This is a genomic window from Burkholderia sp. BCC1998 (genome assembly GCF_905339875.1).
In the GTDB taxonomy this organism is placed as follows: domain Bacteria; phylum Pseudomonadota; class Gammaproteobacteria; order Burkholderiales; family Burkholderiaceae; genus Burkholderia.
The window spans coordinates 57,672-283,456 of sequence record NZ_CAJPHE010000007.1; the positions used below are offsets into that span (position 1 = coordinate 57,672).

Here is a 225,785-nt window from a genome sequence, read left to right on the forward strand (position 1 = left end):
ACGGGGTGATCGACCTGACGGTGAACCGGCCGGCGACCGGCGAGTTTCTGGCGTGCCTCGCGCAGACGTTCGGCACGCTGCCGGCCGATCCGCGGTTCGCCTCGTTGCAGGAATACCAGCCGCCGCAGGGCCCCGACTGGGCGCGCGCCGCGGGCGCGCAGTGGCTGGCCGCGCCGGGCTTCACGCCGTCGCGCGACCAGGTGGTCGTCACGAGCGGCGCGCAGCACGGGCTTTATGCGGTGCTGAACAGCCTGATCGGCACCGACGGCGTGATCGTCGCCGACCGGCTCACGTATTACGGCCTGAAGGCGCTCGCGCCGGTGTTCCAGTTCGAGATCGTCAGCGCGCCGGCCGACGACGACGGCCTGCTGCCCGACGAGATCGAGCGGATCTGCCAGCGCATGCCGGTCAAGGCGATCTTTGTCGTGCCGAACCTGCAGAACCCGACCGTGACGACGATGAGCCTCGCGCGCCGCATGGCGCTCGTCGACGTCGCGCGTCGCCATCACGTGACGATCATCGAGGACGACGTGTACGGGCCGCTCGTGCGCGACCGGCTGCCGGCGATCGCGGGCTTGTGTCCCGAGCTCACGTTCCATATCGGCGCGACGTCGAAGATCCTCGCGCCCGGGCTGCGCCTCGGCTACCTGAGCTGCCCGCGCGACAGCGTGGCGCTGTGCGCGGAAGCGGTGCGCACCACCGCGTGGATGCCCGCGCCGACGTCGATGCTGATCGCGACGGTGTGGATCGAGAACGGCACCGCCGAGCGGATCATGAGCGCGCAGCTGGCGGAGATCCGTGCGCGCGTCGATCTGGCGCGGGAACTGCTGCCGGCCGGGCACCTGAAGTCGGATCCCGCATGCATGTTCGTGTGGCTGCGGCTGCCGCCGCCGTGGCGGGCCGACGACTTCGCCGCGAACGCGAAGGCCCGCGGCGTGATCGTGATGCCGTCGTCGACGTTCGCGGTCGATCGCGCGGAAATCGAGCACGGCGTGCGCATCAATCTCGCGTGTCCGGCGACCCGCGACGAGCTCGTGAACGGGCTGCGGATTCTGGCCGGCACGCTGAAGGACCGGCCGCGCGCGCTGTTCGGGTCGATCTGACGCGCGCCGTTCGCGTCGAGCGAACCCGCAACGACTTCGACGATCCGCCGCGGCAGCGGCGCTGTGCCGTCACGCAGGCGTGACATCGCGTGCAGCGGTGGCGGCTGGCGGTTCGCCGCCTGTATCGGGCCGGCCGATGGTGATCCTCACGCCGGGCGTCGGCGAACGGCCCGCATGCCTTGTTTTCACCGGAGCGCGGCCGCATCTCGTCCGGGCCCGATTCCCCGACCATCGAGACACGTGCTGACGCGCGTGCCAATCGCCGCGGCGTTCTGGCGTGATTTTCACGGCGGGACGATCGCGGGTCGGCGCAATCCATCGTTCCCGAGCCCGTACTGCATTGCCGGATCATGCCGCAGACGCAACCGCGAACTGCGCGATCACACGGTACCGCCCTCGAATCCCCCGCCACCGCATCAATTTCCCGGCCTCTGCGCCAATTCATAAGACGTACAGTTCGCCCGAAATCGCAAATTCGCGCCGAACTGTACTCTTGTGTGCGTATCCGATGTGTGTACTCCGCGCCAACTGTTCTGCTTTTAAGATCCGATCATCAAGTGCACAGTGCCGCAAGCCCAGACGTTACGGGCCGCCCGGCGCATCTTCAAAAGCGAGCCACGGCGATGGAAAAGGCAAAACCGGAGGGAGCAGTCAGGCATCACGACAGCCCGGTCGGCGGGCAGAACACGCGCGCATCGGACGCGCACGGAGGGGCGGCGCGCATGCGCGCGCCGGCGGGGAGCATGCGATGAAGCTCTACGAAAAGCTCGCGGACGACATCGAACGCCTGATCCGCCAGGGCGTGTACCGGCATGGCGACCGGATTCCGTCGGTGCGGCAGGCAAGCCAGCAGCACCGGATCAGCATCACGACCGTGCTGCACGCGTACCTGCTGCTCGAAAGCCGCGGGCTGCTGGAAAGCCGTCCGCAGTCGGGGTACTTCGTGAACCTGCGGCGCGACGACAACCATGCGCCGGTGCGCGAACTGCGCCCGTCGAAGCCGATCGCGATCTCGTCGTCGGTAGACATGAGCCGGCTCGTGCTGTCGACGCTGCGCTCGATCGGCACCGACGACGCGGTGCCGCTCGGCTCGCCGTATCCCGACCCGAGCCTGTTCCCGTTCGAGAAGCTGAACCGCTACGCGTATGCGGCCGGCCGCGACAAGTCGCTGTGGGGCGTGACCGACGGGCTGCCGCCCGGCCATCCGCGCCTGATCCGGCAGATCGCACGGCGCTACCTGGAAAACGGGATGTCGGTCGACCCGAACGAGATCATCGTGACGGTCGGCGCGACGGAGGCGATCAACCTGTGTCTGCAGGCAGTCGCGAAACAGGGCGACACGATCGCGGTGGAGTCGCCGACGTTCTACGCGATGCTGCACGCGATCGAACGGATGGGGATGAAGGCGATCGAAGTCGCTACGCATCCGGAATACGGAATCGACATCGCGGCGCTGGCGGCGATCGCGAAGTCTCAGCCGATCGCCGCGTGCATGGTGATGCCGAACTTCCAGAATCCGCTCGGTTTCCAGATGCCCGACGAGCGCAAGCGCGAACTGGTTGAGTTCGCAACTAAAATCGACATGCCGATCATCGAGAACGGTGTGTATAACGAACTGTATTTCGGCGAGTCGCATCCGAGCACGCTGAAGTCCTACGACCGCAGCGGGATCGTGCTGCACTGCGCGTCGTTCTCGAAGAGCCTGACGGCCGCCTACCGGATCGGCTGGGCGTTGCCGGGCCGGTATCGCGATCAGGTCGAGAAGCTGAAGTTCCTGAACACGCTGGCGACACCGTCGCTGCCGCAGCTGGCGATCGCCGAGTTCCTCGAGCGCGACGGCTATGAGCATCACCTGCGGCGCTTGCGCAAGGCGTATGCGCAGCAGGCGAACCTGATGCGCGCGATGGTGTCGCGGTTCTTCCCGGAAGGCACGCGCATCTCGAGCCCGGCGGGCGGCTACGTGCTGTGGGTCGAGTTGCCGGCGCAGGTCGATGCGATGCGCCTGTACCAGCTCGCGTTGGAGCAGGGGATCACGATCGGGCCCGGCTACATGTTCTCGATCACGGACAACTACCGCAATTTCATCCGGCTGAACTACAGCAGCCCATGGTCGCCGGAGATCGAGCAGGCGGTGATCGCGGTCGGAAAGCTCGCGGCCTCGTGCATGCGGTGAAGCGAAGGCCGGTGCGCGTCGCATGCGCCGGCCTGCTCGATGCCGATATGCGGGCTGAACTGCGCGCCCGGGTGTCGGCTCGCGGCTCAGCGACTGCCGCGCGCGATGGCCAGCATGACGCCGAAGCCGACGAGCAACACGCCAAACGTGCGATCGATCCAGTGACGCAAGGACAGCAGGCGATCGCGGACGGCATCGGCGGAGAAACAGAGCGCCACGAGACTGAACCAGCCCGCGTGCGCCAGCGCGATGAACAGGCCGTAGCCGATCTGCACCGGTAATGGCGTGTCGGGGCGGACCGCCTGCATGAACAGGCTGACGATGAACACGGTGGTTTTCGGATTCAGCGCGTTCGTCAGAAAGCCGGTGCGCAGCGCCGCCAGATCCGACAGGGGCGCGGCCTGCGTCGCGGGGCGGCCGTCCACGGGTTTGGCCGCGAGCATCTTCGCGCCGAGGTAGATCAGGTAGAGCGCGCCGACGAGCTTCACGGCATTGAAGAGCCACAGCGACTGGCGGATCAAGAGGCCGACGCCCAGCAGCGTGTAGCTCACGTGAACCGTCACGCCCAGCCCGATTCCCCACGCGGTGAGCAGGCCCGAGCGGCGCGACAGCATCAGGCTGTTGCGCGTGACCATCGCGAAATCCGGCCCGGGGCTGACGACGGCCAGCAGTGTGATGGTGACTACGACTATCCATTCCGTCATTGCTTCCGTCCTTTTGAAATTCATCGTGATGAGCGAATATTAGGGATCACGATTCGCGAGGAAAAGCGATGTTTTCTGACCAGGATGGTGAGCCTGACTCACATGAAATTAGAGCCAATCTGCCGTCGTTGATGGCCCTGCGCTGCTTCGAGGCGGCGGCGCGCCATGAGCATTTCAGCCGCGCCGCCGATGAACTGCATCTGACGCACGGCGCCATCAGTCGCGCGGTGCGTCTGCTCGAAGACGATCTCGGTGTGGCGTTGTTCGAGCGGCGCAGTCGTCGGGTCTTCCTGACCGACGCGGGCCGCAAGCTGGCGCAGGCCGTCCATGACGGCCTGCATCTGATGAAACAGGCCGCGCATGAATTGCGGACCGAGGCGGCCCGCGCGCAGCGTTTGGTGCTGTCGTGCGAACCGACGCTGCTGATGCGCTGGCTGATTCCGCGCTGGCCGGATTTCCAGGCGGCTTACGCGGGCGTCGATATCCATCTCGCCGCGGCGGGCGGCGCGTTCTCGTTCGACAACGGCATCGACATGGCGATCCGCCGCAATGACTTTGCGTGGCCCGCCGGCTATCACGCGGAGCGACTGTTCGCGGAGAAGGTCGGTCCGGTGTGCCGGCCCGACAAGGTCGATGCGTGGTTTTCTGGCAGTCGGCATGACCGCGCGTTGAAGCGGGGCGCGCCGCGACTGCATACCCGGACGCGGCCGGACGCATGGAAGGAATGGGCGGCGGCCGCGCATCAGGCTGCGGGAAGCGGACGCGGGCAGGCGTTCGACCATTTCTATTTCAGCCTTCAGGCGGCCGTCGCGGGGCTGGGTGTCGCGATCGGGCCGTGGCATCTCGTTCGCGACGACCTCGAAAGCGGCGTGCTGGTCGCGCCGATGGGTTTCGTCGAAGACGGCTCGCACTATTGCCTGCTGACGCCGGAGCCCGTGAAGGACGGAAGCGCACAAGCGGATCTGCTCGGCTGGCTGAAGGCGATGGCCTGACGTGTGAGCCGGACCGTCTTATAGCGCCGGCGACATCCAAAAATCCAAAAAAATGGCGCCGCGGCCATTCAGCCCGCGGCGCCATTGCGTATCGCCACGACGGGCATCACCCGCCGTAGCGCGACAGCATGCTTAGATCTGCACGGTGTCGGCGACTTCCTTGAAGTCTTCGATCTGGTCGAAGTTCATGTACTGGTAGATCTTGTCGCCGTTTGCCGTGAGCACGCCCATGTCGGCCATGTACTCTTCCTTGGTCGGGATCTTGCCCAGACGCGAGCAGATTGCCGCCAGTTCCGCCGAGCCGAGATACACGTTCGTGTTCTTGCCGAGACGGTTCGGGAAGTTGCGGGTCGACGTCGACATCACCGTCGCGCCTTCGCGCACCTGCGCCTGGTTGCCCATGCACAGCGAGCAGCCCGGCATTTCGGTGCGAGCGCCGGCCGTGCCGAACACGCCGTAGTGACCTTCTTCCGTCAGCTGCTTCTGATCCATCTTGGTCGGCGGCGCGACCCACAGCTTGACCGGAATGTCGCGCTTGCCTTCCAGCAGCTTCGACGCGGCACGGAAGTGACCGATGTTGGTCATGCACGAGCCGATGAACACTTCGTCGATCTTGGCGCCGGCCACGTCGGACAGCGTCTTCACGTCGTCCGGGTCGTTCGGGCAGGCGACGATCGGCTCGTGGATGTCGGCGAGGTCGATCTCGATGACGGCCGCGTATTCGGCGTCGGCATCCGGCGCGAGCAGTTGCGGGTCGGCCAGCCACTGCTCCATCGCCGCGATACGGCGCTGCAGGCTGCGCGGATCCTGGTAGCCCTGCGCAATCATCCACTTGAGCAGCGTGATGTTGCTGTTCAGGTATTCGATGATCGGTTCCTTGTTCAGGTGCACCGTGCAACCGGCGGCCGAACGCTCTGCCGACGCATCCGACAGCTCGAACGCTTGCTCGACCTTCAGATCGGGCAGGCCTTCGATTTCGAGGATGCGGCCCGAGAAGATGTTCTTCTTGCCTTGCTTCGCGACCGTCAGCATGCCTTGCTTGATCGCGTACAGCGGAATTGCGTTGACGAGGTCACGCAGCGTGACGCCCGGCTGCATCTTGCCCTTGAAGCGGACCAGCACCGATTCCGGCATGTCGAGCGGCATCGTGCCGGTGGCGGCCGCGAACGCGACCAGGCCCGAGCCTGCCGGGAAGCTGATGCCGATCGGGAAGCGCGTGTGCGAGTCGCCGCCGGTGCCGACGGTGTCGGGCAGCAGCATGCGGTTCAGCCACGAGTGGATCACGCCGTCGCCCGGACGCAGCGCGATGCCGCCACGCGTGCTGATGAAGTTCGGCAGCGTCTGGTGCGTCTTCACGTCGACCGGCTTCGGATAAGCGGCGGTGTGGCAGAACGACTGCATCACGAGGTCGGCCGAGAAGCCGAGGCACGCCAGATCCTTCAGTTCGTCGCGGGTCATCGGGCCCGTGGTGTCCTGCGAGCCGACCGAGGTCATCTTCGGTTCGCAGTACGTGCCCGGGCGCACGCCCTGGCCTTCCGGCAAACCGCATGCGCGGCCGACCATCTTCTGCGCGAGCGAGAAGCCCTTGCCACTGTCGGCCGGCTGGTGCGGCAGGCGGAACAGCGTCGACGGTGCGAGGCCCAGCGCTTCACGCGCCTTCGCGGTCAGGCCGCGGCCGATGATCAGCGGAATGCGGCCGCCGGCGCGCACTTCGTCGAACAGCACGTCGGACTTGACCTGGAATTCGGCGATCACGTTGCCGTCCTTCAGCGCCTTGCCTTCGTACGGGCGCAGTTCGACCACGTCGCCCATGTTCATCTGCGACACGTCGAGTTCGATCGGCAGCGCGCCGGCGTCTTCCATCGTGTTGTAGAAGATCGGGGCGATCTTGCCGCCGAGGCACACGCCGCCGAAGCGCTTGTTCGGCACGAACGGGATGTCTTCGCCGGTGAACCACAGCACCGAGTTGGTGGCCGACTTGCGCGAGGAGCCGGTGCCGACCACGTCGCCGACGTAGGCGACCAGGTGACCCTTTTCCTTCAGCGATTCGATGAACTTGACCGGGCCGCGCTTGCCGTCTTCTTCCGGCGTGATGCCCGGGCGCGCGTTCTTCAGCATCGCCAGCGCGTGCATCGGGATGTCCGGGCGGGTGGTGGCGTCCGGGGCCGGCGACAGGTCGTCGGTGTTGGTTTCGCCCGTGACCTTGAACACCGTGATGGTCAGGCTTTCCGGCACTTCCGGACGGCTCGTGAACCATTCGGCGTCGGCCCAGCTCTGCAGCACGGCCTTCGCGTGCGCGTTGCCCTGGTCGGCGAGTTCCTTCACGTCATGGAACTGGTCGAACATCAGCAGGGTTTTCTTCAGCGCGTCGGCAGCGACGGCCGCGACCGCTTCGTCGGACAGCAGCTCGATCAGCGGCTGGATGTTGTAGCCGCCGAGCATCGTGCCGAGCAGCTCGGTCGCGCGCTCGCGCGAGATCAGCGGGCAGGCCGTCTCGCCCTTCGCGACGGCGGCCAGGAAGCCGGCCTTCACGCGCGCGGCTTCGTCGACGCCGGCGGGCACGCGGTGGGTGATCAGGTCGAGCAGCGTCTGCTCTTCGCCTGCGGGCGGGTGCGCCAGCAGTTCCACCAGTTCGGCGGTTTGCTGGGCCGTCAGCGGCAGGGGGGGAATACCGAGCGCGGCGCGGGCGGCCACGTGAGCACGAAAGTTTTCAAGCATGGGGGGACCTGCTGAGATTGCGTTTCAGGGGAAGGGCTTTCCAGGCACGCCGAGGCTGCTGTTCCGGACACTGCTTCACTGCTTGGACGGGATTCTAGTCGCAATATGGTCAGGCGTCAAATGTCTTATGTCTTATATAAGAGTTGGGGCGCGTGGCGGCTGAGCCGTCTTGCCGGGTATCCGGCGGGGGGCGCATCGAAGCTGGATGCGAAGCGGGCGGAAAATCGCGAACTGCGTGGGCCGGAGCGGGACGGTTCGACGCAGGGGCGTGATCGTGAATTTGGGCCGTCGCTACGATGCCCTGATGGGCGGGACGGCATTTCGCTTGCCCTTGGGGCGACGCTTGCCGGGGCAGCTTCCAGCTCCTATATCATTCGGGTCTGTCCGTGCGGGGGCGCTGTACTTGCAGGCCGAAGGGCGGATTTCTCATGCCCGCATGCCGTCGAAGGCATCGATAGATTTTGGATATGCACCAGGAGTCGCTACGTGGAAAAGTCTGAGTTGCGGAATGATCTAGTGGAGTTGCGCGAACTCGTCCGCCAGTTTGTCGACGAGCGCGACTGGGACAAATTCCACACGCCGAAGAACCTGGCGACAGCGCTCAGCATCGAAGCGAGTGAATTGCTGGAGCCGTTTCAATGGCTCGTTTCGGGCGACAAGAGCGAACTTGGCGAAGCCAACCTGACGGCCGTTCGTCACGAGATGGCCGACGTATTGGTGTATCTGGTTCGCCTCGCGGACAAGATGGATGTCGATCTTTTTCAGGCGGTGCTTGAGAAGATGGAGCTCAACCGGGCAAAGTATCCGGCTGACAGAGTGAGGGGCGACTCGCGAAAATACTCTGAATATAAAAATCAGGAGAAATGAGGCTGGATGCAGGTCACGGCAAGTCGCGTGGCTTGATGATCCATTTGCCTGTTTCGTGGGCGGGGTTCATGACAACCTCGTTACGACCGGAGATGTAGTCGCCCCCGATTTGGGGTCCGGATGCGGCCTTTTCGTACGCGCACATCGCGTTCTCCGTGACGCAGTGGTTCGGCACGCGCAAAGGCGCGCCGACGACGGCCGAAACCCCGAACCTGCTCGCCTCGCGCGAACGGATGCCCGCGCGTCCGGCCGTGAGGAAAGTGGCCGGCGCGCCGGCCGGCTACCCGGCGTCGATCGACCGCCCGGTCCCGGATTTTCTTCGCGAGTTCGTCTAGCCGCCAGTCAGGCATCGGGCCGCCTAAGCCCGCCGGTCGCCGCCCGATGCGAACGGATCACCCGCCCGTCACCGGCGGGAAAAACGCCACCTCGCTATCCTCCCGCACGACGAATCCCCCGGTCACCATCTCGAGATTCACGGCCGCCCGCACGGGCCGGTCCATCCGCAACGCTTCGCCGCTGCGCGCGTCGCGTGCGGCGAGCGTGCCGCGCAGCGCGTCGACGGTGACCTCGTGCGCATCGATCTCGACGACTTCCTGATCGATATGCAGCTGTTCGCGAATGCTCGCAAAGTATTTGATCGTCAGTTTCATTGAAATGTCCTGGGCGAAATGGGCGGAATCGGCAACGCATCGACCGGCACGCTCAACCCCATCGCCGCATCGCCTGATCGTCGTGCGCCTTCGGCTCGACCCAGCCGGCCACGCCGTCGTGCCGGATTTCCTTCTTCCAGAACGGCGCATGCGTCTTCAGGAAGTCCATGATGAATTCACACGCATCGAATGCCGACGCACGATGCGCGGTGGCCACCACGACGATCACGACCGGCTGGCCGAGCGGAATGCGCCCGACGCGATGCACGATCCTGACCGCTTCGAGCCGCCAGCGCGCGCTGGCTTCCTCGACGATGCTCCAGAGCGCCTGCTCGGTCATCGTCGGATAGTGCTCGACTTCGAGCGCGATCACGTCGTCGACGTCGCCTTCGTTGCGCACGACACCGATGAAATTCACGACCGCGCCGACATTCGGATTCCGAACGATCGGTGCGATCTCGGTTCCAGCGTCGATCGCCGCGTACTGCACACGCACCTCGAAGCCGGCGGCAATCGCCGGCGGCGGCTCGGCGTGCGGCTCGGCGGGTTCGGCATGGGTGGCGTCACGCGACGGATCGTCGGGTGACGCGGCACGGGATTCGGTGAAACTCGTCATGACGGTTCTCCAGTAAGCGGTGCGCGCCGCCGAGCGCGGCAGCCGTCAGCCGCCGACGAGCGACATGCGCACGGTCGGATAGGTCTTGCCCGACGGCCGGGCCGCACGCGTGGCGCGCCGCTCGGAATAGCGATCGTCGCGCCGCGTCCAGCGCGCGCGCACGGCGTCGGCGAGGTGGTCGACCGATGCGCCGTCGTCGAGCCACGGCCGCAGGTCGGTGCCCTGCGTCGCGAACAGGCACGTATAGAGCTGGCCGTCGGCCGACACGCGGGCGCGCGAGCACGTGCCGCAGAACGGATGCGACACGCTCGCGATGAAGCCGACCTCGCCCGCGCCGTCGATGTGCCGGCAGCGGATGGCGGTGGCGTCGTGGCCCGGTTCGCCGACGAGCACGAGCGGATAGCTCGCGTCGATGCGTTCGCGCATCCGCGCGGCCGGCACGACCTTGTCGCCGGACCACGCGCTCGCGCCGCCGACGTCCATGTATTCGATGAAGCGCACGGCCACGCCGCTATGACGGAAGTGGCGCACGAGCGGCAGGATCTGGTCGTCGTTGGCGCCGCGCTCGATCACGGCGTTGACCTTCACGGGCGCGAGCCCGGCCGCCTGCGCAGCCTCGATGCCGGCCAGCACGCGCGCGACCGGCACGTCGGTGTCGGTCATCCGGCGGAACACGGCATCGTCGATCGCGTCGAGGCTCACGGTCACGCGCGACAGGCCCGCATCGCGCAGCGTGCGTGCCTTCGCGGCGAGCAGCGAACCGTTGGTCGTCAGCGCGATTTCGACGGGCTTGCCGTCGACGGTCGTCAGCGTCGCGAGCCGCTCGATCAGCGCTTCGAGATTGCGGCGCAGCAGCGGCTCGCCGCCGGTGAGGCGGATCTTCTCGACGCCGAGCGAGACGAACGCGCGCGCGATCTTCTCCAGTTGCGCGAACGACAGCCGCTCGGACGACGGCATGAACGCATAGTCGGGCCCGAAGCTGTCGCGCGGCATGCAATAGCCGCAGCGGAAGTTGCACTGGTCGATGACGGACAGCCGCAGATCGCGCAGCGGCCGCGCGAGCGTGTCGAGCGGGCGGGAGAAGGCGCCGGGCGATGCACCGCCGGATGCAGTGGCGGCCGGTGCGGGAGCGATGGCATTCACGATCGGTTTTTCGACCTGCATGAAGTGAGCGGAGCGGCGTCGCCGGTCGGCCGCCTGTGTGCCGACGTGTCGGCGCACGGGTCGTGACGAGCCTCTTCGTGAGGATAGTCCGCCGGATTTTCCCGACAGGGACACAATCCCGCCCGAAATGCAGGAATACAGTTCGTGATCCTGCCTGCACGCAAGGCGGACATGACGCGCATCGGCATGCTCACGCGAGCCAGTGCGCGAAATCGTAATACGGCACCGCGTCGCCGCGCGCGATGCGTCGGCCGGCCGGCAGCCGCGCGAGCCCGTTCGCCTGAACGAGCGATTGCAGCGTGCCGGCGCCTTGTTGCCGCAGCGTATCGAGGACGGGCGCGCCATTGGCGTCGAGGGTGCGGCGCACGCGGACGAAGCGCTCGCGCTGCGCATCGGGCTCGACGTCGATGTCGATCGGCAGCGACGGCACGGCCGGCAGGCAGTCGTCGCGCCCCTGCAGGCAGCGGATCAGCGGCGCGACGAACAGCGCGAACGCGGTCATCGCCGCGCCCGGATTGCCGGGCAGCAGCACCACGGGCCGTTCGTCGAGCCGCGCGAGCGCGACCGGCTTGCCGGGTTTCATCCGCACGCCCGACACCACGAACGCGGCGCCGAGCGCGTTCAGCGCGGGACGCAGCAGGTCCTTGTCGCCGACCGATGCACCGCCGACGCAGACGACCAGGTCGCAGCGCGCGGCCATGCCGCGCAGCGCCTGATCGACGGCGGCCGGCGTGTCGGCGGCGTGCTCGCTCGCCGCGACGCCGGCACCGGTTCCCGACACCAGCGCGGCGAGCATCGGCGCGTTGCTGTTGTAGATCTGCTGCGGCGCGCGCGGCTGGCCGCACGGGACGAGCTCGTCGCCGGTCGTCAGGATGCCGACCCGCAGTGGCGGGCGCACGTCGATGCGCGTGCAACCCTGCGCGGCGGCGGCGCCGACGTGCATCGCGCCGAGCCGCACGCCGGCCGGCATCAGCAGGGTGCCCGCGCGCACTTCCTCGCCGCGGCGGCGGATATGCGATCCGCTGCGCTGCGGTGTGTCGAACGCAACCCAGCCATCCTGTTCGTGCGCGTGCTCCTGCATCACGACGGTGTCGGCGCCCGGCGGAATCAGGCTGCCGGTAAAGATGCGCGCGGCGGTGCGCGGCGCGAGCGGCGCCGGCGCGTCGCCCGCATAGCAGCGCTGCGCGACGCGCAGCGGCTCGCCGTATTCGAGGTCCGAGTGACGGACCGCGTAGCCGTCCATCGCGCTCTGGTCGGCGGGCGGCTGGTCGAGCACGGCGGTGAGCGGCGTGGCGAGCACGTGGCCGGCCGCCTGCGCGACCGGGATGGAGACGGCCGCATGCGGCGGCGCAAATACGCCGGCGAACTGCCGTTGGGCGGTGTCGAAATCGGTCAGGGGTTTCATCAAGCGGTGAGCGCCTGCGGTTGCGCAGGCGTCGGTTCGGGTAACGGGAGCGGGTCGGGCGACACGTATTCGACGAAGCCGTCGTTGCGGCAGAAGCCGAGCAGCCGCACGCCGGCTTCGCGGGCGACGTCGATCGCGAGCGAGGTCGGCGCAGAAATCGTCGCGATCATCGGGATGCCGACGCGTGCGGCCTTGCGCACGAGCTCGTAGCTCGCGCGGCTGGACAGGAACACGAAGCCCGCGCCCAGGTCGGCGCGGCGCCGCGCGAGCCGGCCGATCAGCTTGTCGAGCGCGTTGTGGCGGCCGACGTCCTCGACGACTTCCAGCACCGTGCCGTCGCGCTCGCACCACGCGGCCGCGTGGATGCCGCCGGTCGCGTGCATCAGCGGCTGCCGCTGCGGCAGCGCGCGGGCGGCGCGCGCGACGGCGTCGGCGCCGATGCCGGCCGCCGCGCCCGCGGCCGCGATGCGCGGCGGATGCAGGTCGAGCTGCGCGATGCTCTCGATCCCGCAGACGCCGCAGCCGGTGCGGCCGGCCAGCGCGCGCCGGTGCGCCTTCAGCGCCATGAACGCCTGCTGCGCCACGGTGAGCCGCACTTCGGCGCTGCCGGGCCGGCATTCGCTTTCGATATCGAAGACGTCCGACGCGCGCTCGACGATCCCTTCGCTCAGCGCGAAGCCGAGGCCGAACGCGTCGAGGTCGATCGGCGTCGCCATCATCACCGTGTGCGCGATGCCGTTGAATACGAGTGCAACCGGCGTTTCGTCGACGACGCGATCGACGGTGTCCCGCGCGTCGCCGGCACGGTGACGCGTCACATGACACGCGCGGGTGCCGGCCGGATCGTCGGGGCGGTCGCTGGGCTCCATGCGGGTTTCTCCAGGGGGATCGGCCGGCGCGGGCGCCGGGCGATCGAAACGGATTCTGCGGGGGCGGTGCGCGGGGTCGCGCTCGCTCGCCACGGGCAGGCCAGGAGCCGATGGTACGGGCGTTCGGCGGTGCCGCGGATGCACAGCGTTGCAGAGCGGAAAGCAGTACAGCTGAGGGCCTCGCGGTGCCGAAACGGGTTTTCCGTACACACATCTTCGGCCCCGGGGAAAGCACAGTTTCAGCGCACGTCCGCGCGATTGCGAGTATCGTCTGAAACGCGATATCGTCATTCACGCTTCGTTGCCGTGCACTGCGATCCGTCGTTGTGTGCACGTGCCGTCGCGAAGCCGTCGCGCGATTTCCTGCTTCGAGCTGACGTCCTCACAACCACGAGCAAATTACGGTCATGGAAATCTTCGATGCGTTCCATCTCGCCCGATTGCAATTCGCGTTCACGGTGTCGTTCCACATCGTGTTTCCGGCGATCAGCATCGGCATGGCGAGCTTCCTGGCGGTGCTGGAATGGCGCTATCTCGTCACCGGCGACGCCGCCTACAAATCCATGTTCCAGTTCTGGTCGAAGATCTTCGCGATCGGCTTCGGGATGGGCGTCGTCTCCGGCGTCGTGATGGCCTACGAGTTCGGCACGAACTGGGCGGGCTTCTCGCGCGTCGCGGGCAACATCACCGGCCCGCTGCTCACGTACGAAGTCCTGACGGCCTTCTTCCTCGAAGCCGGCTTCCTCGGCGTGATGCTGTTCGGCTGGCAGCGCGTCAGCCCGCGTGCGCACTTCTTCGCGACGCTGATGGTCGCGGTCGGCACGCTGATCTCGACGTTCTGGATCCTCGCGTCGAACAGCTTCATGCAGACGCCGCAGGGCTACAAGATCGAGAACGGGCTCGTCGTGCCGGTCGACTGGTTCAAGATCATCTTCAACCCGTCGTTCCCGTATCGCCTCGTGCACATGACGATCGCCGCGTTCATCGTCGCGGGCTTCATCGTCGCCGCGTGCGGCGCGTGGCACCTGCTGAAGGGGCGTCGCGACGAGCCGGTGAAGCGCAGCTTCTCGATGGCGCTGTGGATGCTGCTGCTGCTCGCGCCGATCCAGATCGTCGTCGGCGATGCGCACGGGCTGAACACGCGCGAATACCAGCCGGCGAAGATCGCGGCGATCGAGGGGCTGTGGGAAACCGAGAAGGGCGGCACCGCGCTGAACCTCGTCGGCCTGCCCGACATGCAGGCCGAGACGACGCGCTATGCGATCCAGGTGCCGCACCTCGGCAGCCTGATCCTCACGCACAGCTGGAGCGGCGAGATTCGCGGGCTGAAGGAATTCCCGGCGCAGGACCGTCCGTATTCGCCGATCGTGTTCTGGACCTTCCGGATCATGGCCGGCCTCGGGATGCTGATGCTGCTCACCGCGCTGCTCGGCCTGCTGCTGAGAAAGGGCGGACGCCTGTATGAAACGCGCTGGTTCCAGTGGTTCGTCGTGTGCATGGGGCCGTCGGGCATCGTCGCGCTGCTGGCCGGCTGGATCACGACCGAGGTCGGGCGGCAGCCGTGGACCGTATACGGCGTGCTGCGCACCGTCGATTCGGTCGCGCCGCTCAGCGCGCAGCAGGTCGGCGTGTCGCTGCTGATCTTCGTGGTCGTGTATTTCCTGGTGTTCGGAACGGGTATCTACTACATGCTGAACCTGATGAAGCGCGGACCGGCTGCCCACGCCGGATACATCGAGCTGCACCGGCATCCGGGGCTGCGCAAGAGCGCGCTGTCCACGCCGCTGAACGTCACCGAAGCGGAGTAAGCCATGCAGATCGATCTTCCTGTCGTGTGGGCCGCGATCATCGGCCTCGGCGTGTTCCTCTACGTGATGCTGGACGGCTTCGACCTCGGCATCGGCCTGCTGTTTCCGTTCTTCGACGCCAAGGTCGAACGCGAAGTCATGCTGAATACCGTCGCGCCGGTGTGGGACGGCAACGAGACCTTTCTGGTGCTCGGCGGCGCGGGCCTGTACGGCGCATTCCCGGTCGTCTACTCGACGCTGTTGCCGGCGAACTACCTGCCGCTGATCCTGATGGTGGTCGGGCTGATCTTCCGCGGCGCGGCGTTCGAGTTGCGCGCGAAGGCGAACCGCACGCAACACCTGTGGGATCTCGCGTTCATCGGCGGCTCCGCGCTGGCCGCGTTCTGCCAGGGCGTCACGCTGGGTTCGCTGTTGCAGGGCATCCGGATCGTGAACAACCAGTTCGCGGGCGGGCCGTTCGACTGGCTGTCGCCGTTCAGCCTCTTCTGCGGGATCGGCGTGCTCGTCACCTATGCGACGCTCGGCTGCGGCTGGCTGATCCTGAAGGTCGACGGCGAACTGCAGCGCAAGATGCGCGTGCTGATGAAGCCGCTCGCGGGCGTGCTGCTCGCCGTGATGGGCGTGGTCAGCCTGTGGACCGTGATCGGGCTGCCGGCCGTCGCGCACCGCTGGTTCGGCAGCGGCAACCTCGGCTGGTTCCTGCCGGTGCCGGTCCTCGTCGTCGCATGCGTGTGGGGCATCTTCCATACGCTGAAGCGCCGGCACGAGGCAACGCCGTTCCTGCTGACGCTCGCGCTCGTGTTCCTCGGCTATACCGGCCTCGTGATCAGCATCTGGCCGAACATCGTGCCGCCGTCGCTGACGATCTGGGATGCGTCGTCGAGCCATTCGAGCCAGCTGTTCGCACTCGTCGGCACCGTGATCGTGCTGCCGATCATCCTCGTGTACAACGCGATGCAGTACCGCGTGTTCCGCGGCAAGGTGCGCGAGGGCGACGCCGGCTATCACTGACCGGCGCGGCCGGTGACGGCGCGCGGCGTGCGCGGGCGTATCATCTCGCGCAGCCGCCGTGCGGCTCGTCACCCGGCCCGGTAGCGATCGGACAGCGGCCCGCCACGCGCGGGCCGTCGCACATCGGGCGGCGGCGCTCCGCATTGCGTATTTCCTTGGCAGTCGAGACAACACCATGATCGTCAGACCACGACAAAACTGGCTCAGGATGCTGTTCGTATGGAACGGCTCCGTGCTGCAGTCGATCATTCCGCAACTCGGGTTCATGGCGGTCGTCAGCACGCTGGCGGTCTTCACGAACGGGCGCATCTTCGGCGAGAAGATTCCGCTGAACACCGCGCCGTTCACGCTGTTCGGGCTCGCGCTCGCGATCTTTCTCGCGTTTCGCAACAACGCGAGCTTCGAGCGCTTCAAGGAGGCGCGGCTTCTGTGGGGCAACCTGCTGATCGCCGCGCGCACCGTCACGTCGCAACTGCGGCGCTACCTGCCCGACAGCGTCGGCGACGCGGAGTGCAACCGGCTCGCCGATCTGCTGATCGCGTTCACGTATGCGCTGAAGCATCAGCTGCGTCATACCGATCCGGCGCAAGACCTGCAGCGCATCCTCGGCGCCGAGCGCGCCGCCGCGTTCGCGCACAAGTGCTACCAGCCCGTCGCGATTCTCGACGAACTGCGCGGCGGGATCGTCCGCGCGCTGGGCCGCGCGCCGGGCAGCGACGCGACGTGCTGGATGTTCGATGCGCAGTTGGTCGAGCTGGGCAAGGCGGTGGGCGGCTGCGAGCGGATCCTGACGACGCCGATTCCGTTCTCGTACAGCGTGCTGCTGCATCGCACCGTCTATGCTTATTGCGTGCTGCTGCCGTTCGGCCTCGTCGATTCGACGGAGTTTTTCACGCCGCTGATTTGCGTGTTCATTTCGTACACGCTGATCGCGCTCGAAGCGATCGCGAACGAGGTCGCGGAGCCGTTCGGCCTCGCGCCGAACGCGCTCGCGCTCGATGCGATGGCGCGCACGATCGAACGGTCGGTGCTCGAGCTGGGCGATCGCGCGATGCCGGAGGAATTCGTGCCGGCATCGACGTATCAGATCACGTGAGCGGCACGGCGACGACGCGCGCGGCGGCACGCGTGATTCGGAGAACATCACATGCGCATCTACGTGACGAGCATCTTTGTCGACGATCAGGACAAGGCACTCGCGTTCTATACCGACACCCTCGGCTTCCGGTTGAAGAACAACGTGCCGGTGGGCGAGTACCGCTGGCTGACGGTCGTGTCGAAGGACCAGCCTGACGGCACCGAGCTGATGCTCGAGCCGAGCCATCATCGTGCGGTCGGGCCTTATCGTCAGGCGCTCTACGAGGACGGCATTCCGGCGGCGTCGTTCCAGGTCGACGATCTCGACGCGGAGTTCGCGCGGCTCGACGCGCTCGGCGTGCGCTTCACGCTGGCGCCGATGGACGCGGGGCCCGTGCGGGTCGCGGTGCTCGACGATACGTGCGGCAACCTCGTGCAGCTGATGCAGATGAAGTGACGCGTGGCGGGCGCCGTGTTCGACGCGCCGATCAAAGCGTCGGTGACGCTGCGTGAGGATCAGTTCCTGATCGCATCCGCGTCCCACGCACCCAGCGCGATGGCTTTGCCCAGCATGCCGACGGTCAACGCGTCTCGATCGAACGTATGGGGCTTCCTGAGAATGAACTTGCGAACCAGGTGATACAGGAGCCCTTCACCCTCCATCAGGAAGTAACGCCCGAAATCGTAGTCGCCGCGATCCACACCGAATCGGGCGAAGAAGCGCTCCATGAAGATGTCCGCGTCGTCTCCGGTTTGTCCGAGATCGTCGGCGATCGAGGTCTCCGCGGTAATCCGCTGTTTGCTCGATATTGCCGCCTCCTCGCGAACGAGCTTCCAGTGCTTCCCAAATGTGGCGGTCGTCCGTCATGGAATCCTGTCCTCCGGTTTTGCGATCTGGTTGTACCGCTAGCCGGTTCGAAGTGACATGTTTGTGTAGACTCGTGCTCGTTCAACGGAGCCAATCCCATGCAACTTCTCGATCACGTGTCCATCGGCGTTCCTGATATCGACCAGGCACGCCCGTTCTATGACGGCATCATGTCCGCACTTGGCGCGGCCAAGGTCTACGACCGGCCCGCCGCACTCGGTTACGGCGAACGCTGCAATGCAAACGACACCACCTCGACTTTCCTGGCCGTGTATCTCGATCCCGCCGAAGTCGGAACGAGCAAGCGGCACTGGTGCTTCAAGGCCGCTTCTCGCGAGCAGGTACATGCATTTTTCGAGGCAGGGCGCTCCGCGGGCGGGCAGTCCGACGGCGATCCCGGATTGAGGCCGCATTATCACGCCGACTACTACGCGGCGTTTCTCGTCGACCCTGCCGGCAACCGGATCGAGGCCGTGTGCCACGCAGCGCCGTCGGCGCACGAGCGGTCGTGACGGTGCTTGCGGACGACTGACCGCGGCTTCGCGGTGTGCCGGTGGACATCGGGGTAAGCGCGGCGCCGGCATTGCGCCACGCCACGCCACGTCGCTCGGCCGCGTTTGCCGCGCACGGCTCAATCGAAATACGTGAGCCCCATCGCGCCTTTCACCTCGGCCAGCGTCGCGCCGGCCACCTCGCGCGCATGCATCGTGCCGCGCTTCAGGATCGCCATCACCTCCGCCTTGTCCGCCTCGAATTCGCGGCGGCGCGCACGGATCGGCTCGATCAGCGCCTGCAGCCGCTCGTTCAGCACGCGCTTGACGACGCTGTCGCCGAGGCCGCCGCGGCGATAGTGCGCCTTCAGTTCGTCGACCTTCTGCACGTCAGGCTCGAACGCGTCGAGGAACGTGAACACGACGTTGCCTTCGACCTGGCCGGGATCGCTGACGCGCAGGTGGTTCGGGTCCGTGTACATGTCCTTCACGGCCTGCGTGATCTCGTCCGGCGTCGAGCCGAGCGTGATCGCGTTGCCGAGCGACTTGCTCATCTTCGCCTTGCCGTCGATGCCCGGCAGCCGCGTGACCGCCGACAGCACGGCCTCGCATTCCACCAGCACCGGCTTGTCGACCGTCGCGTTGAAGCGGCGCACGAGTTCGTTGGTCTGTTCGATCATCGGCAGCTGGTCGTCGCCGACCGGCACGTGCGTCGCCTTGAACGCGGTGATGTCGGCGGCCTGGCTGACGGGATAGGTCAGGAAGCCGGCCGGGATGTCGCGCTCGAAGCCGCGCAGGCGGATCTCTTCCTTGATGGTCGGATTGCGCTCGAGGCGCGCGACCGTGACGAGGTTGAGCAGGTATTGCGACAGTTCGGCGAGCTCGGGCACCTGCGACTGGACGACGATCGTCGAGATCGCCGGGTCGATGCCGACGGCCAGGTAGTCGAGCGCGACCTCGATCACATTTTCGGTGACGCGCTGGCGACGGCCCATGTTGTCGGTCAGCGCCTGCGTGTCGGCGAGCAGCAGGAACTGCGTCGCGTCGTGCTGCATCTGCACGCGCGCGCGCAGCGAGCCGATGTAGTGGCCGAGATGCAGCGGGCCGGTCGTGCGGTCGCCGGTGAGGATGGTCGGTCGGGTCGGGTGCGTCATGGTGTGGATTGGCTCCGGGTTATCGAAGCCACCAGCCATGATTCGGGCGCAGAAACGACAATGCCGCCATGGCTGGCGGCATCACGTTCGGGACATGCAAAAGGAAACGGGCCGCCTGGGTCAGGCGCGCCACCAGCGATGCACGTTCGGCGAGGCAGGTTTGGTTTCCATTGCGCGAGTATAGCGTAGTGTGGGGATGGGCGTGCTGCGTCAGCGTATGACCGACTCCATCGCGAGGTAGGCGGTTTCGGCCGACGGCCACAGCAGGTACAGCAAGCCGGCCATCAACAGCAGCGCGCCGGCGCGTACCAGCGGCGTGCGGTCGATCTCGCCCAGGATGCGGATGTGCTGCTTCAGTTTCTTCATGCTTGCAGGCGCAACGTGCGCTACTCCAACGGTTGCTGCAACGGGTCGGGTGGGGCCGACGCCGGGGTGTTGCGGGGTTCGACGGGGGGCTGAGCCGTGGCTCGGCGCGGCAAGGGGATCGCGTGCGGGAGATCGAAAAGGGGAACGATCAGGTGCGCCGGATGCGTCTCGCCTAGTGATGCGCATCCTACCAGTTCGACGGCGTGCGCATAGTCAAGAATTGTGGGGTGGGGACAGGTTAAAGGGACGCAACGTAAAATCAGCGGCATATGAACGGAGATGCTGTCCCGACTGCGGGCCATTGCCGACGGCCCATGAAATTGCCGGATGAGGGCCTTGTCAGCAGGCCGTTTGTGCCGTTCCATACTGCGCACGTGACCGTGCATTCATTTCTTGTCGTGCAAGGTATTCGATATCGTGCGAATTCGATTGCGTCTGATTACCGCGGACCGTGGCCGGCAGATCCGATTGGCTTCCGTTCTTCTGATCGTTGGATGTGCCGCCTGTTCAAGGAACGATTCGCTTCCTCGCAACATGTCGCTGACTGCGTTCAATCCGCACCGCGAAGCGTTCGAATGCAAACATGAAGCCGACGTTGTTCCTCGGATCGATCCAGAGGCAGATCGTTGGAATACGCGAGCGATCGCGCTCACCAGTTCGTTGCTGTGGCCGGATCAGCGCGACTATAGGGGGGCCGTCGAGTTATGGGCGAAGGCCGCCGAGCGCAAACACTGGAAGGCGATGTTGAATCTGGCGAATGCGTATGCTCGCGGCGAAGGCGTGGATGGTGATTCCGAACATGCCGTTCAGATCACTGAACAGGCGATGAAACTCGGCATTCCGGCGGCCTACGATTTGATGGGCACGTATTACATGGACGGGATGGGGGTGAAGCAGGATGCGAGCAGAGCCTATGCATTCTGGCAACTGGCTGCGGATATGGGGAGTCCGAATGCGATGGCATATCTTGGGGGCAAGATGGACGCGATTTATGACGATCCCAAAGCAGGCTTTTGGGGTAATCGCAAGATTGCGCTTCAAATGCTGGAATGCGGTGTCGCGCAGGGTAACGGGCGTGCAGCATATGAACTGGGGACGACGATCATCGGTGATCGCCCAGAATTGGGCGAGAACAACCAACGTGCACTCAAAACCTTGCATGCGGGTGTGAAATTTGGGAGCGCCGAAAGTGCCGGATGGTTGAGCGCTTCATTTGGCAAGGGTGATCCGTTGGTCGGCCATGTCAAGGACGAGGCACGCGCCGATCGCTACGGAATTCTCGCCGACCGCCTCGAGCGCGATCCGGACCTTCGCCTGCCGAACCTTGACAAGGTCGTGCCGCTGCCGCCGGCCAAACTGCCCAAGTGGGACGGCAACAAAGCGACATTGATCGATGCGGCGAAACCGGCGCTGCCGGTTTCGGACACGCTTCCCGTTTCCGCCGGGCATCGCATCGACCGTGCACATACGCAGGAATAGCGTTGGGCAGTCTGGGCCGAACGCGGTGCTGTATGCCCGTTCCGCCAGCCATGCTCGATCGCCCCAGCTTTTTTCTCGTCAACAACCACAAAAATGATCGTTTCGCCCTAGCCGGGCTGTCAGCAGAATGTCTCCATTCCCCCTCGCGCGACGACACGAGCATCGCCGCGAGCCGCACTTCAAGGAGACAGCCGTGGCAGTGGAAACAACCTCAATCGATACGCTGGTCGTCGGGGCCGGCCAGGCCGGCGTGGCCATGAGCGAGCACCTGGGCAAGCTCGGCGTGCCGCATCTCGTGCTGGAGCGCGACCGCATCGCCGAGCGCTGGCGCACCGGGCGTTGGGATTCGCTGGTCGCGAACGGCCCCGCGTGGCACGACCGCTTTCCGGGCCTCGAATTCGACGGCCTCGATCCCGATGCGTTCGCGTCGAAGGACCAGGTCGCCGACTACTTCGAAGCCTATGCGCGCAAGTTCGACGCGCCGATCCGCACCGGCGTCGAAGTGAAGAACGTCGTGCGCAACACGGGCAAGCCGGGGTTCATCGTCGAAACCTCGGAGGGCACGATCGAGGCGACCCGCGTGGTCGTCGCGACGGGCCCGTTCCAGCGTCCGGTCATCCCGCCGATCGCGCCGGACGATGCAAGCCTCGTGCAGATCCACTCCGCCGACTATCGCAACCCGGCGCAATTGCCGGACGGTGCGGTGCTGGTGGTCGGCGCGGGTTCGTCGGGCGTGCAGATCGCCGACGAGCTGCAGCGCGCGGGACGGCAGGTCTATCTGTCGGTCGGCCCGCATGACCGCCCGCCGCGCGCGTATCGCGGCCGCGATTTCTGCTGGTGGCTCGGCGTGCTCGGCGAATGGGACAAGGAAGTCGCGACGCCCGGACGCGAACACGTGACGATCGCGGTGAGCGGTGCGCGCGGCGGCCACACGGTCGATTTCCGCGCACTCGCGCACCAGGGCGTGACGCTCGTGGGGCTGACGAAATCGTTCGACGGCGGCGTCGCGGTGTTCGAACGCGATCTCGCGGTCAATCTCGCCCGCGGCGACGAGAACTACCTGTCGCTGCTCGACGCGGCCGACGCATACGCGGCACGCAACGGCCTCGACCTGCCCGAGGAACCGGAAGCGCGCCGCATCCTGCCGGATCCGGATTGCGTCGCGCAGCCGATCCTCGCGCTCGACCTGGCCGGCGCCGGCGTCACGTCGATCGTCTGGGCGACGGGCTACGCGGTCGACTACGGCTGGCTGAACGTCGACGCGTTCGCCGCGAACGGCAAGCCGCAGCATCAGCGCGGCGTGTCGAAAGAGCCGGGCATCTATTTCCTCGGACTGCCGTGGCTGTCGCGACGCGGCTCCAGCTTCATCTGGGGCGTGTGGCACGACGCGAAACACATCGCCGACCACATCGTCACGCAGCGCAAGTACCTCGACTATCACGACGCATCGCGACGCCGCGCCGAGACGCGCATCGCGCACGACGACACGGCGCACACGGCGCGGGTCGATGCCTGCCCGCTCGTCGACACGATCGACTGATACGCGCTCACGCCACGGCCCGCGCGCGGCAAGCAGCCCGGACGCGGCGCCCTCGCTACAACCCGAACCCGCCGCGACCGCTTCCGCTGCGGCGGGCGCACCCACCGTCAATCGAAGGACCTCGATGAGCCAGCCTACCCACACCCGTATCCGCATGTTCAACACGAAGGACACCTACCCGAACCAGACGCTCGACAACGACCTGTGCCAGGCCGTGCGCGCCGGCAATACCGTGTACGTGCGCGGCCAGGTCGGCACCGATTTCGACGGCAACCTGATCGGCCTCGGCGATCCGCGCGCGCAGGCCGCGCAGGCGATGAAGAACGTGAAGCAGCTGCTGGAGGAAGCCGGCAGCGACATCACGCACATCGTGAAGACGACGACCTACCTGATCGACCCGCGCTATCGCGAGCCGGTGTACCAGGAAGTCGGCAAGTGGCTGAAGGGCGTCTATCCGATCTCGACGGGGCTCGTCGTGTCGGCGCTCGGCCAGCCGCAGTGGCTGATGGAGATCGACGTGATCGCCGTGATCCCGGACAACTGGCAGCCGAACCGCGCATAGGAGCCGACATGACTTTCTCCATCGTCGGGCGCTGCCCGGAAACGGGCCAGCTCGGGATCGCGATCAGCTCGTCGAGCATCGCGGTGGGCGCACGCTGCCCTTGGGTGCGCGCGGGCGTCGGCGCGGTCGCGACGCAGAACATCACGCTGCCGGCGCTGGGCCCGCAGATCCTCGATCTGATCGAGCATCGGCAACTCGCGCCGGCCGCCGCGCTCGACCACGCGCTCAGCGCGAACGGCTGGAGCCAGTACCGGCAGGTCACGGTGATCGACGGGCAGGGGCAGACCGCGTGCTTCACCGGCAAGGAAGCGCTCGGCACGCACCATGCGGTGCAGGGCGAGCAATGCGTGGCGGCCGGCAACCTGCTGGCCGCGCCGGCCGTGATCGATGCGATGGCGCGCGCGTTCGAGCAGGCGCCCGGGCTGCTGCCCGATCGCCTGCTGGCCGCAATGCACGCGGCGATCGCGGCGGGCGGCGAGGCCGGGCCCGTGCATTCGGCCGCGCTGAAGGTGGCCGGCGACGTGACCTGGCCGATCGTCGACCTGCGCGTCGACTGGGCCGATGCCGATCCGATCGGGCAGCTCGATGCGCTGTGGCACGCGTATCGCCCGCAGATGCAGGATTACCAGACGCGCGCGCTGAACCCGACCGCCGCGCCGAGCTACGGAGTGCCGGGCGATGAGTGACACATCGAGCCGCGCACTGCTCGAGTGGCTGATCGGCTTCGCGACGGTCAGCCGCGATTCGAACCTCACGATGATCGAATTCATCCGCGATTATCTCGGCGGCTTCGGCGTCGAGAGCGAGCTGTTCTACAACGCGGAACGCACGAAGGCGAGTCTGTACGCGACGATCGGGCCGCGCGATCGCGGCGGCATCGCGCTGTCGGGCCATACCGACGTGGTGCCGGTCGACGGGCAGGCGTGGACGGTCGAGCCGTTCCGGCTGACCGAACGCGACGGCCGGCTGTACGGGCGCGGCACGGCCGACATGAAGGGCTTCATCGCGTCGGTGCTCGCGGCGGTGCCGGCGTTCGTCGCGCGGGCATCGAGCCTGCCGGTGCATCTCGCGTTTTCCTACGACGAGGAAGTCGGCTGTCTCGGCGTGCGGCCGATGCTCGACGCGCTGGCCGCGCGCGCGCACCGGCCGCGCCTGTGCCTGATCGGCGAGCCGACCGAACTGAAGCCGGTGCTCGGTCACAAGGGCAAGCTCGCAATGCGTTGCCACGTGAAGGGCGCGGCGTGCCACTCGGCGTACGCGCCGCTCGGCGTCAACGCGATCGACTACGCGGCGAAGCTGATCGGTCGGCTCGGCGAGATCGGCGCGGCGCTCGCGCGGCCCGAGCATCGCGACAACCGCTTCGATCCGCCGTTCTCGACCGTGCAGGCGGGACTGATCAAGGGCGGCCGCGCGCTGAACATCGTGCCGGCCGAATGCGAGTTCGACTTCGAGGTGCGGGCGCTGCCGGCGTTCGATGCGCACGACGTGCCAAGGAAGCTGCAGGATTATGCGGAATCCGAACTGTTGCCGAAGATGCGCGCGGTGCAGCCCGATACCGACATTCGCCTGGAGCCGCTCGGCGCGTATCCGGGACTCGCGACGTCGCCGGACAGCGAAGCCGCGCGACTGCTCGCGATGCTGAGCGGCTCCGTCGCGTTCGGCACGGTCGCGTTCGGCACCGAGGGCGGACTGTTCGGGCAGGCCGGCATTCCGACCGTCGTGTGCGGGCCGGGCAGCATGGACCAGGGGCACAAGCCCGACGAGTTCGTCACGGTCGAGCAGCTGCACGGATGCGACGCGATGCTCGCCCGGCTTGCGGCGTATCTCGCTGAAGCGGGTTGATTCGATCGATCCGCACGACTCAGCCGACTCAGCGGATTCAGTCGACTGAGTCGGTCGGGTAGTCGGGCCGCACACCGCACACCGCACGCTGCGCGCCCCCCCGCGCGTGCGTCTTTCCCCGTCGTTCTACCGCACCGATTCCGCGACGATCTGCGCAAGCCGCTCGCGGCAGAACTCGACGAACGACTGCGCCTGCTTCGTCAGCTGCCCGCGCTTGAGCCGTGCGCTCACGAGCCCCGACGGGCTGACCGTTTCGCTGAGGGCGATCGTCACGACGCGCCGGCCGTCGTACGTGTATTCGGAATGCGGCCGCGTGACGAGCAGCGAGAAGCCGAACCCCTGGCCGACCATCCCGCGCACCATCTCGATCGACGGCGAAGCGAACACGATGTTCGGCGTGAGCCCGAGTTCGTGAAACAGGCTGACGAAGTATGTTCGGCTCGGCAGCACGTCGAGCAGGATCATCGGCTCGACGCAGAGGTCGCGCAGCGAGACGTGCGGCTGGCCCGCGAACCGGTGGTTCTCCGGCAGCAGCACGTACGGCTGCTGCGCCGGCATCAGCGGCTCGGTTTCGATCGTGCCGTCGAGATCGTGATCGTAGAGGAACGCGAGATCGAAGGTGCCGGCCGTGAGGCCCTGCACGAGCTCCTGCTGGTCGCCGTCGCGCAGCCGGATGTTGACGCCGGGGTAGCGCTCGCGAAAGCCCGCGATCAGTTGCGGCAGGTAGAGCGGGGCGACGGTCTCGAAGCAGCCGATGTCGATCTGGCCGGTGACCACGTCGTTGTCGGCGAGCGCATTCTGTTCGAATTCGTGCGCGATGCGCAGCAGTTCCTGCGCCTTCCGGTAGAAACGCGTGCCGCTCGGCGTCAGCGACACGCCTTGCGCGTGATGGCGGATGAACGGCTTCACGCCGAAACTCTCCTCGAGCCCCTTGATCGCGCTGGAGATCGACGGCTGCGCGATGAAGAGCTGGCGCGACGCCTCGGCGACGCTGCCGGATTCCACCGTCGTCACGAAATATTTCAGTTGCCGCAAAGTGTAGTGAGCCACGAGCACCTCTGTTACCGCTGTTACCCCTGATACCCCTGTTACTCGGCTCCGGCGCGCACGCGTCGCCGGCGCGCGCAACCGGTCCATCGTTTCGGGTAGCACCTTAACCGAAGAAAATCGGCGCCGCCGTTTCCGCTGCAGAGCTTTTTCGTATGTCCCGGAAATATTTTTAGTATTTTCCGGTCGCCGCATGCGTGGCGCACCATCGTCTCCAATCCGGATCGCGACAAAAGCGCGCACGCACCGGCGGGGCATGTCATCCGTCCCCGCGCGTAGTGGGTGCCGGCGCGCCGATCGGCGTCGCCCGCGTGTCCGGACCCGATTGCAGGCGCGCGCACGGTCGCGCGCCGGCTGAAACGGCACGCGCGCATCGCCGCGCAGCACAGGAGACTTCGCCATGACGACCGCGGACCGCAACGCGTCCCCCATGATAGAGAAACACACGATCGGCTACGTGCCGCCCGCAGAACGCCACGGCAAGGTGCGCGACCTGTTCACGCTCTGGTTCGGCGGCAACATCGCGCCGCTGCCGATCGTGACCGGCGCGCTCGGCGTGCAGCTCTTTCACCTGAACCTGATGTGGGCGATCGTCGCGATCGTCGTCGGCCAGGCGGTCGGCGGCGTGCTGATGGCGCTGCATTCGGCGCAGGGGCCGCAGATGGGCATCCCGCAGATGATCCAGAGCCGCGCGCAGTTCGGTTCGTGGGGCGCGCTGCTCGTCACGGTGATCGCGGCGGTGATGTACGTCGGCTTCTTCGCGTCGAACATCGTGCTGGCCGGCAAGTCGGTGCACGGCATCGCGTCGTCGGTGCCGGTGCCCGTCGGCATCGTGATCGGCGCGGTGGGGTCCGGGCTGATCGGGATCGTCGGCTACCGGTTCATCCACATCCTGAACCGGATCGGCACATGGGTGCTGGGCATCGGCATCGTGGTCGGCTTCTGGATGATCCTGTCGCACGTGAGCACCGCCGATTTCCTCACGCGCGGCGGCTTCGATTTCGCCGGGTGGCTGGCAACGGTGTCGCTGTCCGCGCTGTGGCAGATCGCGTTCGCACCGTACGTGTCGGACTATTCGCGCTACCTGCCGGAAGACGCCGGCGTCGCGTCGACGTTCTGGGCGACCTATCTTGGCTGCACGATCGGCTCGACGCTCGCATTCATCTTCGGCGCGGTCGCGGTGCTCGCGGTGCCGGCCGGCGCGGACACGATGGACGCGGTCAAGCAGGCGACTGGCCCGCTCGGCCCGCTGATGCTGGTGCTGTTCCTGCTGAGCGTGATCAGCCACAACGCGCTGAACCTGTACGGCGCGGTGCTCGCCGTCATCACGTCGGTGCAGACCTTCGCATACAAGTGGATTCCGACCGCGAAGACGCGCGCGGTGGTGTCGGTGGTGATCTTCATCGCATGCTGCTACGCGGCGATCGGCGCGTCGACCAACTTCGTCGGCAATCTCGTCGATCTCGTGCTCGCGCTGCTCGTCGTGCTGGTGCCGTGGACGGCGATCAACCTGATCGACTTCTACGTGATCCACAAGGGCAAGTACGACATCCAGTCGATCTTCATGGCGGACGGCGGCGTATATGGCCGCTTCAATCCGCAGGCGCTGCTCGCGTATGCGATCGGGATCGTCGTGCAGATCCCGTTCATGAACACGCCGATGTATGCGGGCCCGATTCCCGCGCATCTCGGCGGCGCCGACCTGTCCTGGCTCGTCGGGCTCGCGCTGACGTCGCCGCTGTACTACTGGCTCGCGACGCGCGACAGCGCGTACCGTCGCCGGCAGACGGGCGCGGCTTTGCCGCCGTCGGCGGCGCGGTAAGCGGATCGTCGTTCGCCGCGATTGAATGAAGCGGCGGCCGCATCGGTTGCGATGCGGCCGCCAGGAGATGAGAAAGGAGAGGGAGGGCAGGTTCGGATTCGCGGCATGTCCTAGCGTGCCGTACGTCGCGAACCCGCCCGCGGATCACACGACCGCGGAACGCGCGACCCGCACCGGCACCGACTTGTACGACGGCGTGCCGCTTTCCTTGTCGATGTAGTCGAGCGGCACGAGCACGTTCGCTTCCGGGTAATACGCGCCGACCGACCCCGGCGCGATGTCGTACTCGATCGCAGTGATCTTCTCGAGGCGCAGCGTGCGGCCCGAGGCGGTGATCGTCTCGATGTCGACGAGGTCGCCGTGTTCGAGCCCGTACTTCGCGAGATCGGCCGCGTTCATGAACAGCACGTCGCGCCGCCCGAACACGCCGCGATAGCGGTCGTCGAGCCCGTAGATCGTCGTGTTGTACTGGTCGTGGCTGCGCAGCGTGATCAGCCGCAGCACCTGCTCGGCGCCGAGCACGCCCGCGTCTTCCTTCACGCCCGTGTAGACCGAGAACATCGCCTTGCCGGTCGGCGTGGGCCACACGCGCTCGGTGGGCGGCAGCGGCAGGCGGAAGCCGCCCGGCGTGCGGATCCGTTCGTTGAACGCCTCGAAGCCGGGGACCGTCTTGTCGATCAGGTCGCGGATGCGGTCGTAGTCGGCGATCAGGTCGAGCCACGCGACCTTGCTGTTCGGCAGCGTCGCATGCGCGATCCCCGCGACGATCGCGGGCTCCGAGCGCAACGCGTCGGACGCCGGCTTGAGCTTGCCGGCCGACGCGTGGACCATCGACATCGAATCCTCGACGGTGATCGATTGCCGGCCGCTCGCCTGCATGTCGAGCTCGGTGCGGCCGAGCACGGGCAGGATGTAGGTTTCCTTCGCAACCAGCAGATGCGAGCGGTTCAGCTTCGTGCCGAGATGCACGCTGAGATCGAGCTTCGCCATCGCGGGAAACGACAGCTCGGGATCGGGCAGCGCGACCGCGAAGTTGCCGCCGAGGCACAGCAGCGCCTTGGCCTGGCCGTCGACCATCGCCTGCATGGCCTGCACGGCGTCGTGCCCGTGATGCGCGGGCGGCTTGAAGCCGCACACGTCCTCGATCTTCTGCAGGAACTCGGCCGACGGCTTCTCGGTGATGCCGACCGTGCGGTTGCCCTGCACGTTCGAGTGGCCGCGCAGCGGGCATACGCCCGCGCCGGGCTTGCCGAAGTTGCCGCGCATCAGCAACAGGTCGGCGATCAGCCGCACGGTCGCGGTGCCCTTGTTGTGCTGCGTGACGCCCATCCCGTACGTGACGATCGTCGCGTTCGATTTCGCATAGGCGAGCGCGACCTGCTCGAGCTGCGCCTGGCTCAGGCCGCTCGCGCGCTCGATGTCGTCCCACGACGTGGCCTGCAGGTCGGTGGAGAACGCGTCGAAGCCGCTGGTGTGCTGCGCGATGAAGTCGCGGTCGAGCACGTCGCCGCGCTCGGCCTCGAGCTGCAGCAGCGCCTTCATGATGCCCTTCAGCGCGGCCGCGTCGCCGCCCGCGTCGACCTGGTAGTACGTCGACGCGATGCGCGTCGAACCGAACGACGCCATCTCGATCATGTCCTGCGGATCGGCGAAGCGTTCGAGCGCGCGCTCGCGCAACGGGTTGAACACGATGATCGGCACGTTGCGGCGCGAGCACTCGTGCAGCGTGCCCATCATCCGCGGGTGGTTCGTGCCGGGGTTGTGGCCGATCGAGATGATCAGCTCGCAGTGGTCGAAATCCTCCAGCGACACCGTGCCCTTGCCGATCCCGATCGACTGCGGCAGGCCGACGCTGGTCGGCTCGTGGCACATGTTCGAGCAGTCGGGGAAGTTGTTGGTGCCGAGCTCGCGCGCGAACAGCTGATACAGGTACGCGGCTTCGTTCGACGCGCGCCCCGACGTATAGAACTCGACCTGCTCGGGCGGCAGCGCGCGCAGCACCTCGCCGATGCGCGCGAACGCGTCGTCCCATTCGACCGCGCGGAACGTGTCGGTCGCGCGATCGTAGACGAGCGGATGCGTGAGCCGGCCCATGTTCTCCAGCTCGTAGTCGGACATCCGCAGCAGCGACGACACGGTGTTCGCCGCGAAGAACTCGGGCGTCACGCGCTTGGTCGTGGCCTCCCACGTGACGGCCTTCGCGCCGTTCTCGCAGAACTGGAACGTCGACTTGTGTTCCTTGTCGGGCCACGCGCAGCCGGGACAGTCGAAACCGTCGGGCTGGTTGGTCCGCATCAGCACGATCGGCGCCTCGATGGTTTCCATCTGCGTGCGCACGGCCTCGGCTGTCGCGCGAAGCGCGCCCCAACCGCCGGCGGGCCCATCGTACTTCCTGATGCCTGGCACTTCGCGTCGATTTGTCATGTGAATCTCCATGAGCCGGGCCCGCTGCGGGGTGGCTCGGGTTGCGCCGCGTCGCGGCGTTGGGGCGGCGCCGTCCGGCGGACGGCGCCGGTCATGCGGGCCCGGACAAGCGGGCCCGCGTGGTATCAGTGCGCGTCCTTCTTCGCACCGGACGACTTCTTGCCGGATGTCTTCGCGACGGGCGGCGGCGTATCGGCCTTTGCTTCGTCATCCTTTTCATCGGCCGATGCCTTCGCGGCCTTGCCGTTCGGCCTGGCCTTGCCGGCGGCGTCCTGCTTCGCGTCCTTCGCATCAGGCGGCGCGAGCTTGTTGAACGTCACCGTGTCGCCGGCCGTGTCGTAGTCGACTTCGACGCGGTCGCCCGACTGAAGCTTGTCCGCGAGGATCTCCTTCGCGAGCTTCGTTTCGATGATCTGCCGAACTTGCCGCTTCAGCTCGCGCGCGCCGAACTCCGGCTGGTAGCCGGCTTCGGTCAGGTGTTCGACGAGCGAGTCGCCCATCACGAGCGTGATGTCCTGCGCGGCGGCGGTGCGCACCACGCGGTCGAGCTGGATCTGCACGATCGAGCGGATGTTCTCCTTCGACAGCGCATGGAACACGATCACCTCGTCGATCCGGTTCAGGAACTCGGGGCGGAAATGGCCCCTCAGCACCTGCATCAGCTGCTCGCGGATCGCCTTGTCGGTCTTGCGCGCGGCTTCCGGCTGCGTGAGGTTGTCCATGATGATCGCGGCGCCGAGGTTGCTCGTCGCGATGATGATCGTGTTGCTGAAGTCGACCACGCGGCCCTTGCCGTCGGTCAGCCGGCCGTCGTCGAACACCTGCAGCAGCACGTTGTAGACGTCCGGATGGGCCTTCTCGATCTCGTCGAGCAGGATCACGCTGTACGGGCGGCGCCGCACGCGCTCGGTGAGCTGGCCGCCTTCGTCGTAGCCGACGTAGCCGGGCGGCGCGCCGATCAGCCGCGCGACCGCGTGCCGCTCCATGTACTCGGACATGTCGATGCGGATGATCGCCTGCTCGTCGCCGAACACGGTCTCGGCCAGCGCCTTCGCGAGCTCGGTCTTGCCGACGCCGGTCGGCCCGAGGAACAGGAACGTCGCGATCGGCCGGTGCGTCTGGCCGAGCCCGGCACGCGACAGCCGCACCGCGTCGCTGACGGCGACCACCGCGTCGTTCTGGCCGACCACGCGCTCGCGCAGCTGCTCCTCCATCTTCAGCAGTTTCTGGCGCTCTTCCTGCGTGAGCTCGGACACCGGGATGCCGGTCAGCCGCGACACGACTTCGGCGACCGATTCGACGGTCACCTCGAGCGTCTCGGAACCGGTCTTGCGCTGCCACGCTTCCATCTTTTCGTCGAGCGACTTCTGCTTCTCGTTGATCTGTTCTTCGAACTGCTTCGCTTCATCGAAGCGCTTGCGCGACGTCGCGTAGTCCTGCTCGCGCTTCAACTGCGCGATCTGCGCTTCGCCTTCCTGGATGTCGACGGGGCGCGACGTCGCGCCGATCCGCACGCGCGCGGCGGCCTGGTCGATCAGGTCGATCGCCTTGTCGGGCAGGAAGCGCGCGGTGATGTAGCGGTCGGCGAACTCGGCGGCCGCGACGAACGCGTCGTCGGCGAACGTCACCTGATGGTGTGCCTCGAGGCTGTCGCGCAGCCCGCGCAGGATCACGATCGTCTGCTCGACGCTCGGCTCCGGCACGAACACCGGCTGGAAGCGCCGCTCCAGCGCCGCGTCCTTCTCGATGTGCTTCCGGTATTCGTTCAGCGTGGTCGCGCCGATCAGGCTCAGCTCGCCGCGCGCGAGCGCCGGCTTCAGCACGTTCGCGATGTCGAGCCCGCCTTCGCCGCCGCCCTGGCCGGCGCCGACGATCGTATGCAGTTCGTCGATGAACAAAATCAGTTCGTCATGCTTCGCAGTGACTTCGTCGATCAGCTGCTTCGCGCGTTCCTCGAACTCGCCGCGATACTTCGCGCCGGCGACCATCGAGTTGATGTTGACTTCGACGAGCCGCTTGCCGCGCAGCACTTCGGGCACGTCGCCGTTCACGATCCGCTGCGCGAGCCCTTCGACGATCGCGGTCTTGCCGACACCCGGCTCGCCGATCAGCACCGGGTTGTTCTTCTTGCGGCGCGCGAGCACCTCGATCGTGCTTTCGATTTCCTGCGCGCGGCCGAGCACCGGGTCGAGCTTGCCCTGGCGCGCGATCGCGGTGAGGTCGCGGCCGAACTTGTCGAGATTCGGCGTGCCGGTCGGCGCATCGACGCGGCCGTCTTCCGCGCCCTTGCCGACGACCTTCACGACCTTCTGGCGCAGCGCCTCGGGCGTCACGCCGTATTTCTTCAGCAGCGTGCCGGCGATGCTGTCCGGCACCGACGCGAGACCGATCAGCAGGTGCTCGGGGCCGATGTACGAGTGACCGAGGTCGCGCGACGCCTGGAACGCGTACTGCACGGCCTTCTTCACGCGCGGCGAGATCGACAGCTTGTCGAGCGAGGCATCGGGGGAGGCCGTGCCGGTGTGCGCGTGCTCGTCGATGTACGACTTGATGTCCTGCGGCGACAGCTTCAGTTCCTTCAGCAGCACGGCGCACACGTCGGTGTCCGCGAGCGCGTACAGCAGGTGTTCGGTGTCGAGTTCGCTGCGGCGCAGCTCGTGCGCCTTCTCGGCCGCGCGCTGCAGCAGTTCGAGCGTCTGCTCGCTGAACGCGTCGGTCGGGTCGACCGACTCGCGCGGAATCTCCGCGGCGAGCGGCGACGTGTCGCCGGACTCGCCGAACAGCGACGACGCGCCGCCGCCCAGCAGCGAGTCGAACGGGTTCAGCATGCTCTGATGCCGCATCAGCTGACGGAAGTGGTAGTCGCAGATCGAGATCGTCTTGCGCTCGCCGTCCTGCATCACGGTGGCGCGCGCGACGGCCGGCCGGGCGTGACAGATGTCGCAAAGTGCGGGCATGGTGGTCTGGCTCCTGTCAATGAACGTGAATCGAAACGGAAGTCCCGATGCGCGAAGGCGCCGGGGCGTGCCTGCCGCACGACGCGACCGGCGGCGCGCGCGCCAGGCCGGCGCCGTCGCGCCGCGCGCGCCGGCATGGCGACCGGCCGTGCTCGACGCCGGCAATACCGCTGCTTCGCGGCGCCTGCGCCATCACTTCGACTGCGTTCAAAATAGCGAATCGGCCCAGGGCCTCCAAGACACAGTTCCGCATCGGCCCGGCCGGGAATTGCACCCTCACAAGCGTGCGAGCGTGAGACGCAAGGAGTACAGACGAGCGCGCATGCGGGTGCGGCGTGCGGGCTGCGCAAACGTGGCGGCGTGCGACGCGCGCGAAGCGCGGTGCGACATCGGCGCGCAGGGCGCCGGCAGGGAGCAAACGGGAAGGGATGCGCGCGACGCAGTACGGCGCGCGCGCATCGGCGCGAGCGCGCAGCGCGGCAGCGTGCGCGCACGGGTCAGGCCGGGCCGCGCGCGCACCGCAAGCGGTGCGTGGCGCGTGGCCCCTGGGGAAGCGGGCGGGTTGCACGGTGCGGGCCGGACATGGCCCAACCGTGACGAGGCGGCGTCAGTCGGAGAGCGTCATCGCAAGTTTCTGCCGTGCGATCTGCTTCACGTCGGTTGACAGTGCCGCATTCTGCGGACCATTGGCCCAGACGGAGAACGAATCCTCGATCAGGTTGCGGGTGTCGGGCGGCAGTTCGGCCAGCATCAGCGCCACCACGGTGAACAATACGGCGGTGTCGCCGGCCTGGCGGCTCGCGTTCGCGTCGACGGCCTGCTTCAGGCTGTCGATCGACGCTTGCAGTGCCTGTAGTGCTTCATTCGATTCGCTCATTTCTCGCTCCATGCAGGATGGTTCGATCGGCGACGAACGTGCGGCCGGCCATGCGGCCGGTGGGCGCGATGCCGGTCGGGCATCGCGCGGGCGGAACGTCAGGTCGCCGGGTTGCCCTGCGGCGCCACGGCCACCGATGCCTCGCTCGTCAGCATCAGGAACGTGAACGTTTCGCGCAGGTAAAGGCGAACGACCTTGTCGGTATGGCCCGTGTAGCCGATCGACACGTCTTCGCCGAGGTGCAGTTCATAGTCGCCGCCGCGGGTGGACAGCACGCAGCCGCCGCTGATCGCCGGCGCCCAGATGATCTCGCCGCTGACGATGCGCTTGATGTGGCCGAGGACCGGATAGCCCTGGTCGCGCGCCTCGCTGAGCGCCGTGTAGGCGTCCGAGCCGAGCACGACCGAGTACGGGCCGTCGACGCCGGCGAGCCGCAGCGCTTCCAGCGCGTCGCTGATCGCGTCCGGATACGCGCTGACGTCGGCCGGCAGCGTGAGCTTGCGGTTCGACGTGCCTTCGCGGATGCCGACGATGTCCGCGGCCAGATAGCCGTCGAAGATCGCGCCGTCTTCCGCGAACGCGAGGCGTTGCGCGGCGTCCTTCGCCGGCTGCCAGTCGGCATCGCGCGCGCCGCGCTCGACGCTGTCGATCGCGTCGCGGCTCAGCTCGAACGGCACCGTCAGCTCGACGATCGTGCGGACTTCGCGCAGCCGTGCGCCGACCAGCTCGCGCGGCGCGGCGACCTCGCGCAGATGCCCGGTGCCGACGGCCGACAGCTCGGGGCCGGCCGGGCCCTCGACGTCGACCACGCGGCGCCCGGCCACCGAGCGCTTGAAGGTGCGTGCGACTTCTTCCTCGATCTGCTCCCAGGCGGACGAGGAAATCGGCGCGAGTTCGCGGTGCAGGTTATTCATAGGCTTTGGCTCCTTTCAGCGATCCGATGTTCAGCGAGCCGTCACGACGCGACTCGGGCGATGCGGGGGCCGGCTGCGCGGCGGTGGCGGTGGCTTCGGCGCCCGGTGCGGGGCGATCGGCGAGCGCCTCGAGCAGGTCGGCCGACGGCACGAAGAACAGCGAGCCGGTGACCGCGCGGCTGTAGTCGAGCAGCCGGTCGTAGTTGCCGGGCGGGCGGCCGACGAACATGTTCTCGAGCATCTGCTCGATCGGCGCCGGCGAGCGCGCGTAGCCGATGAAGTAGGTGCCGAATTCGCCGGAGCCGGGGCGCCCGAACGGCATGTTGTCGCGCAGGATCTTCACTTCCTGGCCGTTCTCGTCGAGCGTGGTCAGCGAGCTGTGCGAGCACGACGGCTTCACGTCCGGCGCGAGCTCGATGTCGGACAGCTTGGTGCGCCCGATGATGCGCTCCTGCGTCTCGACCGCGAGCGCATTCCAGCCGGCCATGTCGTGCAGGTACTTCTGCACGATCACGTAGCTGCCGCCCGCGAATTCGGCGTCTTCGTCGCCGATCACCGTGAAGTCGACCGCGTCGCGGCCTTCCGGGTTCTCGGTGCCGTCGACGAAGCCGATCATCGCGCGCTGGTCGAAGTTGCGGAAGCCGTGCACCTCGTCGACGACCGTGACCGCGTCGCCGAGCGCGCCGAGCAATTGGGTCGCGAGTTCGAAGCACAGGTCCATCGCGTCGGCGCGGATGTGCAGCAGGATGTCGCCGGGCGTCGCGATCGCGACGCGCTGGCCGGCGCCGAATTCGCGGAACGGATGCAGCGACGCGGGGCGCGGGTCGCCGAACAGCGCATCCCAGGCGTCGGCGCCGAAGCCGCATACGCACGACAGGTTGCCGTCCGGCACGCGCTTGCCGACCGAGCGCACGAGCGCGGCGATGTCGCCGCACCACGCGCGGATCGTGTCGGCGCGCTCGGCGCGGGGGTTGACGGTGGCAACGAGGAAGATCGCGCTGCGCGTGATCGGGCTGTGAACGGCCTGGGAAAGCGGGGGACGGGTTTGCATCGCGGCCTGCCGGTCAGTCATGTCGGGACGGACGGGCCGCGGATGCCGCGGCGCGCGAAGACGAACGGTTGGACTGTGTCATGCGACTGTTCTCTTTGTGACATGCGGATGAAGGACGTTGCGCGGGCATCGCGCAACGGGCCGCAGCGGCGGCGGCCTGCCGCCCGGGCGCGCAAGGGGGAGGCAGGCTCGGTGGCCGCGCGTTCGCCCGGCGCGCGACCTCGCCGCACCGCGTAACGTCGTCGAGCATGCAATCTAGCAGCTTCGGCGGGTCTTTGGAACACGTATCGCCAATCTGTCATTCGAATGGGTTGATCGGGGTCCGATTTCGCGTCGCGGGCGTGCAGCTGTACTCCTGAAACCCGCGGCGCTGTGCTCTTGAGCGGGCGTGGCGCGTGCAGTAGATTAGGTTCGCTCCGCCCGCCGACGAGGACCATCATGATGAACCTGCTGGAAGCGATGCGTATTTATGTCGCGGTGGTCGAGCATGGCGGGGTGTCCGCCGCGGCGTCCGAACTGAAGCTCGGCCGCGCGCAAGTCGGCGAGCGGCTAGACCGCCTCGAACGGTATCTCGGCTGCCGGCTGTTGCTGGCGCGTGCGGGCGGCGACGTGGCGTGTACCGATGCGGGCGTCGCGTTCCACCAGTGCTGCCGGCGCACGCTGTCCGCGGTCGCGCAGGCCACCACCGCGGCCGGTGCGTGCGCAACCTTTCCCGATGCGCGCGTCACGGGCTTTCCGCCGCCCGAAACCATCCGCCGTGTCGACCCAGCGTCGATCGCGGCACAACCCTCATTGCACCGGTCATCGCCTTGAATACGTCCACTGTTTCCGCCGATACGGCCGCCGAGCGCATCCGCCGCCGCTTCGGACACTTCCTCCACGCGGCCGAGCTGGCCGGGCTGATCGTGATCGGTCTCGCGACCGCGTTCGCGATGACGCAGGAGGCGTGGAAGGTCGTGCTCGCGGGCGAGGTGTCGCTGACCGACCTGCTGCTGATGTTCCTCTATCTCGAAGTGCTCGCGATGAACGTGCGTTACCTGCGGCTCGGCCGGCTGCCGGTGCGCTTTCCGCTGTTCATTGCGATGACGTCGCTCGCGCGCGACCTGATCCTGCGCGGCGCCACCGACAGCCCCGAGCGGATGCTGATGACCACGTTCGGAATCGTGCTGCTCGCGGTAGGCGTGCTGATCCTCAGCTTCGGCCAGCATCGCTTTCCAGCGGAGGTCGACGACGTCGAGGACGATGTGCATGCGCGTCGGTGATGCGTGTGTTTGCAGGGCCGATCGATGGGGGTGTCGGTTCGGCAGTTCATTTCGTTATACCGAGATTGATTCGGTGCGGCGCCGACTCGCGGCTGCCGCGTTTCCATCTGTTCACCACACGTGTGCGATTTGAGGTTTGATCGCCAAACTGTCACTTACATTCGCCGAAATGACGCAGTAGGATGCCGATCCTTCTCATGATGGATTTCGCATTGCTATCCGCCTTCAATTTCGGTAATGGACGTGGCTCGCACCGGAACGCCCGCGGCCGGACACGGCTATCCGGCTTCGTGCAGCGGCACGGCACGCGCACCTGTGCGTCGCAGGCTGGTTCACCGCTGGCGGGGCGAGGCGGATGAAGCTCTACGAGAAATTCGCGAACGACATAGAGAGACTCATCCGGCAACGCGTGTATCGACATGGCGATCGTGTGCCGTCGGTGCGGCAGGCGAGCCAGCAGCACCGGATCAGCATCACGACCGTGCTGCACGCATACTTGCTGCTCGAAAGCCGCGGGCTGCTGGAGAGCCGCCCGCAGTCGGGTTACTTCGTGAACCTGCGCAACGACGACGGGCACGCGCCGGTGCGCGAATTGCGGCCGTCGAAGCCGATCGCGATCTCGTCGTCGGTCGACGTGAGCCGGCTCGTGCTGTCGACGCTGCGCGCGATCGGCACCGACGACGCGGTGCCGCTCGGCTCGCCGTACCCGGACCCGAGCCTGTTTCCGTTCGAGAAGCTGAACCGCTACGCGTACGCGGCCGGCCGCGACAAGTCGCTGTGGGGCGTGACCGACGGGCTGCCGCCGGGCCATCCGCGCCTGATCCGGCAGATCGCACGGCGCTACCTGGAAAACGGGATGTCGGTCGACCCGAACGAGATCATCGTGACGGTCGGCGCGACGGAGGCGATCAACCTGTGTCTGCAGGCAGTCGCGAAACCGGGCGACACGATCGCGGTGGAGTCGCCGACGTTCTACGCGATGCTGCACGCGATCGAACGGATGGGGATGAAGGCGATCGAGGTCGCTACACACCCGGAATACGGAATCGACATCGCGGCGCTGGCGGCGATCGCGAAGTCTCAGCCGATCGCCGCGTGCATGGTGATGCCGAACTTCCAGAATCCGCTCGGCTTCCAGATGCCCGACGAGCGCAAGCGCGAACTGGTTGAGTTCGCAACTAAAATCGACATGCCGATCATCGAGAACGGCGTGTACAACGAACTGTATTTCGGCAATGCGCACCCGAGTGCGCTGAAGGCGTTCGACCGCAACGGGATCGTGCTGCACTGCGCGTCGTTCTCGAAAAGCCTGACGGCCGCGTACCGGATCGGCTGGGCGTTGCCGGGCCGCTATCGCGAACAGGTCGAGAAGCTGAAGTTCCTGAACACGCTGGCGACGCCGTCGCTGCCGCAGCTGGCGATCGCCGAGTTCCTCGAACGCGACGGTTACGAGCATCACCTGCGGCGGATTCGCAAGGCGTATGCGCAGCAGGCGAACCTGATGCGCGCGATGGTGTCGCGGTTCTTTCCGGAAGGCACGCGCATCTCGAGCCCGGCGGGCGGCTACGTGCTGTGGGTCGAGTTGCCGGCGCAGGTCGATGCGATGCGCCTGTACCAGCTCGCGCTGGAGCAGGGGATCACGATCGGGCCCGGCTACATGTTCTCGATCGCGGACACCTACCGCAATTTCATTCGGCTGAACTACAGCAGCCCGTGGTCGCCGGAGATCGAACGCGCGATCGTCACGGTCGGCAAGCTCGCGTTATGACCTGAATCGCGTCGCGCACGTGATGCGGCGGATAGCCGTCGACCGGGTCGGGATAGAGCACGCATAGAACGGGTCGCCATCGGGTCGCTCCTCGTGACGGGATGAAGGCGGGGCGGTACGCGGATTGCTCGGCTCGCCGGCCCCCCGCTCACGCGCATCCGGCGTGTTGCGCCGCAACGTCGATGACGTTCCATGCCGGTCGCGGATCGCGTACAAGCCACAGTCCGTGTTTGCGTGCGCTGCGGGGTCGTCTGTACCTGTTCTTTTCGGGAAGGACGCCGATAATGGGATCGTTACCCCACACTCCGGGAGCCACGCCATGTCCGGAAGCGACGCCTCGTCTTCACGTCCCGATCTCGCGCAGGGGATCGCGCTCGACGACCTCGCCGACGGCGCGATGATCGAGGGCCAGGTCGGCGACGCCACGGTGCTGCTGGTGCGCCGCGCCGACGAACTGTTTGCCGTGGGCGCGCAATGCCCGCACTACGGCGCGCCGCTCGCCGACGGGCTGCTGGTCGGCGATACGATCCGCTGTCCGTGGCATCACGCGGCGTTCTGCCTGCGCACCGGCGCACTGCTACGCGCGCCGGCGCTCGACGGCCTGACGTGCTGGCGCGTCGAGCGGCGCGACGGCCGCGCGGTCGTGCTCGATGCGCGGCCAGCCGCATCGCCGCCCGCGCTGAACGCGGCGGGGCTGCCCGCATCGGTGGTGATCGTCGGCGGCGGTGCGGCCGCGATCGCGGCGGCCGTGACGCTGCGCCAGGAAGGCTATCCGCATGCGATCACGCTGCTGAGCGCGGACAGCGAGCCGCCGTACGACCGGCCGAACCTGTCGAAGGACTATCTGGCCGGCACGGCCGAAGCCGACTGGCTGCCGCTGCGCGGCGCGTCGTTCTATACCGAGCAGCGCATCGACGTGCGCTGCGGCACGCGCGTCACGCGGATCGATCCCGCGCAGCACGCGGTCGAGCTCGCGGACGGTAGCCGCGTCGGCTACGGCGCGCTGCTGCTGGCCACCGGCGCCGAGCCGAACCGGCTGACCGTGCCGGGTGCGGATCTGCCGCACGTGTACGTGCTGCGTTCGCGCGCCGATTGCGATGCGCTGATCGGCAAGTTGAAGACGGCGCGGCGCTGCGTCGTGATCGGCGCGAGCTTCATCGGCCTCGAAGCGGCCGCCGCGCTGCGCACGCGCGGGCTCGACGTGCAGGTGGTCGCGCCCGACGCGCATCCGATGGCGCGCGTCCTCGGCGAAGCGCTCGGCGACACGATCCGCGCGCTGCACGAAGCGCACGGCGTGGTGTTCCATCTCGGCGCGACGCCCACGCAGATCGCGCCGGAGCGCGTGACGCTGTCGAACGGCGACGCGCTGCCGGCCGATGTGGTGGTGGTCGGCATCGGCGTGCATCCGGACCTCGCGCTCGCGCAGGATGCGGGGCTCGCCGTCGATCGCGGCGTGACGGTCGACCGTTTCCTGCGGACGAGCGCACCGGACATCTACGCGGCCGGCGACATCGCGCGCTGGCCCGATCCGTTGACGGGCGAACGCATACGCGTCGAGCACTGGGTCGTCGCGGAGCGGCAGGGCATCGCCGCGGCGCGCAACATGCTCGGCCAGCAGCGGCCGTTCGACGCGGTGCCGTTCTTCTGGAGCCAGCACTACGACCTGACGGTCCGTTATGTCGGACATGCGGAGCAATGGGACCGCGTCGAGATCGACGGCGACCTGCGCGCGCATGACGCGTCGGTCGCGTTCTGGCGCGGCAACGCACGGCTCGCGGTCGCGACGATCGGCCGCGATCTCGACTGCCTGCGCGCGGAAGCGGCGCTCGAGCAGCAGGGGACGACGCGCGCGTGAACGGGCTGCCGACTGTGCGCTGACCGGTACGCGCTCTGGAAAAATAGTTGCGCACACAACTGTAATCGCATCGTCGCGACATGCGCAGAGACCGCCGAGCCGGACAGACGCCCGTGACTCTCGACGGCGGTTTCTCGACCGAGGTGATCGCGGCGCCGTTCGCGATCATGAACCCGAGCGCGAACAATCCGGCATTTCCGGTGCCGACATGGAGGTGCGGTCGACACGATGTGCCGCACGGCCGCGCTGCCGGCCGCGATCGGCATGTCGATCGACGACGACGCACCGGCCGGCTGACCACGCACCGCACCGACCCCCTGCGCGCACGGGCGCGCGCCTTGCTCGAACAGCGTGACGGTACTTGCACCGTTACCGCTTTCGACAAGGAGGGCCTGACATGAAAGCAGTCGTATTTCACGGCATCGGCGACATTCGCATCGATACGGTACCCGACCCGCAAGTCGTCGACGTGACCGATGCGGTCGTGCGCCTGACGGCCAGCGCGATCTGCGGCACCGACCTGCACATGGTGCGCGGCACGCTCGGCGGGATGAAGCCGGGCACGATCCTCGGCCATGAGGGTGTCGGCATCGTCGAGACGGTCGGGCGCGACGTGCGCAACCTGAAGCGCGGCGATCGCGTGCTGATTCCGTCGACGATCGCGTGCGGCAGCTGCGTGTACTGTCGCGCGGGCTACACCGCGCAATGCGACGTCGCGAACCCGGGCGGGCCGCGCGCGGGCACCGCGTTCTACGGCGGCCCGGCCGACACGGGGCCGTTCGACGGGCTGCAGGCCGAGTACGCGCGCACGCCGCTCGCGAACGCGAGCCTGATCCGGTTGGAGGACGCGATCGACGACGACCGGGCGATCCTGATGTCCGACATTTTTCCGACCGGCTACTTCGGCGCGCAGCTCGCGGAAGTGAAGCCGGGCGACACGGTGGCCGTGTTCGGCGCCGGGCCGGTCGGCCAGTTCGCGATCGCGAGCGCGAAGCTGATGGGCGCCGGGCGCGTGATCGCGATCGACCGCATCGCGTCGCGGCTCGAGATGGCCTGCGCGCAAGGCGCCGAGACCATCGACTTCTCCGAGGAAGACCCCGTCGACACGGTGCTGCGGCTCACCGGCGGGATCGGGGTCGATCGTGCGATCGATGCGGTGGGCGTCGACGCGATGCGCGCGACGCATGGGCCGGCCGCCGCCGACCACGACGCGGCGCGTGCGTTCGATGCGGAAGTCGACGCCGTCGCGCCGCGCCGCAAGCCCGACGGCCGCTACTGGACGCCCGGCGACGGGCCCTCGCAGGTACTGCAATGGGCGGTGCGCGCGGTCGCGAAGGCGGGCACGGTCGCGGTGATCGGCGTGTATCCGCCGCAGGCGCGCGTGTTTCCGGTCGGCGAGGCGATGAACCGGAACCTCACGATCAAGATGGGCAACTGCAATCACCGGACCGTCACGCCGCACCTGATCGAGCTCGTGCGCAGCGGTGCGTTCGACCCGGCGTCCGTGCTGACGCGCTGCGAGCCGCTGACGAACGCGATCGACGCGTATCGCGCGTTCGACGTGCGCGAGCCGGGCTGGCTGAAAGTGAAGCTGACGCCATGACGCTGCGAACCGCAACGAGGAGTGCTGCCATGAACGAATTACATGATCTCTACGACAACTGCATGGCCGCGTGCGATGCGTGCGCGCATGCATGCGACGCGTGTACGGCGGGGTGCCTGGCGGACCCCGACACGCACGCGCTGGCCGCTTGCATCGCGCTCGACATCGAGTGCGCGCAGCTGTGCCGCCTTGCCTCGGCCGCGATGGCGCGCGACAGCGTGCTCGCGCCACAGGTGTGCGCCCTGTGCGCGCGTGCGTGCGAGGTGTGCGCGGCCGAATGCCTGCTGCATGCGCACGACCATTGCCGGCGCTGCGCGCTGGCATGCGATGCGTGCGCGGCGATGTGCCGCGCGATGGCATGAGCGGCTACGGCGCGCCGTGAACCTTGCGCGCGACGCGCTCCAGCAGCGCGTCGAGCACCGCCATCTCGACGGGCTTCACGAGGTGATCGTCGAAGCCCTCGCTCGCGGTGCGTGCGAAGTCGGCCGGGCTCGCATGGCCGGACAACGCGACGCAGGTCGTGCCGGCCAGCGCATCGATCGCGCGCAGTTCGCGCAGCAGCGTGAAGCCGTCGACGTCGGGCATCGACAGGTCGACGAGCATCAGGTGCGGAACGATGTCGCGCGCGAGCGCCAGCGCGTCGTCCGCGTGGTACGCGACGCGCGGCGCGTGGCCCTTGATCCGCAGCAGCACGGCGAGCGTGTCGGCGGAGTCGCGGTTGTCGTCGACGATGACGATGCGCAGCGGCGCGCCGGCCGGCGGCTCGGTCGTGCGCGGCGCCGGCGCCGGCGCGTCGTCGCCGGGCGTCGGGCGCATCGCGCGCTCGAGCGGCAGCCGTACCGTGAACGTCGCGCCATGGCCGGGGCCGGCGCTTTCCGCGGCGATCCTCCCGCCATGCAGCTCGACGAACGACCGGCAGATCGCGAGGCCGAGCCCGAAGCCGTCCGACGCGCGCCGGCCCGGCACGCTTTCCTGTTCGAACAGGTCGAAGATCGATTCGAGCGAGCCCGGCGCGATGCCGACGCCGTGATCGGTGATGCGAATCGCGACGACCGACCCTTCGGCGCTCGCGCTGACGTCGATGCGCCCGCCCTGCGGCGAGAATTTCGACGCGTTGTCGAGCAGGTTGTGCAGCACCTGCACGAGCCGCGCGGCGTCGCCGCGCACCACCAGCGGATCGGCCGGCAGGTCGACGCGAATGTTCTGCTCGCGTGCGGCCAGCTTCGGCTGGACGCTTTCCACGCCGCGGCAGACCACGTCGCGCACGGTCACCGGCGCGTGGTCGAGTTGGACCTTGCCGGCGGTGATGCGCCCGACGTCGAGCAGGTCGTCGACCAGCCGCGTCAGCTGTCCGACCTGGCGATGCACGGCGTCGCGGCATTGCGCGAGCGCGGGCGCCGGATCGGGCAGGCTCTGCAGCACGCCGACCGAATTGCGCAGCGGCGCGAGATGGTTGCGCAGCTCGTGCGCGAGCATCGCGATGAACACGCTGAGCCGGTGCGTCGACACCTCGAGTTCGGCGAGCCGCTTGCGCTCGGTCATGTCGCGCGTGATCTTGATGAAGCCGGCCAGCTGGCCCGCATGGTCGTGCACGGCCGTGATCGTCACGCTGGCCCAGAACAGCGAACCGTCCTTGCGCACGCGCCAGCCTTCGTCCTCGAAGCGGCCGTGCGCGACGGCTTCGCGGAGCCCGAATGCGGGCCGCCCGGCGGCGATCGCATCGGGCGGATAGAAACGCGAGAAATGGTGGCCGACGATGTCGGCCGTGCGATAGCCCTTGATGCGCTCCGCGCCCGCGTTCCACGTCGCGACGTTACCGTGCGCGTCGAGCATGAACACCGCATAGTCGGTGATCGCCCCGACGACGGTCTCGAAACGGAACTCGGCGAAGCGGTGCAGCAGGTCGCGTGCATCGGCGGGCCCGAGCGGCGGGTGGAGATCGGAAATGGCGTCGTCTTTCTTCATCGGAACGGCAAGTCGGATGCGGGCGGAGGAACGCCGCGCCGCCGCGGCCGGACGAGCCGGCTGCGGCCATTCAAATCGGATTGACACCCCGAAAGCATAAGGGAGGTCGAATCGCCTGATCAATGGGGGCGCATGGCCTGTGCCGCGTCGCGCCCGCAGTGCGAAATCCTGCCGGTGGCGGCCCGGCGACGGCGGCGCGGCATGCCGATTGCGTCGCCCTCCGGTCCGCACGCCGCGGCCGGCCCGGCGCGAAAGCCGGCCTCCGGCGGCGGCGCGCCGCTTCACGGCTACCCGAGGGCATCGACATGAACAGCACCCTGAACCCCGACAACGAACCGGCCGGCCCGGACGACGACAACGTACGGCGCGGCCGCGACGGCCGCGCGCTGGGTCCGAGCGATTCGTCCGACAGCGGCAGCGACACGGCCGGCGCGCGGCGCCATCCGTTCGACGTCGATTCGCCGCTCGACGAGCACGCGCTGGAGCGCGGCGACGCGGCCCTCGACAGCGATACGGACCGCGCGGGCACCGGCGAGCGCGCGTCGGCAGATGGCGACGCGGGGCTCGAGGAAGGCGCCGATATCGAGCCGGATCGCACGGAACGGCTGAGCGAGCCCGGCGGCGCCGAGGATCCGGATGCGCCGGACGAACCGGGTGCGGGCGGCGCATAGGGTCGCCGCACGGCGACCATTCGCGCAAAAACTGCAATTGCGTTGCAGATAGGGGCGTCCGGCCAGGGGCACCGCGCAAAGGGTGCCCGGCCAAGTGCGCCTGGCCAGGGACACCCGCCGAAGCGCGACGATCCGCATTGCCCCCGTCAGCGCGCTGCGCAGCGATCGCGACGTGGACCGCGATCGTCGGCGCGGGCGTGCCGCCCTGGGCTTCGCCGCGCCCCCGCGGTGTGCTGGTCAACGGGCGGCACGCGACTTGCATCAACCTGACCGACGTGCGCCGCGACGCGACATGGGTCCCGGTCCGCACGCGGCACAGGCGCGATCAGCACAGGCGCGATCAAGGAGGGACACGATGCAACGACGATCTCCCGGACGGCAAGCCGAACGGAGCGGCCCGCCCGACTGGCAGGAGCGCGGCGAACGCGCGTACCGGGACACCGGCGAGCGCGATTTTCGCGGGGACGAATCCCGGCGCCACGATGCCGACTACGAATCCGCGTACCGGCGCTTCGCGAGCGAGGACGTCGGCCCGGAAGACTGGGGCAGCGAATGGAGCGAGCGCTCGGCCCGCTCGTCGGCCGAACAGCGCGGCGCAGACGCCGGCGCGGACTGGCGTGGTGCGCCGGGCGGGCCGGGCGGCCCCGGCGGTTCGCGCGATCCGGCGTGGGAGTCCGGGCGCGGCGACGGCAACCGCGGCCGCACAGCGGAAGGCGGCCAGGGACGTGAAGGCGCCCATGCCGACCAGCCGCGGTTCCGCGGCCAGCACCGGACGGGCTGGCATGGCGGCGAGGGCGACTACGACGCCTACAACGGGCGCGACCAGCGCCGTGCCGATGCGTCCGGCCTGTCGCGCTTCGGCGACGCCGCGCAACGCGAGGCCATGCGGCATCGGCGCGGCCCGAAAGGCTATACGCGTTCGGACGAGCGGATTCGCGAGGACGTCTGCGAGCGGCTCGCGCATGCGCTCGACATCGACGTGAGCGATGTCTCCGTGCAGGTGCGCGACGGCCGCGTCGAACTCGACGGTACCGTGCCGCAGCGCTGGATGAAGCACGACATCGAGGACATCGCCGACGGCTGCATGGGCGTGCGCGACGTCGAGAACCGCGTGCGCGTGCGCCGCGACGGCGAACAACCCGATACGGGCATGGTGCTGCATCCGTCCCAACGCACGGTTACGCCGACGCAGCCTGCGGCGCGCGATCCCGAACCGGGTAGCGGCGCCGGCCGCGAGCGCGATCCGCGCCGTTGACGGCCGATGCGCGGGACGACCCGGCCAAGGCCACGGACACAGCCAATGCGCGCATGACGACCGGCTCTGACGACGGACCGCGTGACGACGGCGACATTCGCGACGATCGCGACTCGAGCGCCAGCGCGCCGCGCGACGGTCGTGGCCGCGACGCACGTGGCCTGCGCGCGCGCATCGCGGTCGAGCTGTGGCGCGCGATCCGGCATTACCGCGCGCGCGTGCTGGCCGCGCTGGCGCTGCTGCTGCTCGCGAAGGCGGCGGCCGTTTCGGTGCCGCTGCTGCTGAAGGACATCGTCGACGGGCTGGGCCGCGCGGCCGGCCAGCCGATCGCGCTGCCGGTTCTGCTGCTGTTCGCGTATGCGGTCGTGCGCTTCGCGGCGAACGCGCTGAACGAAGTGCGCGACATGACGTTCGTGCAGGTCACGCAGCACGCGGTCGCGTCGTTTACGGTCCGCACGTTCGGTCATCTGCACCGGCTCGGCGCGCGCTTTCATTCGCAGCGCGAGACCGGCGCGGTCGTGCGCGACCTCGAGAAAGGCACGGCCGGGATCGGCTACCTGCTCGGCGTCGCGGTGTTTACCGTCGTGCCGACCGCGATCGAGATCGGCTCGGTGCTGGTGATCGTGATCGGCAAGTACGGCGGCGGCTTCACCGCGATCATCCTCGTCACGTTCGCCGTCTATGCGGGCTACACGACCGTCTTCACGCGCCGGCGGATGCGCTACCAGCGTCGCGTGAACGTGCTCGAGGCCGAATCGAACGCGCGCGTGGTCGACAGCCTGCTCAACGTCGATACCGTCAAGTACTTCGCGCGCGAGGACGTCGAGCGCAGCCGGCTCGAACGCGTGCTCGACGCATGGCGCGAGGCCGGCGTCGACAACCAGTACGCGCTGTCGACGCTGCATATCGGGCAGAGCGCATGCATCGGCGCGGGCATCGCGGCGGTGATGCTGCTCGCCGGCCAGCATGTCGCGCGCGGCACGATGACGGTCGGCGACCTGGTGCTGATCAACGCGTACATCATCCAGATCAGCCTGCCGCTGAATGCGCTCGGCTTCGTGTTCCGCGAGGCGCACGACGCGATGACGAACATCGAACGATTGTTCGGCCTGCTCGACGCACGCGGCAAGCCCGGCGAGGAGGGCGACGCGCCCGGCGCGCAGCCGCTCGCGGTGCGCGGCGGCGCGATCGAGTTCGAGCACGTCGACTTCGGCTACGAGCCGAGCCGGCAGATTCTGTGGGACGTGTCGTTTCGCGTCGAGCCGGGACAGTCGGTCGCGGTGGTCGGCGGGAGCGGCTCGGGGAAGTCGACGCTCGCGCGGCTGCTGTTCCGGCTGTACCAGCCCGATGCGGGGACGATCCGGATCGACGGCCAGGACCTGCGCCTCGTGACCGAGCGCAGCCTGCGCGATGCGCTCGGCATCGTGCCGCAGGACACGATCCTGTTCAACGACACGCTGGCCTACAACATCGCGTACGGCAAGCGCGACGCGACGCGCGGCGAAGTGATCGCGGCCGCGCGCGGCGCGCAACTCGACGCGTTCATCGAGCGGCTGCCCGATGCGTACGACACGCGTGTCGGCGAGCGCGGCGTGCGGCTGTCCGGCGGCGAGCGGCAGCGTGTCGCGATCGCGCGCGCGCTGCTGAAGGCGCCGCCGATCGTCGTGTTCGACGAGGCGACGTCGGCGCTCGACACGCGCTCGGAGCGCGCGATCCAGCAGGAACTGATGCGCGTCGCGCGGCACCGCACGAGTCTCGTCATCGCGCACCGGCTGTCGACGATCGTCGATGCGGACCGGATCCTCGTGATGGAGCATGGCCGGCTCGTCGAGCAGGGCACCCACGACGAACTGCTGGCGAGCGACGGCGTGTATGCGCAGATGTGGTCGCTGCAGGCGAAGCAGCGCGAACTGGAGCGCACCGAGGCGAAGTTCGCGCTGCAGCCGGTGCGGATCAACCCGCTGGTGGCGCAGGTGCTCGATGCGCTGGCGGAAGCCGCCGCGCGCCGCGGCGTGCCGGTGTTCCGCGAGCTGTCGAGCGAGGATCTGGTCGTCAAGGCCGATCCGGCCGCACTGCGGCGCTTCGTGTGGGAGCTGTGCCGCGGCGGGATCGATACGAGCGGCGGCGGGCGGGTCGAGGTGCGGACCGCACGGCACGACCCCGACGCGCGGATCACGATCACGTGCACCGGCGTCGACGCGCCGGAGCTGTCGCTGGCCGATCTCGAACGGCTGCAGGGCGCGATCGAGGACGCGGGCGGCTACGTCGTTCGCGAGCGCGACGACGTCGGCGTGACGTTGCACCTGTCGCTACCGCTGTGCGCGGTCGCGCCGGCGTCGCTGCAACCGGCCGACGCGGCCGCACCGAATTCCGGGCCGGGCGCCGTTGCGGCCGCGGACGCGAAACCGCTCGACGGCGTGCGCATCGCGTGCGTCGACGATCACGACGAGGCGCGCGAAGCGCTTGCCGCGCTGCTGCAGGTCGCCGGTGCGGAGGTGCGCGTGTTCGCGTCCGGCCACGCGCTGCTCGACGAGATGCGGAACATGCGCCGCGCGGACTGGCCGGCGCTCCTGGTATGCGACATCGACCTCGGCGCCGACGAGGAAGACGGCTACACGGTGATGCGCCGCGTGCGCCAGCTCGACGCCGAGCGTGCGCGCGACGGCCGGGCGCCGCTCGAAGCGCTCGCGTTGTCGGGCCATGCCCGCGAGCGCGACCGCACACGCGCGGTCGAAGCGGGTTTCCACGCCTATCTGACCAAGCCCGCGGCAGCGGCCGACCTGATCGCGACGCTGCGGGCGCTCGCGCTTTCCTCCGGAGATATCCATGCCGAACCTTTCGAATCCAACGCCCCCCGAAGTCCTGACCGAGCGCCGCGCCGGTAGCGCGTTTGCCGACCGCCAGGCCGCGGTCGCCGCCGTCGAGCTGCTGTTGCCGACGTTGTCGGCCGCGTTGCAGAGCGACTTCGTCGGCGACAGCGGCTGCCTGCACGTCGTGATCATGGACCCGGCGCTCGGGCCGCGCGACGCGGCGTTCGAGGATGCGATCCTGTACGAGTTCTCGCTGCCCGATCCGAAGGACTGGGATGCCGATTATCGTGCGTACGCACGCGCGAAGGCGCGGCTGTCGTGGGAAACCGGCTGCGACGGCCACGTCGTGCAGGCGCTCGAGCCGTACCGGCTGCGCGCGGGCGACACGAACCTGTGGGGCGGCGTCGCGCAGCACGGCATCGTGGTCGGCGTGTCGGGCGCGCAGCCCTGGTTCGACGAGGCGTTCGCGGGCTGCATCGCGCACTGCCTGCGTGCGCTCGCGAAGCACCGCGCGCAGGCGACGCCGGACGCGCTCGCGATCTGAGCGCAGGCGAGCGGGCCCGTTTTTACAGCCGGTTATAAAAAAGCCAGCGCGCGCGCGGGGCAGCGCGATGTCGCGCGGGCGTCCGCGCAATGGCACGGTTTTCGCTGTACCTCTGGTACGACGTTTGTCACGACAAATGTCATCGCCGCGATCTTTCGGACGCTTGCAGGAGGTGCATGTTGAACCCGACTCACGATCCAGCCCGACCGTTGCTGGCCGGCCGCACCGCGCTCGTGACGGGCGGCGGTCGCGGTCTGGGCGAGGCCATCTGCGAGGAACTGGCGCAACACGGCGCACACGTGATCGTTGCCGATCTCGACGGCGATCGCGCGGCGGCCGTCGCGCAGCGCCTCGAGCGGCATGGCGGCCGCGCGGTCGGACGGCCGCTCGACGTGCGCGACGAGGCGTCGGTGCTGCAGGTCATGCACGACGCGCGCGAGGCGCTCGGCGACGTCGACGTGATCGTCAACAACGCGGCGATCGACGTGACCGCGCCGATCGACGACGTCAGCGTCGCCGCCTGGCAGCAGGTGATGATGACCAACCTGTTCGGCCCGTACCTGATGTGCCACGCGGCCGTGCCGATGATGAAGGCCCGCGGCAGCGGCCATATCGTCAACATCGCGTCGACCGCATCGAAGCGCGCATGGCCGAATGCGTCCGCGTATCACGCGACGAAGTGGGGGCTGCTCGGGTTGTCGCATGCGCTGCATGCGGAGCTTCGGCCGGCCGGCGTGAGCGTGTCGGCGATCGTCGCGGGCGGGATGCGCACGCCGTTCCTGCTCGATCGCTTCCCCGACATCGACGTGGACACGCTGCAGCCGCCGGAACACGTCGCGGCGGCCGTGCGTTTCGTGCTGACGCAGCCGCCGGGCACCGTCGTGCCGGAACTGATGGTGCTGCCGATGAAGGAGACGTCATGGCCGTGAGTCGCGCGCGACGGCTGCCCGGCGCGGTGCTGCTCGACAAGGACGGCACGCTGCTGGAGGACCTGCCGTACAACGTCGACCCCGCGCGGATGCAGCTTGCGCCGGGCGCCGCGCGCGCATTGCGCACGCTCGGCGCGACGGGCATGCCGATCGCGGTCGTGTCGAACCAGCCGGGCGTCGCGCTCGGCTACTTTGCCGAATCGAAGCTTGGCGCGGTCCGTCAGCGTCTCGCCGAATTGTTCGAAGCGAACGGCGCGGTGCTGGCGGACTTTTTTTATTGCCCGCATCACCCGGCGGGCAGCGTGCCGCGCTACACCTGCGACTGCATCTGCCGCAAGCCGCGCCCGGGGATGGTGCGCCGCGCGATCGCCACGCTCGGCGCGGTCGCCGAGTGGAGCTGGATGATCGGCGACATTCTCGACGACGTCGAGGCCGGCCGCGCCGCGCGCTGCGGCACGATACTCGTCGACCGCGGCAACGAGACGCAATGGCGGCTCGATGCCGCGCGCACGCCGCACCATGTGGTCGACCGGCTCGACCTCGCCGCCGACCTCGTCGCGCGCGAGGCCGTGCGCCGCCACGGCTCGTGGGTGCGGCGATGAGCGCCGCCTGGGATCGCGCGCGACGCATTCTGTGCGTGCGCCTCGACAGCCTCGGCGACGTGCTGATGACGACGCCCGCGCTGCGCGCGCTGAAGGAGAGCGGGCGCGGCCGCCGGCTCACGCTGCTGACGTCGCGCACCGGCGCCGCGCTGGCGAAACACCTGCCGATGGTCGACGACGTGTGGACGTATGACGCGCCGTGGGTCAAGCATCCGGACGTGCGCGGCGATCCGGTCGTCGATCTCGACATGATCGACCGGCTGCTGGCCGGCCGCTTCGACGCGGCCGTGATCTTCACCGTATACAGCCAGAGTCCGTTGCCGGCCGCGATGATGTGCTGGCTCGCGGGCATCCCGCTGCGGCTCGCGCATTGCCGCGAGAACCCCTACGAACTGCTGACCGACCGCGTGCCCGAGACCGAGCCGGATTCGCGCGTGCGCCACGAAGTCGCGCGCCAGCTTGCGCTGGTCCGCGCGATCGGCGCGAAGACGTGCGACTGGCGCATGGCGTTCGAGCCGGGCGATGCGGCGCGACGCGCGCTGCACTCGCGCTTGCGCGCGGCGCTGCTGCGCATCGGCGGCCCGCGCCGGCCGGCGCCGGCGCACACGCGCTGGCTGGTCGTGCATCCGGGCGCGAGCGCGGCGTCGCGGCGCTGGCCGGCCGAGCGCTTCGGCGACGTGGCCGCGCGGCTCGCGCCGCTGTTCGACGGCATCGCGGTGACGGGCGGCGCCGACGAGCGCGCGCTCGTCGATGCCGTGTGCGAACGCGCGGGGCCGCGCGCCGTGCCGCTCGCCGGCGTGCTGCCGCTCGGCGAGCTCGGCGCGCTGATCGAGACGGCCGACCTGCTGCTGACGAACAACAGCGGCCCCGTGCATCTCGCGGCCGCGCTCGGCACGCCGGTCGTCGATCTGTACGCGCTGACCAATCCGCAGCACACGCCATGGCGTGTGCCGCATCGCGCATTGAACGTCGACGTGCCGTGCCGCAACTGCTACCGCAGCGTCTGCAACCAGCCCGGCCATCCGTGCCTGCTCGGCGTGAGCGTCGACGATGTCGTCGAGGCGACGCACGGCTTGTTGCGCCGTAGCGCGCGCCATGCGCAACACGCGGCCGCGCGCGCCACCTTGCACGCTGCCGAGCCGGTCGCGGCGAACGCGTCGAGCGTGTCGAACGTGATTCCGTTCGCGCAAGTCATCACGAGGACCTGACGCATGCCTGCTCCGACCTATACGCTCGGCATCAATGCCGCCTTTCACGACAGCGCCGCATGCCTCGTGCGCGACGGCGCGGTGATCGCGGCGGCCGAGGACGAACGCTTCACGCACGTGAAGCACGCGAAGCGGCCGGTGCCGTTCTCGACTTGGGAGCTGCCGTTTCACGCGATCGACTATTGTCTGGCGGAAGCGGGCATCGCGCTCGCGGACGTCGACCATGTCGCGTATTCGTACGATCCGTGGCTCGAACTGGACCGTCACGGCGACGCGCCCGAGCTGACGCTGCCGCTCGCACCGTCCGCGCATGCGCGGCGTGCCGACGGCGCATCGCCGTGGCATCCGTTGTTCCTGTCGTCGATCGTGAACGCGCCGCGCCAGCTCGCGGGCGGCGCGCCGCACCACCTGCAGCGGCGCTTTCGCGGCGTCGCGCACGACGGGCCGTTTCGCTGGCATTTCATCGAGCACCATCTCGCGCACGAGGCGAGCGCGTTTCTCGCGGCGCCGTACGAGCACTGCGCGGTGATGACGATGGACGGGCGCGGCGAACGCGCGACGACGAGCTACGGCGTGTTCGACGGCCAGTCGTACCGGCGGCTCGGCCAGGTCAACCTGCCGCATTCGCTCGGCCTGCTGTACGAGCGCGTGACGCGCTACCTCGGCTTCCTGCATTCGTCGGACGAGTACAAGGTGATGGCGCTCGCGTCGTACGGCAAGCCGGTGTTCGCGGACGCGATGCGCAAGCTGGTGAGCTACAACGGCGACGGGCGCTACGAGGTTGCCGACGGCGATCTCGTCGCGCTGTTCGGCGCGCCACGCGAGCGCGGCGGACCGATCGAGCCGCATCACTGCGACATCGCGCATGCGCTGCAGCTGGTGCTCGAGGAAACGACGCTGCAGGCGGTCGACTGGCTCGCGGCGGAGAGCGGCGAGCAGCAGCTCGCGATGGCGGGCGGCGTCGCGCTGAACTGCGTGATGAACGCGAAGATCCGCGATCGCGGCCCGTTCGACGACGTGTGGGTGCAACCGGCGGCAGGCGACGCGGGCACCGCGCTCGGCGCCGCGCTGTGGACCGATTTCCGGATGCGCGGGATGCGCGGCGACTGGCGGATGGATCACGCGTATCTCGGGCCGTCGTACGGCGACGATGCGATCGAGGCGTTCCTGAAGGAAGCGCGGCTGCCGTACCGGCGGCTCGCGGACGTCGCCAGCCAGACGGCCGCGCTGCTCGCGGCAAACCGCGTGATCGGCTGGTTCCAGGGCCGCATGGAGTTCGGGCCGCGCGCGCTCGGTGCCCGCTCGATCCTCGCATCGCCGATCGATCCGGACATGCAGCGCAAGCTGAACCGGATCAAGGATCGCGAGGACTTCCGGCCGGTTGCGCCGGTCGTGCTCGAAAGCCACGCACACCACTGGTTCAACGGCGGGCGGCGCACGCCGCTGCGCGCGCCGTTCATGCTGTTCGTGTACGACATCGCGCCCGGCGCCGAGGCGACGATTCCGGCGGTGCGCCACATCGACGGCACCGCGCGCGTGCAGACCGTCGACGCACACCAGCATCCGCTGCTGCATGCGCTGCTGTCCGAGTTCGACGCGCTGACCGGCGTGCCGGTGCTCGTCAACACGTCGTTCAACACGCGCGGCGAACCGATCGTCTGCACGCCGCGCGACGCGCTCGAGTGCTTCTGGACTTCGCCGCTCGACGCGCTCGTGATCGGTTCGTTCCTGCTGGAGAAGCCGAGATGAACATGCGCGACACGCAACTGCCGCCGGTCGTGTCGGTCGTCGTGCCGACGTACCGGCGGCCCCGCCTGCTCGAACGCTGCCTCGACGCGCTGTGCGCGCAGGTGTTCGATCCGACCACCTACGAGATCGTCGTCGTCGACGACGACCCGGCCGGCAGCGCATGGGAAACCGTCGACGCGTGTCGTGCGCGCATGACCGACGTGCCGGTGATCCGCTACATGACCGCGCCCGATACGCAGGGGCCGGCGGGCGCGCGCAACATCGGCTGGCGCAGCGCGCGCGGCGCGCTGATCGCGTTCACCGACGACGACACGATTCCCGATCCGACCTGGCTGCGCCACGGCGCGGCCGCGCTGCTGGCCGAACCGTCGGCGGCGGCCGCGGCCGGGCGCATCGACGTGCCGCTGCGAGCGCGCCCGACCGACCACGAGCGCGACGCGGCCGGCCTCGCGCATGCGGAATTCGCGACCGCGAACTGCTTCGTGCGGCGCGCGGCGCTGGAGCGCGTCGGCGGATTCGACGAGCGCTTCACGCGCGCATGGCGCGAGGACGCCGACCTGATGTTCGCGCTGCGCGAGCACGCGGGGCCGATCGTCGGCGTCGATGCCGCGCGGATCGTGCATCCGGTGCGTCCCGCGCGCTGGGGCGCGAGCATCGGCCAGCAGTCGAAGGTGTATTTCGACGCGCTGCTGTACAAGAAGCATCGCGCGACCTACCGGCGTCATATCCGCGCGATGCCGCCGTGGAATTACTACGCGGCCGTGTTGTTCGCGCTCGGCGCGCTCGGCTGTTTCGCGGCCGGATGGCGCGTGCCGGGCATCGCGTGCGCGACGGCCTGGGCCGTGATCACGGCCGCATTCTGCGCGAAGCGGCTGCGCGGCACGCGGCTCACGCCGTCGCATGTCGCCGAGATGATCGTCACGTCGATCGCGATCCCGCCCGTGTCGCTGTACTGGCGCGTGCGCGGTGCGCTCCACTTCCGGGTGTTCTTCCTATGATGCTCGAATCCGTTTCGTCGTCCGGTCCGATGCGCATCGCGGTGTTCCGCGCGCTGCAGCTCGGCGACATGCTGTGCGCGGTGCCGGCGCTGCGCGCGCTGCGGCGCGGCGAGCCGGATGCGCGCATCACGCTGATCGGCTTGCCGTGGGCGCGCGAGTTCGCATCGCGCTTCTCGGACTACATCGACAATTTCATCGCGTTTCCCGGCGCGCCGGGCCTCGGCGAGCAGCCGGACGCCGAGCCGGCCGCGCGCGAGGCGTTCGTCGCGGAATGCCGCGCGCGCGACTTCGATCTCGCGATCCAGCTGCACGGCAGCGGCGTGCAGACCAACGCGATCGTCGCGTCGCTCGGTGCGACGCGCACCGCCGGTTTCGTGCCGCCCGACGGCGGCAAGACCGCGCTCGACTGTGCGCTCGTGTGGCGCGACGGCGAGCCCGAGGTCACGCGCTACCTGGCGCTGACCCGCAAGCTCGGCTATCCGGACTGGGGCGACTACCTGGAATTTCCGCTGGGCGGCCTCGACTATGCGCTGTGGCACGTGCTGTGCGACGAGCATGCGCTCGATCCGGGCCGCTACGTGATCGTTCATCCGGGCGCGCGGATGGCGTCGCGGCGCTGGCCGGTCGAGCGTTTCGCGAGCGCGGCACGGCAGCTCGCGGACGACGGCTGGCAGATCGTATTGACCGGCACGCGCGCGGAACTCGCGCTGGCCGGCGCGTTCGTCGAACATCTCGCGCGGCCGTGCGTGAACCTGTGCGGGCGCACGCCGCTCGGCGCGCTGGCCGCGCTGATCGGCCGCGCGCGGCTCGTGCTGTGCAACGACACGGGCGTGTCGCATGTCGCGGCGGCGTTCGGCACGCCGAGCATCGTCGTCGCATGCGGCAGCGACACGGCCCGCTGGGCGCCGCTCGACGCCGAACGCCATCGCGTGCTCGCGCACTATCCGGCCTGCCGGCCGTGCGCGTTCGACACCTGTCCGTACGGGCACGAGTGCGCGACGGCGATCGGCGTCGACGACGTGATGGAGCGGGCGGGCAAGCTGCTCGCGGAGGAGAGACGTCATGTCACGTAAGCGCTTGCGCGTGCTCACCTGGCACGTGCATGGCAACTATCTGTATTACCTGTCGCAGGCGCCGCACGATTTCTACATCGTGACGAAGCCGCAGCATCCGCCCGGTTACGCGGGTCGGGTCGGGCACCTGCCGTGGGGCGACAACGTGTACGAGGTGCCCGTCGAGTGCGTGCGCGACACCGAGTTCGACTGCGTGCTGTACCAGCATCACAATCACTACGCGCACGACCGGTTGCGGCTCCTGAGCGACGCGCAGCGCGCGCTGCCGGCGCTGTTCGTCGAACACGATCCGCCGCGCGAGCACCCGACCGACACGCTGCACCCTGTGCAGGACCCGAACGTGTTGCTGGTGCACGTGACGCCGTTCAACGCGCTGATGTGGGACAGCGGCGTCACGCCGACGCGCGTGATCGAGCACGGCGTGCTGCTGCCCGACGGTGTCGAGTATCGCGGCACGCTGCCCAAGGGCGTGACGGTCGTGAACCACCTCGCGCGACGCGGGCGGCGTCTCGGCGCCGACCTGTTCGAGACCGTGCGTCACAGCGTGCCGCTCGATCTGGTCGGGATGGGCTCGGCCGAACTCGGCGGCATCGGCGAGGTGCCGAATCCGGCGCTGCCGCAGTTCCTGTCGCACTACCGCTTCTTCTTCAATCCGATCCGCTACACGAGCCTCGGGCTCGCGGTGATCGAGGCGATGATGATCGGGCTGCCGATCGTTGCGCTCGCAACGACGGAGATGGCGCAGCTCGTGAGGAGCGGCTGCAACGGGGTCGCCGATACGCGGCCTGCCGTGTTGATCGACGCGATGCGCATGCTGCTCCGCGATCCGGATCTCGCGCGCGAGTGGGGCGCGGCGGCGAAGCGCGACGCGTGCGAGCGGTTCGGGATCGAGCGGTTCGTGCGCGAGTGGGACAGCGCGTTGTGCGACGTCGCGGCGTAGACCGGGCGGCCGCCGTCGCGGCCCGGTTACGGGTTCGTTGCGCCCGGCGGCATGCCGGCGCTCGGGCTGCCGGCCGCACCGTCGGCACCGGCGGTGCCGCTTGCGCCGCTTGCGCTGCCCGCGGCGGGCGTCGGCGCAGCCGCGCCGCTCGCCGCGTTGCGCTCGTGTTCGGGCAACAGCGCGAGCCGGTTGTACAGCGTCTTCAGGCTGATGCCGAGCGCCTTCGCGGTGCGCGGCTTGTCGCCGTTGAAATGGCGCAGCGACGCGACGATGAAGCGCTGCTGCGTATGCGCGAGCGTCGTGCCGATATGGAGCGTCATCGCGTTGTGACGTACCTCCTCGCGCGGCGGCTGGCGGCGCGGCAGCTGCAGTTCGATCTGCTCGTCGGCGAGAATGAACGCGCGCTCCAGCGCGTTGCGCAGCTCGCGCACGTTGCCGGGCCACGTATAGGCGCGCAGCGCCTTCATCGCCTGCAGCGACAGACGCTTGCGCGTGCGATGCCGCGCATTCAGCCGCTCGACGATCTGCAGCGCGATGTCGCCGACGTCGTCCTCGCGCTGCCGCAGCGCGGGCACGTGCAGCGCGATCGTCGCGATCCGGTAGAACAGATCCTCGCGCAGCCGGCCGCTGCGCACGGCCTCGACCGGATCGTGATGGGTGGCCGCGACGATCCGCACGTCGAGCGGAATCGCTTCGTGACCGCCGACGCGCACGATCGTGTTCGTCTCCAGCGTGCGCAGCAGTTTCACCTGCAATTCCGCCGGCATTTCCGCGATTTCGTCGAGAAACAGCGTGCCGCCGCGCGCGGCTTCGAACATGCCCACATGTTGCGCGATCGCGCCGGTGAAGCTGCCTTTTTCATGTCCGAACAAATGGGATTCCGCGATGTCCTTCGGAATCGCCCCGCAGTTGACGGGCACGAACGGCCCGCGCCGGCGCGGGCTCATGTCGTGGATGAGCCGCGCGACGATGTCCTTGCCGGCGCCGCTCTCGCCGACCACCAGGACGCTGACGCGCGTCGCGGCGACACGCGCTACCTTCAGCAGCAGGTCCTGAATCGTTGGCGAGCGGCCGAACAGCCGCGCGCCGTCATCGTCGGATTTCGACATGAGTGTATCGAGTTGGAAGTATTGACCGAAATCGTCGAGGAGCAGGCGAAAAAATGACCGCCACGCATCATTTTTTCATGTGGAAAGCATACCTTTTATGCCCGTTTCGCCGGATTGAATCTGGCAATGCGGTGGTCGACGACAGATAGATTTATTCGATGATCGGCGAAGGCACGACACACTTCTTCTATACTTCTAGGCACGCGTTTGTCACTGCAGGACAGCTAATTTGCTCATTCGTGTGCGGTGCGGATGTGCCGCCGGGTTCCGGCGTCGTACCCCGCATCGCACGCCCGCCGCGGTTTCGGCCGACGCCTTGCGCCCGGGCCGCACCCACCAGGAGCTTCGATGCCTTATGTCCTGATCGTCGAAGACGACGCCGATACGCGAACGATGCTCGCGACCCTCGCGCAAGCGCAGCAGCTTGCATGCGACACGGCCGCGACGCTCGAAGAAGCGCGCACGCTCGTCTCGACGCACACTCCCGATCTCGTGTTGTGCGATCTCGTGCTGCCGGACGGCAACGGCATGGATCTGTTCGACGCGTTGCCGAAGCGCGCGCATTGCGAAATGGTGCTGACCACCGGTCACGCGAGCCTCGAAACCGCGATCGACGCATTGCGGCGCGGCGCGACCGACTATCTGGTGAAGCCGATCAACATGCAGCGGCTGAACAGCATCTTCGCGCGCGTGCCGCGCACCACCGCACTGCATGAGGAAATCGCCGAACTGCGCTCCGAACTGAAGCGTCTCGGCCGCTTCGGCCGGATGCTCGGCAGCTCGCCCGCGATGCAGGCCGTCTACGATGCGATCGGCCGCGTCGCGCGCACCGAGGCGTCGGTGCTGCTCACCGGCGAGTCGGGCACCGGCAAGGAACTCGCCGCGCAGACGGTGCACGACCTGAGCCTGCGCCGCCGCGGCCCGTTCCTCGCGGTGAACTGCGGCGCGATCGCCGCGAATCTCGTCGAGAGCGAGATGTTCGGCCACGACCGCGGCAGCTTCACCGGCGCCGAGCGGCAGCACAAGGGCTTCTTCGAACGCGCGGACGGCGGCACGCTGTTCCTCGACGAAATCACCGAGATGCCGGTCGAATCGCAGGTCAAGCTGCTGCGCGTGTTGGAAACCGGGCGGCTCACGCGGCTCGGCTCGACGCGCGAGATCGACGTCGACGTGCGCATCGTCGCGGCGACCAACCGCGATCCGGAAGCCGCGATGGCCGACGGCAAGCTGCGGCCCGACCTCTATCACCGGATCAACGTGTTCCCGATTCCGCTGCCGTCGCTGAGCGAGCGCGGCGACGACATCCCGATGCTCGCCGACGCGTTCCTGCAGCACTACAACGAGGAAAGCGGCCGCAATCTGCGCTTTGCGCCCGCCGCGCGCGAAGCGCTGAAGTCCTACGCATGGCCCGGCAACGTGCGCGAGCTGCGCAACTTCGTGCAGCGCGCGAGCATCTTCGCCGACGCGGACGTGATCGACACGCTGCCGCCGCCGATCATGGACGAACTGTCGAACATGGTCGACGCGCACGAGGATCGCGTGACGGTGCCGTTCGGCACGCCGCTCGAGGAAGTCGACCGCAAGCTGATTCTCGGCACGATCGCGAAATGCGGCGGCGTGAAGGCACAGGCGGCCGAAGTGCTGGACGTGAGCCTGAAGACGATCTACAACCGGCTCGCGCAACTGGAAGACGAAGCGGAAAAACCGGACTCCTGATGTCGTGCCGGGCGCGCTCATGCGCGCCCGCCCGCGCGGCGACGCGCGTCGTCGTCGAGCCGGCGGCGCATGCGTTCGACGTGCGGCGGCAGCGCGCACCGTTCGCGCAGGATCCACGGCAGGCCCGCGAAGGCGGGCACGATGCCGCGTTCGCGCCACAGGCGCGGCAGCATGCGGACGGTATGCGCGAGCGCGGCGCGGGCCGGCCATCTGAGCCACGCGGTCCACACCGCGTTGCGGGCGGACACGCTCGCGCGCGTCTGCACGTCGCGTTGCTTCGAAGGGTAATGATGAACCGTCAGACGCGGTGCATAGACGAGCCACGCGCCCGCGCGATACAGGTCGAGCGCGAGCAGCGCTTCCTCGCCGCCGAGGAAGTAGCGCGGATGATAGCCGCCCGCGGCCACGAACGCGTCGCGCCGGAATGCGCTCGCGCCGGCCAAGAGCCCGAGGATCGGGCGGCCCGGCAGCGCGACGGGCGCATCGAGCGGGCTGTCGGCCATCAGCCGGCAGGTCGGGTCTTCGCGCCGGTCGGGGCCGACCAGCACGCGCGCGGTGACGGCCGCGACATGCGGGTACGCATCGAGCAGGTTCGCGGCTTCGGCGAGCGAGCCGGGCGCCCACCACGTGTCGTCGTCGCAGAACGCGACGTGGCGCGTGCGGGCGACGGCCGCGCCGAGATTGCGGCCGGCGGCCCCGAGATTGGCCGGCGCATGCACCAGCGTCGCATGAGGAAAGCGGCTGTGCATGAGCGCCGCGGTCGCGTCGTCCGAGCCGTTGTCGACGACGACGATCGCCGGCCGGTCGGGCAGCGCGGAGAGCCGCGCCAGCGTGCGCGCGAGCTCCATCGAGCGCCGGCAGGTCAGCACCACCGCGGTCACGCGTGGTTCGCGCGGCGGCAGCACGACACGCGCGGGCGTCACGCGGACGTGCCGTCGCATTCGAGCCGCCAGTATGTTTCGGGTTCACGGAGATCGGCACGCATATGAGGCTCCAACAGCGCAATCTGGCTCGCATACGCGTCGACGGCGGCGGCCTTCGCAGCCGCCGTGTCCATGCCGTTGCCGGCCGGCGCGCCGACCGGGTGGCCGATCCAGCCGTGCTCGCGCCAGCCGGTCACGCGCCGGGCCATCAACCCGTCGATCCGCCGGTACGGCACATCCTCGTAGAAGCGCCACACGCGCGCTGCGCCGCCGGCCCGGTCGTGATCGCGCAGCAGCGCCAGCACGGCCTGCTGAACCTGCAAGTGATCGCGATGGAACAGGCCGGCCGGCGCCAGCACGCCGAAGCCCGGATGCGCGTCGATCACGTCGGCCACGCGCGCGGCGATTGCCGCCGACGCGGCCGGCGTGCCGTACTGGTCGTCGAGGAAGTCGAGCCAGACGGGCCGCGCATCGAGCAGCGCGAGCGCATGACGGTCCTCGTCGCGGCGCGTGCGCATCGCGTCGTCGGCCGTGCGGAATCCCGCGCGACGGTCCCACGGCGGCGCGGCCGTACCGTGTTCGGGAATGCCCGCGAACACCGTGACGACGACCGAGCCCGGTGCCTGCGCGAGCAGCTGCCCGCAACTGAATACGGCGTCGTCGAGGTGCGGCGAGATGACGAGCCAGCGTGTCGGAGCGGTCATGGTGTGAAGGTCTCCCAGGTCAGCACAGGCGGCCGAGCAGGTGACGTGCCCGTCCGGCTGCGCGTGGCCGGCTGCCGCCGGTGGGTCGGCAGGAGCGTGTCCGATGTTTGAATTTGCACGGCCGCAGGTCGGAAATTACGCAACCGCCGTGATGTTCGTCGCGATCGCCACCGTGCTGCAGGCGCTGGCGATCCGCTTCGGCGGCGTGAACCTGTCGCTGATCCTGTACTACCCGATGCTGGCCGGCGCGGCCTGGGTGACGTCGTTCCTGTTCGGGATCGTGTCGACCGTGGTCAGCGGGCTGCTGATCTGGACGCTGTTCCTGTCCGATCCGGCCGCGTACACCGGGCCGCTGTCGGCCCGGCTCGTGCAGCTCTTCGTCTTCCTGCTGGTCGGCATGCTGGTCTGCGCGGGCGCAGCGATGCTGCACCACGCGCGGCTCACGAACGACGTCGCGCGCCGGCGTGACGCGGCCGCGCGGCGGCAGCTCGAAGCCGTGCTGCAGTCGCTGCCGCACGGTGTGATCGCGACCGACGGGAAAGGCCGGGTGACTTACCTGAATGCGGTGGCGGCCGAGCTGGCAGGCTGCGGCGTGGACGAGGCGACGGGCCGGCCCGTGCGCGACGTGCTGCGCCTGTTCGATCACGACGGCCGGCGCGTGCAGGCGACGCCGCTCGAGCGGGCGCTCGGCGGCGCGCATGCGTTGTCCGACCGGCACTGGCTGCACGGCGCCGCCGGCAGCACGCCGGTGCCGATCGCCGAGGCGGCGGCGCCGATCGCCGATGCGGACGGCAACATCGACGGCGCGGTGCTGCTGTTCTGCGATGCCGGCGTGGCGCGCGCGCGCGCCGACAAGTCGCGGCTGCAGCTCGCGGTCGTCGAGGCATCGCCGGACGCGATCGTCGGCGTCGACGGCGAGGGCCGCATCGTCAGCTGGAACCCGGCCGCGCAGCGGATCTTCGGGTACGACGAGTCCGAGGCCTACGGGCGCCCGTTCGAATCGCTCGTCGCGATGCGCTGGCTGCAGCGCAATCCGTTGGCCGAAACGTTCGACGCGATGCGCGAACCGGTCGGCCCGCTCGAACTGCTGTGCGTGCGCCGCGACGGCCGGCGCTTTCGCGCAACGGTGTCCGCATGCCCGGTGCGCGGCGACCTGCGCGCCAGCGTCGCGCTGTCGCTGCGCGAGACCGGCGCGCAGCGCCGCCGCGACCTGCGCGCGCACCGCTCGCTGCAGGGCGCGCGCGACGCGCGCGACCAGGCCGATACGTCGAACCGCCTGAAGGACGAATTGCTCGCGACCGTGTCGCACGAACTGCGCACGCCGCTGAATGTGATCTACGGCTGGGTCGAGGTGCTGCGCAATTCGCGCGAAGACGGATTGCAGCAGCAGGCGATCGACGCGATCGATCGCAGCGCGCGTTCGCTCACGCGCATGGTCGGCGACATCCTCGACGCATCGTCGCTCGCGACCGGCAAGCTGCGGATCGATTCGATGCCGGTGGACGTGGTGCGGCTGTTCGCCGATGCGACGGGGACGTTCCAGACGGCCGCGTCGTCGGCCGGCATCGCGCTCGAATTCGACTGCGCCACGTCCGCATGCGTGGTGTCGGGCGACGCGGAGCGCTTGCGGCAGATGCTGTCGAACCTCGTGTCGAACGCGCTGAAATTCACGCCGGCCGGCGGCGCGGTGACGGTCACGCTGTCGCGCGACGCCGGGCACGCGATGCTGACCGTCGCCGATACCGGGCAAGGCATCGCGCCGGATTTCATCCCGTACGTGTTCGACATGTTCCGCCGCGCGGAAGAGTCGCCTGCCTCGTCGCGGCGCGGGCTCGGGCTCGGCCTGTCGATCGTGCGGCATATCGCCGAGCTGCACGGCGGCACGGTCAGCGTCGCAAGCCCGGGCCGCAATCGCGGCGCCACGTTCACCGTGACGTTGCCGGCCGGCTGGCAGCCGGCGGGGGCGATGGCGTGGAGCGTCACGCCGGACGACGTCGCGCGCGGTACGCCGATGCTCGAGTCGCAGCGCATCCTGATCGTCGACGACGACCCGACCACGCGTGCGAGCCTGACCGCCGCGCTGGCAACGCTCGGTGCGGTCGTCGCGGTCGCGTCGTCGGGCCGTGACGCGCTCGCCATCGTCGCGGAGGTGAAGCCGACCGTCGTGCTGTCCGATCTGGCGATGTCCGACGGCGACGGCTTCTGGCTGCTCGATGCATTGCGCCGCGGCGGCGCGAACGGCGGCAGCCCGCCCAACCTGCGCGTGCTCGCGGTCACCGCGCACGCGGGCCTCGGCGACGAACGCCGCGCGCTCGAAGCGGGCTTCGACGGTTATCTGTGCAAGCCGGTCGACGTGCGCGAGCTGGCCCGCCGCATCGCGCGCGTGACGACGCGCGACGGCTGATGCGCGTCGGCCGATGCGCGGCGCCCGTCGCCCCGGGCGCGCGACGACGCAGCGTCGTGTCACGTCGTGCCGTTCACGTCGCCGCCCCCGGCCGGTTCCGTGTGCTGATCTGCGCGAGCATGTGCGACGCGATCCGCGTGCTGCGCACGAGATCGCCCGGCGTGTGATTCGCGACCTGCCGATGGATGAAATACCGCGCGGTATGCGCGAGCCCGCTCGCGAGCGGCGTCGTCGCGCGCCAGCCGAGGCGCCGGTGCGCGGCGTCGAGATCGGGCCGGCGCTGACGCGGATCGTCGGACGGCAACGGACGGAACTCGATCGCGACCGTCGCGCCGACGATCCTCACGACCTCGCGCGCCACGTCGATCATCGCGATCTCGTCGTCGCTGCCGAGGTTCACCGGCTCGCAGGCGTCGCCGGGTTCGTCCATCAGCCGGAGCAGCGCATCGACCATGTCGTCGACATAGCAGAACGAGCGCGTCTGCCTGCCGTCGCCGTAGACGGTCAACGCTTCGCCGGCCAGCGCCTGCGTGATGAAGTTCGACACGACGCGCCCGTCGGCCGGATGCATGCGCGGCCCGTACGTGTTGAAGATCCGCGCGATCCGCACGTCGACGCCGTACTGGCGGTGATAGTCCATGAACAGCGTTTCCGCGCAGCGCTTGCCTTCGTCGTAGCACGCGCGGATGCCGATCGGGTTCACGCGGCCGCAGTAGCGCTCGTCCTGCGGATGCACGTCGGGGTCGCCGTACACTTCGCTCGTCGATGCCTGCAGGATGCGCGCCTTCACGCGCTTCGCGAGGCCGAGCAGGTTGATCGCGCCGTGCACGCTGGTCTTGGTCGTCTGCACCGGGTCGCGCTGATAGTGCACGGGGGACGCCGGGCATGCGAGGTTGTAGATTTCATCGACCTCGACGTACAGCGGAAACGTCACGTCGTGCCGCATCAGCTCGAAGTTCGGCGCATCGCGCAGGTGCGCGATGTTGTCCTTCGCGCCCGTGTAGAAATTGTCGACGCACAGCACGTCGTGCCCGGCCGTCACGAGGCGTTCGCACAGATGCGAACCGAGAAACCCGGCGCCGCCGGTGACGAGTACCCGTTTGCGATCGTAGCCCTTCATCATGCATTCTCCTTGCGGTGGGCGAGTACGCCCGGCGTGGTCGCGACGGGCGTGCGGCGGCTGCCGGCCGCCGTGCCGGCACGTTGCGGATGCGCGACGTCGCGGTAGATGTCGACGAGGCGGTCGGTCACGCCGCGCCATGTGTAGAAGCGGTGGGCGCGCAGATAACCGGCCCGACCGAGTGCATCGCACAGCGCCGGTTGCGCGCGCAGCTGAACGAGCCGCCCGGCGAGCGCGGCCGGATCGCGCGGCGGCACCAGGTAGCCGGTGACGCCGTCGTCGACCGTCGTGCGGATGCCGCCGACGTCGCTGCCGATCACCGGCGCGGCACATGCCATCGCCTCGACCGGCGTGATGCCGAACGGCTCGTACCACGGCGTCGTCACGAAGACGTCCGCCGCGCTGTAGTACAGGTGCAGCGCGTCGCGCTCGCGCCGGCCCACGAACGTCACGCGTTCCGCGATGCCGGCGTCGTGCGCGAGCGCGGCGAGGCGTGCGAGTTCCGGATCGCGCGCCGGGTCGGGCGTCGCATGGCTGCCGCCGACGATGTAGAGCCGCGTCGGCCGGTTCGGGTCGCGTGGCATCCGCGCGAGCGCGTCGATCACGGTGTCGATGCCCTTGCGCGGCACGAGCCGCCCGAGCTGCAGCACGACGAATGCATCGTGGGGCCAGCCGAGCCGCGCACGCGCATCGACGCGCGGCACCGGCCGGAATTCACCCGCATCGAACCCGCAGGGCACGATCTCGATGCGCGCGGCATCGGCGCGATAGTGCGTGGTCAGGTCGAGCGCATCCTGCGGGCACTCGGCGATCAGCCGGTCCGAGCGGCGCGCGAGCGTGTCCTCGATCGCGAAGCGTTCGTCGGGGAAGCCGTCGGCCGCGCCCTGATGCAGCCGGCGCACGCGGCCGAGCGCATGGAACGTCATGACGAGCGGGATCCCGAGACGCTGCTTCACGCGCAGCGCGGCCTCGCCCGACATGAAGAAGTTCGCGTGCATCACGTCGACCGGGTCGGGCTCGCGCCGCATGCGCGCGGTCATGTAGTCCGCGAACGCACCCATGTACGGCAGCAGCCGTTCCTTCGGCACGGCGGCGGGCGGCCCGGCCGGTACGTGGATCACGCGCATGCGCGGGCCGATCTGCACGACTTCCGGCAGGTGCGGATCGTCGCAGCGGGTGTAGACGTCGACGTCGAGGTCGCGCTCGGCCAGCTGCTTCGCGACGTTCGCGACGTAGATGTTCTGGCCGCCCGCGTCCACGCCGCCGATCACCCCCAGCGGTGACGCATGTTCACTGATCAACGCGATTCTTTGCATGGTATTGCTCCCGAGGTCGGGGCCGCGCCGGCGAGCCCCGTTGCGTCCCTCTGCGGCAATCGCCATGCCCGTCACTTTGCGGGCGGCACGCCCGGCCCAGGTGCCGAAAAAATTACAACGGGTTGGATGAAAGGGCGTCCGATCGGCGGGCCGCGCGGGGATGCGGCCGGTTGCGCGCGGCACGCGATTTGCGACACCCGGACGTCCGCCGGCCACGCCGGCCTCACGATAGGAGGTCACGATGAAGGTATTCCCGCTGCAAGCCCGCGCACCGCGATTCCGCCGTCATCCCGCCAGCCGTCTCGGCATGGCGGTCGCGATCGCCGCGGCCACCGCCTGTATCGCCGTCGCGCCGAACGTGTTCGCCGCCGGAGACGACGGCTCGGCATCGTCATCCATGTCGTCGTCGTCATCGTCGTCGATGACGCATTCGAGCACCGGCACGAAAATCCGCGACGCGACCATCACGACCAAGGCGAAGGCCGAGCTGGTCGGCACGAGCGGCCTGTCGGCCGGCGACATTCACGTGAAGACGCGTCACGGCGTCGTGATGCTGACCGGCAGCGTGCCGGACGAGCAGCAGCGCACGCAGGCCGTCGGCGTGGTCAGGCAGATCGACGGCGTGCAGGACGTGCGCGACCAGCTGACCATCCGCCCGAAATAACCGGCCCCGCAGAAGGAGTCCAGTGATGAACTGCATGCTCAAACCGGTCGGCGAGCAGACGATCGTGATCACGGGCGCCACCAGCGGCATCGGCCTCGTCACCGCGCGCAAGGCGGCACGGCGCGGGGCGAAGCTGGTGCTGTTCGCGCGCAACGCGGACGCGCTGAACACGCTGTGCGACGAAATCCGCCAGCACGGCGGCCTCGCGGTGCCGGTCGCCGGCGACGTCGGCATTCTCGAGGACCTGCAGCGCGCGGCCGCGACGGCGGCCGATACCTATGGCGGCTTCGACACCTGGGTCAACAACGCGGGCGTGTCGATCTTCGGCACGGCGGCGGCGGTGCCGCTCGAGGATCAGCGCCGGCTGTTCGACACCAACTACTGGGGTGTCGTGCACGGCTCGCTCGTCGCGTCGGATCATTTCCGGCGCAAGAGCGATTTCCACGGCGGCGCGATCATCAACATGGGCAGCGAGGCGTCCGACGCGCCGGTGCCGCTGCAGAGCGCGTATGCGGCATCGAAGCACGCGGTGAAGGGTTTCACCGATTCGCTGCGCCTCGAGCTCGAGTCCGATCGCCTGCCGGTGTCCGTCACGCTGATCAAGCCGGCCGCGATCGACACGATGTTCGTGATGCACGCGAAGAACTACATGAACGTCGAGGCGCGGCTGCCGCCGCCGATCTACGACCCGGAGCTCGTCGCCGACGCGATCCTGTTCGCGGCGGCGCACCCGCGCCGCGCGCTGTTCGTCGGCGGTGCCGCGAAGCTCACGTCGGCCGGCGCGTATCACGCGCCGCGCCTGTTCGATCGCATCGCGGCCACGCTGTTCTCGCGCGGCCAGCGCACGGTGCGCCCCGCGCGACCGCGCGACGACAACGCGCTGTACGAGTCCCGCCATGCGCTGCACGAGCGCGAAGGGATGGACGGGCCCGTGCTGCGCGCTTGCGCATACAACGCGGTGGTGCAGCGGCCGAAGGTCGCGGGCGCGGTCGCGCTGGGCGCGGCGGCGCTGATGGTTGCCGCGTTCGCGCGGTCGCGGCGCAGCCCGACGTAATGGCGTGCCTTTCCGTTTTTCAATCGAAGGAGGTTTCCATGTCATCCCGACAACATACGGGCCACGAATACAGCCACGCGCGCGCGCATGAAGGCGAGCGCGAGCAGCAGGATCACGACAAGGGCGGCCACCAGAGCGGGCACGGCAAGGCGCCGAGCCCGGTCGACGTGCAGAAGGCGCTGAAGGGGATGGACTATCCGGCGAGCAAGGCGGAGGTGGTCGAGTGCGCGGAGCGCTCGCACGCCGACCCGCGCGTACTCGACATGCTCAGGCAGATCCCCGACCGGGAATACGGCACGCCGGCATCGGTATCGAAGGAACTCGGGCGGCTGATGTGAGCGCCCCCGCGTCGCGTCGCGCCCGCGCTCGCGTGTGCGGCACCCTACGGCCACGAGGAGCACGACCATGGCGATGATCGTCGCAGGCCGCTTCACGACGTTCGATGAAGCGGAAGGTGGGGCGCGCCACCTTTACGAGCGCGCGTTCGGCCCGGACGACGTGTCGATCTTCTTCCTGAACCCGGGCGGCCAGCACGCGCGCTTTCCGATCGGCGGCGACGTGTATGCCGATACGGCCGCGAAGCCCGGCGGGCGCGGCGCGCTGGTCGGCGCGCTGCGCGGGCTGCTGATCGGCGCGATCGTCGGGCTGATCGTCTATGCGTTCGGCGTGCGCTACTGGTTCGTGCCGGCCGCCGGTGCGCTCGCCGGTGCCTATCTCGGTGCGTTCGGCGGCGCGCTCGGCCGGATGCGCGGCGAGCAGGCCGAAGGCAAGGGCGCGCTCGCGAAGACCGAAACCGGCGTGATCCTGGCCGCGCGCGTGACGTCGACGACCGCGGCTACCGCGGAAGACGTGCTGCGTGCGACCGGTGCGCAAGCGATCGAACGTGTCGAAGGCGACTGGCAGGACGGCGAATGGCGCGACTTCGATCCGGTGCGCCGGCCGGACGGCACGACGCAGGGCACGCCGCGCTGAGCATGCCGTTTCTGCACGCGCTTGCAACGCGGCGTGCGGCGCGCGGGCATCGCGCGTGCACCGGGCCGGGCCGCCGCGCGGCATGCCGCTTGCGACGTCTCGCCGACACCCGTTCAAGGAGGAACCCATGACGACGGCAAAGACCCTGCCACCCCAGGAACAGGCCCGGCAGCCGGGCACCGAGCGGGACATGCATCCGAAGCCGCGCGACGAGGCGGCCGACTACGTCGGCAGCGGCAGGCTCGCCGGCAAGGTCGCGCTCGTGACGGGCGGCGACAGCGGGATCGGCCGCGCGGTCGCGATCGGTTTCGCGAAGGAGGGCGCGGACGTCGCGATCGTCTACCTGAACGAGTCGGACGATGCCGCGCACACGAAGCGCCTGATCGAGCAGGCGGGCCGGCGCTGCGAGGCCATCGCTTGCGACGTCGGCGACCGCCGGCAGGCGCGCGACGCCGTCGCGCGCACGGTCGAGCGGCTGGGGCGCCTCGACGTGCTGGTCAACAACGCGGGCGAACAGCATCCGCAGCCGGGCATCGAGGACGTGACCGAGGAACAGCTCGAGCGCACGTTCCGCACGAACGTGTACGGCATGTTCTTCTGCACGCAGGCCGCGCTGCCGCACATGAAAGCGGGCGGGCGCATCGTCAACACCGCGTCGGTGACCGCGTATCACGGCAGCCCGAAGCTGCCCGACTACTCGGCGACCAAGGGCGCGATCGTCGCGTTCACGCGTTCGCTGTCGATCGAGCTGGCCGAGCGCGACATTCGCGTGAACGCCGTCGCGCCGGGGCCGATCTGGACGCCGCTGATCCCGTCGACCTTCACCGCCGAACAGGTCGCGACGTTCGGCTCGAACGTGCCGCTCAAGCGGCCGGGGCAGCCGGACGAGCTGATCGGCTGCTATGTGCTGCTCGCGTCGGACGGCGCGAGCTACATGACGGGACAGACCTTGCATCCGAACGGCGGCTCGATCGTCGGCGGGTGACGATGCCCGCCACACCAGGAGAAAGCGCATGAAACAACCCAACTGGACGATCGCGGCGCTCGCCGCGGGCGTACTCGCCATGGCGGGGCTCGCGCAGGCACAGGCGCCGAGCGAGCCGCCCGCGTCGAATTCGCATGTGCCGGGCGGCGTGATCAACCCGTCGTCGGGCGCCGCCGGCGCGGGCGATCCGGGCATCGCGAAGGCGCCGCAGCGCGGCGATGCGGAATTCGTCGACAAGGCCGCGCTGGCCGGCAAGGCCGAAGTGCAGGCGAGCCAGCTCGCGTTGAAGCAGGCGCAGTCGCCGGACGTGCGCGCGTTCGCGCAACGCATGGTGGCCGACCACGGCAAGGCGAACGCGAAGCTCGACGAGGTCGCCGCGCGCGCGGGCATGAAGCCGCAGGTCGAGCAGATCCACGACCCGGACGTCGAAGCGCTGCGCGGCAAGAGCGGACACGACTTCGACACGGCGTATGTGGCCGCGGCCGGCCCGGACGCGCACAAGAAGGCGGTCGCGCTGTTCGAAGACGAGGCGCGCGGCGGCCAGGACGCGCAGCTGCGGGCGTTCGCGACCGCGGCGCTGCCGACGCTCAGGCATCACCTGAGCATGGCGGAAGCACTCCAGCGCAAGGTGGGCGCGCAGTAACGCGTGCCCGGTTCAACCCCAGGGCCGCGCGGGCGGCCCGTTTTTTCGGAGAAGCAGTCATGGGCCAACGGCAATCGAAGCACGAAGGCATCCTGGCGTTGCTGTGCCAGGCATACGAAACCGAGCTCGGCGGCGCGAAGATCTACGAGGCCGCGCTCAAGTGTGCGACCGACGAGGACCTGCACAAGGAATGGGAGAAGTACCACCGCGAAACGATGCATCACCAGGAAGTGCTGCGCAAGGTATTCGACACGCTCGGCCTCGATCCGGATACGCAGTCGCCGGGGCGCGCCGCCGTGGCGGCGACCGGCAAGTCGCTCGTCCAGGTGATCGAGCAGGCGAAGAAGCAGGCCGACCCGGCGGTCGCGCAGATCGTCGCGGCCGAGTGCGTGGTGCTCGCCGAGACGAAGGACCACCTGAACTGGGAGCTGATCGGCTATGCGGCCGACCAGCTGCGCGATCGCGACGCGGCGAAGGCGCTGAAGGCCGCGCACGACGAGGTGGAGGCGGACGAGGACCATCACCTGTATCACACCCGCGGCTGGGCGCGCGAGATGTGGATCGACTCGATGGGCTTCAAGGCGGTGCTGCCGCCGCCGGAGGAAGTGAAGAAGGTCGAGTCGGCGGCCGATGCGGCGCGGGCCGAAAAGTCGCGCGGCAAGATGATGTGACGCTGCCGGTCGGGCAACCGGGCGACGCCGCTCGCGCGGCGTGCCCGGTTGTCACCCGACCCTCAGGGTCGTTCGCTTTCCGCGCCGTCCGTCACGCGTGAACGGTTGCAAGCGCAACCATGCCGTCCAGATCAGTTCAGCATGTCCGCGGCCATCACGACCACCGATGCCGCCATCAGCGCGACCGCCAGCCACCCGAACACCTTCGACGCGATGCCGCTGCCCGGCTGGCCGGCCGCATCGCGCCGCTGCGACAGCAGCATCACGAGCACCAGCATCGGCACCGCCGCGACGCCGTTGAGCACCGCGCTCCAGTACAACGCCTTGATCGGATCGACCGGGCTGAAGCAGATTGCGATGCCGACGATCACGCAGCCGGCCAGTACCGCATAGAACGCGGGTGCGCGCCGCACCGGCTCGTTCAGCCCTTCGCGGAACCGCCACGCCTCCGCGCAACCGTATGCGGCGCTGCCCGCGAACGCGGGGATCGCGAGCAGCCCGCAGCCGACGATGCCGAACGCGAACACGACGAATGCCGCCTCGCCGGCGATCGGGCGCAGCGCCTCGGCAGCCTGCGCGGTGGAGCCGATGTCGTGCTTGCCGTGCGAGAAGAACACCGCCGCGCCGATCACCATGATGCAGAACGACACCGCGTTGGTGACGATCATCCCGGTCCAGGTGTCGAACGTGATGCGCCGCCCGGTTTCACGGCGCGCGCGGGGCGTGCACGCGGTGTCGCCGTTGCGGCGCTCGGCCTGGGTTTCCTCGACTTCGAGCGCGGCCTGCCATACGAACAGGTACGGGCTCAGTGTCGTGCCGAGCACCGCGACCGCCGTGGTCGCATAGTCGTGCCTGAACGCGATGTGCGGCAGGACGATCGCGTGCAGCAGGCCGCGCCAGTCGATGTGCACGAAGCCGAGTTCGAGCACGTAGGCGAGCAGGCCGAACGTCATCCATTTGAGCCAGCGCGCGTAGCGTTCGTAGGACAGCAGCACCTGCAGCGCGAGCGACGCGATGCCGTAGACGGGCGCATACCAGTAGCTGCGGCCGCCGGCGACGAGCGCGGTCGCATCACCCATCGCGGCGAGGTCGGCGCCGACGTTCACGACATTGACGATCACCACCATGACGATCAGGGCCTTGGCGAGGCGGCTGGAGAACTGCTCGCGGATGCCGGCCACGAGGCCTTCGCGGTTGGCGCGCCCGATGAATGCCGCCGCGAGCTGCACGGCCACCATCATCGGCAGCGTGATCACGATCATCCACAGCATGTGGAAGCCGAACTGGCTGCCGGCCTGCGCATAGACGGCGACGTTGCTCGGATCGGCGTCGGACGCGCCCGCGAGCAGGCCGGGGCCGAGCCGACGGTACCAGGGCTTCGCGGCGGTGGTGGCGGCCGGGTCGGTTGTGGCGGCCGGGGTGTCGCGCGACGCGCCGCCGCGCAGGTTGCTCATTCGGCGTCTCCGGATGCCTCGTGCGCGCCGCCGTTGCCGCGCGCGAGGCGCGACGCGGTGCGCAGCGCGTCGACGAGCGTCCGGTACGCATGCTCGCGCGAATCGGCGCCGCGCGTGCGCAGCACGTAGGACGGGTGATAGGTCGCGACGACGAGACAGCCGTCCGGCGAGCGCACCGGCTTGCGCATGCGCTCCACCGTCGCGTCGTTGTCCTGCAGCACCGCGCGCAGCGCCGTCGCGCCGAGCGCGACGATCACGCGCGGGCTCACCGCGTCGAGCTCGCGTTCGAGCCAGTAGCGGCAGGCGGCGACCTCGCGCTGCGCGGGCGTCTTGTGCAGCCGCCGCTTGCCGCGCGGTTCCCATTTGAAGTGCTTGACCGCGTTGGTCAGGTAGACGCTCGTGCGTGCAATGCCGGCCTCGTCGAGCGCGCGATCGAGCATGCGGCCCGCCGCGCCGACGAACGGGATGCCCGCGCGGTCCTCCTGGTCGCCCGGCTGTTCGCCGACCAGCATGATGCGCGCGTCGACGGGCCCGGCGCCGGGCACCGGCTGCGTCGCATGTTCCCACAATGCGCAGCGGCGGCAGGCGTCGAGCGTGGCCGGTGTGTCGGCGGCGGCCGGGACCGACGCCGGTTTCGTGCTCGCGTCGCGCTTCATGCCAGTCCTCCGGTGCAGGCCGACGCCGCGCGCGCGAAGCGGCATGCTCGGGCGCGCGCGACAGGCCGATCGAAGGCGTTGCCGGGGCGGAACATCGGCAGTGTGTGCATCGGCGGCTCCCGTATCGACGATATCGACGAGATGCAGCAACCGGCATGCCGCGTGCGGTCGCGATGGACGCGTCGTGGGTCGGGGCCGCATACGGTGATGGCGGGGGACAGGGGATCCAAGCGGCCCCCGGCGATGCTCCAGCCGCCTTGCACTGTACGACTTGCAAAACGGCATCGAGCGGCATCGAGCGCCGTCGTGCGGTGCTCAGCCGCCTGCCGTGCGCGCCGCGGCGGCGCGTCCCGCCGCGAACGCCGCCACGCCGGCGCAAACGAGCAGCGCCGCACTCATCGCGAAGGTCGCGCGATAGCCGTGCAAGTCGTACAGCAGGCCGCCTGTCGTCGCGCCGAGTGCGATCGCGAGCTGCACGACCGCGACCATCAGGCCGCCGCCGGCTTCCGCGTCATGCGGCAGCGTGCGCGCGAGCCACGTCCACCAGCCGACGGGCGCGGCCGTGCCGGTCAGTCCCCACAGGGCAAGCAGGCCCGCGGTGGCGGCGGTCGACGCGCCGCACCACACGAGCGCGACGGCGATCGCGGCCATCAGCAGCGGGGTGACGCCGAGCGTGCGGTACAGCCCGTTCTTCAGGCACGCACCGATCAGGATCGTCCCCGCGACCCCGGCCACGCCGATCGCGAGCAGCATCAGCGACAGCGTGGCATTGCCGACGTGCGTCACCGTTTCGAGGAACGGCCGCAGGTACGTGAACAGCGCGAACTGTCCCATGAACAGCAGGCTGACGGCCGCCATGCCGAGCGCGACCGGCACGCGGCCGAGCAGCGCGAGCGCATTGGCTGGCGCCGCGTGCGATGCGGCCTTCATCGGCGGCAGGCTGACGAGTTTCCAGCCGAACGCGAGCGCCGCGACCGGCACGACGCAGAAGAATGCCCAGCGCCAGCCGACGATGCCGCCGAGAAAGCTGCCGAGCGGCGCCGCGACGACGGTCGCGAGCGCGTTGCCGCCGTTCACGATCGCCAGCGCGCGCGGCACCTCGCCATCGGGCACCAGCCGCATCGCGGTCGCGGCCGACATCGACCAGAACCCGCCGATCGCAACACCGATCAGTGCGCGCCCCGCGATGAAGGCAACGTAATTCGGTGCGAACGCAACGATCGTGCCGGAGACGATCGTCAGCAGCGTCAGCACGAGCAGCAGCCGCTTGCGATCGCGCCGTCCGGCCAGCGACGAGATGAACAGGCTCGTCACGAGCGCGAAGGCGCCGGACACGGAAATGGCCTGGCCCGCCTGGCCTTCGCTGACGTGCAGGTCGGTGGCGATCGGCGTCAGCAGGCTGACCGGCATGAATTCGGACGCGACGAGCGCGAACGCGCCGAGCGCCATCGCGAGGACGGCGCCCCATGCGGCGGTTTGAACGGGCGCGGGGCGCCGCTCGGAAGTGGCAACGGCTTGCATCGTTGAAGCGGTGCGGATCGTGGGGGAAGGGGCGGCGTCGATCAGTCGCAGCGCGCGGCGGCCGCGCCGCGATCGGCCAGATGCGTGCGGGCGCCAGCATCGTGCGCGGCCATGACGCGTACGGACGCGGCCTGGGCATCGTCCACCCACGTGCGCGGATTCGCGCGTGCCGGATTGAAGCCGGCGGCTTCGTAGCGAATCATGTCCTCGCGCACCTGCTCGCGCGTCAAGCCTTGCGCATGGGCGAACAACGGGCCGGACACGGCGAGTGCGGCGACGAGGAGGCGAAGAGCGGATTTCACGAGACGGACTCCGGAAAGGAATGCAGGGGAGATCCCCAAAGTCGGCTATGGCCGCAGGGGGACCCGAAGGCTTCGCAGTCTATCGACCCACGATCAATCGATTAAGTAGCGCGCTGCGCTTGGACTTATAAGTCAGTCTAATGAATCGACAGAGGCCGTACCGGGTGGCGCGCGGCGGCGTCGGTGCTAGGATGGGCGTCCGTTTCGACAGGAGCCGCCCGACATGCCGCGCGAAAACCTCAACGATCTGCTGGCGTTTCTCGCGGTGGCGCGCGACCGGAGCTTCACGCGCGCGGCGGCGCGCCTCGGTGTGTCGCAATCGGCGCTGAGCCAGACGGTGCGCGATTTCGAAGCGCGGCTCGGCGTGCGGCTGCTGACGCGCACGACGCGCAGCGTGGCGACGACCGAAGCGGGCGAGGAACTGTTCCGCACCGTCGCGCCGCGCATCGACGAGATCGAAACGAAGCTCGCCGCCGTGGCCGATTTCCGCGACAAGCCGGCCGGCGTCGTGCGGATCACGGCCACCGAGCATCCGATCGACACGATCATCTGGCCGAAGCTCAGGAAGGTGCTGCCCGACTACCCCGACATCCGCGTCGAGTTCTCGGTCGACTACGGGCTGTCGAACATCGTCGAGGAGCGCTACGACATCGGCGTGCGCTACGGCAACCAGGTCGCGAAGGACATGATCGCGGTGCGCATCAGCCCGGACATCAGGATGGCGATGGTTGCGTCGCCGGCCTATCTCGACGGCCGCAAGCCGCCGAAGACGCCGCAGGACCTGCTCGATCACGATTGCGTGACGCTGCGGCTCGCGACCGCGAAGGGCATCTATGCATGGGAGCTGAAGAAGGGCAGGAACGAGATCCAGGCGCGCGTGAACGGGCGGATCACCAGCAACACGCAGCCGCAGATGCTGCAGGCGGCGCTCGACGGATTCGGCATCGCGTTCGTCACCGAGGACATCGTGCTCGACCACGTGCACGCCGGCAGGCTGCGCATCGTGATGCCGGACTGGTGCCCGGTCTTTCCCGGCTATCACGCGTACTACCCGAGCCGCCGCCAGGCGTCGCGCGCGTTTTCGATCGTGATCGATGCGTTGCGGCATCGCGCGTAGCGGGCGTCGGAGCCGGGCATCTCCGGGCTGGGTGTGGCTGCCCGAATCATGCAAAATACCGGGCATTCGAGATGCGGAGACACGGCCCGTGGGAATCAACTTCGATTTGACCGATTTGCAGGCGTTTCGCGCGGTGGTGGAGCTGGGCAGCTTCCGGAAGGCCGCCGAGGCGATCAGCATTTCGCAGCCCGCGTTGAGCCGCCGGATCGACAAACTGGAGGAAGCGCTCGGCGTGCGTCTGTTCGAGCGCACCACGCGCAGCGTCTCGCTGACTACCGTCGGCCGCGTGTTCGCGCCGAGCGCCGAGCAGTTGCTGGACGATCTCGACGTCGCGCTGCTCGGCATCCGCGACGTTTCGTCGAGCCGGCTCGGTCACGTGACGATCGCGTGCGTGCCGTCGGTCGCCTACTACTTTCTGCCGAACGTGATCGCGAGCTATCACCGCCGCTTTCCGCGCATCCGGGTCAAGCTGCTGGACGCGAGCGCGAACGAGGTGCTGAGCGCCGTCATCAGCGGCGAGGCCGATTTCGGCGTGAGCTTCATGGGCAGCCAGGAGCCCGAGGTCGAATTCAAGCTGCTGCTGCAGGAGCGGTTCGTCGCCGCGTGCCGGCGCGACCATCCGCTCGCGCGCAAGAAGCGCGTGACCTGGAACGAGCTTTACGAGTACGAGTATGTGTCGGTGGACAAGACGTCCGGCAACCGCCTGTTGCTCGACCAGGCGCTGACGAGCGTCGCGCCGCGGGCGCCGAGCGTGTGCGAGACGCGCCACGTGACGACCATGCTCGGGCTGGTCGAGGCAGGGCTCGGCGTCGCCGCGGTACCGTCGATGGCGATGCCCGGGCACGACCATCCGCTGCTCACGAGCGTGCCGCTCGTCGAGCCGGCGGTCAAGCGCCGCGTGGGCATCGTGAAACGGCGCGGACGCCCGCTGACACCGGCCGCGGAAGCGTTCCACCAGGCCGTCGTCGATGCGAAGCGCGGCGACGGATCGAAACAGGTGGCGCATGCGGCGAATACGGCCGGAACATCGGGCAAGACCGCATCGTGACGCTGGCAAGACCGCTTCGTTCGCTCTACGTGCAGGTTCTGCTGGCGATGGTGCTCGGCGTGAGCGTCGGCCATTTCTGGCCGTCGGCGGGCGCGATGCTCAAGCCGCTCGGCGATGCCTTCGTCGGCCTCGTGCGGATGATGATCGCGCCGGTCGTGTTCTGCACGATCGTGTCGGGCATCACGTCGCTGGCGAACGGGACCGCCATCGGTCGCACGATCGTCCGCGCGCTGGTGCTGTTCTATCTGCTGACCGCCGCCGCGCTCGCCTTCGGGCTCGTCGCCGCGTTCGTGCTGCAGCCGGGCGCCGGCATGCACGTGGACGTGCGCCGTCTCGACGCGAGCGTCCTTGCGCCCTATACGCGGCATGCGCCGCCGCGCGGGTTGGTCGAGTTCGCGTTGAGCGTGATCCCGGACACGATGCTCGGCGCGTTCCAGCAGGGCGAGGTGCTGCCGGTGCTGCTGCTGGCGCTGCTGTTCGGTTTTTCGCTCAATGCGGCTCCGCAGGCCGGCCGGCCCGTGCTGGCGCTGATCGACGGCGTCGCGCAGATCGTGTTTCGCGTGCTCGCGATGATCATGCGGCTCGCCCCGCTCGGCGCATTCGGCGCGATGGCCTTCACGGTGGGCCGCTTCGGCATCGGCTCGGTCGGCTCGCTCGCGCGGCTGATGTTGTCGTTCTACGTGGCCTGCGGGCTGTTCGTCGCGCTGGTGCTCGCACCGCTCGCGCGGTTGCACGGATTCGCGTTGTGGCGGCTGCTGCGCTACCTGCGCGAGGAGCTGCTGATCGTCCTCGCGACCTCGTCCACGGAGCCCGTGTTGCCGCGGCTGATCGTCAAGCTGGAGTCGCTCGGTTGCGACAAGGGCGTGGTGGGGCTCGTGTTGCCGGCCGGCTACTCGTTCAACCTGGACGGCACCGCGATCTATCTGACGCTCGCGGCATTGTTCATTGCGCAGGCGTGCGACGTGCCGCTGTCCGCGCCGCAGATCGCGGCGATGCTGGCCGTCATGCTGCTGACGTCGAAGGGCGCGGCCGGCGTGTCCGGCAGCGGGCTCGTCGCGCTCGTCGCGACGCTTGCCGTGATGCCCGACCTGCCCGTTGCCGGGGTCGCGCTGCTGGTCGGCATCGATCGCTTCATGTCCGAGGCGCGTGCGCTGACGAGCGTGATCAGCAATGCGTGCGCGGTGATCTTCGTATCGTCGTGGGAAGGGGCGTGCGATCGTGCACGTCTCGTGCGGGTGCTGAACGCGGCCGGGCCGGAAGGCCCGAATGGCGCCGACGATGCCGGGGCCGGCGCCGGGCGCGACGGGAAGGCGGTCTGACGCGCGCCTTCCCGGGTTGCGGGCTCAATGCGCGGAGACGGAATCCAGCCCGGTCGATTTCACTTCCGCCTGCACGTCGGGCGACGCGAGATAGTCGAGGAGCGCCTTCGCTTCCTCCGGATGCTGCGCGCCGACCGGGATGCCGGCCGCGAAGCGTGTGACGGACTGCAGCGCTTCGGGAATCTTGCCGACGAAGGTCGCGCCCTTCACGGGCAGCAGTTCGCTCACCTGCTGAAAGCCGATTTCGTAGTCGCCGTTCGCGACCACGGAGGCGACCGGGATCCGCGGGATCATCTTCGCTTTCGATTTCACCTGGTCTTCGATGCCGAGCTTCTTGAACAATTCCCGCTCGATGTAGACGCCGCTCGCGCTGTCCGAGTACGCGATCGACTTCGCATGCAGCAGCGCTTCCCTGAGGCCGTCGGCCGAGCTGATGTCGGGTTTCGCCGCGCCGTCGCGCACGACCATGCCGATCCGCGAATCGGCCAGCTCGACGCGCGATCCGGGGATCACCTTGCCTTGCTTGATCAGGTCGTCGAGCGCGTAGCCGACCATGATCACCGCGTCGGCCGGCTCGCCGCGCGCCAGCCGGTTCGGAATCGCTTCGGGCGACTTGCCCATCGACGGGCCGAGCGCGGTGTCGAGCGTGTTGCCCGTGCGGGCCGCGAACTGCGGGCCGAGCCGCTTGTAGGCGGCGGTGAAGCCGCCCGAGCTCATCACGTGCAGCTCGGCGGCCTGCACGTTCGCGGCGATTGCGGAGGTGGCGACGAGTGCGGTCGCGCACAGTTTCAGGAGCAGGTTCTTCATGGTCGTGGTCGTGGCCTGGGTCGTGCGAAGTCGGGGCAGGGGGTTCGGCATCAAGCGTCAGTGCGCCGGTGTCAGCGTCGCCGGATGGCGGCGATAGAGTACGAACGTCGCGAGCAGCGCGCACACCGCGGCGAGGCTCATCCAGTAACCGGGTGCCGCTTTGTCGCCGGTCATGTGAATCAGCGCCGTGGAGATGGCGGGCGTGAAGCCGCCGAACACGGCCGTCGCGAGGCTGTAGGCGAGCGAGAAGCCTGCCACGCGCACCTCGACGGGCATCACTTCCGTCAGCGCGACGACCATCGCGCCGTTGTAGATCCCGTACATGAACGACAGCCACAGCAGCACGAGCAGCATGTTGATGAACGACGGCGCATGCGCGAGCAGCGACAGCGCGGGGTACGCGGTGGCGATCGCGAGCACCGTCATGCCGACCAGCAGCGGCCGGCGGCCGATGCGATCGGACAGCGCGCCGCCGATCGGCAGCCACACGAAGTTCGACACGCCGACGCACAGCGTGACGAGCAGGCTGTCGGCGGTGCTCAGGTGCAGGACCGTCTTGCCGAACGTCGGCGCGTAGACGGTGATCAGGTAGAAGCTCGTGGTCGTCATCGCGACCAGCATCATGCCGGCGACCACGACCCCCCAGTTGTGCGCCAGCGTGCCGAACACTTCCTTCATGCTCGGGCGGTGCCGGCGCGCCTTGAACTCCTGCGTTTCCTCGAGCTTGCGGCGCAGCATGAAGATGAACGGCACGATCATGCAGCCGACGAAGAACGGCACGCGCCATCCCCAAGCGGCGATCGCCGATGCGCTCAGCCATTGATTGAGCGCGAAGCCGAGGCCGGCTGCGACGACGATCGCGACCTGCTGGCTGGCCGACTGCCAGCTCGTGAAGAAGCCCTTGCGGCCGGGCGTGGCCATTTCGGCGAGGTAGACCGACACGCCGCCCAGTTCCGCGCCTGCCGAAAAGCCCTGCAGCAGTCGCCCGATCAGCACGAGCGCGGGCGCGAGCAGGCCGATCGTCGCATAACCGGGGACGAACGCGATCAGGATGGTGCCGCTCGCCATGATCGCGAGCGTGACGATCAGGCCCTTGCGGCGGCCGACGTCGTCGATGTACGCGCCCAGCACGATCGCGCCCAGCGGCCGCATCAGGAAGCCGGCGCCGAAGACCGCGAAGGTCATCATCAGCGAGGCGAACTCGTTCGCGGTGGGAAAGAACACGGCGGCGATCTGCGTCGCGTAGAAGCCGAACAGGAAGAAGTCGAACTGCTCGAGGAAGTTGCCGGCCGTCACGCGGAATACCGCGGCGGCCTTCGAACGTCCGGTCGAAAGGCTGGGCGAGGGGTGCATCAGGGTGTCTCCAGAGAATGCGGGAATGGCGCGGGGCGCGACCGATTGTCGTTTTGGCAATGTTCGCCCGGAGACGGGGAAACGTTAAGTGCGAATTTTGGAAGGATTGATGTTGTCTGGTTATCAATCGGGCGGCGCGCGCCACGACTGTCGCGCGCCCGGCAGGTGGCCGCGACGCCGGCTTCACAGCACCGGGCCGGCCCGGCGATCCGTCACGAAGAAAGCCCAAAAAAAGCCCCGCTTTCGCGGGGCATGTCGGCTAATACACCGGCAAATCGAGAGCGATCAATGCTGGTCGCGCGCGCGCGGATCGTTCAGGTCCTCGGTCGGATCGGTCAGCCCGAGCTCGTCGCCCGCGCTCCAGTACGGCGTGCTGCCGTAGTACTCGTGCAGCGGCTCGGCCCATTGCGGGTCGGCCATCGCCGGCCAGTGATCCTTGTCGAAGCCCGGCGCGTTGCGGATTCGCTCGGATGAGACCGACAGCAGGAAACACTTGCGCTCGGTATCGAGCGTGAGCGCGCTCCACGGAATCGCAAGCAGCTTGTCGCCGATGCCGAGCAGGCCGCCGCTCGACAGCACGGCGTACGCGACGCGGCCCGAGCGCACATCGAGCATGATGTCCTTGATCTTGCCGACGTCGTCGCCATCGGTCGTGTAGACCTTGTCGCCTTCCAGCGTGTCGGCTGCCATCACGTCCGGGCCGGGCCCGGCCGCGGTTGCGGCCCCCTTGCCGACGATGCGGGTCTGTCCTTGAGTCTGCATGGTTGTCCTCCTGGCTGCGTGGAGCGCGACCGTGCCCGGGATGGGCCCTGCGGGTCGCGCGGGTAGTCGGGGCGGGGCGCGAATGGCCCCGTCACGTCTGCTTCGGTTGCGACACGCCTTCGAGCGTGTTCGCGACGTCGTCGCGTGCGGGGCCGGCCGTGCGCGTCGCGATGTCCGCGAGCGACAGCATGCCGACGAGCCGCTTGTCGTGATCGACGACGGGCAGGCGGCGCAGTTGCGCGTCGGCCATGTAGTGCTGGATCTCTTCCAGCGAATCGTCCTCGAAACACCATTCGATCGGACCCGACGCGACTTCGTGGATCCGCGTTTCCGGCGGCTTGCCGGCCGAGATCGCGCGCACCGCGAGATCGCGGTCCGTGACCATGCCGATCAGCCGGTTGTTGTCACATACGGGCAGCGCGCCGATGTCATAGCGCTCCATCAATTGCGCCGCATGACGGATCGAGTCGGTCGGCGCGATGCGCACGACGTCCTGCGACATGATTTCGTTGACGCGTTGCATGAAGTCCTCCTTGCGGGTTGAATCCGGGCCGTGTGAGCAGGCGAGTCCGGGCCGTGCGGGGCAACAAGCGGGGCAGCAAGCGGCGTGCCGTTCGGCAGCGGTGTCCGTCGAGTGCCGGCCGTCATTCGTCGCGGCGTCGGGCGGGGTCCTGCCACGGGCCGTCGTCGTGCGTGCCCGGCGGCGTGTCGGGCTCGATGCGCGTGACGCCGCCGGTCGCGGGCGGATCGCTCGCGGGGAACGTGTCCTCGAGTTGCTTGTCGATATGGCGCTCCGAGTGGCGCGTCTTCGTTTGATCCTGGTTCTTCAACGGCGGCGACGGATCGCGCTGGGGTTGGTGCGGCGCGTCGCGGCCGGTTCGGGTCGATTCCTTCATGGCGGGGCTCCGAGGCGGTGACGATGACGCGGTGATCGCGCAACGGCCGTGCCTGTCGCGACCGCGCGGCACGGGACTTGCCGCTTCTTCGATGGATGACCACGCAGGACGACGACGCAGGATGCCGGCCACAACGCGCGGTGCAATGCTCCGCACACACACACACGCAAATCAAGCGGGAGGCACGATGACGATTCCCAAACGGCGGCCAGGGGTGCGCTATGAGATCAACGTATGCGGCGGCGGGTTCGAGTCGGTGAAGAGCCATTTCAGCGCGTGGAAACAGGAGCCGCTGATCTACCGGCCCGATCGCCGGATGTTCGAAGGCAAGGCCGACGTGCGGCCGCTCGGCGACGAGACATTCGGCTCGACCGAGCCGGCGCGGTTCGCGCTGCAGCGCGCGTGCGAGCCGGCCGATCCGTATGCGCTCGCCGCGCGGGTGCGCGACGACGACCACGAGCTGTGGCTCGTGATGGCCGCGTACGACGCGTAGCGCGCTGCCCTTGAAAGAATTGCAGCGCGCGGTGTAGCGAAGGCACGGCGTACGGCGGGGTGGCGCGCGCGACCGCGCGCCGGCGCGCGGGAAGGCGGCGTGCGAGGCGGCGTGCACGCCGGCACGCAGAGACGGCACGCAGACGGCACGCAGCTTGCGGCCCTGCCTTTCGTGGACGATCGGGCGGCGCACGCCGCGCCGACCGATCAGGCCCCGCGAGGACGACGCAACGATCGAATGCCCCCCGATGAACCGAGACCCCGCCCAGTCGCTGCACCGGCCCGAACCGCCGATACCCGACGTCGAACCGGACCCCGAGCCGCCCGCGCCGGATGACTTGCCGCCCGGCACGCCGGAGCCTTATCAGGATCCGGAAGGCGACCCGCCCGGGCATCCGCCGCCGGAGCGCGAGCCGCCGACGCGGGCGCCGCCAATTCACGCGCGGTCGAACCACGGGCTGCCAATTCATGTGCGGCCGATTCCTGCGCCGCCGATTCCTGTGCGACCGATTCACGCGCTGCCGATCCATGTGCGGCCCATTCACGCGCCGCCGACCAGCGTGTCGCCGACCAGCGCGCCGTCGACCGGCGTGCCGCCGATTGCGTCCATCCCACCCACGGAGAGCCCACGATGAGCATCAGCGTGAAACCCGGCATGCTGCGCGACGTGGCCGAGACGCCCGGCCGTCATTTCGAGGCGCGCGCGATGCCGTTCCATGCCGAGGAGCAGCCGGCCGGCGCGCTGCATTTCGGCTTTCGCGTCGACGGTCATCCGGCGTCGCTGACCGTGACCTTCGACGCCGACGCGTTCGCGGCGCTCGAGCAGGCCGGTATCGAGCGGCAACGCGGCGCACTGATGCGCGTCGCGGCCGAATTCGACACGATGATGGCCCGTCGCGCACCGAACGCGTATGCGGGCGATTTCCATTTCAACCGGCTCTGAGCCGCGCCGTCACGGCCGGCCCGGTGCCGCGCACCGCACTTCACGGAGGAGGTTCCGATGAAACCGATCCAGACGATACGCGTGTGCGCCTGTGCGTTCGCCGCTGCGTGCGCGCTGGGCGCATGCACGCAACCGCAGGGCCCCTACGGCACGCGTGGCGCACCGCCGGCGCCGCCGGACGGCCACGGCGCGTCGCCGACCACGACGATGCCGGACGCGAATACGCGTTACGACACGCGCCCGTCGCCGTACAACACGCTGCCGCCGGGCGCGACCGGCGGCGAGCCGGTCGACGTGCCGCCGCCGGGGCCGAACGGCGTGCAGGGCGGTCAAACGCTGCCGGGCACGCCGCCGCCGATGCAGTACTGACCGCGGCACCCTGCACGGATGCCGCGCAACGATACTGCCTGCGAAGGCATATTCGCGCGACGGCGACGGCGTATCCGCGCGGAGCGAATGCCGTGCCCCCTAACTTGCTGGCGCTTGTAAAAAAGGGGGCGCCCGGGGCCGCGGCCGACGGGGTACGAACCCGCGAGAGCCCCGCCGGACGGCGCTTCGCCTTCCTGGCACGGTAGCTGCATGGATTCGCATAAACGCATTCCGCACACCGTCAGGAGGGCATCGATGTCCGTCACGCTTGCGCTCCAGATGCGACAGCATCTGGCACTCACGCCGAGGCTTCAGCAGTCGCTTCGCCTGCTGCAGTTGTCTTCGCTCGAATTCCAGCAGGAATTGCGACAGGCGCTCGACTCGAATCCGTTTCTCGAAGACGGGCAGGGCGACGAAGAAGTCGCCGACGCGCCCGAACCCGAGGCCGAAGCCGCACCGCCCGAGCCGCCACCCGAGCACGAGGAAGTGCGCCCGCAGGACGGCGACGTGTCGTACACGGCCGCGCCGACGACGCGCGGCACCGGGCGACAGGCCGACGACGCGGGCGACCAGTCGCCCGGCGAGTGGATGGCCGCCGAGCCGTCGCTGCACCAGCAGCTGCACGACGCGTTGCGGCTCTATCCGCTGAACCGGCGCGACCGCGAGGCGGCGCGCATCGTGATCGACGCGCTCGACGAAGACGGCTACCTGCGTCAGGAGCTGGGCGAGCTGCTGGTCGCGGCCGATCCGGCGCGGCTGCTGTCGGAACAGGATCTCACGGTCGCGCTACGGCTCGTGCAGATGCTGGACCGGCCGGGCATCGCCGCGCGCTCGCTGTCCGAGTGCCTGCTGCTGCAGCTCAACGCGATTCCGGCCGGCACGCCGGCGCTCGCGGAAGCGAAGGCCATCGCGCGCGACCATCTCGAACGGCTCGCGCGCCGCGAGACGGCGGAGATCCAGCGGCGCCTCGGCTGCAACCAGGCGACGATGCAGGCCGCCTGCGCGCTGGTGCGCGCGCTCGATCCGCGCCCCGGCAACCACTACGGCAGCACACGCGGCGACTACGTGATACCCGACGTGATCGTGCGCCAGGTGCGCGACGAATGGATCGTGACGATCAACCCGGCCGTGCTGCCGCGCGCGCGGCTGCACGAGCGCTACGCGACGCTGTTCGCGCAGTCGAGCGGCGAGCGCGATTCGCCGCTGGGCCAGCAGCTGCAGGAAGCGCGCTGGCTGATCCGCAACGTGCAGAAGCGCTTCGACACGATCCAGCGGGTCGGCGAATGCATCGTCGCCCGGCAGCGCGACTTCTTCCGCTACGGCGAGATCGCGATGAAGCCGCTCGTGCTGCGCGACATCGCCGAGGAGCTCGACCTGCACGAATCGACGGTCTCGCGCGCGACGGGCAACAAGTACATGGCCACGCCGCACGGCACGTTCGAGTTCAAGCATTTCTTCCCGCGCAAGCTTGAGGCGGCCGGCAAGGGCGTGTGCTCGGCATCGGCCGCGAAGGTGCTGATTCGCGACATGATCGCCGCCGAGCGCCATAACGATCCGCTGTCCGACGTCGCGCTCGCGCAGAACCTCGCGGGCCGCGGCATCCTTCTTGCGCGTCGTACCGTCACGAAGTATCGCCAGGCGATGAAGATTCCGCCGGCCGACCTGCGCCGGCGCGACGCCGCATGACGATACCGTCCGAGCCGCGCGCGGCCCGCCCGTGAGCCACACGGACGTCGCGCGCCACCGAGAGGAGGAAAGCCATGCCAGCCAAGTCCCAGGCACAGCAACGCGCCGCAGGAGCCGCCCTGTCGGCCAAGCGCGGCGACACGAAAATGAAGGACCTGAAGCCGCCTGCGAAGTCGATGGCCAAGTCGATGAGCGAAAAGGAACTCGAAAAAATGGCTTCGACGCCGGTCCACGGCAAACCCAGGCACAAGCACGATTCGTGATCGACGGCGACACGCATCGGCGATCACCGTTCTTCAGGACTCCAGGAGGCATTCATGCTTCGTTACGCCATCATCTTCCTCATCATCGCGCTCGTCGCCGCCTTGTTCGGCTTCGGCGGCATCGCGGCCGGCGCGGCCGAGATCGCGAAGATCCTGTTCTACATCTTCGTCGTGATCTTCCTGGTCACGCTGCTGCTGGGGGTTGTCAGGCGATGACGACCGCCCCCGACCGTTCGCAGCGCATCGCGGAAATCGAGCATGCGCTCGCGAACGGCTTTCCGTCGCAGTCGACCGTCGTCGTGCATGCGGACGACGCGTCCGGGCGGCTGACGATCCAGGTGTCGTGGGTCCGTGTGCCGTCCGATGAGGACGCGCGTCAATGGCGCTGCGCGGTCGACCTGCGTTTCGATCCCGACGTGCTCACGCGCTATGCGTCGCTCGGCGCGGCCGATCGCCTGCGCGTGCGCACGCAGCTGTGCGACCTCGCGCGGCGCGCGGTCGACGAGCACAAGCCGCGCGTCGAGGACGCCGAGATCGAATGCAGCGTCGCGCTCGACGTGACGCGCGCCGAACTCGACCGCGCGTTGCGCGCGCCCTGACCGACGCAACCCGCATCGACGCTTTGGCCGCCGTCGCGACACGCGCCGTGCGGCGCGTCCATGCCCGTGACGGCTTCTGGTGTGTGCCGCCACGCGCTCGCGCACCCGGCAAAGGAGAACACGCATGGCATCGCGGATGATCTGGAAAGGCGCGATCAGCTTCGGGCTCGTTCACGTGCCCGTGCAGCTGTTTCCCGCGACGCGCACCGTGAAGCCGTCGTTCCGGCTGCTCGACAAGCGCTCGATGGACCCGGTCGGCTATCGGCAGATCAACAAGCGCACCGGCAAGGAGGTCGCGCGCGAGGACATTGTGCGCGGCTACGAGTACGAGAAGGAACGCTACGTCGTGCTGACCGACGAGGAGATTCGCGCGGCCAATCCGGAATCGACGCAAACCGTCGACATCCTGACGTTCGTCGACGCGGACGCGGTATCGTTCCTGTATCTCGACACGCCGTACTACCTCGTGCCGGACCGCAAGGGCGAGAAGGTCTATGCGCTGCTGCGCGACGCGCTGAAGGACAGCGGCAAGATCGGCATCGCGCTCGTGGTGATGCGCGACCGCCAGCATCTCGGCGCGCTGATTCCGGTCGGGCCGCTGCTCGCGCTCGACACGCTGCGCTGGCAGGAAGAACTGCGGCCGCTCGACGAACTGACGGTGCCGGCCGACGACGCGAAACACGCGGGCGTGACCGCGCGCGAGCTCGGGATGGCGAAGAAGCTGATCGACGAGATGGCGGGCAAGTGGACGCCGGACGAGTATCACGACACGTTTCGCGACGACATTCTCGAGCTGGTCGAGCGCAAGGTGCGCGCGGGCAAGATCGAGGAGATCGAGGAGCGGCCTGCGCAGACGGGCCGCGCGGCGACCAACGTGGTCGACCTGACCGAGCTGCTGAAACGCAGCCTGAAGGGCGGCGGCGGCGGCGCGCGCGCGGCGGGCCCGCGCAATGCGGGCGACGACGAGGGCGCGGAGGCGGAAGCGTCGTCTTCCTCCGCGTCGTCTTCTTCTGCGTCGTCGCGCGGTGGCGCGCGCCGCAAGCCGGCTTCGAAGGCCGCGCCGAAGGGCTCCGCCGAGAAGACGCCGGCGGCGAAGCGGCCGGCCGCGAAACGTGCCGCGACCGGCGAGCATGCGGCGAAGAAAACCGCCGCGCGCCGCAAGCACGCCGCATGATGCGCGGCGACGCGAGGTGACACGATGGCCGGCAAGCTCGATCCCTATCGCCGCAAACGCCGCTTCGACGCGACGCCGGAACCCGAAGGCGCGCACGGGCGGCGGCGCGCGAAGGCGAACGCGACACCTTCCGGGCGGGCGACCCGGCGTGCCGGCCACCCGCTGCGCTTCGTGATCCAGGAGCACCACGCGCGGCGCCTGCATTACGACTTCCGGCTCGAACTCGACGGCACGCTGAAGTCGTGGGCCGTGCCGAAGGGGCCGAGCGTCGATCCGTCGGTGAAGCGCCTCGCCGTGCAGGTCGAGGATCATCCGCTCGAATACGCGTCGTTCGAAGGCGAGATTCCGGCCGGGCATTACGGCGCGGGGGCGGTCATCGTATGGGACGAAGGCACGTGGACGCCCGACGGCGGCGTCGCCCAGGCACGCGACGGCTATCGCGCGGGCAAGCTGACGTTCCGGCTCGACGGCGAAAAGCTGCACGGCGGCTGGGCGCTCGTGCGCAGCGGACGGCAGGAGGGGCGGCAGGTGCAGTGGCTGCTGATCAAGGAGCGCGACGACGACGCGCGCAGCGAGGCCGAATTCGACGTCGTCGGCGAGCTGCCGGGGAGTGTGCATGACGGGGTGGCGTCGGCCGAGCGTGCGGATGCCGCGGGCCGCTCGACGCGCGCGCGTGGAGCGCAACGCGGCCGGCGCGACTCGACCGACATGCGTGCCGCAGCGCATGACGATCATGGCCGAGACAGCCGAGACAGCCGAGACAGCCGAGAAAGCCGAGAAAGCCGAGAAAGCCGAGAAAGCCGAGAAAGCCGAGAAAGCAGAGAAAGCAGAGAAAGCAGAGAAAGCAGAGAAAGCAGAGAAAGCAGAGGAAGCCGCGCCCGCCGGCCCGCCGATCCGTCCGAGATCGACGGTGCGGTACGCGCGCCGCTGCCCGAGCGCGTCGCGCCGCAACTCGCGACGCTGGTCGACGGCCCGCCGACGCAGGGCGACTGGCGCTACGAACTGAAATTCGACGGCTACCGGATCCTCGCGCGCATTGCGGGCAAGGGCGCCCGCCGGCATGTGAAGCTGATGACGCGCGAAGGCCGCGACTGGACCGCGAAGCTGCGCGCGCAGCGCGACGCGCTCGCGGCGCTCGACGTCGACGACGCCTGGCTCGACGGCGAGGCCGTCGTGCTCGGCAGGAACGGTCTCCCCGACTTCCAGGCGCTGCAGAACGCGATCGGCGCCGGACATTCGGATGCGATCACGCTGTTCATGTTCGACCTGCCTTGTCTCGACGGTTACGACTTGCGCGACGCACCGCTCACCGCGCGCCGCGGCCTGCTCGAAGCGCTGCTCGCCGACAGCGACCCCGCGCGGCTGCGCTTTTCGCCGGATCTCGGCGACGACGTCGCATCGCTGATCGCGAGCGCCTGCGATACCGGCCTCGAAGGGCTGATCGGCAAGCGCGCGGAATCGCGCTATCGCGGCGGTCGCTCGCCCGCGTGGATCAAGCTCAAATGCCGGCGCCGGCAGGAGTTCGTGATCGGCGGTTACACCGAGCCGTCGGGCAGCCGGCACGGCTTCGGCGCGCTGCTGCTCGGCGTGCACGAGCCGGCAGCGGCCGGCAAGCGGCGGCGCGGGCCTGTGCCGCTGCGCTACGTCGGCCGCGTCGGCACCGGCTTCGACACGCGGATGCTCGACCGGCTCGCACCGATCCTGCGCAAGCAGCAACGCGATACGACGCCGTTCGATCCGCCGCCGCGCGAACGCTCGCGCACGCGCGTGCACTGGATCGAGCCGACGCTCGTCGCCGAATGCGAATTCGCCGAGTGGACCGGCGACGGCATCGTGCGGCAGGCCGCGTTCATCGCGCTGCGCGAGGACAAGCCGGCGTCGCAGATCGTCCGCGAAGTGCCGAAGCAACCGGAAACGGAGGGGGCGATGGAGCGACGCCAGACCACGCATCACGAAAAGCGCGAACGCAAGCACGCGGAGCACGTCGATCGCACGTCGCATACGTCGCATACGTCGCATACGTCGCATACGTCGCATACGTCGCATACGTCGCACGCCGAGCACGCCGAGCACGCCGAGCACGCCGATCACGCCGAGCACGCAGATCTCGCCGAGCACGATGCAAGCGGCCGCAAGCACCACGCACGTTCACGCCCGTCCCCCCACGCAGCACGCGACGATATCGGTTCCGACATGCTCGGCCGTGTGCGCATCACCCATCCCGAGCGCGTGCTCGATCCGCAGAGCGGCACGCGCAAGATCGATCTCGCGCATTACTGGCAATGGGTCGCGCCGTGGCTGCTGCCGGACCTGAAGGGCCGGCCCGTGGCGCTCGTGCGCGCGCCCGGCGACATCGCGGGCGAGCTGTTCTTCCAGAAGCATGCGGAGCGCCGCGAGATCCCGTTCGTCACGCAGCACGCAGGACTCGATCCGGGCCACGGTCCGCTGCTGTCGCTCGACAGCGTCGACGCGCTGCTCGGCGCCGCGCAGATGGGCACGATCGAGCTGCATACATGGAACGCGCACGCGTCGAACATCGAGCGGCCGGACCGGATCGTGTTCGACCTCGATCCCGATCCGGCGCTGCCGTGGCGCGCGATGACCGACGCCGCGCAGCTCGTGCGCGGGCTGCTCGACGAACTGGGCCTCGCGTCGTTCTGCAAGACGAGCGGCGGCAAGGGGCTGCACGTCGTCGTGCCGATCGCGCGGCATCTGGGCTGGGACGACGCGAAGGACTTCTCGCGCGCGCTCGCGCAGCATGTCGCGGGCGCGCTGCCCGACCGTTTCACCGCGACGATGGGCGCGCGTCACCGGCGCGGCAAGATCTTCATCGACTACCTGCGCAACGGCCGCGGCGCGAGCACGGTCGCCGCGTATTCGGTGCGTGCGCGGCCCGGGCTGGGCGTGTCGGTGCCGCTGCGCTGGGACGAGGTGCCAACCACCACGGGCGGCGCGCAATGGACGATCGACACGCTGCACGAGCGGCTCGACCGGCTGAAGCGCGACCCTTGGGAAGACTATGCCGGCACGCGGCAGCGGATCACCGCGCAGATGCGTGCGCGTCTCGGCATGTCGTGACGGCGTCGTCAGCGCCGACGCTGCTGCAGGCGGTGATACCAGTCCATCAGCGGCGTCGCGGACACGCCGTGCGCGATCACCGACGCCGACACGACGGCCAGCACCGGCGCCGCGAGCGGCCGCACCGCGCTGGACGGCCCGTGCTCGAGCGCGAACAGCAGGTAGTAGAACGAGCCGATCCCGCGTATCCCGAACCATGCCAGCAGCCGGCGCTGCGCCGGCGTCGCGCGCGAGCCGGCGAGCGCCGGCAGCACCGCGAGCGGCCGCACGGCGACGAACAGCGCGACGGCGAGCGCGGCCGAGCCCCACGTGAAGAGCGGCGTCGTCAGCGTGGCGAGCACGCCGCCGATCATCGTCATCACGAGCGCCTCGGCGATCCGCTCGAGCTCGATCGTGAAGTCGAGCACCGATTCGGTCATGAACGCATGCGCTTTCTCCGGGTGTTTCTCGGTCGCGACCACGTCTTCCGAATCGACCCGGCCGATCACTTCGCGCGGCCGGCGGTCACCGCTCGCGCGATGCTCGACGCGGCGCATCGCGACGCCCGCGGCGAACGTCGCGATGAAGCCGAACGTATGCGCGAGCTGCGCGGCACCGAACGACAGCACGATCAACGCGAGCGCGAAGAAGCCTTCGAACCCGAGTGCCTGCGCATGACGGGTGCGCAGCCAGCCGATCGCGGTGGTGGTCGCCGCGCCGAGCATGCCGCCGATCGCGGCCGCGCCCGCGATGCCCCACAGCGCGGCCAGCGCGAACGTGCCCGACAGCGGCGGCGGCCCGTGCGGCGCATCGGACGCGCCGCACAGCGCGAGGCCCGCGAGCGCGAACGGCAGCGCGATGCCGTCGTTCAGCCCGCCTTCGCCGGACAGCGCGAAGCGCACCAGGTCGCGATCGCCGGGATCATGCACCTGCACGTCGTGCGCGAGCACCGGGTCGGTCGGCGCGAGGATCGCCGCGAGCAGCAGCGCGGGGCCCCAGCCGAGCCCGAGCGTCAGTACCGCGCAGCCGGCGAGCAGCGGCACCGTGACGATCATCGCGAGCAGGCCGAGCCGGCACGGCACGCGCCACAGCGGGTCGGACAGCGGCACGCGCAGCCGCAGCCCGATCGCGAACAGCGATACCAGCAGCGCGACCTCGACGATCTCGCGCAGCAGCGGCGCGTCGCGCTGGATGTCGAGATGCAGGAGCCCGGCGCCGGACGGACCGAGCGCGACACCGAGAGCAAGATAGATCATCGCGCTGCTGCACGGCAGATGACGCAGCGCCGACGTCACGATGCCCATGCCCATCAGCACCGCGCCGATGATCAGATACCACAGCGTTTCATGCATGCGGGCAGGCCGGGCAGGTCGACGGTGAACCGGCGGGGGCCGTCACGGCTTGCGGCCGAACGCCTCGCGCAGTTTGCGCTTCGCGCGTTCGAGCGTCGCGCGGCGCGTTTTCGGCAGGTTGCGGCCCGCGCGGTTCACGTAGAAGTTCAGCATCGACATCGCCGACTGGAACGGCGTCCCCTTGCGGCGGCGGCTGTGTTCGGCGGAGCGCTTGAGCGACGCGGCGATCTTGCCCGGGTCGTCGGACTTGAAGATCTCGGGCTCGATGTCGAGCGCATCGCTTCGTTGCATGACATCGGCGGACCAGCGCTTGCGGTGCTGCGGATCGTTGCTGCGCGCACGGCCCGGGCGGCGCGTCGCGCGTTTGCCGTGCGGATGGGAAGCGGAAGCGGAAGCGGAAGGCATGGCAGGGCTCTCCCTGTGGAATCGGGATGGATCGCAGGTCTCGGGTGTCCGGGTGGTGCCGCAATTCGCGTGCCGCCTGTCGGTGGCGGCACGGGCCTTGCTGAATCGAAGGCGCAGGCCATTCCACTACGGCGGTTCCATTGAGGGAGAGCGCTCCATGAAGCCAGCATCCGAATCGAAATCTGCCGCGCGCCGGATCCTCGCGTGCGCGGCCGTCGCGCTCGTCGCGGCCGCACCGGCCGCATGGGCACAGAATTCGCAACGTTCCGACGAGGGCACCGGCGCGCCGATCCTGTCGCCGCCGGACACGTCGGCGCAGGGCAGCGGCGGCAACCTGTCGAACGGCAACACGGCCGCGCCGCCGCCCGCGACCCGCATGCAGGCGCCGCGCGGCACGGGTCCGCGCGGTCAACCGGACGTGCGCAGCAAGCCCGGCGGCATGACCGGCGCCGGGACCGGCAGCATGGGCGGCGGCGCGACGGGCGGCACCGGCAGCACCGGAATGGGCAGTACCGGCAGCGGTACCGGTAGCACCGGAATGGGCACCCCCGGTACGGGCAGCACCGGTACGAGCGGTGCCGGCGGCAGCGCGGGCATGGGCGGTGCCGGTGCGGCCCCGGGCGGAACCGGCGCGGGCGCCGGCAATAGCCGCTTGCCGGGGGCGACCGGCTCGGGCGGTGGCAGCACGGGCAGCGCGGGTTCGAGCGGCTATTGACGATCACGGTGCCGCGCCGGCGCCCGGCGCGGCGCGCTGGCGGACGCCGCGCGCGAGGCCGGCCGGTCGCCACCACGCAGGAGGACAACATGCAAGCGAATTCCCGGATCTCGCTCGACGACGATGCGCTGGACGCCGACGCCGCCGAGACCGACGGTCTCGATACGACGGTTCATGTCGACGTCGCGACCGGCAGGATCATGTTCCATGCGGCGTGGGCGCTCGCGCCCGATGCGCCGCGCGATACCGCGCGGCACGCGGTCGTGCTCGCGCTCGACTGCGACACGATGGAGCGCTATGCGGACCTCGACGAGCCCGCGCGGATGCGCGTGCACGCGATGCTGCACGACAGCGTGCAGGCCACGCTCGACGCGCTGCCCGACGTCACCGAGGACCTGACGCTGACGATCGAGCTGACCGACGCGATGCTCGACGCCGCGCGTCATCTGCAGTGAGCGCGGCGGGCCGGCACTGGCCGGCGGCGGGTACGGCCCCGCATGCAGGCCGCCGGGCGGCTGCCACCGATAGTCGCGGGTATTGCCGGCGTCACGTTACATCGGTCGTTGAAATCTTTGCAGGCGCCGCGCGGCGCTGTCCAATGGGGGCACGCATCACGCCGCGACGCGCATGCGCGCCGCCAACCGCCAACCGCCGATCGCCGATCGCCGATCGCGCCCCTTCAAGGCGGCACCGCGCCGGCCGCCATCCCGACGGGCGCGGCACGCCCATTGCTGCGTCGATGGATACGGCAGGGTACGGCACACCCGGTGCCACAACACGAAAGGGAGCGATTCATGATCGGCAAGCTGGATCATTGCAAGGTAGCGATACTCGCGGTCGACGGCTTCGAGGAAGCCGAGCTCGTCGAACCGCAGCGGGCACTGACGGCAGAGGGCGCGCAGGTCGACGTGATTTCGCAGAAGCGCGGCGAGATCCAGGGGTTCAGGCACGTCGACAAGGGCGATCGCGTAAAGGTCGACCGCACGTTCGACGATGCGCGCGAAGGCGATTACGACGCGGTCGTGCTGCCGGGCGGCGTGGTCAACGGCGACGCGATCCGGATGCTGCCGGCCGCGCGCGAATTCGTGACCGCGGCCGTCGGCGCGGGCAAGCCGATTGCCGCGATCTGTCACGGCGGCTGGCTGCTGGTGTCGTCCGGGCTGGTGGACGGCCGCACGATGACGAGCTGGCCGAGCCTGCAGGACGACATCCGCAATGCGGGCGGCAAGTGGGTCGACCAGGAGGTCGTGCGCGACGGCAACCTGATCACGAGCCGCAAGCCCGCCGACCTGCCCGCATTCAACGGCGCGCTGGTGCAGTGCCTCGCGTCGCGGGGGCCCTGAGCGATGCCGGCCGAACCCGTTCGCCACGTGACGCTGACCGACGCGCCGCCCGAGTTCGACGGCGCGGCGCTGCTGATGCGTTTCGTCGTCGAGGTCGACGGGAAGCCGCAAACCTGCACGATCACGGTCGAAGCGCTCGAGGATCATTTCGGCGCGCGCTCCGCGCTCGAAGCCGACTTGCGCGACGCGTTCGAGCGCGGCCGCGCGCGCATCGAGGCCGCGTGCGCGGACGTGCTGGTCGACGGCAAGGGCGGCGTGGAACTCCACAGCGGCTACTTCCGCGTGCGCGACAAGGCGGCGGGCAAAACCGCCCGCGCCGGGATGTTCCGTTCGCGGAAGTCGTGAGTCCGTGGGGCATGCGGCGCGTGCCGCTGCCGTGCCGCAGTGCGCCCGTGCCGTTCCATTCGCACCATTGGGCGCCATTACACGCCGTTGAAAACTTTGCAGCGGCCCCCGAGCGCCTTGAAGTGACACATCACGCCGCGCGCCGGCCGGGCGCCGGGCCGCTCCGTCCCAGATACTGGCACACTCCCTGCATGTCTCCTCAGATCGCGGCGCACGATTCGCGCCTGCGCCGGCGCGATGCCATCGTCGTATCGCGCCAAGCCGTCAAATGGGGGAGACAACATGCTGACCGCACATGAATTTGCCGCACTATTCCTGGTCCATCGCGCGCCGGAACAGATCCAGGCCGACCGCGAAGATATCGTCGCGTTGGTGGAACAACACCTGATCGAGATGCGCGCCGACGCATCGGGCGCGAGCCGGCTCGCCCTGACGCCGGACGGGCTGTCGATCGTGCAGCGCATGCTGCGGCACGCCGGGCGCGGGTTCGGCAGTGCCGACGCGTGATGCCGAACCGCGCGGCTCAGTGCGCGATCGCGACCGGCGCGTTGACCTGCACGGCCGGCGTATCGCCGTCGAACGGCGGCGCGCACTGGAAGCGGTCGATCACGCCCGGTTCGAACAGCAGGCAGCAGGTCGAGCCGCCGTACTGGAAATAGCCGATCTCGTCGCCCTTGTCGATCCGCTGCCCCGGCACGACCTCGATCACGCACGACGACACGTCGCCCATCCCGACGAACACCGCGGCTACCGTCCCGATCCCCGGGTCGTCGCAGTCGATCGCGACCACCGCGCGCGCGGCGACGGCCGTCATGTAGCCCTGCGAGTCGTTGAGCCCGGCCGGGTCCGGGCCTTCCGCTTCCGCGACCGAGTAGTAGGTGCCGTCGACCCGGTACGCGTGCGTGACGGTGCCGCGCACCGGCGCGTGCCAGCGGTGATAGTTGTACGCGCTCAGATACGCCTGGTAGAGGTCGCCGCCGACGAAGCGCTCGGCGAGCGGCAGCCGCGCGGGCGTGAAGATGTCGCGCAGCGAATACGGCTGCCCCTTGATCCAGAACCTGTCGCGGATCTTCACGCTGGATTCGGTGTGATACGGCGCGGCTTCGCACGCGCTGACGATCACGTGCGGATCGTCCGGCGCCGCGACCGGCCGCGCACCCGCGCGAAAGCGCCGCGTGAAGAAGTCGTTCCACGAGTCGAAGCCCCAGTACGGCTGGTCCTCGCGATACTGGAACTGCGACAGGCCGACGCGCGTGCGCGCGGCATCGCAGAACCAGCCGTCGGGCGGCGACGTGTCGAGATGCGCGCGCGAATGCGGGCCGCCGAGGAAGTCGCACCACACGTTCAGCACCTGCTTCAGGTGCGCGTTGACCGCCGCGTCGCGAAACACCGCGTGGCCCGACGGCATGCACATCGGCCAGTCGAGAAACGCGTTCAGCGGGCACACGACCAGGCTCGTTTCGCTGAACGGCGGCGTGTAGGTCATCAGGTGGTCGATCACGGTCATCAGTTCGCCGATCGATGCGTAGCCGAGCATGCGGCCCGCTTCGAGCGCCTCGTCGATCGCGCGGGTGAGGCTCATGCGCAGCACCGCGTGGTCGTCGAACAGCCGCGCGAGCGCCTGCACGGCCGGCGTGCGCAGCTGTTCGCCGGCCTGCGCGCGCGCTGCGTTCGCGATGTTCGCGCGGTACCCGGCCATCTGCGATTCCTCGCGGGCCATCCATTCGCCGAGACGGTGACGCGTTGCGGGCGGCGTGCTGCGGTCGATCGGCATGGTCGGCTCCGGAAAGGGTTGCGGTACGAAACGGGGGAGCAAGGCGCTTGCCCGACAGGCGGCACCCGAATTGCTGCGCGTTTCAACGAAGTCTCTTTCAATGAGCCGGGAGGGCACACATGAACGCAGCTTCGAATGCGCGACAGACCCAGGACGCGGCGTCGACCGACGAGCGCCGCGGCAGCGAACAGCGGACCGTCGCACCGAGCCGCACGCGGGCGCGCGTGCGCGCGGCGACTTCCCGCGACGGCACGCGGCGAAACGAACGCAGCAGCGGGAACGGGCCGGTGGCGCCGACCCGCAAGGAAGGGGCGGGCGAGCCGCAGTGGGAGGATGACGGCGGCGCGATGCCGCCCGAAGAATGGTCGTGACGGTGTGACGCGCGGCGGCGGGAAGCGATGCATTCCTGCCATCGTTTCCACATTTCGAGTATTATCGAAACATGGAAACGAACCAGACCATCTCCGCGCTGGCAGCACTCGCGCATGAGTCGCGCCTCGCCGTCTTCCGCGCGCTCGTGCAGGCCGGCCCGTCGGGCCTGCCGGCCGGGCAAATCGCGACGCTGCTCGACGTGCCACCGTCGTCGCTGTCGTTTCATCTGAAGGAACTGGCCCATGCGCAGCTCGTCACGAGTCGCCAGGAAGGCCGCTTCGTGTTCTATTGCGCGAACTTCGCGACGATGAACGGGCTGATCGGCTACCTCACCGAGAACTGCTGCGGCGGCAATCCGTGCACGCCGGTGTCCGCCTGTTCGACGTCCTGCTCCGGCCAAACCTGAGCACGCATTCACCCGCCCGCCGATGACCACCAACGTCCTGATTCTCTGTACCCACAACTCCGCGCGCAGCGTGCTCGCGGAGGGAATGCTCAACCACTGGGCCGGGAAACTCGGCCGCGACGTGCGCGCCTACAGCGCCGGCAGCGCGCCGAGCGGCCGGCTCAATCCGTTCGCGCTGGATGCGCTCACGCGCGCCGGTGTCGACGTCACCGGATACCGCAGCAAGAGCTGGGACGAATTCGTCGGTGACGGCGCGCCGCACCTGCGCATCGTCATCACGGTATGCGACAGCGCGGCCGCGGAGGCTTGTCCGTACTGGCCCGGCAGCCCGGTGAAAGTGCATTGGGGCTACGCCGATCCGTCGAACGCCGAGGGCGGCGATGCCGGCAAGCGGCTCGCGTTCGAACTGACGCGCGAGGCGCTCGGCTACCGGATGCTGCAACTGCTGGCGCTGCCGCTCGATCGCATGAGCGATGCCGAACTGCAGGCGGCGTTGACCGCCATCTCGCGAAACTGAGCGCTCGCACGGTGGCGCGCGTGAACCGGCGCGCCGCGTGCGTTGCTCCGCACGGAATTCTCTTCGATGAACACGTCCAACGCGATCCCGCCTCGCCATGCCATTGCGAAGCCCGCGATCAATTTCTTCGAACGCTACCTGACGGTCTGGGTCGCGCTGTGTATCGTCGCCGGCATCGCGCTCGGCCAGATGCTGCCCGGCGTGTTCCAGCAGATCGGCCGCATGGAGTACGCGCAGGTCAATCTGCCGGTCGGGCTGCTGATCTGGGTGATGATCATCCCGATGCTGGTGAAGGTCGACTTCGGGGCGTTGCATGAAGTGCGTCAGCACGTCAAAGGCATCGGCGTCACGCTCGTCGTGAACTGGCTGGTCAAGCCGTTCTCGATGGCGTTTCTGGGCTGGCTGTTCATCCGGCATCTGTTCGCGCCGATGCTGCCGGCGGACCAGCTCGACAGCTACATCGCCGGTTTGATCCTGCTGGCCGCCGCGCCGTGCACGGCGATGGTGTTCGTGTGGAGCCGGCTGACCGGCGGCGATCCGCTGTTCACGCTGTCGCAGGTCGCGCTGAACGACAGCATCATGGTGATCGCGTTCGCGCCGCTGGTCGGGCTGTTGCTGGGGATGTCCGCGATTACCGTGCCGTGGGCGACGCTGCTCACGTCGGTCGTGCTCTACATCGTGATTCCGGTGATCCTCGCGCAGATCTGGCGCAAGGTGTTGCTCGCGAACGGGCAAGCTGCGTTCGACGCCGCGATGACGAAAATCGGCCCGTGGTCGATCGCCGCGCTGCTGGCCACGCTCGTGCTGCTGTTCGCGTTCCAGGGCGAAGCGATCCTGAAGCAGCCGCTGGTGATCGCGCTGCTCGCGGTGCCGATCCTGATCCAGGTGTTCTTCAACGCCGCGCTCGCATACTGGCTCAATCGTGCCGTGGGCGAGAAGCACAATATTGCGTGCCCGTCCGCGCTGATCGGCGCGTCCAATTTCTTCGAGCTGGCCGTCGCGGCCGCGATCAGCCTGTTCGGTTTCCACTCCGGCGCGGCGCTCGCGACCGTCGTCGGCGTGCTGATCGAAGTGCCGGTCATGCTGCTGGTGGTGCGCATCGTGAACCGGTCGAAGGGCTGGTACGAGCGCGCTTGAGCAAACCACGGAATCCATCCATGACCGACCGACTGAACGACCTGCCGCAACTCGACGCCGAACTCTTCCGCATGCCGGACGCGAGCCGCTTGCGGCCGGCGTCGCCGTCGACGCATCCGCCGCGTTTCCTGCTGCTGTACGGCTCGCTGCGCGAGCGTTCGTTCAGTCGCCTGCTGGTCGAGGAGGCCGAGCGCCTGCTCACGGCGATGGGCGCCGAGGTGCGCGTGTTCAATCCGAGCGGCCTGCCGTTGCCTGACGATGCGCCCGAAAGTCACCCGAAGGTGGTCGAATTGCGCGAGCTGGTGATGTGGTCGGAGGGGATGGTCTGGTGCTCGCCGGAACGACATGGCGCGATGACCGGCATCATGAAGTCGCAGATCGACTGGATTCCGCTGTCGGTCGGCGCGGTGCGGCCGACGCAGGGCAAGACGCTCGCGGTGATGCAGGTCAGCGGCGGATCGCAGTCGTTCAATGCGGTGAACCAGATGCGTGTGCTCGGACGCTGGATGCGCATGCTGACGATCCCGAACCAGTCGTCGGTGGCCAAGGCGTTCATGGAATTCGACGAAGCGGGGCGGATGAAGCCGTCGGCCTATTTCGATCGCGTCGTCGACGTGATGGAGGAACTGGTCAAGTTCACGCTGCTGACGCGCGACATCGGCCCCTATCTGGTCGACCGGTACAGCGAACGGAAGGAAAGCGCGGAGGCGTTGTCTAAGCGGGTGAATCAGCGGGGGATTTGAACCGTACGGGTACCGCTCATCCAATCGGGAATCGATGTCATGCAACTTCGTTCTGCAGCGTTATCCGACCTGGCCGCGATCGAGGCATTGCTTCGCGCGTCGAACCTGCCGACTGCGGGTGTCGCGGAGCATCTGGAAAACTTCATCGTGCTCGCCGATCCGCCCGCGTTGACCGGATGCGGCGGTATGGAATACCACGGAGACTTCGCGCTGATCCGGTCGATCGCCGTCGCACCGCGCGCGCAAGGGAGCGGCGTCGGCCGCGCGATCGTTGCGCGGCTGATCGCGACGTGCCGCGCACGCTCGGTCCATGCGATCGGGTTGCTGACGACGACCGCGGAGGACTATTTCGCCGGTTTTGGTTTCATGCGCGTTGCCCGCGAGGACGTACCGCGCGCGTTGCTGGCGTCCAGCCAGTTTCAAGGCGTGTGTCCGGACGCTGCCACTGCCATGTTGTTGGCGTGTTGAGCGGAAATGCTGGAACGCGGGGAGATGGTTCACCTCGGGGCGCCGACCGTCTTTGCACAAATCCGATTACCGCTACCGGCTCATCGTATCGGCTGCCACCAGCGCCGCGACCGGCAACGCGGCAAGACAACGATCGAGCCGCAGCATGCCGTCCGGCGCGTCGACTTCGCGCCCGTCGTTCAGCCAGTCGATCCACCGCGCGCTCGCGCCGCGCGGCAACACGATCGCGGTATCGCCCCATTCCCGAGGCGCGATGCGCGGCACCCCCGGCACTTCGCCGAGCAACCGGCACGCGAGCCGCGTCACGACGACCACGACCGTTGCCGTCGCGTCGCAGCGCGCGAACGCGAGCGCATGCCGCCCGAGCCTGCCGCGCACGCGCAGCGGCACATACGCGCCATCCGAGAACGTCGCCGGCCAGCGGGCGCGCAGCGCGAGCATCCGCTCGACGAGCGCGCGCTTCACGCGTGCGTCGGGCCAGTCCCGCAGGTACGCGGCGACCGGTTCGTCGACCCGCTCTGCCGCGAGCTTCGCGAACGGCACGTCGCGCCGGTTGTCCGGATCGACCAGCGAGTGATCCCATGACTCGGTACCTTGATACAGATCGGGCACACCCGGCGACGCGATCCGCAGCACCGCCTGCGCGAGGCTGTTGACGACACCGGCCGGTGCGATCCGCGCGACGAACCCATGCAGCCGGTGCACGAAATCGCCCGCGCCATGCGGCGTCAGGATCGCGCGGACGAACCGTTCGCAATCGCGCTCGTAGTCCGCGTCGGGTGCGAGCCAGTCCGTATGCTGTTTCGCTTCGCGCAGCGCCTTCGTCTGCCAGCGCACCACGCGCTCGGCAAGCGTAGCGAGCCCGTCCGCATCGTCGGGCGCGAGCGCCGGCGGCCAGCAGCCGACGAGCGTCTGGTACAGCAGCGCTTCCGCAGCCGGCCCCGGCGCCCACGCGAGATCGCGATGCGCACCGCCGCGCCGCGGCTGGTTCAGCGCGGACCAGTCGAGCGACACCGCGCGCCACAGGTCCGGCACTTCGCTGAGCACCGCGAGCCGCGCGCGCGCATCTTCGCCGCGCTTGTGATCGTGGGTCGCGGTCGCGACGAGCGTATGCGGAACGGTGCGCGCGCGACGGCGGTTGCGTGCATGGAACGCCCCGCGCGACAGACTGAAATCGCCCGCATCGGCACCGACCTCGTTGCGCGACAGCAGCCGGCCGTAGCGATAGTTGGCGGTATCCTCGACGCCCTTCGCGGCGAGCGGCGCGGTGAGCTGAGCGAACGCGACGCGCGCCGCGTGCAGCGCCGCGGCATCCGCGCGCGGCGCGCGCAGGCCCGGCAGCCCGAGCCAGCCGGCGACGCGATCGAGCGCGTAGCGGTCGGACGGATCGATCGTCGCGCACGCCGCGTCGTACGCGTGCGCCAGCACGCGACGATCGGCGCCGGTCGGCTCGTTGCCGGGTGTCGGGTACATCCGGTACACGGGAAGGTGCACGGCGAGTTCGCCCAGCACGCGATGAATCGCGATCCGGCTGAGGTCGCGCGTCGCGGGTGCCGCGCGCGCAATGCGGTGCAACGCCCGCGCGACACGTTCGTGCTCGCCGGCGAGCTGCCGCTTCAGCACGCGCCGCTTGCCGGCCACCGCCTCCTGCGCGAACGACCGCGCCGAGCCCGACACGGCCGCCCAGTGCGCGGCGAGCGGCGCCGCGCCAGCCGGATCGTGCAGCAGCGCGGCGACGTCGTTCATGAAGTCGTAGCCGGTCGTGCCGTCGACGCGCCAGTCTTCACGCAGCGTCTCGCCCGGCGCGAGGATCTTCTCGACGACGAGATACGGCCGCTCGTCGCGCTGCGTGGCGAGCCGCGCGTGCAGGCGGCGGCAGTACGCGCCCGGGTCGGCGAGGCCGTCGACGTGATCGACGCGCAGGCCGTCGAGGCAGCCGGCCGCATGAAGCGCCAGCGGCAGCGCGTGCACCGCGTCGAACACCGCTTCGTCTTCGACGCGCACGGCCGCGAGGGTCGCGATGTCGAAGAAGCGCCGCCAGTTCAGCTCGTCGGCGGCCGTGCGCCACCACGCGAGCCGATAGTGCTGGCGTTCGAGCAATCGATGCAGGCACGCGCGCGAGCGTGCGCGGCGCGGATCGGCGCCGCGCAGTATCGCGTCGAACGCATGCGGGCCCTGGGCGGCGGCGTAGTCGCGCAGCGCCGTATGTGCGTCAGCGAGGCGCGTGCTGCCGCGCACCGGCGCGGCGGCGAACCGTTCGGCGAGCGCATTCAGGTCCGCACGGTTGGCGATGCGCAGGATCTCGGCGTAGGTCGCGGCGGCGAGCGGCAGCGTCCTGCCCGGGCATGCGATGAAGAAACGCCCGCTCGACGGCTCGGCGCCGAGCGCGACGTCGCCGGCGGCGAGCGCGTCGCCGTAGGGCGCGCCGAGGCAGGGCAGCAGCACCTTGCCGTGGAGCGCCGAGTCAGGCGGATGCCAGTCGATGTCGAAGTAGCGCGCGTACGGGCTCGCCGGCCCCCATTCGAGCACGTCGCTCCACCAGCCGTTCGATGCGCCGCCGACGCCCATGTGGTTCGGCACGATATCGGCGATCACGCCGAGGCCGCGCGCGTGCAACGCGTCGACGAGGCGGCGGAAGCCGGCCGGGCCGCCGAGTTCCGCGCTGATCGTGTGATGGTCGACGGTGTCGTAGCCGTGCAGTGAATCGGGCTCGGCCGTCGTGATCGGCGACAGGTACAGGTGGCTCACGCCGAGCCGCGCGAAATAGTCGGCGTGCGCGGCCGCGTCGTCGAACGTGAAGCCGGCGTGCAGTTGCAGTCGCAGGGTCGCGCGCGGAATCATACGTCCTGCTCCCGAGCGCGGCGTGCGCGCTCGAGCGCCGCGATGCGTCTGCGTACGTCGGCGTCGAACAGCGCGTCGACCGCGCGCGGCAGCCGGCGCAGCCAGTTCGGATGGCCGCGCGGCGGGCCGGGGAGATTCGGTTGGGCGTCCAGTGCGAGCAGATCCTCTAGCGGCACGATCGCGAGCGGCGACGGGCTGCGCGCAACATACGCGAGGACTGCATCGACGGGTGGCGTGTCGGCAGGCGGTACCGGATCGCCGGGCGGCGCGCAGCCCGCTTGCTGCAACGCGCGCCATAGTGCCGCGCGCTCGGTCGCGCGTTCGGCCTGGGCCGCAGTGAGGGCGAGGTCGGGGGCGGGCGGCGGCGTGTCGCGTGTTTGGGGCACGCCGTGACCGACATCCTTGGCGGGGTGCTCGTCACGCAAAGCAGGTTTGTTTCGTTCGTAACGTCCCGCTCCGTGTGCGGCCGCGGCGCGACCGATGTCGTCACCGACATTATGCGCGCTCGCGGTGCGTTGCGTTTGGCCACTCCCGTCGTCGGTGCGTGCATCCTCGGAGGCATCTGCATCTGCATCACCTAACCCCCTCCGCCACTCGAGATCGACACCACGCCACCAACCCGCCACGGTCGGCAGATCGTGCGTCGACGTCATCGCGACCGTGTCGCGATCCCACGCCGACGGCGGCCGAAACGCGCCATCCGCCTCACGTTCGAACCACAGCACGCGCATTCCCGCGATCCCCCGCGCGCCGAGCCGCTCGCGAAACCCGGCCGGTACCGTGCCGAGATCCTCGCCGATCGCGACCGCGCGATGCCGTGCCGCCTCCAGCGTGACCAGCCGCACGAGATCGTCGAGCGGATAGTGCAAGTACGCGCCGTCGCGCGGCGAGCCGCCGTCCGGCACGATCCACATCCGCGCGAAGCCGAGCACGTGGTCGATACGAACCCCGCCCGCCTGCGCGAAGGCCGCGCGCAACAGGTCGACGAACGGCGCGAAGCCGGTCGCGCGCAGCGCGGCGGGCGTCCACGTCGTCACGCCCCAGGCCTGGCCGTCCGCATTGAACAGGTCGGGCGGCGCGCCGACCGACACGCCGCGCAGCAGCGTCGTGCCGTGCGCCCACGCGTCGCTGCCCGCGCGATCGGCGCCGACCGCGAGATCGGCGATCAATCCGATCGCCATCCCGGCCTCGCGCGCCGCATGCTGTGCGTTGCCGAGCGCGTCCGACGCGCACCATTGCAGGAACGCATGGAACGCGATCGTCTCGGCATGCGCGTGTGCGAAGGTGTCGACCTCGGCCGAGGCCGGCATGCGCCACGGCGCGGGCCATTGCCGCCAGTCCGCGCCGATCCCGTGTTCGATGCAGAACGCCTGCAGCGCGTCGAAGCGCGCGTGTGCGTCGAGCGCCGCGCCGCCTGCCGCACGAAACTGCTCGAACGCGTCGCGCAACGGCCCGCCGTTCGCGCGCCACGCATCGAAGCACGCGCGCAAGCGGCGCAGCTTCAGCGGCAGCACGTGCGGCCAGTCGATCAGCGGCGTATCGTGCGCGGCAGTGCCATGTGCCGCCGCGCCATGCATTCGCCGCGCGATATCGGCCCCCGGCACCGCGTCGCAGTCGAGATATGCGACGTTGTGCCAGCGCCGCGACGACGGCGAATACGGGCTGTCGTGCTCGGGCAGTGCCGGATAGCCGGCATGCGTCGGGCTGATCGCGACCGCGTGCGCGCCGTGCCGCGCCGCGTGCGCGGCGAGGCCGGCGAGCGCGGTGTAGTCGCCCGCGCCGTCGTCGCCCATGCGGCGCAGGCTGTACAGCTGGGCCGCGATGCCCCAGCGGCGCTGCGCACCCGCCACGCCGTCGTCGGCAGTGAACGGCCGCATACGCGGCGGCGCGATCGCGAGCCCGATGCGTTGCTCGCCGATCTCGAGCGCGTGATAGCCGGGCACCGCGAGCGGCGGCAGTGCGCCGGATTCGCCCGCGCCGGCCACGCGCGCGTCGACGTGCTCGCCCGTTTCGAGCGCGATCCGCAAGCGCGCGCCCGGCGGCGCGACGCTGCGCGGGAGCGTCAGCGGCACGCCGGCGTCGCCGGTGACGACCCGCGGCGTTGCGTCCCGGTCATCGGTCAGCGCGGCCGCGCTGTCGACCCGCTCGTTCGGCGTGCCGCATGGCCAGCCGAGTGCATCGACGAGCGCGACGAGCGCGTCGTCGCCCACCCGCCGCGCGACGCCGCCCGAGTCGATCCAGTTGGGCGCCAGCCCGGCCGCACGCGCGAGGTCTGCGATCGGCACGTCGGTCGTCATTGTCGTGTGTGCCCGTTCGTGCGGTGATGGAGCGCATCGCGGTTGACCGCACCGTCGCGCCACGCGATGCAGGTGCGCGCGGGCAGCCGCCGCTCGGCCAGACGATCGCGCGCGCGCGGCGGCGTCTCGAACACGATCTTGCCGACCGGCAGCATCGGCAGCAGCGCGTCGCGCGAGCCGGGATTGAATGCGAGCGTGAGCGTGCTGCCGTCGCCGAGCCGCCAGCGCGCGACGAGCGCCTCCGGGTTGCCGTCGCTGTCGCGGTTGCCGATGCCGATAGCGGACAGCAGCTCGACGCCGAGCGCGCGGGCGCCCGGCAGATGCGGCGTCACGAGCGCCGCGCGCACGGCCAGCGCGCTGCGGTAGAAGCGCCGCCACGCGTCGGCGTCGGGCCACGTGTCCGCACCGGCATGACCGGGCGACGAGCGCAGGAACGTGCCGATGTCGTTCGGATCGGGAATCGCGTCGCGATGCGTGGGATCGGCGAACGCGGAAAACGCGGCGAACTCGCGGCGCCGGCCTTCGCGCACCGCGTCGGCGAGCGCGCCGCGATAGTCGGTGAAGAACTGGAACGGCTGCGTGCTGCCGATTTCCTCGCCCATGAACAGCAGCGGCACCTGCGGCGCGAGCAGCATCAGGGCAGTTGCCGCACGCACCGCGTCGTCGTTCGCCAGCGCGCGCAGCCGCTCGCCGAAGGCGCGGTTGCCGATCTGGTCGTGGTTCTGCAGGAACGTGACGAACGCGGTCGGCGGCAGGTGCGCGCTCGGCTCGCCGCGCGGCGCGCCGTCGTGCAGCGGCGACGGCTCGCCCTGGTACGCGAACCCTTCGCCGAGCGTGCGCGCGAGATGGCGCAGCGGCGCATCGGCGTACGCGCGGTAGTAGCCTTCGCGCTCGCCGGTGAGCAGCACGTGCGCGCTGTTGTGGAAGTCGTCGTTCCACTGCGCGTCGAAACCGCCGGGGCCGAGCAGGTTCGCCCGATTGCGCTCGTCCTCGAGCACCAGATGCACGTGGCGCGCGTCGCCCGCATACGCGCGCACGCGGCGGGCGAGCTCGCGCAGCCATGCATCGTCGTCGATCGCATGCGCGGCGTCGATGCGCAGGCCGTCGAAGCGGAATTCGTCGAGCCAGTACAGCGCGTTGTCGATGAAGAACGCGCTCGTCTGCGCACACGAGAAGTCGATCGCGGGCCCCCAGGCGGTCTGCCGGTCCGCGCGAAAAAATCCCGGTGCGTAGCGCGGCAGCAGGTTGCCGTCGGGGCCGAAGTGGTTGTAGACGACGTCGAGCAGCACCTGCAGCCCGAGCCCGTGCGCGGCGTCGACGAGTGCCTTCAGTTCCTCGGGCCGTCCGTACGACGCAGCGGGCGCGAACGGCAGCACGCCGTCGTAGCCCCAGTTGCGCACGCCCGGGAACGCGTTGACGGGCATCAGCTCGATCGCGGTCACGCCGAGCGCGGCAAGCTCGGCCAGGCGCCGCTCGACGTTCGCATAGCCGCCGCATGCGCCGACGTGCAGTTCGTACAGCACCGTCTCGTGCCACGGCCGCCCGCGCCACGCGTCGTTGCGCCAGCGGTACGCGGCCGGGTCGACGACCTGGCTCGGGCCGTGCACGTCATGCGGCTGGAAGCGCGATGCGGGATCGGGTGCCACGAGACCGTCGTCGAGCAGGAAGCGGTACAGCGTGCCGGGACCGCACGGCGCGACGACCTCGAACCAGCCGTCCCCGGCCGGCAGCATCGCGACGCGCCGTTCGCCGTGCAGTTCGACCGCGGCCGTGCGGCTCGCGGGCGCCCACAACCGGAAGCGCGTGTGTTCCGTGTCGAGGCAGGTCGCGCCGAACGACGACGCGAATGCGTGCATGCCGGGTGGATGGGCGGTGCGTGACGTCATGGCGGCTCCTCACGAGGGCGGGGCGGGTGGCACGGCCGCGACGGCGATCACGGCCGCGTGCGCGGCGACGTCGAGGCCGACGTCAGGCCAGCCGCGCGGGCCGCCGTCGGGCGACGCGGTGTCGAGCAGCACGCGATAGTCGAGCACGGGGGCGGGCAGCTTGAACGTGATGACGTGGGTCGACGCATTCAGCATCACGAGCAGCGCCTCGGTGCGCCCGGTGCGGCCGGTGCCGACGCGCCGCATCGTCAGCGCGCGACGCTCGCCGTCCTCCCACGCGGGCACGCTCAGCGGGTCGCCGCGCTCGTCGAACCAGTCGATCTCGCGCATGCCCGGCGCACCGTCGCGGTCGCCGGACGGATAGCGCGGCGCCGACATCAGCGGATACATGCGCCGCAGCGCGGCGAGCCGCGACACGAAGCGCGTCATCTGCGCGCCTTCGTCGCTGCGCGCGAGATCCCAGTCGAGCCAGGACAGTTCGTTGTCCTGGCAATATGCGTTGTTGTTGCCGTGCTGCGTCCTGCCGAATTCGTCGCCGGCCACGATCATCGGCGTGCCGAGCGCGGTAAACAGCGTGGCGAGCATCGAGCGGGCGACCCGCGCGCGCAGGTCGCGGATCGACGCGTCGTCGGTGGCGCCTTCGACGCCCCAGTTCGCGCTGCAGTTGTCGCCGTGGCCGTCGTGATTGTCCTCGCCGTTCGCTTCGTTGTGCTTGTCCGCATACGACACGAGATCGGCGAGCGTGAAGCCGTCGTGCGCGGTGATGAAGTTGACCGACGCCCACGTGCGGCGCCGGTGATGATTGAACAGGTCGGCCGAGCCCGCGAGCCGCGCGGCGAGTTCCGGGCGCTGCCCGGCGTCGCCGCGCCAGAAGCGCCGCACGGTGTCGCGAAAGCGGTCGTTCCATTCGGCGAAGCCGGGCGGGTGGCGGCCTAGCTGATAGCCGCCGGGGCCGAGATCCCACGGCTCGGTGATCAGCTTGCGCTGCGCGAGCAGCGGGTCCTGCCGCAGCGCGTCGAAGAATCCCGCGCCCGGCTCGAAGCCGTGATCCTCGCGGCCGAGCGTCACGCCGAGATCGAAGCGAAAGCCGTCGACGTTGAACGCGCTCGCCCAGTAGCGCAGCGAATCCATCACCATCTGCACGACGCGCGGATGCGACAGGTTCAGCGTGTTGCCGCAGCCGGTCTCGTCGACGTGGTAGCGCGGGTCGTCCGGCCGCAGCCGGTAGTAGCTCGCGTTGTCGAGGCCGCGCCACGACAGCGTGGGGCCGAGCTCGTTACCCTCGCACGTGTGGTTGTAGACCACGTCGAGCACGACCTCGATGCCGGCCGCGTGCAGCTGCCGGATCGCGATGCGCATTTCGTCGAGCCGCCGCGTCGACAGGTAGGCCGGCTCCGGCGCGAAGAACGCGGCCGTGTCGTAGCCCCAGTAATTGCGCAGCCCGCGGTTCACGAGCGCGCGCTGCTGCAGGAACGCGTGCACCGGCAGCAGCTCGACCGTCGTCACGCCGATCGACAGCAGGTGATCGATGAACGCCGGATGCGCGAGCGACGCGAACGTGCCGCGCTCCGGCGCGCGCAATCCGGCACGGCGCATCGACGCGCCGCGCACGTGGGTCTCGTAGATCACGGTGCTGCGCCACGGCACGTCGGGGCGCCGGTCCATGCTCCAGTCGAACGCCTCGTCGACCACCACGGCCTTCGGCATCGCGGGCGCCGAGTCGCGGCGATCCATCGACAGGTCCGCGCGGTTCGAATGCACGCGATAGCCGAACAGCGCGTCGGACCAGCGAAAGTGACCGACCAGCTTGCGCGCGTACGGGTCGAGCAGCAGCTTGGTTGGATTGAAGCGATGGCCGTGCTGCGGCTGGTACGGGCCGTCCGCGCGAAAGCCGTACACGGTGCCCGGATGCGCGTTCGGCAGGTAGCCGTGCCATACCTCGTCGGTGCATTCGGGCAGGTCGAGGCGCGCGAGCTCCTTGCGGCCGGTCGGGTCGAACACGCACAGCTGGATACGCTGCGCATGCGCGGAAAACACCGCGAAGTTGGTGCCGAGGCCGTCCCAGGCCGCGCCAAGCGGATGGCAGCGGCCGGGTTCGAGACGGGCGGGCAGGGCGGTCGGCATGGGGATCGTCTCCGTGTCGAGGGCGCCGGGTGTCAGGCCGGGCTCAGCCACAGCGTCGCGAGCGGCGGCAGGCGCAAGGTGGCCGACCACGACTCGCCGTGCGCGGGGATCGCCTCCGTCGACACGGTGCCGTCGTTGCCGGCATTCGTGCCGCCGTACACGGCGGCATCGGTGTTCATCAGTTCACGCCACTGCCCGGGCGCGGGCAACCCGACGCGATAGCCGGCACGCGGCACCGGCGTGAAGTTGCAGACCGCGACGACGAGACGCCCGGTGTCGTCGCGGCGCGCGAACGCGAACACGCTGTTGTCGCGATCGTCGCCGATCAGCCACGCGAAGCCGGCCGCATGGCAATCGAGCGCATGCAGCGCCGGTTCGGCCGCGTACGCGCGGTTCAGGTCGCGCACGAGCCGCTGCACGCCGCGATGCGCGGGCGCGTCGAGCAGGTCCCAGTGCGGCGTCGCATCGTGCGCGAACTCGGCCCATTGCGCGAATTCGCTGCCCATGAACAGCAGCTTCTTGCCCGGATGCGCCCACATGAAACCGAAGTACGCGCGCAGCGTTGCGAGCCGCTGCCACGCGTCGCCGGGCATCTTCGCGGCGAGCGAACCCTTGCCGTGCACGACCTCGTCGTGCGACAGCGGCAGCACGAAGCGCTCGGAGAACGCATACACGAGCCCGAACGTCATCCGGTCGTGGTGATAGCGGCGATGGATCGGATCCTCGCGCAGATACGCGAGCGTGTCGTGCATCCAGCCCATGTTCCACTTGAAGTCGAAGCCGAGCCCGCCTTCGCCGGTCGCCGCGGTGACGCCCGGCCACGCGGTCGATTCCTCCGCGAAGGTGACGATGCCCGGCGGCGCGAGCGTACCGTGCAATGTGTCGTTCAGCGTGCGCAGGAACGCGACCGCCTCGAGGTTCTCGCGCCCGCCGTGGATGTTCGGCACCCATTCGCCTTCGCTGCGCGAGTAGTCGCGGTACAGCATCGACGCGACGGCGTCGACGCGGATCCCGTCGACGTGGTAGCGGCGCGCCCACGCGAGCGCCGACGCGACGAGGAACGCGCCGACCTCGGTGCGCCCGAGGTTGAACACGCAGGTGTTCCAGTCGGGATGCATGCCCTCGCGCGGATCGGCGTGCTCGTACAGCGCGCTGCCGTCGAACTGTGCGAGGCCGTGCGGATCGTTCGGGAAATGCGCGGGCACCCAGTCGACGATCACGCCGATGCCGGCCGCGTGCGCGCGGTCGACGAAGCGCGCGAAGCCGTCGACCGGCCCGAAGCGCGCCGACGGCGCGAACTGCGCGAGCGGCTGGTAGCCCCACGAGCCGCCGAACGGGTACTCGGAAATCGGCATGAACTCGACGTGCGTGAAGCCCATGCCGCGCACGTACGGGATCAACCGCTCGGCGAGTTCGTCCCAGGTCGAACTGCGGTCCATTTCCTCGGGCACGCGCTGCCACGATTCCGGATGCACCTCGTAGATCGACCACGGCACCCGAAAGCGACGATCCGGATGCGGCCGCGCGTGGATCCAGCCGTCGTCGTGCCACGCGAACGCGTCGAGTGCCGCCGTGTCGGCGACGACCGATGCAGTGCGCGGCGGCGCTTCGGTCGCGCGCGCGCACGGATCGGCCTTGTGCGGCAGCACGCGGCCGTCGCTCGCGCGCAGCTCGTACTTGTAGTGCTCGCCGGCGCCGAGGTCCGGCACGAACAGTTCCCACACGCCCCACGGGCGCCGCAGCCGCATCGGATGACGGCGGCCGTCCCACGTGTTGAAGTCGCCGACCACCGACACGCGCTGCGCGTTCGGCGCCCATACCGCGAAGCGCACGCCGTCGATGCCGTCGACGCGCGTGGGCGTCGCCCCGAGGCACTCGAGCACGGCGGCCGGGTCGCCGGCCGCGAACCGCGCGAGCGCCGCGTCGTCGAGCAGCGTGCCGAACGCATACGCATCGTCGGTCACCTGCCGCGTATCGGGCCACTCGATCGCGAGCCGGTAGTGGCCGTCGCGTGCGATCGTCCCGGCGAAGCAGCCGGCATCGTCGACGCACGCGAGCGTGCCGAGTTCGTCGCCGTCGGGCGTCACCGCGCGCACGCGCCGCGCGCCGGGCAGCAGCGCGCGCACGACGATCCGCCCGGCATCCCGGTGCGGGCCGAGGCACGCGAACGGGTCCGGATGGCGCCCGGCGAGCAGCGCATCGATATCGTGGCGGTCGAACAGCGTGTCGGTCATCGGGTGCCTCCGTCGTCGGGTTCACCGTGCGTGTCGAGCAGGCGTTCGACGAGCGCGGCGAGCCCGCCGACCGGCACGCCGAGCCAGTCGGGGCGGTTCGCGGCTTCGTAGCACAGCTCGTACGACGCCTTGTCGATCAGGAACAACGCGAGCAGGCGATCGGCATAACGCGGGTCGACGAAGCGTTCGGGCGCCTGCTCGGCGGCCGCGCGATAGCATTCGACGAAGCGGTCGGCGGCGGCCTGCCCGAAGCGGTCGAACAGCGCGCGCTTGCGGCCGGCCGCCTGCGGCGGCGCCTTCTCGATCACGAACTGCGCGGCCGCGCTCACGTACGACAGCGAGCGCAGGAAGCCGGCCACGTCGCGCAGCGGATGCGACTTCGCGCGACGCCGCTCCAGCGGGCGCGCGGGCTCGCCCTCGAAGTCGATCAGCAGCGCATCGCCCTGCACGTCGAGCACCTGGCCGAGATGGAAATCGCCGTGGATCCGCGTGCATTGCGCGTCGAGGGTGCGCGGCACCAGTTCGCCGAGCGCCTGCACGGCCGCATCGCGCGACGCGAGCAGCGTGTCGGCCGCGGCCCGCTCGGCGGGGGCCAGCGTATCGAGCCGCGTGCCCAGCACGTCGAGCGCGTGCGCGAACGACGCGATCGCATCGCTGCGCCAGTGGTCGACGTGTGCCGGGGTCGCGCGCTCCGGCGCGAACGCCGGGTCGTCGGACGGCTGCGCGAGCGCGACGTGCAACTGACCGAGCCGCGTGCCGACGATCCCGGCGAACGCCGCGTAGCCGAGCAGCGCGTCCGGTTCCTCGCCGGACTCCGTCGCGTCGCCTTCGTCGACGGCCGGCAGCGCGAGCTCGTCGACCGCACGTCTCAGGAAGTCGAACGAACGCGTCCACGCGTCGCCCTGGTTGTCGACGTAGCGCTGCAGGATCGCGACCGTATGCGGCGTGCCGTCCGGATCGACGTGCACGACTTCGCCGGCGAGCGTCGCGGTGTTCGCATAGCCGATCCGCGTCAGGTGGCGGCTCATCTCCGCTTCCGGATGGATCCCGTGCGCGACCTTGCGCACCAGCTTCAGCACGATCGCATCGCCGATCACGAGCGAGCTGTTGCTCTGCTCGGCCGCGAGCCAGCGCACTTCGGCGTCGTCGCCGGGATCGAGCGCGGCGAGCGCCTGCTCGGGCAGGAAGTCGAGGCGGCCGCCGTCGGAAGTCGGCACCGTCGCGCCGTCGCGCAGCTTGCGCAGCATCCCGCGCGCGAACGACGGCAGCGCGAACGCGTCGGTCAGGTAACCGACGGTATGGCCGCGCCGCACGCGCGCGAGCGCGAGCTGCGCGAACAGCGGCTGCGACGTCTCGCCGCCCCACGCGGCGGCCAGCGGCACGACGTAGCGTTCGACCCCGCCGTCGCTCGCGGATACCCATGCTTCCGCGTACTGGAACGGCTCGTCCGGCATCGGCGTGACGACGTTCAGCCACGCGTCGCCGATCTTGCGGTCCTTCGACGCGAACCAGCGCCGCCGCGCGAGCCACGACGCGAGCGCATCGTGCGCGAGCGCATGCAGCTGGCCGACGTCCGGCCGCGCGTCGCCGCGCCGCATCACGATCGTCACGTACTCGGGCAGCGGCTGCGCGTGCGGCTGCCGCCACGACGGCTCGCGGCCATGCTCGGACAGCACGAACCACAGGAACCCGTACGGCGGGAAGGTGAGGAGATACGGGAGCTGGCCGACCGGCGGAAACGGCGAATCCGACGTCATCTCGATCGGCACGCGGCCCGCGAATTCGGACAGGTCGAGTTCGACGGCCTGCGACGCGCGCGACAGGTTCGCGACGCACAGCACCGTCTCGTGGCCTTCGAGTTCGCGCAGGTAGGCGAGCACCTTGCGGTTCTCCGGGCGCAGGAAGCGGATCGTACCGCGCCCGAACGACTGCGTCGCGCGGCGCGTCGACAGGATGCGCCGCGTCCAGTTCAGCAGCGAATGCGGGTCGCGCGTCTGGGCTTCCACGTTGATCGCGTCGTAGCCGTACAGCGAGCCCATCACGGGCGGCAGCACCAGCAGTTCCGGGTCCGCGCGCGAGAAGCCGCCGTTGCGATCCGACGACCATTGCATCGGCGTGCGCACGCCGTCGCGGTCGCCCAGGTGGATGTTGTCGCCCATCCCGAGCTCGTCGCCGTAGTAGATCACCGGCGTGCCGGGCATCGACAGCAGCAGCGAGTTGATCAGTTCGATGCGGCGCCGGTCGCGCTCCATCAGCGGCGCGAGGCGGCGCCGGATGCCGAGATTGATCCGCGCGCGCCGGTCGCTCGCATAGGTCTGCCACAGCAGGTCGCGCTCCGAATCGGTGACCATCTCGAGCGTCAGCTCGTCGTGATTGCGCAGGAACACGGCCCACTGGTTGCTCGGCGCGAGCGCCGGCGTCTGCCGCATGATGTCGACGATCGGGAAGCGGTCCTCGCTCGCGATCGACATGTAGATGCGCGGCATCAGCGGAAAGTGGAACGCCATGTGGCATTCGTCCTCGTTGCCGAAGTATTCCTGCACGTCTTCCGGCCACTGGTTCGCCTCCGCGAGCAGCATCCGGTTCGGGTACTCGGCGTCGATCGTCGCGCGGATCCGCTTCAGGATCGCATGCGTCTCGGGCAGGTTCTCGTTGTTGGTGCCTTCGCGCTCGACCAGGTACGGCACCGCGTCGAGCCGCAGCCCGTCGATGCCGAGATCGAGCCAGAAGCGCATCACCTGGATCACCTCGCGCACCACGGCCGGGTTGTCGAAGTTCAGGTCCGGCTGGTGCGAGTAGAAGCGGTGCCAGTAATACTGGCCGGCGATCGGGTCGTGGGTCCAGTTCGACGTTTCGGTATCGAGGAAGATGATCCGCGTGCCCGCGTATTTCGTGTCGGTGTCGGACCAAACGTAGTAGTCGCGATGCATCGAGCCGGGTTTCGCGCGCCGCGCGCGCTGGAACCACGGGTGCTGGTCCGACGTGTGGTTGATCACCAGCTCGGCGATCACGCGGATGCCGCGTGCGTGCGCTTCGCGGATGAAGCGCCGCACGTCGGCGAGCGTGCCGTAGTCGGGATGCACGTCGCGGTAGTCGGCGATGTCGTAGCCGTCGTCGCGGCGTGGCGACGGGTAGAACGGCAGCAGCCAGATGGTGTCGACGCCGAGCTCGGCGATGTAGTCGAGCTTCGCGATCAGGCCGGGGAAGTCGCCGATCCCGTCGTTGTTCGAGTCGTAGAACGACTTCACGTGCACCTGGTAGATGATCGCGTCCTTGTACCACAGCGGATCGTCCGCGCAGAGCGCGGGCGCGCGGCGCCGCGCACGGCGCCGGCGCGGCGTGCCGGCCGGGGCGAGCGACGGGAACTGCGCGCGCCGCACGTCGTCGAGGGAGTCTTCGCGTTTCATCATGCGTGTGCTCCGGAAGGGCCCCGGGCACCGCCCGGGTCGGGCGCCGCCGCTCGCGCGGCGCCGGGAGACGGCGCGAGCCGCCAGATCGCATAGGGCCGCACGTGCGGGTCAAGCGACACGTACTGGCGATGCCCGCGCCAGGTTTCGGCGCGCGCGGCATCCTGTTCGAGCGCGTCGAGCGGTTCGCCGTCGACGAGCCCGAGGCCGCGCCACAGCGACGCATCGAGCATGAAGTTCGTGGCCTGCGGATGCCACGGATCGAGGCTGATCGCGACCGCGACGACGCTGTCGTGCGCGGGCGTCGCCTTCACGAACACGAGCACCTGGTCGTTGTCCGCGTCGGCGAACGTGAGGCCGAGGTGGGTCTGCAGCGCCGGATGCTCGCGCCGCGCGCGGTTCAGCCGCGCGACTTCGCCGCCGATGTGCGCGGCCTTGGCCCAGTCGCGCGCGCGCAGCTCGTATTTCTCCGCGTCCGCGTATTCCTCGCTGTCGGGCAGCGGTGCCGATTCGCCGATCTCGAAGCCCGAGTACAGGCCCCACGAGCCGGCGAGCGTCGCCGCGAGCGCCGCGCGGATCACGAACTGCGAGCGCGGCGCGTTCTGCAGGTGGCGCGGATTGATGTCGGGCGTGTTCACGAAGAAGTTCGGCCGGAAGAACTCGCGCGCGGGGCCGGCGCTCAGCTCGGTCAGGTAGTCGATGAATTCGCGCTTCGTCTCGCGCCACGTGAAGTACGTATACGACTGCGAGAAGCCGATCTTCGCGAGCCGGTACATCATCCCGGGCCGCGTGAACGCCTCCGACAGGAACACGACGTCCGGATGCCTGCCGCGCACGTCCGCGATCATCCACGCCCAGAACGGCAGCGGCTTCGTGTGCGGATTGTCGACGCGGAAGATCCGCACGCCGGCTTCGACCCAGAACAGCACCACGTCGCGCAGCGCGAGCCACAGGTCGGGCAGCGCGTCGGGCGCATAGAAGTCGGGATTCACGATGTCCTGGTAGCGCTTCGGCGGATTTTCCGCATAGCGCAGCGAGCCGTCGGGCCGCCACGCGAACCAGCCCGGATGGGCGGCGAGCCACGGATGGTCGGGCGAGCACTGGATCGCGAAATCCAGCGCGATTTCGAGCCCCTGCGCGCGCGCCGCATCGATCAGCGCGCGGAACGACGCGAGCGTGCCGAGCTGCGGATGCACGGCCGTGTGGCCGCCGTCCGGCGAGCCGATCGCGTACGGGCTGCCGACGTCGTCGGGGCCGGCCTTCAGCGTGTTGTTGCGGCCCTTGCGCGCGGTCGTGCCGATCGGGTGGATCGGCGGGAAATACAGCACGTCGAAGCCCATGTCGCGAATGCGCGGCAGTTGCGCGATCACGTCGTCGAACGTGCCGTGCCGGTGCGGGTCGTTGCTCGCCGAGCGCGGAAACAGCTCGTACCAGCTGGAAAAGCGTGCGGCGCGGCGCTCGACCTCGACCGGGTAGACGGTCTCGTCGTGCGTGACGAACGCTCGGTAGCGCAGCGCCGCGTAGGCGTCGGCGAGCGCGGGTTCGCCGATCAGTGCGAGACGGTGTTCGTGCGACGCGTCGTCGAAGTCGGCCGCCAGCCGTTCCATCTGCCGGACCGCGTGCGGACCGTCCGGCGCGGCGCGCTTCAGCGCGGTCGCGAGCAGCAGCTGCGCCTCGCGCACCTCCAGCGTCACGTCCTGGCCGGCCGCGCGCTTCTTCGCGATGTCGGTGACGAGCGAGGCCCAGTCGTCGCGCCACGCGATCACGCGGAACGCGTGGCGGCCGAGCCGCTCGAGCGCGATGCGCGCGTGCCAGCGGTCGTTCGGTTCCGCGACGAACGGCACTTCGCGCCAGTCGTCTTCGTCGTCCGCGCGCCACTGCAGCGCGGCCGCGAGATGCGCATGGCCGTCGGTGAAGATCGATGCGTGCACAACCAGCGTTTCGCCGATCACGCGCTTGATCGCGAAGCGGCCGCCGTCGACCGCCGGCTCGACGCGTTCGATCGCGATCCGGTCGGCCGCGAGCGCGGCGGACAGCGCGGCGCGCTCGTCCGCGGCGCCGGCGCGCGTGGTCGCGGGCGGCGCGCGCCGCGCGTCGAGCAGCGCGTAGCCGCCGGGTTCGAGCGTGAACGCGGCCAGCGCGACCGGTGCATGCGTGTGCGTGCCCGCCGGTGTCGCGACCTGCGTGAAGCCGCCCGGCACACCGGGCAGGATCGTCGCGGGATCGACCGGCGCGTCGGCATCGAGAGCGGGATTCAGCGCGACCAGCAGTGCCGTGTCGTCGTGCTCGAGCGACGGGCCCGTGCCGCGCAGCAGCGCGGTCGCGGCCGCGCCGGGCGCGCTCAGTTGCGCGATTTCGCCGCGCCCGGCCGCAAGCGGCGTCGCGCGGCGCCACGCATTCGCGTCGGCGATCGCGCCGGACAGGTCGAAGCGCGCGACGTCGAACGCGGCGCGATAGCGCGCGGCGTCCGCATCGCGCACCATCAGCGGCAGCGCGACGCCGCGCTCGAAGCCCATCGGCACGAGCCAGCCGGTGCCGAGCGCGGCCGCGGTCCACAGCGCGCGGTGGTACGCGCGGGCGAGCGTCTCGTCCGGCGCGTCGCGCCAGTCGTCGACGAGACGCGGGCCGTCGAAGGCGTCGGGAAACGCGATCGGCGAGCCGATGCGGCGCAGCAGCCGGTGTTCGTCCGCAAACCACGGCGAGCGCAGATCCCACCAGCGTACCGACGAGAACACCGCGTCGAAGCCGGCTCCCTCGAGTTGCGCGAGCGCGTCGCGCGCATGGCCGGGCACGCCGGCCAGCACCGCGACGTCCGGGCGCGCGCGCCGCAGCGCCGCGCGCCAGCCGGGCCACCACGCGGCCGGCAGGTGATGCGGCGCGTCGATCAGGAAGCCGGCCGCGCCGGCGTCCGCGAACGCGGCGAGATGCGCGCACCACCACGCGGCGAGCGCGTCGTGCGTCGCGTCGTCGCCGACCCTGGCATGGGCGACGTCGAGTTCATGCGCGCCGCAGCGCGGATCGATCAGCGCGTCGTCGTGCGCACGCTCGGCGTACCAGTCCGGATGCTCGGCGCGCAGCGGATTGTCGCGCGCGATGCGGTCGGGCACGACTTCGAGCAGCACGCGCAGCCCGTGGCCGTGCGCGAGCTGGGCGAGCCGCGAGAAGGTTTCGAGCGCGCCGGCGCGCGTCGCGAACGTCGCGGCCGGCCGGTGGAAGTCGGCGACGTGGCGCGGAAAACCCGCGACGCTGGCGGCCCAGAAGCCGCCGATCAGCACGTGATCGAAGCCCATGCCGGCGATGTGCGCGAACGTGTCGGGCCACGCGTCGAGCGGGCCGACGAGGCGCGCGTCGCAGAAGTAGAGGTGGGGAGCGAAGGGCGGGGTGGCGTTCATGGGATGGCGGGTCCGGGCGGCGGCGAACGGTAACGGCCGTGCGCCGCAACCCGCGTGCCTGCAGCGCGGCGCCCGGCGCGGCAACGTGCGGGCGCGATGCCGGGGGCGGCACCCTGTCCTTTTTACATGGACGCGGGAGGGTCACTGCATCGCGCGCATGGCCCATGCCTCGGCGTCCGGCGTCGTCACATGCGCGGAATCGAGCGAATGTCCGAACTGTCGCCGGTGGGCGCATCGTCGTCCGCTTCGGGCAGCGGCGCACCGGGGTCGTAGCGCACCGGCGCACCGCGCTCGATCCGGTGCGGAAACGGCGGCGGGGTGTCGACCTCGTCGCCGAAGCGCGCGCGCACGAACGCGCGCAGCAACGCGGTGCGCGCGTCGGGCGCGCGTGCCGCGCAGGTCGACGGGCCGTCGATGAAGCACGCATCGCATTCGACGCCGTCGCCGCGCCGCGCGATCCGCAGATCGCCGACCCGATCGAGTACCGCCCCCGCGTCGGCCCAGGACGCCGACGGCGCGAAATGCGCGTCGAGGCGCCGCAACGCATCGCACGCGGCGGTCACGATCACCTGCGGCTCGACGGCCGTGAAGTACAGCGTGTTTTCGTCGTCCGCGCACAGTGCGCGCGCGCACCAGTAGTCGAGGGCCGTTCCGTCGAGTTCGTCGGTTCGCATGGGCTTCCTCCGTCAGGTTTCGTCGGCGCGGTGCGCGTCGCGCGCGGGCGGCGTGCCGGACGCGGAGCGCGCACGCATGCGCGCGACGAGCGGGTAATGATCCGACGCGCGCCGGGCCAGCATGCTGCGATGCACGGTCACGTCGACCAGCAACTCGCCCGGATGGATCCAGATCCGGTCGAGCGAGAACACCGGGTACAGCGTCGGGAACGTGCGCGGCGCCGGCGCGCGGCGGAACCGCGTGACCAGCGCCTGCAGCGCGCGGCCGCGCACGAACCATTCGTTGATGTCGCCCATCAGGATCACCGGCATCGCACCGGTGTCGAAAGCGGCAAGCAGCCGCTGCACCTGCGCGCTGCGTTCGTTCGCCGACAGCCCGAGATGGGTCGCGACCACGCGCAGCGTGCCGGCGCCGCAGTCGATGTCCGCATCGAGCGCGCCGCGCGGCTCGCGCGGGTGGAACGACAGGTCGAGCGTGCGCGCGGCGCGGATCGGGCAGCGCGACAGTACCGCGTTGCCGTAGCGGCGCTCCGGCGTGTCGATGGTCGGGCCGGCCACCGCGTGCATGCCGGTCGCGTCGCGCAGGTGCGCGAGCACGTCGGGCGCGCGCGTGCCGCCGAGCGGCACTTCCTGCAGCGCGATCACGTCCGCGTCGAGCTCGTGGATCACCGCCGCGATTCGATCGGCCGCGCGCGCGGGCCACGCACCGTAGCCGCCGCGGATGTTGTACGTCGCGATGCGCAGGTCGCGTCCGCCCGGCGCGGCGGCGGGCGCGCCGTCCGACGTGACGATGTCCGGCGGCGGGGCCGGCTGCCGGCTCAGCGCCATCGTCGCAGCACCCTGACGAGCAGCACCGACACGCCGACCAGCGCGACACCGATCGCCGCGAGCCACGCGAATGCGCCAGGGCCCGGATGGCGGAACGCGGCGGTCAGCTGGTGCGCGAACGTGACCGTCAGCAAGATGCCCGGCAGCATCCCGATCGCGGTGCCGACCAGGAAGTCGCGCAGGCCGATGTGCGAGGCGCCGGCGACCAGGTTCACGATCGTAAACGGCGCGATCGGCAACAGCCGCAGCACGGCCATCGCGACCACGCCGCGCCGGCCGATGTGTTCGCTGAGCCGGTTCGCCCGCGCGCCGGCGAATCGGCGCACCGCGTCGCGCCCGAGCCAGCGGCCGATCCCGTAGGTCGCGGCGGCGGCCGTCAGCGAGCCGACGGCCGCGTAAGCGAAGCCCGGCCACGCGCCGAACACGAGCCCCGTCGCGGCGATCAGCAGCGTGATCGGCACCGACAGCGTCGCCGCGACCACGTAGCCGGCCAGCAGCAGGGCGGGCGCGCCCGGCAGTGCCGCGGCGCGGGCCGCCGCCTGCGCGAGCGCCGCGACGTTCAGCGCCTTGCCGAGCGGCGAGAAGCGCCACGCGAACGCGAGCGCGGCGACCAGCAGCACGGCCGCGCCGAGCGCGAGGAAGCGCGCGGTCAGCGGGCGATGCTGCTCGCGCGGCAGGAATTCGCGGACGAACCGGTCCGGCTCGATCGGCTGCTCGGGGTCGAGCCGCGCGCTGACCGGCACCAACGCGTCGAGCTGCGGCGTCACGACCGGGTCGAGCACGCGCAGCGTGCGGCCCGGTTTCGCGCGCAGCCGGTCGAGCGCGGCGTTCGGCCGGTCGCCTTGCGCGAACGCAGCGGCGACCGTGGCCGGCGGCGTGCCGAGATGTTCGGCCAGCAGGCGCTCGCGCAGGCCGGCGATCGCGGCGCGGATGCGCGGCTCGCCCGCCGCGACGAGCGCGATGCAGCATTCGGTGTCGAGCACCATCGACCGGTTGTTCAGGTTCGCGCTGCCGATCACGATGCATTCGTCGTCGACGATCTGGATCTTGCTGTGCACGTTTACGCATGCGTCGCCGAGGCCGTCGACATGCGGGTACAGCAGCCGGTAGCGGCCGAAGCGGTCGGCGGACTTGAGCGTCTCGTGCAGCCGCGCGCGCAGCACGCCCATCGTCGCTTCCTGCAGCCAGCCGCTCTGCACGCGGGGTGCCACGACCGTCACGTCCGGCCCGTGCGGGTCGGCCAGTCGCGCGGACAACGTTTCGCGCACCACGGCCGCGGTGAAATACTGGTTCTCGATGTACAGGTGGCGCCGCGCGGCGCGAATCGTGTCCTCGACGAGCGCGCGCACCTGTCGCACCGGCTCGCGGTCGCGGTGGCGCGGCGCCGTGTACGCGATGCCGAGCCGCACGTGGCTCACGTCGACGCGCGCGCCGGGCGGCCACGGATCGACGTCTTCGTCGCGCTCGAGATGGCGCTGCGCGCGGATCGCGATCGGACGCCCGCATGCATTGCGCCAGCGCGTGCGCGCCTGCTCGCCGATCGCGGCGGCCGCGTCGCCGTCGAACATCGCCTGCACGTCGTGAAACGGGCCGTACGGCATGCCGCGGGCGTCACGGCGGCGCGGATCGTCGGCCGCGTGCGCAGGCGTATCCCAGCGCTCGCGCGTCAGGTCGAGCCCGCCGACGAACGCGAGCCGGTCGTCGATCACGACGAGTTTCTGGTGATGCGACGCGCCGCGCGGATGGGTGTCGTCGAGCCGGAACCGGATGCCGCGATGCGCGCGCCACGCGGCGCGATAGACCGGCGGCCAGTCGCGCTCCAGCGCGTAGATCATCGCGAAGTCCCACGCGAGCACGTAGATGCGCAGGTTGTGGCGCGCGGCCGCGAGCGCGTGCAGGAACGCGCCGAGCGTGTCGGGCAGCCCGTCGCCGGCGGCGTCGGCCGGCGCGAGGCGCATCCGGCTGTCGACGTCCCAGCCGACGATGAACACCGTATGGCGCGCCCGCCGCAGCGCGGCGCGCAGCGTCGCGAAATACGCGGCGCCGTCCACCAGCATCGCGAAGCGGTCCGCGCTGCGGATCGTGTCGCAGTTGCGTCCGCATTCGAGCAGGCCGTGTCGCACCGGTTCGTCCGTGCGCGAGGGGGCGGCCGCCGCCTCGTCGGGGCCCGCCGTCGCGACGGCGGCGCGCGGCTTGCGGTCCGGCGCGATCATCGGGTGTCGACGTCCCGGCCGCCGTCGATGCGTTGCAGCAGCGCGTCGCAACGTGCGCGCAGCGCCTGCAGTTCCGGCGAACCGGCGTCGAGCCGGACGCGTTCGCCGTGCTCGGGTTCGCCGTACGCGGCCGCGATGTCGTAGATGCGTTGCGCGATCGTCGCGGACGCGTTCGCGATCCGGATCCGGTCGAGCCAGCCGCATTCGGCGTGATGGCACGCGAGCCACGCGTGCAGCGCGCCGACCACCTGGCTGGTCGTGAGCCAGGCGCCGCCGCGCATGCGCGCGGCCAGCTGGCTCGACACGAGATAGGAAAGCAGGTCGGTCTGGGTCACGCGAAACTCCTTGACGAGGTGTCGGGACTGCAGGTCCGCACGCCGGCGATGCCTTGCAGGGATTCGCAGATCGCCGCAAATTCCGCGCCGCTCGTGCGCGAGAACGATATCGAGATGTCGTCGGTGTCCGGATCGTCGTCGGACTGCTGGACGATGAACCGCTTCACGCGCACGCGGCCCGCGCCGAGCGTGTCGTGCAGGACGCCGAGCGTCAGGCCGCCGCGCTCGACGACGAGCCGCAGCGTGCGCTGCTGCCGCTGCGCGATGAAGCGGCGCTCGAGCGGCTTCACGCCCGCCAGGATCGCGAGCACGATCGCCGTCGCGCCGATCGACGCGACGTACATGCCGCCGCCGGCGGCCAGGCCGACGCCGGCCACCGCCCACAGGCTCGCGGCCGTCGTCAGCCCGCGCACGACTTCGCCGCGCAGCAGGATCGAGCCGGCGCCGAGAAAGCCGATGCCCGAGACCACCTGGGCCGCGACCCGCGACGGATCGAGCACGACGCCGTATTGCCCGCGCACGTCCTCGAAGCCGAAGGTGGAGACGAGCATCACGAGGGCCGAGCCGACGCACACCAGCATGTGCGTGCGCAAGCCGGCGGCCCAGTTCAGCCGTTCGCGTTCGAGCCCGATCACGCTGCCGAGCAGCGCGGCGAGCAGCAGGCGTCCGACGAGTTCGATATGGCCGATCATCGCGGCCTCCTTTGTTGTCTGGCGGACCGGAGCGGTTCGATACCGGACAGGAATGCAAGACACGTGCCGGGGCGGCCGATAGCGGGCACGGCGCGTGCGCGCGGGGCCGACGGCGCGCGCGGCGGCCATGCGGCGCGCATTTTTTGCATCGCCATCGCAGATAAGTACAGGAGGCCAGGATGCAACATCAACAGGACGCACAGGTTCGCGACCCGTATCGCGGCCACGAGATTCGCGTATGGGCGCGGCGCAACGCACGCGGCGCGTGGGACGACGAGGTGCAGGTCTATGTCGACGGTGCCCGCATCGAGCTGATCGTGCCGGAGCCGGCCGGCTCCGAATGGTCGACGCAGGAGGAGGCGCTGCGCGCGGGCGTCGAGCGCGGGCGTTATCTGATCGACAAGCGGGTCGATGACGATTGATTCGGGGCGAATCGAATCGATTCGACTGATCCGATCCGATTCGATCAACAGGGCGCGTGTGCGCGGTTCGGCTGTTTCGTGACTGCATGCCGACGCCGCGCGCGCCGGGCGACGCGTCCTAAATGCCGCGCGCGACCGGATCCGCAAACGCGAACGGTCTATGGCCGTGCCGCGATCTCGTCGAGATGCCACAGCAGATCCGCCGGATCGTCGTACACGCGCAGCGCCCCCGCGCGTTCCAGCTCGTCGCTGCCGTAACCGCCCGACAGCAGCCCGACGCCCAGCGCGCGGCAGCGGCTCGCGGCGAGCATGTCCCAGATGCTGTCGCCGACCACCACCGTGTGCTCGATCGGCACGTTCAGCTTCGCCGCGGCCGTCAGGAACAGGTCGGGATCCGGCTTCGCATACTTGACCTGGTCGCGCGTGACGACCACGTTCTTCGCCGGATCGACGCCGAGCGCCTCGAGGTTGATGGCGGCCGTTTCCATCCGCCCGCTGGTCGCGATCGCCCAGCGGATGCCCGCGTTCGACAGCGCGGCCAGCAACTCGCGCGCGCCCGGCAGCGGCCGGACCTGCGCGCGCAGCCGCTGGTACGCGGCCGCGTGCAGCCGCGCGAGCTGCTCGACGCGCTCGGCGTCGATGTCGCCGGCCGTTTCGCGCAGCAGCTGGTTCAGGAACAGGCCGCCGCTCATCCCGATCTTGCGGTGGATGCGCCATACCGACAGCTCGATGCCTTTGGCATCGAGCGCTTCCTTCCACGCGAGCACGTGCTGATAGACGCTGTCGACGAGCGTGCCGTCGAGATCGAACAGAAACGACGTTTCAATGCGCATGTGAATCTCCCGGCCCGATGACGTTCGGGCAAATCGTTCGCGAAATATCCTTCGACGCATTATCGGCGCGCGGCCGTGTCATCGCCATGTCCCGGCGGCGCGGCCCGCCGCGGCATGTCATGTGCCGCTGGTACAATCGCGCCGATGCGCCGGGCCGGCTGCCCGCGCCGCACGCGCCCCCAACCTTCGTCGAATTCCCGTATGGCAACCCCGGACGCCGTCAGTTCCGAACAGTCGTGGTGGGGCGTTCTGGCCCTGGCCCTTGCTGCCTTCATCTTCAATACCACCGAGTTCGTGCCCGTCGCGCTGCTGAGCGCGATCGGCGACAGCCTGCGGATGCCGCCGACCGACGTCGGCCTGATGCTGACGATCTACGCATGGGCCGTCGCCGTCGTGTCGCTGCCGCTCACGTTCGTCACGCGCCACGTCGAGCGCCGCAAGCTGCTGAGCTGCGCGCTGCTGGTGTTCGTCGGCAGCCATGTGGTGACCGGCGTGGCTTGGAATTTCACGGTGCTGATGATCGGCCGGCTCGGCATCGCGTGCGCGCACGCGGTGTTCTGGTCGATCTCCGTTCCGCTGGCCGTGCGGCTCGCGCCGAGCGACCGGAAAAGCCGCGCGCTCAGCCTGCTCGCGATGGGCACGGCGATCGCGATGGTCGCCGGTATTCCGCTCGGGCGCGTGATCGGCGAGGCGCTCGGCTGGCGTGTGACGTTCCTCGTGATCGGCGGCGCGGCGGCCGTCGCGCTGCTGATGCTGCGCATGACGCTGCCGGTGCTGCCGAGCCAAGGCGCCGGATCGCTGTCCAGCATCGGCGCGTTTCTCAGGAAGCCGGCGCTCGTGGCGCTGTATGCGATCACCGTGCTGGTCGTATCCGCGCACTTCACGTCGTACACGTACATCGAGCCGTTCGTGCAGAGCGTCAATCATGCGAGCAGCAGCCGGATTACCTACGTGCTGATCCTGTTCGGCGTGGCCGGCATGCCGGCCGCGCTCTGCTTCAATCGCGTGTTTCCGGAACGGCCGGCCGATTTTTTGCTCGCGTCGATCATCGCGCTGTCGGCCTGTCTGCTGATCCTGTTCCCGAGCGCGCTGAACATCGTCACGCTGTCGGTTCACACGCTGGTGTGGGGCGGGGCGATCGTCTGCTTCGGGCTCGCGATGCAGGCGTGGGTGCTGAAGCTGGCGCCGGAGGCGACCGATCTCGCAGTGTCGATCTTTTCCGGGCTGTACAACGTCGGGATTGGTGCCGGCGCGTTGCTCGGCAACCATATCGCCGGGGATTTCGGCCTGCCGTGGATCGGCACGTTCGGCGGCGTGGTCGGGATCTTCTCGGCCGGGATTGCCTGGGCCGCGTTGCGGCTGCATGAGCGGCGGGCGTTGGCGTAGCCGCCGCTGGGCCGGCGGGGGCGGCGATCGCGCCGCCGGCGCGTTGCACTGATCGCTGCGGCCGCGTCAATGCACAGGATGCTTACCGGCACGCGATGCGGCCGGTCACGACGCCGCGCCCGCTGGACGCCTTCAGCCTCAAACTCAATCGTTGTCCGACTTCAGGCACGCGTGCTTGGCATGCGTGATTTCGCGTGGCGCCGCACGTGCACGCCGATCTGCCTCCATGCGTTCCCTGATGCTGCGATGCGTGAGCGGAAAATCGCGCGGTTGTGGCGCGCAGCACAACATACGTATCTGGAGGGGTCACCCAAGCTAATCCTCGTTCGATTACGACGATGCCTGGTATTGTCGGGACGTTGGGATGGATATGGGGCGCCCATGACGCTACCTCAACTAATTCGTTTATGACCGGCGACGCAACTCAGGCATATTTGTCCGTACCGACGCCGTTTGATGTGAATGCATTTATTGCGATAACACATTCCTATGGCGGAAGCACTGCGCTTGAGCTTGGAATCGCGTCGCCGGGGAAAATCTCCTTTGGCGTCTCACCATTTAGTCATGCCGTCCCTTTGAGTAACCCGAAGAAATAGGAATTTATATGGTCGCGCCAGGTGGTCCGGACGAAGAGACATGGTCCAAAATGAGCAAGAGTTCCCGTAGAAATTACTGGATTGTTGTGGCTGCATTTTGGATGATTTTCGCGGGATTGTTGATTAAGAAGTATATATTTGACTGATCGGCAATCAAGATTGCCGATCAAATATAAGTGATTTAATAATAATGACAATTGTTAAGCGGCTGACGGTGTTACAGATCACGGCCTTGTTATCGCTCGGGGTTCACGCACAGCAGGCACCCACCGCAGAAGATCGAGCTGCCGCCGCACGTGTGAACGCGGAACAGGATCGACAGGCGCAGCAGCAACGCGACGCGCAGCAGCGCGACGCCGCGCTTCGTGTCCGTTCCGTGCGATCGGAAGTGCCGCGCGTCGAAACTTATCCGACGTTGCCGAGCGAACAGCCGTGTTTCCGTATTGACCGCTTTGCGCTCGACGTGCCGGATTCGTTTCCCGATGCCGCGAAGTCGGCCGGTGCGTCCGCGCTGCCGATGGATCGCTTCGCCTTCGCGCGCGAATGGCTCGGCCACTACGCGGGCCAGTGTGTCGGTAAGCAAGGCGTCGATACGATCGTCAAGGCGTTGTCTCGGGAAATCTTGGCGCGCGGCTACATCACGACGCGCGTGTTGCTGCCGGAACAGGAGTTGGCGACCGGCACGCTGAAGCTTGCGTTGATTCCGGGCGTGATTCGGCACGTTCGTTTCGCCGACGAGAAATTGCGCGGCACGTGGAAGACCGCGTTCCCAACCGGTGACGGCGAAGTGCTGAACTTGCGCGACCTTGAGCAAGGTCTGGAGCAGATGAAGCGCGTCACCAGTCAGGACGTGTCGATGCAAATCGTCCCCGCTGACCAGCCTGGCGAAAGCGATGTGGTGCTGGACGTGAAGCGCGGCAAGCCGTGGACCGTCGTCGCGTCGATCGACAATTCAGGCACACGCGCGACAGGCAAACTGCAGGGCAATCTGTCGATTGGTCGATAACCCTTTGGGCTTGAACGACGTGTTTAACGTCGGCGTCAGTCAAGACCTCGAATTCGGCGACAAGCGCCTTGGGTCGCACGGTTGGAATGGCTTCTATTCGATTCCGTGGGGCTACTGGACCGCTACGATTGCGGCGTACACGAACACCTACTATCAACAAATTGCCGGCGTGAACCAGACGTTCGTCGCGAGCGGCAATTCGAAGACGCTGGATTTCAAGTTGGCGCGCGTGCTGCTGCGCAGTCAGAACGATGTGTTCGGCGGGTACGTCCGCCTGTCGCGTCGCTTCGGCGAAAGCTTCATCGAAGATACGGAAATCACGCAACAGCGTCGCAACAACACGATGGTCGAATTCGGCTTGACCGATCGCCACTACTTCAACGGGGCGCAGTTCGACGGCACGTTGGCCTATCGTCAGGGTGTCGGCGGCCTCGGCGCGCGGGACGACATACTCGCGGCCGGTGGTGGCCCGACCTACCGCTACAAGATGGCGGTGGTGGATGCGAATCTGTCGGTGCCGTTTGCGATCGCCAAGCAGCCGTTCCGCTATGTGACGAGCATTCACGGCCAGTACACGGGTAATACGCTGTATTACATCGATGACTTGACCATCGGTAGCCGCTACACGGTGCGCGGTTTCGACGGTGAAACGATGTTGGCGGCAGCACGTGGCCTGTATTGGCGCAACGAGTTGCAAATGCCGATCGGCCAAACGGGCCAAGCGATTTACGCCGGGCTGGACTATGGCCGCGTGTGGGGCCCGCAGCCGGTCGCGCTAGTCGGAACGCAGCTTGCCGGCGCGGTGATCGGCGTCAAGGGCAGCGTCGGGACGCGCTTCGGTGGATTCGGCTATGACCTGTTCGCAGGAACGCCGATCTACAAGCCGTCCGGTTTTCCAACGGCCCGGGTTACGCTCGGGTTCCAGGTGACGGCGCAGTTTTGATTACGACGCGAATGAGCCGCCCGGCGTGTCGCGGACCGGACGACGCCGGTGAGGACCAGGAACCGACGGTGTTTCCGACCACGGGGATCGCCGCAGTCTAGTCCGTGAGTCACGAACCGCGTCCCCGCTGTCCGCACGTCTTCGCGATACCGTGCTCAGCGACAACCTTAATGCGCGGCGTGCAACCTCACGAATTCCCGACGGTTCCGCATTTCTTGGTCAACGACGACCGACGGAGCGACATCTTCACTTCGCAAACGGTGGCGACTTCATTTTGGTCTACGCGATGCGGCCCGCCAGTCCTGAGCCCCGCCGCATCGAGCTGCCTGAGCTTCGCATAAAGCGTCGTACGTGAAATACCGAGCTGCCGCGCGGCCGCCGACACATTGCCGTCGTGCTCGCCGAGCGCCCGGCGGATCGCGTCGAGCGACTGTTCGTGCAGGCTCGCCTGAGGGCTGGCGGCCGGCGCCGCGTTGCACACGTCGGCGGCTTCTTCGAGCACATCGGCGTGGCGCGCCGTCGTCGCCCGATCGAGCGGCGCACGCACCGTGCGCACCCATACGTGGCTACCATCGTCCCGCGCGATCCGTTGCGGCGTGCGCGCCGGCGTCAGCAGGCGGCGCTGTTGCGCGGGCGTCGCCCCGGGAAACAGTTGCCGGAGATCGACCGGCGCGACCGGCCCTTCGGGCGCGAGGTCGAGCATCTGGCGCGCGAGCCGGCTCACCGCGCGCACGCGGCCCGCTTCGTCGAGCGCGACGACCCCGGCGAGCGGTGTGCCGAGCCAGCGTGGATCGTATTGCACCTGCAGCAGATGGCAGTCGCGCAGCATCGCATACAGGCGCTGCTCGGCGGACAGCGCCGCATGCCGGAACTGCTCGCGCAGCTGCACGACATTGCGCCGGCCGATGCCGGTGATGTCGAGCGCGCCGATCACCTCGCCGTCGAAGCCGACCAGCGGCACCGCGAGACAGAACACCTGCGAAAACTCGTCGAGATAGTGCTGCGCGCCCGCAACGACGGCCTCCGTGCCGTCGTGAATCACGCAGCTCGGCGCGGTCGTGCCGATGTTCGGTTCGACGATCCGGCGGCCGGCGACGATCGGCGTCAGCAGCGTGTCGTCGCATTGCGGGCTGCGCCGCGCATGGATGATCGTGCCGCGCGGATTGACGCAGAAGATCGTCCACTCGCTGCCGCCGAACGCGGCCCACAGCTGCTCGATCTCCTGCGCGACGCAGCGTAGCAGCCGCCGGTCCGCGCGCGGTTCGTCGAACTCGCGCTGCATTTCGTAGTGGGCGGTTTGCCACGGCCGGAGCCCGGCGTCGCGCGAACGCAGCCACGAGCGCGCGACGCTGGCCGGCAATGCCGTTTCCGGCAGCGGCTCGCCCGCCGCGAAGCGGGCGCGGAGCCGGTCGAGGTCGACCGGCCGTGCAAGGGATTCGGGGGCCGTCTTCACGCTGCGCTCCATTTGGGGGTCGAGTGTCCGGGGCCGGGCGTGGCGGCCCGGCGTGTCGCGCGAATGCGTAATATAGCCCGGCGCCCGCAGCGCGGTATTTTCCCGACAGGGGCGCCGCCGATCGCAGCCCGATTGCCGCCCGATAGCCACGATGGCCACCGATGGCCGGCGGCGCCCCCTGCGCTCAATGCGGCAAACGCAGGATCGGCTTGAGCGTGATGCCTTTGCTGCTGTCTTCCGCCGCCTGGTTGATCTGGTCGAGCGGATAGAACTTCACCAGCCGGTCGAATGGAAACCGTCCTTGCAGATACAACTGCACGAGCTGCGGAATGAACGTCTGCGGCACGCTGTCGCCTTCGACGATGCCGCGGATCGTGTGGCCGCCGAGCAGCAGGCTGTTCACGTCGAATTCGGCCTTGGTGCCGAGCTTCGGCGCGCCGACCACGCCCATCGTGCCGCGCGAGCCGAGCGCATCGATCCCTTGCGACAGCACGGCCGGCAGTCCGGTCGACTCGAGCGCGTAGTCGACGCCGCCGCCGGTGATCTCGCGGATCGCGTCGACGACGTCGACTTCCTTGCTGTTGATCGCGTGCGTCGCGCCGAGCTCCAGCGCAAGCGCGAGCCGCGACGGCACGATGTCGACGGCGATGATGGTGGTGGCGCCCGCGACGCGCGCGGCCATCACGGCGCTCATGCCGACCGCGCCGGCGCCGAAGCTCGCGAAGCTGCTGCCCGTGCGCACCGCGAGCGAATTGATCACCGCGCCCGCGCCAGTCTGGATCCCGCAGCCGAGCGGCCCGAGCAGTTCGAGCGGCGCCTGCATCGGCACCTTGATCGCGTTGTTTTCGCGGGCGAGCGCGTAGCTCGCGAACGACGACTGCGCGAAGAAATGATCGTGCAGCGGTTGCCCGGCTGCGTCGCGGATCGCGGTCTGTCCGTCCGCGTCGGCGCCGCCGAAGTTCAACCCGAAGAACTGGCGGCAATATGCACCGTGGCCGCCGACGCACGACGCGCAGTGGCCGCATGCGCCGTAGGTGAGCACGACGTGGTCACCCGCGGCGAGCGTCTTCACGTTCGGGCCGACCGCCTCGACCACGCCGGCGCCTTCATGACCGAGCACCGCCGGCAGCGGCACCGGGTAGTACTGGTCGCGCACGATCAGGTCGGTGTGGCACAGGCCCGTCGCGACGACGCGCACCAGCACCTCGTCGCCGCGCGGCGCGCGGATCCGGGCGGATTCGATCGAGAAGGGCGCGCCGGCGGCACGGGCGACGGCCGCGGTGACGGCGCGCGTATCGTTTTCGGTGTACATGGTCGGTCTCCTCGTCAAAGCGGGTAAAGCGGCGCTTCACCCTTGATCGTCAGCCACTGCCACTGCGTGAATTCTTCCCAGTTCGCGCTGCCGCCGATGCTCGAGCCGTTGCCCGATGCGCCGACGCCGCCGAACGGGTTGATCACTTCGTCGTTGACCGTCTGGTCGTTGATGTGCAGCAGCCCGGTGTTCAAGCGCTCGCCGATCCTGAGCGCGCGCCCGACGTCGGCGGACAGGATCGCCATCGACAGCCCGTATTCTGTCCGGTTCGCGAGCGCGATCGCCTCGTCGTCCGTATCGAACGGCACGACGATCGCGACCGGCCCGAAGATCTCTTCGTCGAATGCCGGGTTGCCCGGCGCGACGCCGCTCAGCACGGTCGGCTCGAAGAACAGGTCGCGATGGCCGCCGCCCGTCTCGACGCGTGCGCCGGCCCGACGGGCCGCGTCGACCACGCGCGCCGCATGATCGCGCTGCGCGGCGTTGATCAGCGGGCCGAGGCCGACGTCCGCGGTCGCGGGGTCACCCACCCGCAGGCTTTGTGCCTTCTCGACGAGCTTCGCGACGAAGCGGTCGTGAATCGTGCGCTGCACGAGCACGCGGCCGGTCGCCATGCAGATCTGGCCTTGATGCAGATACGCGCCCCATGCGGTGTTGGCGACGGCGCGGTCGAGATCGGCGTCGTCGAGCACCATCAGCGAGTTCTTGCCGCCGAGTTCGAGCGACACCTTCTTCAGGTGGCGGCCCGCCGCTTCGCCGACCTTGCGCCCGGCCGCGGTGGAGCCGGTGAACTGGATCATCGCGACGTGCGGATCGGCGACCAGCGCCGCGCCGGCCGCACCGTCGCCGGGCAGCACGTGCAGCACGCCTTCCGGCAGGCCGGCGAGCTCGAACACGCGCGCGATCGCGACGCCGCCGCATACGGCCGTGCGCGGATCGGGTTTCAGCACGACTGCGTTGCCGAGCGCGAGCGCCGGTGCGACCGCGCGCATCGCGAGGTACAGCGGGAAGTTGAACGGCGAGATCACACCGACCACGCCGCGCGGGCGGCGGCGCGCGAGCGACAGCCGGCCGGCCGCCGACGGCAGCACTTCGCCGGCCGCGCGCGACGGCAGCCCGGCTGCCTCGTGCAGTGCCTTGATCGTGACGGAGGTTTCGAACGACGCCTTCGCGCGCGTCGAGCCGCTTTCGCGCACGAGCCAGTCGACGATCGCATCGAAGTGCGTTTCGGCGACGGCTGCGGCGCGGCGCAGGACCGCCGCGCGGTCGTCGTAGGGCAGGGCGAACCAGGCGGGCTGTGCGCGATGGGCGGTGGCCGATGCGTCGGCGATTGTCCCGGCATCCGCGAGACCGATGCGGCCGAGTGTGTTGCCCGTTGCGGGTTCGATCACGTCGGCCGTGTGCGGGCTCGCGTGCCAGCTGCCGGTGAAGGTCTTGCCGCGCCAGATGTCGGCGTCGAACAGGGCGGTGTTGCTGCTGCTATCCATGTAGTCTCCTCACGAAATTCCGATCGGCCGGAGCGGGCGTTGCGCCGCCCGACCGGCATGCGCGCGAGGGTAGGCGGGTGAGGAGAAGCGGGGCTATCCGGGTTTATTCCCACCCGGCGCGGCCGCGCGGGTCGGTGGGTGCCTGCGATTCGGTGTGCGGAAATTGAACAGTCGGTGAGGGGATTGTTGGTGCAGTAGGAGCTGCGCCGTGTCTGACAACGCTCATCGCGCGAATCGGTGCCAAGACCTGCGCTCATGTTTTTCCGGATCGGCAGTCACCGACGGTGGATTCAACCGGTCGATGCAACACACAAAGACGCTGGGCAGACGCGCATGCATCGATCACTTGCAGTTCAGATGGGCGACTTGGCGCTCATACCAATCTTGCGGATAAGGAAGGAGATCGTCGTCGAATCGGGATGCGTACTTTCCATAGCCGACGAATTCGTAATAAATACCCATCGCCTCCGCATGTGACGATGCCCAAAACGTCCATATCCATTCACTGCCCGGCTCATTGAGGGCACGGGCGGCATCTCCGGCTGGTCCGTGGGCGATACATGCGGGTAGAGCGTTGCCGAATCCGTCCGGGCAGAGCCAGACCTCATGCAGGTAACCCAGTGTGTTCTTCATCCAGTACGATCCCCAAGATAACCGGTTCCGATAGATGCTCCATCGTCGGATTGTCGACGATTCTGGCACCGAGTACCAATGACCGTTCCTGGCCGGCAAGCGACCACTCATGACAATCTCCTTTCTATGAAGGGAGATCCAGTCTGCGCTCCTTCGGGCGGACGCTAACCGGCGCGAAGCGGTCTTTCGGTGCTACGAGGAGCGATCGTTCCGAGACACATACGTTGACTTCTAACGTATGCGCGTACGCCATATAAATGGGATTTCTCTACAGGACTACGCCAAAGCCGGTGGCAGCGAGCTTCCGTCCTCGAATGTTCCGAGAAGCCAGCGCGCTTCTTTCAATAGGCGCTCAATTTGGACGAAAGGTAAATTTTTCTCGAATAGGGAAACCTCCAGTGAATTTTTGGCATCGCTGCGAAATACTTCGGCAACAACCTCTCCATTGTCGTTCAAGAGTTCGAGTCCGAGTCCGTCGCGCAAGACGTCTGATGCCGTTTGAAGTCGAAATTCCCTACTTACATTTCCGGTCATGAGGACTGGTCCTTAAAATGTCGACGATGTGGGACGTGCCGTCGAACGGCCGCTTCTGGCCGTACATGGAAATTCGCCCATTAGCCTGATTGAAGGTTGGCTACGCAATCGTTGAATGCCTGTGCGAACTGCGGATTGGATAAATCGATACCGACACGCGCTAGCGAAAGCAACAATTGTTCGACGCCTTCAACAATCCCTACGATGCGTCTGTTTTCGACGGGATCGCTGAAGCTGGGGAGCGCTTCCGGCAAGCCGGAGTCGACACTTGCGATTTCGTCTTCAACCCTGAGATCGATTCCGAACGGTAGCAAGAATTCTCGAGTCTTGTTCATATCTGCGATCTCCACGTCGTCTGCAGCCTCATTGTCGACGATCTCGGGACCCCGTCGACCGACCGTAGTTGGCCGATTGCGGGCATGTACCGATGTCAGAAAAAACTTGCGCAGTCGTCGGTTGCTTCGGCTTGCCACACGCCGCAAACAGAGAACTGGTGAGCGTCGAGCGCTTCCTGCCGGAACTTCTCAAGCAAGCCGGGCCACCGGTTCGCGCAACCCCTCGTGCTCATGCTGACGGCCTTAGGCAACGCGACACCTGAATGCCGCGGCATCGCGCCTCCTGCAGCAGCTACGGCGTGTACTGTCAGCTTCTGATGGATGAGGAGCCTCTGCGTCGGGCGTCGATATCCGCGTACCGATGTTTTTCGTTCGTCCGCAGAAACCGACGCCGAAGCCGAAGACCGGACGGCCAACCCCGCGTGTTTCCCCTCAGGAAAACCCTGATCGGCTCAGGCAGCCCACCGGTTTTCAGCCGATTTCCCCCCACCGAAAGCAGCCGCACCGCACCCCCGCCCAAGCAACACCCCGGACCCGCAAGACCGCGCTCCAGCAAGCCTCTCAGCCCGCATACCTAGCCAAAATAGGTATGGTGCGCCGCAATATCAAGGGCATTCAAGCGATTTTCAATACCTCCCAGGTATCAAAAAGCGAGACCAAAAGTATTGGACGCTCCATTTCCCCGCCGCGTATAAATCCGTCCCATGAACCCCCCACACGCAGCGTGCCCCATGTCCCCAGTCACCATCGAACGCATTGAAACCCGCCTCGTCGACCTGCCGACGATCCGTCCGCACAAGCTGTCGGTCGCCACGATGCACGGCCAGACGCTGATGCTGGTGAAGGTGACCTGCAGCGACGGCGTGACGGGCCTCGGCGAAGGCACGACGATCGCCGGGATGGCCTACGGCCCGGAAAGCCCGGAGGCGATGAAGCTCGCGATCGACGCGTATCTCGCACCCGCGATCATCGGCCGCGACGCGACGCGCATCCAGACGCTGATGGCGTTCCTCGGCAAGCTCGCGAAGGTCAATCATTTCGCGAAGAGCGCGCTCGAAACCGCGCTGCTCGACGCGCACGGCAAGCGCCTCGGCGTGCCGGTCAGCGAACTGCTCGGCGGCCGCCGGCGCGATCGCCTGCCGGTCGCGTGGACGCTCGCATCGGGCAACACCGCGACCGATATCGCCGAGGCCGAACGGATGCTCGACCTGCGCCGCCACAACGTGTTCAAGCTGAAGATCGGCGCGAAGGCGCTCGACGCGGACATCCGGCACGTGGCCGAGATCAAGCGGGCGGTGGGCGAGCGTGCCTCGGTGCGCGTCGACGTGAACATGGCATGGAGCGAAACGCAGGCCGCGCGCGCGATTCCGGCGCTCGCCGATGCCGGCTGCGAACTGGTCGAGCAGCCGGTCGCGTCGGCCGCGGCGCTCGCACGGCTGATGCGCCGCTTCCCGGTCGCGCTGATGGCCGACGAAATCCTGCAGGGCCCGGACAGCGCGTTCGAGATCGCGAAGCAGCACGGCGCGGACGTGTTCGCGATCAAGATCGAGCAGAGCGGCGGCCTGTTCGCGGCGCAACGCGTCGCGGCGATCGCGGATGCGGCCGGCATCGAGCTGTACGGCGGCACGATGCTCGAAGGCGCGTTCAGCACGGTCGCGTCCGCGCATCTGTTCGCGAGCTTCGCGAACCTGCAGTGGGGCACCGAACTGTTCGGACCGCTACTGATCACCGAAGAGATTCTCGCGACCCCGCTCGACTACAGCGATTTCGAGCTGACCGTGCCGAGCGGCCCGGGCCTCGGCATCGAACTCGACGAAGCGAAGGTCGCGCGCTTCACCCGCTACGGGCTGACGAAAGTCGCCCGCTGACCCGCTAATACCCGCGACAACCCGCTCACGTACCAGGACATCACGATGCTTTTCCACGTACGCATGGACGTCAACCTCCCGGCCGACCTGCCGCCCGCGGTGGCCGACGAGATCAAGACCCGCGAGAAGGCGTACTCGCAGGAGCTGCAGCGCAGCGGCAAGTGGCGCCACATCTGGCGCATCGCCGGCGAATACGCGAACTACAGCGTGTTCGACGTGTCGGGCAATGCCGAGCTGCACGAGATCCTGACCGGCCTGCCGCTGTTCCCGTACATGAAGATTTCGGTGACGCCGTTGTGTCGCCACCCGTCGTCGATACACGACGGCGACGTTTGAGCCACGGAGCCGCCGCTTCTGCAACGGCGAGCACCCCGGGTCACCTTTCCCCAAATACACGTGGAGACACCATCATGAGCGTCAAAGTTTTCGAAACCAAGGAAGTGCAGGATCTGCTGAAGGCCGCGTCGAACGCGGGCGCGAACGGCGCTAACGGCGGCGACGCGCGCACGCAGCAGATCGTGCTGCGGCTGCTCGGCGACCTGTTCAAGGCGATCGACGACCTCGACATCACGCCCGACGAAGTGTGGGCCGGCGTGAACTACCTGAACAAGCTCGGCCAGGACGGCGAAGCGGCGCTGCTCGCGGCCGGCCTCGGCCTCGAGAAGTATCTCGACATCCGGATGGACGCCGAGGACGAGGCGATCGGCCTCGACGGCGGCACGCCGCGCACGATCGAAGGCCCGCTGTACGTCGCCGGCGCGCCGGTGCGCGACGGCGTCGCGAAGATCGATCTCGACGCGGACGAAGGTGCGGGCCCGCTCGTGATCCACGGCACCGTGCAGGATCTCGACGGCAAGCCGGTGGCCGGCGCGCTGGTCGAATGCTGGCACGCGAACTCGCACGGCTTCTATTCGCACTTCGACCCGACCGGCGCGCAGAGCGACTTCAACCTGCGCGGCGCGGTGAAGACGGGCGCGGACGGCAAGTACGAGTTCCGCACGCTGATGCCGGTCGGCTACGGCTGCCCGCCGCAGGGCGCGACGCAGCAGCTGCTCGACCGCCTCGGCCGCCACGGCAACCGCCCGGCGCACGTGCACTTCTTCGTGACGAGCGACGGCCACCGCAAGCTGACGACCCAGTTCAACATCGACGGCGACCCGCTGATCTGGGACGACTTCGCGTATGCGACCCGCGAGGAGCTGATCCCGCCCGTCACCGGCAAGACCGGCGGCGCCGCGCTCGGGCTGAAGGCCGACGCGTACCAGGACATCGAGTTCGACTTCGTCCTGACGCCGCGTGTCGAGGGCAAGGACAACCAGATCGTCGAACGCCTGCGCGCTTCCGCCACGGCATAACCGCCCGACGGCTCGGCGGCGCGCAGGCGCCGCCGCCGGCCGGGCTCCCGCGAGATTCAATCGATACCGATGCGAGCGTGCTTGCAGGACCCGGCACGCGCACAGGAGGAACCAACATGTCCGCCACGATCGACCCCACCACCGAACTGGACCACCTGCTCGCCACCGCCGTGCAGGACGACAAGGAGGCCGGCATCTTCCGCTGCCGCCGCGACATCTTCACGAACGAGGCGCTGTACGAGCTCGAGATGAAGCACATCTTTGAGCGCAACTGGGTGTACCTCGCGCACGAAAGCCAGATCCCGAACAACAACGATTACTACACGACGTGGATCGGCCGCCAGCCGGTCGTCATCACGCGCGACAAGACCGGCGAGCTGCACGCGGTGATCAATGCATGCGCGCACAAGGGCGCGATGCTGTGCCGCCGCAAGCACGGCAACAAGGGCAGCTTCACGTGCCCGTTCCACGGCTGGACCTTCTCGAACACCGGCAAGCTGCTGAAGGTGAAGGACGAGAAGACGACCGAGTATCCGGTGCAGTTCAACACGCACGGCTCGCACGACCTGAAGAAGGTCGCGCGCTTCCAGAACTATCGCGGCTTCCTGTTCGGCAGCCTCAGCGACGACGTGCTGCCGCTCGAGGACTACCTCGGCGAGGCGCGCGTGATCATTGACCAGATCGTCGACCAGGCGCCGAACGGCCTCGAAGTGCTGCGCGGCAACTCCTCCTACATCTACGAAGGCAACTGGAAGATGCAGATGGAGAACGGCTGTGACGGCTATCACGTGAGCACCGTGCACTGGAACTACGCGGCGACGATGGGCCGCCGCAAGGAAGACGGCACCAAGGCCGTTGATGCGAACAGCTGGAGCAAGTCGGTCGCGGGCGTGTACGGATTCGACCACGGCCACATCCTGCTGTGGACCAAGACGATGAACCCCGAAGTGCGGCCCGTGTACCAGCACCGCGACGAGATCAAGGCGCGCGTGGGCGAAGTGCAGGCCGATTTCATCGTGAACCAGACGCGCAACCTGTGCGTGTACCCGAACGTGTTCCTGATGGACCAGTTCAGCACGCAGATCCGCGTGGTGCGCCCGCTCGGCGTCGACAAGACCGAAGTCAGCATCTTCTGCTTCGCGCCGAAGGGCGAGAGCGACGCCGACCGCGAGACGCGGATCCGCCAGTACGAGGACTTCTTCAACGTGAGCGGCATGGGCACGGCCGACGACCTCGAGGAGTTCCGCGCGTGCCAGGCCGGCTACGCGGGCATCACGGCGATGTGGAACGACCTGTCGCGCGGCGCGCCGCTGTGGATCCACGGGCCGGACGAGAACGCGAAACGGATGGGGCTGAACCCGCGCATGTCGGGCGAGCGCAGCGAGGACGAAGGGCTGTTCGTGTGCCAGCACGAACACTGGGTGCACGTGATGCGCGATGCACTGAAGCAGGAACGCGGGGAGGTGGAAGCATGAACATCGATTACCGGACCATCTGCGCGGCGCTGTATCGCGAAGCGCGCCTGCTCGACGACCACGAGTGGGACGCGTGGCTCACCTGCTACACGGAAGACGTCACGTACTGGATGCCCGCGTGGGACGACGACGACCGGCCGACCGACGATCCGCACAGCCAGATCTCGCTGATGTACTACGCGGATCGCGGCGGCCTCGAGGATCGCGTGTTCCGGATCAAGACCGAGCGCAGCGGGGCGTCGACGCCCGAGCCGCGCACCAGCCACAACGTGACGAACGTCGAGGTGCTGGCCGAGCGCGACGGCGAGGTGGACGTGCGCTACAACTTCCACACGCTGAACCACCGCTACCGCGTGACCGATCACTTCTTCGGCACGATGTTCGTCACGTTGCGCCAGGTGGGCGACGCGCTGCTGATCTCGAACAAGAAGATCGTGCTGAAGAACGACTACATCCGGCAGGTGCTCGACGTGTACCACGTCTGACGCCGATTGTTTCGACCAGTAACACAGGGAGACGAGGTCATGTCCACCTACAAGATTGCACTGAACTTCGAGGACGGGGTCACCCGCTTCATCGACTGCAAGGCCGGCGAGAAGGTGCTCGACGCCGCGTTCCGCGCGAAGATCAACCTGCCGATGGACTGCTCCGACGGCGTGTGCGGCACCTGCAAGTGCCGCGCCGAAAGCGGCAGCTACGACCTCGGCGACGACTACATCGACGACGCGCTCACCGAGGACGAGAAGGACGGCGGCCTCGTGCTGACGTGCCAGATGGTGCCGAAAAGCGATTGCGTGATCGCGGTGCCGACGTCGTCGGTCGCGTGCAAGACCGGCCACAGCGCGTTTGCCGCGACCGTGACGAAGGTCGACCAGCACAACGACGCGGCGATCGTGCTCGAACTCGACGTCGACGCGGCCGCACCGGTGTTCCTGCCGGGCCAGTACGTGAACATCGGCGTACCGGGCAGCGGCCAGCACCGCTCGTACTCGTTCTCGTCCGCGCCGGGCGACACGAAGGTCGGATTCCTGATCAAGAAGATTCCGGGCGGTGTGATGAGCACGTGGCTCGAATCGGCCAAGCCGGGCGACACGCTCGAACTGAACGGGCCGCTCGGCAGCTTCTACCTGCGCGACGTCGCGCGGCCGCTGCTGTTCCTCGCGGGCGGCACGGGTCTCGCGCCGTTCCTGTCGATGCTCGAGGTGCTCGCGCGCAGCGGTTCGCAGCAGAAGGTGCACCTGATCTACGGCGTGACGCGCGATCTCGACCTCGTGCTGGTCGACGCGATCGAAGCGTATGCGGCGAAGCTGCCGAACTTCAGCTTTGCGACGGTCGTCGCCGATGCGGCGTCGAGCCACGAACGCAAGGGCTGGGTCACGCAGCACATTCCGGCCGATGCGCTGAACGACGGCGACGTGGACGTCTATCTGTGCGGGCCGCCGCCGATGGTCGACGCGGTGCGCCAGTACTTCGACGATCAAGGCGTGAAGCCCAACAGCTTCCACTACGAGAAGTTCACCCCGAACGTGACGGCAAAGGCGGCATGACCATGCAACGATTCTCCGGAAAGGTCGTCGTCGTCACCGGCGCGGCGCAGGGCATCGGCCGCGGCGTCGCACTGCGCGCGGCGGCCGAGGGCGGCCGGGTGCTGTTCGTCGACCGCGCGGACTTCGTGGCCGAGGTGGCCGCCGAAGCGCCGGGCGGCAACACGGCCGGCTTCGTCGCGGATCTCGAGACCTACGACGGCGCGCGCGCGGCGATGGCGTGCGCGGTCGCGACGTTCGGCCGGATCGACGTGCTGATCAACGGTGTCGGCGGCGCGATCCGGATGCGGCCGTTCGCCGAGTTCGAACCCGAGCAGATCGACGCGGAGATCCGCCGCTCGCTGATGCCGACGCTCTACAGCTGCCACGCGGTGCTGCCGCACTTGCTGGCCGCGGGCGGCGGCACGATCGTCAACGTATCGTCGAACGCGACCCGCGGGATTCGCCGCGTGCCGTACTCGGCGGCGAAAGGCGGCGTCAATGCGCTGACAGCGGCGCTCGCGATGGAATACGCGGAGCACAACGTCCGCGTGGTCGCGACCGCGCCGGGCGGCACCACGGCGCCGCCGCGCCGCGTGCCGCGCAATGCGGCCGGCGACAACGCGCAGGAGCAGGCGTGGATGGCCGAAGCGGTGCGGCAGGTGACCGATTCGACGTTCTTCAAGCGCTACGGCAGCCTCGACGAGCAGATCGCGCCGATCCTGTTCCTCGCGTCGGACGAGGCGAGCTACATCACCGGCACGGTGCTGCCGGTCGCGGGTGGCGATACGGGTTGAGGGGCGCGCTTCTTCCGACACGTGCGCGCCGCAGCCCGGCGTGCGCGCGAACGACCACCCAACAACCATCCAACAACCGGCCGGCGCCGACACGCCGGCCCCGGAGACACTCATGCCCAAACGCGAAGCGATCATCCCCGCCGGAATGGAAGCCGTGTACGAAAAAATCGGCTACGCGCCGGCGGTCAAGGTCGGAGATACCGTCTACGTATCCGGCCAGATCGGCCGCGATGCCGCGATGCAGCTCGTCGAAGGCCGCGAGGCGCAAATCGTGCAGGCGTTCGAGAACCTGAAGCGGGTGCTCGAGGCGGCCGGCGCATCGCTCGACGACGTAGTCGACCTGACGACCTTCCACACCGACATGCGCGACCTGCCGCTGTTCATGGAGGTACGCGACCGCTATCTGCATGCGCATCCGCGGCCCGCGTGGACCGCGGTCGGCGCGCACATGCTCGGCGGCTCGCCCGGTTACATCGTCGAGATCAAGGCCGTCGCGGTGCGGGCGGACTGATACGCAACCCCTTCACGCCGTATTTCAAAAACGATAAACGGATCGCCCCGCAACGACGGCGCGATCCTGGAGACGCTTTCATGACTGCTGCTTCCGTTCGCTCGATTCCCGCGCTGATCGACGACGCGCCGCTCGGCGCGTTGCAGATTCGCGTACTCGCGCTGTGCGTGCTGATCGCGCTGCTCGACGGCTTCGACACGCAGGCGATCGCGTTTACCGGCCCGGCGATCCTCGCGTCGTTCCGGCTGCCGGCGGGCGCGCTCGCCCCGATCCTGACCGCCGGGATCGTCGGCATGACGATCGGCGCGATGACGCTCGGCCTCGTCGGCGACCGCATCGGCCGCCGGCCGGCGATCATGATCGGCCTCGCACTGTTCGGCAGCGCGACGCTCGCGACCGCGTGGGCCGGCGACCCGCGCCACATCCTTGCGCTGCGCTTCGTCGCGGGGCTCGGGATGGGCGGCTGCACGCCGGTGCTGCTCGCGCTCGCGGCCGAATACTGTCCGGCCCGGCTGCGCGGCGCGGTGATGACGGGCGTGCTGCTCGGCCTGCCCGCCGGTGCGATGCTCGGCGGGCTGCTCGCCGCGCGCATGCTGCCGGTGATCGGCTGGCCGGGGATCTTCGTCGTGGGCGGCGCGGCGCCGCTCGCGGTGCTCGGCCTCGTCGCGCTGCTGCTGCCGGAGTCGCTGTTTTATCTGGCGTCGCGTGACGACGCACGCGCGCAGCAGCGGGTACGGGCGACGCTGTCGAAGATCGTCGCACAGGCGCTGCCGTCCGACGCGCGCCTGTCCGTGCCCGAAGAGGCGACGACGAAAGCGAGCGTGGCCGCGCTGTTCCGCGACGGCCACGCGGGTAACACGCTCGGCATCTGGGCGATCTACCTGCTGAACTGGATCGCATGGTTCATGCTGCTGTCGTGGCTGCCGACGGTGCTGAAGGCGGCCGGCCTGACCGCGCAGCAGGCGCCGGTCGGCACCGTGATCGTCAATGCGGTGTTCATCGTGTGCGCGATCCCGCTGTCGATCGTGCTGCCGCGCGTGAATACGCGCAACCTGCTCGGCGCGATGTTCGCGTCCGGCATCGCGATCGCGCTCGCCCTCGGCTACGCCGGCACGAACTGGGCGCTGGTGTTCGCGCTCGTCGGCGCGGCCGGGTTCGGCATCGGCGGGCAGCAGATCGCGCTGAACTACCTGATCGTCGGCGCGTATCCGACCGCGCTGCGCGCGACCGCGACCGGCTGGGCGATCGGGATGGGCCGCGCGGGCGCGATCGCCGGCTCGGCCGTCGGCGGCACGTTCCTGGCGTGGGGCGGGCCGTCCGGATTCTTCCTCGCGCTGGCCGTGCCGCTCGCGGGCGCCGCGCTTGCCACGCTCTGCCTGCGCCCGGGCCGGTCCGACGTCGAAGCGGCGCCGGCGATGCCGCACTGAGCGCGTGAACCGGCCGGACCGGTTCGTACGGTTAGATTAGTCATACATGTCGATCGCGACCGGGGTTCAGCGGTGGATCGCCGCCCGCAACCGTCTCACATCCTGCTCCGACACCGGTGCGGCGCGATTGCCCCACGCGCCGCGCACATAGCTGACCACTGCGGCGATCTCGCTGCTGGTCAGCGCGCCGCGCATCGCCGGCATCCGCTGCACGGGCCCGTGCGTGCCGGGCGCCGGCCGTGCGCCTTCCACGACGATCCGGATCGCGCTGGTCGGGTCGGCCGCGAGCACGGCGGAATTGCCGGCGAGCGGCGGCCCGCGCCCGGGCACGCCCGCGCCGTCGGCGCCGTGGCAACGCGCACAGAATGCTGCATACACGCCGGCTCCCGGCGCCTGCTGGCCGCCTTCCGGCCGCGGCCCGGCGGCCGTCAGCCGCGGGACGCCGACGCCGAGCGGATTCGTCGCGGCGGTCGGTTGCGCGGGCAACGACTTCAGGTACACGGCGATCGCGTGGCGGTCCGCATCCGTCAGCCGCGCGGTGCTCTCGGCGACGACCGGTGCCATCGCGCCGAACACCGCACCGCGCACCGCGTGGCCGCTGCGCAGGAACGCGGCGAGGTCGTCGGTGGTCCAGCGCCCGAGGCCGTCCGCATTCGCGCCGGTCAGGTTCGGCGCGAACCAGTGATCGTTGATGCCGCCCGTCAGGAACGCGGGACTGCGTTCGTCGTAGCCGCGCTCGTTGTAGGCCGGGCCGCGCGGCGTATGGCATGCGCCGCAGTGGCCGAGCCCCTGCACGAGATACGCGCCGCGATTCCATTCCGACGATTGCGACGGCTGCGGCGCGAAACGGTCGTGGTTCGCGAACGCGAGGCTCCACAGCGCGAGCGCCCAGCGCTGGTTGAACGGAAACGGCAGTTGCGTGAGCTTCGCAGCGTTCGCGGACGGCGCCACGCCGCGCATGAAATACGCATACAGCGCGCGCACGTCGTCGTCGGTCATGCGCGCGAACGACGGGTACGGCATCGCCGGATAGAGCCGGCTGCCGTCCGCGCGCACGCCGCGCCGCAACGCGTCGTCGAACTGCCGCAGCGTGTAGTCGCCGATGCCGTGCGCCGTGTCCGGCGTGATGTTTGGCGCATAGATCGGTCCGAACGGGGAATTCACCGGCTGGCCGCCCGCGTACGGCGTGTGGTCGGCCGCGTCGTGGCAGGCCGCGCAGTCGCCGGCGAACGCGAGATAGCGGCCGCGCGCGATGGTGGCGGCATCGGCGCTCGCGGCGGCGGCGGCTACGACCGGGCGACGGGCGGCGGCCGCGGACGCCGCGGATGCCGCATCGCGCGGCGTGGCGGATGCCCCCGACGATGCCGAATCCGACGCCGTCGCATCGCGCGACCGCGACAGCCGCCGATCGCTTTCCACCCGCGCCGACATCGACGCCCCGGCATCGGCCGCCGACGCGCGAATCTTCACGAACCGCCAGCCCGATGCGGGCTCGGCTGCTTCGGCCGCCGACGCGGCGTCGGCCGTATCGCCGGCGGACATCGCGTGGTCGTCCCGCTGCATGTCGCATGCGGCTAGCAGGGCGCACGCGGCGAGCGCAACGCCGGCGCGGCGCCCCGGAACGAGACGCGCCGAGCGCGAAACGATCGAAGCGAGCGCAACGAACGAGATCAGCGCCATGGACTGCACGGCCCCAGGAAAGCGGTGACGATCCCCGTGAACACGAGACCGATCACGAACCCGAGCGCGGCGAGCATCCCGCAGCGCGCGAGGAATCGCGTGCTGTCGTCGCGCGTCGCGGCCTGCACATCGGCGTCATGCCGGCGTTGCCAGGTGCGCACGAGCCACGTGGCGAAGACGGCCGCCAGCGCGAACGCGCACGCGGCGATCAGCGCGAGCCACACGCCGACGTGCGCCCAGCGCGGCACCGCCTGCGCGACGCCGAGCGGATAGCAGGCGGTCGACGCGAGCGTTTCGGACGCGAGCATCTGCGCGAACCACAGCGCGGGCGCGCCGACCAGGCCGGCCGCGATCGCGAGCAAGGGCGTCCGCGAGCGTCGCGCGCCGTTCATCCCGGGCTCCTGAGCCAGTACGGCGACACGTACAGCGCGGTGAAGATGAACAGCCACACGATGTCGACGAAGTGCCAGTAGAGCCCGCCGACCGTCAGCGCGACGCGTCGCTCGCGGCCGAAGAAGCCGGCGGCGGTCCACCCGGCGAGCAGCGCGAGGATCACGAGGCCGGCCACCACATGTGCGAGGTGGAAGCCGGTGATCGTGAAGTACAGGCTGCCGTACTGATGCGCGGTCGGGCCGTACGGATGGTCGCGCCACTCGTTCAGTTGCACGAGCGCGAACGCGACGCCGAGCGCCAGCGCGATGGCGAGCGCGGCCACCGCGCGGGCCTGCCTGCCGGCCCGCACCGCGCGCTCGGCGAGCCACACGAACCCGCTGCTCGACAGCAGTACGACCGTATTCCCGGCCGCGAGCCCGAGCTTCGGCATCCCTTCGGGCGGCCACGGCGCGGCCGCTTGCGACTGCAGGTAGAAATAGCAGAACAGCAGATAGCCGAACAGTCCGGCCTCGGTCACGATCAGCGTGATGACGCCCCACCAGCCGCCCGCGCGTTCGCCGTAACTGCCGACCGGCAACGGCTCGACGCACGCGGCCGGCGCGCCGGGCGGCACCGCGGCCGACGGCGGCCGTTCCGGATCCAGCCCGGCGGCCGCCGACGGCGCCTGCGTGGTATCGCGGGCCGCGAGGCGTGCGCGCTGCCCGAGCGTGCGGCGTGGCCACAGCCACACGGCGGTCCCGATCGCGCAGCCGGCGACGGCCGCGCAGACGAGCGTCGGCGAGCGCGCCAGCATCGCGGCGCACACCGCGGTCGCGAGCAGCGCGAGCACGAGCGGCACGCTGCTGTCTTCGGGCATCTTCAGGATCGCGCTCGGCGTCGCCGCGAGCGGCGTGACCGCGAGCGCCTCGCGCCCGTCCGCGAGCCGGTAGCCGACCTGCACGCTGGTGCGCTTCGCGTCGTCGGGCGTTTCCCACAGCGGGTGCCGCGACGCCACGAGCGGCAGCACCGCGAAGTTGTACACGGGCGCGGGCGATGCGACCGACCATTCGAGCCCGGCCGCGCCCCACGGATTGCCGCCGGCGCGCGCGCCGCGCCGCGCGCTGACGAGCGCGTTGACGACGAACATCACGATCCCGATGCCGAACACGAACGAGCCGATCGTCGTCAGCAGGTTCGACGTGTCCCAGCCCATTCCGGACGGATAGGTATAGATGCGGCGCGGCATCCCGAGCAGCCCGGAGACGTGCATCGGGAAGAAGCCGAGGTTGAAGCCGACCAGCACGACCCAGAACGTCAGGCGTCCGAAGCGCTCGTTCATCATCCGCCCGGTGAATTTCGGGAACCAGTACGTGAGCCCGCCGAGCACCGGGAACACGTTGATGCCGAGCAGCACGTAATGCAGGTGCGCGACGACGAAATACGTGTCGGTCAGCTGCCAGTCGAGCGGCACCGCGGCCGTCATCACGCCGGACACGCCGCCGATCACGAACATCAGCACGAAGCCCGCGAAATACAGGAACGGCGTGCGGAACACCGGGCGGCCGGTCCAGATCGTCGCGAGCCATGCGAACACCGCGACCGCGCTCGGGATCGAGATCAGCATGCTCGCCGCGCCGAAGAACGCGAGCGCGAGCGGCGCGATGCCGGTCGCGAACATGTGGTGGACCCACACCTCGAAGCCGATCAGCATCGTCGCCACCGTCGATACCGCGACGGCCTCGTAGGCGACGAGCGGCCGGCGGCAGAAGGTCGGCAGCGCGTCCGACACGATCCCCATCGCGGGCAGCACGACCACGTACACCCACGGGTGCGCGAACATCCAGAACAGGTGCTGCCACAACAGCGGCCGCCCGCCGTTCGCGACGTCGAAGAAGTGCGTGCCGGCATTGCGGTCGAGCCACAGCAGCAGGAACGCGAGGCTCACGGACGGCACCGCGACGAGGTTCGCGACCGATGCGGTGAGCGTGCCCCACACGATGATCGGCAGCCGGTCGATCGACATCCCGTGCGCGCGCATCCGCAGCAGCGTGACGACGAAGTTCGCGGCGCCGCCGGTCGTCGAGACGCCGAGCAGGATCATGCCGAGCGCATAGATGTCGATGTTCGCGCCGGCGCTGTAGTCGAGCGACGTGAGCGGCACGTAATTGAACCAGCCGCCGTCCGGCACCGCGCCGAGCGGGAAGCTCGCATACAGGAACAGCCCGGCGAACAGGAACGCCCAGTACGAGAATGCGTTCAGGCGCGGGAACGCCATGTCGCGCGAGCCGAGCATCAGCGGCCACAGATAGTTCGCGAAGCCGGACAGCACCGGCAGCGCGTACAGGAAGATCATCGTGACGCCGTGCATCGTGAACAGCGCGTCGTATTGCGCAGGCGTGAGCACCGTCGCGTCCGGCCGCGCGAGCTGGATGCGCATCACGAGCGCCTCGACGCCGCCGAGCAGCAGGAACGCGAACGCGGTGACGATGTAGCGCAGCCCGATGCGCTTGTGGTCGACCGTGCCGAGCCAGCCGCGCCAGCCGGGTTCCGATTCCCACAGGCCGGCCAGTTCGCGCTCGTGCGCGGAGCCGGGCGGCGCTTCGCCGAGGTCCGGCACGCGGCTGAGCGGGGCGGGCGGGTCGCGGGCAACGGCCATCGTCATCCTCCGTTCAGTGCAGCGTCGCGAGATACGCGGCGAGATCGTCGGCGTCGCGCGGCGCGAGCGCGAACGACGGCATCAGCGTCTGCGGCTTGATCTGCTGGGCCTGCGCGAGCCAGCGCCGCAGGTTGTCGGGCGTGTTGTCCAGCGTGCCGGCCGCGAGCAGCCGGCGCGACCCGAGATGCGACAGGTCGGGGCCCGCGTCGCCGGCCGCGTCGGTGCCACGTACGGCATGGCAGCCCGCGCAGCGCGCGGCGAACAGGCGCTGGCCGCGCTGCTCGGCGCCGGCCGCCGGGGCAGGCGCTGGCTGCCGCTGCGCGGCGAGCCACGCGCGAAACGCATCGGGCGGTTCGGCCACGACCTCGAACGCCATGTGCGCGTGCTGCGCGCCGCAGTATTGCGAGCACTGTCCGCGATAGACGCCCGGCCGGTCGGCCTGCAGCCACTGATGATTCGTCTGGCCCGGGATCGTCTGCGTCTTGCCGGCCAGTTGCGGGACCCAGAACGCATGGATCACGTCCGCACTCTTCAGTTCGACCGCGACGGGTTCGCCGACCGGGATGTGGATCTCGTTCGCGGTGACGAACGCGGCGCCGCCCGCGTCGTCCGGATAGCGCACGGCCCACCACCAGTCGTGCGCGGTCACGACGATCGTGAGCGTGGGCGGACGCGGCGGCGCCGCGACCGCGCCGAGCACGCGCAGCATGTAGACCAGCGCGCCGAACAGCAGCGCGATCGAGATCGCGGAGCCGACCGTCACGATCGCGAGCCCGCTGCCGCGACCACCGCCCGCCTGAGCGCGGCGGCGAAACATCGCGATCAGCAGCAGCACCGCGATCGTCGCGCAGACGAACGTGCACAGCGCGAGCAAGGCCCAGCCGAGCACGAGCACCGGATCTGCAGCGGGGCCGGCAGCATGCGCGACGTACGCGAGCGGCAGCGGGCCGGCGAGTGACGCAGAAGCGTCGGCCGCACGCGCTGACCGCGGCGCGACGATGCACGCGGCCGCGGCGATGCCGGCGATGCGGGCAATACCGGCGGTATCGGCAATACCGGCAATACCGGCGATACCGGCGATATCGGCGGTCTCGGCAATACGGCACGCATTCATGAACGGCGGGACGAGCAACGGCGACTCCTTGCCGGATCCGGCGGCGTGACGACAAACCGTTCGCGGCGGAGCAAGTTCCGTGCGCGGACGGCGCGTAGGCGAGGCGCCCGGCGTTGTGCACGCAACGTGCAGCGCGTTACAGCCGGCTTGTAAATCGGGCGACGGTTCATCGTTCGGGGGCAGGGTGCCGCGGCCCGTGCGATATCCGGCACGCAGTTTGCTACGCCGATCGTGTTACGGCCGGCAACCCCGGGAATGTCTCGGCGGCGTGCCGGCCACCGCGAACAAACAGGAGGAATCGACCGTGAGGACCGTCGCGATCACGAGTGCGAGTGCCGGGGGCGGCCGGGCCGCCACTCATGCGTTCGTGCGACGCGGTGCCAACGTTGCGGTGCCCGCCCGCGATCCGCGCGCGCTGCACGACATCGCGTGCGAAGTGCACGCGTATGGCGTCGAGGCGCCGCCGATCGCCGTCGACGTCGGCGACGCCGCCGCGCGCAAGCTGAACCGGTGAGCGCGATGCTAATCGAGGACTACGCGCTGATCGGCGACGGCCGCAGTGCCGCACTCGTCGCGCTCGACGGCAGCATCGACTGGCTGTGCTGGCCGGACTTCGACTCGCCGCCATGCTTTGTCGCACTCGTCGGCACGCCGGACAACGGCCGCTTCCGCATCGGGCCGCGCGAGCCGGGAGCCCGCGCGACACGCCGCTACCTGCCCGGCAGCGCGGTGCTCGAAACGACGTTCGAGACGTCGTCCGGCTGCGTCGTCGTGATTGACTGGATGAACTGGGCGGCGCCCGACCCGTGCCTGATCCGCAGCGTGCGCGGCGAGCGCGGCACGGTCGAACTCGACGTCGATCTCGGCGTGCGCTTCGACTATGGCCACGCGCTGCCGTGGTGCCGGCGGCTCGGCCGGCGCTGGCGGATGATGACGGGCGGCGACGCGATGTGGCTCGATACCGACGCGCACCTCGACGTGCGGGACGACCGGCTCGTCGGCACGCAGCGGATCGCCGCGGGCGAGCGCGCGGATTTCTGCATCAGCTATGCGCGTTCATATGACCGGCCGCCGCCCTTGCCGGATGCGTACGCGTCGCTGCGCGACACGCTGGCGTCGTGGCGCGCCTGGTCGACGTGCAATACGGCGCAAGGCCCGTATCGCGACGCGATCGAGCGCGCGCTGATCACGGTGAAGCTGCTGTCGAGCGTGCGCACCGGCGGCATCGTCGCGGCGCCGACGAGCTCGCTGCCCGAATCCTTCGGCGGCATGCGCAACTGGGACTACCGGTACTGCTGGCTGCGCGACGCGAGCTTCACGCTGCGCGCGCTGGTGCGCTGCGGCTACCGCGACGAGGCGGCGCGCTGGCGCGACTGGCTGGTGCGCGCGATCGCCGATCATCCGGCGCAATTGCAGGTGCTGTACGCGGCCGACGGCGGCCGGCGGGCGGACGAATGGGAAGCCGCGCACCTGGCCGGTTACGAAGGCGCGCGGCCGGTGCGCTTCGGCAACGCGGCGGCCGAACAACTGCAGCTCGACGTGTACGGCGAAGTGCTGGCCGCGCTGTACCAGGCGCGCCGGCACGGGCTGCCGCCCGACGACGACGCGTGGATGCTCGAGCGGCGGCTGCTCGAGCATCTCGCGACGATCTGGCGCGAGCCGGACGAGGGGATCTGGGAAGTACGCAGCGGCCGGCACCCGTTCACGTCGTCGAAGGTGATGGTATGGGCGGCCGTCGAAAGCGCGTGCCGCTCCGCGCACGCGTTCGATCATCACGCGCCGCTCGACGCGTGGCGACGCTGGGCCGATACCGTGCATGCGGACGTCCTCGCGCACGGCTACCACGCGAAACTCGGTCGCTTCGTCGACCGCTACGACGGTGACGGGCTCGACGTGAGCCTGCTGCTGATTCCGCTGACGGGGATGCTCGACGCGTCCGACCCGCGCGTCGCGGCGACGGTCGCCGCGATCGAGCGCGAGCTGGTCGAGGACGGCCTGCCGTTCCGTTATCGCCCGCCACGCTTCGACGATGGTTGCGAGGGCAACGAGGGGGCGTTCGTCGCGGCCGGCTTCTGGCTGGTGCAGGTGTACCGGATGCAGGGACGCGACGCCGACGCGCACGCGCTGTTCGAGCGGCTGCTGGGCCTGCGCAACGACGTCGGTCTGCTGGCCGAGGAGTACGACGTGAAGGCGCGGCGCATGTGCGGGAATTTCCCGTTCGCGCTCGCGCAGGTCGGCCTGGTCAACGCGGCGCTCGCGCTGCAGGATGGCGGCGACGACGTCGACATCGGCTGACCCACCGCGCTGCGCCGCGCCGCACGCGACGGGGCGGCACGACACGCGCACCGCGCCGTGTCGCCCGTGATGCGCTACGACCGGCTTGTCCCGCCCTTGCCACTGTGTTCGCCGTTGCCCGGCAGCACGGCCGACAGAACCTGCCGCGCGGTCTCGACGATCACGTTCGCCTCGCGTGCGTCGCCCTTCACCAGCGTTTGCGCGAAGTGCTTCGCCTGCTGCAGCGTCACGTGCGGCGGCAGCGGCGGCACTTCCGGATCGCTCTTGACCTCGAGCACGACCGGACGGTCGGACGCGAGCGCCTCGTCCCACGCGGCGCCGAGCTGCTCCGGGTCGTCGACGTAGATGCCCTTCAACCCGAGCAGCGTCGCGAAGCGGTAGTACGGCACATCCGGAATCTGCTGCGATGCGTCGAACTTCGGGTCGCCTTCCATCACGCGCTGCTCCCACGTGACCTGGTTCAGGTCCTCGTTGTTCAGCACCATGCAGATCCAGCGCGGATCGGGCCATTGCCGCCAGTACTTCGCGACGGTGATCAGTTCGGCCATGTTGTTCATCTGCATCGCGCCGTCGCCGACCATCGCGATCACGGGGCGCGCCGGGTGCGCGAACTTGGCGGCGATCGCATACGGCACGGCGGCGCCCATCGACGCGAGGCCGCCGGACAGCGAGCCCATCATCCCGCGCCGCATCATCAGGTCGCGCGCATACCAGTTTGCGCAGGAGCCCGAATCGCTTGTCAGGATCACGTCGTCGGGCAGCCGTGGCGACAGTTCGGTGAACGCGCGTTGCGGATTCACGCCGCGACCGGGGCTCGCCTGCGCGGCCGCGCGTGCCGCGAGCGTGTCGCGCCAGTCCGCATTCCATTTCGCGATCCGGTCGCGCCAGCCGGTGTCGTCCCGTTCCTTCAGCAGGGGCAGCAGCGCGCGCAACGTCTCGGCGCTGTCGCCGACGAGGTTGACCTCCATCGGGTAGCGCAGGCTCAGCATGTCGGCCTTCAGGTCGATCTGCACGCCGCGTGCCTCGCCTTCCTTCGGCAGGAATTCCGAATAAGGGAAACCGGAGCCCACGACGAGCAGCGTGTCGCATTCGCTCATCAGCTCGTAGCTCGGCCGGGTGCCGAGCAGCCCGATCGCACCGGTCACCCACGGCAGGTCGTCGGGCAGCGCCGCCTTGCCGAGCAGCGCCTTCGCCGCGCCCGCGCCGAGGCGCTCGGCCACCGCGATCACCTCGTCGGTCGCACGCAGCGCGCCCGCGCCGACCAGCATCGCGACGCGCTTGCCGGCATTGAGCACGTCGGCCGCGCGCTGCAGGTCGTCGGGATAGGGCACCACCTTCGGCGGCGTGTAGCCGATCCCCGAATGCACGGTGCCGTGCGCGCGCTTCGGCGGCGCGTAGTCGAGCGTCTGGAGGTCGTTCGGCAGCACCAGTGCGGTGACCGTGCGCGCACCGAGCGCGATGCGCACCGCGCGGTCGACCAGGTGGCGCACCTGGCCCGGCACGACGGCAAGCTGGACGAATGCGCCCGCAACGTCCTTGAACAGCGCCGGCAGGTCGACTTCCTGCTGGTAGTGGCCGCCGAGCGCCGCGCGCGCCTGCTGGCCGACGATCGCGAGCACCGGCATGTGGTCGAGCCGCGCGTCGTACAGGCCGGTCACGAGGTGCGTGGCGCCGGGGCCCGAGGTCGCGACGCACACGCCGAGCTCGCCTGTAAATTTTGCATGCGCGGACGCCATGAAGGCGGCCATCTCCTCGTGGCGCGCCTGCACGAACGCGATCTTGTCCTCGGCCCGGCTGAGCGCGCCGAAGAAGCCGTTGATGCCGTCGCCCGGGTAGCCGTAGATGCGGCGCACGCCCCAGTCATACAGCCGCTCGACGATGAAATCCGCCACTGTCGCCATGCCGTTTCTCCTTGGTTCGGGATGAGCCGATGCGCCGCGTGCAGGCGATCGCCGTGCGCGGCGTTGCCGGTGCGTCGCGCAATGCGCGTGCCGTGCGGGCGTGCCGGCTGCGTCGGGTACGGGCGTTGCAGGCAGGCGTTGCACGCGAAGAGCAGGCAACCGACCGTTCAATTCCCGAGGAGCCGTGACATGGATGCATTCACCCGCCGCCCCGTGCGCGCGGCCCGGCACTGCGCCGCCTGCGCACTGCTGGTCGCCGCCGCGGCAGCCGTATCGCCGGCGGGGGGCCAATTGCGCCCGCCCGACACCGTGACCGTTCCCGACACCTCGACCCAGGCGTACAAGCGCGCCGACCGCAGGATGATGGATGCGATGGAGGGCGCGCGTTATTCCGGCGACGCCGATCGCGATTTCGTGTCGCAGATGGCGCCGCATCACCAGGGTGCGATCGACATGGCACGGGTCGAGCTGAAGTACGGCAAGGACCCGACGCTGCGGCAGCTCGCGAGCCGCATCGTCGCCGCGCAGCGCGACGAGATCGCGTTGATGGAGCGCTGGCAGAAGATGCACGGCGCGACGCCGTGAGCGCCGGCCATCACGCGGTTGAGCGGGCGCGGTCGGTCGTGTCGCGGCGGGCCGCATCCGCGCAGGTGGCGTGGGCATGACCGACGGCGGACGCCGCATGCCCGCGGTCACGACCCCGGCGGGTGATCCTACAATTGCAACTAACGGTCAATCGCATGCCCGCCCGCGACACGGATACGCACGCGCGGCGGCAACGCACGTCGCCCGCCGCTCACGCATGAACCGGCTCGCAGGCCGCGGCCGGCTCGTGTACCGCGCCATTCGACGCGCGTCAACGACGCATGCCGCGGTTTTCGTGCCCGGCACCGTCCATGGCCGACGGTGCTTGCCGGTCGCGGAATTTTCAAGCGCTTGTCATTTCGATCGCCCCGTCGCAGAGTAAGCCACGCGGCCCGGATGCCGCACCGGCGTGCGCGCAACGCCGCCGCAGCGGCGGCGTTGCGGCGAGGAACGGCTCATGCTGCACGTGTCGGCGAAGCCCGGCTGTCCCGGGTATCGACCACGGTGCTCCCATGACTTCCAGAACACGCTCGAACAACCCGTTGTTGAATCTCGCGGTAGCCGTCGCGTGCGGCGCGGCGGCGATGTATTTCCTCGATCCGGCGTCGGGCCGGCGGCGGCGCGCGTACGTGCGCGACAAGGCTGCCGCGGGCCGCCACGGCGTGGTCGACTACGCGAATACGCAGGCGAAGCGCGCGGCCGACCATGCGCGCGGCGCGATTGCGGGGCTGCGCGCCGACTGGCTCGCCGGCGACGCGGACGACGCACTGGTCACCGAACGCGTGCGTGCCGCGCTGGGCCATCTGGTCGGGCGTCCGCGCGACGTCGACGTGACCGTCGAGCATGGGCACGTGCGCCTGAGCGGGCAGGTGGAAGAAGCGGAACGGCATGCCGTCGTCGACGGCGTGGCCGCGCTGCGCGGCGTGCAGACCGTCGAGGACGCGATGGGCGCACGCAGCGAATACAAGGCGCCGCCCGGCGGCCCGACGCACTGACGGCGACATCCGCTGCGCGCCGGCGGGCGCGGTGAACGAAGCACGACACGAATCCGGCGCACGCGTGGCGGCCGCAACGTCCGTCACGCCGCGCCTCATCCGGAGAACCGCTGATGACCGATCGTCCCTATCCCGCCACGACGCCCCCGGCACCGGAGCCCGACGCGCACCACGCGCTCGAAAGCCTGCTCGGCAGCCTCCATCGGCACGGCTTCCTGCGCTTCGCGAACGAGGTCGTCAGTGCGAATGCGCAGATGGCCGAGACTTTCGTCGGCGCGTTCGACAAGCCCGGCATGCAAAGCGGCATGCAGAACCTCGCGGCACTCGTGACGGCGCTGTCGCGGATTCCGCCGGAGCAGTTCGGCAAGGCCGTGTTCGCGGCAGCCGACGCGCTGCATCACATCGGCGCGTGGCAGCCGGCCGAGCACGAGCACGTCGCGCCCGGCGTGCGCGGCGCGTACCGGCTGTTGCACGACGAAGCGCTGTGGGATGCGCTGACGCCGCTGCTCGAAGGGTTGAAGGTGTTCGCGCAAGGCCTCGCGCGCGAGCCGGGGAATCCGGCGGCGTCCGCGCTCAGCGACAAGCCGGCGGACACGTGACGGCGGCGGGCGCACCGACCCGCGGCATGCAAGGGTTGTGCTGGCTCGCGATCGTTGCGCGTGCCGTCGTCGGCGGCGACAGCGGCATCGTGCCTAGCGGCACGCGCGCGAAAACAGCAGCGAATCGGCGTCGTTGAAGCGGATCCGCACCGGATCGGCATACCCGGCCTTCTGCGCGACGCGGATCGACGCGACGTTGGTCGGTGCGATCAGGCACACGCTGCGTTCGAACCGGTTCTGCGCATCGAGCCAGCCGAGCGCATGCGCCAGCGCCTCGGTCGCATAGCCCTTGCCGTGCGCCCAGCTCGCGAGCGCCCAGCCGGCTTCCGGCACGCCGCGAATCGGCGGCTCGACCGCGCGGTGGAAGTCGGCGAAGCCGAGATCGCCGACATAGCGGCCTGTTGCCTTCTCGCGGATCGCCCAGTAGCCGTAGCCGAGCAGCGGCCACAGCCCGCGATACGCGAGCAGCCTCATCCACGAGTCGCGCGGCGCCGACGGCTTGCCGTTGAAGATGTGCTCGACGACGGTCGGCTCGGTCCACATCGTGGCGAGCGCGTCGAAGTCGCCGAGCGGATGGCCTTCGAGGATCAGGCGGGGCGTGTCGAGAACCGGCGGGGACGTGACGGGCGGCAGGGCGCGGGAGGTCATCGGGCGTTCCATGAGGAAAGGAAGGCGAAGGCGGCAGGTGCGCCGCGCTTGGGTCCCGTACGATACCGCGGAAACCGCGGCGCGGCCGCAAATCCCCGCCGGCAGCGGGGCATGCGAATCGCATCGCCGGGATAGCCGTCGCCCGACGGGGCCGGCACGGGATGGCGGTCGCGTGGCAGCAGCGCGCCCGTGCCGGCCGTTTCCTGTTTCCTACTTCCGGCTTTTCAGGAAGTTGCGGCCGTGCGCGGTGATCGATGCTCCGGAACGGCCATGCGCGGCATGGCTGACGAAGCCCGCGCCGACGAGTTCCTGCTCGACCGACCAGCCGAGCGCCGGCGCATCGCGGCCGTAGCGCACGTCGGCGAGGCGCTCGAGCGCCCAGAGCGCGGACGCGGACAAGTTGGGGGAATTGGACGTGACGTTGTCGTTCATCGCTTCCTCGGGGACGGGTGATTCAGGGTGAACGGCACGAGGCCGTGGGATCGGGCGACGCGGCGCGCCGCGGCGTCAGCCCGCCTGCAGCAACGGCAACAGCGCCTGGAGCGCGGCTTCCTCGTCGGGGCCGGTGGCAAGCATCTGCGCGGACGTGCCGCCATGCATCTGCAGCGCCGCGATGGCCGTTGCGTCCTTCGCGCTGCCGCTGAGCCCGTTGGCGAGCAGCAGGATCTCGCTTTGGAAGCGGTGTGCCGCCGCGACGATCGCGTCGCGGGACGCGGCCGCACGGCCGCGGTTCCATGCGGGGCCGATTTCAACGTAGACGACGGTTGCCACGTGCGGATCAGCCTCGGGGAAAATCGCCGGAACGGCGTGCAATGGCCGGCCGGCAGCACGGCGCGAACGCGCGGCGCGCGGCTTCCCGACGGGGCGCCGCGCGCCGTGCATCGGGTGCCGGTGCGGCATTCATCTCGAACATGTCGACATCCTCAGCGAAACCGCCATCAAGTCCGGCGAATGATCGAAAGCTGACGATTATAATACGACAACTGGGTTATGTGTATTGCATTATAATGTCGTGTGCGCGTTGCGCTGCCCTGTCGATCCGTGGATCGCAGCGGTGCGCGCGCGGTCCGGGCCACGTGCTTGCGTGCCCGGTATTTTTTTTCGATTGACCTGAACCCCCACCGAATGGAAGCTGCAATGAACGCCGCCCCCGCCTGCCCGCAATGCGCGATGGAAAACACCTACCCGGACGGCACGCTTTACGTGTGCGCGGACTGCGGCCATGAATGGTCGGCCGGCGCCGGCGCCGAAGCGGGCGACGAACCGGCGGGCGACGTCGTCAAGGATGCGAACGGCAACGTGCTGTCGGACGGCGATTCCGTCGTGCTGATCAAGGATTTGCGCGTGAAGGGCTCGTCGATCACGCTGAAGATGGGCACCAAGGTGAAGAGCATCCGTCTGGTCGGCGGCGATCACGAAGTCGATTGCAAGACCGACATGGGCGGCTTCATGCTGAAGGCCTGCTACCTGAAGAAGGTATGACCGCACGCGGCGCGACCGACGCTCCGATCAACCGGGCCTGCCGAGCATGAGCGAGGATCGAGCGTCCTATGACGCATTCCTGCAGTTCCTGGCGATGCCGTTGAACGACGGCCGGCCGTTCGTGCTCGAGACGAAGCACGCGGTGTCGCTGCACTTCGACCACTTCGGCACGCAGAGCTTCATGTCGCTGCAGGATCCGGTCAGGCTCGAACTCGGTTATACGCGCGTGATGATGGGTTTCCTGCTGCTGCAGCCGGTGCCGGCGCGCATCTGCATGATCGGGCTCGGCGGCGGATCGCTCGCGAAATACTGCTATCGGCACCTGCCCGACACGGCGATCGACGCAGTCGAGATCCACCCGGACGTGATCGCGCTGCGCGACGTGTTCAGGATTCCGCAGGACGACGCGCGCTTCGCGGTGGTCTGCGCGGACGGCGCCGACTACGTGGCAAGGCCCGAGGTCCGGGCGGACGTGATCCTGCACGACGCGTTCGTCGCCGACGGCATGCCGGGCAGTTGCACGGGCGTGGCCTTTCTCGACGCATGCCGTGCGCGGCTGAGCGAAACGGGCGTGCTCGCGATCAACTTCATGGACGACGATCCGGCGTTGCCGCGGCATCTCGAGCAACTGCGCGCGGTGTTCGACGATTCGTATGCGCTGGTGCCGTGCGGCGACGACAACAACTTCATCGCGTTCGCATGGAAGAACGGCAACCCGTTGCCGTCGCTGCGGATCCTGCTCGAACGCGCGCTGGGGTTCGGTTCGGCCGGCGCGCTCAAGCTGTCGTCCACCGCCCGGCGCATGAAGGCCGGGGAGGGCATCGATCCCGCGCGGCTCGTGTGGCGCGCGCGTGAACATGCACGGTGGGAGATCTGCGCGTGACGGCGCCGGGTTCGGCCGGGCTTACTTCACCCGCTTGCCGAGCGTGCTCTTGGTCTTGTACGTGACGCCGTGTTTGTCGAGATACTCGCGGATCAACTGACGCACGACTTGCGACGGCGTGAGATCCTGCTCCGCGCAGAGCAGGTCGAACGCTTCTTTCTTCGCGGGGTCGATCAGGACGGTGAGGCGGGCGGTTTTCGTTTCCATCGTGAGGCGGGCGCGGTCGATATGTTAATCAAATTATAATCCATCCGTTTTCGCTGCTCTGTCCGAATGCGCGATTGTGGTGTGCGAGCGAACTCGCGACGCCGGCATTCGCGCGCTGAGAACGGATCGTCGATCGCGCGGCAAACATGATAACCGGATTATCATACCCTGTTGGTCGTATGGGGCTTTAAGTACAATGTCGGACGTGGCTGCCGGCAGCCGGGCTGCCCAAGCGGCGCCGGCGTTTGCGCGATGGGCGCCGGCCGCTTCCGTTTCCATGCGGCCCGTGCGGGCCGTCACCGCGGCGCTGCCTGGCCGCTGCTTCGCCATTACTACACGCCACTCCGCTACACGCCACTCCGATATCCGCCTCATGACCCCGATCAAGTTCGTTCTCCGCTATACGGCGATTCCGTTTGCAGCCATCGTGGCCGTCGTGGTGTGGGCCGTCGTGCCGTCGTCGAAAGAGATCGACGCGCGGCAATATGCCGCGCTGTCGCGCGGATACGCGAGCTTTCCGCTACCGTTTCGGCATGAGATATCGGAAGCGATGGACCAGGGCCGGATCAGCGACCGTCATTACCAGACGCTCGTGCGCGATTCGCTGGGTAATGGCGTGGCGCTGGACTGGCCGGCGTCGGGCGTCGCCGACGTCGCTGCCGAGCGGCAAAGGCTGGTCGAACTGCTGAAGACCGATTCGGGTCTGGAGGAACACAAACAATGAAGATTGCGCTGGTTTCGGCGGCTTTCGTGATGATTATCGGAAGCCTGGTTTTCGCGTTGTATTTCATGAATCACGACCGCGGCGGAAGCAAGCGGATGGCGTGGTCGCTGGCGGCGCGCGTCGGGTTATCGATCACGCTGTTCCTGTCGCTGCTGATCGCATACCGGCTCGGGTGGATCGAACCGACGGGGCTGCCGATCGGGCGGTGATGCGCGGCATTCGGTCGCGCGTCGACCGGCGCGCCGGGCGCCGGTGATCTGGATCGCCGATCCGATACGGGAGAAGGGAGAACCGGCTGATCGAGCCGATCGACCCGATCGCACCGGGCCTGCCGATCTTCACGCCGTAGCGATCGGGCATCCGCGCGACCTGGCCGGTGCGTTGCCGTGGCGAGCTCGCGCATTCGTGGCGGCGAACCGTCAACCCACGACCAGATGAACGACGATCAACAGCAGCGCAATGAATGCGCCAAGTGCAACGAACGCGGCAATGACTACCGCGAACGGGTTGAGTTGCGTGGCATCCGCTTCGAGATTCTTTCGTTTGTTGACGCCGAGAAACGCCAGGAAGACCGCGCGGAACGCACGAACGATCTGGTCTTTACCTTTTTCAGTCATACAGTTTTCCTTCGCCTCAATAAAAGTTGCAGGGATACCGATACCGCGCGTCGCGACGCGCGTGAGCCTCGCGTTTCCGTTTGCACGCGGATCGTTCGGTGGCTGTGCGCCGGGGCCGGCTTGCGTTCGAACGAGACGACGTCATGGATCCGGATATCCGTGCCTCATCGGCCGCCTGAAGGATTGCCACGGGCATCCGCTTCACGCTCCGCGTGATCGGCAGGCGGTCAGGATGCCGCGCAGCAAATCGACCGGAGGGGGCGGGCATCCGGGGATGGTCACGTCGACGGGCAGGACCGACGAAACGGGGCCGCACACCGCATAGCTGTCGGCAAAGATGCCGCCCGTGCATGCGCACTCGCCGGCCGCGACGACGAGTTTCGGCGCCGGCGTGGCGTCGTACGCGGCAAGCACGGCGGCCTTCATGTTCAGCGTGACGGGGCCGGTCACGAGCAGCAGGTCCGCATGGCGCGGGCTGGCGACGAATTTGATCCCGAGCCCTTCGATGTTGTAGTACGGGTTGTTCAGCGCGTGGATCTCCAGCTCGCAACCATTGCACGAACCCGCGTCGATCTGCCGGATGCACAAGGCGCGGCCGAGGAGGTCGAGTATGTCCTGACGAATCTGCTGCGCCTCGTGTCGCCATGCGGCTTCGGTGGCCGGCACGGGTTCGTCGGGAAAGTCGGTGCGCGCGAATTGACGGATGAGTTGCCACATCAGAGATCGTGCCCCGCGTAGTTCAGGTTGAACGACTTGTTGATCAGCGGGAAATCGGGAACGATGTTGCCGATGATCGCGTGCTCGAGCGCCGGCCAGTTCTGCCAGGACGGATCGTGGCAATGGCAGCGCGCGATGGCATCGCCCGATGCCGTCTCGAGCGCGACGAACACGTCGCCGCGCCAGCCCTCCACCCAGCCGATGCCCGCGGATGGTGCCGCCGCGGGCATGACGGCGGCGGCGATCGGCCCCTCCGGAAGATTCGCGAGCAGGTCGGTCATCAGGCGCAGCGATTCGTCGATTTCGGCAAACCGCACGGCGACCCGCGCGGCAACGTCGCCGCGCGCATCGCTGGCCGCCTGGACGGCCAGGTCGTGGTACGGGGCCGGCCGCAGGTTCGCGCGCACGTCGAAGCTCTGGCCGCTGGCGCGGGCGGCCATGCCGCGCACGCCGAAATGCGCGACGACGTCGGCGTTCAGGCGGCCGGTGCCGAGAAACCGGTCCTGCAGCCCGGACTGGTCCTCGTAGATCTTGCGCATCACGTGCACGTCGCGTGCAATGCGTTCGCACTGTTCGGTGAGGATCGCCGCGTCTTCCGGATCGATGTCGACGGCCAGCCCGCCCGGCACGATCCGGTCCATCAGGTAGCGATGCCCGAAGACGCCGCCGTTGGTCCGGATCCAGTTCTCCTTGAGCCGCGAGAACTGCGCGAGACCGAACGCGAATCCGGCATCGTTGCCGAGCGCGCCGAGGTCGCCGAGGTGATTGGCGATGCGCTCGCGCTCGAGCAGGAGGGCGCGCAGCACCAGCGCACGCGCCGGCACGGCCGTGCCGCATGCCTGTTCGAGCGCCATGCAATAGGCCCACGAGAACGCGACGGTCGAATCGCCGGCGATCCGGCCCGCAACGCGATGGCCGTTCGATGCGGCCGTCCGTTCGAACACCCGTTCGACGCCGCGATGTACATAGCCGAGCCGTTCCTCGAGCCGCAGCACCTTCTCGCCGACGACGGAAAACCGGAAATGGCCCGGCTCGATGATGCCGGCGTGAATCGGCCCGACCGCGATTTCATGCACGCCGTCGCCGGCAACCTGCACGAACGGATAATCCGCTTCGTTCGATTCGAATCGCTCGATGCCGGTTGCCTGCTTCTGCAGCGGAAAGTAGTCGTCGGGCCAGTTGCCGTGATTGAGCCACGGGCGCGTGTCGCGCGCATCGCGCGCGCGCAGGCCGGTCAGGTCGAAAATGGCGCGCTGCATGCGCGTCGCGGCGGGAAACATGCCGGCGAGATCGGGATAGTCGCCGTCGGCCCGCGGTTCCGGCCCGGTCGCGAGACGCACCCACAGGACGCCGTCGTCGCATTCGTACGCCGCATTGACCGAAAATACGCGCGCGCGCGTTTCGCCGCCCCACATCGCGACGAGCCGGCTTCGTTCGCTCCGCGCGGCATGCGCGATGTCGAGCCAGCGCGGTTCGTCCACGTCAACCACGGCAGCCGGAACCTGGCCTGCCGCGTGCCGCAGGCGCGTCGAGCCGTCCGCCTGAATCAAGTCGAGTCGCATCGTTCACCCTGCCAGCATCGTCGCCGCCTGGCGGTACCACATGGCCAGGTAAGGCGGCACGTACAGGCCCAGCATCAGGCCGAGTCCCAGATGCACGAACACCGGCAGCAGCGCCGGCCGGTGTTCGAGCGGCGTCGCCGTCGTCGTTTCGCCGAACACCATCCGCTGCACGCGCGCGAAGATCGCCGCGAACGCGACGGCGAGCCCGAGCAGCAGCAACGGCGCGGTCCACGGGAGCGTGTTCATGGCCGTCGTCAGGATCAGGAATTCGCTCGCGAACACGCCGAACGGCGGCAGGCCGAGAATCGCAAGCGCGCCGAGCATCATGGCCCAGCCGACCGCCGGGCTGACCTGCAGCAGCCCGCGAATGCCGTCGATCGCCTGCGTGCCGGCCTTCTGCGCGGCATGGCCGACCGCGAAGAAGATCGCCGACTTGACGAGGGAATGGACCGTCATGTGCAGCAGCCCGGCGAACGTCGCGATCGGGCTGCCGAGCCCGAATGCGAACGTCATCAAGCCCATATGCTCGATCGACGAGTACGAGAACAGGCGCTTCACGTCCTTCTGCCGGAACAGCGAGAACGACGCGACCAGGACCGACACGAGCCCGAACCCGACCAGCAGCCTCCCCGGCAGGCCATTGCCGAGCGCGCCGTCGGCCAGCACCTTGCAGCGCAGCACCGCATACAGCGCGACGTTCAGCAGCAGGCCGGACAGCACCGCCGAAATCGGCGTCGGACCTTCGGCGTGCGCGTCCGGCAGCCAGCTGTGCATCGGCACGAGGCCGACCTTGGTCCCGTAGCCGACCAGCAGAAACACGAAGGCGATCGACACGATCGTCGGGTCGAGCTGCGTCTTGACGGCGGCCAGGCTCGTCCACAGCAGCGCGTCGCCGTCGGTCAGCTGCCGGCTCGCGGCGAGGTACAGCAGGATCGTGCCGAACAGCGCCTGGGCGATGCCCACGCCGCACAGGATGAAGTACTTCCATGCGGCTTCGAGGCTCGCGGCGGTTCGGTAGACGCTGACGAGCAACACGGTGGCGAGCGTGGCGGCTTCCATGGCGACCCACAGCACGCCGACGTTGTCGGTCAGCAGCGCGAGCAGCATCGCGAACATGAAGAGCTGATACATGCTGTGATAGAGCCGCATCCGCGCGGCCGTCATTCGGCCGCGGGCTTCCTCGATCTGCATGTAGGGCCGGGAAAACAGCGAAGTCGTCCAGCCGACGAACGCCGTGAGCGCAACGAGATAGACATTGAGCGGATCGACGAAGAACGCGCGTCCGAATGCGAACGACGGGCCGTGCTCGACGGTGCGCGCGGCCAGCACCAGCGTCGCCGCGAAGGTCAGGAAGCTGAAGCCGACGTTCAGATGGCGCGCGACCCGGCTCGGCCGCACGCAGGCGAGGCACGCGGCGCCCGCGAGCGGCAGCCCGAGCACGGCGAGCACGACGTGGGCGTCATTCATCTTTGAGTTTCTCGAGGTGATGGATGTCCAGGCTGTCGAACTGCTCGCGAATCTGGAACATGAAGACGCCCAGAATCAGGATGCCGATCAGCACGTCGAGCCCGATGCCGAGCTCGACGATCATCGGCATGCCGTTGGTCGCGGCCGCCGCCGCGAAGAACAGCCCGTTTTCCATCGACAGGAAGCCGATCACCTGTGGAATGGCCTTGGCGCGCGTGATCATCGCCATGAACGACAGCAGCACGCACGCGAGCGCAATGCCGAGCGTGCCGCGCGCGACCGAGGTCGCGAGCTGGCTGATCGGCGCGGCGACGTTGAACGCGACGATCACGAGGACGATGCCGATCAGCAGCGTGGTCGGGATGTTGATGAGCGGTTCGACGTCGGTCTTGACGTCGAGCCTGCGCACGAGCCGATACAGGAACCACGGGATCACGCCGACCTTCAGCACGAGCGTCAGCCCGGCGGACACATACAGGTGCACGTCGGCCGTGACGAAGCCGAGGATCAGGTTCGCCGACACGAGCGCGACGCCCTGCAGCGTATAGAGATGGATCAGTGACAGGATCCGGCGCTGGCTCAGCATCGCGAACGACAGCATCAGCAGCACGGCCGCGAGGAAATTGATCAGTTGTGTGGCGTAGGCGTGCATTCATGCCCCCAGCAGCAGGTGGACGAGCATGCCGATCACGGCCAGCAGGAAGGCCGTGGCCAGGAATTCCGGTACCCGGAAGATGCGCATCTTCGCGTTGGCCGTTTCGACCACGGCGAGCGCGACACCGCCTGCGGTCAGCTTGATGAAGAGTACCGGCACCGCCAGCAGCAGCGCGACCGGATCGCCCGCATTCGCGATGCCCCAGGGCACGAACAACGCGAGACCGATGCACGAATACGCGAACAGCTTGAGGCTTGCCGCCCATTCCATCAACGCAAGGTGCCGCCCCGAATATTCGAGGATCAGCGCCTCGTGGATCATCGTGAGCTCGAGGTGGGTGGTCGGATTGTCGACCGGCAGCCGCGCATTTTCGGCCAGCGCGACCAGCGTGAACGCGATGCCGGCGAACGCCAGGCTCGGATAGATCGTGAGCTCGCCGCGGCCGAGCGTCGCGACGATGCTCGTCAGCAGCGTCGACTGCGTGATCAGCGAGGCCGACAGGAGCACCATCAGCAATGCCGGCTCCGCGAGGAAGCCGATCAGCATTTCGCGGCGGGCGCCGAGCGTGCCGAACGCCGTGCCGACGTCCATCGCCGCGAGCGACAGCGCGACGCGCGCGAGCGCGAACAGGCCGACGAGCGCGATCGCATCGGCGGCGGGCGACAGCGGCAACTCGGTCGACAGGGTCGGCACGATCGCGCACGCGAGCGTCATGGCGGCCCAGACGACATAGGGCGCGCCGCGGAACACGGGGCTCGCACCGTGCGCGATGACCGATTCCTTGTTGAACAGCTTGTGGAGCATCCGGTACGGCTGCCAGATGGACGGCGCGCGCCGGTTCTGAAGCCAGGCGCGGCATTGGTTGACCCACCCCGTGAGCAATGGCGCGGCCGCGATCGCTATCACGATTTCGAGAGTCTGCGAGATGACGCCGGACAGGGTTACCATCGTCTCACCAACATCAGCAGCACGATCAGCACGACGAAACTGTAGGTCAGGTAAACCGCGATCTTGCCCGTCTGCAGGCGGCCTGCCCAGTCGGCGGCGCGTTGCGTGAGCGCCGCGATGCGCGCGTAGAGCGCGGACCAGGTGCGATCGGTCACCGACACCCGGTAGGCCGGCTGGGTGTCGAACGGCGACGGCAATTGCCGCTCGATGTGCAGCAGCGGTGCGAAGATTTCGCGGATCGGCTGCCCGAATCCTTCCGCCGTATCCTGCATGCGCGCGGTCGTGAACGGGAAGCCGCAGCCCCACGGGGCCGCGCGGCGCAGCCGGCCGTGATAGAAACGCCGCACCAGCACCCACGCGAGCCCGCAGCAGGCGATGAAGAACAGCATGAACGCCGCCGGCATGTAGCTCGCGCGAGCGGCCGACACGGGCGCGAACAGCAGCCAGCCATGATTGTCCGCGCCGACGCCGGCGCCGACCAGCGTGTGCGTGACGCGATCCAGCAACTTGACGAACTGGGCGGGCATCAGCCCGAGCAGCACGCTGGCGGCCGCGAACCAGCAGAACGCGAGCCGTTCCCACGCGTTCGCGTCGCGGGCGCGGTTCAGCTTCGCTTCTCTCGGCTGCCCGAGGAACACGATGCCGAAGAACTTGACCATCGTGTAGCCGGCCAGCGCGGCCGACATCGCGATCAGCGCGGCGGCGATCGGCACCGTCATGGCGAGTACCGAATCCGGCAACCGCGGCGCGAACAGAAAGCCCTGCAGCAGCAGCCACTCGGCCACGAAACCACTGAGCGGCGGCAGGCCCGCGCTGGCCGCGACGCCCGCGAGCACGGCCCACGCGGTCCACGGCATGAAGCGGATCAGTCCGCCGAGCCTGCCGAGATTGCGCTCGCCGGTGGCGTGGAGCACGGCGCCCGTGCCCAGGAACAGCAGGCTCTTGAACGCTGCGTGCGCAACGATCTGGTACAGCATCGCGGTCAGCGCGAGCGCGGACAGGCTCGTCATCCCGTACGCGCGGAACAGCACCGCGAGACCGAGCGCGACGAGCATCAGGCCGACGTTGTCGATCGACGAATAGGCGAGCAGGCGCTTCATGTCGACCTGGATGGTGCTGAACACCACGCCGAGCAGCGCGGTGCCGAGCCCCAGCATGAGCAGCAGCACGCCCCACCACGCAATCTGCACGTGCAACAGGTCGAACAGCACGCGCAGCAGGCCGTACAGGCCGACTTTCAGCACGAATCCGCTGAGGAGCGCCGAGACCGGCGACGGCGCCGCGGGGTGAGCCTCCGGCAGCCACACATGCAGCGGGAAGATCCCCGCCTTTGCGCCGAACCCGACGAGCGCGAACAGGAAGGCGAACGACGCGGGCAACGCATCCAGCGACTGCGCGCGCAGGTTGGCGAAGGTGTAGTCGCCGGTGCGCGCCTGCAGAATGCCGAAGCAGAGCAGCAGCGCCAGCGCGCCGACGTGCGAGATCAGGAAATACAGGTAACCGGCCCGGCGGATCTCGCCGATCCGGTGGTTGGTCATGACGAGAAACGTCGCGGACAGCGTCAGCGTCTCCCAGGCGACCATGAATACATAGGCGTCGTCGGCGATCAACACCAGCGCGATGCTTGCGACGCAGACGTGGTATTCGAAGCAGATCAGCCCGGGCGCGGATCCTTCGCCCTTGCGGAAATAGCCGGCTGAAAAGGCGCCGATCCCAGTGCTGACGAGGCCGAGCACGAACAGGAAATAGCCGGACAGGCGATCGAGACGCAGATGAAAGGGCAGGCCGGGAAGCCCGATCGGCAGCACCGCGGCAGACGGTTCGGCAAGGATGCCGGCGAGGCCCGCCGCGCCGACGAGCAGTCCGACCAGCGCACCGAGCGGAAAGAGGCCGTGGGCAACCAGTCGCGTGCGGCGCAGCGCCCCGAGCCCCAGCGTGCCGACCGCGAGCCACGCGGCCACGGCCAGCAGGACGAAATGGACGACCGGCACGGGTGCCATCCGGAATGTCTCCAGTACGCTCGGGTTGGACGAGGTGATGGAAAGGCCGCTTCTTCCGCGACCTGTTCCTGCCCGCATTATGACACCGAAAGACGAATCAGGATAACAAGGTATGATAATGCCGTTATCATGAAAGTCTCATGGCACCCTGGATGGAACGGGCGACCGTGGCGGTGTGCCGCGGCGCGCCGGGCTCCGCTCGGGGCGTCGTTGTCTCCCGATCCGGGCGAATGAGGGAAGATCCTATGCCAGCGCAGTACTTCCGAAGCCTGACGGGAAAACACCGCAGCGCGGCCGCGAACCGCCAGCTCGGGTTTTCGCTTGCCTTCGTCGCCGGCGCGACCAATGCCGGCGGTTTCCTCGCAGTCAAGCAATACACGTCGCACATGAGCGGGATCGTGTCGGCGATCGCGGATCAGACCGCGCTCGGCGACATCCGGCTCGTGCTGGCCGGGGTGGGTTCGCTCGCGTCGTTTCTGGTGGGTGCCGGCTGCTCGGCCGTGCTCGTCAACTGGGGGCGGCGCCGCGGCCTGCAGAGTCAGTATGTGCTGCCGCTGCTGGTCGAAGCGGGGCTGCTGCTACTGTTCGGGCTGCTCGGCAGCCATCTCGCGCTGTGGGAAGCGTTCTTCATGCCGGTCACGGTGATCCTGCTGTGCTTCATCATGGGGCTGCAAAACGCGATGATCACCAAGCTGTCGGGGGCGGAAATCCGCACGACGCACATGACGGGCATCGTGACGGACCTCGGCATCGAACTCGGCAAGCTCTTTTACTGGAATCGTTCAAGTGCCGACGTGCACGCGCAGACGGTGATCGCAAACCGCGCGAAGCTCAGGATTCACGCGACGATGCTGGCGTCGTTCTTCGTCGGGGGGCTGGCCGGCGCAATCGGCTTCAAGCATGTCGGCTACGTGTCGACCGTGCCGCTGGCCGCGGCACTCGTCACGCTGGCGATCGTGCCCGTCGTCGACGACGTGCTCGACTATCTCTATCGGCTTGACCGCCGGTCGTGAGCCGGCACGAGGTGAAACGAAACCCGACCGTACGTTGGCGGCGGCCTATCCTGCTCGAGGCGCCGTCGCCGCGCGTGGGCCGCACGCGCGTGCCGAATGCTCTCCGGCGCGGTACGCAAGGGCCGATGCATTATAATTAAATTAGCATATCGCCGACTCTGCCCTGCAATGGAAACGAAAACCGCACGCTTGACCATCCTGATCGATCCCGCCAAGAAAGAGGCGTTCGACATGCTCTGCGCGGAGCAGGACCTGACGCCGTCGCAAGTCGTGCGGCAGTTGATTCGCGAGTATCTCGAACAACACGGCGTGAGCTACAAGACGAAAAGCGCGCTCGGCAAGCGGGTGAAGCGAAGCGCGGACTGAGTTCGCGAGCCGCCTGGACGTCGATTTCCCGGTGCGCATGCCGTGCGCATGCCAGGGGCGGTATGGGCATCCTTCCGTGTCACTTACTTCGTGCCATCCGCACGGGCCATCTTGAACCGGGCATCGTCTGCAGGAATCCTGAATACATCGCGTAGCGCGATCATGTCCGGATTGGTTTCGATCGCATCGATGATCACGCCGCGCAGATTCCGATAACCGCGCTCCATGCCCGATCGATCCCGGTAGATATGTTGTCGGTGGGGAGCGCGTGCAGCGCACTGCGACGACAAGCGGGTTCGCCGTAGGTAAGCGCGCGGCGTCACGCTTCCCGGCGAAAGCACGCCGCGAGCACGAAGCTGCCCGCGTCGGTCTTGCCGTCGATCTCGGGATCGCCGCAGACGATCCGGATGCTTTTTACCTCGGCGCCCATTCTCAGCGTGATCGATGGACCCCTCACGCGCAGATCCTTGATCCGCGCGGCCACGCCGCCGTCCGACAGCATTGCCGTTCGCGTCCTTGACGACTCGCCTGGCCGATTCGTCAGCGGATTCGATGCCGGCGCCCGCCGACCATTCATGACCTCAGTCCGCGCACAGATGCAGTGTGCCGTTCGGGCAGGTGTATTCCATTGCGCATTGCGGGCAGGCGGGGGCACCGTTCGCGGCTTCCATCGGACGGATTCGAGCCGGTCGGCGGCAAAAGCGGGCTGATGCCTGCCTCGCCGGAACGGGCGCCGTGCCGTCGGCTCGCAGGCGGGCCGACCACGGGGCGGGCGCACACAACATTATAATGAAATACACATTCGATGAATGCTGTCTTATAATTCAGCCTTGCCGCCGATCGCCGGAATTGAGGGCGGATTCGCGGAGGTAGCCGACATGTTCGATCTGGATGGGATGCTGCTGTTGCCCGATCGGCGGCCCATATCCCTGCCGGAGGTCGCGGGGAGCCGGGGGCTTGTCGTGGTGGGCGTCGGGCGCGGCGGCGAGCGCGGCTTCCAGATGGTCCACCGCTTCCATGATGTGGGCGAGCGGCTCGCGGCCGCCGGTATTCATCTGGCGTTCGTCTATCCGCGGGAATCGGCTCGGCATGTGATGGATCCCATCTCGGTGGCCAGTGCGCGGTTCCGGCACCACCCGCGCCTGCTGCTCGATGCGGATGGCTGCTGTTTCGCGCAGGGCGTGCCGCCTCGATTGCTCCGTGCCGTGTATCTGAGCGGCGCAATGCAGCGTCTCGCCGGTTTCGAAATCGACGTGCGCAACGCGGCATGGGAAACCGAGTTCCAGGCGTTCCTGATGGCCTGCCGGATCGGCCCGTCCCACTGAATACCAGCTCCATCTCACGCCACACGCGAGGAACATGGCAACCGTCGTCTATTTCGAAGCAGGTCCCGCCTGGAGCCGGAACGGTGCGACCGCCGTGCGCGATGCGCTCGTGGTCACGGCGCGCCGTTTCGACAGCGACATCCTGCTGATCGCCAATGGGCGGCGCGGGAATGCCAAGGACGGCATGGCCATGTCATCGCTGCAGGTGCGTCGCGGCGCATCCGCGCAAGTCCTTGCAAGCGGTCCGGACGAAGAGGCGGCGCTTCGTGCGCTCTTGCCCTTGCTTCAAGAGGGCTGACCCGCGTGCCGCCTGTCGATTTTCCGTTCCTGGGCCTGCGCGCGGCTTCCCCGGCCGAGATTGCCGACAAGCCGATCGTCGTGGAAAACGAGCACCTCGTCTCGCTGTGCTTCGACGGCCGTGGCATGCAAAGCACGATGCTGCGGGAGGCTCCGGACGCGCTCGCACTCGGCTACACGCGCACGATGATGGGGTTCCTGCTGTTTCAGCCGGAACCCGCGCATGTGGGCTTGATCGGGCTCGGCGGCGGTTCGCTCGTGAAGTATTGCTATCGGAACCTGCCGAACACCCGTCTCATAGCAATCGAAATCAATCCGGAAGTGATCGCGCTTCGCGACCGGTTCCACGTTCCACCCGATGACGCACGACTGACGATCATCTGCGCGGACGCGGCGCGGCACCTGTCGACGACCGCGCACACATTCGATGCGCTGTTGCAGGATGGTTTCAATGCGGACGGCGCGCCGTCCGAGCTCTGCAGCGCAGCCTTCTACGATACCTGTCGCGCGCGAATGAACGACGACGGCGTGCTCGTCGTCAATCTGCTCGGCGACGATCCGCGACTCGGTGATTGTCTCGCGAGGCTGCGTGAGACGTTCGGCCCTTCCGTCGCAATCGCACCGGCTGAAGACGGTGCGGGCAACGTGATCGCCTTCGCCTGGAAGAGCGACGCACCGCTGCCGTCGCTCGACGCACTCATCGAACGTGCGGATCGGCACTGCGGCCACCACGGCATCGACCTCGTCGATGCCGCCGTACGCATCGAGGTCGGCGCCCGTTACGACTGGACGCGCCTGAGTGCGTGTCTTGCCGATTGAGTCCGATACATGCGGCACCCTTGATCATGATCAAACACCTGGAGACGCCATGAGCGATAACCAAGCTTCGACCGTTCCGACCATCTCGGCATCCGCGATCTGGGCGCTGGAGCGCCTCGCCGATATTCGTTACGGTCGCGATACACCCGCACTTGGCTGGTCCATTACCCGCGAGCTCATCGGCGCAGGATTCGTGCGCCATCCGACGAACGGCCGCGGAAGCGTCTCGATCACGGCAGCCGGACAGACGTTCCTGAAGAACCGGAAATAGTTCTGGTCGGCGTCGCTCGCGAATCGCACGGTCGCGTCGATCCGGGCATCCATGCCGGGTCGTTCATGTCATGGGCGGTTGCGTTCGACAGGGGAAGCGTCAACGCGCCAGGGTGCGGCTGCGAATTGCGGTGGCGCGCGAAGATGAGCAAGCGTGCCGCTGCGGACATGACGAAAGGCTGAACGTGCTTTCCTACCTGCGGTTACTTTTTGCGCGACGCAAATTTCGCCGGCTTCCCGTGATTCGTTTTCAATCGACGCCGATCGATCTGGGCATCGACGGTGTGCCGCATTCGGGTTGGGAAGTCGCGATCCTCGCGGCATCCGGCGGTATCGTCGGCGCGGCGACATACAGCCTGGCGCCGCGAACCGATCGGGTATATGTCCATCGACTGGAAATTCTCCCGACGATGAGGCGCCGCGGCTACGGTCTCGCCTTCCTGTCGTATCTGCATCGAACGTACCAGTTGCCCATTACTCCCATCGACGACGGGCCCGAGGCCCGGTCGTTCTGGCGCGCCGCGAGATCCTTTCAATCCGGAGCGTGGCGGGTTACGTCCGGGCAATCATCCGACGAGTTCCGCGACGCGCTGCTTCAATGGCGGCATCGGCAGGCGGTCATGCTCGGCTTGCGTCCCCCGTCGGCGAGATCATCGGATTCCTAGGCGAACCTGCATGACGCCGTTCGCACAAGCGGCCTTGCTCGCCGGTCATGCGCGACATAGATTGTCTTCATCGAGGTCCGACTTTTTGGAGGGGCCATGGAACTGCTCGTGGAACGCGTTGACGTATGGGCGGCCACCATCGAGGACAAGCCGGGCGGTCTTGCACACGTGCTGAACGCGTTGCGGGATGCCGGCGTGGATTTGCAATTCATTGTCGCCCGGCGCACCCAGGAAGCACCCGGCAAAGGGGTGGTATTCGTCGCGCCGCTGCAGGGAGATCGGGAGACCCGTGCTGCCACGCAGGCGGGATTCAGTCCTAGCTCGAGCCTGCACTCGATTCGTGTGATGGGGCTGGACCAGATGGGGATCATCGCGGAGCTGACCCAGAAACTGTCGGACGGCGGGATCAATCTCCGCGGCGTATCCGCCGCCGTGCTCGGCTCGCAGTTCATTGCCTATCTAGCGCTCGACTCGCTGGCCGACGCCGAGCAGGCGACAGACATCCTGCAAAGGCCCTGAATTGCCGCTTCAGTCGACTGCCGGGTGAGGCGGGGCGCCTTTCACGGCTGAATCTCGCGTGCGTTGCATCGGGCGTGCGGCGTGGTCTGCCCCGATCTTCGGCCGGGTGAGGCCGCCGCGGAATATCGACGGCCAATCGATTGCGGCATGCGCGGGCGACGCGCCGCAGCGGCGCTTCGTTCGCGTGATTCGCCGCGTACGTCTGCCGTGTTCCTGTGTCTTCGCGTGCCTTCGCGTTTCGTCATGCCGTGTGAGGCAAACACGGGCGAGCGGGCAGGGGATTGATCGACCCGGCGTATTTGTTCGCGTTCGAGTTTTTAAGAAAAACAGATGCATTGTGATAAGAATACTTATCCTGTCTTATCCATTCAGCATCGCCGATTCCCCCGCTTGTCGCTTTCGTTCGCTGGTCACCACTGGCGGGAGTTCGCAGCCGTCCCTTCCACATTGGCTGGCTGACCGTCATCCATGGCTTCGTCGCGTTCATCGCCCATCGCAAGCCGCGTTTGTCGGGGGGCAGCGGATTTTCGGTTCCCGGTGGGCCGTACTGGATTCGAACCAGTGACCAACGGACAAAAAGTCGGCCGCTCCACCAACTGAGCCAACGGCCCGGTTCGTCCGATATCCGCCCGCCCCCACGGCACTTTTCGTGTTTGCCCTAGCGGATTTCGATCGTGCGACTCACGGTCTGTGTCGGCTCCGACTTTGGCACGGTCAACGTGAGTACACCGTTATCGAACTTTGCCAACGTGCGATCGGGGTCGGCGTAGTCCGGCATCGGGATCGTGCGGATGAAGCTTCCGTGGGCGCGCTCCAGCCGGTAACAGCCGTTTTCCTCGCTGCGTACGTCCTGCTTTTTCTCTCCGCGCAGCACGATTGCCCCGTCCTCGACGCTCACCTTCAGATCTTCGCGCGCCATTCCGGGCAGTTCGGCGGTCACGCGCAGCACCGGTCCTTCATCGACGACGTCGATGCGCGGCTGGAAGCGCGATGAACTGAAGTCGCCGAACCATCGTTCGAGCGCGCCACGGCCTGCGAGCGGGTCATGAAGGAATTCCTCCACCGCACGCCACGGCTCACGTGAGAACAGTCGCGGAATGTCGGGCCACGCGGCCCGCCACTGTTCGCTTGTCGGCGGGTTTTCCGGGCCTTCCGCGTCGGACTTGCGGGCAGTTCCGCGAAGGAACTTGAAGGGGTTCCACTTTTTCGGATCGGTATTCATGGCGTCCTCCGATTCAGCTTCAATCCGTTTCGAGCGTGGCGGCCAGCCCCTCGGGCAGCAAGCGTGCCCCGAGCCTCGACTGCGCCGGGCATGCCGCGATCGATCAGTTGCACCGCGTACTCGAGCGCATCGCGCTGCGTTTCGGCCGCGCTTGTGCAGCGCTCGCCGAAACGCGGCGGATGCCGGTCGGCCGACACCTCATCGTTCCGTTCGATCCGGACGATGGCGATGTAGCCATCCGGTGCGGACGTGCGTGTCGCGATCGTCGCATGGGCACGGTGCGGACAAGGACCGCATGCCCTTTCCAGGACTCCTGAGCGACATCGGAAACCGGTGCCTCCCGCGCCTGGTTCGCGACGGGCGGCGGCGTTTTCCCCGCCGCCCATCTTCCCGACCCGCCGTTGCCGCAGGGTCAGCCGGTCCTGACTTCGATGCGCCGTGGGCGAGCCTCGTCGCGACGCGGGATCGTCAGCTTCAACACCCCGTCCTGGAGGCTGGCCTCGATCTTCGACGTATCGAAGTCCGGTGACAGCGTGAACGTCCTCGCGAAGTGCGGCTCCCGGACCTCGGCATGCTGCAGGCGCAGATTGGCCGGCGTCGGCACCACCGCCTCGGCCTCGATCGAGAGGCTGCTGTCGTGAACCTTGACGTCCAGCTTGTCCTTCGTCACGCCGGGCAGATCTGCCCACAGTGTGACGCCCTGGTTGCTTTCGTAGATGTCGACGGCCGGGGTGAGGGTGATCCGGCGCGTAGCCTGTTCCGCGTCGCGGCGCGTGACTGCGGACGGGTCGCGTTCAGCCAGTTTGGTCATGTCGTTCATGATCGGCTCCTCGAGTTACTGGACAGTGATGGCGCGTGGCTTGGACGACTCGCGCTTGCCGATACTGATCGACAGGCAGCCATTTTCGTAGCGCGCCTGGACCTTGTCGGGATCGGCGGTGTCGGGCAGCTCGATGACGCGCCGGAAGGCGCCGACGAAGCGCTCCTGCGCATACGTACGCGTCTCGCTTTCAGTGTCGGGTTGCGTCGATTTGCGTTCGCCGCTGAGGGTCAGCAAGCCCTTGTCGATCGACACGTCGAGTTCGGCGGCGTTGACGCCCGGGGCGAAGGCGACGATCTCGATCGACTCGTCCGTCGCGCCGATGTTGATCTGAGGAAATGCGCCGAGCCGGCTCGCGCGGATGCTGGACGGGAAGCCGCCGAAGAGTTGCGCCATCTGCCGCTGCAGGCGGTCGAACTCGCTGAAGAGATCGGTTCCGAAGTAAAGATCGCTCATGATCGTATCCTCCTGGATGGCAATCGGGAGGCGAACGGGCCTACGCGCTCCAGTTCGCCTGCCGGACTGCCGGCAAACAAATCGAAACACGCAGCGCGCGGGATGAAACGGTTCGCGCGTCTGCCTGAGCGAAACTCAAGATAGGCACTCTGCGGAAAATTTCAAGGGGCGTCGGCAGATTTTTGCACTTGAAATTCCGGTGCTGGAACCTATCATCGCAGCGGCTTGGAACTGCATGCGGAGGACGCCATGGAATTCGATACGGACTGGCTTACGCTGGGCAGGCATCGTATCCGGCTGCGCTCGACGAAGGGCTTTCCGACCGAGACGATGCGCACCGTGACCGAGGTCGTCAGGCTCGCGATCGACAACAACATGAGCGCGCGGGCGCGACTCGTCGAGATCGTCTGCCGGCAGGAAAAGACCTACGACGTGCTGGTCGGCACGACGATGGCGGAGGACAAGGCTTGTGCACCGCAACTTGAAGCCGCGGTCGCGGTCGTGCTGGGCCTGTTGCCCGAGCAGATCAACATCACGGTCACCCCGGTCACGCAAAAGGAGGTCGATCTGCACTTTGGCGTGTACGAGCGGATGCTGTCGGAGAAGCTGAGTTCGACGCCGCCGATCCGCTGACCGAGCGGTTCGGCGCGCCGCCGTACGGCCGGCGCAGGTTCGCGTCTGCCGACATGCCGGCGCGGGGCGGGCACGGCGGCAACGATCGCGGAATGGGGCACCCGACCGACGCCGGACGTCGGATTGGCGATCCACCTGGACCGGCGCACCCATGTGCATGCTTCATGCCCGTCCTCAACCGTGCGTCGGCCGAAGCGCGCGCCCCATCTCCGCGATCGGCATCGCCGCGATCGAATTCAGCAGCCGCGTCTCGCCGGCGTCCGGGCGCGCGATTGCCCGCACTTCCTCGAGCGTCTGCGCGACATGGCGATCGAGCGGTTCGAGAAAGCGCTGCAGTTCGCTTGCCGCCGCTTTCGCCCTGAGCCCGAGCGCCTGACCGAACGCGATCAGCGCGGCCGCATCGATTTCGACAAAGCGCGTCGCGTTGCCGAGCGGCATCGTCAATTCGCAGTGCGGCCAGTGATCGCCGCGATGGTCGGGGCGGTGCGTCGGCGTGTGATACACGACCGTGCTGACGATGTCGTAGAACGGCGCGAGCCGGTAGCCGCGCGCGTCGACGAAGAACGACAGGTTCTTCAGGTGCGCGTCGGCATTGCCGACCACCACGTTGAACACGGTCCAGCGGAACACCGACAGGCGCGCCAGCGCGCGCGTGCTGGTGCGCTCGATCGCGCGGGCGAGCTCCTGCGCGTTCGCGCGCTGGTACTTGAAGCCGCGGTCGTAGTTGAGCAACTGCATCGCGTCGATCGTATGCACGCGTGCGGCCGGCGCCGACGCGACGTCGCGGTCGAACCGGTCGATCACGTAGCACGCGGACGGCGCGCGCAGGAAGTGCACGTCGGGCACGTCGAGCCCCATCTTCTGCGCGAGCTTCATGCAGAAGAATTCGTTGATCGCCGAGTGCGGGTAGCCGGCCGCGCGCATGTCCGGCTTGAGCAGGTGCATCGACGGCTCGCTGCCGACCGGCTCGTACAGCGCGTAGTCGGGTGCATCGCCGCGCAGCACCAACAGCAGCTTCTGCTGCGCACCGGCCGCCGACATGCGCTTGGGCGCGGTGGCCGTCAGCGCGCGCTCGGGCATCGCCCGGATCCGGCGTTCGAGCTCGTCGAGCGGCAGCGGCTGCAGGCTGCCGGGCGCTTCCCGTTCGCCGTCGGCCAGCAGCGTCAGCGCGCCGGCCGATTCGCGCCCGAAGTACGCGAGCAGGCCCCACGCGTCGGCGGCGTCGACCTTCGCCTCGCGCGCGAGCGAGGTGCGCATGCCTTCCTCGGGCAGCAGGTTGTCGAAGAACCACTGGACCGGGCGATCGGTCGACGTGTCGGTGTAGGGGCCGGCGCGCAGCGCGAACGCCGGGGACAGCGGATAGGCGGCCGGGGACGCGAGCCATTGCGGGTCGTACGCGAACGACCAGATGCCCTTGTCGTCGGTCAGCGTACCCATGCGCACGCCGTTGGCGGATGCGATCAGCGTTCTAGCCGCCATGGCTGCTCCTGCGGCGTTGCGCGGCCTTCAGCGCGGTGGCTTCCGAAATCTCGACCGACGACTCGGCGTAGAGGCGCACGCCCAGTTCGCCGAGCAGCAGCATGACCTTGCCGATTTGCGCGGTCGGCTTTCCGCCTTCCACCTGGCTGATGAATTTCGGCGACAGCCCGGTCGCGTTCGCGAGTTCGTCGCGCGTGAACCCCTGCTGGAGCCGCGCCGCGCGGATGAGGTGGGCGAGCGCGCCGATCGTGTCGACGGACTGGGACTCCGACATGACGTTCTCCATGCTTCGTATCTGATCGGGAACAGTATTGCACAACTCGCCGGCCGGGGCATCATTTCGTATCCGTACAGGAACGGAGCGGCGAACCGGGGAGCCGGTGCGCCGTTTCGTACCCGATCGGATACCGAGAGGCGCGAAATCGTGACGCAGGCGATTTTCGTATCCGAACGGATGCGGAGAAGGATGGGACCGTGACGGCGGCCCGGTCGCATGCGCGCGCGACGACTGAGCGGTCAGGGCGCTAGCCGTGCGCGCGGCGACACGCCGACACTGTGACACGCGCGCGAGCCGGGCCCGAACCTTGCGCGCCGCAAGCGTCGTCCGCGGCCACGCCGCGACGCATCACGCAAGAAGATTTGCAGGGAGGCGCGCATGGAGCCGATGCCGGTCGTACTTCAGTGGGATGCGGTCCTCGTCAGGATCGTCCTGGCGCTCGTCGCGGGCGGGCTGATCGGCCTCGATCGCAGCGAATCCGGCAAGACGGCAGGGCTGCGCACGACGATCTTCGTCTGTCTCGCCGCGTGCCTGGCGATGCTGCAGGTCAACGCGCTGCTGCTGCAGGCCGGCAAGCCGCAGGACGGGTTCTCGGTGCTCGACCCGATGCGCCTGCCGCTCGGCATCCTGACCGGGATGGGCTTCATCGGCGGCGGCGCGATCCTGCATCGCGACGGCCTCGTATCCGGCGTGACCACGGCCGCGACGCTGTGGTTCGTCACCGTCGTCGGACTGTGCATCGGCGGCGGCCAGCTGTCGCTCGGCGCGCTCGGGCTCGCGCTCGCCCTCCTGGTCGTATGGCCGCTGCGGTTGGTCGAGCAGCGCGTGCGCAGCGTCAGGACTGCGCTGGTCACGGTCGAGTACGAACTGGGCTCGACGGCGCGCGAGCGCCTGACGACCGGGCTGCACAATGCGGGCTTCGCGTGCCGCACGCGCGGTTTTCGCGAAACGGCCGCGCGTGCGTTGCGCGAGGAAGAACTGCTCGTGAAGTGGCGCGAACCGGCCGACGCCGATGCGATGCTGCGTCAACTGATCCGGATCGTCGAATCGGCCGGCCTGACGTCGATCCGCTGTTCCGAGGAGAACTGAGCCGCACGGCGCTTGCCGGAACGTCGGCGGGTTGCGTGCCTCGTGCCGCATTCGGCATTCAGGATCCGGCAGCGTTCAGCGTTCAGCGCCCGGCTTCCGCACCGGCGCCGTCGTGCGCATCGCCGTCCGTCCCCGGCCGGCTCATCGCGAGATGGAGCGCGGCCGGGTCGACCGGTTTCACGAAATGCTGCAGAAACCCGGTCGCGAGACAGCGTTCGCGATCCGCGTTGCGGCCATAACCGGTCAGCGCGAGAAAGATGCACGGCGTGACCTCGTTGATTGCCTTCAGTCGCCGCAGCAGCTCGTAGCCGTCCATCACCGGCAGCCCGATGTCGAGGATCGCGACGTCGGGACGGTAGGCGCGGTACGCGGCCAGTGCGGTGACCGGGTCGTGCACGACGGCGACCTCGTGACCGGCCTCGCGCAGCCATTGCGCGAGCGTCGACGCGGCATCCTCGTTGTCGTCGACCAGCATCACGCGCCGGCCGGTGCGGCCCGGCGCCAGGTCGCGGATGCCGGGCGGCGGCTGCGGCACGGTGACCGCCACCGTTTTCGGCCGGTATTCGGGCAGCGTGATCGTAAACGTGCTGCCGCAGCCGGGGCCGGCGCTGTCCGCGCGCACCGTGCCGCCGTGCAGCGTCACGAGGCTGCGCACGAGCGCAAGGCCGATGCCGAGGCCGCCATGCGCCTGTTTCGCTTCACCGTCGAGCCGGTAGAACGGCTCGAAGATGCTGTCGAGACGATCGCGCGGAATGCCGGCGCCGTTGTCGCACACCTCGACGATCGCGGTGTCGTCCGCGCCGCGCGCCGCGCGCAGCGTGATGTCGCCGCCCGGCAGCGTGTATTTCGCCGCGTTGGTCAGCAGGTTCGCGACGGCCTGCGACAGCCGCACCGGGTCGCCGTGGCAGCGCGCGTCCGGATCGGCGTCGACCTGCAGGCGGTGGCGGCGCTGCTCGAGCAGCGGGCTCGCGATCTCGACCGCGCGGTCGGCGATGTCGGCGAGCCGCACGGCCTCCTTCTTCAGCGTGATCTTGCCGCGCGTGATGCGCGACACGTCGAGCAGGTCGTCGATCAGCCGGACCATGTGATCGAGCTGGCGCTGGATGATCGCGATCTCGTTCGGCGTCGCGTGGCCGTCGCGGTTGCGGATCAGCTCCAGCGCGAGCGAGATCGGCGTCAGCGGATTGCGCAGCTCATGACCGAGCACCGCGAGAAACTGGTCCTTGGCCTGATTCGCGTCGCGCAGCTCACCCAGCAGCCGGTCGCGCTCCGCGTTCGCGGCGACGAGCTTCTCGCGCGCGGCGACGTGCTCGGTCACCTCGACCGCACTGACGATCACGCCCAGCCCGTCCGCGAGCGGCTGCGGATTGAAATGCAGCCGACACACGCGGGCGCCGTCCGGCTCGGGCCGGTCGCGGTGCTCGCCGATCGTCGTCGAGCAGCCCTGCGCGCGGGCGGCTTCCAGTGCCCGCACGATCTCGGGCGCATCGCCGCCGGGCAGCACCGCCGTCAGCGGCTGGTCGACAATGTCGGTCCGGCCGCACAAGGCCGAGAAGCGGTGATTCGCGAGCACGATCCGGTGCGCGGGGCCCGACAGCAGCGCGATCGGCAATGGCGCGTGCATCAGGACGCCGTTGCGTTGCTGTTCGGCATCCTCGCGGCGACGGATCTCGTCGCTCAGCGCGCGCGAGCGCTGCTGCGCCAGCGCCAGCGTCGGGTACAGCCCGCCTTCGTCGTCGCGCAGCGATGCGACGGGCAGGATGCGGCGGTGCAGCGCGCATACGTGGCGGAACGTCTCCGACTGCTCGGCGCTCGCAAACGCATCGTGCGGATAGCCGCAGTAGAGCGAGAAGCGGTACCGCTCGATCAGCGCGTTCCATAGCGCTTCCACCCGCAGCGCCGCGGCGTACCGGTTGCGCGCGCACAGCAGCGCGACCATTTCGCCGAACGCATGCACGGGCCGGCCGGCGCGGATCGCCGCTTCGACGATCGTGCCGATCGAGCGGCGAAAGCGCGCGGGGTCGGGCAGGTCGCCATTCATGAAGCTGTCGAGCAGCGCATGCGCGCTCGACATGAAGATGCGGCCGCGGGCCGCGCCGCCGGTCGATGCACCGAGCGTGTGCAGGCGTTCGTGCACCGCGGCGAGGCAGGCGGGCCGCGCGATCACGATCGCGCTGCCGCCGGCGCTCAGCGCCTGGGCCGCGAACACGGCGACTTCCGACATGAGCTGCGCGTCGGACTCGTAGAACTGGACGAAGTGATCGGCCCGCATTGGCGCCGATTCCAGCAGGGGAGGGACTGTTTTCATCGCTCACGACCAGGCAATGCCGTTGGCGGCCGGCGATTCCGTGCCGCGGCCATATCCGGTCCGGCGCGCGCAAGCTGCGTGCCGGACCGGCACCGATGCCCGGCGACGCCGCGGCATCGGCCCGGCCCACGCGGGCGGTGCCGGATGGCGCTGCATTTGTAAATACTGCAGAAAGCCCGCGTCGGGTGGCGGACGCCCGCCCGCCGGCCCCGCCGTCCGAGCAGCGATCTTTATCGCTGCAGCAGATAAACGTATCCGAATCGCTTCGTTGACGCAGTGCGGCACGCGCTCGTAGATTCGCATCTTTACCGAATCAAGGGTTGTACCGTGACGACTTCCGCCATCCGCGCCGCAATATCGACGCCCGCCGGCCATCGGCCGGCCCTGCCGCCGGAGGCCGGCGCGCAGCGATTCGACATCGTCCCGTTCGATGCGCCGCTCGGCGCCGAAGTCGTCGGCATCGACCTGTCGCAACCGCTCGGCGCCGCCGATTTCGCGCGCATCTATCGCGCGCATCTCGACCATCACGTGCTGGTGTTTCGCGACCAGCGCATCACGCCGGACGAGCACATCGCGTTCAGCCGCCGTTTCGGCCGGCTGCAGATCCACGTGCTGCACCAGTTCGCGCTGCCCGCGCATCCGGAAGTGCTGATCGTGTCGAACATCGTCGAGAACGGCAAGCCGATCGGGCTCGGCGACGCCGGCCATTTCTGGCACTCCGACCTGTCGTACAAGGAAAAGCCGAGCCTCGGCTCGCTGCTGCATGCGCAGGAGCTGCCGGCCGAGGGCGGCGACACGCTGTTCGCGAACATGCATCTCGCGTGGGACACGCTGCCCGCGCACCTGCGCCGCGCGGTCGAAGGGCGGCGTGCCGAGCACACGTATCTCGCCCGCTATGCGGAGCTGCAGGCGCGCAGCCCGTGGCGGCCGAACCTGTCGGCCGAGCAGATCGCGCAGGTCGAGGCGGTGGTGCATCCGGTCGTGCGCACGCATCCTGAAACGGGCCGCAAGGCGTTGTTCGTCAGCGAGCATTTCACGACGCGCATCGTCGATCTGCCCGAAGACGAAAGCCGGGCGCTGCTCGACGAACTGTTCGCGCACAGCGTGCGCGCGGAGCATCTGTATCGGCACCACTGGCGCGAGCACGACCTCGTGTTCTGGGACAACCGCTCGCTGATGCATCTCGCGGCCGGCACGCCCGACCATCTGCGCCGCAAGCTGTACCGCACCACGATCGAAGGTGACGCGCCGTTCTGAACGGCACGTCCCGGTTCGCCGCCTCATTCTCACTGGAGTTCCGATGTCGTTTCCGCTTTCGCCGGCCCTGCGCCGCACGACCCTGGCCGCGCGCCGCGCACTGGCCGCCACGCTCACCGCGGCGCTCGCACTGGCCGCCGCCGGCACGCCGCAAGCCGCGCACGCGGAAGGCCGCATCCGCATCGCCGAGCAGTTCGGCGTGGTCTACCTGATGCTGAATGTCGCGCGCGACCAGCAACTGATCGAGAAGGAAGGGCGCAAGGCCGGCCTCGACATCAAGGTCGACTGGGTGCGGCTGTCGGGCGGCGCGGCCGTGAACGACGCGCTGCTGTCGGGCGCGGTCGACGTCGCCGGCGCGGGCGTCGGGCCGCTGCTGACCGTGTGGGATCGCACGCGCGGCCGGCAGAACGTGAAGGGCGTCGCGTCGCTCGGCAATTTTCCGTACTACCTCGTCAGCAGCAACCCGAACGTGAAGACGATCGCCGACCTGGGCGCGAAGGACCGCATCGCGGTGCCGGCCGTCGGCGTGTCGGTGCAGTCGCGCGTGCTGCAGTACGCGGCCGCGAAGCAGTGGGGCGACAAGCAGTTCGACAAGCTCGATCCGCTCACGCAGGCGATCCCGCATCCCGACGCGACGGCCGCGATTCTCGCGAACAGCAACGTGATCACGGGCCACTTCGGCAATCCGCCGTTCCAGGAGCAGGAACTCGCGGGCAATCCGAACGCACACATCGTGCTGAATTCCTACGACGTGCTCGGCGGCCCGAGTTCCGCGACGGTGCTGTACGCGACGGAGAAGTTCCGCGATGAGAACCCGAAGACGTACCGCGCGTTCGTCGCCGCGCTCGCCGACGCCGCGCACCAGATCGCGGCCGATCCCGAGCGCGCGGTCGATACCTATATCCGCGTGAACGGCTCGAAGATCGATCGCGCGTTGCTGCTGAAGATCCTGCGCAATCCGCAGGTGCAGTTCAAGACGGCCCCGGAGAACACGCTGAAGCTCGCGCAGTTCATGTATCGCACCGGCGCGATCCGCAACGAGCCGAAGTCGTGGCGCGACTACTTCTTCGACGATCCGGCGACGGCCGGCGGCAGCTGAGCGGGCGTGGCGCTGCGGCGCCGCGATCGACGCTTATGCGTCGACGCGGTTTCGATATGTGCAATCGTTGGTTGGGCCGCGCGCGGTGCCGCCGTATGTTGATGCTTTACCCGCAAGAGTTTCGATCGTGAACGCCACTTCTCCCCGAATCGGGCTGCCGCCGTACGCGGCGCGCGGCGCCGCCGTACCGCCCGCCCAACCCGTCACCGACACCGACGCGGCGAGCAGGCCGGCATCCGCGTCCGCGCCGGCCGGCGCGCACAGCGAGCGCCTGCTGGCGATCGATCGCGTGAGCCTCGAATACCGGAGCGGCGCGCGGATCGTGCGCGCGACCCATCAGGTCAGCTTCGACGTGTATGGCAGCGACCGTTTCGTGCTGCTCGGCCCGTCGGGGTGCGGCAAGTCCACGTTGCTGAAGGCGATCGCCGGCTTCATCGAGCCCGTGTCGGGCTCGATCGCGCTCGACGGCCGGCCCGTGCAAGGGCCGGGCCCCGACCGCATCGTCGTGTTCCAGGAATTCGACCAGTTGCCGCCGTGGAAGACGGTCGTCGAGAACGTCGCGTTTCCGTTGCGCGCGGCCGCGAAGCTGTCGCGCGCCGAAGCACGCGAGCGCGCGCTGCACTATCTCGACAAGGTCGGCCTCGGTGCGTTCGCCGATGCCTATCCGCACACGCTGTCCGGCGGCATGAAGCAGCGCGTCGCGATCGCGCGTGCGCTGGCGATGCAGCCGCGCGTGCTGCTGATGGACGAACCGTTCGCCGCGCTCGACGCGCTCACGCGCCGCAAGATGCAGGAGGAACTGCTGCGCCTGTGGGACGAGTTCCGCTTCACGCTGCTGTTCGTCACGCATTCGATCGAGGAGGCGCTCGTCGTCGGCAACCGGATCCTGCTGCTGTCGCCGCATCCGGGCCGCGTGCGCGCGGAGCTCAACAGTCACGACTATTCGCTCGACAGCGTCGGCAGCGGCGACTTCCGCGACCGCGTCGCGCGCATTCATCATCTGCTGTTCGATACCGATGTAGCGGACGAAACGCGTGCAGCACCGGCCACGGAGGGCATCGCATCATGAGCACGATCGATCCGGTCCTGCCGCCGCTGCCGCCCGTACGCGCCGAATACGTGCGCCCGCTCGACCCGCCGCCCGACGCCGAACGTGCGGCGCCCGCACCGCTGTGGCGCCGCATCGTCGGCGCGAGCGGGTTTCGCCGCGCCGTCATCGCGCTCGTGCTGATCGCCGCATGGGAAATCATCGCGCGCATCGTCGCGAACGACCTGCTCGTGCCGACCTTCGGCGCGACGCTGGCCGCGTTCGTGCAGGGCATCGCGTCGGGCGAACTGCTGGTGAAGACGGGCATCTCGATGTCGGTGCTGCTGCGCGGCTATGCGCTCGGCGTATTGCTCGCGTTCGTGCTGACCTCGCTCGCGGTGTCGACGCGCATCGGCCGCGACGTGCTGTCGATGCTCACGTCGATGTTCAATCCGCTGCCGTCGATCGCGTTGCTGCCGATCGCGCTGCTGTGGTTCGGGCTCGGCACCGGCAGCCTGCTGTTCGTGCTCGTGCACGCGGTGCTCTGGCCGCTCGCGCTCAGCATGTACACGGGGTTCGCCGGCGTGCCGGCCACGCTGAAGATGGCCGGGCGCAACTACGGCCTCACCGGCCTGCGCCAGATCGCGCTGATTCTCGTGCCGGCCGCGCTGCCGTCGATCCTGTCGGGGCTGCGCGTCGGCTGGGCGTTCGCGTGGCGCACGCTGATCGCGGCCGAACTCGTGTTCGGCGCGAGCGCGGGGCAGGGCGGGCTCGGCTGGTACATCTTCCAGAACCGCAACGAGCTGTATACCGACCGTGTGTTCGCGGGCCTCGCGGCCGTCATCGTGATCGGCCTGCTCGTCGAGCATCTCGTGTTCGATACGCTCGAACGCGTGACGGTGCGCCGCTGGGGCATCCCGCACTGACCGTATCGATGTGCGTGCGCATTCCCGGCGCACGCATAACCAAAGCTGAAATCGGTTTTTCACGCGCACCGGATGCGTCCCTATACTTTTCGGTGCTGCCTGCGGGCTGCGGCGACGGCCTGCGCAATCGTGCGGCGAGCCGTCGCTTTTCGACGATGAGGAACCGCTGCATGAATGCCCGTCATGGTGCCGAACCGCACGACGCGTTGCGCGCCGCGCTCGCCGCACTGCCCGAACTCGCGACGGCGATCGGGCGCGACGCCGCGCAACGCGAGGCGCGTCGCGAACTGCCGTTCGAAGGCTTCGCACTCTTTCGCCGTTCCGCGCTCGGCGTGCTGAGGATTCCGGTCGAACGCGGCGGCCTGGGCGGCACGCTGGTCGACCTGTTCGAGACGATCGCGACGCTCGCGGCCGCCGATTCGAATCTCGCGCATGCGCTGCGCATCCACTACGACCTGACCGAGACGCTGCGGCTGTCGCCGCGCACGCCGTTCAACGACGTGCAGCTCGAGCGCGCGCTGGCCGGCGCGATCTTCGGTGGCGCGTCGACCGAGCGCGGCACGTCGCGGCCGGGCGAGAACACGACCGTGCTGCGCCGCGACGGCGCGCACCATCGCGTGACGGGCCGCAAATACTATTCGACCGGCACCGCGTTTGCCGATTTTGCGCGCATCAACGTGGAGAACGAGCAGGGCGACGCGCTCGCCGTGATCATCCCGGTCGCGCGCGACGGCGTGCAGGTGCTCGACGACTGGGACGGCATGGGCCAGCGCATGACCGCGAGCGGCAGCCTGTTGCTGCACGACGTGCAGGTATTCGCGGACGAAGTCGCGGCCCGCGACGGCTCGACGCTCGTCGGCCGCCATTGCGGCGCGCTGCGGCAGCTTCATCTCGTTGCGACGGGCGCGGGCATCGTGCGCAACGTGGCGGCCGACGCGCGTCGCTACGTGCTCGAGCATGGCCGGCCGGTGCTGCACAGCCCGGCGGCGAGCGCGCGCGACGATCATTTCATCCAGCAGATCGTCGGCGAGCTGTCGGCGCACAGCCACGCGATCGACGCGCTCGTGCGCGACAACGCGCGCGCGCTCGACCGCTCCGCGGACGCGATCGAGGCCGGCGCGGCGGACGCGCACGAACGCGTGCTCGACAGCGCGCTCGCGACCGCGCGCACGCAGCTGATCGTCGGCAAGCTCGCGCTGTACGCGGCCGAACGGCTGTTCGAAGTGGGCGGCGCGTCGGCGACCGCGCGCGTGCACAACCTCGACCGGCACTGGCGCAACCTGCGCACGATCTTCAGCCACAACCCGCTGCTGCACAAGGCGCGGGTGATCGGCGACTACGACCTGAACGGCGTGACCACGCACCTGACCGAAGGACGCGTGTTCTGATTCCGCTGCGCCCGCAGCCCACTTTCCGGGAGCTCCCCGATGACGACCCGCACCGGCCACCTGCACCTCGGCGCGTTCCTGTATCCGACCGGCCATCACATCGCCGCGTGGCGCCATCCCGGCTCGCAGGCGGACGCCGGTGTCGACTTTCGTCATTACGTGCGGCTCGCGCAGGCGGCCGAGGCCGCGAAGTTCGACCTCGTGTTCCTCGCGGACGGCGTCGGCACGCGCGGCGACGACGTCGAATTCCTGAGCCGCACCGCGCACAGCTACGTCGCGCAGTTCGAGCCGCTGACGCTGCTGTCGGCACTCGCGGCCGTCACCGAACGCATCGGCCTCGTCGGCACCGCGTCGACGAGCTTCAACGAGCCGTTCCACATCGCGCGCAAGTTCGCGTCGCTCGACCACATCAGCGGCGGCCGCGCCGGATGGAACCTCGTCACGTCGTCGAGCGCGCACGAAGCGCGCAACTTCAACCGCGATGCGCATTTCGATCACGGCGAACGCTATGCGCGCGCGGAGGAATTCGCCGACGTCGTGCGCGGACTGTGGGACAGCTGGGACGACGACGCGTTCGTGCGCGACCGTGCCAGCGGCCGCTTCTTCGACCCGGACAAGCGCCACGTGCTCGCTCATCGCGGCCGCTTCTTCCGGGTGGACGGGCCGCTGAACGTGCCGCGCGCGCCGCAGGGGCAACCGGTGATCGTGCAGGCCGGCTCGTCGGCGGCCGGCACGCGGCTGGCCGCGCGCACGGCCGAGGTGATCTTCACCGCGCAGCAGACGCTCGACGACGCGATCGCGTTCTACGCGGACGTGAAGGGGCAGCTCGCCGCGTTCGGCCGCGACCCCGACACGCTGAAGATCATGCCCGGCGTCTTTCCGGTGGTCGGTCGCACCGAGAGCGAGGCGAAGGAGAAGTTCGACGCGCTGCAGGCGCTGATCGACCCGAAGGTCGGACTCGCGCTCGTGTCGGGCCTGACCGGCGGCGTCGACCTGTCCGCCTATCCGCTCGACGGCCCGATCCCGCCGCTGCCGGAAACGAATGCGAGCAAGAGCCGGCAGACGCTGACGCTCGAGCTCGCGCGCCGCGAGAACCTGACGATCCGCGAGCTGTACCTGCGCATCGCGGGCGCGCGCGGTCACTGGCAGCTCGTCGGCACGCCGGAGCAGATCGTCGATGCGCTCGAGGAACGGTTCGTGCATTACGGCGCGGACGGCTACAACGTGATGGCGCCGACCCTGCCCGGCGGCCTCGACGATTTCATCGCGCTCGTGCTGCCCGAATTGCGTCGTCGCGGGCTGTTCCGCAGCGACTACGCCGGCAGCACGCTGCGCGATCACCTCGGGTTGCGGCGCCCCGCGGCGCGGCGCGAGTCGGCCGTGCCCGGCGCGGCGGCGGCCTGAGTTCAGCGCCGCAGGCCGGCGTCGCGCAGCAGCGGCAGCACGCGTGCGCCGAAGAAGTCGAGATCCGGCCTGAAGTCGTAGAAGCTCAACTGGATGCCGTCGATGCCCGCTCGATGCAGCCGCACGATGTAGTCGGCGACTTCCTCGGGCGAGCCCGTGATCGAGATGTTGCCGCCGATCGCACGCGCGGCCGCCTGCGCGCGTTGTTCGAAGCCGCCGCGCCACGCATGGGCGTCGCTGTCGAAGCGGTGGAAGCTGCCTTCGTCCGCATGCGCGACGATCGCGTCGCGGTACGCGCGCGCCTCGGCCGCCGTCTCGCGGCAGATCACGAGCGGATTGAGCAGCGTGCGGATCGTCCTGCCGCGCGCGGCGGCGGCCGCCTTCACGCGGGCCGTATGCGCGGGCAGCGCGTCCAGCGCGAGATCGACGTCCGGGCCGGCCGGGCTCGTGACGAACACGATGTCCGAATAGCGGGCCGCGAAATCGATGCCGGCGTCGGAGCCGGTCGCGTTGATCAGCAGCGGGCGGCCGTAGCGCGGCTTCGGCGTGACGAACGCGCCGGAGAGCCGCCAGCTCGACAGCGCGGGCGCATAGCTGAAGTTGTCCGGCTGGGCCCACAGCTGGCTGACCGCGTCGACGAACTCGGCGGCCATCTCGTAACGCCGGTCGTGCTCGATCCGGTTCCAGCCGAACATCTCGTGTTCGATCGCGCGGTGGCCGGTCACGACGTTGATGCCCCAGCGTCCGCGCGAGATGTGATCGAGCGTCGCCGTGAACTTCGCGAAATGCAGCGGATGCCACGGCCCGTAGAGCACGTGGCTCGTCGCGACGAGGATGATCCGTTCGGTGCGCGCGGTGAGCGCCGCGAGCGTCATGAACGAGTCGAGCGCCTGGCCGTCGAACACGCCGCCGTAGCCGCCTTTCGGCAACCACTGCGACAGCGCGAACACGAGATCGAAGCCGAGCGCCTCGGCGCGCGCGACCAGGTCGGCGTTGTAGTCGAACGTCCAGTCGGTCGAGCGCGGCAGCGTCGAGGCGCTCCAGCCGCCGGCCTGGATCGGCAGGAACAGCCCGAGCATCAGCGGCTGCGCGAGCACGCGCGACGCGGGGCTGTCGGGGAAATCGGCCGGCGAACGGACGTCGACGAACGGCGACGCCACGAGCGGCGCGTCGGCCCGGGCCGCGGCGGATGTGTCGGTCAAGGTAGGCTCCTCCCTGCGCAGCGCGCTGGCGCCGAACGAAAAAATCCGGCACGCGATGCCGGCAGTCTTGCCGGGCCGTTCTGCGTCGTGCCGGCCGGTGGATCGCGTCGCGTCACAGTCGTCCCGGTCGCGGGTCGGGCACGAAGCCGTCGCGGTTCGGCATCCTGACGCGCGGCAGCGTGCGCGCGTCGAGTGTCGTGTCGTCCGGCACGATGCCGTTCAGGTGCAGCACGTAGGCCGTGACCGCATAGACTTCGTCCGCGCTCAGCGACTGCGGCGCGTTGTACGGCATCGCGCGGCGGATGTAGTCGAACAGCGTCGTCGCATACGGCCAGTAGCTGCCGACCGTCTTTTTCGGCTTCGCGCCGGCCAGCGAGCCGAGGCCGCCGACGAGCGGATCGCCGACGCCGCCCTGGCCGCCGGCGCCGTGGCACATCGCGCACTTGTCGGCGAACACGTGCGCGCCGCGCGCGACCGTGCCCGCGCCGGGCGGCAGGCCGCTGCCGTCGGGCGCGACGTCGATGTCCCATGCGGCGAGCGCCGCGCGGTCGACCGGCTGACCGAGGCCGAAGCCGGCACCGAACGCGGGTAGCGCAGACAACGCGAGCGCGCCCGACACGACCGCGCACGACGCGAGCCGACGCACGATCGTGTTACGCATTGCGCACCTCCCCGTCCGCGCCGACGCGCCAGTTCTGGATGCCGTTGTAGTGGTATTGGGAATTGACGCCGCGCGCGGCGACGAGCGCGTCGCGGGTCGGCTGCACGTAGCCCGTTTCGTCGGTCGCGCGGCTTTGCAGGTCGGCGGGCTCGCCGTTCCAGACCCAGTCGACTTCGAAGCGCGTCAGCGCGCGATCGCGCACGTCGCCCGCGAGCCGCGCGGCGCGCCAGGTGCGGCCGCCGTCGGTCGAGACGTCGACCGCGCGCACCCGGCCGCGCCCCGACCACGCATAGCCGCTGATCGGGTAGTAGCCGTGCGATGCGAGCCGGTGGCCGGCCGACGGGCGCGTGATCACCGATTTCGCGTCCATCTCGAACACGAACTGGCGGGCGCAGCCGTTCGGCAGCAGGCTCGTGTACTTCGACGTTTCCTCGCGCGTCATCTCCGGCGCGCGCACGAGCTTCAGCCGCCGCAGCCACTTGATGTTCGTGTTGCCTTCGAAGCCCGGCACGATCAGCCGCACCGGGTAGCCGTTCTCGGGGCGCAGCCGCTCGCCGTTCTGCGCATAGACGACGAGCGCGCGTTCGAGAATCCGGTCGAGCGGCAGGCTGCGCGTCATCGCCGCGCCGTCCGCGCCTTCGGCGAGCAGCCACTGCGCGGCCGGATCGACGCCCGTTTCGTCGAGCAGCGTCGACAGCCGCACGCCCGTCCATTCGCAGCACGACAGCAGCCCGTGCGTGAACTGGACGGGCAGGCCGCTCGGGCCGTTCCATTCGCTGCCGGTATTGCCCGAGCATTCGAGGAAGTGGATCCGCGATTCGGACGGAAAGCGCAGCAGGTCATCGAGCGTGAAGCTGCGCGGCTCGCGCACGAGGCCGTGCACGACGACGCGGTGGCGTTGCGCATCGATATCGGGCACGCCCGCGTGATGGCGCTCGTAGACGAGGCCGTTCGGCGTGATGTCGCCGAACAGGTCGGCGAGCGGCGTCATCGACGAGCCGGAGCCGGGCAGCGCCGGCGTGCGCGCGCTGCGACGGATGACGTCGCGTTCGTGCGCGCCCGGCAGGCCATACGGTGGCGACAGCAGCGGCGCGCCCGGCGTACGCGTCCACGGCGGCACGTCCAGCGGTGCGAGCGGGGCGAGCGGCTGGCCCGCGAGCGCGCCGCCGGCCGGCAGCATCGCGGCGGCCCAGCCGCCGGCGAGCTGGCGCAGCGCCGCGCGTCGGCCGGTGCGGCGCGGGCGGGAAGGAGAGTCGGTCATGAGAGAAGCCGTGCCGCGCGCGGGCGCGGCAGCATCCGGAAAAACGGACATTCTCGGCAACCGGGCGCGACGCGGCAAACAACGATTCCCGCTTTGCTTATCGCGCCGCGCCGGCTGCGCGAACGCTCAGAACTTCACGCGCAGCCCGCTGACGAACGCGAGTTGCCGATTCGTCGACGATGCGCTGCCGATGTTCGAGATCGCCGCGATCCGGCGATAGCCACCGGACGTCGCGGTGCTCGCATCGCCCGCGGCCAGCTGGTAGATGCCGGACAGGTAAATGTCGGTGCGCTTCGACAACGCATAGTCGAACCCGAGCGTGAACTGGTGCCAGCGCGGCTTCAGCGTCTGGCCGCCGGTGCCCGGCAAGCCGCTCGCGCGTCCGTCGGTGAACGTGTAGACGCCGATCAGCGTCGCCGCCGGCGTGATCTGGTAGCGCCCGTTCACGTCGTAGTTGTTGAACTTGCGCGACGAGCCGTCGACATAGTCGAGCTGCGTGTGGCTCCACGCGAAGCCGAGCGTCGCGCGGCCGAGCGCGTAGTTCGCGCCCGCGACGCCGATCTGCTGCTTGCGCACGCCGCCGTTCAGCCCGTAGAAGAACGCGCCGCTGTAGTCGTTGCCGGTCGTCGTGGTCGCGCCGCCCACCGCGCCGCTCGTGTTCGACGTCGCGTTCGGGTGGTTGAGCCGCACATAGCCGGCGCCCGCCGACAGCGGGCCGTTCACGTAGTTCGCCGACACGCCCCATGCGTTGTTGTTCGAGAAGCCGGTGCCCGCGCCGCCGTTCGCCTGGTTGCTGAACGCGTACAGCGCGTCGGCGGTGAAACCGGCGATCGTCGCGCTGCGGAACTTCACCGCGTTGTTGATCCGGAAGCTCTGGTTCAGGTTGTCGTTGTCGCCGACATGGGTGGCCGGCGACCAGAAACCGGACCCCGCGTACTGCGCGACGAGATCGGTGATCGGCTCGTACTGGCGGCCGAACGTCAGCGTGCCGAGGTCGGCCTTGCTCAGGCCCACGTACGCGGAGCGGCCGAACAGGCGGCCGCCCTGGCCGAGCCCGCCGTCGCTCGGCCGGAAGCCGCTTTCGAGCGTGAACACGGCCGCCAGGCCGCCGCCGAGATCCTCGTTGCCTTTCAGGCCCCAGCGGCTGCCGCTCAGCTTGCCGCTCGTCTGCTGGATGTTGCTCGCGCCGCCCTGGCTGTTCGTATAGGCAAAGCCGGCGTCGACGACGCCGTACAGCGTGACGGAACTCTGCGCATGCGCGCCGATGGAACCGATCGAAACCAAAGCCAGGACTACCGATTTCTTGATCATGAATAACCTCTGTTTTTATGGGTACGTCTGCGAGGATCACGATGCTATTGACGTCGGTCCGGTCGACGAACGTTCGATCCGTGGTTTGCAATTCGCTGCGCGAGCGAATTGCAATGCGTGCCGCTGCACATTCGACGCGTGCGCCGCGATCGCGTCCGGCGCGCGTGCTGCAGCGGACGTATCGGCATGGATGGCGAACATCGCGCGACGGCCATGCGCGGTCGTGCGCATATCGATCGATGAAATCGTTGGATATCGCGACGAGATCCGTTCGGATCACGATGTTTTTATGCAACGCGGCTCTGTGAGACGCGCGGCCGATGCGGTAGGCACACCTGCATATCGATTCCGCAAAACGTTGGTAGGGCCGCGCGATGCAAGGCAGTAGAGTCGGGCATCCGGCCGCGAGCCGGCCAGCGCCGGGCGCAGCGCACGCAGCGTGCAGCCCGGTTGAACCACGAATATGGGAGCCGTGTGAAATGAGTCGGGATGTGTTGTTTCTGCTGGAGCCGGGCTTTGCCGATCCGAAGTATCCGGGCCGACACTTCGTCTGTCCTCACGGACTGGCGATCGAAGGCCTGCTTGCGAGCGCGCCCGAGCGGGCCGGCCGCCTCGACGTGCGCCGGGTCGGTTTCGAACGGCCGCGGCACGCGGTGATCGACGTGCTCGACGACGCGCATCAGGGCCTGCCGGTGCTCGTGCTCGGTAGCGCGCAACCGGCGCCGGACGATGCGCAAGCGCTCGGCACGACGCGCTTCGTCACCGACCCGCGCCGCATCCTCGATCTGCTCGCCGAGCGCCACGGTTTTCCTTCGCTGCATTGACGCACGTCGGCCGTCGCGCACGGCGGCTTCCTTTTTCCCTTTACCGTTCAATCGACAGGAGTATCCGATGGCGTCAACTTCGGCGGCACGCCGCCGCCTGCTGCTCGCCGGCGCCGCGATCGCGGCGGGCCCCGTGGTCGCGCGGGTCGCGTTCGCCGCGCCGACCGTCAACGCCGATCTTGCCGGCACCACGCTGCGCGTCGCGACCTACAAGGGCGGCTGGCGCGCGCTGCTGCAGGCGGCCGGCCTGAGCGACACGCCGTACCGGATCGAGTGGCGCGAACTCAACAACGGCGTGCTGCACATCGAGGCGCTGAACGCGGATGCGCTCGACATCGGCTCGGGCAGCGAGATTCCCGCGGTGTTCGCCGCACGCCAGAAGGCCAGCGTCCGGTTCATCTCGCGTACGCGGGAGGATCTGAACAACCAGGTCACGCTCGCGCGCAAGGACACGCCGATCCTCGGCATCGCGGACCTGAAGGGCAAGCGCGTCGGGTATGTGCGCGCGACGACGTCGCACTATTTCCTGTACCGGCAGCTTGCGGAGGCCGGCCTCGGTTTCGACGACATCCATCCGATCAACCTGTCGCCGGCCGACGGGTTGTCCGCGTACGACCGCGGCGACCTCGACGCGTGGGCGATCTACGGCTACAACGGCCAGCTCGCGCGCAATCGTTACGGGGCGCGCGTGCTGAAGACGGGCAAGGGCTATCTGTCCGGCAATTTCCCGATCTATGCGAACCCGCGCACGCTGGACGACCCGCGCCGGCGCGCGGCGACCGGCGATCTGCTGCTGCGGTTCCAGCGCGCGTACGCGTGGGCGAACGGGCATTTCGGCGCCTATGCGCGCGTGCAGAACGGCGAGACGCGCGTGCCGGTTGCCGATCTCGAGGCAATGTTCGCGCAGCGCAGCGACGACTACGCACTGCTGCCCGTCACGCCCGACGTGATCGCGCAGCATCAACGAGTCGCGGACGTATTCGCGCGAATCGGCGTGCTGGATGGGCCGGCCAACGTCGCGCCGTTCTGGGATACGTCGTTCAACGCGCTGGTGGCGTCGGCGTGATGCGCGACCGGCGCTTCAAACGCCGGTAGGTGACTGTCGCGCGGATCGAATCAGGCGAACGTCGTCGCGACCATGATGCCGAACACCAGGCCGAGCGCGATGCCGGTCAGCCGGCCGTAGATCGACGCGCGCACATTGTCGTCCAGCTCGAACGGCGAGCGCTTGTGCTTCCATACGGTGCTGAATGCCACCGGGCGGGTCAGCAGCACGGTGCACGCGATCAGTACCGGCGTCGCGACGAGCATCGCGATGCGCGGCCCGGTCCAGTCGACGCCATGCATCATCAGCGAAACGAGCACGGCGAGCGGCACCTCGACGCACAGGCCGAGCAGCGAGCCGCCGACGAAGGAGTCTCCTGGTGATTGGAACATGGTCGGTCCGTCCGTTCGAATGAAAGCCGCGCCCGTTTTCGCGCCGTTGAAAATGGTGACCGCGGTCCTTGCTGAAGCCCGTGGTCGATCGTGTGGCCGGATGTTAAGGCAAATTGTCGACCGGTTGTCGGCTATTCAAGCTATTTAACAAATGTTCGCCGGAAACCGGGTATCGTGCGCGGATCGGGACGATTCGCCGCGGTAGCCGTCGGCCACGCCGTTCCGGCAGACGGCGCCGGGGCGCCGGGGCGACGTGACCGAGCGGGTGGCGCGTACGCCTGAAGCCAACCAGGGGACTGCAACATGATTGACATTCCGGCCAACCATCCGGCGACGATCGCCTGCAAGGTGTGCGGTGCCGACGCGGACATCTGCGGCGTGGTCGATTTTTCGCGCTGCGGCGCCGACATGATCGCCGGGAAAAAGGTCGATCCGTTCGTGGGCGTGCCGATCTACTACTACGCGTGCCGGCAATGCGGATTCACGTGTACGTCGGCCTTCGACCGCTGGACGCACGACGATTTTGCGCGTCACGTGTACAACGACGACTACGCGCGCCACGATCCGGAGTATCTCGAGCATCGTCCGCAGCAGCACGCCGACCTGATCTGCACGAGCTTTCCGTCGATGCGCGAGACCCGCATTCTCGATTTCGGCTCGGGGCTCGGGCTGCTGGAAAAGAAGTTGTCCGCGCGCGGCTTCGCGGATGTGACTTCGTATGATCCGTTCAGCCATCCCGTCGCGCCGCAGGGGCAGTTCGATTCGATCCTGTCGTTCGAGGTCTTCGAGCATCATCCGGATCCGCGAAGCCTGTTCGCCGACATCATCCGCTACCGGGCGCCTGCCGGCGCACTGCTGTTCCAGACGTCCCTGATCACGCCGGAGATCCTCGCGCGCGGGATCGAGCAATGGTGGTACTGCGTGCCGCGCAACGGGCATATTTCGTTTTATACGAGCCAGGCGCTGACGCTGCTGGCGACGCGGCACGGGCTTGAATTCGGCTCGTTCAGCCCGGAGCTGCACGTGGTGTTCGATCGCGCGGCGGCGCCGGGGTGGCTTGCGAAATTCTTTTAGTGAAAGGGGCGCGTCGCGTCGATCGCGACATCGGCCGCGGACGTGCGCTTCGTCTAGAAGCGATCGATCACGCCGAACTGGATACCGCGCCCCGACGCACCCGGCCACGAAGGCGTGAGGCCGGTCACGTTCACACCTCTCAGCGTGTAGGTGGCCTGGCCGCGGTTGTGAAGCCACGCGGCACTCGCATAGACCAGCACCCGCTTCGACACATCGTATTCACACGCCGCGCTGAACTGGTCGGCATCGTTGTCGCGGCCCGACCGGTCGCGCAGCCACGTATAACCCAGCGACGCGCGAAAACGCGCGTTCACCGCGTAGCGTGCGGAAGCCGACACGCCGTCGCTGTGATATCGCGGCGTTCCGCCGTCGCCATTGAAGTACGACAGGAAAGCCGTCACCGGGCCGAACGCATAGGACACGCCGCCGAGGTTGGCGCGCAGTGCGCCGCTGCCGTGGGTTTGCTGGTGTGCGTACGAAATGCGCAGCGGGCCGTCATGCCAGGCGAACGTCTCGATGTGGCCTGCCAGCCCGTTGCCGTCGCCGTCCTTCGCGTCGCGCAACGACGCCATGATCGTGGTCGAAAAGCCGTGCACCTCGGGGGACAGGTACGTGATCGCATTGCTTTCGTACGGCGTGATTTTCGACAGATTGTTCAGCCCCGACGCGATCGTGCCGGCCCCGAACGCATCGAGCTGCCCCTTGAACGGGATGTAGATCGGCGAATACTGACGGCCGACCCGCACCGTGCCGTAGCGTGAGCTCACGCCGATCCAGGCCTGGCGGTTGAACAACGTGTTGGCGGCGGCCAGGGTGCCGTCCGCCGAGCCGAAGCCGTTCTCGAGATCGAACAGGATCTTCACGCCGTTGCCGATATCCTCCGCGCCGCGCACGCCGATGCGCGAGCCGCGATACGCGCCGGAATCCATCCGGGCGACGTAACCCGCACCGGGATTCGTGATCTCGATGCTCGTGTCGATCGTGCCGTACAGCGTCACGCCGCTTTGCGCATGGGCCGCCGACGCGTGTGCGGCAATGGCCGTTGCGGCCGCACCGATGCGCAGTGCGAAACGTGTGACGGCCGCCGGCCGGCGCGATCGGCGGCGTCCCGGCGTGAGGTCGTGATTTCGGGTGCGGGAAGCGGGAAAGGAACGATTCATGGACAACGGTAGCATGCAGTCAAGACAGTGAGGTGACGCGCTGAATGCGGGACGGTGCGGCAACCCTCGCCGCACCATCCCGCACGCGATCCGGTCGATTCCGGCGCTTACTTGCTGTCGGGCAGGGCGTAAGCCACCACGTAGTCGCCCCGATCGGGCGACTGGCGCGCGCCGCCTGCCGAGATGACGATGTACTGCTTGCCGCCGATTGTATAGCTCATCGGCGTGCCCTGGCTCCCGACCGGCAGCCGTGCCTTCCACAGTTCCTTGCCCGTCGAGCTGTCGAACGCGCGCAGGTAGTAGTCCTGCGTTGCGGCGAAGAACACGAGACCGCCGCCGGTCGTCAGCGAGCCGCCGATGGTGGGCATGCCGATCGGTGACGGCATGTTCATCTGCACGCCGTGAAGGCGCGTGTCCTTCACGCTGCCGAGCGGGACTTGCCATGCGATGCGGCGGGTTTTCAGGTCGACCGCGGTGAGGCTGCCGAACGGCGGCTTCTGGCACGGGATGCCGATCGGCGAGAGGAAGCGGTCCTTCAGCACCGAGTACGGCGTGCCGCCGAGCGGCACGGCACCCATGCCCGCGTTCACCGATTCGTTGCCGTCGGAGGCGCCGCCGCGGTTCTTCTCCTGCTCCAGATGGACCCAGAGGCCCAGGCGCATGTCGTTCACGTAGATCATGTCCGCGTTCGGATCGTACGACAGGCCGCCCCAGTTCATGCCGCCGAGCGAACCCGGGAAGCTGAGCGAGCGATCGGTGTCCGGCGCGGTGAAGAGGCCGTCGTAGCGCATGCCGCGGAAGATCACGCGGCACATCAGCTGGTCGATCGGCGTGACGCCCCACATGTCCGAATCCTTGAGCACGTCGGCGCCGATCTGCGGCATGCCGACGGACAGCGGCTGGGTCTTCGAATACGGCTCGTTCGGAATCGACGCGGTCTTGACCGGATGTTCGACGACCTGAGTCAGCGGCTTGCCGGTCACGCGGTCGAGCACGAACAGCTGGCCCATCTTGGTGCCGACGATCAGCGCCGGCACGCGCTTGCCGCCTTCCACGGGGAACTCGATCAGCGTCGGCTGCATCGGCACGTCGTAGTCCCAGAGGTCGTGGTGGACCGTCTGGAAGTGCCACTTTTCCGCGCCCGTCGTGGCGTCGAGCGCGAGGAGGGAAGCGCCGTATTTCTCGTCGAGCGCGGTGCGCTTCACGCCCCACAGGTCGATCGCCGCGTTGCCCACCGGCATGTAGACCGTGTTCGACGTCGCGTCGTAGGTCATCGGCGCCCACACGTTCGGCGTCGAGCGCACGAAGGTCTTGCCTTGCGCCGGCTGCGCGTGATCGTCCGGATTGCCTGGATCGAACGCCCACTTCATCTTGCCGGTCATCACGTCGAAGCCGCGGATCACGCCGCCGGGCATGTCGAGCGACACGTTGTCGGCGACACGGCCGCCCGTGACCACCGTCGTGCCCGCGACCGTCGGCGGGGACGTGAGCTGGTACAACGGGCTCTTCGCGTTACCGAGGCCGGCCTTCAGGTCGACGATGCCGTGATCGCCGAAGCCGTCGCACAGCTTGCCGGTGTCCGCATCGAGCGCGACGAGCTTCGCGTCGATCGTGTTCATGAAAATGCGGCGGCGGCACACGGCCGGATCCCCGGACGCGGCGACCGGCAGGACCGGCGTCGATCCGGCGACGGTCGGCTGCACGAGCGGCTTGTCCGCATCGAAGTACGCGAGGCCGCGGCAGCGCACCCAGACCGTCGTTTTGGTCGGGAACGCATGGCGCCATTTCTCCGCGCCCGTCGCGGCATCGACGGCGATCACGGTGTTGTGCGGCGAGCACAGGAACAGCGTGTTGCCGACCTGCAGCGGGGTTTGCTGATCTTCCGAGCCGCCGCCGTCCGGGCTGAGCGGCGTGTCGCCGGTGCGGAACGTCCACGCGACCTGCAGATGCTTCACCGTGTCGCGATCGATCTGCGCGTAGCGCGTGAAGCGGTCGCCGCCGTCCGAGTGACCGTAGGCCGTCCAGTCGTCGGTGCCTGCATTGCCGGCCGCCGGCACGGGCGTCTCGGTGCCGAACGTGCCGTGCGGCACGAACATGCCGTAGACGAACGCGCCGTTGCAGGCGAGCAGGAGTGCGGCGACGCCCCATGCCATGCCGCGTGCGGGTGCCTTGCCTTCGGCACGGCGCAGCAGCGGCCAGGCCGGCGCGAGCAGCATGCCGATCATCGAGAACATGAAGATCCGCGCGTTGAGCGGCCAGAACGCGAAGCCGACTTCCCACACGGCCCACAGCGCCGTGGCGATCAGCATCACGAGGTAGATCGCGACCGCACTGGCGCGGCGCCGGGCGAGCTGGACGCCGGTCGCGCACAGGGCGAGCCCGGCCAGCAGGTAGTACGCGCTCCCGCCACGGGCGACGAGCATGCCGCCGCCGATGACGAAATAAAGGCCGAGGAGCAGCGAGACCGCGCCCGCGGCGGTCAGGGCGATGCGGGCGGAAGCACGAATCGGCTCTGCAGGGGATTGCTTGGACATGAGTGTCTTCTTATCCGTTTGCGCCGGGCTGCATCGAAAGGCGGGAAGAGGGCGCCGTGGGTGGCCCCGTTCGAACACGTGGAGAAGGCGCCGCACGGCATGCATGCGCGGGCTTCGCAGGTCCTGATCGTGCAGCCTGGTTAGCTGTAGAAATTAACCAAGCGGTGCATTTTAATGGCGAACCGGAGATTTTGCTCGCCCATTTTTTCGTCGATTCTTGTTCGATTGGTTGAAAGTGTGTTGCAGATTAGTGCGACGGGCGATCGAACGGAAACCCGGTCGATTTCTTGCAGCAAGTGAACGAACCGCAGCGGGGGGAAACTGCCCCGGGCGAAGTTGGGGGCGAACCACCTCGAAAGCCGAGCGAGCCGCCTTCGTGCGGGCGGATCGCGCCATCCTGGCGTCCGGCACGAGCCGCGCCGCTTCCCGCAGGGATTCGCGCCGCGTGCCTACGCGTGCCTACGCGTGCAGCGCGGCGAGCAACGGCGCCCAGAACGCGCCGCTTTCATACGCCGCGGCATCGCAATCGGTGTCGAAACGAATCGCGATCGCTGCTTCGGCTTCGGTCAGCGGATCGGTATGCTCGATCTGCCGGGCCAGCACGGCGGCATCGGCATCGGAGGCATCGCGTCCGCGTGCCGCCCGGGCAGCGACACGCGCGGCGAGCGTTGCCCGGCTCGCGGTGAAATCGAGCATCGCGACGCGCACGCCGAGCCGTGCGGCGAGCGCGATGAACGCCGCCCGGTTGCGCCGGCGCAGGAACGTCGCATCGACGATCGCCGTGTAGCCGCTGTCGATGACCACGCGAGCCTCCGAAAGCAATCGGTCGTAGATCTCGTCGACCGCCGTATCCGAATAGGCAACGGCGGGCAGGCGGGTGCCGGCCGATGCCCCGGCCAGGCGCTTGCGCTCGACGTCGCTGGACAAGCGGATCGCGCCGAGCCGCTCGGCCAGCGCACGGCTCGCCAGCGACTTGCCCGAACCGGAAACCCCGTGACACAGGAGCAACGCCGGCTGCGCATCGCGTCGTGCGTCGGCCATCGCCGACGCAATGCGCAGATAGCGGGCGCGTGCCCCTGCGTCGCCGCGCAGCCGGGCGGTCAGCGCGCGCACCAGCGCACGGTAGACGAAGTAGCACGGCAGCACGCCGAGTGCAGCATGGTCGCCCGTACGCGCCAGCCAGCCGGAAAGGAGGCGGTGGGCGCAATCCTCGCGTCCGTGGGCGGAGAAATCCATCAGCGCGAACGCGAGATCGCTCGCCACGTCGATCCAGCGCAGCGCGTCGTCGAATTCGACGCAGTCGAACATCAGGATCCGGTTCCGCCAGCGCACGATGTTGTCGAGATGCAGGTCGCCGTGACATGCACGCACGAAACCGAGCGCATGCCGATCGGCGAGCCGCGGTGCGATGCGGGTCAGTTCGGCTTCGTACCAGGCGCGCAGCACGGCTTCGTCCGGCACCGCGACGTCGAGCGTGTCGAGCAAGGGCCGGCACTGGGCCGCGACGCTCGCCGCGCTGCCGGGATGGCCGCGCGGCGCGCGGCGCGACGCGTGCAGATGATGGCGGGCCAGCGTATCGGCGAGGGCGTCCGCGTCCGCGAGACCGTCGTCGTGCGATGCGCTGCGAACCGACAGCATCGCGTGCGCGTCGAACCGGCGCATGCGCACCACGTACTCGCCCGGCGCCGTCCGCTGCCGGCGCCCGCCGGTCGGCACCGGTGCACCGAACGCGCACCGCCGGCCATGCGTGACGAGCGGCCAGACGCCCAGGTACAGCGGGCCGGCGAACGGCCGGTTGAGCGTGCACTCCGCGAGCGCGCAGCGGCGCCGCCGCGCCGGCTGCACGAGATCCACGAAGGCGAAGCGCACCGGCTTGATGCGCTTGTACGCGTAGCGCCCGGCCAGATAAACGACGGACAGATGGGTTTCGATCCGCTCGATCCGGCCGGCGGGATGGGGATAGGTATCTGGCCGGCGCAACGCGCGATCGAATTGTCTCGACTTTCGTCGTGCGTTTCCGCGGCTCGGCGCGAACGGGACATGCGGCGCTCGGGACATGATGAACGGATCGGTTATACGGGGCGCGCGTACGCGTTGCCGCGCCCGGCGGGTTGGATACGAAACGAGTATGCGCGTTCTCGTTCGCCCGATGTCGCCGGATCCGGCCGGCAGGCCCGGAATTGCCGACGCGACGAACCCTATTGCAGCCGACCACGGCGTATCGCGACTTGATGCCGGTCAAGCCGGACGCCCGACAGACGCGCGAGCAGACGCTTGACGCAGGTCAACCGCATTCCCCGGGGCGGCAATACAGTCGGTTCGAGCGCCCGCGCAAAGCGGCGCGTGACCGTATGCGGAATTCACGGCCGGACGAGGCATTGACGATGAAACGACGGGCGTTGGCGATGGCTGTGCTGCTCGCGCTGGGCGCATGTGCCGGTGCGGAGCGAACCGGGACCTTCAGGACGATGGAAATACGACTGCTCGAGATGCGTCAGGCCACCTCGCTGCAGTGTTCGACGCCGTCCGAGTGCGACCGTGCGTGGAGCCGCACGCGGCGCTACGTCCAGGATCATTCGTCGACCCGAATCACGCGATTCAGTGCGGACCGGATCGAGACGGCGCAACCGTATGTGGCCGGAGAAGTCTATCTCTGGGCGTCGCGCGCGGAATCGGGTGGCGGCGGCTCGGTGATCCGGCTCAAGGCGATGTGCAAGGGCATGTATGACAGCAACGGCGGCCCGGGATGGCAATACGACGCGTGCGCCAGGAAGATCCTTGAAATCGAGCAAGGCTTTCGGTCGGACGAGAACCCGCCGGGCTAGCGGCGGATGCCGTCGGTCTTCGGCAATGCGGCGCCTCGCCTCCCGGTCGGCCGGACGCCGGCCAACGGCCGACCGCCGACCGCTTCGGCCCGCATGCCCCGACGAGCGCCAGTCGCCACGCGTGCCGGTTTCGCGGCGGCTCCCGACCGTTGACCTTGGTCAACGCCTGCCCGCGGCGAGCGCCGATGATGGAAGCGAAGCCGAACGCCGCCGGCGCGTCCGTTCATCAGCGAGGTTCGCATGTACACGAATATCATGGTTGCCACGGACGGTAGTCCTTCGGCGCATCGCGCGCTCGACGAAGGTCTCAGGATGGCCAGGCTGTGCGGCGCCCGCCTGTTCGCCGTGTTCGTCGTCGACAAGTCCACGCTGTTCGCCTACGGCGGCCGGATGGAGCCGGAAGCCTTGCTCGACGAGATCCGGCACCACGGCGCCGCGATCCTGCGAGACGCCGACCGGACGATCTCGCGCGCGGCAGTCAACGGCGAGACGGACCTCATCGAGACCGATTTCGGCCAGGACGTCGCGGCGCGCCTGCAGCGCTACGTCGTCGATCGTTCGATCGATCTGGCCGTGGTCGGCACGCACGGTCGGCGCGGGGTCCGGCGGCTGGTGCTCGGCAGCGTCGCCGAACGTTTCCTGCGCGCATCGAGTTGCCCGGTCCTGCTCGTGCGCGGTGAGGATGCCGCGCCCGCGACGGTCGCGGCGGCCTAGTGTCGCCGTCGGCCAGCGCCTACCTCCGCAGGTGATCATCATGCAGATATCGTTTCCTTCCGAACAGCCGACGTATTGCGGATTCGACCCGGCGTTGAGCTTTCCGGCGCTCGTGGAAGGCCGGCGCGTACGCTGTTCGATCACTGCGGCCGCGCTGGAAGATCACTTCCGCGCGGCGTCGCCTCGCGAGCAGGATCTCGTCGACGCGTTTGCGCGCCATCGTCCCGCCATCGAGCGCGCTGCCCGCTGCCTGCTCGAGGAAATCGGCGGCCGGCCGGTCCTGCTTCACAGCGGCTATTTCCGCTTCTGTACGTAACCGGCCGCAGCCCTTGACGCGCGTCAAGCGCGCGCCGGGGCACGTAGGTACGCTGGACTTCCAAGGATCAATCGTCCCATGCGCGACATGGGGTGTCGCGCCCTCCGATCTTCATTGCGGCTGCTGCTGTCGGGACGAGCGAACCGGCCGCATGTCACCATATGAGGAGTACGAACCATGAGCAACATGACGCGTTACGATCCGTTTTCGATCGAACCCGTATCCGACCTGTTCCAGGGGCTGTTCAGGCCGCTGCGCGGCATGGCGCTGGCAGACCAGCCCGATCTTGCATCGATGAAGATCGACGTCACCGAAAACGACAAGGCGTATACCGTCAATGCGGAACTGCCCGGCGTCGCCAAGGACGATATCGACGTCCAGGTGACGGGCAATACCGTATCGATCCACGCGAAGATCGAGCGCAACAACGAGCAGAAGGAAGGCGAGCGCGTGATCCGGCGCGAGCGCTACAGCGGTGCGATCAGCCGCTCGTTCTCGCTGTCCGGCGATATCGACGATGCGAGCGCGACGGCGACGTATCAGGATGGCGTGCTGTCGCTGACGCTGCCGAAGAAGGCGCCGGTCGGGCAGAAGAAACTCACGATCAGCTGATCGGACGACGGGCAGCGGGCGAGGCAGGCACGCGTCGCCCATCGGCAGGAGCCGGCGCGCGGAGCGATCCGCGCGCCGCTTCGCCGCGCTACGACGTGCGGCATCCGTTGACCTGCATCAGCGATCGAAAGCCGCGCGTGTGCAACGCTGGCTGCGTGCGGCCAACAGGCACGCCGCGGGCTCACAGGAGAGCAGACGATGAAAACCGACAAGCAGTTGAAAGAGGATGTCCAGGACGAACTGGAGTCCGACCCGGCGATCGATTCGACCCGCATCGGCGTCGAGGTGGCCGACCGGATCGTGACGCTTTCCGGGCACCCGCCGAGCTACGCGGAGAAGCTGGCAATCGAGCGCGCGGCGAACCGCGTGGCCGGCGTCAAGGCGCTCGTCGTCGACATGACCGTGCATCTGCCGGACGACGACGTGCGCACCGACGAGGACATCGCGAAAGCGGTGCGTTCGGTGCTGCACTGGACGGTCGGGCTGCATGACGACGCGGTCAAGGTGCAGGTCGAACGCGGCTGGATCACGTTGTCCGGCAAGGTCGACTGGGCGTACCAGAGCCACCTGGCCGTGCGCGCGATCTCGCAGATGCGCAGCGTGACGGGCGTGACCGACCACATCGCGGTACAGGGGACGGTCGGTTCGGCCGACATCGGCGGCAACATCAAGCGCGCGATCATGCGCCATGCGGAGCGCGAGGCGAGGCACATCGCGATCGACGTGCACGACGGCACCGTGCGGCTGTCCGGCAAGGTCGGCTCGTTCTCCGAGCGCAAGGCCGTGCGGGGTGCCGCGTGGTCCGCGCGCGGCGTGCGTGCCGTGATCGACGACTTGGTAGTCGAGTAAGTCCGGCACGCGCAGGAGCGGTTCGCGGGGATCCGGGAGGGCGGTCGGATGACGCTTTCAGGCGAACTTCACGACGCCGCGTATCACCCCACCTTGAGCGCGGAAAGCTGCAGCGCCTGGGCGAAGCGGGCCAGTGTGGCGATCGATCCCGTCACGCTTTCGTACCGCTCGCGCCCGATCTGCCCGTCGAGTGTCACCAGCATGCCGGCGTCCCGCGCGAGCGCGACGAGTGCCAGCGTGTCGAGCGCGGCCGTGCTGGCCGCGTCGGCCGTATCCGATGCGGCGGCCCGCATCCCCGAATCGGAACGATAGTCGGCGTGTGACATGACGCTTCTCCTGGTTGTTGTGCGATCGGCGTGCCGGTCGACCGGTATCCGTGGCTTCAGTATCGGTGGGGCGCGCCCCCGATTCAATCAGCCGGCCCCGAAGTCGAGGTAGGAATCGCACCCGTTTCGTCGGCGGATTCCTACACGGCGGGGGCCGCGAGAAACGCCAGGTCGACCGCGCGGCGCCAGTACGCCTCGCCGGCGAAGACGACCGGCAGCGGCGCGATCTTTCGCGTCTGCAGCAGGGTCGGCACTTTGAACAGCTCGTCGAACGTGCCGTAGCCGCCGGGGAAGAAGACGGCGGCTTTCGCGCGCTCGAGCAGGGGCAGCTTGCGGATCGCGAAATGGTGGAACCGGAAGCAGCGCGCTCGCGTGATGTACGGATTGGGGGCCTGTTCTCGCGGCAGCTCGATATTGAAGACAATGCTCGCCGCGCCGCGCGGGAGCGACTAGCCTTGGATGGCGAAGCGCGCGAAACCGGTCGCGCAGGGAGGCGAGCATGCTTGCGATGATGTTTGACGGCACGACGCCGCATTTGCGCGAAGCGCGCGTGCCGGAGCCGTCGCCCGCGGCGGGCCAGCTGCTGATCGACGTCCACGCATGCGGCGTCTGCCGGACCGATCTGCACGTCGTCGACGGCGAGCTCGCGCACCCGAAGCTGCCGCTGATTCCGGGTCACGAAATCGTCGGGACGGTGCGCAGGCTGGGCGAAGGCGCGACGGGCTTCGCCGTCGGCGACCGGGTCGGCGTGCCGTGGCTGGGCTCGACGTGCGGGCATTGCGCATATTGCACGTCCGGCCGCGAGAATCTGTGCGACACCCCCGGATTCACCGGCTATACGATCGACGGCGGCTACGCCGAGTGCGCGCTCGCCGACCATCGCTATTGCGTGCATCTGCCGCAGCGCTACTCCGATCTGGAAGCCGCGCCGCTCCTGTGCGCGGGCCTGATCGGTTATCGCACCCTGCGCATGGCGGGCGACGCGCGCCGCATCGGCATCTACGGCTTCGGTGCGGCGGCCCATCTCGTCGCGCAGGTCGCGCATTGCGAAGGACGCAAGGTGTTCGCGCTGACGAAGCCCGGCGACACGGCCGCGCAGCAGCTCGCGCTGTCGCTGGGTGCGGCGTGGGCCGGCGGCAGCGACGAAGCGCCGCCGGAGCCGCTCGATGCCGCGCTGATCTTCGCGCCGGTGGGGGCGCTGGTGCCGGCCGCGCTGCGCGCGCTCGACAAGGGCGGGATCGTCGTGTGCGGCGGCATTCACATGAGCGACATCCCGGGCTTTCCGTACGCGTGGCTGTGGGGCGAGCGCCGCATCGCGTCGGTGGCCAACCTGACACGCGCGGATGCGGTCGAATTCATGCGGATCGCGGCCGCGATGCCGCTGCGGGTCGAGGCGGTGCGCTATGCGCTGACCGACGCGAACCGCGCACTCGACGACCTGCGCGGCGGCCGCGTATCGGGCGCCGCCGTGCTGGGCATGCGCGGTTGAGCTGCTCGACGGCGCCGCGGCGCGCTCAGATCTGCTGCAGGCCTTCCGAATCGACGATCCGGATCTGCTTGCCTTGCGTCGCGACGAGCCCCTTGTGCTGGAACTTCGACAGCATGCGGCTGACGGTTTCGAGCTTCATGCCGAGATATTCGCCGATCTCGTCGCGCGTCATCCGCAGCACGAATTCGGCGGCCGAGTAGCCGCGTGCCTTGAAGCGCGCGGACAGATTCAGCAGGAACGCGGCCACCCGCTGTTCGGCGCTCATCGTGCCGAGCAGCAGCATCTGCGAGGATTCGCGCACGATCTCGCCGCCCATCATCTGGTACACGTGGTGCTGCATCGGGCGCACTTCGCGGCACATCTGCTCGAGCTGGCCGAACGGGATGATGCAGACCGTGCTGTCCTCGAGCGCGATCGCGTCGCCGTTGTGGTGCCCGGTGTACACGCCGTCGAGCCCGAGCGACTCGCCGACGATCTGGAAGCCGGTGATCTGCTCGTCGCCGTCGCGATGCATCACGATCGTCTTGAACGACCCGGTTCTCACTGCGTAGATGCTGTTGAACGCATCGCCCGCGCGAAACAGCGTTTCACCGCGCTTGACGTGGCGCGTCGTGCAGATCATCGCGTCGACGCGCGCGAAATCGTCGGGCGACAGATCGGACGGCATGCAGACGGTACGCAATGCGCACGTCGAACAGCGGGACGCGGCGCGCTTGGGTTGATCCGCCGCTTCGACGCGATGCAGCGGGATGAACGGGCGCATCGGCATGGTCGTCGTGGCTTCGGCACTGCTCTGCATGATCGGCTCCAGTTCGGGGACAGCGGCGGCCCGCCGTCGGGCGGGGTCGTGCTGGCCGTTGTACCGGCGGCTTTGGTCTCTGCCGCCTTCCTCTCGGAAAAGCCCCCCCGGACGCGCCGGGAGACCGATACGCCGGTCTCGACGATGATGCGGCCGTTGCTCCGGGAGGCACGTTTGCTCGTTTTTACTGATGCCAGTATGGATGTTGCGCGGCGTCAAGAAAATCAGCCGGAATTGAAGTTGCGGTAGGTGAGACGGAAGTCTTGTAGGACGTTTCCTACAGGGGTGCGGCAACTTGTCGCGAGCGTCGCGGGCGGGTGCCGGACGCCGATGAAGGGCGCGGCGCCGCCCGCGCCGGCCCGGCCGCCGTCAACGATGCCGCCCGGTGCATCCTGGCGGGGGCGACCGCGCCCGATGCCGCCGTCAGAGCTCGTCCGGGTCCTCGAACAGCTTGTGGCGCATCGCGTAGCGTACGAGTGCCGTGTCGTTCGGCATCTGCATCTTCTCGAGGATCCGCGTCTTGTACGTGCTGACGGTCTTGACGCTGACGCACAGCGCCTGCGCGATTTCGGAAATCGACTCGCCGGTGGTGACGCGCCGGAACACGTCGAACTCGCGGTCGGACAGGCGCTGGTGCGGCAGGAGATCGGTCGGCTCGTTCAGGCTCTGCGCGAACTGCTCGGCCATGGTCAGGCTGACGTAGACGCCGCCGGCCGCGATCTTGGTCAATGCGGCGACCAGTTCGGCGCTGGCGCTTTCCTTGGTCATGTAGCCCGAGGCGCCCGCGCGGAATGCCCGCACCGCGTACTGCTGCTCGGCATGCATCGTCAGCACGAGGACATGCAATCCCGGCTTCTCGTCCTTGATCTGCTTGATGAGTTCGACGCCGTTGCGGCCGGGCATCGACAGGTCGAGCACCAGCACGTCGGCATCGGTGCCGCGCATGAGCGCGATCGTCGACGCGCTGTCCTGCGCTTCCCCGACGACCTCGAAACCGCTCGCGCTCTGCAGGATGTGCCGCAGGCCGTCCCTGACGAGCGCGTGGTCGTCGGCAATGAGTACCCTGATCATGAAGGCACTTCTCCTTGCTGGATGGCGTGCAGCGGCAACGCCACGATGATCGTGAAACCCGCGCCCGGCCGGTTGTCGATCGTCACCGTCCCGTCGAGCATGTGCGCGCGCTCGCGGATCCCGATCAGGCCGAACGACGGGCGGTCCTGCCCGTTGCGGGCGGGCTCCGGCGCGCCGTGACCGTTGTCCGCGATGCGCAGCATGCAATAACCGTCTTCCACTTTCAATGCCAGTTTCACGTTCGTCGCGTCCGAGTGCCGCGCGACGTTGGTCAGCGCCTCCTGCACGATGCGGAACAGCGTGGTCGCGCCGGCGCTGGTGAACGCGGTATCGACGGGCGGCAGCTCACGGTCGACCGTGATCCGGTAGCGGCGCGTGAAATCGTTTGCAAGCCATTCGATCGCCGGAACGAGACCCAGGTCGTCGAGCATCACCGGCCGCAGGTCGGCCGCGATGCGCCGGACCGACGCGACGATCGAATCGATCAGGCGATGCATGCCGCCCAGCCGCTCGCGCACGCCGGTGTCGGGGGCGACGATGCCCGCGAGCCCCAGCTCGACGGCCGACAGATCCATCTTGAGTGCGGTGAGCTGCTGGCCGAGGTCGTCGTGCAGTTCGCGCGCGATCCGTGTCTTCTCTTCCTCGCGCACGTTCTGCAGGTTGGCGGACAGCTCGCGCAGTTCCTCGCGCGACTGCTCGAGGGCGTTTTCCGCGCGTACCCGCTCGGTCACGTCGCGCAGCATGACCGTGTACAGCTTGCCGGTGCCGTCGCGAATCTGCGAGATCGACGCCTCGATCGGGAACTCGGTGCCGTCGGCGCGCAAGCCGAACAGCACGCGTTGCCGCCCCATCTGGCGCTCCGACACACCCGTCACGCCGAACTGCTCGACGTGTCGCGCATGCGCGGCGCGAAAGCGCTCGGGGATGAAGCGGGACAGCGGCGTACCGACCGCCTCCATCGCGCTGACGCCGAACACGTGTTCGGCGGCCGGGTTGAAGATCACGATCGTCTGGCGCTCGTCGACGGTGATGACGGCCTCCATCGACGACCGGATGATGCCCATCATCCGCGCCTCGGTGAGTTGGCTGTCGCCGGCGCGGGCCAGCGCGCGTTTCGCGACGACCTGCCGCACGAGCGCGGCCAGCGTCAGCGAGAGCACGGTGCCGGCCAGCAGGACGGCCGTCGCGGCGCCGGCCGGGGCAGCGCGCGGCGCGCTGTAGCGCAGCGACAGCGGCGTGCCGCCGAACGTCAGCGTATCGGTTCGCGTGAGCACGTCGCGGGCGCCGGCGGCGCCGCCGACGACGAAGCCGGAACCGCCGGAATACGCGGGCGCCGCGGGATTGTCGGCCACGATTTCCACGCGCAGCGGATCGAGCAGGGAAGGATCGACGAGACGATCCGGATTCAGCGCGGCATAAACGTACCCGGTCGCCGTTGCGTGCCGCGGCCCGGACGCCGTGCCGTCCTCGGCATTGGCGTAGATCGGCAGGTAAAGCGTCAGCTCCATCCGGACGGGCGTCGCACCGGTGCCGTCCTGGATCGCGTTCGCGGCAAGCGCGACCTCGCCGGTTTCCGCCGCGCGCTGCAGCGCCTGCCGGGTCGCCTGATCGTCCTCCGCGATGCTCGGCTCGATTCTCCCGATGCTGTGGACCGGCGACTGCAATCCGTCCAGATCGAGACCGGTGAGATAGCGGCGCCATGCCGCGCCAGATGGCGGCGCAGGCAGTGCCGATGCGAACCCTCGGGCGCCGTGCAATACGGCAGCGGCGCCGAGAAGACTGCGGCGGAGCGCGGCCGTCGCGCGCGTCGCGGATTGCTCGAACCTTGCGTGGGCGGCGTGTTGTGCGTCGTTCTGCAGTACCCGGGATGCGGCAAATGTCGCAACCAGGCCGAGCGCCAGCGTCAGCACCGCGGCCATGGCGGCATATCGCCCGGGCCGGATCCGGTGCGGACCCGGCCCGGCCTTGAAGGGGGGCGCATTCACTGTCATTGCCGTTCATCCTGACGGATTTCGTCGACGGCTGGCTGGCGGCGGGCCCGGACGCGGGGCACGAAAGGCGGGGCAGGCCGCAACTGCGATATCGCCCTGAATTGTGCGCGTTTTGCCGAAGTTCGCCAATCGGGACCGACGCGCAAGGGGGCGGCGCCGCGCGTGTTTGACCCGCGTCAACGGAGCGTCGCCTGCGAGGATCAGACTGGCTTCACGAACCGGTCGACCCCTGACGACAACTGGGAGGCGTCATGTACCAAAGGATCTTTGCGGCGCTCGACGCCAGCCGTGGCGCGCGCCTCGCGCTCGACGAGGCGATCTCGCTCGCCCGCGAGTCGGGCGGTCTGGTCATCGCCATGTGCGTGGTGTCGGATGCGCCGCGGCTGGCCGACCAGCGCGACCTGGCCGGGCTGGACACGAACGAGGCCGCGGTCGCGGTCTCGGACGCGGAAACGGCGTTCCGGCTGTCCGGCGTACGCGGCATCGCGCACACGATCGACGCGCGCGGAGAGAACGTATCGGACGTGCTGGCGCGTGCCGCCGCCGAATGCGACGCGGACCTGATCGTGATGGGCACGCATGGCCGGCGCGGTTTCCGGCGCATGTTCGTCGGCAGCGTCGCCGAATCGCTGGTGCGCATCGCGGACCGGCCGGTGCTGGTCGTACGGGAGGGGCCGGGCGCGTGTGCCGGCATGTTGTGACGGTCGTGACGGGACGAGGGCAGCCGCGCGCGGCTGCCCCGTTTTCGTTCGCTCAGTGAGACAGCAGGACCGGCACCGTCATCGTTTCGAGGATCGTGCGCGTCGCGCCGCCCAGCACGCGTTCGTGCATGCGCGCATGGCTGTACAGGCCCATCACCAGCAGATCCGCATGCAGGTCGGTCGCCCGGTTCAGCAGCGTCGCGCCCACGCTCACCGGCCGTTCGCGCGGCGTGCTCGAGAACGACGCGCGAATGCCGTGCCGTTCGAGATACGCGGCGACGTCGACGCCCGCCGGCGTCTTGTCCGGATCGGGTTGCCCGCGGGTGACCGTCTCGACGTTGACGAAGCGCGCGCGGGCGAGCAGCGGCAGCGCGTCGGCCAGCGCGCGGGCGGCTTCGCGCCCGCCGTCCCAGCCGATCAGCACGTTCTCGCCGAGCGTGCGCACGTCGCCCGCGTAGGGCACGACGAGCGCCGGGCGTCCGCTGCCCATCACGACGTCCTCGACGAAATGACGTGCGACGTAGGTCAGCCGGTCGTCGGGGTCTTCCTGGCCGAGTACCAGCAGATCGGCATGGCGCGCGTGCAGGACCGCGGCGGCGGTCGCCTCGCCGGCCGGCGCCTGCCACTCGACTTGGTTGTGCCCCGCGCGCTCGGCGGCCGCGAGGAATCGCTCCTCGGCCTGCTTGCGCCGCTGTTCGCACAGGCGTTCGTAGACGGCCAGCTTCAGCGGTTCGTCCGGCCGCCGCAGCGGCTCCAGGAGGTCCTGGCAGACCACGTAGAGGCCGATCAGATGGGCGTTCCAGCGTCGCGCGAGCTGGAGCGCGAGGTCGACGCGCGTCGCACAGCGCTCGCTGTCGTCGAGATGGACGAGCAGGGTCTTGTAGCTCATGACGGCTCCTTTTCGGTTGATGCCGCGGTGGTTTCGGCGGGCGCCTGCACGGCGCAGCTCGCCGGTATCGTCAGGACCGGGCACGTGGCCTGACGCAGCACGCGCTCGGCCACGCTGCCGAGGAACATGCGCCGGAACCCGCGCCGGCCATGCGTGCCGATCACGACCAGGTCGGCGCCGATCTCGCCGGCGAGACCGACGATCCGGTGCGCAACGTCTTCGCCGGCCGGCGCGACGTTGGAGATCTGCGGCGTGCCGGCCACGTCGCGCGCTTTCATGCGGCGTGCCGCGTCATCCGTGACGCGCAGTCCTTCCTCGCGGAATGCATCGATCAGGATCGACGGATCGTATCCGTACGTGTCGTAGGCCGGCACCAGGAAGTCGACGACGTAGACCGGGGTCAGCCGCGCACCCGTCTCCGCCGCGAGGTTCAGCGCGGCGTCGAGTGCGCGGGACGACGTATCGCTGCCGTCGAGCGCGACCAGAATGTTCGAGTACATGACGTTTCCCTTCAACGGATGCCGATGGAACCATCATCGGCGCGTATGCGCCGCTCGCGCTGATCTGGATCAAGCGTCGCGATTGGCGCGCAGCACGCGCACCGCGGCGCGCGCCGCGACCCACGCCTCGTTGGTCGGCTCGACGACCACCGTGACCGCACTCGACGCGCACGACACGACGTGCGCATGATCGGCATTCGCGCGCGCGTCGAGCGCGATGCCGAGCCAGCCGAGCGACGCGCAGATCCGCTCGCGCAACACCGCCGAGTGTTCGCCGATGCCGGCCGTGAAGACCAGCATGTCGAGGCCGCCGAGCAGCGCGGTCAGCGCACCGGTCTCGCGCACGATGCGATGGACGTACAGCGCCAGCGCATCGCGGGCAGCTTCGTCCCCGGCCGCCTCGCGCGCGAGCAGCACGCGCGGGTCGCCCGACGCGCCCGATACGCCCTTGAGCCCCGATTCGTGATACAGCATGTGTCCCAGCTCGTCGCCGGACAGCTTGCCGGCCGCGAGCAGGTGCAGGACGACACCGGGATCGAGTGTTCCGCAGCGGGTGCTCATCATCAATCCGTCGAGCGCGGAGAAGCCCATGGTCGTCGCGACGCTGCGGCAGTCGCGCAGCGCGCACAGGCTCGCGCCGCTGCCGAGATGGGCGGCGATCACGCGGCCGTGCGCACGGGCGCCGAACGACTCGTCGAGCGCGACGGACAGGTATTCGTACGACAGCCCATGGAATCCGTAGCGGCGCACGCCCTGGTCGAACCATACATGCGGCAGCGGCAGCAGCTGCTCGACGCGCGGCAGCGTGCGATGAAACGCCGTGTCGAACACGGCGATCTGCGGGACGTCCGGAAACGCGTCGCGCAGCACGTCGATCGCATCGAGGCTGTGCGGCTGATGCAGCGGCGCGAGCGGCGTCAGCGTGCGCAGCGCGTCCAGCACGTCGTCGTCGACGACCGTCGGCTCCACGTAGCGTGCGCCGCCGTGCACGACGCGATGCGCGATCGCGCCCAGCGTGACGTGCGGCAACTTCACGCGGATCCACGCCGCGATCCGCGCGAGCACGGCGCGGTAGGGATCGTCCGCCGTGCCGAGCGGCAGCGAACCGTCCGGCTCGGCGTCGAAGCGGATCGACACGCTGTTGCCGGCCGCGACCGCTTCGCCCTCGTGCAGCGGCCGCCGCGCGGGGTCGCCGTGCGGCGGGCAGGCAAAGAGCGCGAACTTCACGCTCGACGAACCGGCATTGACGACGAGCAGGGCGAGCGTACGCATCGGCCGGCTCAGTGCGACATCAGGACCGGCAGCGTCATCGACGCCAGCACCGTGCGGGTGGCGCCGCCCATCACCAGCTCGCGCCAGCGCGGATGGCCGTAGGCGCCCATCACGAGGAGGTCGGAACCCGTTTCATACGCGCGCGACAGCAACGTATCGCCGACCGCGGGGCCGGCGCCGGCATCGATGTCGAGCACGTTCACGTCGCGTGCGTGGCGCGCCAGCATCAGCGCGGCGTCGGCGGCCGGAATGCGCGTGGCCGCCGCTTCCGAAGCGCCGTCGACCACGGCGGCGACCGTCGTGCGCTTCGCGTGTTCGAGAAAGGGCAGCGCGTCGTGCGCGGCGCGGGCCGCTTCCCGGCTGCCGTCCCACGCGATGAACACCCGTTCGCCGACCGACGGGAATTCGCCCGCGCACGGCACGAACAGCACCGGGCGGCCGGCGGACAACACGAGGTTCTCCGGAAACTGGTCGTCGATGTAGGTCTCGGGATCGTTCGGGTCGCTCTGGCCCGCGATCACGAGGTCGGCCAGGCGTGCGGCGCGCGGCACGGCCAGGTTCGCGCGCTCGTCGGCTCGCACCCACGCGGCCGGCACTTTCGCGCGGGCCGTCTCGGCGTGGAACAGGCGTTCCAGCGCGGCGAGCCGCTCGTCGCGCTGTTCGCGGCGCTCACGGAAGTAATCGGCGGACCCGGCCATCACGTAGAACGAATGCGGCTCCGGCGTGTAGACCGCGAACAGGCCGGTCAGGTGCGCACCGAAGCGCCGCGCGAGGCGCAATGCGAACTCGAGGCGCGAATGCGCGCGGGCGCTCGTATCGAGGTGCACGACCATGCTCTTGCAGCTCATCGGAATCGCTCCATCGACGGGGGAACCGCCAGTGCAATCCAGTCTACGGAGCAGGGTTTCCGCGTACTTGACTCAGATCAACGGCTCCCCTGCGCGATGCCCGCACAGTGAAGCGGTCGCGATGCCGATCCCGGGCAGGCGGCACGAGGCGCGATGCCAACCCATTGACCGGATCGAACGAGGGACGCCGATGAGTACGTACGCTTTGACGACACCGAACGACGCTTGCCGCGCGGGCTGCGATCTCGCGCTGCGCATGGTCGCGCTGAATAGCGACTGTCAGCATGAATGGCATGCGCTGGCAGGGCGGCGCGTCGAGCGGGACCGCGCCGCGGTTCGCCACCTGCAGCAGGCGCTGGCTGACACGAACGAGTGGCCGGCCTTCGGCGAGGCGACCCGGCAGGTGATGCGCGACTACGCGATCGCGAGCGTCGCGATCTGGCAGGATGCCGCCGAGCTGTTCATGCGTGCGCAATACGAGAACGCCGGCGCATGGCGCACCTGGTTGCGCGAATACGGCGCGGGCGCGATGTCGCGTTATCAGACCGACTGGCTGCCCGACCTTGGGCGACTGGCCGTGGTCAACGAAGCCAGCATGCCGTGGGCCGACTGGATGACGGCGCTGGAGCGCGGGATCGAGGACGCGAACGACGGGGCGCCGGTTGCCGCCCGCCGCCTGAACGGCACGACCGGCGCGCAGGAGAACGACCATGTGCGCTGACCGGGTCGCGTTCGTCACGGGCGGCATGGGGGGCCTCGGCGCCGCGATCAGCCGTCGCCTGCACGATGCAGGCATGACGGTGGCGGTGTCGCATACGGAGCGCAACGACCACGTCGCGACGTGGCTCACGCACGAACGCGAGGCGGGCAGGACGTTCCACGCGTTCGAGGTCGACGTCGCCGACTACGATTCGTGCCAGCACTGCGCGGCACGCGTGCTGGCCGAGTTCGGGCGCGTCGACGTGCTCGTCAACAACGCCGGCGTCACGCAGGACGCCACCTTCGTGAAGATGACCAAGAGCATGTGGGACGCGGTGCTGCGCACCAACCTCGACGGCATGTTCAACATGACGAAGCCGTTCGTGCCGGGCATGATCGAGGCGGGCTTCGGGCGGATCGTGAACATCGGCTCGGTGAACGGTTCGCGCGGCGCATACGGGCAGGCGAACTACGCGGCCGCGAAGGCCGGCATCCACGGCTTCACGAAGGCGCTGGCGCTCGAGCTCGCGCGCCACGGCGTGACGGTCAACACGGTGGCCCCCGGCTATCTGGCGACCGCGATGCTCGAGACGGTGCCGAAGGACGTGCTCGACGCGAAGATCCTGCCGCAGATTCCGGTCGGCCGCCTCGGCAATCCCGGCGAGATCGCCGAGCTCGTCGCGTTCCTGTGTTCCGACGCGGGGGCGTTCGCGACCGGCGCGGAATTCGATGTCAACGGCGGCATGCACATGCGATGAACGCGTCCGTCATGCGCATGCCGATCGAGCACGAGTCGATGCGGCCAACGGCTACGAACGCACCGGCGTCGAGTTCGGCCGGATGCACGCCGGTCCGGCTGTCGCCCGCCGAACAATGGAACCGCGCCGCGCATGCGAACGTGGCCGCGATGACCTTCGGGCTGTCGCCCGTGTCGCTCGCGCTGGCCACGCTCGACTGGGGCGCGCATCTGGCCGTGTCGCCGGGAAAATGCTACGAGCTTGCGACGCAGGCGTGGCTGGCTGCCGTGGCACCCGCGGCCATCCGGGAAGGCGAAGGCGAGGGCGAGGCCGACGATGCCGGCGCGGGCGGCCTGGCCGTGCACGCCGGGCAGGCCGATGCGCGCTTCGCCGCGCCCGCGTGGTCCGGATGGCCGTTTCGCGCGTACCGCGACGGCTTCCTGTCGATCCAGCGCTGGTGGCGCGACGCGACGCGCGGCGTGCCGGGCGTCGAACGGCACCACGAGGAGCTGGTCGGATTCGCCGCGCGACAGTGGCTCGACGCATGCTCGCCGGGCAATTTCCTCGCGACCAACCCGGTCGTGCTCGACGCGACGATGCGCAGCGGCGGCGCGAATCTCGCGGCAGGCTGGCGGCACTGGCTGGAAGACGCGAACGCGCTGCTCGAACGCGCGCGCGGCACGCGGGCCCGCGACACGCGCACCTATTTGCCGGGGCGCGACGTGGCGATCACGCCGGGCCGCGTCGTCTGGCGCAACGCGTTGTGCGAGCTGCTGCAATACGACCCGACGACGGCCGGCGTGGCACGCGAGCCGATCCTGATCGTGCCGTCGTGGATCATGAAGTACTACATCCTCGACCTGCAGCCGCACGATTCGCTGATCCGCTTCCTGGTCGATGCCGGCTACACGGTGTTTGCGGTGTCGTGGCGCAATCCAGGTGCGGAAGCGCGCGAGCTCGGGCTCGACGATTATCTGCGCGACGGGTGCATGGCGGCGCTCGACGCGGCCCGCTCGATCTGCGGCGAAGCGGTCCACGCGGTCGGCTACTGCCTCGGCGGCACGCTGCTGGCGATCGGCGCGGCGGCGCTCGCGCGCGACGGGCGGCAGCACGAGGCGTTGCGCTCCGTCACGTTGCTCGCGGCCCAGACCGATTTCAGCGAACCCGGCGAACTCGGCCTCTTCATCGACGCGAGCGAACTGTCCGCGCTCGATGCGCTGATGTGGCGGCAGGGCTACCTGGACGGCGCGCAGATGTCCGCCGCGTTCCAGTTGCTGAACGCGCGCGACCTGATCTGGTCGCGCATGATGAGCGAATACCTGCTCGGCACGCGCACGAAGCCGAACGACCTGATGTCGTGGAACGAGGACACCACGCGCATGCCGTACCGGATGCATACGGAATACCTGACGCGCCTCTTTCTCGACAACGATCTCGCGGCCGGCCGCTACTGCGTCGACGGGCGGCCGGTCGCGCTGTCGGATATCGACGTGCCGACATTCGTGGTCGGGACCGAGCGCGATCACGTGTCGCCCTGGCATTCCGTCTACAAGCTCCATCTGCTCACGCACCACGCGCTGACGTTCGTGCTGACCTCCGGCGGCCACAATGCCGGGATCGTGTCCGAACCCGGCCATCCGGGACGCCACTATCGCTGCGCGACGCGCGAGCCCGGCGCGCCTTACCGCAACCGGCGCGACTTCGTGAGCGAAACGCCCGCGCTCGACGGATCGTGGTGGACGTGCTGGCGCGACTGGCTGCACGCGCATTCGTCGGGCGAGGTGCCCGCACGCGTGCCGGCCGCCGGCTTCGGCGCGGCGCCCGGCAGCTACGTGCTGGAGACCTGAACATGAACCTGAACCTGCATCCGGATCCGTCCGCCGGCGCGTGCCTGCCCGGCCTGTTGCCGCGCGCGGACGGCGAACTGCCCGCCCTGATCGCGCGTGCGCGCCATGCGCCGCCGCTGACGGTGGCCGTCGTGCATCCGTGCGACACGGCCAGCCTCGTCGCGCTTGCCGCGCTCGATGCGTCGCCGCTGGGCGCATCGATCGAACCACTGATCGTCGCGCCGCGCGCGAAGGTGTTGCGCGTGGCGAGCGAAGCGGGCGTCGATCTCGCGAAATGGACGATCGAGGACGTTCCCCACAGCCACGCGGCGGCGGCCCGCGCGGTGGCACTCGCGGCGTCGGGCCGCGCCGGCGCGCTGATGAAGGGCAGCCTGCACACGGACGAGCTGATGGGGGCCGTCGTCGCCGCGGAATCGGGCCTGCGCACCGACAAGCGCATGTCTCACTGCTTCCTGATCGAGGCGCCGGCGTATCCGCGGCCGTTCATCCTGACCGATGCCGCGGTGAACATCGCACCGGATCTCGCGCAGAAGGCGGCCATCACGCAGAACGCGATCGACGTCGCGCATGCGCTGGGCGTCGCGCGCCCGCTCGTCGCGGTGCTGTGCGCGGTCGAGACCGTCAATCCGGCGATGCGTTCGACGCTCGACGCGGCGGCCCTCGCGAAGATGGCCGAGCGCGGGCAGATCACGGGGGCGGTCGTCGACGGCCCGCTCGCGTTCGACAACGCGATATCGCAGCGAGCCGCGCGCGAGAAGGGGATCGACTCGCCGGTTGCCGGCCGTGCCGACATCCTCGTCGTGCCCGATATCGAAGCGGGCAACATGCTCGCGAAACAGCTCGAATACCTGGGCGGCGCCGCGAATGCGGGCGTCGTCGTGGGCGCGCGCGTGCCGATCGTGCTGACGAGCCGCGCCGACGGCGTCGCCGTCCGGGTCGCGTCCTGCGCGCTCGCGGTGTTGCTGGCGCAAGTCCGGCATGACGCCGCCCCGATGCCTGAACAGGCCCCCCTTTCGATGGAGGAATTGCGATGAAAGCACTCGTGTACCACGGCCCCGGGCGCAAGGCGCTCGAACGGCGGCCCAAACCGGAACTGCAGTCGCCCACCGACGCGATCGTCCGCGTGACGCGCACGACGATCTGCGGCACCGATCTGCACATCCTCAAGGGCGACGTGCCGACGTGCGAACCGGGCCGCGTTCTCGGCCATGAAGGCGTGGGCATCGTCGAGCAGGTCGGCGCGGCGGTCGATTCGCTGAAGCCGGGCGACCACGTGCTGATTTCGTGCATCTCGTCGTGCGGACGCTGCGAGTATTGCCGTCGCGGACTGTATTCGCATTGCACGACCGGCGGCTGGATCCTCGGCAACCGGATCGACGGCACGCAGGCCGAGTTCGTGCGCATCCCGCATGCGCCGACCAGCCTGTACCGGATTCCGGCCGGCGCGGACGAGGACGCGCTCGTGATGCTGTCCGACATCCTGCCGACCGGATTCGAATGCGGCGTGCTGAACGGCAAGGTGCAGCCGGGCTGCTCGGTCGCGATCGTCGGCGCGGGGCCGATCGGGCTGGCGGCGCTGCTGACCGCGCAGTTCTATTCGCCCGCGCGGATCATCATGATCGACCCGGACGGCAACCGGCTCGAGGTCGCGCGGCGCTTCGGCGCGACCGACTGCATCGACGGCCACGGCGTCGACCCGGTCGCGCAAGTGATGAAGCTGACCGACGGCGTGGGCGTGGACTGCGCGATCGAAGCGGTCGGCATTCCGGCGACGTTCGAGATGTGCACGGCGCTCGTGGCGCCTGGCGGGGTCGTCGCGAACGTCGGCGTGCACGGCGTCAAGGCCGATCTGCACCTCGAGAAGCTGTGGGATCGCAACATCTCGATCACGACGCGGCTCGTCGACACGGTCAGCACGCCGATGCTGCTGAAGACGGTAGGCGCCGGGCGCCTCGATCCGGCGCGCCTGATCACGCACCGGTTCTCGCTCGACGACGTGGAAAGCGCGTACGACACGTTCGGGCGCGCCGCGCAGACCCACGCGCTGAAGGTCATCATCGAAATCGGCTGAATGCCGGGCCGCGCGTGGCGGAAACCGGGTGCTTCCGCCGCCCGTCACGCGCGGCCGGCGCTGCGCCGGCAGTCAGGACGACAGCGCGGTGGGTTCCTGCGTGTTGTTTGATTCAATCGCGTCCAGATCGACGCACTGCTCGTAGGTCGGCACCTCGCACGGCCAATGCAGGCGCTCCGAGATGCGCCGGCGCATCGCATCCGCGGCAGCGGGTTCGCCATGCGTGACGAAGGTCCGCACGGGCGCGCCCTGCATCGTGCCGAGCCACTTCAGGATCTCTTCGTAGTCGGCATGGGCCGACAGCGTCGTGATCGACTCGACCTGCGCGCGCACGCGCACGTACTCGCCGTGAATCTTCAGCGTCGGCTCGTGCGCGGCGAGCGCCGCGCCGCGCGTGCCGGCGGCCTGGTAGCCGACCAGCGCGATCGTGTTGCGCGCGTCGGGCGCATGGCGGCTCAGGTGATGCAGCACGCGCCCGCCGGTCGCCATCCCGCTGCCGGCGATGATGACCATCGGGCCGTGGTGTTCGGCGATCGCCTTGGACTGCTCGACCGAGCGGATCATCGTGGCCGCGTGGCCGAGCGCATTCGCTTCGGAGGCCGTCAGCCGGTGTTCGAGGATATGGTGGCGATAGATTTCGGTCACGTCCGTCGCCATCGGGCTGTCGACGAACACCGGGACGCGCGCCATGCGGCCGGCCGCCTTCAGCCGCGCGATGTAGTGCAGGATCTCCTGCGCGCGGCCGACGGTGAAGCAAGGCATCACGACGACCCCGCCGCGCGCGAAGGTCTTGTCGAACATCCCGGCCAGCTCGTTTTCGGGATCCGACGCCGGATGCAGCCGGTCGCCGTACGTCGATTCGACCACCAGGTAGTCGGCATGCGCGGGCGGGCGCGGCGGTTGCATGATCGGGTCGTGATACCGGCCGAGATCGCCGGAGAACGCGAGCACCTTGTGGTCCCAGTGCATCACGACGCTCGCCGCGCCGAGGATGTGCCCGGCCGGCAGCAGGCGGAACGACAGGTTGCCGCCCAGCGCGGTGCATTCGTCGAACGCGACGGGTTGCAGCAGGCGCAGCGCGCGCTGCGCGTCGTCCAGCGTGTAGAGCGGTTGCGCGGGATGATGCTTCGAATAACCGTGCCGGTTCGCGAAGTCGGCTTCCTCCTCCTGCAGCCGCGCGCTGTCGCGCAGCATGATGTCGCAGAGTTCGGCCGTGGCCGCCGTGCAGTACACCGGCCCGCGATAGCCTTCGCGCGCCAGCACCGGGAGATAGCCGGTGTGATCGAGATGCGCGTGCGTGAGCACGACCGCGTCCAGCGTGTCGGGCGCGAACGGCAGCGCGCGCCAGTTGCGCAGCCGCAGGTTCTTGGTCCCCTGGAACAGGCCGCAATCGACCAGGACGCGCCGGCCGCCGTGCTCGAGCAGATATTTCGAGCCGGTCACGGTTTCGGTCGCACCGAGAAAAGTCAGTTTCATGGGTTGCCTCCCCGGGAGTCGACGGAACAGTAAGTCGATTACATCCCGAACGCGCGCGCGGCGGTTGACCGAAATCACGAATGGCGGGATTCCGATGACGAACGGCTCGAACGCGACGCGTAAGATGCCGCTTGCGATACCCCGAATGCAATGCGTCCGGGCGGTGCCGCTAGCCCCCGGACGGCGCCGGATCCAGCTGCGCGACGAACGCCACGATGCCCGACACCAGCGCAACGATCGCGTACGGCACGACCCGCTCGTCGATCAGCATCGCATGCACGACGCCCAGCAGCGACGCGAGCGCGATGAATACGCAGAGCGTCGCGAACGCGTTTCGGTATCGCAGGCCCATCATGACGTTCTCCCGGGAAGCGGCCGCCGTGGACGGCGTTGCCGTCGGCGCATGCCATCGGTTGCGCAAGACATGTGCCATGATCGCGTGCCGCGCGCCGGCGCGATTGATCTGTATCAACCGACGAATCCCGGCATCACGGAATCGACGCGCCGCTCAAGTCATCTGACCAATCGTCTTGCGGAAGCGCGTCAGCGACAGCAGGAACAGCACGCAACCGATCGCGAACAGCGCCGCGAACTGGGCCCACACCGCATCGAACCCGGCACCGCGATACAGGATGCGTTGCGCGAGTTCGACGAAATGCGTGGTCGGCGCGGCCAGCATGATGTCCTGCACGACGGGCGGCATGCTTTCGCGCGGCGTCAGGCCGCCCGACAACAATTGCAGCGGCAGCAGCACGAGGACGAGCAGCATGCCGAACTGCGGCATGCTGCGCACGAGCGTCGCGAGAAAGATCCCCATCGACGTCGTCGCGAACAGGTGCAGCGCCATGCCGGCCACGAACAGCGGCACGGATCCCGGAATCGGCACGTGCAGCGCGCCGCCCACGACGAACGTCAGCGACGCGACGGCCGCCGCCGCGACGACGAGCCCCATCGACCAGACCTTCGCGAGCATGATTTCCGCCGCGGTCACCGGCATGACGAGCAGATGCTCGATCGTGCCGTGCTCGCGCTCGCGAATCAGCGCGGCGCCGGTGAGGATCATCGACAGCATCGTCACGTTGTTGATCAGTTCCATCAGCGCGCCGAACCAGACTTCGTCGAGATTCGGGTTGAAGCGCATCCGCATCGCGAGATCGACGGGCGGCAAGGACGTGCCGCGCTGGCGCCGCACGAACGCATCGATCTCGCCCGACACGATCTGCTGGACGTAACCGCCGCCGGTGAACGCCTGCGTCATGCGGGTCGCATCGACGTTCAGTTGGACCGTCGCGTGACGGCCGGCGAGCACGTCGCGCTGGAAGTCGGGCGGAATGTCGAGCGAGAACGTGTAGTCGCCGTTGTCGAGCCCGCGATCGGCCGCGCCGGCGTCGACGAGCGGGGGCGGCGCGAACTGCGGCGGGAAGAACGCCGCCGCGATGCGCGCCGACAGCGGCGACGCATCCTCGTCGACGATCGCGATCGGCACCTTGTGCAGCGTTTCCGGGCGCGCGGTGGCCGCGACGTAGATCGACGCGCTGAACGTGTAGACGATCAGCGCGAGCAGGATCGGGTCGCGGGCGAGGCTCCACAGTTCCTTGACGCCGAGCCGGAAAATGACGAGCAGGCGCGACATGGTCAACGCTCCTGCTTGCGCAGCAGCACGCCGGTCATGACCAGGATGACCGGCGCGGCCGCGAGCATCGGCCAGAACTGGGACGACAGGTCGGCCAGCCCGAGCGCCTTGTTGTAGACGCCGCGGCTGATCGCGAGCATGTAGGTGGCCGGATAGACGGTGCCGACCCACTTGCCGCTGCCCTCGAGCGACGACAGCGGCGTGAGCAGGCCCGAGAACTGCACGACGGGAATCAGCGTGCCGACGATCGTCATGAAGATCGCGGCGATCTGGCTGCGGGTAAACGTCGACGCGAACAGCCCGATGCCGGTGGCTACGACATTGAATATGAGCACCGCGGCCGCCAGCGTCGCGAAACTACCCTTGATCCGCACGCCGAACACGAGGTCGGCGAGCACGACCATCAGCAGGAAGTTCAGCATGGCCAGCATCACGTACGGCGCCTGCTTGCCGAGCAGGAATTCGGCCCGCGTGACGGGCGTCACGTACAGGTTGACGATCGACCCGAGCTCCCGTTCCCGCACGACGGCGAGCGCCGTCAGCATCGCGGGCAGCATCAGCAGCAGCATCGGCATGATCGCGGGAATCATGGCCGGCAGGCTCTTGACGTCCGGGTTGTAGCGATAGCGGATCGCGATGTCGACGGCCGGCGCGAGCGACACGCCGAGCCGGCGCTTCGCCTGGTCGCGCAGCCAGTTTTCGTGCATGCCGGCCACGTAGCCGCGGATCGTCTCCGCGCGCATCGGCATCGCGCCGTCGACCCATGCGCCGATCTCCACGCGGCGGCCGCGCGCGACGTCGCGCGCGAAACCGGGCGGGATCTCGAGCGCGAGCGACAGCTGGCCGTTGCGCATGCGGCGCTCGATGTCGCGGTCGTCCGCGAGCGGCGCGCGCGGCACGAAGTAGCGGGAACCGGCGAGGTTCTGCGCATAGTCCTGGCTCAGGATCGACTGATCGCGGTCGAGCACCGCGAACGTCAGGTTGTCGACGTCGAGACTGATCCCGATGCTGATCACGCACATCAGCACGAGCGAGCCGAACAGCGCCAGCGTCGCGCGCAACGGGTCGCGTCGCAGCTCCAGCACTTCGCGCCACAGATAGCTGCCGGCGCGCGCCGGGCTGAACCATGCCGCCGCACGACCGGCGCCGGCCGCCGCGGGCGGCGCGGCGAGCCAGCCGGCGTCGGACCGCGCATCGGCCGGCGCACCGTCCGCGCCATCCGCTTTCTGCGCGTCGCTCAGGTAGCCGATGAACGCGTCCTCGAGCGTGGCGGCGCCGCGCAGGCGCACCAGTTCGTCGGGCGCGGCGCTCGCGAGCACGCGGCCCGCATGCATCAGCGAGATGCGGTCGCAGCGCGCGGCCTCGTTCATGAAGTGCGTCGAAATGAAGATGGTGACGCGATCGTTGCGCGCGAGCTCGATCATCAGCCGCCAGAAGTCGTCCCGCGCGACCGGATCCACGCCCGACGTCGGTTCGTCCAGGATCAGCAGCTCGGGCTTGTGCACCATCGCCACCGCGAGCGAGAGCCGCTGCCGCATGCCGAGCGGCAGGCGCTCGGGCAGCGCGTCGAGGGCGTCGGCCAGCCCGAAGCGCGCGACCATTTCAGTCACGC

At 68.8% G+C, this 225,785-nt stretch carries 215 protein-coding genes, 1 tRNA gene and 4 pseudogenes (2 of these 220 cut by a window edge); 121 read left to right on the forward strand and 99 right to left on the reverse strand.

Annotated elements, in window-relative coordinates; genetic code table 11:
- Positions 1–1,103 carry the 3' portion of a PLP-dependent aminotransferase family protein gene (locus U5A56_RS14550; protein ID WP_044848130.1) on the forward strand. The gene continues 310 nt to the left of window position 1, outside the view, so only the last 1,103 of its 1,413 coding nucleotides appear in the window; the start codon falls outside the window, past its left edge; it ends in the stop codon at positions 1,101–1,103.
- A gap of 748 nt (positions 1,104–1,851) precedes the next feature.
- The gene (locus U5A56_RS14555) at positions 1,852–3,276 is read left to right on the forward strand and encodes a PLP-dependent aminotransferase family protein (RefSeq protein WP_321923014.1); all 1,425 of its coding nucleotides are present in this window, start codon (positions 1,852–1,854) and stop codon (positions 3,274–3,276) included.
- An 86-nt stretch (positions 3,277–3,362) separates the two neighbouring features.
- Here U5A56_RS14555 and U5A56_RS14560 read toward each other — a convergent pair whose 3' ends face one another.
- A complete protein-coding gene (locus U5A56_RS14560) occupies positions 3,363–3,980 on the reverse strand; it encodes a LysE family translocator (protein WP_044848132.1) in 618 nt (205 codons plus the stop codon).
- A gap of 68 nt (positions 3,981–4,048) precedes the next feature.
- Between U5A56_RS14560 and U5A56_RS14565 the strand changes: the two genes are divergently transcribed.
- Positions 4,049–4,972 (forward strand): LysR family transcriptional regulator, encoded by a 924-nt coding sequence (locus U5A56_RS14565; protein ID WP_321923016.1) that lies wholly within the window; start codon positions 4,049–4,051, stop codon positions 4,970–4,972.
- A 132-nt stretch (positions 4,973–5,104) separates the two neighbouring features.
- Here the strand turns inward: U5A56_RS14565 and acnB are convergent, their stop codons facing one another.
- A complete protein-coding gene (gene acnB / locus U5A56_RS14570) occupies positions 5,105–7,690 on the reverse strand; it encodes a bifunctional aconitate hydratase 2/2-methylisocitrate dehydratase (protein ID WP_044848134.1) in 2,586 nt (861 codons plus the stop codon).
- Positions 7,691–8,176: 486 nt separating this feature from the next.
- On the opposite strand from acnB, the gene U5A56_RS14575 reads away from it, so the two are divergent.
- Both U5A56_RS14575 and U5A56_RS14580 read left to right on the forward strand, forming a co-directional pair.
- The gene (locus tag U5A56_RS14575) at positions 8,177–8,557 is read left to right on the forward strand and encodes a nucleotide pyrophosphohydrolase (RefSeq protein ID WP_044848135.1); all 381 of its coding nucleotides are present in this window, start codon (positions 8,177–8,179) and stop codon (positions 8,555–8,557) included.
- Between the two features lie 155 nt (positions 8,558–8,712).
- Positions 8,713–8,892 carry a hypothetical protein gene (locus tag U5A56_RS14580; RefSeq protein ID WP_321923018.1) on the forward strand — a complete coding sequence of 60 codons (180 nt, stop codon included), beginning with the start codon at positions 8,713–8,715 and terminating at the stop codon, positions 8,890–8,892.
- Between the two features lie 57 nt (positions 8,893–8,949).
- Here U5A56_RS14580 and U5A56_RS14585 read toward each other — a convergent pair whose 3' ends face one another.
- From U5A56_RS14585 to fdhD, 5 genes are all read right to left on the reverse strand, one after another.
- A complete protein-coding gene (locus U5A56_RS14585; protein WP_044848136.1) occupies positions 8,950–9,207 on the reverse strand; it encodes a MoaD/ThiS family protein in 258 nt (85 codons plus the stop codon).
- Positions 9,208–9,259: 52 nt separating this feature from the next.
- Positions 9,260–9,823 carry a molybdenum cofactor biosynthesis protein MoaE gene (locus U5A56_RS14590; protein WP_321923020.1) on the reverse strand — a complete coding sequence of 188 codons (564 nt, stop codon included), beginning with the start codon at positions 9,821–9,823 and terminating at the stop codon, positions 9,260–9,262.
- A gap of 45 nt (positions 9,824–9,868) precedes the next feature.
- Entirely contained in the window at positions 9,869–10,987 is a 1,119-nt protein-coding gene (moaA, locus tag U5A56_RS14595) for a GTP 3',8-cyclase MoaA (RefSeq protein WP_321923022.1), read from the reverse strand.
- Positions 10,988–11,177: 190 nt separating this feature from the next.
- Positions 11,178–12,392 carry a gephyrin-like molybdotransferase Glp gene (gene glp, locus U5A56_RS14600; RefSeq protein WP_321923024.1) on the reverse strand — a complete coding sequence of 405 codons (1,215 nt, stop codon included), beginning with the start codon at positions 12,390–12,392 and terminating at the stop codon, positions 11,178–11,180.
- Positions 12,392–13,261 carry a formate dehydrogenase accessory sulfurtransferase FdhD gene (gene fdhD, locus U5A56_RS14605; protein ID WP_321923025.1) on the reverse strand — a complete coding sequence of 290 codons (870 nt, stop codon included), beginning with the start codon at positions 13,259–13,261 and terminating at the stop codon, positions 12,392–12,394. Before fdhD ends, glp begins: the two co-directional genes overlap by 1 nt.
- 407 nt (positions 13,262–13,668) lie before the next feature.
- Between fdhD and U5A56_RS14610 the strand changes: the two genes are divergently transcribed.
- The 4 genes from U5A56_RS14610 (at position 13,669) to U5A56_RS14625 (ending at position 17,614) form a co-directional block, all read left to right on the forward strand.
- A complete protein-coding gene (locus U5A56_RS14610; RefSeq protein ID WP_044848141.1) occupies positions 13,669–15,069 on the forward strand; it encodes a cytochrome ubiquinol oxidase subunit I in 1,401 nt (466 codons plus the stop codon).
- A gap of 3 nt (positions 15,070–15,072) precedes the next feature.
- Positions 15,073–16,080: a cytochrome d ubiquinol oxidase subunit II gene (gene cydB, locus U5A56_RS14615; RefSeq protein WP_321797541.1), complete on the forward strand. Its 1,008-nt coding sequence runs from the start codon at positions 15,073–15,075 to the stop codon at positions 16,078–16,080.
- 175 nt (positions 16,081–16,255) lie between these two features.
- Positions 16,256–17,176 carry a bestrophin family protein gene (locus U5A56_RS14620; protein ID WP_044848143.1) on the forward strand — a complete coding sequence of 307 codons (921 nt, stop codon included), beginning with the start codon at positions 16,256–16,258 and terminating at the stop codon, positions 17,174–17,176.
- 51 nt (positions 17,177–17,227) lie between these two features.
- Positions 17,228–17,614 carry a VOC family protein gene (locus U5A56_RS14625; RefSeq protein WP_044848144.1) on the forward strand — a complete coding sequence of 129 codons (387 nt, stop codon included), beginning with the start codon at positions 17,228–17,230 and terminating at the stop codon, positions 17,612–17,614.
- Between the two features lie 59 nt (positions 17,615–17,673).
- Here U5A56_RS14625 and U5A56_RS14630 read toward each other — a convergent pair whose 3' ends face one another.
- Positions 17,674–17,967 carry a DUF1493 family protein gene (locus U5A56_RS14630; RefSeq protein ID WP_321923293.1) on the reverse strand — a complete coding sequence of 98 codons (294 nt, stop codon included), beginning with the start codon at positions 17,965–17,967 and terminating at the stop codon, positions 17,674–17,676.
- A gap of 156 nt (positions 17,968–18,123) precedes the next feature.
- Here U5A56_RS14630 and U5A56_RS14635 point away from each other — a divergent pair, with 156 nt between their 5' ends.
- Positions 18,124–18,537, forward strand: a complete 414-nt coding sequence (locus U5A56_RS14635) for a VOC family protein (protein ID WP_321923027.1) — start codon at positions 18,124–18,126, stop codon at positions 18,535–18,537.
- Positions 18,538–18,656: 119 nt separating this feature from the next.
- On the opposite strand, the gene trpS is transcribed toward U5A56_RS14635, so the two are convergent.
- Positions 18,657–19,670, reverse strand: coding sequence for a tryptophan--tRNA ligase (trpS, locus tag U5A56_RS14640; RefSeq protein WP_124521659.1), 1,014 nt, complete (start codon positions 19,668–19,670; stop codon positions 18,657–18,659).
- Positions 19,671–19,880: 210 nt separating this feature from the next.
- Positions 19,881–20,036: a hypothetical protein gene (locus U5A56_RS14645; RefSeq protein ID WP_185715783.1), complete on the reverse strand. Its 156-nt coding sequence runs from the start codon at positions 20,034–20,036 to the stop codon at positions 19,881–19,883.
- 429 nt (positions 20,037–20,465) lie between these two features.
- Between U5A56_RS14645 and U5A56_RS14650 the strand changes: the two genes are divergently transcribed.
- The 5 genes from U5A56_RS14650 (at position 20,466) to argE (ending at position 25,459) form a co-directional block, all read left to right on the forward strand.
- The gene (locus U5A56_RS14650) at positions 20,466–21,515 is read left to right on the forward strand and encodes a tetratricopeptide repeat protein (RefSeq protein WP_321923029.1); all 1,050 of its coding nucleotides are present in this window, start codon (positions 20,466–20,468) and stop codon (positions 21,513–21,515) included.
- Positions 21,516–21,708: 193 nt separating this feature from the next.
- Complete coding sequence (locus tag U5A56_RS14655; protein WP_321923031.1) at positions 21,709–23,055, forward strand: NAD(P)/FAD-dependent oxidoreductase; 1,347 nt, start codon at positions 21,709–21,711, stop codon at positions 23,053–23,055.
- Between the two features lie 124 nt (positions 23,056–23,179).
- Positions 23,180–23,617, forward strand: a complete 438-nt coding sequence (locus tag U5A56_RS14660) for a RidA family protein (protein ID WP_124891813.1) — start codon at positions 23,180–23,182, stop codon at positions 23,615–23,617.
- 8 nt (positions 23,618–23,625) lie between these two features.
- Positions 23,626–24,303 carry a DUF1028 domain-containing protein gene (locus U5A56_RS14665; protein WP_321923033.1) on the forward strand — a complete coding sequence of 226 codons (678 nt, stop codon included), beginning with the start codon at positions 23,626–23,628 and terminating at the stop codon, positions 24,301–24,303.
- On the forward strand, positions 24,296–25,459 hold the full coding sequence (gene argE / locus U5A56_RS14670; RefSeq protein WP_321923034.1) for an acetylornithine deacetylase: 1,164 nt from the start codon (positions 24,296–24,298) through the stop codon (positions 25,457–25,459). Before U5A56_RS14665 ends, argE begins: the two co-directional genes overlap by 8 nt.
- Positions 25,460–25,585: 126 nt before the next feature.
- On the opposite strand, the gene U5A56_RS14675 is transcribed toward argE, so the two are convergent.
- Positions 25,586–26,509 carry a LysR family transcriptional regulator gene (locus U5A56_RS14675; RefSeq protein ID WP_321923036.1) on the reverse strand — a complete coding sequence of 308 codons (924 nt, stop codon included), beginning with the start codon at positions 26,507–26,509 and terminating at the stop codon, positions 25,586–25,588.
- Positions 26,510–26,906: 397 nt separating this feature from the next.
- Here U5A56_RS14675 and U5A56_RS14680 point away from each other — a divergent pair, with 397 nt between their 5' ends.
- Positions 26,907–28,328: a purine-cytosine permease family protein gene (locus U5A56_RS14680; RefSeq protein WP_044848152.1), complete on the forward strand. Its 1,422-nt coding sequence runs from the start codon at positions 26,907–26,909 to the stop codon at positions 28,326–28,328.
- 144 nt (positions 28,329–28,472) lie between these two features.
- On the opposite strand, the gene U5A56_RS14685 is transcribed toward U5A56_RS14680, so the two are convergent.
- The 5 genes from U5A56_RS14685 to U5A56_RS14705 all read right to left on the reverse strand — a co-directional run bounded on the left by U5A56_RS14685 (position 28,473) and on the right by U5A56_RS14705 (position 36,572).
- Positions 28,473–30,752, reverse strand: coding sequence for an FdhF/YdeP family oxidoreductase (locus tag U5A56_RS14685; RefSeq protein WP_321923038.1), 2,280 nt, complete (start codon positions 30,750–30,752; stop codon positions 28,473–28,475).
- 125 nt (positions 30,753–30,877) lie between these two features.
- The gene (locus U5A56_RS14690; RefSeq protein ID WP_321923040.1) at positions 30,878–33,709 is read right to left on the reverse strand and encodes an ATP-dependent Clp protease ATP-binding subunit; all 2,832 of its coding nucleotides are present in this window, start codon (positions 33,707–33,709) and stop codon (positions 30,878–30,880) included.
- A gap of 607 nt (positions 33,710–34,316) precedes the next feature.
- A complete protein-coding gene (locus tag U5A56_RS14695; RefSeq protein ID WP_321923041.1) occupies positions 34,317–34,586 on the reverse strand; it encodes a hypothetical protein in 270 nt (89 codons plus the stop codon).
- A gap of 98 nt (positions 34,587–34,684) precedes the next feature.
- Positions 34,685–35,500, reverse strand: a complete 816-nt coding sequence (locus U5A56_RS14700) for a family 1 encapsulin nanocompartment shell protein (protein WP_321812319.1) — start codon at positions 35,498–35,500, stop codon at positions 34,685–34,687.
- Positions 35,493–36,572 (reverse strand): Dyp-type peroxidase, encoded by a 1,080-nt coding sequence (locus U5A56_RS14705; RefSeq protein WP_321923043.1) that lies wholly within the window; start codon positions 36,570–36,572, stop codon positions 35,493–35,495. Before U5A56_RS14705 ends, U5A56_RS14700 begins: the two co-directional genes overlap by 8 nt.
- 417 nt (positions 36,573–36,989) lie before the next feature.
- Here U5A56_RS14705 and U5A56_RS14710 point away from each other — a divergent pair, with 417 nt between their 5' ends.
- The 7 genes from U5A56_RS14710 to U5A56_RS14740 all read left to right on the forward strand — a co-directional run bounded on the left by U5A56_RS14710 (position 36,990) and on the right by U5A56_RS14740 (position 43,401).
- Complete coding sequence (locus U5A56_RS14710; protein WP_415749137.1) at positions 36,990–37,364, forward strand: helix-turn-helix domain-containing protein; 375 nt, start codon at positions 36,990–36,992, stop codon at positions 37,362–37,364.
- The gene (locus U5A56_RS14715) at positions 37,361–37,813 is read left to right on the forward strand and encodes a phosphate-starvation-inducible protein PsiE (protein WP_044848158.1); all 453 of its coding nucleotides are present in this window, start codon (positions 37,361–37,363) and stop codon (positions 37,811–37,813) included. Before U5A56_RS14710 ends, U5A56_RS14715 begins: the two co-directional genes overlap by 4 nt.
- Positions 37,814–38,168: 355 nt before the next feature.
- Positions 38,169–39,581, forward strand: coding sequence for a PLP-dependent aminotransferase family protein (locus U5A56_RS14720; RefSeq protein ID WP_321923044.1), 1,413 nt, complete (start codon positions 38,169–38,171; stop codon positions 39,579–39,581).
- Between the two features lie 319 nt (positions 39,582–39,900).
- Entirely contained in the window at positions 39,901–41,436 is a 1,536-nt protein-coding gene (locus tag U5A56_RS14725) for an FAD-dependent oxidoreductase (RefSeq protein ID WP_321923046.1), read from the forward strand.
- Between the two features lie 113 nt (positions 41,437–41,549).
- Entirely contained in the window at positions 41,550–41,837 is a 288-nt protein-coding gene (locus tag U5A56_RS14730) for a hypothetical protein (RefSeq protein WP_321923048.1), read from the forward strand.
- Positions 41,834–43,039, forward strand: a complete 1,206-nt coding sequence (locus U5A56_RS14735) for a zinc-dependent alcohol dehydrogenase (RefSeq protein ID WP_321923051.1) — start codon at positions 41,834–41,836, stop codon at positions 43,037–43,039. The genes U5A56_RS14730 and U5A56_RS14735 overlap by 4 nt, the downstream gene beginning before the upstream one ends.
- Before the next feature lie 29 nt (positions 43,040–43,068).
- Positions 43,069–43,401, forward strand: a complete 333-nt coding sequence (locus U5A56_RS14740; protein ID WP_321923053.1) for a four-helix bundle copper-binding protein — start codon at positions 43,069–43,071, stop codon at positions 43,399–43,401.
- Between the two features lie 4 nt (positions 43,402–43,405).
- Here the strand turns inward: U5A56_RS14740 and U5A56_RS14745 are convergent, their stop codons facing one another.
- Positions 43,406–45,004, reverse strand: coding sequence for an ATP-binding protein (locus U5A56_RS14745; RefSeq protein WP_321923055.1), 1,599 nt, complete (start codon positions 45,002–45,004; stop codon positions 43,406–43,408).
- Between the two features lie 305 nt (positions 45,005–45,309).
- Here U5A56_RS14745 and U5A56_RS14750 point away from each other — a divergent pair, with 305 nt between their 5' ends.
- The 11 genes from U5A56_RS14750 (at position 45,310) to U5A56_RS14800 (ending at position 57,783) form a co-directional block, all read left to right on the forward strand.
- Complete coding sequence (locus U5A56_RS14750) at positions 45,310–45,675, forward strand: chemotaxis protein (protein WP_124891825.1); 366 nt, start codon at positions 45,310–45,312, stop codon at positions 45,673–45,675.
- Between the two features lie 355 nt (positions 45,676–46,030).
- A complete protein-coding gene (locus tag U5A56_RS14755) occupies positions 46,031–46,930 on the forward strand; it encodes a BON domain-containing protein (protein WP_321923058.1) in 900 nt (299 codons plus the stop codon).
- A gap of 53 nt (positions 46,931–46,983) precedes the next feature.
- Positions 46,984–49,815 carry an ABC transporter transmembrane domain-containing protein gene (locus U5A56_RS14760; protein ID WP_321923060.1) on the forward strand — a complete coding sequence of 944 codons (2,832 nt, stop codon included), beginning with the start codon at positions 46,984–46,986 and terminating at the stop codon, positions 49,813–49,815.
- Positions 49,757–50,284 carry a hypothetical protein gene (locus tag U5A56_RS14765; protein WP_124528770.1) on the forward strand — a complete coding sequence of 176 codons (528 nt, stop codon included), beginning with the start codon at positions 49,757–49,759 and terminating at the stop codon, positions 50,282–50,284. Before U5A56_RS14760 ends, U5A56_RS14765 begins: the two co-directional genes overlap by 59 nt.
- A 176-nt stretch (positions 50,285–50,460) precedes the next feature.
- Positions 50,461–51,213 (forward strand): SDR family oxidoreductase, encoded by a 753-nt coding sequence (locus U5A56_RS14770; RefSeq protein ID WP_135801136.1) that lies wholly within the window; start codon positions 50,461–50,463, stop codon positions 51,211–51,213.
- Positions 51,204–51,815 (forward strand): D-glycero-alpha-D-manno-heptose-1,7-bisphosphate 7-phosphatase, encoded by a 612-nt coding sequence (locus U5A56_RS14775; RefSeq protein WP_044848165.1) that lies wholly within the window; start codon positions 51,204–51,206, stop codon positions 51,813–51,815. Before U5A56_RS14770 ends, U5A56_RS14775 begins: the two co-directional genes overlap by 10 nt.
- The gene (locus U5A56_RS14780; RefSeq protein ID WP_124528768.1) at positions 51,812–53,023 is read left to right on the forward strand and encodes a glycosyltransferase family 9 protein; all 1,212 of its coding nucleotides are present in this window, start codon (positions 51,812–51,814) and stop codon (positions 53,021–53,023) included. The genes U5A56_RS14775 and U5A56_RS14780 overlap by 4 nt, the downstream gene beginning before the upstream one ends.
- 3 nt (positions 53,024–53,026) lie before the next feature.
- The gene (locus tag U5A56_RS14785) at positions 53,027–54,772 is read left to right on the forward strand and encodes a carbamoyltransferase (RefSeq protein WP_124521809.1); all 1,746 of its coding nucleotides are present in this window, start codon (positions 53,027–53,029) and stop codon (positions 54,770–54,772) included.
- Positions 54,769–55,770 carry a glycosyltransferase family 2 protein gene (locus U5A56_RS14790; RefSeq protein ID WP_044843354.1) on the forward strand — a complete coding sequence of 334 codons (1,002 nt, stop codon included), beginning with the start codon at positions 54,769–54,771 and terminating at the stop codon, positions 55,768–55,770. The genes U5A56_RS14785 and U5A56_RS14790 overlap by 4 nt, the downstream gene beginning before the upstream one ends.
- Positions 55,767–56,843, forward strand: a complete 1,077-nt coding sequence (locus tag U5A56_RS14795; RefSeq protein ID WP_321923066.1) for a glycosyltransferase family 9 protein — start codon at positions 55,767–55,769, stop codon at positions 56,841–56,843. Before U5A56_RS14790 ends, U5A56_RS14795 begins: the two co-directional genes overlap by 4 nt.
- A complete protein-coding gene (locus tag U5A56_RS14800; RefSeq protein WP_124521681.1) occupies positions 56,833–57,783 on the forward strand; it encodes a glycosyltransferase in 951 nt (316 codons plus the stop codon). The genes U5A56_RS14795 and U5A56_RS14800 overlap by 11 nt, the downstream gene beginning before the upstream one ends.
- A gap of 26 nt (positions 57,784–57,809) precedes the next feature.
- Here the strand turns inward: U5A56_RS14800 and U5A56_RS14805 are convergent, their stop codons facing one another.
- Positions 57,810–58,892 (reverse strand): sigma-54 interaction domain-containing protein, encoded by a 1,083-nt coding sequence (locus U5A56_RS14805; protein WP_124666131.1) that lies wholly within the window; start codon positions 58,890–58,892, stop codon positions 57,810–57,812.
- A gap of 348 nt (positions 58,893–59,240) precedes the next feature.
- On the opposite strand from U5A56_RS14805, the gene U5A56_RS14810 reads away from it, so the two are divergent.
- The gene (locus U5A56_RS14810; protein ID WP_044843358.1) at positions 59,241–60,608 is read left to right on the forward strand and encodes a sigma-54-dependent transcriptional regulator; all 1,368 of its coding nucleotides are present in this window, start codon (positions 59,241–59,243) and stop codon (positions 60,606–60,608) included.
- 17 nt (positions 60,609–60,625) lie between these two features.
- Here the strand turns inward: U5A56_RS14810 and U5A56_RS14815 are convergent, their stop codons facing one another.
- Together U5A56_RS14815 and U5A56_RS14820 are read right to left on the reverse strand one after the other, a co-directional pair.
- A complete protein-coding gene (locus tag U5A56_RS14815; protein WP_124485781.1) occupies positions 60,626–61,549 on the reverse strand; it encodes a glycosyltransferase family 2 protein in 924 nt (307 codons plus the stop codon).
- Positions 61,528–62,235 carry a PIG-L deacetylase family protein gene (locus U5A56_RS14820; RefSeq protein ID WP_321923069.1) on the reverse strand — a complete coding sequence of 236 codons (708 nt, stop codon included), beginning with the start codon at positions 62,233–62,235 and terminating at the stop codon, positions 61,528–61,530. Before U5A56_RS14820 ends, U5A56_RS14815 begins: the two co-directional genes overlap by 22 nt.
- 103 nt (positions 62,236–62,338) lie before the next feature.
- On the opposite strand from U5A56_RS14820, the gene U5A56_RS14825 reads away from it, so the two are divergent.
- Entirely contained in the window at positions 62,339–64,639 is a 2,301-nt protein-coding gene (locus U5A56_RS14825; RefSeq protein ID WP_321923071.1) for an ATP-binding protein, read from the forward strand.
- Between the two features lie 73 nt (positions 64,640–64,712).
- Here the strand turns inward: U5A56_RS14825 and U5A56_RS14830 are convergent, their stop codons facing one another.
- Positions 64,713–65,759 carry a UDP-glucuronic acid decarboxylase family protein gene (locus U5A56_RS14830; protein WP_321923296.1) on the reverse strand — a complete coding sequence of 349 codons (1,047 nt, stop codon included), beginning with the start codon at positions 65,757–65,759 and terminating at the stop codon, positions 64,713–64,715.
- Entirely contained in the window at positions 65,759–67,075 is a 1,317-nt protein-coding gene (locus tag U5A56_RS14835; RefSeq protein WP_044843363.1) for a glycosyltransferase family 4 protein, read from the reverse strand. The genes U5A56_RS14830 and U5A56_RS14835 overlap by 1 nt, the downstream gene beginning before the upstream one ends.
- Positions 67,076–67,316: 241 nt before the next feature.
- Between U5A56_RS14835 and U5A56_RS14840 the strand changes: the two genes are divergently transcribed.
- The 7 genes from U5A56_RS14840 (at position 67,317) to U5A56_RS14870 (ending at position 72,064) form a co-directional block, all read left to right on the forward strand.
- A complete protein-coding gene (locus U5A56_RS14840) occupies positions 67,317–67,739 on the forward strand; it encodes a BON domain-containing protein (protein ID WP_044843364.1) in 423 nt (140 codons plus the stop codon).
- 25 nt (positions 67,740–67,764) lie between these two features.
- Complete coding sequence (locus U5A56_RS14845) at positions 67,765–68,793, forward strand: SDR family oxidoreductase (RefSeq protein WP_044843365.1); 1,029 nt, start codon at positions 67,765–67,767, stop codon at positions 68,791–68,793.
- A gap of 38 nt (positions 68,794–68,831) precedes the next feature.
- Positions 68,832–69,131 carry a DUF2795 domain-containing protein gene (locus tag U5A56_RS14850; protein WP_044843366.1) on the forward strand — a complete coding sequence of 100 codons (300 nt, stop codon included), beginning with the start codon at positions 68,832–68,834 and terminating at the stop codon, positions 69,129–69,131.
- Positions 69,132–69,198: 67 nt separating this feature from the next.
- Entirely contained in the window at positions 69,199–69,765 is a 567-nt protein-coding gene (locus U5A56_RS14855) for a hypothetical protein (protein WP_124485785.1), read from the forward strand.
- A gap of 127 nt (positions 69,766–69,892) precedes the next feature.
- Positions 69,893–70,750, forward strand: a complete 858-nt coding sequence (locus U5A56_RS14860; protein WP_044843368.1) for an SDR family oxidoreductase — start codon at positions 69,893–69,895, stop codon at positions 70,748–70,750.
- Between the two features lie 28 nt (positions 70,751–70,778).
- Entirely contained in the window at positions 70,779–71,393 is a 615-nt protein-coding gene (locus U5A56_RS14865) for a DUF4142 domain-containing protein (RefSeq protein ID WP_124528750.1), read from the forward strand.
- Between the two features lie 59 nt (positions 71,394–71,452).
- Positions 71,453–72,064, forward strand: coding sequence for a DUF892 family protein (locus tag U5A56_RS14870; protein ID WP_044843370.1), 612 nt, complete (start codon positions 71,453–71,455; stop codon positions 72,062–72,064).
- Positions 72,065–72,195: 131 nt separating this feature from the next.
- Here the strand turns inward: U5A56_RS14870 and U5A56_RS14875 are convergent, their stop codons facing one another.
- The 4 genes from U5A56_RS14875 to U5A56_RS14890 all read right to left on the reverse strand — a co-directional run bounded on the left by U5A56_RS14875 (position 72,196) and on the right by U5A56_RS14890 (position 75,997).
- The gene (locus U5A56_RS14875; RefSeq protein ID WP_321923075.1) at positions 72,196–73,518 is read right to left on the reverse strand and encodes an Nramp family divalent metal transporter; all 1,323 of its coding nucleotides are present in this window, start codon (positions 73,516–73,518) and stop codon (positions 72,196–72,198) included.
- Positions 73,515–74,174 carry a UdgX family uracil-DNA binding protein gene (locus U5A56_RS14880; RefSeq protein WP_321923077.1) on the reverse strand — a complete coding sequence of 220 codons (660 nt, stop codon included), beginning with the start codon at positions 74,172–74,174 and terminating at the stop codon, positions 73,515–73,517. Before U5A56_RS14880 ends, U5A56_RS14875 begins: the two co-directional genes overlap by 4 nt.
- A gap of 315 nt (positions 74,175–74,489) precedes the next feature.
- Entirely contained in the window at positions 74,490–75,695 is a 1,206-nt protein-coding gene (locus tag U5A56_RS14885) for an MFS transporter (RefSeq protein WP_321923079.1), read from the reverse strand.
- Between the two features lie 41 nt (positions 75,696–75,736).
- Positions 75,737–75,997 (reverse strand): DUF4148 domain-containing protein, encoded by a 261-nt coding sequence (locus U5A56_RS14890; protein ID WP_124521700.1) that lies wholly within the window; start codon positions 75,995–75,997, stop codon positions 75,737–75,739.
- Positions 75,998–76,220: 223 nt separating this feature from the next.
- On the opposite strand from U5A56_RS14890, the gene U5A56_RS14895 reads away from it, so the two are divergent.
- The 3 genes from U5A56_RS14895 (at position 76,221) to dctA (ending at position 79,481) form a co-directional block, all read left to right on the forward strand.
- Positions 76,221–77,114, forward strand: coding sequence for a LysR family transcriptional regulator (locus U5A56_RS14895; protein WP_321923081.1), 894 nt, complete (start codon positions 76,221–76,223; stop codon positions 77,112–77,114).
- An 88-nt stretch (positions 77,115–77,202) separates the two neighbouring features.
- Complete coding sequence (locus U5A56_RS14900; RefSeq protein WP_044843375.1) at positions 77,203–78,162, forward strand: LysR family transcriptional regulator; 960 nt, start codon at positions 77,203–77,205, stop codon at positions 78,160–78,162.
- Positions 78,159–79,481, forward strand: a complete 1,323-nt coding sequence (gene dctA / locus U5A56_RS14905; protein WP_321923083.1) for a C4-dicarboxylate transporter DctA — start codon at positions 78,159–78,161, stop codon at positions 79,479–79,481. Before U5A56_RS14900 ends, dctA begins: the two co-directional genes overlap by 4 nt.
- A gap of 24 nt (positions 79,482–79,505) precedes the next feature.
- Here the strand turns inward: dctA and U5A56_RS14910 are convergent, their stop codons facing one another.
- The 5 genes from U5A56_RS14910 to U5A56_RS14930 all read right to left on the reverse strand — a co-directional run bounded on the left by U5A56_RS14910 (position 79,506) and on the right by U5A56_RS14930 (position 83,299).
- Entirely contained in the window at positions 79,506–80,288 is a 783-nt protein-coding gene (locus tag U5A56_RS14910; protein WP_124666141.1) for a substrate-binding domain-containing protein, read from the reverse strand.
- 57 nt (positions 80,289–80,345) lie between these two features.
- Positions 80,346–81,641, reverse strand: a complete 1,296-nt coding sequence (locus U5A56_RS14915) for an MFS transporter (RefSeq protein WP_044843378.1) — start codon at positions 81,639–81,641, stop codon at positions 80,346–80,348.
- A 285-nt stretch (positions 81,642–81,926) separates the two neighbouring features.
- On the reverse strand, positions 81,927–82,403 hold the full coding sequence (locus tag U5A56_RS14920) for a PRC-barrel domain-containing protein (protein WP_044843379.1): 477 nt from the start codon (positions 82,401–82,403) through the stop codon (positions 81,927–81,929).
- A 91-nt stretch (positions 82,404–82,494) separates the two neighbouring features.
- Complete coding sequence (locus U5A56_RS14925) at positions 82,495–82,926, reverse strand: CBS domain-containing protein (RefSeq protein ID WP_044843380.1); 432 nt, start codon at positions 82,924–82,926, stop codon at positions 82,495–82,497.
- A 121-nt stretch (positions 82,927–83,047) separates the two neighbouring features.
- A complete protein-coding gene (locus U5A56_RS14930; protein ID WP_044843381.1) occupies positions 83,048–83,299 on the reverse strand; it encodes a hypothetical protein in 252 nt (83 codons plus the stop codon).
- A 187-nt stretch (positions 83,300–83,486) separates the two neighbouring features.
- Here U5A56_RS14930 and U5A56_RS14935 point away from each other — a divergent pair, with 187 nt between their 5' ends.
- The 10 genes from U5A56_RS14935 to ligD all read left to right on the forward strand — a co-directional run bounded on the left by U5A56_RS14935 (position 83,487) and on the right by ligD (position 91,903).
- A complete protein-coding gene (locus tag U5A56_RS14935) occupies positions 83,487–83,792 on the forward strand; it encodes a hypothetical protein (RefSeq protein ID WP_044843382.1) in 306 nt (101 codons plus the stop codon).
- A 247-nt stretch (positions 83,793–84,039) separates the two neighbouring features.
- Complete coding sequence (locus U5A56_RS37175; protein ID WP_415749139.1) at positions 84,040–84,426, forward strand: hypothetical protein; 387 nt, start codon at positions 84,040–84,042, stop codon at positions 84,424–84,426.
- Positions 84,423–84,734 (forward strand): hypothetical protein, encoded by a 312-nt coding sequence (locus tag U5A56_RS14945; protein WP_321923087.1) that lies wholly within the window; start codon positions 84,423–84,425, stop codon positions 84,732–84,734. The genes U5A56_RS37175 and U5A56_RS14945 overlap by 4 nt, the downstream gene beginning before the upstream one ends.
- A 57-nt stretch (positions 84,735–84,791) precedes the next feature.
- Positions 84,792–85,103, forward strand: a complete 312-nt coding sequence (locus U5A56_RS14950) for a hypothetical protein (protein WP_124485798.1) — start codon at positions 84,792–84,794, stop codon at positions 85,101–85,103.
- A gap of 255 nt (positions 85,104–85,358) precedes the next feature.
- Positions 85,359–86,789 carry an RNA polymerase factor sigma-54 gene (locus U5A56_RS14955; RefSeq protein WP_321923089.1) on the forward strand — a complete coding sequence of 477 codons (1,431 nt, stop codon included), beginning with the start codon at positions 85,359–85,361 and terminating at the stop codon, positions 86,787–86,789.
- A 74-nt stretch (positions 86,790–86,863) separates the two neighbouring features.
- On the forward strand, positions 86,864–87,052 hold the full coding sequence (locus U5A56_RS14960) for a DUF3008 family protein (RefSeq protein ID WP_044843386.1): 189 nt from the start codon (positions 86,864–86,866) through the stop codon (positions 87,050–87,052).
- A gap of 54 nt (positions 87,053–87,106) precedes the next feature.
- A complete protein-coding gene (locus U5A56_RS14965; RefSeq protein WP_044843387.1) occupies positions 87,107–87,268 on the forward strand; it encodes a DUF1328 domain-containing protein in 162 nt (53 codons plus the stop codon).
- Positions 87,265–87,651 carry a DUF3022 domain-containing protein gene (locus U5A56_RS14970; RefSeq protein WP_044843388.1) on the forward strand — a complete coding sequence of 129 codons (387 nt, stop codon included), beginning with the start codon at positions 87,265–87,267 and terminating at the stop codon, positions 87,649–87,651. Before U5A56_RS14965 ends, U5A56_RS14970 begins: the two co-directional genes overlap by 4 nt.
- A gap of 124 nt (positions 87,652–87,775) precedes the next feature.
- The gene (locus U5A56_RS14975; RefSeq protein WP_321923091.1) at positions 87,776–88,825 is read left to right on the forward strand and encodes a Ku protein; all 1,050 of its coding nucleotides are present in this window, start codon (positions 87,776–87,778) and stop codon (positions 88,823–88,825) included.
- 24 nt (positions 88,826–88,849) lie between these two features.
- Complete coding sequence (gene ligD, locus U5A56_RS14980; protein ID WP_321923093.1) at positions 88,850–91,903, forward strand: non-homologous end-joining DNA ligase; 3,054 nt, start codon at positions 88,850–88,852, stop codon at positions 91,901–91,903.
- An 8-nt stretch (positions 91,904–91,911) separates the two neighbouring features.
- On the opposite strand, the gene U5A56_RS14985 is transcribed toward ligD, so the two are convergent.
- Positions 91,912–93,234: a cation:proton antiporter gene (locus tag U5A56_RS14985; protein WP_321923095.1), complete on the reverse strand. Its 1,323-nt coding sequence runs from the start codon at positions 93,232–93,234 to the stop codon at positions 91,912–91,914.
- Positions 93,235–93,276: 42 nt separating this feature from the next.
- Positions 93,277–93,639 carry a DUF3175 domain-containing protein gene (locus tag U5A56_RS14990; protein WP_321923097.1) on the reverse strand — a complete coding sequence of 121 codons (363 nt, stop codon included), beginning with the start codon at positions 93,637–93,639 and terminating at the stop codon, positions 93,277–93,279.
- 157 nt (positions 93,640–93,796) lie between these two features.
- Between U5A56_RS14990 and U5A56_RS14995 the strand changes: the two genes are divergently transcribed.
- The 5 genes from U5A56_RS14995 (at position 93,797) to U5A56_RS15015 (ending at position 96,549) form a co-directional block, all read left to right on the forward strand.
- On the forward strand, positions 93,797–94,354 hold the full coding sequence (locus U5A56_RS14995; RefSeq protein ID WP_321923099.1) for a hypothetical protein: 558 nt from the start codon (positions 93,797–93,799) through the stop codon (positions 94,352–94,354).
- Positions 94,355–94,443: 89 nt separating this feature from the next.
- A complete protein-coding gene (locus U5A56_RS15000) occupies positions 94,444–94,809 on the forward strand; it encodes a hypothetical protein (RefSeq protein WP_321923101.1) in 366 nt (121 codons plus the stop codon).
- A 339-nt stretch (positions 94,810–95,148) separates the two neighbouring features.
- Entirely contained in the window at positions 95,149–95,697 is a 549-nt protein-coding gene (locus U5A56_RS15005; RefSeq protein ID WP_044843395.1) for a type 1 glutamine amidotransferase domain-containing protein, read from the forward strand.
- Between the two features lie 3 nt (positions 95,698–95,700).
- Positions 95,701–96,042 carry a DUF1488 domain-containing protein gene (locus U5A56_RS15010; RefSeq protein ID WP_044843396.1) on the forward strand — a complete coding sequence of 114 codons (342 nt, stop codon included), beginning with the start codon at positions 95,701–95,703 and terminating at the stop codon, positions 96,040–96,042.
- A 282-nt stretch (positions 96,043–96,324) separates the two neighbouring features.
- Positions 96,325–96,549, forward strand: a complete 225-nt coding sequence (locus U5A56_RS15015; RefSeq protein ID WP_044843397.1) for a hypothetical protein — start codon at positions 96,325–96,327, stop codon at positions 96,547–96,549.
- A gap of 16 nt (positions 96,550–96,565) precedes the next feature.
- Here U5A56_RS15015 and U5A56_RS15020 read toward each other — a convergent pair whose 3' ends face one another.
- Positions 96,566–97,816, reverse strand: coding sequence for a phosphatidylserine decarboxylase family protein (locus U5A56_RS15020; protein WP_321923104.1), 1,251 nt, complete (start codon positions 97,814–97,816; stop codon positions 96,566–96,568).
- 119 nt (positions 97,817–97,935) lie between these two features.
- Here U5A56_RS15020 and U5A56_RS15025 point away from each other — a divergent pair, with 119 nt between their 5' ends.
- The 6 genes from U5A56_RS15025 to arsN2 all read left to right on the forward strand — a co-directional run bounded on the left by U5A56_RS15025 (position 97,936) and on the right by arsN2 (position 101,459).
- Positions 97,936–98,187 (forward strand): hypothetical protein, encoded by a 252-nt coding sequence (locus tag U5A56_RS15025; RefSeq protein WP_321923106.1) that lies wholly within the window; start codon positions 97,936–97,938, stop codon positions 98,185–98,187.
- Between the two features lie 71 nt (positions 98,188–98,258).
- Positions 98,259–98,594 (forward strand): metalloregulator ArsR/SmtB family transcription factor, encoded by a 336-nt coding sequence (locus U5A56_RS15030; protein WP_321923107.1) that lies wholly within the window; start codon positions 98,259–98,261, stop codon positions 98,592–98,594.
- A gap of 22 nt (positions 98,595–98,616) precedes the next feature.
- Positions 98,617–99,111 carry an arsenate reductase ArsC gene (locus tag U5A56_RS15035; protein WP_321923109.1) on the forward strand — a complete coding sequence of 165 codons (495 nt, stop codon included), beginning with the start codon at positions 98,617–98,619 and terminating at the stop codon, positions 99,109–99,111.
- A 66-nt stretch (positions 99,112–99,177) separates the two neighbouring features.
- On the forward strand, positions 99,178–100,248 hold the full coding sequence (gene arsB / locus U5A56_RS15040; protein WP_124891846.1) for an ACR3 family arsenite efflux transporter: 1,071 nt from the start codon (positions 99,178–99,180) through the stop codon (positions 100,246–100,248).
- A 20-nt stretch (positions 100,249–100,268) separates the two neighbouring features.
- The gene (gene arsH, locus U5A56_RS15045) at positions 100,269–100,991 is read left to right on the forward strand and encodes an arsenical resistance protein ArsH (RefSeq protein WP_321923111.1); all 723 of its coding nucleotides are present in this window, start codon (positions 100,269–100,271) and stop codon (positions 100,989–100,991) included.
- An 87-nt stretch (positions 100,992–101,078) separates the two neighbouring features.
- Positions 101,079–101,459, forward strand: a complete 381-nt coding sequence (gene arsN2, locus U5A56_RS15050) for an arsenic resistance N-acetyltransferase ArsN2 (RefSeq protein ID WP_321923113.1) — start codon at positions 101,079–101,081, stop codon at positions 101,457–101,459.
- 72 nt (positions 101,460–101,531) lie between these two features.
- On the opposite strand, the gene treY is transcribed toward arsN2, so the two are convergent.
- The 12 genes from treY to U5A56_RS15110 form a co-directional block, all read right to left on the reverse strand.
- Positions 101,532–104,300: a malto-oligosyltrehalose synthase gene (gene treY / locus U5A56_RS15055; RefSeq protein ID WP_321923115.1), complete on the reverse strand. Its 2,769-nt coding sequence runs from the start codon at positions 104,298–104,300 to the stop codon at positions 101,532–101,534.
- On the reverse strand, positions 104,297–106,597 hold the full coding sequence (malQ, locus tag U5A56_RS15060) for a 4-alpha-glucanotransferase (RefSeq protein WP_321923117.1): 2,301 nt from the start codon (positions 106,595–106,597) through the stop codon (positions 104,297–104,299). The genes treY and malQ overlap by 4 nt, the downstream gene beginning before the upstream one ends.
- Positions 106,594–108,483 (reverse strand): malto-oligosyltrehalose trehalohydrolase, encoded by a 1,890-nt coding sequence (gene treZ / locus U5A56_RS15065; RefSeq protein ID WP_321923118.1) that lies wholly within the window; start codon positions 108,481–108,483, stop codon positions 106,594–106,596. The genes malQ and treZ overlap by 4 nt, the downstream gene beginning before the upstream one ends.
- A gap of 9 nt (positions 108,484–108,492) precedes the next feature.
- Positions 108,493–110,607 (reverse strand): glycogen debranching protein GlgX, encoded by a 2,115-nt coding sequence (gene glgX / locus U5A56_RS15070; protein ID WP_321923120.1) that lies wholly within the window; start codon positions 110,605–110,607, stop codon positions 108,493–108,495.
- A gap of 32 nt (positions 110,608–110,639) precedes the next feature.
- On the reverse strand, positions 110,640–112,841 hold the full coding sequence (gene glgB, locus U5A56_RS15075; RefSeq protein ID WP_321923122.1) for a 1,4-alpha-glucan branching protein GlgB: 2,202 nt from the start codon (positions 112,839–112,841) through the stop codon (positions 110,640–110,642).
- Positions 112,838–116,248 carry a maltose alpha-D-glucosyltransferase gene (gene treS / locus U5A56_RS15080; protein ID WP_321923298.1) on the reverse strand — a complete coding sequence of 1,137 codons (3,411 nt, stop codon included), beginning with the start codon at positions 116,246–116,248 and terminating at the stop codon, positions 112,838–112,840. Before treS ends, glgB begins: the two co-directional genes overlap by 4 nt.
- A complete protein-coding gene (locus U5A56_RS15085; protein ID WP_321923124.1) occupies positions 116,248–119,640 on the reverse strand; it encodes a maltotransferase domain-containing protein in 3,393 nt (1,130 codons plus the stop codon). Before U5A56_RS15085 ends, treS begins: the two co-directional genes overlap by 1 nt.
- Before the next feature lie 185 nt (positions 119,641–119,825).
- On the reverse strand, positions 119,826–120,314 hold the full coding sequence (locus U5A56_RS15090) for a phage protein NinX family protein (RefSeq protein ID WP_321923126.1): 489 nt from the start codon (positions 120,312–120,314) through the stop codon (positions 119,826–119,828).
- Positions 120,315–120,326: 12 nt separating this feature from the next.
- Complete coding sequence (locus tag U5A56_RS15095; protein ID WP_321923128.1) at positions 120,327–121,142, reverse strand: endonuclease/exonuclease/phosphatase family protein; 816 nt, start codon at positions 121,140–121,142, stop codon at positions 120,327–120,329.
- A complete protein-coding gene (locus U5A56_RS15100) occupies positions 121,133–123,355 on the reverse strand; it encodes a VTT domain-containing protein (RefSeq protein ID WP_321923130.1) in 2,223 nt (740 codons plus the stop codon). Before U5A56_RS15100 ends, U5A56_RS15095 begins: the two co-directional genes overlap by 10 nt.
- A complete protein-coding gene (locus U5A56_RS15105; protein ID WP_321923131.1) occupies positions 123,352–123,690 on the reverse strand; it encodes a hypothetical protein in 339 nt (112 codons plus the stop codon). Before U5A56_RS15105 ends, U5A56_RS15100 begins: the two co-directional genes overlap by 4 nt.
- Positions 123,687–124,382, reverse strand: coding sequence for an MgtC/SapB family protein (locus tag U5A56_RS15110; protein WP_044843417.1), 696 nt, complete (start codon positions 124,380–124,382; stop codon positions 123,687–123,689). The genes U5A56_RS15105 and U5A56_RS15110 overlap by 4 nt, the downstream gene beginning before the upstream one ends.
- Positions 124,383–124,561: 179 nt before the next feature.
- Here U5A56_RS15110 and U5A56_RS15115 point away from each other — a divergent pair, with 179 nt between their 5' ends.
- Complete coding sequence (locus U5A56_RS15115) at positions 124,562–124,804, forward strand: DUF6566 family protein (protein WP_124521841.1); 243 nt, start codon at positions 124,562–124,564, stop codon at positions 124,802–124,804.
- A gap of 158 nt (positions 124,805–124,962) precedes the next feature.
- Here U5A56_RS15115 and U5A56_RS15120 read toward each other — a convergent pair whose 3' ends face one another.
- Positions 124,963–125,637, reverse strand: a complete 675-nt coding sequence (locus U5A56_RS15120; protein ID WP_321923133.1) for an HAD family hydrolase — start codon at positions 125,635–125,637, stop codon at positions 124,963–124,965.
- Positions 125,638–125,838: 201 nt separating this feature from the next.
- On the opposite strand from U5A56_RS15120, the gene U5A56_RS15125 reads away from it, so the two are divergent.
- The 3 genes and pseudogenes from U5A56_RS15125 to U5A56_RS15130 all read left to right on the forward strand — a co-directional run bounded on the left by U5A56_RS15125 (position 125,839) and on the right by U5A56_RS15130 (position 129,568).
- Complete coding sequence (locus tag U5A56_RS15125; protein WP_044843420.1) at positions 125,839–127,023, forward strand: sugar transporter; 1,185 nt, start codon at positions 125,839–125,841, stop codon at positions 127,021–127,023.
- Between the two features lie 272 nt (positions 127,024–127,295).
- A complete protein-coding gene (locus U5A56_RS37180; protein WP_415749141.1) occupies positions 127,296–127,619 on the forward strand; it encodes a polymorphic toxin type 22 domain-containing protein in 324 nt (107 codons plus the stop codon).
- Between the two features lie 190 nt (positions 127,620–127,809).
- Positions 127,810–129,568 (forward strand): annotated as a pseudogene (locus U5A56_RS15130) (ShlB/FhaC/HecB family hemolysin secretion/activation protein).
- Between the two features lie 187 nt (positions 129,569–129,755).
- Here the strand turns inward: U5A56_RS15130 and U5A56_RS15135 are convergent.
- From U5A56_RS15135 to U5A56_RS15160, 6 genes are all read right to left on the reverse strand, one after another.
- The gene (locus U5A56_RS15135; RefSeq protein WP_321923136.1) at positions 129,756–131,021 is read right to left on the reverse strand and encodes a helix-turn-helix domain-containing protein; all 1,266 of its coding nucleotides are present in this window, start codon (positions 131,019–131,021) and stop codon (positions 129,756–129,758) included.
- Between the two features lie 184 nt (positions 131,022–131,205).
- The gene (locus U5A56_RS15140) at positions 131,206–132,333 is read right to left on the reverse strand and encodes an NAD(P)-dependent alcohol dehydrogenase (RefSeq protein WP_321923138.1); all 1,128 of its coding nucleotides are present in this window, start codon (positions 132,331–132,333) and stop codon (positions 131,206–131,208) included.
- 14 nt (positions 132,334–132,347) lie between these two features.
- On the reverse strand, positions 132,348–133,820 hold the full coding sequence (locus U5A56_RS15145) for a benzaldehyde dehydrogenase (protein ID WP_321923140.1): 1,473 nt from the start codon (positions 133,818–133,820) through the stop codon (positions 132,348–132,350).
- 342 nt (positions 133,821–134,162) lie between these two features.
- Entirely contained in the window at positions 134,163–134,453 is a 291-nt protein-coding gene (locus U5A56_RS15150) for a hypothetical protein (protein ID WP_321797372.1), read from the reverse strand.
- A 276-nt stretch (positions 134,454–134,729) separates the two neighbouring features.
- The gene (locus tag U5A56_RS15155) at positions 134,730–134,987 is read right to left on the reverse strand and encodes a hypothetical protein (protein ID WP_321923141.1); all 258 of its coding nucleotides are present in this window, start codon (positions 134,985–134,987) and stop codon (positions 134,730–134,732) included.
- Between the two features lie 80 nt (positions 134,988–135,067).
- On the reverse strand, positions 135,068–135,322 hold the full coding sequence (locus U5A56_RS15160) for a hypothetical protein (RefSeq protein ID WP_321923143.1): 255 nt from the start codon (positions 135,320–135,322) through the stop codon (positions 135,068–135,070).
- Positions 135,323–136,053: 731 nt separating this feature from the next.
- Here U5A56_RS15160 and U5A56_RS15165 point away from each other — a divergent pair.
- From U5A56_RS15165 to U5A56_RS15205, 9 genes are all read left to right on the forward strand, one after another.
- The gene (locus tag U5A56_RS15165; protein ID WP_321923145.1) at positions 136,054–137,190 is read left to right on the forward strand and encodes a muconate/chloromuconate family cycloisomerase; all 1,137 of its coding nucleotides are present in this window, start codon (positions 136,054–136,056) and stop codon (positions 137,188–137,190) included.
- Between the two features lie 45 nt (positions 137,191–137,235).
- Entirely contained in the window at positions 137,236–137,526 is a 291-nt protein-coding gene (gene catC / locus U5A56_RS15170; protein WP_321820136.1) for a muconolactone Delta-isomerase, read from the forward strand.
- Positions 137,527–137,600: 74 nt separating this feature from the next.
- Positions 137,601–138,545, forward strand: a complete 945-nt coding sequence (catA, locus tag U5A56_RS15175; RefSeq protein ID WP_321923147.1) for a catechol 1,2-dioxygenase — start codon at positions 137,601–137,603, stop codon at positions 138,543–138,545.
- 116 nt (positions 138,546–138,661) lie between these two features.
- Positions 138,662–140,020, forward strand: a complete 1,359-nt coding sequence (locus U5A56_RS15180; protein ID WP_321923149.1) for a Rieske 2Fe-2S domain-containing protein — start codon at positions 138,662–138,664, stop codon at positions 140,018–140,020.
- Positions 140,017–140,505: a benzoate 1,2-dioxygenase small subunit gene (gene benB / locus U5A56_RS15185; protein WP_321923150.1), complete on the forward strand. Its 489-nt coding sequence runs from the start codon at positions 140,017–140,019 to the stop codon at positions 140,503–140,505. Before U5A56_RS15180 ends, benB begins: the two co-directional genes overlap by 4 nt.
- 39 nt (positions 140,506–140,544) lie before the next feature.
- Positions 140,545–141,567, forward strand: a complete 1,023-nt coding sequence (benC, locus tag U5A56_RS15190; RefSeq protein ID WP_321923152.1) for a benzoate 1,2-dioxygenase electron transfer component BenC — start codon at positions 140,545–140,547, stop codon at positions 141,565–141,567.
- Positions 141,564–142,340 carry a benzoate diol dehydrogenase BenD gene (benD, locus tag U5A56_RS15195; RefSeq protein WP_321923154.1) on the forward strand — a complete coding sequence of 259 codons (777 nt, stop codon included), beginning with the start codon at positions 141,564–141,566 and terminating at the stop codon, positions 142,338–142,340. Before benC ends, benD begins: the two co-directional genes overlap by 4 nt.
- A 112-nt stretch (positions 142,341–142,452) precedes the next feature.
- Complete coding sequence (locus U5A56_RS15200; protein WP_321820140.1) at positions 142,453–142,851, forward strand: RidA family protein; 399 nt, start codon at positions 142,453–142,455, stop codon at positions 142,849–142,851.
- 80 nt (positions 142,852–142,931) lie between these two features.
- Positions 142,932–144,278 carry an MFS transporter gene (locus U5A56_RS15205; RefSeq protein ID WP_044843434.1) on the forward strand — a complete coding sequence of 449 codons (1,347 nt, stop codon included), beginning with the start codon at positions 142,932–142,934 and terminating at the stop codon, positions 144,276–144,278.
- 66 nt (positions 144,279–144,344) lie between these two features.
- Here U5A56_RS15205 and U5A56_RS15210 read toward each other — a convergent pair whose 3' ends face one another.
- From U5A56_RS15210 to coxB, 4 genes are read right to left on the reverse strand one after another with little or no spacing between them, the layout of a single operon-like run.
- Positions 144,345–145,958, reverse strand: coding sequence for a cytochrome c (locus U5A56_RS15210; protein WP_321923157.1), 1,614 nt, complete (start codon positions 145,956–145,958; stop codon positions 144,345–144,347).
- Positions 145,949–146,350, reverse strand: coding sequence for a cytochrome C oxidase subunit I (locus tag U5A56_RS15215; RefSeq protein WP_321923159.1), 402 nt, complete (start codon positions 146,348–146,350; stop codon positions 145,949–145,951). Before U5A56_RS15215 ends, U5A56_RS15210 begins: the two co-directional genes overlap by 10 nt.
- Positions 146,347–148,986 (reverse strand): cytochrome c oxidase subunit I, encoded by a 2,640-nt coding sequence (gene ctaD / locus U5A56_RS15220; RefSeq protein ID WP_321923161.1) that lies wholly within the window; start codon positions 148,984–148,986, stop codon positions 146,347–146,349. The genes U5A56_RS15215 and ctaD overlap by 4 nt, the downstream gene beginning before the upstream one ends.
- A gap of 13 nt (positions 148,987–148,999) precedes the next feature.
- Positions 149,000–150,118 carry a cytochrome c oxidase subunit II gene (gene coxB, locus U5A56_RS15225; protein WP_321923162.1) on the reverse strand — a complete coding sequence of 373 codons (1,119 nt, stop codon included), beginning with the start codon at positions 150,116–150,118 and terminating at the stop codon, positions 149,000–149,002.
- A gap of 286 nt (positions 150,119–150,404) precedes the next feature.
- On the opposite strand from coxB, the gene U5A56_RS15230 reads away from it, so the two are divergent.
- Both U5A56_RS15230 and U5A56_RS15235 read left to right on the forward strand, forming a co-directional pair.
- On the forward strand, positions 150,405–150,614 hold the full coding sequence (locus U5A56_RS15230) for an SDR family NAD(P)-dependent oxidoreductase (RefSeq protein WP_321809655.1): 210 nt from the start codon (positions 150,405–150,407) through the stop codon (positions 150,612–150,614).
- A 5-nt stretch (positions 150,615–150,619) separates the two neighbouring features.
- Positions 150,620–152,395: a glycoside hydrolase family 15 protein gene (locus U5A56_RS15235; protein ID WP_321923164.1), complete on the forward strand. Its 1,776-nt coding sequence runs from the start codon at positions 150,620–150,622 to the stop codon at positions 152,393–152,395.
- Positions 152,396–152,469: 74 nt separating this feature from the next.
- Here U5A56_RS15235 and U5A56_RS15240 read toward each other — a convergent pair whose 3' ends face one another.
- Complete coding sequence (locus U5A56_RS15240; protein WP_321923166.1) at positions 152,470–154,296, reverse strand: thiamine pyrophosphate-requiring protein; 1,827 nt, start codon at positions 154,294–154,296, stop codon at positions 152,470–152,472.
- Positions 154,297–154,485: 189 nt separating this feature from the next.
- Between U5A56_RS15240 and U5A56_RS15245 the strand changes: the two genes are divergently transcribed.
- The 3 genes from U5A56_RS15245 to U5A56_RS15255 all read left to right on the forward strand — a co-directional run bounded on the left by U5A56_RS15245 (position 154,486) and on the right by U5A56_RS15255 (position 156,475).
- Positions 154,486–154,881 carry a DUF305 domain-containing protein gene (locus tag U5A56_RS15245; protein WP_044843440.1) on the forward strand — a complete coding sequence of 132 codons (396 nt, stop codon included), beginning with the start codon at positions 154,486–154,488 and terminating at the stop codon, positions 154,879–154,881.
- A gap of 512 nt (positions 154,882–155,393) precedes the next feature.
- Positions 155,394–155,876, forward strand: a complete 483-nt coding sequence (locus U5A56_RS15250) for a BON domain-containing protein (RefSeq protein WP_044843441.1) — start codon at positions 155,394–155,396, stop codon at positions 155,874–155,876.
- A 113-nt stretch (positions 155,877–155,989) separates the two neighbouring features.
- A complete protein-coding gene (locus U5A56_RS15255) occupies positions 155,990–156,475 on the forward strand; it encodes a DUF1641 domain-containing protein (RefSeq protein ID WP_321923167.1) in 486 nt (161 codons plus the stop codon).
- 93 nt (positions 156,476–156,568) lie between these two features.
- Here the strand turns inward: U5A56_RS15255 and U5A56_RS15260 are convergent, their stop codons facing one another.
- The 3 genes from U5A56_RS15260 to U5A56_RS15270 form a co-directional block, all read right to left on the reverse strand.
- Entirely contained in the window at positions 156,569–157,123 is a 555-nt protein-coding gene (locus U5A56_RS15260; protein ID WP_321923168.1) for a GNAT family N-acetyltransferase, read from the reverse strand.
- A 210-nt stretch (positions 157,124–157,333) separates the two neighbouring features.
- The gene (locus U5A56_RS15265; protein WP_124485839.1) at positions 157,334–157,555 is read right to left on the reverse strand and encodes a hypothetical protein; all 222 of its coding nucleotides are present in this window, start codon (positions 157,553–157,555) and stop codon (positions 157,334–157,336) included.
- Positions 157,556–157,630: 75 nt separating this feature from the next.
- On the reverse strand, positions 157,631–157,894 hold the full coding sequence (locus U5A56_RS15270; RefSeq protein ID WP_044843495.1) for an HPr family phosphocarrier protein: 264 nt from the start codon (positions 157,892–157,894) through the stop codon (positions 157,631–157,633).
- Between the two features lie 366 nt (positions 157,895–158,260).
- Between U5A56_RS15270 and U5A56_RS15275 the strand changes: the two genes are divergently transcribed.
- The gene (locus U5A56_RS15275; protein WP_044843445.1) at positions 158,261–158,605 is read left to right on the forward strand and encodes a zinc ribbon domain-containing protein YjdM; all 345 of its coding nucleotides are present in this window, start codon (positions 158,261–158,263) and stop codon (positions 158,603–158,605) included.
- A 46-nt stretch (positions 158,606–158,651) separates the two neighbouring features.
- Complete coding sequence (locus U5A56_RS15280; RefSeq protein WP_321923171.1) at positions 158,652–159,488, forward strand: spermidine synthase; 837 nt, start codon at positions 158,652–158,654, stop codon at positions 159,486–159,488.
- 21 nt (positions 159,489–159,509) lie between these two features.
- Here U5A56_RS15280 and U5A56_RS15285 read toward each other — a convergent pair whose 3' ends face one another.
- Positions 159,510–159,695 carry a ribbon-helix-helix protein, CopG family gene (locus U5A56_RS15285; RefSeq protein WP_044843447.1) on the reverse strand — a complete coding sequence of 62 codons (186 nt, stop codon included), beginning with the start codon at positions 159,693–159,695 and terminating at the stop codon, positions 159,510–159,512.
- A gap of 373 nt (positions 159,696–160,068) precedes the next feature.
- Here U5A56_RS15285 and U5A56_RS15290 point away from each other — a divergent pair, with 373 nt between their 5' ends.
- Positions 160,069–160,419: a hypothetical protein gene (locus tag U5A56_RS15290; protein ID WP_321923173.1), complete on the forward strand. Its 351-nt coding sequence runs from the start codon at positions 160,069–160,071 to the stop codon at positions 160,417–160,419.
- On the forward strand, positions 160,416–160,628 hold the full coding sequence (locus U5A56_RS15295; RefSeq protein WP_044843449.1) for a DUF2909 domain-containing protein: 213 nt from the start codon (positions 160,416–160,418) through the stop codon (positions 160,626–160,628). Before U5A56_RS15290 ends, U5A56_RS15295 begins: the two co-directional genes overlap by 4 nt.
- A gap of 210 nt (positions 160,629–160,838) precedes the next feature.
- Here U5A56_RS15295 and U5A56_RS15300 read toward each other — a convergent pair whose 3' ends face one another.
- The 7 genes from U5A56_RS15300 to hyfB all read right to left on the reverse strand — a co-directional run bounded on the left by U5A56_RS15300 (position 160,839) and on the right by hyfB (position 168,385).
- On the reverse strand, positions 160,839–161,036 hold the full coding sequence (locus tag U5A56_RS15300; protein WP_044843450.1) for a DUF2970 domain-containing protein: 198 nt from the start codon (positions 161,034–161,036) through the stop codon (positions 160,839–160,841).
- 201 nt (positions 161,037–161,237) lie between these two features.
- A complete protein-coding gene (locus tag U5A56_RS15305; RefSeq protein WP_044843451.1) occupies positions 161,238–161,753 on the reverse strand; it encodes an NADH-quinone oxidoreductase subunit B family protein in 516 nt (171 codons plus the stop codon).
- Complete coding sequence (locus U5A56_RS15310; protein WP_321923176.1) at positions 161,753–163,315, reverse strand: NADH-quinone oxidoreductase subunit C; 1,563 nt, start codon at positions 163,313–163,315, stop codon at positions 161,753–161,755. Before U5A56_RS15310 ends, U5A56_RS15305 begins: the two co-directional genes overlap by 1 nt.
- Positions 163,316–163,318: 3 nt before the next feature.
- Positions 163,319–164,782 (reverse strand): hydrogenase 4 subunit F, encoded by a 1,464-nt coding sequence (locus U5A56_RS15315; protein WP_321923177.1) that lies wholly within the window; start codon positions 164,780–164,782, stop codon positions 163,319–163,321.
- Complete coding sequence (locus U5A56_RS15320) at positions 164,775–165,434, reverse strand: formate hydrogenlyase (RefSeq protein WP_044843454.1); 660 nt, start codon at positions 165,432–165,434, stop codon at positions 164,775–164,777. The genes U5A56_RS15315 and U5A56_RS15320 overlap by 8 nt, the downstream gene beginning before the upstream one ends.
- Entirely contained in the window at positions 165,435–166,385 is a 951-nt protein-coding gene (locus tag U5A56_RS15325; RefSeq protein ID WP_044843455.1) for a respiratory chain complex I subunit 1 family protein, read from the reverse strand. It abuts the gene before it with no gap.
- Complete coding sequence (gene hyfB, locus U5A56_RS15330; RefSeq protein ID WP_124666183.1) at positions 166,379–168,385, reverse strand: hydrogenase 4 subunit B; 2,007 nt, start codon at positions 168,383–168,385, stop codon at positions 166,379–166,381. Before hyfB ends, U5A56_RS15325 begins: the two co-directional genes overlap by 7 nt.
- 245 nt (positions 168,386–168,630) lie before the next feature.
- Here hyfB and U5A56_RS15335 point away from each other — a divergent pair, with 245 nt between their 5' ends.
- Together U5A56_RS15335 and U5A56_RS15340 are read left to right on the forward strand one after the other, a co-directional pair.
- The gene (locus U5A56_RS15335; RefSeq protein WP_321923180.1) at positions 168,631–169,398 is read left to right on the forward strand and encodes a YoaK family protein; all 768 of its coding nucleotides are present in this window, start codon (positions 168,631–168,633) and stop codon (positions 169,396–169,398) included.
- 168 nt (positions 169,399–169,566) lie between these two features.
- Entirely contained in the window at positions 169,567–169,764 is a 198-nt protein-coding gene (locus U5A56_RS15340) for a ribbon-helix-helix protein, CopG family (RefSeq protein WP_044843458.1), read from the forward strand.
- A gap of 92 nt (positions 169,765–169,856) precedes the next feature.
- Here U5A56_RS15340 and U5A56_RS15345 read toward each other — a convergent pair.
- Positions 169,857–169,979, reverse strand: a pseudogene (locus tag U5A56_RS15345) (spermidine synthase); the annotation flags it as partial.
- A gap of 104 nt (positions 169,980–170,083) precedes the next feature.
- Positions 170,084–170,435: pseudogene (locus U5A56_RS15350) on the reverse strand (alkylphosphonate utilization protein).
- Positions 170,436–170,642: 207 nt separating this feature from the next.
- Here U5A56_RS15350 and U5A56_RS15355 point away from each other — a divergent pair.
- From U5A56_RS15355 to U5A56_RS15380, 6 genes are all read left to right on the forward strand, one after another.
- Positions 170,643–171,089, forward strand: a complete 447-nt coding sequence (locus tag U5A56_RS15355) for a hypothetical protein (RefSeq protein WP_044843496.1) — start codon at positions 170,643–170,645, stop codon at positions 171,087–171,089.
- A gap of 34 nt (positions 171,090–171,123) precedes the next feature.
- Positions 171,124–171,387, forward strand: a complete 264-nt coding sequence (locus U5A56_RS15360; RefSeq protein ID WP_044843459.1) for an HPr family phosphocarrier protein — start codon at positions 171,124–171,126, stop codon at positions 171,385–171,387.
- A 5-nt stretch (positions 171,388–171,392) separates the two neighbouring features.
- On the forward strand, positions 171,393–172,205 hold the full coding sequence (locus U5A56_RS15365) for a fused MFS/spermidine synthase (RefSeq protein WP_321923183.1): 813 nt from the start codon (positions 171,393–171,395) through the stop codon (positions 172,203–172,205).
- Between the two features lie 49 nt (positions 172,206–172,254).
- Positions 172,255–172,476, forward strand: coding sequence for a hypothetical protein (locus U5A56_RS15370; protein ID WP_321923185.1), 222 nt, complete (start codon positions 172,255–172,257; stop codon positions 172,474–172,476).
- Positions 172,477–172,660: 184 nt separating this feature from the next.
- On the forward strand, positions 172,661–173,140 hold the full coding sequence (locus tag U5A56_RS15375; protein ID WP_321923187.1) for a hypothetical protein: 480 nt from the start codon (positions 172,661–172,663) through the stop codon (positions 173,138–173,140).
- Between the two features lie 96 nt (positions 173,141–173,236).
- The gene (locus U5A56_RS15380) at positions 173,237–173,659 is read left to right on the forward strand and encodes an ACT domain-containing protein (RefSeq protein WP_044843461.1); all 423 of its coding nucleotides are present in this window, start codon (positions 173,237–173,239) and stop codon (positions 173,657–173,659) included.
- A 538-nt stretch (positions 173,660–174,197) separates the two neighbouring features.
- On the opposite strand, the gene U5A56_RS15385 is transcribed toward U5A56_RS15380, so the two are convergent.
- From U5A56_RS15385 to U5A56_RS15400, 4 genes are all read right to left on the reverse strand, one after another.
- A tRNA-Lys gene (locus U5A56_RS15385) sits at positions 174,198–174,270 on the reverse strand.
- A 47-nt stretch (positions 174,271–174,317) separates the two neighbouring features.
- The gene (locus U5A56_RS15390; protein ID WP_321923190.1) at positions 174,318–174,881 is read right to left on the reverse strand and encodes an Hsp20/alpha crystallin family protein; all 564 of its coding nucleotides are present in this window, start codon (positions 174,879–174,881) and stop codon (positions 174,318–174,320) included.
- Between the two features lie 412 nt (positions 174,882–175,293).
- Entirely contained in the window at positions 175,294–175,701 is a 408-nt protein-coding gene (locus U5A56_RS15395) for an Hsp20/alpha crystallin family protein (protein WP_044843463.1), read from the reverse strand.
- Positions 175,702–175,716: 15 nt separating this feature from the next.
- On the reverse strand, positions 175,717–176,157 hold the full coding sequence (locus U5A56_RS15400; protein ID WP_321923191.1) for an Hsp20/alpha crystallin family protein: 441 nt from the start codon (positions 176,155–176,157) through the stop codon (positions 175,717–175,719).
- 249 nt (positions 176,158–176,406) lie between these two features.
- Here U5A56_RS15400 and U5A56_RS15405 point away from each other — a divergent pair, with 249 nt between their 5' ends.
- Positions 176,407–176,790: a hypothetical protein gene (locus U5A56_RS15405; RefSeq protein ID WP_124519732.1), complete on the forward strand. Its 384-nt coding sequence runs from the start codon at positions 176,407–176,409 to the stop codon at positions 176,788–176,790.
- A gap of 174 nt (positions 176,791–176,964) precedes the next feature.
- On the opposite strand, the gene U5A56_RS15410 is transcribed toward U5A56_RS15405, so the two are convergent.
- Together U5A56_RS15410 and U5A56_RS15415 are read right to left on the reverse strand one after the other, a co-directional pair.
- A complete protein-coding gene (locus tag U5A56_RS15410) occupies positions 176,965–178,269 on the reverse strand; it encodes a HipA domain-containing protein (protein WP_321923192.1) in 1,305 nt (434 codons plus the stop codon).
- Positions 178,259–178,543 carry a helix-turn-helix domain-containing protein gene (locus tag U5A56_RS15415; protein ID WP_044843467.1) on the reverse strand — a complete coding sequence of 95 codons (285 nt, stop codon included), beginning with the start codon at positions 178,541–178,543 and terminating at the stop codon, positions 178,259–178,261. The genes U5A56_RS15410 and U5A56_RS15415 overlap by 11 nt, the downstream gene beginning before the upstream one ends.
- Positions 178,544–178,924: 381 nt before the next feature.
- Between U5A56_RS15415 and U5A56_RS15420 the strand changes: the two genes are divergently transcribed.
- Entirely contained in the window at positions 178,925–179,635 is a 711-nt protein-coding gene (locus U5A56_RS15420; RefSeq protein ID WP_124485856.1) for an MgtC/SapB family protein, read from the forward strand.
- Between the two features lie 82 nt (positions 179,636–179,717).
- Here U5A56_RS15420 and U5A56_RS15425 read toward each other — a convergent pair whose 3' ends face one another.
- Positions 179,718–181,907, reverse strand: coding sequence for an ATP-binding protein (locus U5A56_RS15425; RefSeq protein WP_321923194.1), 2,190 nt, complete (start codon positions 181,905–181,907; stop codon positions 179,718–179,720).
- 363 nt (positions 181,908–182,270) lie between these two features.
- Between U5A56_RS15425 and U5A56_RS15430 the strand changes: the two genes are divergently transcribed.
- The 6 genes from U5A56_RS15430 to U5A56_RS15455 all read left to right on the forward strand — a co-directional run bounded on the left by U5A56_RS15430 (position 182,271) and on the right by U5A56_RS15455 (position 189,044).
- Entirely contained in the window at positions 182,271–183,200 is a 930-nt protein-coding gene (locus tag U5A56_RS15430) for a TauD/TfdA family dioxygenase (protein ID WP_321923196.1), read from the forward strand.
- Positions 183,201–183,243: 43 nt separating this feature from the next.
- On the forward strand, positions 183,244–184,299 hold the full coding sequence (locus tag U5A56_RS15435) for an ABC transporter substrate-binding protein (RefSeq protein WP_044843482.1): 1,056 nt from the start codon (positions 183,244–183,246) through the stop codon (positions 184,297–184,299).
- A gap of 127 nt (positions 184,300–184,426) precedes the next feature.
- On the forward strand, positions 184,427–185,368 hold the full coding sequence (locus U5A56_RS15440; RefSeq protein WP_415749142.1) for an ABC transporter ATP-binding protein: 942 nt from the start codon (positions 184,427–184,429) through the stop codon (positions 185,366–185,368).
- Positions 185,365–186,252, forward strand: a complete 888-nt coding sequence (locus tag U5A56_RS15445) for an ABC transporter permease (protein WP_124519738.1) — start codon at positions 185,365–185,367, stop codon at positions 186,250–186,252. The genes U5A56_RS15440 and U5A56_RS15445 overlap by 4 nt, the downstream gene beginning before the upstream one ends.
- A gap of 170 nt (positions 186,253–186,422) precedes the next feature.
- On the forward strand, positions 186,423–187,640 hold the full coding sequence (locus U5A56_RS15450; RefSeq protein ID WP_124485861.1) for an acyl-CoA dehydrogenase family protein: 1,218 nt from the start codon (positions 186,423–186,425) through the stop codon (positions 187,638–187,640).
- Between the two features lie 39 nt (positions 187,641–187,679).
- A complete protein-coding gene (locus U5A56_RS15455; RefSeq protein WP_321923199.1) occupies positions 187,680–189,044 on the forward strand; it encodes an LLM class flavin-dependent oxidoreductase in 1,365 nt (454 codons plus the stop codon).
- 2 nt (positions 189,045–189,046) lie between these two features.
- On the opposite strand, the gene U5A56_RS15460 is transcribed toward U5A56_RS15455, so the two are convergent.
- The 4 genes from U5A56_RS15460 to U5A56_RS15475 all read right to left on the reverse strand — a co-directional run bounded on the left by U5A56_RS15460 (position 189,047) and on the right by U5A56_RS15475 (position 193,479).
- Positions 189,047–190,246 (reverse strand): LLM class flavin-dependent oxidoreductase, encoded by a 1,200-nt coding sequence (locus tag U5A56_RS15460; protein WP_124528615.1) that lies wholly within the window; start codon positions 190,244–190,246, stop codon positions 189,047–189,049.
- 112 nt (positions 190,247–190,358) lie between these two features.
- Positions 190,359–190,907, reverse strand: coding sequence for a cytochrome c (locus U5A56_RS15465; RefSeq protein ID WP_321923201.1), 549 nt, complete (start codon positions 190,905–190,907; stop codon positions 190,359–190,361).
- On the reverse strand, positions 190,900–192,168 hold the full coding sequence (gene soxC / locus U5A56_RS15470; protein ID WP_321923203.1) for a sulfite dehydrogenase: 1,269 nt from the start codon (positions 192,166–192,168) through the stop codon (positions 190,900–190,902). The genes U5A56_RS15465 and soxC overlap by 8 nt, the downstream gene beginning before the upstream one ends.
- A gap of 126 nt (positions 192,169–192,294) precedes the next feature.
- Entirely contained in the window at positions 192,295–193,479 is a 1,185-nt protein-coding gene (locus U5A56_RS15475) for a porin (RefSeq protein WP_321923205.1), read from the reverse strand.
- On the opposite strand from U5A56_RS15475, the gene U5A56_RS15480 reads away from it, so the two are divergent.
- From U5A56_RS15480 to U5A56_RS15490, 3 genes are all read left to right on the forward strand, one after another.
- Positions 193,478–193,867: a hypothetical protein gene (locus tag U5A56_RS15480; RefSeq protein ID WP_321923206.1), complete on the forward strand. Its 390-nt coding sequence runs from the start codon at positions 193,478–193,480 to the stop codon at positions 193,865–193,867. The two genes, U5A56_RS15475 and U5A56_RS15480, sit on opposite strands and share 2 nt — an antisense overlap.
- Positions 193,868–193,958: 91 nt before the next feature.
- Positions 193,959–194,303 (forward strand): DUF3088 domain-containing protein, encoded by a 345-nt coding sequence (locus tag U5A56_RS15485; RefSeq protein WP_044846516.1) that lies wholly within the window; start codon positions 193,959–193,961, stop codon positions 194,301–194,303.
- Between the two features lie 67 nt (positions 194,304–194,370).
- On the forward strand, positions 194,371–195,369 hold the full coding sequence (locus tag U5A56_RS15490; RefSeq protein ID WP_321923207.1) for an ABC transporter substrate-binding protein: 999 nt from the start codon (positions 194,371–194,373) through the stop codon (positions 195,367–195,369).
- Between the two features lie 50 nt (positions 195,370–195,419).
- On the opposite strand, the gene U5A56_RS15495 is transcribed toward U5A56_RS15490, so the two are convergent.
- Entirely contained in the window at positions 195,420–195,740 is a 321-nt protein-coding gene (locus tag U5A56_RS15495; RefSeq protein ID WP_044846518.1) for a hypothetical protein, read from the reverse strand.
- 303 nt (positions 195,741–196,043) lie between these two features.
- Between U5A56_RS15495 and U5A56_RS15500 the strand changes: the two genes are divergently transcribed.
- The gene (locus U5A56_RS15500; RefSeq protein WP_321923209.1) at positions 196,044–196,814 is read left to right on the forward strand and encodes a class I SAM-dependent methyltransferase; all 771 of its coding nucleotides are present in this window, start codon (positions 196,044–196,046) and stop codon (positions 196,812–196,814) included.
- A 53-nt stretch (positions 196,815–196,867) separates the two neighbouring features.
- Here U5A56_RS15500 and U5A56_RS15505 read toward each other — a convergent pair whose 3' ends face one another.
- From U5A56_RS15505 to U5A56_RS15515, 3 genes are all read right to left on the reverse strand, one after another.
- Positions 196,868–197,974: a porin gene (locus U5A56_RS15505; protein WP_321923211.1), complete on the reverse strand. Its 1,107-nt coding sequence runs from the start codon at positions 197,972–197,974 to the stop codon at positions 196,868–196,870.
- Between the two features lie 107 nt (positions 197,975–198,081).
- The gene (locus U5A56_RS15510) at positions 198,082–200,508 is read right to left on the reverse strand and encodes a membrane-bound PQQ-dependent dehydrogenase, glucose/quinate/shikimate family (RefSeq protein ID WP_321923213.1); all 2,427 of its coding nucleotides are present in this window, start codon (positions 200,506–200,508) and stop codon (positions 198,082–198,084) included.
- A gap of 459 nt (positions 200,509–200,967) precedes the next feature.
- A complete protein-coding gene (locus tag U5A56_RS15515) occupies positions 200,968–202,566 on the reverse strand; it encodes an AAA family ATPase (protein WP_415749143.1) in 1,599 nt (532 codons plus the stop codon).
- Positions 202,567–202,709: 143 nt separating this feature from the next.
- Between U5A56_RS15515 and U5A56_RS15520 the strand changes: the two genes are divergently transcribed.
- From U5A56_RS15520 to U5A56_RS15540, 5 genes are all read left to right on the forward strand, one after another.
- Positions 202,710–203,333 carry a hypothetical protein gene (locus U5A56_RS15520; RefSeq protein WP_321923217.1) on the forward strand — a complete coding sequence of 208 codons (624 nt, stop codon included), beginning with the start codon at positions 202,710–202,712 and terminating at the stop codon, positions 203,331–203,333.
- Between the two features lie 240 nt (positions 203,334–203,573).
- Positions 203,574–204,047, forward strand: coding sequence for a universal stress protein (locus U5A56_RS15525; RefSeq protein ID WP_321923219.1), 474 nt, complete (start codon positions 203,574–203,576; stop codon positions 204,045–204,047).
- Between the two features lie 40 nt (positions 204,048–204,087).
- On the forward strand, positions 204,088–204,363 hold the full coding sequence (locus U5A56_RS15530) for a DUF1488 domain-containing protein (RefSeq protein ID WP_044846571.1): 276 nt from the start codon (positions 204,088–204,090) through the stop codon (positions 204,361–204,363).
- A gap of 177 nt (positions 204,364–204,540) precedes the next feature.
- On the forward strand, positions 204,541–204,975 hold the full coding sequence (locus U5A56_RS15535) for an Hsp20/alpha crystallin family protein (protein ID WP_044846524.1): 435 nt from the start codon (positions 204,541–204,543) through the stop codon (positions 204,973–204,975).
- A 198-nt stretch (positions 204,976–205,173) separates the two neighbouring features.
- Positions 205,174–205,824: a BON domain-containing protein gene (locus U5A56_RS15540; protein ID WP_044846525.1), complete on the forward strand. Its 651-nt coding sequence runs from the start codon at positions 205,174–205,176 to the stop codon at positions 205,822–205,824.
- 83 nt (positions 205,825–205,907) lie between these two features.
- Here the strand turns inward: U5A56_RS15540 and U5A56_RS15545 are convergent, their stop codons facing one another.
- Together U5A56_RS15545 and U5A56_RS15550 are read right to left on the reverse strand one after the other, a co-directional pair.
- Positions 205,908–206,150 carry a hypothetical protein gene (locus U5A56_RS15545; protein ID WP_321923221.1) on the reverse strand — a complete coding sequence of 81 codons (243 nt, stop codon included), beginning with the start codon at positions 206,148–206,150 and terminating at the stop codon, positions 205,908–205,910.
- A gap of 155 nt (positions 206,151–206,305) precedes the next feature.
- Positions 206,306–206,590, reverse strand: a pseudogene (locus tag U5A56_RS15550) (LOG family protein); the annotation flags it as partial.
- Positions 206,591–206,649: 59 nt separating this feature from the next.
- Here U5A56_RS15550 and U5A56_RS15555 point away from each other — a divergent pair.
- Positions 206,650–207,639: a zinc-dependent alcohol dehydrogenase family protein gene (locus tag U5A56_RS15555; protein WP_044846527.1), complete on the forward strand. Its 990-nt coding sequence runs from the start codon at positions 206,650–206,652 to the stop codon at positions 207,637–207,639.
- Between the two features lie 25 nt (positions 207,640–207,664).
- On the opposite strand, the gene fnr is transcribed toward U5A56_RS15555, so the two are convergent.
- The 3 genes from fnr to U5A56_RS15570 all read right to left on the reverse strand — a co-directional run bounded on the left by fnr (position 207,665) and on the right by U5A56_RS15570 (position 211,500).
- On the reverse strand, positions 207,665–208,438 hold the full coding sequence (gene fnr, locus U5A56_RS15560; RefSeq protein WP_321923222.1) for a fumarate/nitrate reduction transcriptional regulator Fnr: 774 nt from the start codon (positions 208,436–208,438) through the stop codon (positions 207,665–207,667).
- A 423-nt stretch (positions 208,439–208,861) separates the two neighbouring features.
- Entirely contained in the window at positions 208,862–209,509 is a 648-nt protein-coding gene (locus U5A56_RS15565) for a response regulator transcription factor (protein ID WP_044846529.1), read from the reverse strand.
- A complete protein-coding gene (locus tag U5A56_RS15570) occupies positions 209,506–211,500 on the reverse strand; it encodes a PAS domain S-box protein (protein WP_321923223.1) in 1,995 nt (664 codons plus the stop codon). The genes U5A56_RS15565 and U5A56_RS15570 overlap by 4 nt, the downstream gene beginning before the upstream one ends.
- Before the next feature lie 251 nt (positions 211,501–211,751).
- On the opposite strand from U5A56_RS15570, the gene U5A56_RS15575 reads away from it, so the two are divergent.
- A complete protein-coding gene (locus tag U5A56_RS15575) occupies positions 211,752–212,201 on the forward strand; it encodes a universal stress protein (RefSeq protein WP_044846531.1) in 450 nt (149 codons plus the stop codon).
- 52 nt (positions 212,202–212,253) lie between these two features.
- On the opposite strand, the gene U5A56_RS15580 is transcribed toward U5A56_RS15575, so the two are convergent.
- The 4 genes from U5A56_RS15580 to U5A56_RS15595 all read right to left on the reverse strand — a co-directional run bounded on the left by U5A56_RS15580 (position 212,254) and on the right by U5A56_RS15595 (position 215,710).
- The gene (locus U5A56_RS15580; protein WP_321923225.1) at positions 212,254–213,090 is read right to left on the reverse strand and encodes a universal stress protein; all 837 of its coding nucleotides are present in this window, start codon (positions 213,088–213,090) and stop codon (positions 212,254–212,256) included.
- The gene (locus tag U5A56_RS15585) at positions 213,087–213,590 is read right to left on the reverse strand and encodes a universal stress protein (RefSeq protein WP_124570383.1); all 504 of its coding nucleotides are present in this window, start codon (positions 213,588–213,590) and stop codon (positions 213,087–213,089) included. Before U5A56_RS15585 ends, U5A56_RS15580 begins: the two co-directional genes overlap by 4 nt.
- Positions 213,591–213,659: 69 nt before the next feature.
- Entirely contained in the window at positions 213,660–214,862 is a 1,203-nt protein-coding gene (locus U5A56_RS15590) for an acetate/propionate family kinase (RefSeq protein WP_321923227.1), read from the reverse strand.
- Positions 214,863–214,870: 8 nt separating this feature from the next.
- Positions 214,871–215,710: a universal stress protein gene (locus U5A56_RS15595; RefSeq protein ID WP_321923229.1), complete on the reverse strand. Its 840-nt coding sequence runs from the start codon at positions 215,708–215,710 to the stop codon at positions 214,871–214,873.
- Between the two features lie 190 nt (positions 215,711–215,900).
- On the opposite strand from U5A56_RS15595, the gene U5A56_RS15600 reads away from it, so the two are divergent.
- From U5A56_RS15600 to U5A56_RS15620, 5 genes are read left to right on the forward strand one after another with little or no spacing between them, the layout of a single operon-like run.
- Entirely contained in the window at positions 215,901–216,431 is a 531-nt protein-coding gene (locus tag U5A56_RS15600) for a hypothetical protein (protein WP_321923230.1), read from the forward strand.
- On the forward strand, positions 216,421–217,167 hold the full coding sequence (locus U5A56_RS15605) for a beta-ketoacyl-ACP reductase (RefSeq protein ID WP_321820175.1): 747 nt from the start codon (positions 216,421–216,423) through the stop codon (positions 217,165–217,167). The genes U5A56_RS15600 and U5A56_RS15605 overlap by 11 nt, the downstream gene beginning before the upstream one ends.
- The gene (locus U5A56_RS15610; RefSeq protein ID WP_321923232.1) at positions 217,164–218,993 is read left to right on the forward strand and encodes a PHA/PHB synthase family protein; all 1,830 of its coding nucleotides are present in this window, start codon (positions 217,164–217,166) and stop codon (positions 218,991–218,993) included. The genes U5A56_RS15605 and U5A56_RS15610 overlap by 4 nt, the downstream gene beginning before the upstream one ends.
- A gap of 2 nt (positions 218,994–218,995) precedes the next feature.
- Positions 218,996–220,027, forward strand: a complete 1,032-nt coding sequence (locus U5A56_RS15615; protein ID WP_321923233.1) for a bifunctional enoyl-CoA hydratase/phosphate acetyltransferase — start codon at positions 218,996–218,998, stop codon at positions 220,025–220,027.
- Positions 220,024–221,064, forward strand: coding sequence for a zinc-dependent alcohol dehydrogenase family protein (locus U5A56_RS15620; protein ID WP_321923234.1), 1,041 nt, complete (start codon positions 220,024–220,026; stop codon positions 221,062–221,064). The genes U5A56_RS15615 and U5A56_RS15620 overlap by 4 nt, the downstream gene beginning before the upstream one ends.
- Before the next feature lie 72 nt (positions 221,065–221,136).
- Here U5A56_RS15620 and U5A56_RS15625 read toward each other — a convergent pair whose 3' ends face one another.
- The 4 genes from U5A56_RS15625 to rbbA all read right to left on the reverse strand — a co-directional run.
- Positions 221,137–222,540 (reverse strand): MBL fold metallo-hydrolase, encoded by a 1,404-nt coding sequence (locus U5A56_RS15625; RefSeq protein WP_321923236.1) that lies wholly within the window; start codon positions 222,538–222,540, stop codon positions 221,137–221,139.
- A 169-nt stretch (positions 222,541–222,709) separates the two neighbouring features.
- Complete coding sequence (locus U5A56_RS15630) at positions 222,710–222,895, reverse strand: DUF2964 family protein (protein WP_321923237.1); 186 nt, start codon at positions 222,893–222,895, stop codon at positions 222,710–222,712.
- Positions 222,896–223,048: 153 nt separating this feature from the next.
- The gene (locus U5A56_RS15635; protein ID WP_124485894.1) at positions 223,049–224,173 is read right to left on the reverse strand and encodes an ABC transporter permease; all 1,125 of its coding nucleotides are present in this window, start codon (positions 224,171–224,173) and stop codon (positions 223,049–223,051) included.
- Between the two features lie 2 nt (positions 224,174–224,175).
- Positions 224,176–225,785: the 3' portion of a ribosome-associated ATPase/putative transporter RbbA gene (gene rbbA / locus U5A56_RS15640; protein ID WP_321923239.1), read on the reverse strand. It continues 1,204 nt past the right edge of the window; the window shows 1,610 of its 2,814 coding nt (coding positions 1,205–2,814); its start codon lies off the right edge, out of view; the stop codon is at positions 224,176–224,178.

Bases quoted from the DNA above. Each gene is read 5' to 3' on its own strand.
- U5A56_RS14555 (WP_321923014.1), top strand. From the start codon at position 1,852: ATGAAGCTCTACGAAAAGCTCGCGGACGACATCGAACGCCTGATCCGC.
- U5A56_RS14560 (WP_044848132.1), bottom strand. From the start codon at position 3,980: ATGACGGAATGGATAGTCGTAGTCACCATCACACTGCTGGCCGTCGTC.
- U5A56_RS14565 (WP_321923016.1), top strand. From the start codon at position 4,049: ATGTTTTCTGACCAGGATGGTGAGCCTGACTCACATGAAATTAGAGCC.
- acnB (WP_044848134.1), bottom strand. From the start codon at position 7,690: ATGCTTGAAAACTTTCGTGCTCACGTGGCCGCCCGCGCCGCGCTCGGT.
- U5A56_RS14585 (WP_044848136.1), bottom strand. From the start codon at position 9,207: ATGAAACTGACGATCAAATACTTTGCGAGCATTCGCGAACAGCTGCAT.
- U5A56_RS14590 (WP_321923020.1), bottom strand. From the start codon at position 9,823: ATGACGAGTTTCACCGAATCCCGTGCCGCGTCACCCGACGATCCGTCG.
- moaA (WP_321923022.1), bottom strand. From the start codon at position 10,987: ATGCAGGTCGAAAAACCGATCGTGAATGCCATCGCTCCCGCACCGGCC.
- glp (WP_321923024.1), bottom strand. From the start codon at position 12,392: ATGAAACCCCTGACCGATTTCGACACCGCCCAACGGCAGTTCGCCGGC.
- fdhD (WP_321923025.1), bottom strand. From the start codon at position 13,261: ATGGAGCCCAGCGACCGCCCCGACGATCCGGCCGGCACCCGCGCGTGT.
- U5A56_RS14610 (WP_044848141.1), top strand. From the start codon at position 13,669: ATGGAAATCTTCGATGCGTTCCATCTCGCCCGATTGCAATTCGCGTTC.
- cydB (WP_321797541.1), top strand. From the start codon at position 15,073: ATGCAGATCGATCTTCCTGTCGTGTGGGCCGCGATCATCGGCCTCGGC.
- U5A56_RS14620 (WP_044848143.1), top strand. From the start codon at position 16,256: ATGATCGTCAGACCACGACAAAACTGGCTCAGGATGCTGTTCGTATGG.
- U5A56_RS14625 (WP_044848144.1), top strand. From the start codon at position 17,228: ATGCGCATCTACGTGACGAGCATCTTTGTCGACGATCAGGACAAGGCA.
- U5A56_RS14635 (WP_321923027.1), top strand. From the start codon at position 18,124: ATGCAACTTCTCGATCACGTGTCCATCGGCGTTCCTGATATCGACCAG.
- trpS (WP_124521659.1), bottom strand. From the start codon at position 19,670: ATGACGCACCCGACCCGACCGACCATCCTCACCGGCGACCGCACGACC.
- U5A56_RS14645 (WP_185715783.1), bottom strand. From the start codon at position 20,036: ATGAAGAAACTGAAGCAGCACATCCGCATCCTGGGCGAGATCGACCGC.
- U5A56_RS14660 (WP_124891813.1), top strand. From the start codon at position 23,180: ATGAGCCAGCCTACCCACACCCGTATCCGCATGTTCAACACGAAGGAC.
- U5A56_RS14665 (WP_321923033.1), top strand. From the start codon at position 23,626: ATGACTTTCTCCATCGTCGGGCGCTGCCCGGAAACGGGCCAGCTCGGG.
- argE (WP_321923034.1), top strand. From the start codon at position 24,296: ATGAGTGACACATCGAGCCGCGCACTGCTCGAGTGGCTGATCGGCTTC.
- U5A56_RS14680 (WP_044848152.1), top strand. From the start codon at position 26,907: ATGACGACCGCGGACCGCAACGCGTCCCCCATGATAGAGAAACACACG.
- U5A56_RS14685 (WP_321923038.1), bottom strand. From the start codon at position 30,752: ATGACAAATCGACGCGAAGTGCCAGGCATCAGGAAGTACGATGGGCCC.
- U5A56_RS14690 (WP_321923040.1), bottom strand. From the start codon at position 33,709: ATGCCCGCACTTTGCGACATCTGTCACGCCCGGCCGGCCGTCGCGCGC.
- U5A56_RS14695 (WP_321923041.1), bottom strand. From the start codon at position 34,586: ATGAGCGAATCGAATGAAGCACTACAGGCACTGCAAGCGTCGATCGAC.
- U5A56_RS14700 (WP_321812319.1), bottom strand. From the start codon at position 35,500: ATGAATAACCTGCACCGCGAACTCGCGCCGATTTCCTCGTCCGCCTGG.
- U5A56_RS14705 (WP_321923043.1), bottom strand. From the start codon at position 36,572: ATGACTGACCGGCAGGCCGCGATGCAAACCCGTCCCCCGCTTTCCCAG.
- U5A56_RS14710 (WP_415749137.1), top strand. From the start codon at position 36,990: ATGATGAACCTGCTGGAAGCGATGCGTATTTATGTCGCGGTGGTCGAG.
- U5A56_RS14720 (WP_321923044.1), top strand. From the start codon at position 38,169: ATGAAGCTCTACGAGAAATTCGCGAACGACATAGAGAGACTCATCCGG.
- U5A56_RS14725 (WP_321923046.1), top strand. From the start codon at position 39,901: ATGTCCGGAAGCGACGCCTCGTCTTCACGTCCCGATCTCGCGCAGGGG.
- U5A56_RS14735 (WP_321923051.1), top strand. From the start codon at position 41,834: ATGAAAGCAGTCGTATTTCACGGCATCGGCGACATTCGCATCGATACG.
- U5A56_RS14740 (WP_321923053.1), top strand. From the start codon at position 43,069: ATGAACGAATTACATGATCTCTACGACAACTGCATGGCCGCGTGCGAT.
- U5A56_RS14745 (WP_321923055.1), bottom strand. From the start codon at position 45,004: ATGAAGAAAGACGACGCCATTTCCGATCTCCACCCGCCGCTCGGGCCC.
- U5A56_RS14750 (WP_124891825.1), top strand. From the start codon at position 45,310: ATGAACAGCACCCTGAACCCCGACAACGAACCGGCCGGCCCGGACGAC.
- U5A56_RS14755 (WP_321923058.1), top strand. From the start codon at position 46,031: ATGCAACGACGATCTCCCGGACGGCAAGCCGAACGGAGCGGCCCGCCC.
- U5A56_RS14760 (WP_321923060.1), top strand. From the start codon at position 46,984: ATGACGACCGGCTCTGACGACGGACCGCGTGACGACGGCGACATTCGC.
- U5A56_RS14765 (WP_124528770.1), top strand. From the start codon at position 49,757: ATGCCGAACCTTTCGAATCCAACGCCCCCCGAAGTCCTGACCGAGCGC.
- U5A56_RS14770 (WP_135801136.1), top strand. From the start codon at position 50,461: ATGTTGAACCCGACTCACGATCCAGCCCGACCGTTGCTGGCCGGCCGC.
- U5A56_RS14775 (WP_044848165.1), top strand. From the start codon at position 51,204: ATGGCCGTGAGTCGCGCGCGACGGCTGCCCGGCGCGGTGCTGCTCGAC.
- U5A56_RS14780 (WP_124528768.1), top strand. From the start codon at position 51,812: ATGAGCGCCGCCTGGGATCGCGCGCGACGCATTCTGTGCGTGCGCCTC.
- U5A56_RS14785 (WP_124521809.1), top strand. From the start codon at position 53,027: ATGCCTGCTCCGACCTATACGCTCGGCATCAATGCCGCCTTTCACGAC.
- U5A56_RS14790 (WP_044843354.1), top strand. From the start codon at position 54,769: ATGAACATGCGCGACACGCAACTGCCGCCGGTCGTGTCGGTCGTCGTG.
- U5A56_RS14795 (WP_321923066.1), top strand. From the start codon at position 55,767: ATGATGCTCGAATCCGTTTCGTCGTCCGGTCCGATGCGCATCGCGGTG.
- U5A56_RS14800 (WP_124521681.1), top strand. From the start codon at position 56,833: ATGTCACGTAAGCGCTTGCGCGTGCTCACCTGGCACGTGCATGGCAAC.
- U5A56_RS14805 (WP_124666131.1), bottom strand. From the start codon at position 58,892: ATGTCGAAATCCGACGATGACGGCGCGCGGCTGTTCGGCCGCTCGCCA.
- U5A56_RS14810 (WP_044843358.1), top strand. From the start codon at position 59,241: ATGCCTTATGTCCTGATCGTCGAAGACGACGCCGATACGCGAACGATG.
- U5A56_RS14815 (WP_124485781.1), bottom strand. From the start codon at position 61,549: ATGCGACGGCACGTCCGCGTGACGCCCGCGCGTGTCGTGCTGCCGCCG.
- U5A56_RS14820 (WP_321923069.1), bottom strand. From the start codon at position 62,235: ATGACCGCTCCGACACGCTGGCTCGTCATCTCGCCGCACCTCGACGAC.
- U5A56_RS14825 (WP_321923071.1), top strand. From the start codon at position 62,339: ATGTTTGAATTTGCACGGCCGCAGGTCGGAAATTACGCAACCGCCGTG.
- U5A56_RS14830 (WP_321923296.1), bottom strand. From the start codon at position 65,759: ATGAAGGGCTACGATCGCAAACGGGTACTCGTCACCGGCGGCGCCGGG.
- U5A56_RS14835 (WP_044843363.1), bottom strand. From the start codon at position 67,075: ATGCAAAGAATCGCGTTGATCAGTGAACATGCGTCACCGCTGGGGGTG.
- U5A56_RS14840 (WP_044843364.1), top strand. From the start codon at position 67,317: ATGAAGGTATTCCCGCTGCAAGCCCGCGCACCGCGATTCCGCCGTCAT.
- U5A56_RS14845 (WP_044843365.1), top strand. From the start codon at position 67,765: ATGAACTGCATGCTCAAACCGGTCGGCGAGCAGACGATCGTGATCACG.
- U5A56_RS14850 (WP_044843366.1), top strand. From the start codon at position 68,832: ATGTCATCCCGACAACATACGGGCCACGAATACAGCCACGCGCGCGCG.
- U5A56_RS14855 (WP_124485785.1), top strand. From the start codon at position 69,199: ATGGCGATGATCGTCGCAGGCCGCTTCACGACGTTCGATGAAGCGGAA.
- U5A56_RS14860 (WP_044843368.1), top strand. From the start codon at position 69,893: ATGACGACGGCAAAGACCCTGCCACCCCAGGAACAGGCCCGGCAGCCG.
- U5A56_RS14865 (WP_124528750.1), top strand. From the start codon at position 70,779: ATGAAACAACCCAACTGGACGATCGCGGCGCTCGCCGCGGGCGTACTC.
- U5A56_RS14870 (WP_044843370.1), top strand. From the start codon at position 71,453: ATGGGCCAACGGCAATCGAAGCACGAAGGCATCCTGGCGTTGCTGTGC.
- U5A56_RS14875 (WP_321923075.1), bottom strand. From the start codon at position 73,518: ATGAGCAACCTGCGCGGCGGCGCGTCGCGCGACACCCCGGCCGCCACA.
- U5A56_RS14880 (WP_321923077.1), bottom strand. From the start codon at position 74,174: ATGAAGCGCGACGCGAGCACGAAACCGGCGTCGGTCCCGGCCGCCGCC.
- U5A56_RS14885 (WP_321923079.1), bottom strand. From the start codon at position 75,695: ATGCAAGCCGTTGCCACTTCCGAGCGGCGCCCCGCGCCCGTTCAAACC.
- U5A56_RS14895 (WP_321923081.1), top strand. From the start codon at position 76,221: ATGCCGCGCGAAAACCTCAACGATCTGCTGGCGTTTCTCGCGGTGGCG.
- U5A56_RS14910 (WP_124666141.1), bottom strand. From the start codon at position 80,288: ATGAAGAACCTGCTCCTGAAACTGTGCGCGACCGCACTCGTCGCCACC.
- U5A56_RS14915 (WP_044843378.1), bottom strand. From the start codon at position 81,641: ATGCACCCCTCGCCCAGCCTTTCGACCGGACGTTCGAAGGCCGCCGCG.
- U5A56_RS14920 (WP_044843379.1), bottom strand. From the start codon at position 82,403: ATGCAGACTCAAGGACAGACCCGCATCGTCGGCAAGGGGGCCGCAACC.
- U5A56_RS14925 (WP_044843380.1), bottom strand. From the start codon at position 82,926: ATGCAACGCGTCAACGAAATCATGTCGCAGGACGTCGTGCGCATCGCG.
- U5A56_RS14930 (WP_044843381.1), bottom strand. From the start codon at position 83,299: ATGAAGGAATCGACCCGAACCGGCCGCGACGCGCCGCACCAACCCCAG.
- U5A56_RS14935 (WP_044843382.1), top strand. From the start codon at position 83,487: ATGACGATTCCCAAACGGCGGCCAGGGGTGCGCTATGAGATCAACGTA.
- U5A56_RS37175 (WP_415749139.1), top strand. From the start codon at position 84,040: ATGAACCGAGACCCCGCCCAGTCGCTGCACCGGCCCGAACCGCCGATA.
- U5A56_RS14945 (WP_321923087.1), top strand. From the start codon at position 84,423: ATGAGCATCAGCGTGAAACCCGGCATGCTGCGCGACGTGGCCGAGACG.
- U5A56_RS14950 (WP_124485798.1), top strand. From the start codon at position 84,792: ATGAAACCGATCCAGACGATACGCGTGTGCGCCTGTGCGTTCGCCGCT.
- U5A56_RS14955 (WP_321923089.1), top strand. From the start codon at position 85,359: ATGTCCGTCACGCTTGCGCTCCAGATGCGACAGCATCTGGCACTCACG.
- U5A56_RS14960 (WP_044843386.1), top strand. From the start codon at position 86,864: ATGCCAGCCAAGTCCCAGGCACAGCAACGCGCCGCAGGAGCCGCCCTG.
- U5A56_RS14965 (WP_044843387.1), top strand. From the start codon at position 87,107: ATGCTTCGTTACGCCATCATCTTCCTCATCATCGCGCTCGTCGCCGCC.
- U5A56_RS14970 (WP_044843388.1), top strand. From the start codon at position 87,265: ATGACGACCGCCCCCGACCGTTCGCAGCGCATCGCGGAAATCGAGCAT.
- U5A56_RS14975 (WP_321923091.1), top strand. From the start codon at position 87,776: ATGGCATCGCGGATGATCTGGAAAGGCGCGATCAGCTTCGGGCTCGTT.
- ligD (WP_321923093.1), top strand. From the start codon at position 88,850: ATGGCCGGCAAGCTCGATCCCTATCGCCGCAAACGCCGCTTCGACGCG.
- U5A56_RS14985 (WP_321923095.1), bottom strand. From the start codon at position 93,234: ATGCATGAAACGCTGTGGTATCTGATCATCGGCGCGGTGCTGATGGGC.
- U5A56_RS14990 (WP_321923097.1), bottom strand. From the start codon at position 93,639: ATGCCTTCCGCTTCCGCTTCCGCTTCCCATCCGCACGGCAAACGCGCG.
- U5A56_RS14995 (WP_321923099.1), top strand. From the start codon at position 93,797: ATGAAGCCAGCATCCGAATCGAAATCTGCCGCGCGCCGGATCCTCGCG.
- U5A56_RS15000 (WP_321923101.1), top strand. From the start codon at position 94,444: ATGCAAGCGAATTCCCGGATCTCGCTCGACGACGATGCGCTGGACGCC.
- U5A56_RS15005 (WP_044843395.1), top strand. From the start codon at position 95,149: ATGATCGGCAAGCTGGATCATTGCAAGGTAGCGATACTCGCGGTCGAC.
- U5A56_RS15010 (WP_044843396.1), top strand. From the start codon at position 95,701: ATGCCGGCCGAACCCGTTCGCCACGTGACGCTGACCGACGCGCCGCCC.
- U5A56_RS15015 (WP_044843397.1), top strand. From the start codon at position 96,325: ATGCTGACCGCACATGAATTTGCCGCACTATTCCTGGTCCATCGCGCG.
- U5A56_RS15020 (WP_321923104.1), bottom strand. From the start codon at position 97,816: ATGCCGATCGACCGCAGCACGCCGCCCGCAACGCGTCACCGTCTCGGC.
- U5A56_RS15025 (WP_321923106.1), top strand. From the start codon at position 97,936: ATGAACGCAGCTTCGAATGCGCGACAGACCCAGGACGCGGCGTCGACC.
- U5A56_RS15030 (WP_321923107.1), top strand. From the start codon at position 98,259: ATGGAAACGAACCAGACCATCTCCGCGCTGGCAGCACTCGCGCATGAG.
- U5A56_RS15035 (WP_321923109.1), top strand. From the start codon at position 98,617: ATGACCACCAACGTCCTGATTCTCTGTACCCACAACTCCGCGCGCAGC.
- arsB (WP_124891846.1), top strand. From the start codon at position 99,178: ATGAACACGTCCAACGCGATCCCGCCTCGCCATGCCATTGCGAAGCCC.
- arsH (WP_321923111.1), top strand. From the start codon at position 100,269: ATGACCGACCGACTGAACGACCTGCCGCAACTCGACGCCGAACTCTTC.
- treY (WP_321923115.1), bottom strand. From the start codon at position 104,300: ATGATTCCGCGCGCGACCCTGCGACTGCAACTGCACGCCGGCTTCACG.
- malQ (WP_321923117.1), bottom strand. From the start codon at position 106,597: ATGACGACCGACGTGCCGATCGCAGACCTCGCGCGTGCGGCCGGGCTG.
- treZ (WP_321923118.1), bottom strand. From the start codon at position 108,483: ATGACGTCACGCACCGCCCATCCACCCGGCATGCACGCATTCGCGTCG.
- glgX (WP_321923120.1), bottom strand. From the start codon at position 110,607: ATGCCGACCGCCCTGCCCGCCCGTCTCGAACCCGGCCGCTGCCATCCG.
- glgB (WP_321923122.1), bottom strand. From the start codon at position 112,841: ATGACCGACACGCTGTTCGACCGCCACGATATCGATGCGCTGCTCGCC.
- treS (WP_321923298.1), bottom strand. From the start codon at position 116,248: ATGAAACGCGAAGACTCCCTCGACGACGTGCGGCGCGCGCAGTTCCCG.
- U5A56_RS15085 (WP_321923124.1), bottom strand. From the start codon at position 119,640: ATGAACGCCACCCCGCCCTTCGCTCCCCACCTCTACTTCTGCGACGCG.
- U5A56_RS15090 (WP_321923126.1), bottom strand. From the start codon at position 120,314: ATGCGAACCGACGAACTCGACGGAACGGCCCTCGACTACTGGTGCGCG.
- U5A56_RS15095 (WP_321923128.1), bottom strand. From the start codon at position 121,142: ATGGCGCTGAGCCGGCAGCCGGCCCCGCCGCCGGACATCGTCACGTCG.
- U5A56_RS15100 (WP_321923130.1), bottom strand. From the start codon at position 123,355: ATGATCGCGCCGGACCGCAAGCCGCGCGCCGCCGTCGCGACGGCGGGC.
- U5A56_RS15110 (WP_044843417.1), bottom strand. From the start codon at position 124,382: ATGATCGGCCATATCGAACTCGTCGGACGCCTGCTGCTCGCCGCGCTG.
- U5A56_RS15115 (WP_124521841.1), top strand. From the start codon at position 124,562: ATGCAACATCAACAGGACGCACAGGTTCGCGACCCGTATCGCGGCCAC.
- U5A56_RS15120 (WP_321923133.1), bottom strand. From the start codon at position 125,637: ATGCGCATTGAAACGTCGTTTCTGTTCGATCTCGACGGCACGCTCGTC.
- U5A56_RS15125 (WP_044843420.1), top strand. From the start codon at position 125,839: ATGGCAACCCCGGACGCCGTCAGTTCCGAACAGTCGTGGTGGGGCGTT.
- U5A56_RS15140 (WP_321923138.1), bottom strand. From the start codon at position 132,333: ATGTACACCGAAAACGATACGCGCGCCGTCACCGCGGCCGTCGCCCGT.
- U5A56_RS15145 (WP_321923140.1), bottom strand. From the start codon at position 133,820: ATGGATAGCAGCAGCAACACCGCCCTGTTCGACGCCGACATCTGGCGC.
- U5A56_RS15150 (WP_321797372.1), bottom strand. From the start codon at position 134,453: ATGAAGAACACACTGGGTTACCTGCATGAGGTCTGGCTCTGCCCGGAC.
- U5A56_RS15155 (WP_321923141.1), bottom strand. From the start codon at position 134,987: ATGACCGGAAATGTAAGTAGGGAATTTCGACTTCAAACGGCATCAGAC.
- U5A56_RS15160 (WP_321923143.1), bottom strand. From the start codon at position 135,322: ATGAACAAGACTCGAGAATTCTTGCTACCGTTCGGAATCGATCTCAGG.
- U5A56_RS15165 (WP_321923145.1), top strand. From the start codon at position 136,054: ATGTCCCCAGTCACCATCGAACGCATTGAAACCCGCCTCGTCGACCTG.
- catC (WP_321820136.1), top strand. From the start codon at position 137,236: ATGCTTTTCCACGTACGCATGGACGTCAACCTCCCGGCCGACCTGCCG.
- catA (WP_321923147.1), top strand. From the start codon at position 137,601: ATGAGCGTCAAAGTTTTCGAAACCAAGGAAGTGCAGGATCTGCTGAAG.
- U5A56_RS15180 (WP_321923149.1), top strand. From the start codon at position 138,662: ATGTCCGCCACGATCGACCCCACCACCGAACTGGACCACCTGCTCGCC.
- benB (WP_321923150.1), top strand. From the start codon at position 140,017: ATGAACATCGATTACCGGACCATCTGCGCGGCGCTGTATCGCGAAGCG.
- benC (WP_321923152.1), top strand. From the start codon at position 140,545: ATGTCCACCTACAAGATTGCACTGAACTTCGAGGACGGGGTCACCCGC.
- benD (WP_321923154.1), top strand. From the start codon at position 141,564: ATGACCATGCAACGATTCTCCGGAAAGGTCGTCGTCGTCACCGGCGCG.
- U5A56_RS15200 (WP_321820140.1), top strand. From the start codon at position 142,453: ATGCCCAAACGCGAAGCGATCATCCCCGCCGGAATGGAAGCCGTGTAC.
- U5A56_RS15205 (WP_044843434.1), top strand. From the start codon at position 142,932: ATGACTGCTGCTTCCGTTCGCTCGATTCCCGCGCTGATCGACGACGCG.
- U5A56_RS15210 (WP_321923157.1), bottom strand. From the start codon at position 145,958: ATGGCGCTGATCTCGTTCGTTGCGCTCGCTTCGATCGTTTCGCGCTCG.
- U5A56_RS15215 (WP_321923159.1), bottom strand. From the start codon at position 146,350: ATGAACGGCGCGCGACGCTCGCGGACGCCCTTGCTCGCGATCGCGGCC.
- ctaD (WP_321923161.1), bottom strand. From the start codon at position 148,986: ATGGCCGTTGCCCGCGACCCGCCCGCCCCGCTCAGCCGCGTGCCGGAC.
- U5A56_RS15235 (WP_321923164.1), top strand. From the start codon at position 150,620: ATGCTAATCGAGGACTACGCGCTGATCGGCGACGGCCGCAGTGCCGCA.
- U5A56_RS15240 (WP_321923166.1), bottom strand. From the start codon at position 154,296: ATGGCGACAGTGGCGGATTTCATCGTCGAGCGGCTGTATGACTGGGGC.
- U5A56_RS15245 (WP_044843440.1), top strand. From the start codon at position 154,486: ATGGATGCATTCACCCGCCGCCCCGTGCGCGCGGCCCGGCACTGCGCC.
- U5A56_RS15250 (WP_044843441.1), top strand. From the start codon at position 155,394: ATGACTTCCAGAACACGCTCGAACAACCCGTTGTTGAATCTCGCGGTA.
- U5A56_RS15255 (WP_321923167.1), top strand. From the start codon at position 155,990: ATGACCGATCGTCCCTATCCCGCCACGACGCCCCCGGCACCGGAGCCC.
- U5A56_RS15260 (WP_321923168.1), bottom strand. From the start codon at position 157,123: ATGACCTCCCGCGCCCTGCCGCCCGTCACGTCCCCGCCGGTTCTCGAC.
- U5A56_RS15265 (WP_124485839.1), bottom strand. From the start codon at position 157,555: ATGAACGACAACGTCACGTCCAATTCCCCCAACTTGTCCGCGTCCGCG.
- U5A56_RS15275 (WP_044843445.1), top strand. From the start codon at position 158,261: ATGAACGCCGCCCCCGCCTGCCCGCAATGCGCGATGGAAAACACCTAC.
- U5A56_RS15280 (WP_321923171.1), top strand. From the start codon at position 158,652: ATGAGCGAGGATCGAGCGTCCTATGACGCATTCCTGCAGTTCCTGGCG.
- U5A56_RS15285 (WP_044843447.1), bottom strand. From the start codon at position 159,695: ATGGAAACGAAAACCGCCCGCCTCACCGTCCTGATCGACCCCGCGAAG.
- U5A56_RS15290 (WP_321923173.1), top strand. From the start codon at position 160,069: ATGACCCCGATCAAGTTCGTTCTCCGCTATACGGCGATTCCGTTTGCA.
- U5A56_RS15295 (WP_044843449.1), top strand. From the start codon at position 160,416: ATGAAGATTGCGCTGGTTTCGGCGGCTTTCGTGATGATTATCGGAAGC.
- U5A56_RS15300 (WP_044843450.1), bottom strand. From the start codon at position 161,036: ATGACTGAAAAAGGTAAAGACCAGATCGTTCGTGCGTTCCGCGCGGTC.
- U5A56_RS15305 (WP_044843451.1), bottom strand. From the start codon at position 161,753: ATGTGGCAACTCATCCGTCAATTCGCGCGCACCGACTTTCCCGACGAA.
- U5A56_RS15310 (WP_321923176.1), bottom strand. From the start codon at position 163,315: ATGCGACTCGACTTGATTCAGGCGGACGGCTCGACGCGCCTGCGGCAC.
- U5A56_RS15315 (WP_321923177.1), bottom strand. From the start codon at position 164,782: ATGAATGACGCCCACGTCGTGCTCGCCGTGCTCGGGCTGCCGCTCGCG.
- U5A56_RS15320 (WP_044843454.1), bottom strand. From the start codon at position 165,434: ATGCACGCCTACGCCACACAACTGATCAATTTCCTCGCGGCCGTGCTG.
- U5A56_RS15325 (WP_044843455.1), bottom strand. From the start codon at position 166,385: ATGGTAACCCTGTCCGGCGTCATCTCGCAGACTCTCGAAATCGTGATA.
- hyfB (WP_124666183.1), bottom strand. From the start codon at position 168,385: ATGGCACCCGTGCCGGTCGTCCATTTCGTCCTGCTGGCCGTGGCCGCG.
- U5A56_RS15335 (WP_321923180.1), top strand. From the start codon at position 168,631: ATGCCAGCGCAGTACTTCCGAAGCCTGACGGGAAAACACCGCAGCGCG.
- U5A56_RS15340 (WP_044843458.1), top strand. From the start codon at position 169,567: ATGGAAACGAAAACCGCACGCTTGACCATCCTGATCGATCCCGCCAAG.
- U5A56_RS15355 (WP_044843496.1), top strand. From the start codon at position 170,643: ATGTTCGATCTGGATGGGATGCTGCTGTTGCCCGATCGGCGGCCCATA.
- U5A56_RS15360 (WP_044843459.1), top strand. From the start codon at position 171,124: ATGGCAACCGTCGTCTATTTCGAAGCAGGTCCCGCCTGGAGCCGGAAC.
- U5A56_RS15370 (WP_321923185.1), top strand. From the start codon at position 172,255: ATGAGCGATAACCAAGCTTCGACCGTTCCGACCATCTCGGCATCCGCG.
- U5A56_RS15380 (WP_044843461.1), top strand. From the start codon at position 173,237: ATGGAACTGCTCGTGGAACGCGTTGACGTATGGGCGGCCACCATCGAG.
- U5A56_RS15390 (WP_321923190.1), bottom strand. From the start codon at position 174,881: ATGAATACCGATCCGAAAAAGTGGAACCCCTTCAAGTTCCTTCGCGGA.
- U5A56_RS15395 (WP_044843463.1), bottom strand. From the start codon at position 175,701: ATGAACGACATGACCAAACTGGCTGAACGCGACCCGTCCGCAGTCACG.
- U5A56_RS15400 (WP_321923191.1), bottom strand. From the start codon at position 176,157: ATGAGCGATCTTTACTTCGGAACCGATCTCTTCAGCGAGTTCGACCGC.
- U5A56_RS15405 (WP_124519732.1), top strand. From the start codon at position 176,407: ATGGAATTCGATACGGACTGGCTTACGCTGGGCAGGCATCGTATCCGG.
- U5A56_RS15410 (WP_321923192.1), bottom strand. From the start codon at position 178,269: ATGGCGGCTAGAACGCTGATCGCATCCGCCAACGGCGTGCGCATGGGT.
- U5A56_RS15415 (WP_044843467.1), bottom strand. From the start codon at position 178,543: ATGTCGGAGTCCCAGTCCGTCGACACGATCGGCGCGCTCGCCCACCTC.
- U5A56_RS15420 (WP_124485856.1), top strand. From the start codon at position 178,925: ATGGAGCCGATGCCGGTCGTACTTCAGTGGGATGCGGTCCTCGTCAGG.
- U5A56_RS15425 (WP_321923194.1), bottom strand. From the start codon at position 181,907: ATGCGGGCCGATCACTTCGTCCAGTTCTACGAGTCCGACGCGCAGCTC.
- U5A56_RS15435 (WP_044843482.1), top strand. From the start codon at position 183,244: ATGTCGTTTCCGCTTTCGCCGGCCCTGCGCCGCACGACCCTGGCCGCG.
- U5A56_RS15445 (WP_124519738.1), top strand. From the start codon at position 185,365: ATGAGCACGATCGATCCGGTCCTGCCGCCGCTGCCGCCCGTACGCGCC.
- U5A56_RS15450 (WP_124485861.1), top strand. From the start codon at position 186,423: ATGAATGCCCGTCATGGTGCCGAACCGCACGACGCGTTGCGCGCCGCG.
- U5A56_RS15455 (WP_321923199.1), top strand. From the start codon at position 187,680: ATGACGACCCGCACCGGCCACCTGCACCTCGGCGCGTTCCTGTATCCG.
- U5A56_RS15465 (WP_321923201.1), bottom strand. From the start codon at position 190,907: ATGCGTAACACGATCGTGCGTCGGCTCGCGTCGTGCGCGGTCGTGTCG.
- soxC (WP_321923203.1), bottom strand. From the start codon at position 192,168: ATGACCGACTCTCCTTCCCGCCCGCGCCGCACCGGCCGACGCGCGGCG.
- U5A56_RS15480 (WP_321923206.1), top strand. From the start codon at position 193,478: ATGAATAACCTCTGTTTTTATGGGTACGTCTGCGAGGATCACGATGCT.
- U5A56_RS15475 (WP_321923205.1), bottom strand. From the start codon at position 193,479: ATGATCAAGAAATCGGTAGTCCTGGCTTTGGTTTCGATCGGTTCCATC.
- U5A56_RS15485 (WP_044846516.1), top strand. From the start codon at position 193,959: ATGAGTCGGGATGTGTTGTTTCTGCTGGAGCCGGGCTTTGCCGATCCG.
- U5A56_RS15490 (WP_321923207.1), top strand. From the start codon at position 194,371: ATGGCGTCAACTTCGGCGGCACGCCGCCGCCTGCTGCTCGCCGGCGCC.
- U5A56_RS15495 (WP_044846518.1), bottom strand. From the start codon at position 195,740: ATGTTCCAATCACCAGGAGACTCCTTCGTCGGCGGCTCGCTGCTCGGC.
- U5A56_RS15500 (WP_321923209.1), top strand. From the start codon at position 196,044: ATGATTGACATTCCGGCCAACCATCCGGCGACGATCGCCTGCAAGGTG.
- U5A56_RS15505 (WP_321923211.1), bottom strand. From the start codon at position 197,974: ATGAATCGTTCCTTTCCCGCTTCCCGCACCCGAAATCACGACCTCACG.
- U5A56_RS15510 (WP_321923213.1), bottom strand. From the start codon at position 200,508: ATGTCCAAGCAATCCCCTGCAGAGCCGATTCGTGCTTCCGCCCGCATC.
- U5A56_RS15515 (WP_415749143.1), bottom strand. From the start codon at position 202,566: ATGTCCCGAGCGCCGCATGTCCCGTTCGCGCCGAGCCGCGGAAACGCA.
- U5A56_RS15525 (WP_321923219.1), top strand. From the start codon at position 203,574: ATGTACACGAATATCATGGTTGCCACGGACGGTAGTCCTTCGGCGCAT.
- U5A56_RS15530 (WP_044846571.1), top strand. From the start codon at position 204,088: ATGCAGATATCGTTTCCTTCCGAACAGCCGACGTATTGCGGATTCGAC.
- U5A56_RS15535 (WP_044846524.1), top strand. From the start codon at position 204,541: ATGAGCAACATGACGCGTTACGATCCGTTTTCGATCGAACCCGTATCC.
- U5A56_RS15540 (WP_044846525.1), top strand. From the start codon at position 205,174: ATGAAAACCGACAAGCAGTTGAAAGAGGATGTCCAGGACGAACTGGAG.
- U5A56_RS15545 (WP_321923221.1), bottom strand. From the start codon at position 206,150: ATGTCACACGCCGACTATCGTTCCGATTCGGGGATGCGGGCCGCCGCA.
- U5A56_RS15555 (WP_044846527.1), top strand. From the start codon at position 206,650: ATGCTTGCGATGATGTTTGACGGCACGACGCCGCATTTGCGCGAAGCG.
- fnr (WP_321923222.1), bottom strand. From the start codon at position 208,438: ATGCAGAGCAGTGCCGAAGCCACGACGACCATGCCGATGCGCCCGTTC.
- U5A56_RS15565 (WP_044846529.1), bottom strand. From the start codon at position 209,509: ATGATCAGGGTACTCATTGCCGACGACCACGCGCTCGTCAGGGACGGC.
- U5A56_RS15570 (WP_321923223.1), bottom strand. From the start codon at position 211,500: ATGACAGTGAATGCGCCCCCCTTCAAGGCCGGGCCGGGTCCGCACCGG.
- U5A56_RS15575 (WP_044846531.1), top strand. From the start codon at position 211,752: ATGTACCAAAGGATCTTTGCGGCGCTCGACGCCAGCCGTGGCGCGCGC.
- U5A56_RS15580 (WP_321923225.1), bottom strand. From the start codon at position 213,090: ATGAGCTACAAGACCCTGCTCGTCCATCTCGACGACAGCGAGCGCTGT.
- U5A56_RS15585 (WP_124570383.1), bottom strand. From the start codon at position 213,590: ATGTACTCGAACATTCTGGTCGCGCTCGACGGCAGCGATACGTCGTCC.
- U5A56_RS15590 (WP_321923227.1), bottom strand. From the start codon at position 214,862: ATGCGTACGCTCGCCCTGCTCGTCGTCAATGCCGGTTCGTCGAGCGTG.
- U5A56_RS15595 (WP_321923229.1), bottom strand. From the start codon at position 215,710: ATGAGCTGCAAGAGCATGGTCGTGCACCTCGATACGAGCGCCCGCGCG.
- U5A56_RS15600 (WP_321923230.1), top strand. From the start codon at position 215,901: ATGAGTACGTACGCTTTGACGACACCGAACGACGCTTGCCGCGCGGGC.
- U5A56_RS15605 (WP_321820175.1), top strand. From the start codon at position 216,421: ATGTGCGCTGACCGGGTCGCGTTCGTCACGGGCGGCATGGGGGGCCTC.
- U5A56_RS15610 (WP_321923232.1), top strand. From the start codon at position 217,164: ATGAACGCGTCCGTCATGCGCATGCCGATCGAGCACGAGTCGATGCGG.
- U5A56_RS15615 (WP_321923233.1), top strand. From the start codon at position 218,996: ATGAACCTGAACCTGCATCCGGATCCGTCCGCCGGCGCGTGCCTGCCC.
- U5A56_RS15620 (WP_321923234.1), top strand. From the start codon at position 220,024: ATGAAAGCACTCGTGTACCACGGCCCCGGGCGCAAGGCGCTCGAACGG.
- U5A56_RS15625 (WP_321923236.1), bottom strand. From the start codon at position 222,540: ATGAAACTGACTTTTCTCGGTGCGACCGAAACCGTGACCGGCTCGAAA.
- U5A56_RS15630 (WP_321923237.1), bottom strand. From the start codon at position 222,895: ATGATGGGCCTGCGATACCGAAACGCGTTCGCGACGCTCTGCGTATTC.
- U5A56_RS15635 (WP_124485894.1), bottom strand. From the start codon at position 224,173: ATGTCGCGCCTGCTCGTCATTTTCCGGCTCGGCGTCAAGGAACTGTGG.